General features: G+C 71.8%; 178 protein-coding genes and 7 pseudogenes (2 of these 185 cut by a window edge). 85 read left to right on the forward strand and 100 right to left on the reverse strand.

The window, feature by feature from the left end; translation table 11 throughout:
• From menC to QCD66_RS12055, 6 genes are all read right to left on the reverse strand, one after another.
• Window positions 1–567 carry the 5' portion of an o-succinylbenzoate synthase gene (menC, locus tag QCD66_RS12030; RefSeq protein WP_375735117.1) on the reverse strand. It extends 555 nt beyond the left edge of the window, so 567 of the gene's 1,122 nt are visible here — the first part of the coding sequence; its start codon is at window positions 565–567; the stop codon falls past the left edge of the window.
• Between the two features lie 22 nt (window positions 568–589).
• On the reverse strand, window positions 590–1,261 hold the full coding sequence (locus QCD66_RS12035) for a MurR/RpiR family transcriptional regulator (RefSeq protein WP_375735116.1): 672 nt from the start codon (window positions 1,259–1,261) through the stop codon (window positions 590–592).
• Window positions 1,262–1,328: 67 nt separating this feature from the next.
• Window positions 1,329–2,324, reverse strand: coding sequence for an LLM class flavin-dependent oxidoreductase (locus tag QCD66_RS12040; protein WP_375735115.1), 996 nt, complete (start codon window positions 2,322–2,324; stop codon window positions 1,329–1,331).
• Window positions 2,325–2,337: 13 nt separating this feature from the next.
• Window positions 2,338–2,940: a hypothetical protein gene (locus tag QCD66_RS12045; protein ID WP_375735114.1), complete on the reverse strand. Its 603-nt coding sequence runs from the start codon at window positions 2,938–2,940 to the stop codon at window positions 2,338–2,340.
• Window positions 2,941–2,953: 13 nt separating this feature from the next.
• Window positions 2,954–4,366, reverse strand: coding sequence for an amidase (locus tag QCD66_RS12050; protein ID WP_375735113.1), 1,413 nt, complete (start codon window positions 4,364–4,366; stop codon window positions 2,954–2,956).
• Window positions 4,359–5,267, reverse strand: a complete 909-nt coding sequence (locus QCD66_RS12055; protein ID WP_375735112.1) for a M20/M25/M40 family metallo-hydrolase — start codon at window positions 5,265–5,267, stop codon at window positions 4,359–4,361. Before QCD66_RS12055 ends, QCD66_RS12050 begins: the two co-directional genes overlap by 8 nt.
• An 18-nt stretch (window positions 5,268–5,285) precedes the next feature.
• Here QCD66_RS12055 and QCD66_RS12060 point away from each other — a divergent pair, with 18 nt between their 5' ends.
• Window positions 5,286–5,510, forward strand: coding sequence for a hypothetical protein (locus QCD66_RS12060; protein WP_375735111.1), 225 nt, complete (start codon window positions 5,286–5,288; stop codon window positions 5,508–5,510).
• A 42-nt stretch (window positions 5,511–5,552) separates the two neighbouring features.
• Here the strand turns inward: QCD66_RS12060 and QCD66_RS12065 are convergent, their stop codons facing one another.
• The 9 genes and pseudogenes from QCD66_RS12065 to QCD66_RS12105 form a co-directional block, all read right to left on the reverse strand.
• Window positions 5,553–6,491 carry an ABC transporter ATP-binding protein gene (locus QCD66_RS12065; RefSeq protein WP_375735110.1) on the reverse strand — a complete coding sequence of 313 codons (939 nt, stop codon included), beginning with the start codon at window positions 6,489–6,491 and terminating at the stop codon, window positions 5,553–5,555.
• Window positions 6,488–7,441 carry an ABC transporter ATP-binding protein gene (locus QCD66_RS12070; protein ID WP_357543795.1) on the reverse strand — a complete coding sequence of 318 codons (954 nt, stop codon included), beginning with the start codon at window positions 7,439–7,441 and terminating at the stop codon, window positions 6,488–6,490. The genes QCD66_RS12065 and QCD66_RS12070 overlap by 4 nt, the downstream gene beginning before the upstream one ends.
• Entirely contained in the window at window positions 7,438–8,292 is an 855-nt protein-coding gene (locus tag QCD66_RS12075) for an ABC transporter permease (RefSeq protein WP_357543794.1), read from the reverse strand. The genes QCD66_RS12070 and QCD66_RS12075 overlap by 4 nt, the downstream gene beginning before the upstream one ends.
• Complete coding sequence (locus QCD66_RS12080; RefSeq protein WP_375735109.1) at window positions 8,289–9,323, reverse strand: ABC transporter permease; 1,035 nt, start codon at window positions 9,321–9,323, stop codon at window positions 8,289–8,291. Before QCD66_RS12080 ends, QCD66_RS12075 begins: the two co-directional genes overlap by 4 nt.
• 54 nt (window positions 9,324–9,377) lie before the next feature.
• Window positions 9,378–10,985, reverse strand: coding sequence for an ABC transporter substrate-binding protein (locus tag QCD66_RS12085; RefSeq protein ID WP_375735108.1), 1,608 nt, complete (start codon window positions 10,983–10,985; stop codon window positions 9,378–9,380).
• Window positions 10,982–11,980 carry a DUF1028 domain-containing protein gene (locus QCD66_RS12090; RefSeq protein WP_375735107.1) on the reverse strand — a complete coding sequence of 333 codons (999 nt, stop codon included), beginning with the start codon at window positions 11,978–11,980 and terminating at the stop codon, window positions 10,982–10,984. Before QCD66_RS12090 ends, QCD66_RS12085 begins: the two co-directional genes overlap by 4 nt.
• A 1,407-nt stretch (window positions 11,981–13,387) precedes the next feature.
• A complete protein-coding gene (locus QCD66_RS12095; protein WP_407567243.1) occupies window positions 13,388–14,215 on the reverse strand; it encodes an alpha/beta fold hydrolase in 828 nt (275 codons plus the stop codon).
• A 6-nt stretch (window positions 14,216–14,221) separates the two neighbouring features.
• Window positions 14,222–16,015, reverse strand: a pseudogene (locus QCD66_RS12100) (amino acid adenylation domain-containing protein); the annotation flags it as partial.
• A 57-nt stretch (window positions 16,016–16,072) separates the two neighbouring features.
• A pseudogene (locus tag QCD66_RS12105) lies at window positions 16,073–17,374 on the reverse strand (condensation domain-containing protein); the annotation flags it as partial.
• 215 nt (window positions 17,375–17,589) lie between these two features.
• Between QCD66_RS12105 and fes the strand changes: the two are divergent.
• The 12 genes from fes to QCD66_RS12165 all read left to right on the forward strand — a co-directional run bounded on the left by fes (window position 17,590) and on the right by QCD66_RS12165 (window position 31,785).
• The gene (gene fes / locus QCD66_RS12110) at window positions 17,590–18,837 is read left to right on the forward strand and encodes an enterochelin esterase (protein WP_375735105.1); all 1,248 of its coding nucleotides are present in this window, start codon (window positions 17,590–17,592) and stop codon (window positions 18,835–18,837) included.
• The gene (locus QCD66_RS12115; protein ID WP_375735104.1) at window positions 18,834–20,210 is read left to right on the forward strand and encodes an amidohydrolase; all 1,377 of its coding nucleotides are present in this window, start codon (window positions 18,834–18,836) and stop codon (window positions 20,208–20,210) included. The genes fes and QCD66_RS12115 overlap by 4 nt, the downstream gene beginning before the upstream one ends.
• Before the next feature lie 107 nt (window positions 20,211–20,317).
• Window positions 20,318–21,118: a 2,3-dihydro-2,3-dihydroxybenzoate dehydrogenase gene (locus QCD66_RS12120; protein ID WP_375735103.1), complete on the forward strand. Its 801-nt coding sequence runs from the start codon at window positions 20,318–20,320 to the stop codon at window positions 21,116–21,118.
• Window positions 21,111–22,304: an isochorismate synthase DhbC gene (gene dhbC / locus QCD66_RS12125; RefSeq protein WP_375735102.1), complete on the forward strand. Its 1,194-nt coding sequence runs from the start codon at window positions 21,111–21,113 to the stop codon at window positions 22,302–22,304. The genes QCD66_RS12120 and dhbC overlap by 8 nt, the downstream gene beginning before the upstream one ends.
• The gene (locus tag QCD66_RS12130; RefSeq protein ID WP_375735101.1) at window positions 22,294–24,108 is read left to right on the forward strand and encodes a (2,3-dihydroxybenzoyl)adenylate synthase; all 1,815 of its coding nucleotides are present in this window, start codon (window positions 22,294–22,296) and stop codon (window positions 24,106–24,108) included. The genes dhbC and QCD66_RS12130 overlap by 11 nt, the downstream gene beginning before the upstream one ends.
• Window positions 24,105–24,725: an isochorismatase family protein gene (locus QCD66_RS12135; RefSeq protein WP_375735100.1), complete on the forward strand. Its 621-nt coding sequence runs from the start codon at window positions 24,105–24,107 to the stop codon at window positions 24,723–24,725. The genes QCD66_RS12130 and QCD66_RS12135 overlap by 4 nt, the downstream gene beginning before the upstream one ends.
• A 25-nt stretch (window positions 24,726–24,750) precedes the next feature.
• Window positions 24,751–24,975 carry a phosphopantetheine-binding protein gene (locus tag QCD66_RS12140; RefSeq protein WP_375735099.1) on the forward strand — a complete coding sequence of 75 codons (225 nt, stop codon included), beginning with the start codon at window positions 24,751–24,753 and terminating at the stop codon, window positions 24,973–24,975.
• Between the two features lie 136 nt (window positions 24,976–25,111).
• On the forward strand, window positions 25,112–26,161 hold the full coding sequence (locus QCD66_RS12145) for a glycoside hydrolase family 26 protein (RefSeq protein WP_375735098.1): 1,050 nt from the start codon (window positions 25,112–25,114) through the stop codon (window positions 26,159–26,161).
• Between the two features lie 98 nt (window positions 26,162–26,259).
• Window positions 26,260–28,998 carry an AMP-binding protein gene (locus QCD66_RS12150; protein ID WP_407567126.1) on the forward strand — a complete coding sequence of 913 codons (2,739 nt, stop codon included), beginning with the start codon at window positions 26,260–26,262 and terminating at the stop codon, window positions 28,996–28,998.
• Window positions 28,995–29,648: a chorismate--pyruvate lyase family protein gene (locus QCD66_RS12155; RefSeq protein WP_375735095.1), complete on the forward strand. Its 654-nt coding sequence runs from the start codon at window positions 28,995–28,997 to the stop codon at window positions 29,646–29,648. The genes QCD66_RS12150 and QCD66_RS12155 overlap by 4 nt, the downstream gene beginning before the upstream one ends.
• The gene (locus QCD66_RS12160; protein WP_375735094.1) at window positions 29,645–30,838 is read left to right on the forward strand and encodes a 4-hydroxybenzoate 3-monooxygenase; all 1,194 of its coding nucleotides are present in this window, start codon (window positions 29,645–29,647) and stop codon (window positions 30,836–30,838) included. Before QCD66_RS12155 ends, QCD66_RS12160 begins: the two co-directional genes overlap by 4 nt.
• A complete protein-coding gene (locus QCD66_RS12165) occupies window positions 30,826–31,785 on the forward strand; it encodes a glycosyltransferase family 2 protein (protein WP_375735093.1) in 960 nt (319 codons plus the stop codon). The genes QCD66_RS12160 and QCD66_RS12165 overlap by 13 nt, the downstream gene beginning before the upstream one ends.
• Window positions 31,786–32,316: 531 nt before the next feature.
• Here the strand turns inward: QCD66_RS12165 and QCD66_RS12170 are convergent.
• The 12 genes from QCD66_RS12170 to QCD66_RS12225 form a co-directional block, all read right to left on the reverse strand.
• Window positions 32,317–33,282 carry a glycosyltransferase family 2 protein gene (locus QCD66_RS12170; protein WP_375735092.1) on the reverse strand — a complete coding sequence of 322 codons (966 nt, stop codon included), beginning with the start codon at window positions 33,280–33,282 and terminating at the stop codon, window positions 32,317–32,319.
• Window positions 33,275–34,612: a lipopolysaccharide biosynthesis protein gene (locus tag QCD66_RS12175; RefSeq protein WP_375735091.1), complete on the reverse strand. Its 1,338-nt coding sequence runs from the start codon at window positions 34,610–34,612 to the stop codon at window positions 33,275–33,277. The genes QCD66_RS12170 and QCD66_RS12175 overlap by 8 nt, the downstream gene beginning before the upstream one ends.
• Window positions 34,609–35,496 carry a hypothetical protein gene (locus QCD66_RS12180; RefSeq protein WP_407567127.1) on the reverse strand — a complete coding sequence of 296 codons (888 nt, stop codon included), beginning with the start codon at window positions 35,494–35,496 and terminating at the stop codon, window positions 34,609–34,611. Before QCD66_RS12180 ends, QCD66_RS12175 begins: the two co-directional genes overlap by 4 nt.
• Window positions 35,486–37,450: a hypothetical protein gene (locus tag QCD66_RS12185; protein ID WP_375737301.1), complete on the reverse strand. Its 1,965-nt coding sequence runs from the start codon at window positions 37,448–37,450 to the stop codon at window positions 35,486–35,488. The genes QCD66_RS12180 and QCD66_RS12185 overlap by 11 nt, the downstream gene beginning before the upstream one ends.
• A complete protein-coding gene (locus tag QCD66_RS12190; protein WP_407567128.1) occupies window positions 37,440–38,735 on the reverse strand; it encodes a glycosyltransferase family 2 protein in 1,296 nt (431 codons plus the stop codon). Before QCD66_RS12190 ends, QCD66_RS12185 begins: the two co-directional genes overlap by 11 nt.
• Complete coding sequence (locus QCD66_RS12195; protein WP_375737249.1) at window positions 38,732–39,904, reverse strand: glycosyltransferase; 1,173 nt, start codon at window positions 39,902–39,904, stop codon at window positions 38,732–38,734. Before QCD66_RS12195 ends, QCD66_RS12190 begins: the two co-directional genes overlap by 4 nt.
• A gap of 2 nt (window positions 39,905–39,906) precedes the next feature.
• A complete protein-coding gene (locus QCD66_RS12200; RefSeq protein WP_375737248.1) occupies window positions 39,907–40,845 on the reverse strand; it encodes a glycosyltransferase family 2 protein in 939 nt (312 codons plus the stop codon).
• Window positions 40,846–41,497: 652 nt separating this feature from the next.
• Window positions 41,498–42,562 carry a hypothetical protein gene (locus QCD66_RS12205; RefSeq protein ID WP_375737247.1) on the reverse strand — a complete coding sequence of 355 codons (1,065 nt, stop codon included), beginning with the start codon at window positions 42,560–42,562 and terminating at the stop codon, window positions 41,498–41,500.
• A 104-nt stretch (window positions 42,563–42,666) separates the two neighbouring features.
• Complete coding sequence (locus tag QCD66_RS12210; RefSeq protein ID WP_407567129.1) at window positions 42,667–43,320, reverse strand: class E sortase; 654 nt, start codon at window positions 43,318–43,320, stop codon at window positions 42,667–42,669.
• Window positions 43,321–43,331: 11 nt separating this feature from the next.
• Complete coding sequence (locus QCD66_RS12215) at window positions 43,332–44,321, reverse strand: hypothetical protein (RefSeq protein WP_407567130.1); 990 nt, start codon at window positions 44,319–44,321, stop codon at window positions 43,332–43,334.
• Window positions 44,318–45,415 (reverse strand): WxL protein peptidoglycan domain-containing protein, encoded by a 1,098-nt coding sequence (locus QCD66_RS12220; RefSeq protein ID WP_407567131.1) that lies wholly within the window; start codon window positions 45,413–45,415, stop codon window positions 44,318–44,320. Before QCD66_RS12220 ends, QCD66_RS12215 begins: the two co-directional genes overlap by 4 nt.
• A gap of 87 nt (window positions 45,416–45,502) precedes the next feature.
• Complete coding sequence (locus QCD66_RS12225) at window positions 45,503–46,723, reverse strand: hypothetical protein (RefSeq protein WP_375736908.1); 1,221 nt, start codon at window positions 46,721–46,723, stop codon at window positions 45,503–45,505.
• A 151-nt stretch (window positions 46,724–46,874) separates the two neighbouring features.
• Here QCD66_RS12225 and QCD66_RS12230 point away from each other — a divergent pair, with 151 nt between their 5' ends.
• The 4 genes from QCD66_RS12230 (at window position 46,875) to QCD66_RS12245 (ending at window position 50,717) form a co-directional block, all read left to right on the forward strand.
• Window positions 46,875–47,888 carry an ABC transporter substrate-binding protein gene (locus QCD66_RS12230; RefSeq protein ID WP_375736909.1) on the forward strand — a complete coding sequence of 338 codons (1,014 nt, stop codon included), beginning with the start codon at window positions 46,875–46,877 and terminating at the stop codon, window positions 47,886–47,888.
• A 37-nt stretch (window positions 47,889–47,925) separates the two neighbouring features.
• On the forward strand, window positions 47,926–48,501 hold the full coding sequence (locus QCD66_RS12235; protein ID WP_375736910.1) for a hypothetical protein: 576 nt from the start codon (window positions 47,926–47,928) through the stop codon (window positions 48,499–48,501).
• A 125-nt stretch (window positions 48,502–48,626) separates the two neighbouring features.
• The gene (locus tag QCD66_RS12240; RefSeq protein WP_375736915.1) at window positions 48,627–49,562 is read left to right on the forward strand and encodes a FecCD family ABC transporter permease; all 936 of its coding nucleotides are present in this window, start codon (window positions 48,627–48,629) and stop codon (window positions 49,560–49,562) included.
• Between the two features lie 126 nt (window positions 49,563–49,688).
• The gene (locus QCD66_RS12245; RefSeq protein WP_375736916.1) at window positions 49,689–50,717 is read left to right on the forward strand and encodes a FecCD family ABC transporter permease; all 1,029 of its coding nucleotides are present in this window, start codon (window positions 49,689–49,691) and stop codon (window positions 50,715–50,717) included.
• Window positions 50,718–50,732: 15 nt separating this feature from the next.
• Here the strand turns inward: QCD66_RS12245 and QCD66_RS12250 are convergent.
• Window positions 50,733–50,890: pseudogene (locus tag QCD66_RS12250) on the reverse strand (IS5/IS1182 family transposase); the annotation flags it as partial.
• A 37-nt stretch (window positions 50,891–50,927) separates the two neighbouring features.
• Entirely contained in the window at window positions 50,928–51,083 is a 156-nt protein-coding gene (locus QCD66_RS12255; RefSeq protein ID WP_375736911.1) for a hypothetical protein, read from the reverse strand.
• 99 nt (window positions 51,084–51,182) lie between these two features.
• On the opposite strand from QCD66_RS12255, the gene QCD66_RS12260 reads away from it, so the two are divergent.
• A complete protein-coding gene (locus QCD66_RS12260; RefSeq protein WP_375736917.1) occupies window positions 51,183–51,953 on the forward strand; it encodes an ABC transporter ATP-binding protein in 771 nt (256 codons plus the stop codon).
• A 140-nt stretch (window positions 51,954–52,093) separates the two neighbouring features.
• Here the strand turns inward: QCD66_RS12260 and QCD66_RS12265 are convergent, their stop codons facing one another.
• The 3 genes from QCD66_RS12265 to ltrA all read right to left on the reverse strand — a co-directional run bounded on the left by QCD66_RS12265 (window position 52,094) and on the right by ltrA (window position 55,111).
• Entirely contained in the window at window positions 52,094–52,255 is a 162-nt protein-coding gene (locus tag QCD66_RS12265; protein ID WP_375736912.1) for a transposase, read from the reverse strand.
• A gap of 297 nt (window positions 52,256–52,552) precedes the next feature.
• The gene (locus tag QCD66_RS12270; RefSeq protein WP_375736913.1) at window positions 52,553–53,659 is read right to left on the reverse strand and encodes a reverse transcriptase domain-containing protein; all 1,107 of its coding nucleotides are present in this window, start codon (window positions 53,657–53,659) and stop codon (window positions 52,553–52,555) included.
• A gap of 18 nt (window positions 53,660–53,677) precedes the next feature.
• A complete protein-coding gene (gene ltrA, locus QCD66_RS12275; protein WP_375736914.1) occupies window positions 53,678–55,111 on the reverse strand; it encodes a group II intron reverse transcriptase/maturase in 1,434 nt (477 codons plus the stop codon).
• A 517-nt stretch (window positions 55,112–55,628) separates the two neighbouring features.
• Here ltrA and QCD66_RS12280 point away from each other — a divergent pair.
• The gene (locus QCD66_RS12280; RefSeq protein WP_407567120.1) at window positions 55,629–56,753 is read left to right on the forward strand and encodes an IS630 family transposase; all 1,125 of its coding nucleotides are present in this window, start codon (window positions 55,629–55,631) and stop codon (window positions 56,751–56,753) included.
• Window positions 56,754–56,925: 172 nt separating this feature from the next.
• Here the strand turns inward: QCD66_RS12280 and QCD66_RS12285 are convergent, their stop codons facing one another.
• Window positions 56,926–57,408 carry a hypothetical protein gene (locus tag QCD66_RS12285; protein WP_375736002.1) on the reverse strand — a complete coding sequence of 161 codons (483 nt, stop codon included), beginning with the start codon at window positions 57,406–57,408 and terminating at the stop codon, window positions 56,926–56,928.
• Between the two features lie 917 nt (window positions 57,409–58,325).
• Here QCD66_RS12285 and QCD66_RS12290 point away from each other — a divergent pair.
• Window positions 58,326–58,565 carry a hypothetical protein gene (locus tag QCD66_RS12290; RefSeq protein WP_375736001.1) on the forward strand — a complete coding sequence of 80 codons (240 nt, stop codon included), beginning with the start codon at window positions 58,326–58,328 and terminating at the stop codon, window positions 58,563–58,565.
• Window positions 58,566–58,714: 149 nt separating this feature from the next.
• Here QCD66_RS12290 and QCD66_RS12295 read toward each other — a convergent pair whose 3' ends face one another.
• The 3 genes from QCD66_RS12295 to QCD66_RS12305 form a co-directional block, all read right to left on the reverse strand.
• Window positions 58,715–60,223, reverse strand: coding sequence for a hypothetical protein (locus tag QCD66_RS12295; RefSeq protein WP_375736000.1), 1,509 nt, complete (start codon window positions 60,221–60,223; stop codon window positions 58,715–58,717).
• 157 nt (window positions 60,224–60,380) lie between these two features.
• A complete protein-coding gene (locus tag QCD66_RS12300; RefSeq protein WP_375735999.1) occupies window positions 60,381–61,517 on the reverse strand; it encodes a hypothetical protein in 1,137 nt (378 codons plus the stop codon).
• Between the two features lie 25 nt (window positions 61,518–61,542).
• Window positions 61,543–61,851 carry a hypothetical protein gene (locus QCD66_RS12305; protein ID WP_375735998.1) on the reverse strand — a complete coding sequence of 103 codons (309 nt, stop codon included), beginning with the start codon at window positions 61,849–61,851 and terminating at the stop codon, window positions 61,543–61,545.
• A gap of 255 nt (window positions 61,852–62,106) precedes the next feature.
• Between QCD66_RS12305 and QCD66_RS12310 the strand changes: the two genes are divergently transcribed.
• From QCD66_RS12310 to QCD66_RS12340, 7 genes are all read left to right on the forward strand, one after another.
• A complete protein-coding gene (locus tag QCD66_RS12310; RefSeq protein WP_375735997.1) occupies window positions 62,107–63,585 on the forward strand; it encodes a DUF3375 domain-containing protein in 1,479 nt (492 codons plus the stop codon).
• Window positions 63,586–63,587: 2 nt separating this feature from the next.
• On the forward strand, window positions 63,588–64,199 hold the full coding sequence (locus tag QCD66_RS12315; RefSeq protein WP_375735996.1) for a DUF4194 domain-containing protein: 612 nt from the start codon (window positions 63,588–63,590) through the stop codon (window positions 64,197–64,199).
• Window positions 64,196–67,579, forward strand: coding sequence for an ATP-binding protein (locus tag QCD66_RS12320; RefSeq protein ID WP_375735995.1), 3,384 nt, complete (start codon window positions 64,196–64,198; stop codon window positions 67,577–67,579). Before QCD66_RS12315 ends, QCD66_RS12320 begins: the two co-directional genes overlap by 4 nt.
• A gap of 1 nt (window position 67,580) precedes the next feature.
• Window positions 67,581–68,789, forward strand: a complete 1,209-nt coding sequence (locus QCD66_RS12325; RefSeq protein WP_375735994.1) for a Wadjet anti-phage system protein JetD domain-containing protein — start codon at window positions 67,581–67,583, stop codon at window positions 68,787–68,789.
• A gap of 301 nt (window positions 68,790–69,090) precedes the next feature.
• Window positions 69,091–69,852, forward strand: coding sequence for a TetR family transcriptional regulator (locus tag QCD66_RS12330; RefSeq protein ID WP_407567132.1), 762 nt, complete (start codon window positions 69,091–69,093; stop codon window positions 69,850–69,852).
• Window positions 69,806–70,750, forward strand: coding sequence for an ATP-binding cassette domain-containing protein (locus tag QCD66_RS12335; protein ID WP_375735992.1), 945 nt, complete (start codon window positions 69,806–69,808; stop codon window positions 70,748–70,750). Before QCD66_RS12330 ends, QCD66_RS12335 begins: the two co-directional genes overlap by 47 nt.
• A complete protein-coding gene (locus QCD66_RS12340; protein WP_375735991.1) occupies window positions 70,747–72,390 on the forward strand; it encodes an ABC transporter permease in 1,644 nt (547 codons plus the stop codon). Before QCD66_RS12335 ends, QCD66_RS12340 begins: the two co-directional genes overlap by 4 nt.
• A gap of 12 nt (window positions 72,391–72,402) precedes the next feature.
• Here the strand turns inward: QCD66_RS12340 and QCD66_RS12345 are convergent, their stop codons facing one another.
• From QCD66_RS12345 to QCD66_RS12355, 3 genes are read right to left on the reverse strand one after another with little or no spacing between them, the layout of a single operon-like run.
• Window positions 72,403–73,167, reverse strand: a complete 765-nt coding sequence (locus QCD66_RS12345; protein ID WP_375735990.1) for an ABC transporter permease — start codon at window positions 73,165–73,167, stop codon at window positions 72,403–72,405.
• The gene (locus QCD66_RS12350; RefSeq protein WP_375735989.1) at window positions 73,164–73,889 is read right to left on the reverse strand and encodes an ABC transporter ATP-binding protein; all 726 of its coding nucleotides are present in this window, start codon (window positions 73,887–73,889) and stop codon (window positions 73,164–73,166) included. Before QCD66_RS12350 ends, QCD66_RS12345 begins: the two co-directional genes overlap by 4 nt.
• Window positions 73,886–74,455, reverse strand: a complete 570-nt coding sequence (locus QCD66_RS12355) for a TetR family transcriptional regulator (protein ID WP_375735988.1) — start codon at window positions 74,453–74,455, stop codon at window positions 73,886–73,888. Before QCD66_RS12355 ends, QCD66_RS12350 begins: the two co-directional genes overlap by 4 nt.
• Window positions 74,456–74,595: 140 nt before the next feature.
• Here QCD66_RS12355 and nhaA (QCD66_RS12360) point away from each other — a divergent pair, with 140 nt between their 5' ends.
• From nhaA (QCD66_RS12360) to QCD66_RS12370, 3 genes are all read left to right on the forward strand, one after another.
• Window positions 74,596–75,906, forward strand: coding sequence for a Na+/H+ antiporter NhaA (gene nhaA / locus QCD66_RS12360; protein WP_375735987.1), 1,311 nt, complete (start codon window positions 74,596–74,598; stop codon window positions 75,904–75,906).
• A 228-nt stretch (window positions 75,907–76,134) separates the two neighbouring features.
• Window positions 76,135–77,493: a TrkH family potassium uptake protein gene (locus tag QCD66_RS12365; protein WP_375735986.1), complete on the forward strand. Its 1,359-nt coding sequence runs from the start codon at window positions 76,135–76,137 to the stop codon at window positions 77,491–77,493.
• Window positions 77,486–78,166 (forward strand): potassium channel family protein, encoded by a 681-nt coding sequence (locus QCD66_RS12370; RefSeq protein ID WP_375735985.1) that lies wholly within the window; start codon window positions 77,486–77,488, stop codon window positions 78,164–78,166. The genes QCD66_RS12365 and QCD66_RS12370 overlap by 8 nt, the downstream gene beginning before the upstream one ends.
• Before the next feature lie 430 nt (window positions 78,167–78,596).
• Here QCD66_RS12370 and QCD66_RS12375 read toward each other — a convergent pair whose 3' ends face one another.
• Window positions 78,597–79,364, reverse strand: coding sequence for a sulfite exporter TauE/SafE family protein (locus QCD66_RS12375; RefSeq protein ID WP_375735984.1), 768 nt, complete (start codon window positions 79,362–79,364; stop codon window positions 78,597–78,599).
• 196 nt (window positions 79,365–79,560) lie between these two features.
• Between QCD66_RS12375 and QCD66_RS12380 the strand changes: the two genes are divergently transcribed.
• From QCD66_RS12380 to QCD66_RS12390, 3 genes are read left to right on the forward strand one after another with little or no spacing between them, the layout of a single operon-like run.
• Window positions 79,561–79,926: an SCP2 sterol-binding domain-containing protein gene (locus QCD66_RS12380; protein WP_375735983.1), complete on the forward strand. Its 366-nt coding sequence runs from the start codon at window positions 79,561–79,563 to the stop codon at window positions 79,924–79,926.
• Window positions 79,919–82,006 (forward strand): glycogen debranching N-terminal domain-containing protein, encoded by a 2,088-nt coding sequence (locus QCD66_RS12385; RefSeq protein WP_375735982.1) that lies wholly within the window; start codon window positions 79,919–79,921, stop codon window positions 82,004–82,006. The genes QCD66_RS12380 and QCD66_RS12385 overlap by 8 nt, the downstream gene beginning before the upstream one ends.
• 15 nt (window positions 82,007–82,021) lie before the next feature.
• Window positions 82,022–82,624, forward strand: coding sequence for a cysteine hydrolase (locus QCD66_RS12390; protein WP_375735981.1), 603 nt, complete (start codon window positions 82,022–82,024; stop codon window positions 82,622–82,624).
• Between the two features lie 495 nt (window positions 82,625–83,119).
• On the opposite strand, the pseudogene QCD66_RS12395 reads toward QCD66_RS12390, so the two are convergent.
• Window positions 83,120–84,354 (reverse strand): annotated as a pseudogene (locus tag QCD66_RS12395) (IS3 family transposase).
• Between the two features lie 749 nt (window positions 84,355–85,103).
• Here QCD66_RS12395 and QCD66_RS12400 point away from each other — a divergent pair.
• Window positions 85,104–86,144: a sodium:calcium antiporter gene (locus QCD66_RS12400; RefSeq protein ID WP_375736975.1), complete on the forward strand. Its 1,041-nt coding sequence runs from the start codon at window positions 85,104–85,106 to the stop codon at window positions 86,142–86,144.
• A gap of 51 nt (window positions 86,145–86,195) precedes the next feature.
• Here the strand turns inward: QCD66_RS12400 and nhaA (QCD66_RS12405) are convergent, their stop codons facing one another.
• On the reverse strand, window positions 86,196–87,473 hold the full coding sequence (gene nhaA, locus QCD66_RS12405; protein WP_375736976.1) for a Na+/H+ antiporter NhaA: 1,278 nt from the start codon (window positions 87,471–87,473) through the stop codon (window positions 86,196–86,198).
• Window positions 87,474–88,067: 594 nt separating this feature from the next.
• Between nhaA (QCD66_RS12405) and QCD66_RS12410 the strand changes: the two genes are divergently transcribed.
• The 6 genes and pseudogenes from QCD66_RS12410 to QCD66_RS12435 all read left to right on the forward strand — a co-directional run.
• Window positions 88,068–90,782 carry an HAD-IC family P-type ATPase gene (locus tag QCD66_RS12410; RefSeq protein WP_375736977.1) on the forward strand — a complete coding sequence of 905 codons (2,715 nt, stop codon included), beginning with the start codon at window positions 88,068–88,070 and terminating at the stop codon, window positions 90,780–90,782.
• Window positions 90,779–93,298 (forward strand): glycoside hydrolase family 65 protein, encoded by a 2,520-nt coding sequence (locus QCD66_RS12415; RefSeq protein WP_375736978.1) that lies wholly within the window; start codon window positions 90,779–90,781, stop codon window positions 93,296–93,298. Before QCD66_RS12410 ends, QCD66_RS12415 begins: the two co-directional genes overlap by 4 nt.
• Before the next feature lie 791 nt (window positions 93,299–94,089).
• Window positions 94,090–94,533: a hypothetical protein gene (locus tag QCD66_RS12420; RefSeq protein ID WP_407566786.1), complete on the forward strand. Its 444-nt coding sequence runs from the start codon at window positions 94,090–94,092 to the stop codon at window positions 94,531–94,533.
• Between the two features lie 5 nt (window positions 94,534–94,538).
• On the forward strand, window positions 94,539–95,009 hold the full coding sequence (locus tag QCD66_RS12425; protein WP_407567133.1) for a hypothetical protein: 471 nt from the start codon (window positions 94,539–94,541) through the stop codon (window positions 95,007–95,009).
• A 69-nt stretch (window positions 95,010–95,078) separates the two neighbouring features.
• Window positions 95,079–96,395, forward strand: a complete 1,317-nt coding sequence (locus tag QCD66_RS12430; RefSeq protein WP_407566963.1) for an ISL3 family transposase — start codon at window positions 95,079–95,081, stop codon at window positions 96,393–96,395.
• 27 nt (window positions 96,396–96,422) lie between these two features.
• Window positions 96,423–96,992: pseudogene (locus QCD66_RS12435) on the forward strand (transposase); the annotation flags it as partial.
• 8 nt (window positions 96,993–97,000) lie between these two features.
• Here QCD66_RS12435 and QCD66_RS12440 read toward each other — a convergent pair.
• The 4 genes from QCD66_RS12440 to QCD66_RS12455 all read right to left on the reverse strand — a co-directional run bounded on the left by QCD66_RS12440 (window position 97,001) and on the right by QCD66_RS12455 (window position 100,607).
• Complete coding sequence (locus QCD66_RS12440) at window positions 97,001–98,080, reverse strand: hypothetical protein (RefSeq protein WP_375733486.1); 1,080 nt, start codon at window positions 98,078–98,080, stop codon at window positions 97,001–97,003.
• A gap of 305 nt (window positions 98,081–98,385) precedes the next feature.
• Window positions 98,386–98,607 (reverse strand): DUF2945 domain-containing protein, encoded by a 222-nt coding sequence (locus QCD66_RS12445; RefSeq protein WP_375733485.1) that lies wholly within the window; start codon window positions 98,605–98,607, stop codon window positions 98,386–98,388.
• Window positions 98,608–98,830: 223 nt separating this feature from the next.
• Window positions 98,831–99,628: an ABC transporter permease gene (locus QCD66_RS12450; protein WP_375733484.1), complete on the reverse strand. Its 798-nt coding sequence runs from the start codon at window positions 99,626–99,628 to the stop codon at window positions 98,831–98,833.
• A complete protein-coding gene (locus QCD66_RS12455; RefSeq protein ID WP_375733483.1) occupies window positions 99,621–100,607 on the reverse strand; it encodes an ABC transporter ATP-binding protein in 987 nt (328 codons plus the stop codon). Before QCD66_RS12455 ends, QCD66_RS12450 begins: the two co-directional genes overlap by 8 nt.
• Before the next feature lie 91 nt (window positions 100,608–100,698).
• Between QCD66_RS12455 and QCD66_RS12460 the strand changes: the two genes are divergently transcribed.
• On the forward strand, window positions 100,699–101,412 hold the full coding sequence (locus QCD66_RS12460; protein ID WP_375733482.1) for a TetR/AcrR family transcriptional regulator: 714 nt from the start codon (window positions 100,699–100,701) through the stop codon (window positions 101,410–101,412).
• Between the two features lie 189 nt (window positions 101,413–101,601).
• Here the strand turns inward: QCD66_RS12460 and QCD66_RS12465 are convergent, their stop codons facing one another.
• Both QCD66_RS12465 and QCD66_RS12470 read right to left on the reverse strand, forming a co-directional pair.
• On the reverse strand, window positions 101,602–102,021 hold the full coding sequence (locus QCD66_RS12465) for a hypothetical protein (protein ID WP_375733481.1): 420 nt from the start codon (window positions 102,019–102,021) through the stop codon (window positions 101,602–101,604).
• Window positions 102,022–102,031: 10 nt separating this feature from the next.
• Window positions 102,032–102,238, reverse strand: a complete 207-nt coding sequence (locus tag QCD66_RS12470; RefSeq protein WP_375733480.1) for a hypothetical protein — start codon at window positions 102,236–102,238, stop codon at window positions 102,032–102,034.
• A 10-nt stretch (window positions 102,239–102,248) separates the two neighbouring features.
• On the opposite strand from QCD66_RS12470, the gene QCD66_RS12475 reads away from it, so the two are divergent.
• Window positions 102,249–102,605 (forward strand): LysR substrate-binding domain-containing protein, encoded by a 357-nt coding sequence (locus tag QCD66_RS12475; protein WP_375733479.1) that lies wholly within the window; start codon window positions 102,249–102,251, stop codon window positions 102,603–102,605.
• 31 nt (window positions 102,606–102,636) lie between these two features.
• Here the strand turns inward: QCD66_RS12475 and QCD66_RS12480 are convergent, their stop codons facing one another.
• The 3 genes from QCD66_RS12480 to QCD66_RS12490 form a co-directional block, all read right to left on the reverse strand.
• Entirely contained in the window at window positions 102,637–103,626 is a 990-nt protein-coding gene (locus QCD66_RS12480) for a BtrH N-terminal domain-containing protein (RefSeq protein WP_375733478.1), read from the reverse strand.
• Window positions 103,623–104,480: a MerR family transcriptional regulator gene (locus QCD66_RS12485; protein WP_375733477.1), complete on the reverse strand. Its 858-nt coding sequence runs from the start codon at window positions 104,478–104,480 to the stop codon at window positions 103,623–103,625. The genes QCD66_RS12480 and QCD66_RS12485 overlap by 4 nt, the downstream gene beginning before the upstream one ends.
• A 194-nt stretch (window positions 104,481–104,674) precedes the next feature.
• The gene (locus QCD66_RS12490) at window positions 104,675–105,520 is read right to left on the reverse strand and encodes a hypothetical protein (protein ID WP_375733476.1); all 846 of its coding nucleotides are present in this window, start codon (window positions 105,518–105,520) and stop codon (window positions 104,675–104,677) included.
• Window positions 105,521–105,702: 182 nt separating this feature from the next.
• Between QCD66_RS12490 and QCD66_RS12495 the strand changes: the two genes are divergently transcribed.
• Window positions 105,703–108,573: a BTAD domain-containing putative transcriptional regulator gene (locus QCD66_RS12495; protein ID WP_375733475.1), complete on the forward strand. Its 2,871-nt coding sequence runs from the start codon at window positions 105,703–105,705 to the stop codon at window positions 108,571–108,573.
• Between the two features lie 182 nt (window positions 108,574–108,755).
• Complete coding sequence (dxs, locus tag QCD66_RS12500) at window positions 108,756–110,687, forward strand: 1-deoxy-D-xylulose-5-phosphate synthase (protein WP_375733474.1); 1,932 nt, start codon at window positions 108,756–108,758, stop codon at window positions 110,685–110,687.
• Between the two features lie 1,008 nt (window positions 110,688–111,695).
• On the opposite strand, the gene QCD66_RS12505 is transcribed toward dxs, so the two are convergent.
• The 3 genes from QCD66_RS12505 to QCD66_RS12515 are packed head-to-tail and all read right to left on the reverse strand — an operon-like array spanning window position 111,696 to window position 113,775.
• Entirely contained in the window at window positions 111,696–112,454 is a 759-nt protein-coding gene (locus QCD66_RS12505) for an SDR family NAD(P)-dependent oxidoreductase (protein WP_375733473.1), read from the reverse strand.
• A gap of 2 nt (window positions 112,455–112,456) precedes the next feature.
• Window positions 112,457–113,440, reverse strand: a complete 984-nt coding sequence (locus tag QCD66_RS12510) for an alpha/beta hydrolase (RefSeq protein WP_375733472.1) — start codon at window positions 113,438–113,440, stop codon at window positions 112,457–112,459.
• 29 nt (window positions 113,441–113,469) lie between these two features.
• Window positions 113,470–113,775: a putative quinol monooxygenase gene (locus tag QCD66_RS12515; RefSeq protein WP_375733471.1), complete on the reverse strand. Its 306-nt coding sequence runs from the start codon at window positions 113,773–113,775 to the stop codon at window positions 113,470–113,472.
• 160 nt (window positions 113,776–113,935) lie between these two features.
• On the opposite strand from QCD66_RS12515, the gene QCD66_RS12520 reads away from it, so the two are divergent.
• Complete coding sequence (locus QCD66_RS12520) at window positions 113,936–114,841, forward strand: AraC family transcriptional regulator N-terminal domain-containing protein (RefSeq protein WP_375733470.1); 906 nt, start codon at window positions 113,936–113,938, stop codon at window positions 114,839–114,841.
• A gap of 19 nt (window positions 114,842–114,860) precedes the next feature.
• On the opposite strand, the gene QCD66_RS12525 is transcribed toward QCD66_RS12520, so the two are convergent.
• A complete protein-coding gene (locus tag QCD66_RS12525; protein WP_375733469.1) occupies window positions 114,861–115,811 on the reverse strand; it encodes a phosphotransferase in 951 nt (316 codons plus the stop codon).
• A 28-nt stretch (window positions 115,812–115,839) separates the two neighbouring features.
• Here QCD66_RS12525 and QCD66_RS12530 point away from each other — a divergent pair, with 28 nt between their 5' ends.
• Window positions 115,840–115,998 carry a hypothetical protein gene (locus tag QCD66_RS12530; RefSeq protein ID WP_375733468.1) on the forward strand — a complete coding sequence of 53 codons (159 nt, stop codon included), beginning with the start codon at window positions 115,840–115,842 and terminating at the stop codon, window positions 115,996–115,998.
• 116 nt (window positions 115,999–116,114) lie between these two features.
• Entirely contained in the window at window positions 116,115–117,686 is a 1,572-nt protein-coding gene (locus QCD66_RS12535; protein WP_375733467.1) for a Na+/H+ antiporter, read from the forward strand.
• Window positions 117,687–117,783: 97 nt separating this feature from the next.
• On the opposite strand, the gene QCD66_RS12540 is transcribed toward QCD66_RS12535, so the two are convergent.
• The gene (locus tag QCD66_RS12540) at window positions 117,784–119,961 is read right to left on the reverse strand and encodes an MMPL family transporter (RefSeq protein ID WP_375733466.1); all 2,178 of its coding nucleotides are present in this window, start codon (window positions 119,959–119,961) and stop codon (window positions 117,784–117,786) included.
• A gap of 247 nt (window positions 119,962–120,208) precedes the next feature.
• On the opposite strand from QCD66_RS12540, the gene QCD66_RS12545 reads away from it, so the two are divergent.
• From QCD66_RS12545 to QCD66_RS12555, 3 genes are all read left to right on the forward strand, one after another.
• Window positions 120,209–120,853: a TetR/AcrR family transcriptional regulator gene (locus tag QCD66_RS12545; RefSeq protein ID WP_375733465.1), complete on the forward strand. Its 645-nt coding sequence runs from the start codon at window positions 120,209–120,211 to the stop codon at window positions 120,851–120,853.
• A 99-nt stretch (window positions 120,854–120,952) separates the two neighbouring features.
• Window positions 120,953–121,414: a hypothetical protein gene (locus QCD66_RS12550; RefSeq protein ID WP_375733464.1), complete on the forward strand. Its 462-nt coding sequence runs from the start codon at window positions 120,953–120,955 to the stop codon at window positions 121,412–121,414.
• Between the two features lie 201 nt (window positions 121,415–121,615).
• Window positions 121,616–121,780 carry a hypothetical protein gene (locus QCD66_RS12555; protein WP_375733463.1) on the forward strand — a complete coding sequence of 55 codons (165 nt, stop codon included), beginning with the start codon at window positions 121,616–121,618 and terminating at the stop codon, window positions 121,778–121,780.
• Window positions 121,781–121,821: 41 nt separating this feature from the next.
• Here QCD66_RS12555 and QCD66_RS12560 read toward each other — a convergent pair whose 3' ends face one another.
• Entirely contained in the window at window positions 121,822–122,217 is a 396-nt protein-coding gene (locus QCD66_RS12560) for a winged helix-turn-helix transcriptional regulator (protein WP_375733462.1), read from the reverse strand.
• Window positions 122,218–122,405: 188 nt separating this feature from the next.
• On the opposite strand from QCD66_RS12560, the gene QCD66_RS12565 reads away from it, so the two are divergent.
• Window positions 122,406–123,200: an SDR family NAD(P)-dependent oxidoreductase gene (locus QCD66_RS12565; RefSeq protein ID WP_375733461.1), complete on the forward strand. Its 795-nt coding sequence runs from the start codon at window positions 122,406–122,408 to the stop codon at window positions 123,198–123,200.
• A 49-nt stretch (window positions 123,201–123,249) separates the two neighbouring features.
• Here the strand turns inward: QCD66_RS12565 and QCD66_RS12570 are convergent, their stop codons facing one another.
• Window positions 123,250–123,837 (reverse strand): TetR/AcrR family transcriptional regulator, encoded by a 588-nt coding sequence (locus QCD66_RS12570; protein ID WP_407567134.1) that lies wholly within the window; start codon window positions 123,835–123,837, stop codon window positions 123,250–123,252.
• A gap of 85 nt (window positions 123,838–123,922) precedes the next feature.
• On the opposite strand from QCD66_RS12570, the gene QCD66_RS12575 reads away from it, so the two are divergent.
• The 9 genes from QCD66_RS12575 (at window position 123,923) to QCD66_RS12615 (ending at window position 141,488) form a co-directional block, all read left to right on the forward strand.
• Entirely contained in the window at window positions 123,923–124,378 is a 456-nt protein-coding gene (locus QCD66_RS12575; protein WP_375733460.1) for an acyl-CoA thioesterase, read from the forward strand.
• 196 nt (window positions 124,379–124,574) lie between these two features.
• Window positions 124,575–127,118 (forward strand): tetratricopeptide repeat protein, encoded by a 2,544-nt coding sequence (locus QCD66_RS12580; protein WP_375733459.1) that lies wholly within the window; start codon window positions 124,575–124,577, stop codon window positions 127,116–127,118.
• Window positions 127,119–127,376: 258 nt separating this feature from the next.
• On the forward strand, window positions 127,377–127,730 hold the full coding sequence (locus tag QCD66_RS12585) for a hypothetical protein (protein ID WP_375733458.1): 354 nt from the start codon (window positions 127,377–127,379) through the stop codon (window positions 127,728–127,730).
• A gap of 732 nt (window positions 127,731–128,462) precedes the next feature.
• Window positions 128,463–129,320, forward strand: coding sequence for a DUF4132 domain-containing protein (locus tag QCD66_RS12590; protein WP_375733457.1), 858 nt, complete (start codon window positions 128,463–128,465; stop codon window positions 129,318–129,320).
• Window positions 129,317–134,374, forward strand: coding sequence for a hypothetical protein (locus QCD66_RS12595; RefSeq protein WP_375733456.1), 5,058 nt, complete (start codon window positions 129,317–129,319; stop codon window positions 134,372–134,374). Before QCD66_RS12590 ends, QCD66_RS12595 begins: the two co-directional genes overlap by 4 nt.
• Window positions 134,375–134,427: 53 nt before the next feature.
• Window positions 134,428–135,609, forward strand: a complete 1,182-nt coding sequence (locus tag QCD66_RS12600) for an AAA family ATPase (RefSeq protein ID WP_375733455.1) — start codon at window positions 134,428–134,430, stop codon at window positions 135,607–135,609.
• Window positions 135,606–139,190 (forward strand): DUF5682 family protein, encoded by a 3,585-nt coding sequence (locus tag QCD66_RS12605; RefSeq protein ID WP_375733454.1) that lies wholly within the window; start codon window positions 135,606–135,608, stop codon window positions 139,188–139,190. Before QCD66_RS12600 ends, QCD66_RS12605 begins: the two co-directional genes overlap by 4 nt.
• Window positions 139,187–141,106, forward strand: a complete 1,920-nt coding sequence (locus QCD66_RS12610; RefSeq protein ID WP_375733453.1) for a hypothetical protein — start codon at window positions 139,187–139,189, stop codon at window positions 141,104–141,106. The genes QCD66_RS12605 and QCD66_RS12610 overlap by 4 nt, the downstream gene beginning before the upstream one ends.
• An 88-nt stretch (window positions 141,107–141,194) precedes the next feature.
• Window positions 141,195–141,488, forward strand: coding sequence for a hypothetical protein (locus tag QCD66_RS12615; protein ID WP_375733452.1), 294 nt, complete (start codon window positions 141,195–141,197; stop codon window positions 141,486–141,488).
• Window positions 141,489–141,519: 31 nt separating this feature from the next.
• Here the strand turns inward: QCD66_RS12615 and QCD66_RS12620 are convergent, their stop codons facing one another.
• Window positions 141,520–142,164, reverse strand: coding sequence for an alpha/beta fold hydrolase (locus tag QCD66_RS12620; protein ID WP_375733451.1), 645 nt, complete (start codon window positions 142,162–142,164; stop codon window positions 141,520–141,522).
• A gap of 106 nt (window positions 142,165–142,270) precedes the next feature.
• Here QCD66_RS12620 and QCD66_RS12625 point away from each other — a divergent pair, with 106 nt between their 5' ends.
• Entirely contained in the window at window positions 142,271–142,639 is a 369-nt protein-coding gene (locus tag QCD66_RS12625; RefSeq protein WP_375733450.1) for a hypothetical protein, read from the forward strand.
• A 252-nt stretch (window positions 142,640–142,891) separates the two neighbouring features.
• On the opposite strand, the gene QCD66_RS12630 is transcribed toward QCD66_RS12625, so the two are convergent.
• Together QCD66_RS12630 and QCD66_RS12635 are read right to left on the reverse strand one after the other, a co-directional pair.
• Entirely contained in the window at window positions 142,892–143,353 is a 462-nt protein-coding gene (locus tag QCD66_RS12630; protein ID WP_375733449.1) for an SRPBCC family protein, read from the reverse strand.
• 16 nt (window positions 143,354–143,369) lie between these two features.
• Complete coding sequence (locus QCD66_RS12635; RefSeq protein WP_375733448.1) at window positions 143,370–144,230, reverse strand: enoyl-CoA hydratase-related protein; 861 nt, start codon at window positions 144,228–144,230, stop codon at window positions 143,370–143,372.
• 119 nt (window positions 144,231–144,349) lie between these two features.
• Between QCD66_RS12635 and QCD66_RS12640 the strand changes: the two genes are divergently transcribed.
• From QCD66_RS12640 to QCD66_RS12650, 3 genes are read left to right on the forward strand one after another with little or no spacing between them, the layout of a single operon-like run.
• Window positions 144,350–145,588 (forward strand): aspartate aminotransferase family protein, encoded by a 1,239-nt coding sequence (locus QCD66_RS12640; protein ID WP_375733447.1) that lies wholly within the window; start codon window positions 144,350–144,352, stop codon window positions 145,586–145,588.
• Complete coding sequence (locus tag QCD66_RS12645; RefSeq protein WP_375733446.1) at window positions 145,585–146,610, forward strand: SDR family oxidoreductase; 1,026 nt, start codon at window positions 145,585–145,587, stop codon at window positions 146,608–146,610. Before QCD66_RS12640 ends, QCD66_RS12645 begins: the two co-directional genes overlap by 4 nt.
• Before the next feature lie 25 nt (window positions 146,611–146,635).
• Window positions 146,636–147,109: an SRPBCC family protein gene (locus QCD66_RS12650; RefSeq protein WP_357534638.1), complete on the forward strand. Its 474-nt coding sequence runs from the start codon at window positions 146,636–146,638 to the stop codon at window positions 147,107–147,109.
• Between the two features lie 57 nt (window positions 147,110–147,166).
• On the opposite strand, the pseudogene QCD66_RS12655 reads toward QCD66_RS12650, so the two are convergent.
• Window positions 147,167–152,719: pseudogene (locus QCD66_RS12655) on the reverse strand (SDR family NAD(P)-dependent oxidoreductase); the annotation flags it as partial.
• 86 nt (window positions 152,720–152,805) lie between these two features.
• Between QCD66_RS12655 and QCD66_RS12660 the strand changes: the two are divergent.
• Both QCD66_RS12660 and QCD66_RS12665 read left to right on the forward strand, forming a co-directional pair.
• Window positions 152,806–154,446, forward strand: coding sequence for a fatty acyl-AMP ligase (locus QCD66_RS12660; RefSeq protein WP_375733444.1), 1,641 nt, complete (start codon window positions 152,806–152,808; stop codon window positions 154,444–154,446).
• 23 nt (window positions 154,447–154,469) lie between these two features.
• On the forward strand, window positions 154,470–156,902 hold the full coding sequence (locus QCD66_RS12665; RefSeq protein ID WP_375733443.1) for a hypothetical protein: 2,433 nt from the start codon (window positions 154,470–154,472) through the stop codon (window positions 156,900–156,902).
• A 48-nt stretch (window positions 156,903–156,950) separates the two neighbouring features.
• Here QCD66_RS12665 and QCD66_RS12670 read toward each other — a convergent pair whose 3' ends face one another.
• From QCD66_RS12670 to QCD66_RS12685, 4 genes are all read right to left on the reverse strand, one after another.
• A complete protein-coding gene (locus QCD66_RS12670; RefSeq protein ID WP_375733442.1) occupies window positions 156,951–159,077 on the reverse strand; it encodes an MMPL family transporter in 2,127 nt (708 codons plus the stop codon).
• 98 nt (window positions 159,078–159,175) lie between these two features.
• The gene (locus QCD66_RS12675; RefSeq protein WP_375733441.1) at window positions 159,176–160,900 is read right to left on the reverse strand and encodes a class I adenylate-forming enzyme family protein; all 1,725 of its coding nucleotides are present in this window, start codon (window positions 160,898–160,900) and stop codon (window positions 159,176–159,178) included.
• 575 nt (window positions 160,901–161,475) lie between these two features.
• Window positions 161,476–161,928 (reverse strand): pyridoxamine 5'-phosphate oxidase family protein, encoded by a 453-nt coding sequence (locus QCD66_RS12680; protein ID WP_364217552.1) that lies wholly within the window; start codon window positions 161,926–161,928, stop codon window positions 161,476–161,478.
• Between the two features lie 83 nt (window positions 161,929–162,011).
• Window positions 162,012–162,461 (reverse strand): DUF6069 family protein, encoded by a 450-nt coding sequence (locus QCD66_RS12685; protein WP_375733440.1) that lies wholly within the window; start codon window positions 162,459–162,461, stop codon window positions 162,012–162,014.
• 238 nt (window positions 162,462–162,699) lie between these two features.
• On the opposite strand from QCD66_RS12685, the gene QCD66_RS12690 reads away from it, so the two are divergent.
• Window positions 162,700–163,761, forward strand: coding sequence for a SecDF P1 head subdomain-containing protein (locus tag QCD66_RS12690; RefSeq protein ID WP_364217556.1), 1,062 nt, complete (start codon window positions 162,700–162,702; stop codon window positions 163,759–163,761).
• Here the strand turns inward: QCD66_RS12690 and QCD66_RS12695 are convergent.
• Entirely contained in the window at window positions 163,744–164,157 is a 414-nt protein-coding gene (locus QCD66_RS12695) for a VOC family protein (protein WP_375733439.1), read from the reverse strand. The genes QCD66_RS12690 and QCD66_RS12695 overlap by 18 nt on opposite strands.
• 327 nt (window positions 164,158–164,484) lie before the next feature.
• On the opposite strand from QCD66_RS12695, the gene QCD66_RS12700 reads away from it, so the two are divergent.
• Both QCD66_RS12700 and QCD66_RS12705 read left to right on the forward strand, forming a co-directional pair.
• Window positions 164,485–164,613, forward strand: coding sequence for a hypothetical protein (locus QCD66_RS12700; protein WP_375733438.1), 129 nt, complete (start codon window positions 164,485–164,487; stop codon window positions 164,611–164,613).
• A gap of 304 nt (window positions 164,614–164,917) precedes the next feature.
• The gene (locus QCD66_RS12705) at window positions 164,918–166,480 is read left to right on the forward strand and encodes an MFS transporter (RefSeq protein ID WP_375733437.1); all 1,563 of its coding nucleotides are present in this window, start codon (window positions 164,918–164,920) and stop codon (window positions 166,478–166,480) included.
• A 33-nt stretch (window positions 166,481–166,513) separates the two neighbouring features.
• Here QCD66_RS12705 and QCD66_RS12710 read toward each other — a convergent pair whose 3' ends face one another.
• Both QCD66_RS12710 and QCD66_RS12715 read right to left on the reverse strand, forming a co-directional pair.
• The gene (locus QCD66_RS12710) at window positions 166,514–167,557 is read right to left on the reverse strand and encodes an NAD-dependent epimerase/dehydratase family protein (protein WP_375733436.1); all 1,044 of its coding nucleotides are present in this window, start codon (window positions 167,555–167,557) and stop codon (window positions 166,514–166,516) included.
• 61 nt (window positions 167,558–167,618) lie between these two features.
• A complete protein-coding gene (locus QCD66_RS12715) occupies window positions 167,619–168,224 on the reverse strand; it encodes a TetR/AcrR family transcriptional regulator (RefSeq protein ID WP_364217566.1) in 606 nt (201 codons plus the stop codon).
• 86 nt (window positions 168,225–168,310) lie between these two features.
• Here QCD66_RS12715 and QCD66_RS12720 point away from each other — a divergent pair, with 86 nt between their 5' ends.
• Genes QCD66_RS12720 through QCD66_RS12730 form a run of 3 tightly spaced genes read left to right on the forward strand, consistent with a single transcriptional unit; the run spans window position 168,311 to window position 171,130 of the window.
• Window positions 168,311–169,048: a DUF2306 domain-containing protein gene (locus tag QCD66_RS12720; RefSeq protein WP_357534661.1), complete on the forward strand. Its 738-nt coding sequence runs from the start codon at window positions 168,311–168,313 to the stop codon at window positions 169,046–169,048.
• The gene (locus QCD66_RS12725) at window positions 169,045–170,256 is read left to right on the forward strand and encodes a serine hydrolase domain-containing protein (RefSeq protein ID WP_375733435.1); all 1,212 of its coding nucleotides are present in this window, start codon (window positions 169,045–169,047) and stop codon (window positions 170,254–170,256) included. The genes QCD66_RS12720 and QCD66_RS12725 overlap by 4 nt, the downstream gene beginning before the upstream one ends.
• A 19-nt stretch (window positions 170,257–170,275) precedes the next feature.
• The gene (locus QCD66_RS12730) at window positions 170,276–171,130 is read left to right on the forward strand and encodes an SDR family oxidoreductase (RefSeq protein WP_364217572.1); all 855 of its coding nucleotides are present in this window, start codon (window positions 170,276–170,278) and stop codon (window positions 171,128–171,130) included.
• Here QCD66_RS12730 and QCD66_RS12735 read toward each other — a convergent pair.
• Both QCD66_RS12735 and QCD66_RS12740 read right to left on the reverse strand, forming a co-directional pair.
• Window positions 171,100–171,630 carry a hypothetical protein gene (locus tag QCD66_RS12735; RefSeq protein WP_375733434.1) on the reverse strand — a complete coding sequence of 177 codons (531 nt, stop codon included), beginning with the start codon at window positions 171,628–171,630 and terminating at the stop codon, window positions 171,100–171,102. The two genes, QCD66_RS12730 and QCD66_RS12735, sit on opposite strands and share 31 nt — an antisense overlap.
• A 62-nt stretch (window positions 171,631–171,692) precedes the next feature.
• A complete protein-coding gene (locus QCD66_RS12740; RefSeq protein ID WP_357534672.1) occupies window positions 171,693–172,535 on the reverse strand; it encodes an alpha/beta hydrolase in 843 nt (280 codons plus the stop codon).
• Window positions 172,536–172,694: 159 nt separating this feature from the next.
• Here QCD66_RS12740 and QCD66_RS12745 point away from each other — a divergent pair, with 159 nt between their 5' ends.
• Complete coding sequence (locus QCD66_RS12745) at window positions 172,695–174,152, forward strand: MFS transporter (protein ID WP_375733487.1); 1,458 nt, start codon at window positions 172,695–172,697, stop codon at window positions 174,150–174,152.
• A 5-nt stretch (window positions 174,153–174,157) separates the two neighbouring features.
• The gene (locus QCD66_RS12750; protein ID WP_364217580.1) at window positions 174,158–175,114 is read left to right on the forward strand and encodes a cation diffusion facilitator family transporter; all 957 of its coding nucleotides are present in this window, start codon (window positions 174,158–174,160) and stop codon (window positions 175,112–175,114) included.
• A 149-nt stretch (window positions 175,115–175,263) separates the two neighbouring features.
• Here the strand turns inward: QCD66_RS12750 and ligA are convergent, their stop codons facing one another.
• Window positions 175,264–177,432, reverse strand: a complete 2,169-nt coding sequence (gene ligA / locus QCD66_RS12755; RefSeq protein WP_375733433.1) for an NAD-dependent DNA ligase LigA — start codon at window positions 177,430–177,432, stop codon at window positions 175,264–175,266.
• Between the two features lie 342 nt (window positions 177,433–177,774).
• Between ligA and QCD66_RS12760 the strand changes: the two genes are divergently transcribed.
• Window positions 177,775–178,722: a hypothetical protein gene (locus QCD66_RS12760; protein WP_364217584.1), complete on the forward strand. Its 948-nt coding sequence runs from the start codon at window positions 177,775–177,777 to the stop codon at window positions 178,720–178,722.
• On the opposite strand, the gene QCD66_RS12765 is transcribed toward QCD66_RS12760, so the two are convergent.
• On the reverse strand, window positions 178,692–179,582 hold the full coding sequence (locus QCD66_RS12765) for a DUF817 domain-containing protein (RefSeq protein ID WP_364217585.1): 891 nt from the start codon (window positions 179,580–179,582) through the stop codon (window positions 178,692–178,694). The two genes, QCD66_RS12760 and QCD66_RS12765, sit on opposite strands and share 31 nt — an antisense overlap.
• 103 nt (window positions 179,583–179,685) lie before the next feature.
• Between QCD66_RS12765 and QCD66_RS12770 the strand changes: the two genes are divergently transcribed.
• A complete protein-coding gene (locus QCD66_RS12770) occupies window positions 179,686–183,006 on the forward strand; it encodes a BTAD domain-containing putative transcriptional regulator (RefSeq protein ID WP_375733432.1) in 3,321 nt (1,106 codons plus the stop codon).
• On the opposite strand, the gene QCD66_RS12775 is transcribed toward QCD66_RS12770, so the two are convergent.
• On the reverse strand, window positions 182,993–183,640 hold the full coding sequence (locus QCD66_RS12775; RefSeq protein WP_375733431.1) for a hemerythrin domain-containing protein: 648 nt from the start codon (window positions 183,638–183,640) through the stop codon (window positions 182,993–182,995). The two genes, QCD66_RS12770 and QCD66_RS12775, sit on opposite strands and share 14 nt — an antisense overlap.
• 429 nt (window positions 183,641–184,069) lie before the next feature.
• On the opposite strand from QCD66_RS12775, the gene QCD66_RS12780 reads away from it, so the two are divergent.
• Window positions 184,070–186,082 (forward strand): peptidase M6, encoded by a 2,013-nt coding sequence (locus QCD66_RS12780; RefSeq protein WP_407567135.1) that lies wholly within the window; start codon window positions 184,070–184,072, stop codon window positions 186,080–186,082.
• A 152-nt stretch (window positions 186,083–186,234) separates the two neighbouring features.
• Here the strand turns inward: QCD66_RS12780 and QCD66_RS12785 are convergent, their stop codons facing one another.
• The 14 genes from QCD66_RS12785 to QCD66_RS12850 form a co-directional block, all read right to left on the reverse strand.
• A complete protein-coding gene (locus QCD66_RS12785) occupies window positions 186,235–187,449 on the reverse strand; it encodes an amidohydrolase family protein (protein WP_357534686.1) in 1,215 nt (404 codons plus the stop codon).
• Between the two features lie 131 nt (window positions 187,450–187,580).
• The gene (locus QCD66_RS12790) at window positions 187,581–188,237 is read right to left on the reverse strand and encodes a GntR family transcriptional regulator (RefSeq protein ID WP_407567136.1); all 657 of its coding nucleotides are present in this window, start codon (window positions 188,235–188,237) and stop codon (window positions 187,581–187,583) included.
• A 94-nt stretch (window positions 188,238–188,331) separates the two neighbouring features.
• Complete coding sequence (locus QCD66_RS12795) at window positions 188,332–189,333, reverse strand: 4-hydroxyproline epimerase (protein WP_375733428.1); 1,002 nt, start codon at window positions 189,331–189,333, stop codon at window positions 188,332–188,334.
• Window positions 189,334–189,355: 22 nt separating this feature from the next.
• Window positions 189,356–190,246: a dihydrodipicolinate synthase family protein gene (locus tag QCD66_RS12800; RefSeq protein WP_357534690.1), complete on the reverse strand. Its 891-nt coding sequence runs from the start codon at window positions 190,244–190,246 to the stop codon at window positions 189,356–189,358.
• Window positions 190,247–190,370: 124 nt separating this feature from the next.
• Complete coding sequence (locus QCD66_RS12805) at window positions 190,371–191,837, reverse strand: aldehyde dehydrogenase (NADP(+)) (protein WP_375733427.1); 1,467 nt, start codon at window positions 191,835–191,837, stop codon at window positions 190,371–190,373.
• Between the two features lie 120 nt (window positions 191,838–191,957).
• Window positions 191,958–193,355 (reverse strand): NAD(P)/FAD-dependent oxidoreductase, encoded by a 1,398-nt coding sequence (locus QCD66_RS12810; RefSeq protein ID WP_407567137.1) that lies wholly within the window; start codon window positions 193,353–193,355, stop codon window positions 191,958–191,960.
• Complete coding sequence (locus tag QCD66_RS12815; RefSeq protein WP_364217600.1) at window positions 193,336–193,617, reverse strand: (2Fe-2S)-binding protein; 282 nt, start codon at window positions 193,615–193,617, stop codon at window positions 193,336–193,338. The genes QCD66_RS12810 and QCD66_RS12815 overlap by 20 nt, the downstream gene beginning before the upstream one ends.
• 70 nt (window positions 193,618–193,687) lie before the next feature.
• Entirely contained in the window at window positions 193,688–194,821 is a 1,134-nt protein-coding gene (locus QCD66_RS12820) for an NAD(P)/FAD-dependent oxidoreductase (protein WP_375736049.1), read from the reverse strand.
• A complete protein-coding gene (locus QCD66_RS12825; RefSeq protein WP_375736050.1) occupies window positions 194,818–196,974 on the reverse strand; it encodes an alpha-galactosidase in 2,157 nt (718 codons plus the stop codon). The genes QCD66_RS12820 and QCD66_RS12825 overlap by 4 nt, the downstream gene beginning before the upstream one ends.
• Complete coding sequence (locus QCD66_RS12830; protein WP_364217606.1) at window positions 196,964–198,085, reverse strand: oligopeptide/dipeptide ABC transporter ATP-binding protein; 1,122 nt, start codon at window positions 198,083–198,085, stop codon at window positions 196,964–196,966. Before QCD66_RS12830 ends, QCD66_RS12825 begins: the two co-directional genes overlap by 11 nt.
• A complete protein-coding gene (locus QCD66_RS12835) occupies window positions 198,082–199,104 on the reverse strand; it encodes an ABC transporter ATP-binding protein (protein ID WP_364217608.1) in 1,023 nt (340 codons plus the stop codon). Before QCD66_RS12835 ends, QCD66_RS12830 begins: the two co-directional genes overlap by 4 nt.
• A 4-nt stretch (window positions 199,105–199,108) precedes the next feature.
• Window positions 199,109–200,053 carry an ABC transporter permease gene (locus QCD66_RS12840; RefSeq protein WP_364217610.1) on the reverse strand — a complete coding sequence of 315 codons (945 nt, stop codon included), beginning with the start codon at window positions 200,051–200,053 and terminating at the stop codon, window positions 199,109–199,111.
• On the reverse strand, window positions 200,050–201,054 hold the full coding sequence (locus QCD66_RS12845) for an ABC transporter permease (RefSeq protein WP_364217612.1): 1,005 nt from the start codon (window positions 201,052–201,054) through the stop codon (window positions 200,050–200,052). The genes QCD66_RS12840 and QCD66_RS12845 overlap by 4 nt, the downstream gene beginning before the upstream one ends.
• A gap of 6 nt (window positions 201,055–201,060) precedes the next feature.
• The gene (locus QCD66_RS12850) at window positions 201,061–202,554 is read right to left on the reverse strand and encodes an ABC transporter substrate-binding protein (protein WP_375736051.1); all 1,494 of its coding nucleotides are present in this window, start codon (window positions 202,552–202,554) and stop codon (window positions 201,061–201,063) included.
• 586 nt (window positions 202,555–203,140) lie between these two features.
• Here QCD66_RS12850 and QCD66_RS12855 point away from each other — a divergent pair.
• Both QCD66_RS12855 and QCD66_RS12860 read left to right on the forward strand, forming a co-directional pair.
• Window positions 203,141–205,189 carry a M6 family metalloprotease domain-containing protein gene (locus QCD66_RS12855; protein WP_375736052.1) on the forward strand — a complete coding sequence of 683 codons (2,049 nt, stop codon included), beginning with the start codon at window positions 203,141–203,143 and terminating at the stop codon, window positions 205,187–205,189.
• A gap of 270 nt (window positions 205,190–205,459) precedes the next feature.
• Window positions 205,460–206,269, forward strand: a complete 810-nt coding sequence (locus QCD66_RS12860; protein ID WP_375736053.1) for a hypothetical protein — start codon at window positions 205,460–205,462, stop codon at window positions 206,267–206,269.
• Window positions 206,270–206,350: 81 nt separating this feature from the next.
• Here QCD66_RS12860 and QCD66_RS12865 read toward each other — a convergent pair whose 3' ends face one another.
• Complete coding sequence (locus QCD66_RS12865; RefSeq protein ID WP_375736054.1) at window positions 206,351–208,162, reverse strand: acyltransferase family protein; 1,812 nt, start codon at window positions 208,160–208,162, stop codon at window positions 206,351–206,353.
• A 1,114-nt stretch (window positions 208,163–209,276) separates the two neighbouring features.
• Here QCD66_RS12865 and QCD66_RS12870 point away from each other — a divergent pair.
• Window positions 209,277–209,996, forward strand: coding sequence for a hypothetical protein (locus tag QCD66_RS12870; protein ID WP_375736055.1), 720 nt, complete (start codon window positions 209,277–209,279; stop codon window positions 209,994–209,996).
• 48 nt (window positions 209,997–210,044) lie between these two features.
• On the opposite strand, the gene QCD66_RS12875 is transcribed toward QCD66_RS12870, so the two are convergent.
• Window positions 210,045–211,637 (reverse strand): MFS transporter, encoded by a 1,593-nt coding sequence (locus QCD66_RS12875; RefSeq protein ID WP_375736059.1) that lies wholly within the window; start codon window positions 211,635–211,637, stop codon window positions 210,045–210,047.
• A gap of 177 nt (window positions 211,638–211,814) precedes the next feature.
• Here QCD66_RS12875 and QCD66_RS12880 point away from each other — a divergent pair, with 177 nt between their 5' ends.
• Window positions 211,815–212,468 (forward strand): TetR family transcriptional regulator, encoded by a 654-nt coding sequence (locus QCD66_RS12880; protein WP_364217624.1) that lies wholly within the window; start codon window positions 211,815–211,817, stop codon window positions 212,466–212,468.
• A gap of 40 nt (window positions 212,469–212,508) precedes the next feature.
• Here the strand turns inward: QCD66_RS12880 and QCD66_RS12885 are convergent, their stop codons facing one another.
• Window positions 212,509–213,378 carry a LysR family transcriptional regulator gene (locus QCD66_RS12885; protein WP_375736056.1) on the reverse strand — a complete coding sequence of 290 codons (870 nt, stop codon included), beginning with the start codon at window positions 213,376–213,378 and terminating at the stop codon, window positions 212,509–212,511.
• Window positions 213,379–213,538: 160 nt separating this feature from the next.
• On the opposite strand from QCD66_RS12885, the gene QCD66_RS12890 reads away from it, so the two are divergent.
• The 3 genes and pseudogenes from QCD66_RS12890 to QCD66_RS12900 form a co-directional block, all read left to right on the forward strand.
• Window positions 213,539–214,615: a bile acid:sodium symporter family protein gene (locus QCD66_RS12890; protein WP_375736057.1), complete on the forward strand. Its 1,077-nt coding sequence runs from the start codon at window positions 213,539–213,541 to the stop codon at window positions 214,613–214,615.
• Between the two features lie 36 nt (window positions 214,616–214,651).
• Window positions 214,652–215,422 (forward strand): MBL fold metallo-hydrolase, encoded by a 771-nt coding sequence (locus tag QCD66_RS12895; protein ID WP_357534720.1) that lies wholly within the window; start codon window positions 214,652–214,654, stop codon window positions 215,420–215,422.
• A 65-nt stretch (window positions 215,423–215,487) separates the two neighbouring features.
• Window positions 215,488–215,805 (forward strand): annotated as a pseudogene (locus QCD66_RS12900) (DedA family protein); the annotation flags it as partial.
• A 33-nt stretch (window positions 215,806–215,838) separates the two neighbouring features.
• Here QCD66_RS12900 and QCD66_RS12905 read toward each other — a convergent pair.
• Together QCD66_RS12905 and QCD66_RS12910 are read right to left on the reverse strand one after the other, a co-directional pair.
• Window positions 215,839–218,394, reverse strand: a complete 2,556-nt coding sequence (locus QCD66_RS12905) for an alkaline phosphatase family protein (protein WP_407567138.1) — start codon at window positions 218,392–218,394, stop codon at window positions 215,839–215,841.
• Between the two features lie 111 nt (window positions 218,395–218,505).
• Window positions 218,506–222,309 carry a DUF4132 domain-containing protein gene (locus QCD66_RS12910; protein WP_407567139.1) on the reverse strand — a complete coding sequence of 1,268 codons (3,804 nt, stop codon included), beginning with the start codon at window positions 222,307–222,309 and terminating at the stop codon, window positions 218,506–218,508.
• 145 nt (window positions 222,310–222,454) lie between these two features.
• Here QCD66_RS12910 and QCD66_RS12915 point away from each other — a divergent pair, with 145 nt between their 5' ends.
• Window positions 222,455–223,345 (forward strand): hypothetical protein, encoded by an 891-nt coding sequence (locus tag QCD66_RS12915; protein ID WP_364217635.1) that lies wholly within the window; start codon window positions 222,455–222,457, stop codon window positions 223,343–223,345.
• A 142-nt stretch (window positions 223,346–223,487) separates the two neighbouring features.
• On the opposite strand, the gene QCD66_RS12920 is transcribed toward QCD66_RS12915, so the two are convergent.
• From QCD66_RS12920 to QCD66_RS12950, 7 genes are all read right to left on the reverse strand, one after another.
• Window positions 223,488–223,823, reverse strand: coding sequence for a hypothetical protein (locus tag QCD66_RS12920; protein WP_364217637.1), 336 nt, complete (start codon window positions 223,821–223,823; stop codon window positions 223,488–223,490).
• Between the two features lie 99 nt (window positions 223,824–223,922).
• Window positions 223,923–224,423 (reverse strand): hypothetical protein, encoded by a 501-nt coding sequence (locus QCD66_RS12925; RefSeq protein ID WP_364217639.1) that lies wholly within the window; start codon window positions 224,421–224,423, stop codon window positions 223,923–223,925.
• A gap of 139 nt (window positions 224,424–224,562) precedes the next feature.
• Window positions 224,563–225,009 (reverse strand): FHA domain-containing protein, encoded by a 447-nt coding sequence (locus tag QCD66_RS12930; RefSeq protein ID WP_357534870.1) that lies wholly within the window; start codon window positions 225,007–225,009, stop codon window positions 224,563–224,565.
• Between the two features lie 88 nt (window positions 225,010–225,097).
• Window positions 225,098–225,370, reverse strand: a complete 273-nt coding sequence (locus tag QCD66_RS12935) for an acyl carrier protein (protein ID WP_364217641.1) — start codon at window positions 225,368–225,370, stop codon at window positions 225,098–225,100.
• Window positions 225,367–228,456 carry an amino acid adenylation domain-containing protein gene (locus QCD66_RS12940; protein WP_375734895.1) on the reverse strand — a complete coding sequence of 1,030 codons (3,090 nt, stop codon included), beginning with the start codon at window positions 228,454–228,456 and terminating at the stop codon, window positions 225,367–225,369. Before QCD66_RS12940 ends, QCD66_RS12935 begins: the two co-directional genes overlap by 4 nt.
• Complete coding sequence (locus QCD66_RS12945) at window positions 228,453–229,997, reverse strand: class I adenylate-forming enzyme family protein (protein ID WP_375734894.1); 1,545 nt, start codon at window positions 229,995–229,997, stop codon at window positions 228,453–228,455. The genes QCD66_RS12940 and QCD66_RS12945 overlap by 4 nt, the downstream gene beginning before the upstream one ends.
• A gap of 1 nt (window position 229,998) precedes the next feature.
• Window positions 229,999–230,686: the final stretch of an amino acid adenylation domain-containing protein gene (locus tag QCD66_RS12950; RefSeq protein WP_375734893.1), read on the reverse strand. The gene runs 4,910 nt beyond the window's last position; only the last 688 of its 5,598 coding nucleotides appear in the window; its start codon lies beyond the right edge, outside the window; it ends in the stop codon at window positions 229,999–230,001.

Genomic DNA, 230,686 nt, shown 5'->3' on the forward strand with positions numbered 1-230,686 from the left:
GTCGACGTGCAGCAGGAGGTCGGGGTAGGCGCGCCGCACCGCCCGGACCGGCTCGACGTCCCAGCCGGGCCTGATCTTGAGTTTCACCCGGTGGTATCCCTCGTCGAGATAGCCGCCCACGCGCTCGACCAGGCACCGGCTCGACTCCTCGATGCCGACCGAGACGCCGACCGGGATCGTCCTCGGCGAAGTCCCGAGAGCGACCGTCAGCGGTATGCCGTCGCGTCTGGCCGACAGGTCCCATGCGGCGCCGTCGAACCCCGCCTTCGCCGCCTGGTGCCCGGCGATCCCCGACCATCGCGCGTTCAGTTCGCCGGGATGCCGCCACTGATGGTCGAGCACCGCGGGGGCGAGGAACTCCGTGGCGACGGCCCATGCGGTCGAGACGTACTCCGAGGAGAACCATGGGCCGTTACCGCACGCGATCTCGCCCCAGCCGTCGAGGCCCGACTCGTCGTGGAGACGGACGAGGATGTGCTCAATTGCGTTCTTGCGGTGGGAACTGGTCTCGAAGGTCGACCTCAGCGGCAGCCTGACCCGATAGAGATCTATACCGATGACCCTCACCCGTGTGCCTCCGGCGTCGCCGTCATTCCAGGTACGTGTCGAGCGCCTGGTGCAGGCGCTCCCGTTCGGCGAGCCTACGCCGCGCGCCCTTCGCGCTCGCAGTGGTCAGCGTCGTGAGCAGGTGGATGACCGCGGCAACGGCGGTCGGCGAGTCCGCGTAGGAGGCGCTCACGGTGGGTACGACGACGACCTCATGCGCGATCCGGGCGATCGGCGCGTCCGGGGAGTCAGTGATCCCGATCACGACCCCACCCTGTGCCGCGAACTCCTCCGCGACCGTCACGGTGCGGCGCTGGTACCGGCGGAAGGAGAAAGCGACGAGGACGTCGCTGGGGCGCACGTCGAGGAGCACGTCGAGGGAGCGGACGGTGACCTCGTCGACCAGCAGCACCTGGCCGAGGCCGGCGGAGAGGTCCCAGGCGAGCAGTGTGGCGTGGGCGAGGCTCTTGCCCGCACCGACAATGAAGCGGCGCCGGGCGCTGACGATGCCGCTCGCGGCCCGCACGAGCGAGTCGTCCTCGCCCAGGTGGTCGAAGGTCCGCTGGAGGTTTCGCAGCTCGGCGTCGAGCACCCGGGCCCGCAGGTTCGCGGCGGACATGTTCATCTGCAGCCGCGCCGCGTAGCGGTCCCTCGGGCTGACCAGGCTGCGGTTGTCCGACTCGGTGCTGTGGATCTGCGTCTCGTCGAGGGTCACTGTCGGTCCTTCGGTCAGGGCGGCCGCCGCAGGGAGACGATAGCGTCAGCGTCCCCGTGGTGGGTCTTCACGGTGTCGTACGAACGAACTGTGCCAGGAGGGGCATCACCTCGGTGAGGTTGAGTTTCCCCGCGACCGGAATCGGGGCCAGCGCGATCTCGTCCACGCCGGCGGCCGTGTACGCGAGGAGGCGTTCCCGGCACGACGCGACCGTGCCGTAGGCGACGAAGCTACCGACCACCTCCGGCCCCAGCCGCGGCCGCAGGTCGTCGACCGGGCGGCCGAGCAGCGGCTCGATCTGCTCCCAGAGCCCGCTTCGGGCGAGGGTGGGCGCCACGCGGCCGGACGCGAGCCGGGCGGCGACGAGTTCCCGTGCGTTGCCGAAGGCGACCTCCTCGTCGTCGTTAACGCTGGTGTAGACGAACGCCGCGATCGGCAGGTCCACGCCCCGCTTGGCGAGCGCGGGCGCGATCTCTTGGCGTACCCAGGAGACGTACCCGGGCGAGGAGAGCGCCGAGAGGATGAGCCCGTCCGACTCCCGTGCGGCCATTCGCAGCATTTGGGGGGACTCAGCGGCCGCCCAGAGGCGCGGGGGCTTCGTCGCCGGATAGTCCAGCCGTACTCCGTCGAGGTTGTCGAACTCGTCCCGCCAGCGCGTGTCCGCGCCGGACAGCAGCGAGCGCAGGAGCCGGAGGCGGTCGGTTAACGACCCGATAGCCTTGTCGGGCCGGCGGCCAAGGGTGTCGAGGGCCCGCAGGCTGCCTAGCCCGATGCCGGCCTCGAACCTTTCCGGGAACATCGCGTCGAGGGTGGCGACCTCCATGGCGAAGGTGGCGGGACTTCGCACGTACAGGGACGCGATGCCGAGGCCGACCTTGATGCCGCCGGTCGCCGCGAGCGCGGCTCCGGCGGTGGAGAAGGCGCCCTTACGGAAGTAGTCCTCGGTGATCCAGAGTCTGGAGTAGCGGGACTGTTCGGCGAACCGGGCGACCGCGAGGGTCTGATCGGGCGGGACCGCGCTGCTCAGCATCAGCGACATCCGGGGGGCGCGCTTCTCCGTCATCGTCCGCGCGCTCTCAGGCCGGCCGGTCGAGGGTGAAGGTGTAGGTGATCGGCTCCCCGTACGGGTTGCCGCCGAGGCCCCGGTCGGTCAGCGTGTCGTCGAAAGCCGGGCGCGGCTCCTGGAAGGGTTGAAGCGGTCCGGAGTGGAAGTGCCACATCTTCCACGCCGGCACGCCCGCGCCGTTGTCGCGGTGATAGATCTCGGTTGCCTTGCTGCCGAGGGTCTGGTCGACGTCGGGGACCTCCCAGTGCCGTTCGGTCTGGACGGGGGCGACGCGCCGGTAGGTGAGCTCGCTGATGACCCAGGCGGTGTCGGCGCGCGCCTCGATGCGCAGGACGGCCACGGTCTGCGTCAGGCGGGGCGGGATGCCGGTGTCGATGAAGTGCTGCCAGAGCTTGGCCACCTCCTCGACGCCGAAGTACGTGAAGCTGTTGCGGTTGAACATCGAGAAGGCGTTGCCCGAGGGGAAGCACTCGCGCATGGCCGGGATGTCGAGCCCGACGTTCGCCTTCCACCACTGCTTGTGCAGGGCCAGCACCTGCCGCTTGTCATACTCGGTGGTGTCCATTCCCATGGGGTTGCCCTGACCTTTCTGTTCGCTTTGTGTGTCTGTCACTGCTGCCTCTCCTTCAGGTCCCGGCCGGGCGGCGGTCGGGCCAGCGGTACTGCCGTTCGAGCCGCCGGCCGATTCTCAGAAGCGAAGCCTCGGAGAACGGGCCGCCGACGAGTTGGACGCCGAGCGGGGCGTCGCGCGAGTCGGTGTGGGTCGGCAACGAGATCGCAGGCAGCCCGGCGACGTTGACCCATCCGGTGAATGCCCCGACCGCCTTGAGAGTCGGTTGCCCCTGGTCGGGGTTGTTGTGTTCGTGGGTGACCACGCCGTGCGGCGGGGTGCGGACCGCGCTCGTCGGCGTCACCAGGACGGCGAAGTCCTCGACCCAGGGGCGCACCAGGTCGCGGGTCAGCCGTTTCAGCTCGGCCACGGCGCGCACGTAGTCCCGTACCGACATGTCCTCGACGTGGCGCAGGCGTGCGCGTACGCCCGGCTGCATCGGCTGGCTGAGGTCGTAGTCGAGCAGGTGGCTGCCGGCCGGGCCGACGAAGCGGCGGTAGAGGTCGATCGCCTGGCTCTGCGCGATCGTCGGCGCCACCTCGACGATCTCGTGCCCGTCCCGGGCGAGCCGGTCGGCGACCTCGCGGGTCGCCGCCACGCACTCGTCGTCCACTTCGATGTCGCCGGGCGCCTGCAGGAGTACGGCGATGCGCAGCGGCGGCGGATCGTCGTGGAGGGCCCGCTGGTAGTCCGGCGGCGGGGTCGCGGTCACCGTCCACGCATACGGGTCGGGAGCGGCGACGACGTCCAGGATCGCGGCGGTGTCGGCGACGGCCCGGGTCAGTACGCCGTCGACGGATGAGCCCTCCCAGTTCGGTGTCCGCTGCGGGAGCAGCCCGCGGGTGGGTTTGAGGCCGACGAGGCCGCAGGCGGACGCGGGAAGGCGGATCGAGCCGGCGCCGTCCGTAGCGGTCGCCGCCGGCACCATGCCCGCGGCGATCGCCGCCGCCGACCCGCCGCTCGACCCGGCCGGGCTCACCTCCGGGTGCCACGGGTTGCGGGTGACGCCGTGCTTGATGCTCTCGGTCGTCGGCGTCGCCGCCAACTCGGACGAGGCGGTTCGGCCGATCGGCGTGAAGCCGGCGGCGAGCAGCCGCTCGACGAAGATGTCGCCGCGCACCTGCGGCGCGGCCGAGACGGCCAGGGACGACTTTGTGTTCGGCTGTCCCGCGACGTTCTGGACGTCCTTGACCGCGATCGGCACGCCGAAGAACGCCGGGAGGTCGCGGAGGTCCGCCAGCTCCCTGGTCGCGCGCTCGGCGCGGTCGAGGAACGCCTCGTCCAGCCAGACGATCGCGTTGAGACGGTCGTTGAGCCGGTCCACGCGGTCGCGGTAGAACCGTGCCACCTCCAACGGCGTCACCTCGCGCTCCCGGATGCGGCGGGCGACCTCCGTCGCCGGGGCGAACGGGTCCAGCGGCTCAGCCACGGTCGTCTCCTGTCATGGGGGCGTCGAGCAGTTCGGCGAGGAGCGCGGCGGCAAGGGCGACGCGGTCGACGAAGCGGTCGGCGATGACCCGCTCCTCGCGGGTGTGCGCGCCGCCACCGACCGCGCCGAGCCCGTCCAGCGTGGGGATGCCCAGCGCCGCGGTGAGGTTGCCGTCCGAGCCACCGCCGACCGAGACCTGCTTGAGTTCGGGCAGGTCGAGCGAGCGGTTCACCCGCCGCGCGGTCTCGTAGAGTGCCGCGGACGTCCGCGCCGTCATCGGGGGGCGGTTCGGTCCGCCGACGAGCTCGATGCCGCACCCGATGGGGGACGGCTCTGCCACCAGCCGCCGTAGCGCGTTGTCGACACGCTGCTGTTCGTCGGGGTCGGCCGCCCGCACGTCGAGAGAAATCTCGGCGAGGTCGGGAACGGTGTTCCTGGACGTGCCCGCCGTGAGGAGGGTCGGTGTCACGGTGGTTCCCCGGGCCGGGTCGGACAGCCGTGCCGCGGCGATGGTCAGGCGGGAGGCGTCCAGCGCCGAGTTCACGCCTCGTTCCGGTTCCAGGCCGGCATGGGACGCCTTGCCGTGCACGCGGAGCACGTAGTGTGCGGTGCCCTTGCGGGCGGTCTTCAGCGCGCCGTCCGCGCCGGCACCCTCGAAGACGAGCGCGGCCCGGCAGCCTTCTGCCTCCGTCTCGATCAGCGCCCGCGACCCGCCGGACCCGAGTTCCTCGTCGGCGGTGGAGAGCAGGCAGATCCCGTCGAGCGCGCGATCGCCGGCCACCTCCCGGAGCACCGCCAGCGCATGCACCGCGATGACGATTCCTGCCTTCATGTCGAAGCTCCCGGGTCCGCGGACCAGGCCGTCCTCGTGGGAGAAGGGGAAGTCCACGAGCGTGCCCACGGGCCAGACCGTGTCGAAGTGGGTGAGCATCAGGACGCGGTTGGGCGAGCCACCCCACCGCCACCGCAGGTGCGGCAGTGCTTCGCCTCGCGACTCGGCCCGGCGATCAACGCGTGTCAGGACGAGGCCCTCCAGGTGGTCGGCGCACTCGTGGAGCGCGGCCGGAACCGCAGACGGGGACTCGCACTCGACCAGAAGCTTCAGGTCGTCGAGTATCTGCGGCAGACGGCGCGCCGCGGCTGACAAAAGGCGTGCCGGCCGGGGCCGGGACAGTGTGGGCACGTGTCAGTCCTTCTTCACGCAGGCCAGCAGCCGGCCACCGGCGACCTCGACGAGACGGGGATCGACGGCCGCGCACTGCGGGCCGGCGAGTGGGCACCGCCCTTGGAAGGCGCACCCCGTGGGGATGGCCGAAGGGCTGGGCGTCTCGCCCCGCATCGGGGTGATCTCCCACGGTTCGTTGGGCGTCACCCGCGGTTCGGACTCGAGCAGGCCCTTGGTGTACGGGTGCATCGGATTGCGGAAGATCTCGGCGGTGGGTCCTACCTCGACGATGCGCCCCAGGTACATCACGGCGACCCGGTGGGCGATTCGACGCACGCTGGCCAGGTCGTGGGAGATGAAGACGTAGGTCATCTTCCGTTCGTTTTGCAGACGCTGCAGCAGCGCAAGCACTCTTGACCGCACCGACTGGTCCAGGCTCGCGGTGGGCTCGTCGAGCACGACGAGCTGGGGGCGGGTGATCAGGGCGCGGGCGATGGCCACGCGTTGCGCCTGCCCACCGGAGAGGTCGCGCGGCCGCCGGGTCAGGTACTCGTCACCGAGCCCGACCTCGGCGAGCGCGGGAACGACCCGGTCCCGGGCGGCACCGCGCCTCATGCGGTGCATTCGGGCCAGTGGCTCGGCGACGATGCGCTCGACCGTCCACATCTGGTCGAGCGACTGGTCGGAGTGCTGGAACACCATCTGCACGAGGTGACGCAGCTTGGGGTCGCGTGCGATGGCGCCGACGTCATGCCCGGCCATGCGCACGCGGCCGGTGGTGGGCGCCTCGAGCCCGGCGACTGCTCGGGCGGTCGACGACTTCCCGCATCCGGACTCCCCGACCAGGGCGATCGTCTCCCCGGGCTCGGCGGCGAAGCTCACGCCGCGTACGGCGGGGACGCGGCGCCGGCCGTTCATGTAGGTGATGACGAGGTCATCGACCTGAAGCAGTGGGCTCACGAGACACCCCGGTGGTGGCAGTTGACGGTCCGAGTCCCGCTCCGGCGTGCGAGCGGCGGCTCGCGGTGGCACAGGTCCGTGCTGAACGGGCACCGCTTCGCGAAGCGGCAGCCGGCAAGCGAAAAGTCCACCGAGGACTCCGTCACCCGGTCGCCGATGTCGTCGGCGCTCGGGACGTGGTCTTCGAGGCTCTCGAGCAGGAAGCGGGTATAGGGGTGCACGGGGTCGTGAAAGATATCCTGCGTCGGGCCCACCTCCATCACCTGACCGCCGTAGAGGATGATCACCTGGTCGCACATGCTGCTCACGACGGCGAGGTCGTGGGTGACCATGAGAACCGCCCGGTCGCCGTCGGCCATCAGCTCCTTGAGCAGCAGAAGGATCTGCGCCTGGATGGTGACGTCGAGACCGGTCGTGGGTTCGTCGGCGATCAGCACGGGTGCCTGGACGGAGAGCGCCATCGCGATGACGACCCGCTGACACATCCCTCCGGAGAGCTGGTGCGGGTAGGCGCGCTCGACCCGCAGCGGATCGGATATGCCCACCTTGCGCAGCAGCTCCCGGGCCTCGTCCCGCGCCTGGACTTTCCCCATCCGTCGGCGTTGCCGCAGCACGCGTACCATCTGTTTGCCGATCCGCATGGTCGGGTTCAGGGCGGCCCGCGGGTTCTGGGACACGAGCGCGATCCGGTCCCGTACGGCGGTGTCGTAGGAGCGTGACGCGCCGCGGAAGATGGGTCGACCCGCCACCTCCGCCGTCCCGGCGGAAACCTCGACGCCGTCGGGCAGAAGTCCCATGAGGGCCAGCGAGAACATCGACTTTCCGGAGCCGGACTCGCCGACCAGGCCGACGATGGAACCGCGCTCGATGGAGACGGTGACATCGCGCAGCAGCGTCTGCCCGGACCGGGCGATCCGGAGATCGAGGTCGTCAACCGCGAGAAGGCTCATGAGTTCTTCCATTTCGAAAGCCCGTCACCAATCAGCTGGAAGGCCAGCACGGCGATGAGCATGAACAGGCCGGGGAAGAACGCGGGCCACCACTTGCCGGTGAGGATCTCGCTGTAACCCTCCGAGATCATCGTGCCCCACTCGGCGGTGGGTGGCTGGACGCCGACGCCGAGGAACGACAGGGCCGCGATGTCCAGGATCGCCCATCCGGCGGTGACGGTGGTCTGGATGAGCGGCGCCCCGATCGTGTTGGGCATGATGTGCCCGAAGATGATGCCGCCGCTTCCGCTGCCGGCCAGCTTGCTGGCGGGGATGTAGTCGAGTTCCCGTTCGGACAGTGCTCGGGCCCGGGACAGCCGGATGAAGTGGGGCATCGATCCGATGGTGACGCCGACCGCCATGAACACCAGGCTGTTGCCGGTGAAGGCGACGACCATGAGGGCGAGCACGAAACCGGGGAAGGCCAGCAGCGCGTCGGTGAAGCGCATGACCACTTCGTCGACGATGCCACCGAGGTAGCCGGCAACGGCGCCCAGCAGCGAGCCGAGCAGCATCGCGGCGACGGCGACTCCGATACCGAGCACGAGGTCGAGGCGGATCGCGGCGACCGTACGGGCGAGCAGGTCGCGGCCGTACCGGTCGGTGCCGAAGAGATGGTCCGGGCCCGGTGGCAACAGCGACTGACCGGCCGCCGTCGCGTTCGGGTCGGGCAGCAGCAGCGGACCGACCAAGCCGATCAGCACGAGGACGGCCAGCAGCAGCAGCCCGAGCCGCAGTCCGAGGTCCCCGCGGCCACGCAGCCGGGCCAGCCGGCGTGGGCGAGCCGAGGCGAGCATCCTGGCGGTCGTCATCCTGCCCTCCTCAGGTCGATGCGCGGGTCCGAGACGACGTACAGAAGGTCGACGACGAGGTTGATGAGCACGTAGCTGACACCGACGACGATCACGAAGCCCTGCACGACGTCGAGGTCGCTCTGCGAGATCGCAGTGCTTAGGTACCGCCCGATCCCGGGCCACGAGAAGATCTGCTCGACGATGATGTTGCCGGCGATGAGGTGCCCGGCGACGAAGCCCATCGATGTGATGATCGTCGGCAGCGCGTTGCGGAAGCCCTCCTGCAGCAGGATGTGCCGGCGCCCCAGGTTCAGTCCGCGCGCGGCCCGCGTGTGGCTCGCGCTGAGCGCGTCGATCATCGCCGTACGAGTGATCCGGGCGAGCGCGATCGAGCTGAGCGTCCCCAGCAGGAGCGCCGGCAGCGCGAGCTGGGCGAGCGCCGACGTTGCCAGGGCACTGTCGCCGGCGATGAGCGCGTCGATGGTCAGGAAGCCGGTGTGGCGCGGCGGCGCGCTCGTGCCGAGTGGCAACCGTCCCACCGGGCTCGGGAAGAGGCCCAGGGAGTAGACGAGGACGAAGATGGCCATGAGTGCGAGCCAGAAGCTGGGCATAGAGCCCCCCACCGCAGTGAAGCCACGTGCCACCGCGTCCGGCCACCGCCCTGCCCTGGCGGCGGCGACCGTGCCGACGGTGACGCCGATCAGCACGGCGACGACGAACGCCAGCAGGCTCAGCTCCAAGGTGGCGGGAAGGAATGTCAGCAGGTCCGCGGAGACGGGGTTGCCCGTCCGCACCGACGTGCCCAGATCCCCGTGCAGCAGGCCGCCGACGTAGTGGAAGAACTGCTCGTACAGCGGAAGGTCCAGACCGTGCTCGGCGCGGATCCTCGCGATCAGCTCCGGCGTGGCGTCGTTGCCGGCACGGATGACTGCGGGGTCGCCGGGCAGCACCCGGGATGCGAAGAACACGAGCACCGCCATGACCGCGATGGTGATCGCGCTCGACAGCAGGCGTCGCAGGAGATACCTGGTCAAGAGGTTGCGCTCCACGGCTTGCCCGGTCGCCGGGCCGGCCCTCTTCGGCCGGCCCGGCGAATCAGGACGTCATTTACGGGACAGGTACTTCAAACGGGGCAGCAGGTCGTCGGTGAGCGTGACGCCCTCTACATCGGACCGTGTCACAACGGACATGTTCTTGGTGAACAGGCCGACGAACGATGCCTCGTCGATCACGATCCGCTGTGCCTCGGCCGACAGTTGGTCGCGTGTGGTGCGGTCGCCCTCGGCGATGCCGTCCAAGACGAGCTTGTCGAACTGGGCGTTGGCGAAGCCGGTCCGGTTGGTCGCCCGGTCCGTCAGCAGCAGGGCACGCATCTGGAAGAACGGATCCTGCACCCACGAGGCCCAGTTCGCGACGAAGAACCCGAGCTCCTGAGCCTTGCTCCGGGTCTCGAAGTCGGCGTCGGCCAGCTGCTTGATCTGGACCTTGATGCCGGCCTGGGCGAGCGCCGACTGGATGTGGACGGCCGAGTCCACCGAGATCGGGTCGGCCGAGGAGATCGAGAGGTCGACGGTCAGGTCACGCACCCCCGCCTGCGCGAGAAGCTGCTTGGCGCGCTCGGCGTTCGTCTCGTACTGTGTGGCCTTCTCCGACGGCGCGGTACTGGTCGTCATGTTGTGCGGTACCACGCCGTACGCCGGGTTTGCCTGGCCGAGCACGACCTCCCGCATCAGCAACTCGTACGGGACGGCGGCGGCCACCGCCTGGCGGACGAGCTTGTTGTCGAAGGGTGCCACCTTGGGGTTCATGCCCAGGTAGTAGAGCGTGTTGCTGGGCATGCTGTGCACGGTCAGCCCGGCCTGCGAGGACGCCTCCTTCACCAGCCGAGGCGACAGGTCGAGGGCCACGTCGATGTCGCCGTTCCTCAACGCGAGGTAGCGCTGGTCCTCGTCGGCCATGTTGAGAATGGTGAGCTGTTCCGGGTAGACGTCGTCCGCGTGCACGTACTTGGGGTTCTTGACGAGCTTGACGCTCTCGCCGGCGTTCCACGACTCGAGCGTGAACGGGCCGGACGGTGTTGCGTTCTTGACGAAGAACTCGGTGGCGGCGCCGTTCGCGCCCGCGTTCGCCGAGCCCTTCTCCGAGCTCAGGATGCCGAAGGTGCTCAGAGCGAGGAACGCGTCGACGGCCGGCGCCGGTGAGTCGAGCGTGACCCGGACAGTCGACGGGTCGACCGCCACGATCTGCTTCTCGGCGTCACTGATGTGCATGAAGACCGTGCTGGAGCCGCTGACGTAGGAGGCTTCCGAGAGCGTTCGCCGCATCGTGTAGACGACGTCGTCGCCGGTGAGCGGCGAGCCGTCGGCGAAGGTCAGCCCGTCGGCCAGCGCGAAAGTGAGCACCTTGCCGTCGGCGGAGGTCTCGTAGTTCTCGACGATGCCGTTGACGTACTCGTCGGTGCCATCCAGGTAGCCGTCCGCTACCGGGACCATCTTCTGTTCAATCAGGTTGGCGTACAGGTTCGCCACGACCATCTGGGCAGTCATCGTCTTGGTCTGGACGGGGTCGAGCCCGTCCACCTCGCCGGCACCGATGATGAAACTGTGCGACCGGCCGCCGGAGTCGCCTTGCGACCCGCCCTGGCATCCGGTGAGTGCGACGAGGCCGGTGAGCGCGGCCGCCACGAGCGGCGCGATGTGCTTTCGTCTCATGTGCTGGGGGTCTCCATCTGTCCGTTCCGACCAGGCTGGACGGTCGTTGGGGGTGGGACGTCCGGGTGGGCCGCCAGGAGCGCGCGGAGTCCACCCGGGGGAAGCCGGAGCCGGCCAGCGCGTTCGAGCGCGCCGGCGAGCTGTTCGTACGACGGATGCAGCGCGATGGCCCGAGCGAAACAGGAGGCCGCGAGCGCGTCGCGCCCGACACGCGCCGCCACGACACCGCGCCAGAAGGTGGGTTCCGGGTCGTCGCCGAAGACGTGCTGCGCCTCCGCCAGGTCGTCGAGGATCCCCGGTGCGTTGGTGTCGTCGATCGGAGCCGCCCCGGTGCCGACGATCCGGCCGGGGGAGAGGACACCGGCGGTAAGCCTGGCATGCGCCGCCGAGAGCGTCACCAGGCGGGCGAGCTCCTCGATCGGCGCCGGGTGATGGTCGACGCGCAGGTCCATGCGGGTGCCCGGCTGCGGCCACCTGGTCCGTTCCGGACCCACGACCTTGAGCGCGGCGGACATCATGCCGCGCAGGTCGCCGCCGGCCGTTTGTGCGGCGGAGAGGGCGGCGAGCAGGCGCTGTTCGATCGGGCCGGGGCTGTCCCGGTACGCGTCGACCATGTCCTGCCAGTGAGGGCCGGAGAGTGTGTTGCCCGCCGCGGCCACGCCGGCACCTATCCGGTGACCGGCGTACGGAATGCATCCAGCGCCGGTATGGGCGGCTGCCTCGCCGCTTGGGTCGATAACCATGACCTGCCGCAGCTCGCGGTTCTCGTCACCGGCCATCAGCCGCCGCAGGACGACTGCGGGGACGGCGCCGGGGTTCGAGAGCGCGTCGAGAACGAGCGGTCCGTGTCCGGCGTCCCCGAACGCCTGCGACGCGACCGCGCCGGTCCCGGGCAGGACGGTGAGGCAGCGGCGACCGACGGCGAAGAAGTGAGACTGCACGGCCGCGCCGATCTCACCGGTCGCCGGGTCGACGGCCACGATCGAGAACGTCACCGCACTCTCCTCAACTTGCGTCCCGCAACATCCCCGAAACGACAGCCGTTTGCTGGGACTGTTGGCGCTGCCTTGTGAACTTATGGCACGCAAGTTATCGGAGGAGGTGCGGCATGGGCAAGAGTCCGTATCCGGAACGTGATCCACCACCGGCCGGGATCTGCCGCTCAACGAGACCTGCGAGTTCGACGCGGTTCGGCCTGGAGGGTCGGCGGCACGCTGCTGGGCACGACCCGATCGCGGCGGCGGGTCTGGTCGACGCTGAACGCCGGTTCCGATGCCGCATCTCCACGTGCGACGAGCAACGGGCGACGACGGTCAGCGCCGTCGCCCCAAGACGGTGGCGATCATGCCGCGGGTATGTCGGGTGGCTGCGCCATTGACCCGGACTGGAGCGCCGTCAGTGCCGAGAACGCCGCGTCCGGGTTGACCACCGCGGTCGCGCCCAGCAGTGCGGTGTCCGACGTCGGCTCCAAGGAGCCCGGGACAGCCGGTCCGACCAGGTCGGCATGCCGCTCAGGGCCACCGTGTTGGCGGGTACACCTGCTACGCCCGGACGGATTGCTCCTCGTCGGCGACCGCTATGCCGGACGCCACCGTCCCCGCCCACCGCCACGCCGACGAACCCGCACGCCGCGCTGCGTCCCCACTTCCTACGCCTACGCGTCCGCCCCGCCAACCGCGACATCCCCCGCGCCGACGCCGGCACCCAGCCCGACTGCTGGCTGATCGCCGAATGGCCACCCGGCACCGACGAACCCGTCAAATACCCGAGGACGAGGCCCTCGCTGGGGTGGGGCGCCGGTGGCTTTCGTCGGCGGTTGCCTGGGCGATGGGGCGGCGTTCGGCGTCGTAGCTGTCGACCAGGCGCACGCCGGCCCCAGCACCAGGGTCAACCGGGCGAGCAGGACCGTCCGTACCGAAGTCGGTGTGGCCCGGATCAGCTCGTCCGGCGGCTCGTCACTCCGCACGCGCCGGCCACCGCAACCGCCGCCACCAGCGGAACGGCTGCCGCGAGCGCCGGCTCCGCCGAGGCCGACACCCAGCCGGCCAGCGTCATGCCGGCGTCGAGCACTGCGGCGGCGACACTTCACACCCGCCAGCCCACCAGCCGCCACTGGCGGGCGAGCACACCCACCGCACGCGCGACGGGACGCGCACCGGACAGCGCCGGGTAGATCGGCGGGCCGGTACGACCACCGGCGGGCGAGGCGGCTCCGTACCGCGACGACGATGGAGGCTGGCGCGGGCACCACGCGAGTCCGGACGCTCTCGGCCACGCATTGCCAACCGGTGGGCTCCTGCCGGCACACACCGCACATACTGAGAGGTGGACAGAGACGCGGACGCTGGTTCCGATGTCGCTCCCAGCCGCCCGGCAGGCCCGGTTGGCGGCGCGCGGCCGGCTCAGTCAGGCCGGGCTGCTAGGCGGCGGGCGAGTAGGTCGCCGATCACCGCCAGCGCATCTGGGCGCATCATCTGCGGGTGCAGGCAGTCCAGGTCGTGGTTGGTGACCCTTCGCAGGTACGGCGCCCAGCCGGCCCGGTCCAGCCAGTGCTCCGGCCGGGGCCGGGCGGCGGTGAAGAACAGCGCGTCCCCGTCGTAGCGCCGGTGCCGGTGTTCGCGCATCAGCCGGGCGTTGTCGACCACGACGGTGACGATGGCGGAGAGGGTGTCCGCACCGAGTCCGGCAAGCGCGTTGCCGTCGCGGCGTAGCGCCGCGAGCACCGCCTCCGTCGATAGTTTCCCGGCCACGACGGACTCGTCCTGGCCGGCCATGTGCAGCAGAGCCCGTAGCGCGTCGGACTCGTCCGGGGTGGGTAGGTCCCGCCACTGGTCGCCCGGGTACGCGTCGAGGAGCACGAGCAGGTCGACCGGTTCGCCCGCGTCGCGCAGCCGTACGGCTACCGCGTGCGCGATCACCCCGCCGACCGACCAGCCCAGCAGCCGGTACGCTCCGTGCGGCCGAACCGCCCGGATCTGCCGTACGTAGTCGTCGGCCATCTCGTCGATCGACGCCGGCCGGCTGGCGGGGTCGGTCAGCCCGCGGGCCTGCAACCCGTAGACGGCGACCTCGGCGGGCAGGTGTCGCAGCAGCCCGGTGTAGCACCAGCTGAGGCCGCCGGCCGGGTGTACGCAGAACAGTGCCGGCCCCTCGTCGCGGTGCCGTAGCGCGAGCAGGACGTCGAGCGCGTCCCCCGTGACGGGGGCGCCCGTGGCAGCCGTGCCGTAGATCCGGGTGGCGAGGCGGGCGACGGTCGGGGCGGCGAAGACGGCGCCGAGCGGCAGTGCCACCCCGAGCACGTCGCGGATCCGGGCGGTCAGCGTCGCCGCGAGCAGCGAGTGTCCACCGAGGTCGAAGAAGTTGTCGTCGACGCCGACCCGGGGCATCTCGAGGGTCTCGGCGACCAGTCCGCACAGCAGTTCCTCGCGCGGGCTGCGGGGTGCTGTCCCGGCCGGCCCGCTCTCGGGTGCGGGCAGGGCTCGCCGGTCGAGCTTGCCGCTGGTCGTCAGCGGCAGGTCCGGCAGCGTCACGAATGCGGCCGGCACCATGTGGTCGGGTAGTGCCGCCGCCAGGTGCGACCGCAAGGCGGCCGCCACCTCGTCCGACAGTCCGTCGCCGGCCGGCTCTCCGCCGGACCCGCCCGCCGTTACGACGTACGCACACAGCCGGTCCGGTCGGCCCGGCCACGGCACCACGGCGCTGCCGGCGACCGCCGGATGGCTGGTCAGCACCGCCTCGATCTCGCCGGGTTCGACCCGGAACCCACGGATCTTCACCTGGTGGTCGGTGCGGCCGAGGAACTCCAGCACCCCGTCGTCGCGCCACCGGGCCAGGTCCCCGGTCCGGTACATCCGGTCACCCGGTCCACCCCACGGGTCGGCGACGAACCGGCCCGCGGTCAGCGCCGGCCGGTCGAGGTAGCCGGTCGCCACCTGCGTGCCGGCGATGAATAACTCACCCGCGACCCCGGCTGGCACCGGCCGCAGGGCGGCGTCGAGGACGTACATCCTGGTGTTCCAGACCGGGCGGCCGATCGGGACCGGGCCGGGCGGGTCGTCGGCGCGGACCGGGTGGTGGGTGACGTCGACCGACGCCTCGGTGGGGCCGTACAGGTTGTGCAACGGCACGCCGACGGTGCGGTGGAACTCGCGGGCCAGGTCCGCGGGCAGTTCCTCGCCACTGCAGACCACCCGGCGCAGCGTCGCACCGCACGCCGTCGCGCCGGGTTCAGTGAGGAAGACCCGCAACATCGACGGTACGAAGTGGACGGTGGTGACCCGCTCGCGGCGGATCAGGTCGGCCAGGTACGCCGGGTCGCGGTGCCCGTCAGGACGGGCCACCACCAGCGTCGCCCCGGTCGTCAGAGGCCAGAAGAACTCCCAGACCGACACGTCGAAACCGTACGGCGTCTTCTGCAGCACCCGGTCGTCGCCGGTTAGCCGGTACTCGTGCTGCATCCAGGCGAGCCGGTTGACGATGCCCCGGTGCGGCACCAGTACGCCCTTGGGGCGGCCGGTTGACCCTGAGGTGTAGATCGCGTACGCGGTGTCGCCGGCGCGCAGTTTCCGCCGCCGGTCGGTGTCGCCGGGGGCGGTGTCCGGCAGGCCGGCCAGTAGCGCGGCCGTCTCCGGCCGGTCGAGTTCGATCCGGCCCGGCCCGGCGTCCCCGGATGCCGGGCTGTCTATGGTGGACAGGGTCAGCAGGCAGGTCGGTCGGGCGTCGTCGAGCATGAACGCCAGCCGGTCGGCCGGGTACGACAGGTCGAGCGGCAGGTAGCCTGCCCCGGACTTCAGCACCGCCAGCAGCGCCACGACCAGGTCGGCGCTGCGGGGCAGGGCCACCGCGACCAGGGTGCCCGGCCCGGCGCCGCGCAGGATCAACCAGTGCGCCAGCCGGTTCGCCCGCCGGTGCAGTTCGGTGTATGTCAGCGTCCCGCCCGCGTCGGGAACCCCTGCGTCGGCGGCCACGGCCACGGCGTCGGGATGCCCGGTCGCGGCGTGGTCGAGCAGGTCGGTGAGCGTCCCGGCCGGGACCGGGTGCCCGGTGTCGTTCCAGCCGCGCAACACCCGGTGGCCTTCGGTCGGGGTCAGCACCGGGATCGTGTCGAGCGGTGTGTCCGGGTCGAGGTCGCCGAGGATCTCCAGCAGATGGGCGAGCCGGTCCCGGTGGGCGGCAACCCGGTCGGCGGAGTATGCCTTCGGGTTGGCGTCAACGGTGAGCCGCAGCCGGCCGGTGTCCGGGGCGAGGCTGGCGGTGACCTCGAAGTCGTCGGTCGGGCCGGTCGCGAGGTAGTGGACCCGGCCGGCGCAGGCGCCGAACGCGATGTCCTGGCCGAAGGGTTTGATGTTGACCTGTGGGCCGAACAGGCGGCGGCCGGTGCCGACCATGCCGAGGTCGCGTTGCAGCCGCTCGTACCGGTAGCGCTGATGCCGGCGGCCGGCACGCAGCTCGGCGCGGACCTGGGCGGCCAGGTCGCGCAGCGTCGACCCGGCCGGTACGGCGAGCCGCAGCGGCAGCACGTTGACGACGGTGGCCGGCACCCGGGCGGCGACCGAGCCGAGCCGGCCGGTGACGGGTACGCCGAGTACGAGGTCGCGGGCACCGGTCATCCGGTGCAGGTAGGTGGCGGTGGCGGCGAAGACGAGTTCGGCCCAGGTGACCTGGCACGCCTCGGCGAGTCCGTGCAGCCGTTCGCTGCCCCGCTCGCCGAGTTCGCCGTCGAGACGCAGGTAGTGGTGACCGGTCGGAGCGGCGTGATCGGTGAGCGAGACGGCGTCCGGTAGTCCGGCGAGCCGGTCGAGCCAGTAGCGGCGGTCGGTCGCGGCCCGCTCCGAGCCGTCGTACGCGGTCTCCTCGGCGAGCAGGTCGGCCAGGCTGGCGAATTGCGGGTCGGCGGGTTCGCCGCGACCGAGGGCGGCGTAGCCGGTGGCCACTTGCTCGACGAGCATCGAGAAGCCGAAGCCGTCCAGCAGGATGTGGTGGGCGCGCAGGTACCAGACGGTGTGCTCGGGGCCGAGCCGCAGCAGCATCTGCCGGGCCAGGTCGTCGCTGGTCAGGGCGACTGGTCGGGCGGCGTCGGTTCGCATCAGGTCGGCCGCGTGCTTCTCCGGGTCGGGCCGGTCGCGCAGGTCCACGACCGTGGGTTCCGGCTCGGCGGGCCGGTGGGCCTGCCACACCTCGTGGCCGTCGGTGCCGAACGTCAGGTTGAGTACGTCGGTCCCGGCGGTCACCGCCCGGACGGCGGCGACGAGCCGGTCGAGGTCGAGCGGTCCGCGCAGGTCGACGTAGTGGGCGCAGTTGTAGACGGGGTTGTCGGGATCGAGTTGCTGGGCGAACCACAGGGCCTGCTGGGCGGCGGACAGCGGGCGGCGGGCCGGCGCGCCGGTCAACCCCGCTCACCGCCCCGGCGGAGTCCTGGAGGGGCCACCTCCCGATCAGTGAACATTAGGTTAGGCTAACCACAGTGTTAGGCATGGTCAACTGCGACTGTGCGGCCCTACGGCAGGAGGTGCGTGTGCCTACCCGGACGCCGTCCGAAGTGGACGAACCCGCCGCCCCGCGTACCGTCCCGGCGGGTTCCGTGCCACCGCGGATCCCGCGGCCGATGCCGCCCCGTGTGGTGCCCGGCCCCCGGATCGAGACGCTGCGCCGTGACCTGGCCTCCGGCGCCGGTCCGGCCGTCCTTGCGTACTTCTGGTCCGAGGTGGAGAAGACCGGAACCCCGCTGGTCGCCCCAGCCCCGGACGACCCCGGAGACGCGGTGCTCACCTTCGTGTGGCGGGAACGCCGTCCGACCCGGGCCGTGCTGCTGCTGGTCAACAAGCTGGCCGACCGCGCTGACCTGGGCCGCAGCGCGATGACCCGGCTGCCCGGCACCGACCTGTGGCACCTCACCTATCAGGTGCGCGCCGAGTGGTCCGGCAGCTACCAGATCGCCCCCGACGACACCGGTTCACCGGACGACGCCGGGCGAGTCCCGCCCACCGGCCCGGCGTACTGGCGGGAGCTGGCCGGCCGGGCGGTCGCCGACCCGCTCAACCCGGAGACGCTGCCGCAGCACCGCCCGCCGCACAAGTCGGTCGCGTACGGACCCGCCACACCCCGCTCCGGGTGGTGGCGGCCCCGGCCCAGGGTCCCGGCCGGCGCGGTCGACACGGTGCGGGTGCCGACCCGTCTGGCCGGCGGCCCGCGCCGGGTCTGGCGCTACACTCCGCCCGGCCACCGGCCCGGCGGTGGGCCGTATCCGCTGCTGGTGCTGCTCGACGGCGACGTATGGGGGCCGCTGCTGCCGGTCGCGCCGACCCTGGACAACCTGATCCACGCCGGACTGCTGCCACCGCTGGTGGCCCTCATGCCGGACAGCGTGGACCGGCCGACGCGGTTCACCGAGTACGCCTGCCGGCCGGAGTACGTCGAGTTCCTGCGTACCGACCTGATCGGGCACGCCGGTGCGGACCTCGCCGTGACCGACGACCCGGCGCGCACGGTGGTCGCCGGGCAGAGCCTCGGCGGCCTGACCGCCGCGTTCGCCGGGCTGACCGCTCCAGACCGGTTCGGCAACGTACTGGCGCAGTCCGGTGCGTTCTGGTGGCAGAGCGGCACCCCCGACGACGCCGGCGCCGAGTGGCTCGGCCACGAGTACGCCGTCACCGCCCGCCGGCCGCTGCGGCTACACCTCGAGGTGGGACTGGACGAGTGGGTGAACCTGCGCCCCAACCGGCACCTGCGCGACGTGCTGCTGGCCCGGGGCTACCCGGTCAGCTACCTCGAGTTCGCCGGCGGCCACGACCGGCTGTGCTGGCGGGAACGGTTCGGCGACGCCCTCGCCAGCCTGCTCGGGGCAGCCCGGTGACCGTCGTACCGCCCAGCCCGCCGGCCCCGGGAGCGGCGGCGCCCAGGGGCGGCTCGGCAGCCGGGCTCAAGGCGCGGATCGCCGACCTGGTGGACGCCGACGGCGCCTACCTGACCGCGGTCGGCGACGACGTCTTCGCCCACCCGGAACTCGCGTTCCGGGAGTTCCGGACCGCCGACCTGGTGGCCCGCGAGTTGCGTGCGCTGGGCCTGACCGTCGAGGAGGGCCTGGCACAGACCGGGGTACGGGCCATACTGGCCGGCAGCCGGCCGGGGCCGCGGATCTGCGTGCTGGCCGAACTGGACGCGGTCCGGGTGCCGGACCATCCGGCGGCCGACCCGGTGACCGGGGCCGCCCACGCCTGCGGGCACAACGCGCAGGTCGCCCACCTGGTCGGGGTCGCCCGAGCGCTGGTCGCCGCCGAGGCGGCCGGGCAGTTGCGCGGCGAGGTGCTGTTCTTCGCCGTACCGGCCGAGGAGTACGTCGACATCGACTGGTCGGGCGCCGCCCGGGCGGCCGGCCGGATCGAGTTCGCCGGCGGCAAGCAGGAACTGGTCCGGCTCGGCCACTTCGACGGCGTACGGCTGGCGATGATGGTGCACGCCCACGCCGACTCGGCCCCGCTGGGGCTGACCTGGAGTCACACGGGTTTTCTGGCGAAACGGGCCCGTTTCCTCGGCCGGGCCACGCACGCCGCCGCCGCGCCCGAGCACGGCGTCAACGCGCTGGGCGCGGCGACCGTGGCGCTGCACGCGATCGACGCGCAGCGGGAGACGTTCGCCGACCGGGACCACATCCGGATCCACCCGGTGCTGCGTCCCGCCGGGACCGCCCTGAACGTGGTCGCCGACGAGGTCGTGGTGGACATGCTGATCCGGGGCGGCTCCGGCGACGCGATCGCCGCCGCCGAGGTACGGGTGGACCGGTCGCTGCGGGCCGGTGCGCTGGCGCTCGGCGCGGCCGTCGAACTCACCACGCTGCCCGGCTACCTGCCGCTCGTCGTCGACCGGACGCTGGGGGAGCTGTTCCGGCGCAATGCCGTCGACCTGCTCGGCGCGGCGGGCTGGTCGGAGGGGCCCTGGTCGACCGCGTCGACCGACGCCGGTGACCTGAGCCACCTGATGCCGGTGCTGCACCCGACGCACGGCGGCTGTGCCGGTGCCAACCACTCGGCGGGGTTCCGGATCGTCGACCCGTGGCTGGCGTACGTGCAACCGGCGAAGGCGCTGGCGTGGACGGTCGTCGACCTGCTGTACGGCGACGCCCGGGTGGCCCGGGAGCTGCTCGCGGGGCACCGGCCCCGGCTGACCCGGGACCGCTACCTGGAGCTGATGCGGGCGACCGCGCGGCAGGAGACGTATCGGCAGGCGTGACCGGCCGCTGTCAAGATCCTTTGGTGAAGGTCTCAACCTTTGGCTTGCCGAACAAGCTTAGGCTAACCTAACGGCCTGTCGCTGCTCGTGCCTATCTGGGAGGACCCATGCATCCCGCCCTGACCGGCACCGTCGCGATCGTCACCGGCGCCGGACGGGGGATCGGTGCGGCGGTCGCCCGGCGCCTCGCCGAGAGCGGCGCCACCGTCGCCGCCACCGACCTGGACGGTGCCGCCGTACGCGGGCTCGCGGCCAGCGCCGCGCCGCTCCCGGCCGGGCAGGCGGCATCGGGAAGCATCACCGGCTACCCGCTGGACGTCACCGACGCCGCCGACGTCGAGTCGACGGTGGACCGCGTCGAGGCCGAACTCGGCCCGGTCGGCCTGCTGGTCAACGTCGCCGGCGTACTGCTGCCCGGCCCGGTCGCCGGCTACACCGACGCCGACTGGGCCCGTACCTTCGCCGTCAACACGACCGGTGTCTTTTACCCGTGCCGGGCGGTGACCGGCCGGATGGCCGGCCGGGGTGGCGGCGCAGTCGTCACCGTCGCCTCCAACGCCGCCTCGGTACCCCGAGTCGGGATGGCCGCGTACGCCGCCTCGAAGGCCGCCGCCGCCCAGTTCACCCGCAGCCTCGGCTTGGAGGTCGCCCGGTACGGCATCCGCTGCAACGTCGTCTCGCCCGGCTCCACAGACACGCCGATGCTGCGTACCCTGTGGACCGACGACAGTGGTCCTGCGGCGACCCTGGCCGGCCAGCCGGAGGCCTTCCGGGTCGGCATCCCGCTCGGCCGGATCGCCGAGCCCGACGACATCGCCGACGCGGTGCTCTTCCTCGCCTCGCCGCAGGCCCGGCACATCACACTGCACAACCTGTGCGTCGACGGCGGGGCGGCCCTCGGTGCCTGAGTCGACCCACCTCGCCGGACCGGCACCGGCGGACCGGCCGCCGACCGCCGGCGACCTCGTCGACCGCTACCGGCCTGGGTCGTCGTTCTTCTTCGCCTCTCCCCGGCAGGTGCTGCTCGCCGAGGGCGTCGCGGTCGGCCTGCCGGCCCGCGACACCGACCTGGCCGGCTACGTGTCCACGATGCTCGCCGCCGTCGCCGGTGACGTGCCCGAACCGGTCGCGGTCGGCGCCATCCCGTTCGCTGACCCGGCCGCCGCGCACCTGGTCGTGCCGGCCGCCGTGCACCGGGCCGCCCCGGTCGGCGTCGACTGGCGACCGCCACCGGAGCCCGCCGGACCGCCGGCCGGCATCGAGGTCCGGGCCGTCCCCGAACCCGAGGGCTACCTGCGCGGCGTCGAACGGGCGCTGGCCCGGATGGCCGACGGTGAGCTGGCCAAGGTGGTGCTGGCCCGGTCGCTGCACGTAGGCACACCGTCCGGCCTGGACCTGCGGCGGGTCCTGGCCAACCTGGCCCGGCTCGACCCTCGCGGCTACACCTTTGCCGCCGACCTGCCCGGCGGCCGCACCCTGGTGGGCGCCAGTCCCGAACTGCTCGTCTCCCGGGTCGGTGACCGGGTCGTCGCCAACCCGCTCGCCGGCTCCGCCGCCCGCAGCGCCGACTCCGCCCTGGACACCGGAAGGGCCGCCGCGCTGTTCGGCTCCCGAAAGGACCGGCACGAGCACGCCCTGGTCGTCGAGGCGGTCGCCGAGGCGCTGCGGCCGTACTGCGCCGACCTGCGCGTCCCGGCCAGGCCCGCGGTGGTGCCGACCGGTGCGATGTGGCACCTGTCCACCCAGGTCACCGGCACCCTCGCCGACCCCTCGACCACCGCGCTGACGCTGGCGACCGCGCTGCACCCGACCCCGGCGGTGTGCGGCACCCCGACCGGCCCCGCCCGGGACGTGATCGCCGAGGTCGAACCGTTCCCGCGCGGCTTCTACACCGGAACGGTCGGCTGGGTCGACGCCGACGGCGACGGCGAGTGGGTGATCGCGATCCGCTGCGCCGAGGCCGACGAACGCACCCTGCGGCTGTACGCCGGCGCCGGCATCGTCCCCGGGTCGCGGCCCGCCGACGAACTGGCCGAGACGTCCGCGAAGTTCCGTACCCTGCTGCTCGCGATGGGACTGCCCGATGCCGCCTGAACCCGCCGTCGCCCCACCGTCACCCGGCCCCGACTTCACGCCCTGGCCCGACGAGTTCGCCGCCCGCTACCGGGCGGCCGGCCACTGGACCGGCGAGACGTTCGGCGGCTTCCTGCGCGACCGGGCCCGGACCCACGCCGACCGGACCGCCGTCGTCGACGGACGGCAGCGGTGGACGTACGCCGAACTCGACGCCCGCGCCGACCGGCTCGCCACCGGCCTACACGACCTCGGGATACGTCGCGGCGACCGGGTGATCGTGCAACTGCCGAACGTCGCCGAGTTCTTCGAGGTGATCTTCGCGCTGTTCCGGCTCGGCGCGCTGCCGGTGTTCGCGCTGCCGCCACACCGGCGCACCGAGATCACCTACTTCGCCGAACTGACCGGCGCGGTCGGGTATGTCGTCGCGGACCGGCACGCCGGCTTCGACTACCGGGACCTCGCCCGGCAGGTACGCGAACGGCTGCCCGGCCTGCAGCACGTGCTCGTCGTCGGCGACCCGGCCGAGTTCACCACGCTGTCCGACCTGGCCACTGACGGTCCACTGCCTGGCGACACGGGGCCGGAGCCAACGACCGGACCCCCCACGCCCGGCCCGGCCGCCTCCGACGTCGCGTTCCTCCAACTCTCCGGCGGCAGCACCGGCCTACCGAAACTCATCCCCCGCACCCACGACGACTACCTCTACAGCGTCCGCGCCTCCGCCGACATCTGCCGGCTGGACACCTCGTCGATCTACCTGTGCGTGCTGCCGGTCGCCCACAACTTCGCCCTCAGCTCACCCGGCGTACTCGGCACCCTCGCCGCCGGCGGCACCGTCGTCCTCGCCCCGCGCCCCACCCCGGACGTCACCTTCGACCTCATCGAACAAGAACAGGCCACGATCACCGCCCTGGTCCCGCCGCTCGCCCTGCTCTGGCTCGACGCCGCCGCGCACCGCCGCCCCGACCTGTCCAGCCTGCGGGTACTCCAGGTCGGCGGCGCCCGACTCGCCGACGAGGTCGCCGCCCGAGTGACACCAACCCTCGGCTGCGACCTCCAGCAGGTGTTCGGAATGGCCGAGGGCCTGGTCAACTACACCCGCTTCGACGACGACCCGGCAACCGTGGTCGCCACCCAGGGCACCCCGATCAGCCCCCACGACGAGATCCGGATCGTCGATGACGCCGACCGCGACCTGCCACCGGGACAGACCGGACACCTGCTGACCCGCGGCCCGTACACCATCCGCGGCTACTACCGGGCGGCCGCGCACAACACGGTCGCGTTCACCACCGACGGCTTCTACCGCACCGGCGACCTGGTCCGGCGAACCCCGACCGGACACCTCATCGTCGAGGGCCGGGCCAAAGACCAGATCAACCGGGGCGGCGAAAAGATCGCCCCGGAGGAGGTGGAGAACCACCTGCTGGCCCACCCGCAGATCTTCGACGTCGCCGTGGTCGGCGTACCCGACGCGATGCTCGGCGAACGGACCTGCGCCGTGGTGATCCCACGCGGCGAGGCACCGACCGCCGCCGCCATCCGGGCCTTCATCCGCGACCGCGGCATCGCCGACTTCAAGATCCCCGACCGGGTACGGTTCGTCGACGCCTTCCCACACACCGGGGTCGGCAAGACCAGCCGCTCCGAACTGCGCCGAGCCCTGGCCCTGCTGATGGCGACCGGCGACCCGGCGCCGGGTACGACCCCGACCGGCCGGCCCGCGCCGTCCCCGACTGGCCCACCCGAGCCCACGACATCCCCGACCGTCACGACTTCCGCGACCGGGCAGTCCCCGACCGACGGTGGAGCCGCCTCATGATCCCGACCATCGCGCCGTACCCGGTGCCGACCGCCGCCGAACTGCCCGCCAACCGGGCGTCCTGGCGGGTCGACCCGGACCGCGCCGTCTTGCTGATCCACGACATGCAACGGCACTTCCTGCGCTTCTACGCGCCCGGCGCCGAGCCGCTGTCCACCGTGCTGACCAACGTCAACCGGCTGCGGGCGTATTGCGCCCTGACCGGCGTACCCGTGGTCTACTCCGCGCAACCGGCCGCCCAGACCCTCGACCAGCGTGGCCTGCTCCAGGACTTCTGGGGCGCTGGGATCGCCGACGAGGCCGGGGCGCGGATCGTCGACGACCTCGCCCCAGCTCCCGGCGACACGCTGCTGACCAAGTGGCGCTACAGCGCGTTCCACCGTACCGACCTGGCCGGCCTGCTCGACCGGCACGGCCGGGACCAGCTCGTCGTCTGCGGCGTGTACGGCCACATCGGCGTCGTCGCCACCGCCTGCGACGCGTTCATGCGCGACGTGCAGCCGTTCGTGGTCGCCGACGCGGTCGCCGACTTCTCCCGTGCCGAACACGAGACCGCCATGGCGTACGCGGCCGGCCGCTGCGCCGTCGTCACCACCACCGACGCGATCGTCAACTGACCACCTCAACCGGAAGGGCCGGTCGATGGAACCCCTCACGCCGTCGAGACTGCGCGCCGAACTCGCCGAGGCGCTCGGCGAGCCATTGGACGACCTCACCGACGACGACGACCTGTTCGCCTACGGGCTGGACTCGATGACGTTCATGAGCCTGGTCGAACGCTGGCGCCGCCAGGGTGTCGAGGCCAGCTACGTGACGCTTGCCGAACGGCCCACCATCGCCAGTTGGTCCACGATGCTCGCCGGCTGACCCGCCCAGGCTCGCGACGGGCCGTGCGCGGTCCGCGTAGGTCTCTCCTTGATCAACGGTGCGGGCGGCGAGGTCCCCGACGCGAAGTGAGGATAGGGAGCCTTGGCGAATGGGTAGAGGGGGGCCGGGTGGGACTGTGGTCGGGGCCGGGCTCGCCGTTGTGATGCTCGGCGCGATCGCGGCGCTGGCGTTCACCTGGAGCCGTGACGCCGGGCCGTCGACAACGGTGCCGGAGCGGCACCCCGGCGCCGCCGAGCTGATGGCCCGACCGCGTACGCCCGGCGTCTGGCCCGGCCCGAACGGGCTGTCCGGCGTCAACGGCGATCCGATCAACGACCGTGAGCACGTCGAGCGGTTCTGTGTCGAGCGGGGGAGCGTCTGCCGGGTCGCGCACACCTACACCGACCGGACCACGTACGAGTCGATGACCCGCGACACGGGCTGGACGTTCGAGGAGTTCGACGGCTTCCCCGGAGTGCTGGTCGTCTCGCAGGGGCTGGTCCCCGAAGGACGCCCGCAGGATCTCGCCGGCTGTGCGCGCGGCGAGTTCGACCAGCTGTGGCGCGACTTCGGCGCGCTGATGGTCCGGCACGACCGGGCCGACTCGGTGGTCCGACTGGGCTGGGAGTTCAACGGCACCTTCATGCCCTGGCACGGCGCCGACACCGAGGTCTGGATCGCCTGCTACCGGCGGGCCGCCGACGGGATCCGGGCCACCAACCCCCACGTGCTGCTCGACTGGACCATCAACGCGCACGGCACCCCGGACGGCGTCTGTGGCGGGGTTAGCACCAACTGTTATCCCGGCGACGACTACGTCGACATCGTCGGGATCGACAACTACGACCACTGGCCGGCGGCGCGCACGAAGGCGGACTTCGACCGGATCGCCGCCGCCCCGGACGGGCTGGACTGGCTGTTCGCGTTCGCCCGGGAACGCGGCAAGCCGTTCTCGGTCGGGGAGTGGGGCGTGGTGCCGACCGGGGACGCCGGGCGGGAGAACCCGGACTTCGTCCGGTGGATGCACGCCTGGTTCGCCGCGCACGCCGCCGACCTGGCGTACGAGGCGTACTTCTCCAACTGCGACGCCGGCGGCGTCCAGTCCAGCCTGTTCCGCGCCGGTGAGCCCGGGTGCCGGGCAAATCCGGGTACGGCGGACGTCTACCGCGAACTGTTCGGCGACTGACCACACCGGACCGGACTGTCGTGCTGATCATGCCGGTGGACTGTTCCCCATCGTAATTACTTAGGCTAGCCTGGGCTTACTTTCGGGAGGGTGCGGGCATGCAGGCAGAGCAGGACGCGGTTCCGCCGCTCGTCGTACCGGGCGACACCCGTTCGGTGACCCGGCGCTTCCGCGACGTGGCGCGCCGGATCCCGGAGCTACCCGCGCTGGTGTCACCGGACGGCGCGTACACGTTCGGTGCCGCGGACACGCTCTCCGACCGGATCGCCACCCACCTGCGCCCCGACCGGCCCGGTGACCCGCTCGCCGTACTCCTGCCGCAGACCGCAGACGGCCTGCTCGGCCTGCTCGGCGCGCTGAAGTCCGGCCGGCCGGTCGTACTGCTCGACCCGACCCTGCCCGCCGACCGGCTCCGGCAGATCGTCGACCGGTCCGGCGCCACCGGATGCCTGACCGACGCCGACCACCGGGCGACCGCCGCCACGATCGGGGTGCCCGCCCTCGTCGACCTGGCCCCCGCCCTCGCCGCACCCGCCGCCGACCCGTACACCGCCGACCCGGCGCCGTACACCGTGGACCCGAATCCGCACCGCCCGGACCCGGCCGCGCACGCGGCCCGGGCCACCGGCCCGGCCGGGCTGGCGGGCCCGGCCGGGCCGGCCGGCACCGACCCCGCCCTCGTCGTGTTCACCTCCGGCTCCACCGGCCGCCCCAAGGGCGTCGTGCTCACACACGACATGCTGCTCAACGAGGCGTACGGCGGACTCGACCGGCTGCACATCTCACCCGCCGACCGGGTCGCCCTGGTGCTGCCCGCCGCCTTCATGGCCGGCCTGACCGTCCTCATCTTCGCCCTGCTCAACGGCGCCGGCGTCTACGCCTACGACCCCCGGGTACGCGGCATCCGCAACCTGCCGGCCTGGCTCGCCGCCCAGGGCGTCACCACCGTGCACCTCACCCCGTCGCTGCTGCGCTCGCTGCTCGCCGTCCTCGGACCCGGGCAGCGGCTCGACGGCCTGCGCCTGGTCACCACCTGCGGCGAGGCCGTCCACGGCCGCGACGTCGCCGCCCTGCGCCCGCACCTGCCCGCCGGCTGCACCTACACCAGCTGGTCCGGCTCGTCGGAAATCGGCCACCTCGCCTTCCACCCGATCGTGCCCGGCGACCCCGTACCCGAGGGGATCGTGCCGGTCGGCCGACCCGCCCCCGGCAAGGACGTCACCCTGCTCGGCGACGACGGCCACCCGGTCCCCGACGGCGAGACCGGCGAACTCGTCGTCACCTCCGCCTACCTGTCCGCCGGCTACTGGAACGCACCCGAGGAGACCGCCGCCCGCTTCACCCCGCTGCCCGACGGGCGGGTCGCCTACCGCACCGGCGACCTCGGCCGCTTCGACGCCGACGGCACCCTGCACCTGATGGGCCGCCGCGACTCCGCCGTCAAGATCCGCGGCTACCTGGTCGAACCGGCCGAGGTCGAGGCGGCCCTGCTCGCCTCGCCGCTGGTCGCCGAGGCCGTCGTCGTCGCCACCCGCAACGGCACCGAACCGGTCGCGCTCACCGCCTACGTCGCACCGCACCGCACCGCCGGTACGCCCGCCCCGGCGACCCTGCGCCGCTTCCTGCGCGAGCGGCTGCCGTCCTGGATGGTGCCGGCCGCCATCGTCGTCCTGCCCGGCCTGCCCCGCAACGAACGCGGCAAGGTGGACCGGGTCGCGCTGCCGCCCCCGCCCCCCGAACCCGACGCCGTGCCGCCGCGCAGCCACTGGGAGGTGATCGTCGCCGACCTGTGGGCACACGTGCTCGACCTGGAGAGCGTCGGGATCCACGACGACTTCATGCGGCTCGGCGGCGACTCGCTGGCCGCCGAGGAACTCCTCGCCGCCGTACAGGACCGGCTCGGCATCCGGCTCACCTCCGCCGATCTGGCGCAGGCGCCGACCGTCGCCGAGTTCGCCCGGCTGGTCGCCGACAGCTCCCGCGCCGCACCCCGGCACCCCACCACCGTGACGCTCCGCGCGCCGGCCGCGGGCACCGCCCCCGGCGGCGGGGACGCCGACGAGCCACCGCTGTTCTGCTTCGCCGGGGCCGGCGGGCTCGGGTTCAGCTTCCTGCCGTTGGCCCGCCGGCTGCCCGGCACCCGGCCGGTGCACGCCATCCAGGCGTACGGGCTGGAGAACCGTGGCCGGCCGGACTGGAGCGTACGGGCCGCCGCCCGCCGGCACCTGCGCACCGTACGCGAACTGCGGCCGCACGGGCCGTACCTGCTGGCCGGGCACTCCCTCGGCGGCCTGATCGCCCTCGAGGTCGCCCACGAACTCGCCGCCGCCGGCGAAGACGTGCCACTGGTCGTGGTCCTCGACAGCTACCTGCCGGCCGACGCCCGGAAGATGACCTACGCCGGCCCGACCGCGCGCGACGAACCCGCCCCGGACCGGGCCGGGGGCCGGATCCGCCGGGCCGTACGCGGACTGCGCGCCACCGCCGACGGCCTGCGCGGCGACTCCCGCGAACTGTGGTCGTACCGGCTGCGGCTGCCGCTGGCCGGTGTCGTGCCGTTCGACGGCATCACCCAGTACGGCGTCTTCTTCGAACAGGGCCACCTGCTCACCCGCCGCCACCGGGTCCGGCCCTGGCCCGGCCGGGCCCTGCTGTTCCTCGCCGAGGACCACCCGGACGACGGCTCCGGCTGGACCGACGCGCTCACCGGACCGGTCGACGTGCACCGCGTCGCCTGCGACCACCCGTCGGTCCTGCGCGAACCGCACGTCGGGACGGTCGCCGCCCGGGTCGCCGACGCCGTCGCCGCCCTCCAGCCCGCCGGGGCGGCCCGATGAGGCGCCGCGGCACCGCCCGGACCGGACCGGCCGTCACCCGCTGCCTGCCCGGCCCGCTCGGCCGGGTCGAGCAGCTCGTGCTGCGCGGCGACGGGCTCACCACCACCAGCCTGGAGATCCTCACCGGCCGCGTCATCACCGTACGGGTGCGCGCCCACTGGCGGCTGCCGCTGCACGCCGACCTGCACGCGATGGCCCCCGGCGACGAGGTCTACACCGGACTCGACGCCCCCGACCTGTCCTGGTTCGCCGCCGTCGGCGCCGACCAGCTCGACGCCCGCCCCGGCGACGACCTGCTGGTCCGCGAGGTGCTGCTGACCGGCGACGACGGCGTCGACTACGGCGCCGCCAGCCTGGTCGCCGCCCTCGACCGGCTGCCCGCCCCGGTCGCCCATCGGCTGGCCACCACCGACGAGCCGATCGGCCGGATGCTGGCCCGCAACCAGGTCCCGGTCACCCGCGAGCTGCGGCACTGGGGACTGCGCCGGGTCGGCGCCCGCGGCGCCACCCTCGGCGCCGACCTCGCCGCCGACGCCCCGGTGCCGGCCCGCACCTACCGGATGCGGCTGGTCCGCACCGGCCGACCGCTCGCGCTGATCACCGAGTGGTTCGCGCCCCGGGTCTTCGCCGAACGGGGAGCGGTCCGGTGAGGACCCAGGTCGTCATCGTCGGCGCCGGGCCCGCCGGACTCACCCTCGCCCACCTGCTGCACCGGCAGGGCATCGACTGCCTCGTCCTGGAGGCCCGCGCCCGGGAACACATCGAGACCCGGGTCCGCGCCGGCGTTCTCGAACAGCCCACCGTCGACCTGCTCGACGAGATCGGCCTCGCCGGCCGGCTGCGCGTCGAGGGCATGACCCACCACGGCATCCGGCTGCGTTTCGACCACGCCATGCACCGGATCGACTTCGCCGACCTGACCGGCGCCGCGATCACCGTCTACGCCCAGCAGGAACTGGTGAAGGACCTCGTCGCCGCACGGCTCGCCGGCGGGCAACCGATCCTGTTCGACGTGGACGACGTACGCCTCGACGGCGTCGACACGGACCGGCCCCGGGTCCGGTTCCGGCACGACGGCCGGGAGCGGACCGTCGACTGTGACGTGATCGCCGGCTGCGACGGCTTCCACGGGATCAGCCGGGCCAGCATCCCGGCCGGCGTCCTCACCGTCCATGAACGCGTCTACCCGTTCGCCTGGCTCGGCATCCTGGCCCGGACCCGGCCGTCGTGCGACGAACTGGTCTACGCCCGTCACCCCGACGGGTTCGCCCTGCACAGCATGCGCGGCCCCGAGGTGACCCGGCAGTACCTCCAGGTGCCCGCCGGCACCGACCTCGCCGACTGGCCCGACGAGCGGATCTGGACCGGGCTGCGCCGTCGGCTCGGCCACGGTGACGGGCTCGACCTGGAAGAGGGGCCCATCTTCGACAAGAGCCTCGCCCCGATGCGCTCCTTCGTCGTCGAACCGATGCGGTACGGCCGCCTGTTCCTGCTCGGCGACGCCGCCCACATCGTGCCCGCGACCGGCGCCAAGGGACTCAACCTGGCGGTCGCCGACGCCCGCGTGCTGTCGTACGGCCTCGGCCACCACTACGCGACCGGCCGGTGGGACGAACTCGACCGCTACACCGCCCGCTGCCTGCGCCGGGTCTGGCAGGTGCAGCAGTTCTCCTGGTGGATGACGGCGATGCTGCACCGCATCGACGGCACGCAGCCGTTCGACGAGCGGCTGCGGGCCGCCGAACTCGACCGGGTCGTCTCGTCGCGGGCGGCGGCCACCACCCTCGCCGAGAACTACGTCGGCCTGCCGTTCGCCACCGGCTGGGTATGGCGGGGGTGACCGGCCCGGCGGGCGCCCGCCGCACCCTCGGGGTCGTCATGCCCAGCTACCACCGGCCGGACCTGCTGCGCCGGGTGGTGCCCGCCTACCTGGCCCAGGCCCCGGACGAACTGGTCGTGGTCCTCGACGGCCCGCAGCCGCCGGCCCGCGCCTTCCTGTCCACGCTCGACGATCCCCGGCTGCGGGTGCTGGAACTGGCCGAGAACGTCGGACCGGCCCGGGCCCGCGAGCGGGGCGCGCACGCCGCCCGTACCGAGATCGTGCTGCTCACCGATGACGACATCGTGCCCGGCGACGGCCTTGTCGACCGGCACCGCGCCTTCCACCAGGGCCGCCGGGGCTGCGTGCTGGCCGGGTACGTCCCGATCCGGCCGGACGGCCGGCGGCGCGGCCAGGTCGCCAGCCGCATCTACGCCACCGACTACGAGCGAGCGATGCGCCGCTGGGAACGTGATCCCGACGCGATCCTCGGTGGACTGTGGGGCGGCAACGTCAGCCTCGAACGCGACCTCTATCTGCGCGCCGAGGCGGTACGCCCGCAGGACCGGCTGCGCTACTTCGAGGACATGGACCTCGGCCTGCGCCTGCGGTCGTTGGGTGCGCGCGGCTTCTTCGACCGGGCCGTGACCGGCGTGCACCTGCACGACAAACCCAACCGGTCGATCGTCGACGAGGCGCGGGCCCGCGGCGCGGCGGTCCGGGCCATGGAGCGGCGCTGGACGGCGAGCCCGCCGCTGGTGCACGCCGAGGACGAGTCGGCCGTCGTCACCTGGCTGCGTCGGGTCGTGGCGGCGAGCCTGCGGCTGCCGGGCCTGGTGTCGCTGGTCGTTGTCCTGCTGCGCGGCATGCTCGAGGCGGCCGGGGCGCTGCGGCTGTGGCGGGTCGAGGACCTGTCCGCCCGGTTGCTGCGCGGCGTGATCGAGATCCAGGCGTACGTCCGCGGCTGAGCCGGGAGCGCCGGCGGGTGCGGCCATCCCGGGCGGGCGGCACGGCTACCGCGAGCCCACCCAGGACATGTCCGGCCACGGCCCGAAGTCGAACTCCTCTGCGATGCGGACCAGGTCGGCCACCGGAACCGGAGGCGGCGCGGACGCCCCGCCCGGGTCGGTCGTCCCCGTCGAGCCGGGCGGTCCAGTTGGATCAGTACGGCGACCTCGACCGGCAGGGTGAAGGACAGTTGGTTGCTCTCGGGCGTGTGCCAGCCGGTCAGGCCGAGCACTGGGACCGGCTGGTTGACCAACTCCGGGTGTGCGCCGGGGCCGTAGATCATCAGCAGTTGGCGCCCGTCGGTGCCGGTCACCGGGACGGTCTGTCGCCAGTCGGTGCCCTCGCGGCCCGGCACGCGGTGTCGCGGCGCGATCCGTGGGGTGGCGGGCCGACCGGGTCGTCATGATCGTCTGCGGGTGCGGCGCCGCGGAGCCGGCGTGTCAGCTTCCTGAACAGCAGACGATCGAGGTGACGGCCGGGCCGGCGCCGGATCAGCCGAACAGCTTCTGGGCCAGCGCGCCGAGCCGCCAGCGCAGTCCGGCCGGGGTGGTCATCAGCAGGGTGAACATGCTGATCGCCGGCAGTCCCGGCCGACCCCGCCGAAGTGCCGTACCGGCGATGCGCAGCGCGTCGCGGCGGGCGCCGTGCGCGGCGGCGATCGGGGCGCTGACGGTCAGCAGGAAGTCGCCGTACGCCCGGCGGCTCAGCCCCGCCGAACCGGCGAAGGCGACGCTGTCCCACCAGCCGCGGCCCGGCGACCCGGCCGAGGTGCCCGGCCGGTTGAGCCGGTAGCGCAGCAGCGGTCGTTCGACGACGCTGACCCGGGTGTCGGCGCGCCGGTCGGCGCGCAGCAGCCACTCCCAGTCCTCGTGCAGGTCGAGGCCGGCGTCCAGCGGCTCGGCGCGCAGCAGGTCGCGGGGGGCGAGGATCGACGAGGAGCCGCCGAGCGCGGTCCGCTGGCGCAGCGACGTACGACGGAACAGCCGGTCGGCGAGCCCGGCACCGGTCCGCCCCGCCGGCGCACCCCCGGCCGGCGGCACGAACAGCACCTTGCCGTCGGCGTCGACGTCCACGCAGAGCGAGATCACCACCGGGTACGCCACCTCGGCGCGTTCGGCCCGCCACCGCCGGACCTGGACCTCCAGCTTCTCCGGCAGCCATTCGTCGTCGTCGTCGAGGAAGGCGACCAGGGTGCTGGTGGCCGCGTCGACGCCGGTCGTGCGGGTCGCGGTCGGGCCGCCGTCGTCGGCGACGAGGCAGCGTACCGGCCGGTCCGGCCAGGCGTCGCGCCACGGTGTGGGGTCGGCGGCCGGGGCGGTGCCGTCGAAGACGACCAGGATCTCGTGCGGCGGGCGGGTCTGCGCGAGCGCGCTGTCGACGGCGCGGCGCAGGCTGGCCCGGCCCACGGTCGGGATGACGACGCTGACCGTGGGTCCGTCGGCGTCCCCGTCAGCCATCGCCGGTTATCCTCCGCGGCCACGGGCCGGCGAAGCCGGCGGCGCCGGCCACCCGTGGCCACATCAGCACGCCCTGGACGAGGTTGGCGACCAACAGGCCGACGGCCACCCCGGTCACCCCGTAGCGGGCGCCGGCCACGCCGGCCAGGATCTCGGCCGCCGAGCCGGCGACGGTCGCGGTCGCGGCGAGCCGCAGCCGGCCCTGGACCCGGCACACCGCGATGAACAGCGCCTTGACCGCCGACGGCAGCGACACCGCGAACAGCACCACGAGGGCGGGGGCGGCCAGCGCGTACGCCGGCCCGAGCAGCCCGAGCAGCCAGCCGCCGAGCAGCAGCGCACCGGCCACCCCGGCGACGGTGACCAGCAGCGACACCCGCAGCGCGAGGAGCAGTTCGCGGCGCAGCCGGCCGTGGTCGTGGGCGGAGACGGCGAACAGCGCGGTCGACAGGTGCACCCCGATCGCCCAGGCGAACGAGGCGATCTGCAACGCCATGTAGAACCCGGCGTTGTGCACCGGGTGCAGTACGGCCACCACCACCATCGGCAGCACCAGGGACGGGGCGTGCGCGGAGACGTTGATGGCGTGGTGGCCGGCCGCCTGGGCGCCGAGGCCGCGCAGCACGGTCGGCGGGGCCGGCGGCCGTAGCCACCGCGACGGCCGGGAGCTGCGCGACAGCACGGCGACCACCGACAGCACCGAGCCGAGCAGCCAGGCCAGGTAGATCATGCTGGTGGACAGGCCGGCGAGCGCGGCCGCGACCGGCAGCAGTGCCAGCTTCGCCACCGCGAAGACGGTGTTGCGCAGCAGTTGCCGGGCCGGCAGCCGGGCGCCGACCAGCGCCAGGTCGAGTACGGCGGTCGCGGCGTGCGCGGCACAGCCGAGCGCGAAGACGAGAATCCCGGGCACGCTGCCGAACAGCGGCCCGCCACGGCCGAGCACCGGCCCGACCACGACCGCGACGCCCAGCGACAGCACCAGCCCGACGGTGGCACTCACCGCGAGCGACGCGCTGACCACCCGGGTCGTCGTCTCGGGGCGCTTGGCGAGTTCCGAGATGAGCAGGCTGCCCAGCCCGAGGGTGCAGAACGAGCCGAGCAACTGCATCGCCGAGATGGCGGCGGCGGCCGAGCCGACCTCGGCGGGGGAGGCGAGCCGGGCGGCGACCGCCCAGAACGCGAAGCCGAGACCGGCGGTGACCACGGTGGAGCCGTAGAGCGCGGCCGCCGACCGCAGCACCGAACTGGACCGCAGTACGGCACTCGACCGCAGCAGCGCGCCGATCCGCCCGGTCCGGGCCGGCGGTGCCTGCGGCGGGCTGGCCGTCACAGCACCGCCGCCCGTACCTCGCGGTGCCCGGCGGCGGTCGGCGTGCCGCCGTACACCCGGATCTCCAGCGTGCCGGCGGTGGTCACCGTGATCCGGTCCGACCAGGTCCGGCCGTCGGGCACGGTCACCGTCCGTTCGACCGGCCCGGTGCCGGGCGCGGTGACCACCAGCCGGTACGGCACCTGCGTGCCCTCACGGTTGGTGACGCTGACCGTGAAGCTGCGCGGGTCGGACGGCTCGGGAACCAGGCCGACCTGGGTGAAGGTCTCGGCGGCGGCGACACGTTCACTGTGGACGGAAATGGTGACGGCGGTGGCCGCGGCGGCGGCGCAGAACACGGCGACGGCCGCGACCGGGATGTACCGCCGCCACGGCCTTCCGGCGCCGGCCCGCGGCGGCGTACCCGGCGCCGGCCCGTCCGGGCCCGAACCGGCCGCCGGGGCCGGTTCGTCGCCGGCGGGCCGGCCGGGCACCGGGCGGATGGTGCGGGCCACCAGGTCGGCGCCGGCAAGCGCGACGGTGAGCCCGCCGAGCAGCCAGCCGACGCCGGCGGTGGAGGCGGCCGTGCCGGTCGCCTCCAGCAGCAGTACGGCACCCAGCGCGACCGCGAACGACAGCGCGACCCCGACCGTCGCCGCCTGCCAGCGCGGCATCCTGGCTCGGACCAGCCGCAGGACCAGCAGCCCGGGTACGGCGAACGTCAGCAGCAGCCCGGCCGGCACCCGCAGCACCGGCGCGCCGGCCAGCGTGCCGGCGGCGAACAGCGCGCACAGCGCCAGGACGGCCACGAAGACCCGCAGGTCGGCGACGGCGGGGCGACCTGCGCCGGCCCCCCGGGTGTCGGCGGGGCCGGCGGCGGGCGCGGTGCGGCGGCTACCAGGCATAGCGGGAGTTGGACAGGTCGTACACGCGGATGGTCCCGTCGTCGAAGACGATGCCGGTGCCCTGCGTCGTGTCGAACTTGGTCAGCGACGCGGCGGGGAACGGCCCACTGGTGTCGGTGCCGCCCTCGGGCGGGTCGCCGATGAAGAACGTGCCCCGGGCCGGCGGGGCGAGGGTGATCCGGTGGTCGACGACGACGTACCGGATCTCCAGGTCCTGGACCATGGAGCGGTCGCCCCAGTCGAACTCCGGGCGGTAGAACATCGGCGCCGGGCTGTTGACCGGGTCGAGGCCGCCGATGGTGCCGAGTACGGTCTGGTTGCCGAAGTCGGAGATGAACCGGCCGCCGGCCGGCAGGTGTTCCCGGCTCCACCAGCCGAGTTGGAGCGTGTGCGCGTCGACGGCGGCCTCGTAGCCGGCGGCGTGGTACGTCCCGGGCAGCCGCAGCCAGTTCGGCGGCCAGCCGGCGGTGATCCCGCCGACGAAGAGCACCAGCAGCGCGGCCGCGGCTCCGGCGAGCCAGACCCGGCCGCGTCGGACCGCCGCCGGCAGCCGGTGCAGGCCGAGCCCGAGTACGGCGGCGACCACCAACGTCACATACGCCGGGGAACGGCCGGCCAGTTCCTCGCCACGGGGACTGACCACCCGGATGATCACGATGAGCGCCTCCAGACCGGCGACGCCGATCAGCAGCACCGCGAGCCAGCGTTCCCGGCGCCGCCACGACCACAGCCCGAGCAGTCCGGCGGCCCCGGCCAGCACCAGGATCGCGGCCAGCGAGAAGGCGGTCTCGACCAGCGGCTTGCTCGACGCTGCCCCGGCCACCTGGCCGGACTCCACCGCCCCGAACTGGGTGAACGTCTCACCGAGGGCGAGCAGCGGGCCGCCGAGATAACCGACGGTGTCCGGGGCGACCAGCGCCACCCAGGCGACCGACAGGGCAACCGAGCCGGCGGCGAGCGCGCCGAGCGCGGCGGCGGACCGTCGTACCGGCCGGACCAGGGCGGCCGACACCGCGATCGTGGCCAGCAGGACCAGGCACACCACCATCGTCAGGTGGTGGGTGACCAGTACACCGCCGGCGCACACCAGGCCGAGCGCCACCCGCCCGACCGGTCGCCGCGGGTCGCGCAGCAGACTGACCGCCTGGGCCAGGGCCAGCACCAGCAGCGGCAGGGCCGGAGTGGTGTAGAGGTACATCGACGTGAAGAAGCCGTGGTTGGGGTTGCACAGGTAGACCAGGGTGACCAGGGCGACGACGTCCCAGCGCGGGGTCATCTGGCGGACCAGCAGGAGCACGGCGGCGGTGAGCAGCATCGTGCTGGCCCCGCAGACGACCAGGGCGGCCGGGAAGAACGACAGGCCGGTGGTCTTCATGACGACCACGGTCAGGATCTCCAGGCCGGGGAAGACCGGGCTGATCGGTAGGCTGTGGTTGGTAGGGAAGAGCCGGCCGCTGTCCAGCATGCCGAGCGTGGTCTGCCAGTGCTGCAACTCGTCGGCGAACTTCACGTGCACCGGCGAGTACGCGACCTTGATCAGGAACTGGGCGGCGGTGAAGCCGAACAGCGCGCCGGTCCGCCCGGCCGGGCTGATCCGGGGCAGCAGGCAGGCCGCGCCGGCCGCGCTGACGAGCAGGAGCTGTCCGGCCCAGTACGCGCCCATCGCCCACGACGCCTGCGAGCGGCCGCCGGCGAACGCGGCGGCGACCAGCAGCAGCGCGACGCCACACAGGGCCGGTGCCCAGCGGGCCGGCCGGGCGGTCGCGGGACCGTCCGGCGCGGCGTTGTCCGGCGTGGCGGTCTTGTCCGGGTCGCCGTCCGGCCGGGCCGCATCGGTGCCGGCGGCCGGACCGGACCGGGCCGTGCCGGCGTCGGCCGTCCCGGCGTCGGCCGGCGGGGATCCGGCCGGTTCCTCGTGCGGGCGGTCGAGCAGGCGCTGCCGGTCACTTGGCACGGCGGCGGCCCCGCGCGGTGGACCGTACGTATCGCCAGGGCCCCACCAGCATCCCCTTCAGGTTCGTCGACATGAGTTCGGGCGGCATCCCGTCACGGACGCCGACGTTGCGCAGGCTGTCGCCGTCGCGTACGTCGCGTAGCGCCCGGGGCAGTAGCGCGACGAGCCGGGGGAGCAGCCGGGGCCGGTGCCACACCAGGGCGGTGTAGAAGGCGGTCAGCGCCACGCCGTACCCGCGCATCTGCGCGACGAGTTGCGGGTACTCGCGGCGGTGGTAGTGCCGGACCAGTGCCGCCGGGTGGTAGACCAGGGTCCGGCCGGCCAGCAGCAGCCGGGTCAGGACCATGGTGTCCTCGCCGCCCTCGGCGGGCGTGCCGGCACCGAGCGCCGGGTCGAAGCCGCCGACCGCGACGAGCGCCTCGCGCCGGAACGCCATGTTGGCGCCGACTCCGAACGGTGGCAGCGGATAGAGCGGGCTCTGCGCCATCTCCCCGGGGACGAAGACGTCGGGCACGAAGCCGCGGCCCTTGCTGTGCCCGCCGAACGCCTCGTACCAGTCCTGGGCCGGGGTCTCGATCTCGCCGGGCACCACCAGCCCGGACAGGCCGGCGGCGGCGGGTAGTTCCAGGAACGCCCGGGCCACCTCGGTCAGCCAGTACCGGTCGGCGACCTCGTCGTCGTCGATCCAGGCCACGAGTTCGGTGTCCACCTCGGACAGTGCCCGGTTGCGGGCGCGGGACAGGCCGGGGGCGGGCTCGACGACGTACCGCACGCCCGTGAACTCGGCGACGACGTCGCGGGTGGCGCCGCCGGTCGGGGCGTTGTCGACGACCAGCACCGTGGCTCGCGGGTAGTCCTGCGTGACCAGGCTGGCCAGGCAGCGGCGCAGCGCGTCGGGGCGGTCGCGGGTGCAGACGACGGCGGTGACCGCAGCGCCGTCGCGGCGGGCCCGCTCCCGGGCGGCGAGCACGGCGGCGCCGTCGGCGGTCACCGGCAGCCCGGCCCGCAGCCGGTCGGCGTCGGACGGGTCGAGGGCGCCGGCCAGGTGGTCGGCCAGAGCGGCGCCGAGCGTGGCCGGGGGCAGCCCGCCGGCCGGCAGCGGCAGCACCGGCATGCCCAGCGGTACGCCGTGCCGCCGCACGACCAGCCAGGCCCGGCCGCGACGTACGCCGTCGCCGGTGTCGGCGGGCAGGTGCGGCAGCGGCCGGGTCAGTTCGACGTCGCGTACGAGGTCGGGGGTGCGGGCGGTGGCCAGGACGGACGCCGTGGCGGTGGTGGTGGTCATGAGGGCTTCCCGATCGGGTCGAGGCGCGATCTGGCCGTGCCGAACAGTTCCAGGTAGCCGTCGACGACGTCGTCCCAGGAGCGGACGTCGACGAACCGTTGCCCGCGTCGGCTGGTGGCGTCGAGCAGGGCGGCGGCCAGCGCGGCCGGGTCGCGGGGCGGGACGAGGATCGCGCCCTCGTAGCCGTGGGCGGCCTCGCGCAGCCCGCCGACGTCGGTCACCACGACCGGCAGGCCGGTGCCCATCGCGACGTGCAGCGGCCCGGACGACGACGACCGTCGGTACGGCAGCGCGACGACGTCGGCCTCGGCGAAGACCCGCCCGACCTCGGCGTCGGTGACGTACCGGTTGACGACGGTGATCCGGTCGCGGTGTCGGGACCGGGCGACTGCGGCCAGTGGGGCGTCCCAGCCCTCCCAGGTCTCGCCGACGATGGTCAGCCGCAGCCTCGCTGCCTGCCCGTCGTCGAGCGAGTCGAAGGCGGCGACCAGGTCCTCCAGCCCCTTGTACGGCCGGATCACCCCGAAGAACAGCACGTTGGTGACGTCGGGTTCGGCCCGCCGTGCCGGCGGCGCGGCGTGGTGGTCGTACGGCCCGTGCGGGACCACGACGTGCGGGGCGTCGCCGAGCGGGTAGTTCGCCAGCAGCAGGTTCCGGTCGTATCCGCTGTGGATGACGTGGCCGTCGGTGTTGCGCAGCAGCAGCCGCATCAGGACCCGGGTGTAGGCGCGGACCCCGGGGACGCGTACCTCGCCGGTGTCCTGGACCTCGTGCCACTCGATCAGCACCTTTGCGCCGCGCCGCTTCGCGGTGAAGGCCAGCAGCAGGTAGGAGTGCAGCACCGCGGCGGTCCACCACTGGAGCACCACCAGGTCGGGCCGCTGCCGGCGGACGAAGCGCAGCGAGCGCGGCAGCGACGGGCCCCAGTACCAGTCGAGGCCGTCGTGGACCGGCACCGACGCGTCGTACGCGAGGTCGTGCACGCGTACACCGACCCGGCGCCGTCCGGGATAGAGCAGCCGGGGGATGAGCCGGCGCATGAGCAGCACGCTGGTGGTGGTCCGGGTGGCCAGCGCGTTCGCCGCCCGGCAGGTGTAGTAGCTGATGCCGGAGGTGAAGCGGAAGCCGGAGCCGACGACGAGTACCCGCGGCCGGGAGGTGTCGCCCATGGTCAGGCCGCGGCCTCGTCCGCGCCGGCCGGGGTCATCACCTCGGGGCGGCGGGGGGCCGGGACCCGGGCTGGCTCGGACCGCCGTACGACGGCCGCGCTGGGCCCGGGCCGCTCCGCGACGGCGCCCACGGACGGGCCGCCGGCGGCCGTGCCCCGGGTGTGGACGGCGTCGCCCGCGCCCTTCCGGGTGGCGGCCCGGCGGCTCCGGCGGGCGGCGCGCCATTCGGTGAGGATGGTCCGCAGCACCCGCAGCCCGTCGCGGGGGGCGCTGAGGTTGCTGACGCCGTGGATGCGGGACAGTTCCACGCTCGGCACCTCGTGCACGGCGAGGCCGGCGACCGCGATCCGACAGTTGATCACGGTCTCGATCTCGAAGCCGTCGCCCCACGACATCTGGTCGCCGACCGGTTCCGGGCGGGGCAGGTCGAGCCGGGGCAGCACGTCGCGCCAGAAGGCGTTGTAGCCGTAGCACAGGTCGCTGTAGCGGGTTCGGAAGAGCCGGTTGGTGAACCAGGTCAGGCCGCGGTTGCCCAGGCCGCGCAGCACCGTGATGTCCTCGCTGCCGCCGCCGGCCATGGTGCGGCTGCCCTTGGCGAAGTCGGCGCCGGTGACGAGGGCGGCGACGAACCGCGGGATCTCGTCCGGGTCGGCCGAGCCGTCGGCGTCGAACATGACCACGACGTCACCGGTGGCCTCGGCGAACCCACAGGCCAGCGCGTTTCCCTTGCCACGGCGGGTCTGTTGCACGAGCCGGGCGGCCGGCAGCACGCGGGCTACCGTGCCGGCGGTGTCGTCGACCGAGTGGCCGTCGACGACGATGACCTCGTGCACCGGGGGCAGCTTGGGCAGCACCTCGGCCAGGTTGCGCGATTCGTTGCGCGCGGGTACGACGACGGTGACGGTCGGATGGCTGGTCGGGCGTGGACGCAGCGGCTGCACTCAAACCTCCCGGGGCGGGTTCCGCAGCGGAGTCTCAGGTCAGGTCTTGCCGGCCCGGCGGGTCGGGTGCGATCCCGCCGTACGTGCCCGCGTCGAGTGGAGCCATCGGCGGATTAGGCGAGGCTAGCCTAATTTCGTTTCGATGATGCTACACCGATCGATCGGGTTGGTCGGCGGCGGTGGGGGCGGGCTGCCCGGCGTCGTCTGGACGGCCGGCGGGCGCGGTGGTCGTGCCGGTGTCGGTGGTCGTGCGCGGTGTGGCAGTGCGTGGCGTCGGAGTGGCGCGTCGGAGAACGCGGCGTCGGGGGTGCGGGCCCGGGGGCCGGCTAGCCGCGGTCGCCCGGTGGGGTGCCGGTCCTGGCCCGCCACAGCCGCCGCCACCAGCGGTCGGGGCGGTAGCGCGGGCATTCCCGTGGGCCGCAGATCCCGCAGTCCGAGCCGGGCCGGAAGTGGGTGTGTGCGGCGTGCGGGTGCCCGCAGGCGCAGAGCCTCAAGCGTGGTCCTCCGGCAACGGTCCGATCGGCACCCGAAGCCTATACGGGTACCCCGTCGCCTGCGGCGCCCCGGCCCGTACGCCGTTGGACGGGCCGGGGTCGCTGGCTCCCGCAGATCCCGCCGGGCAGGGACGCCCCCGGTTGGAACCCGCGACGGCTCAGCTCTCGTCGACGAGGAAGACCGAACCCTCGGTCTGGCTGCTGGAGTAGACCCGGCCCGACCGCGGGTTGACGGTGATGCCCAGGGCTGCCGGCCGGACCCGCAGGCGGCGTACCTGCTGGGTGTTGCTGTCCACCACGGTCACCGCGCCTTTGCCCTCGAAGATGGTGACGTAGATCTTGTTGGTCGCCGGGTTCACCTCGACGCCGGTCGGGCTGCCCCCGACGTACGCCTTGCCCACGATGCCGTTGCTGGCGCCGTCGATCACGGTCAGCGTCTCGCTGGTGTAGTTCGAGACGTAGATCTTGTTGGTGACGGGGTTGACCGAGATGCCCAGCGCGTACCGGTCGACCGGGATGGTCGCCGTGATCGCGTTGGTGGCACCGTCGATCACGGTCACCGAGCTGTCCGTGCCGCGCCGGTTGGCGTTGGAGACGTAGACCTTGTTGGTGACCGGGTTGACCGCGACCTTCGCCGGCTCGATCGAGCCGATCTCGACGACCGCCTCGACGGTCAGGCTGGCGCCGTCGAGTACGGCCACCTTGCCCTGGTTGGTCAGGGTCACGTAGAGCTTGTTGGTGTTCGGGTTGACCGCGAGTCCGCGCGGCTCGCCGCCGTCGACCTCGGTGGAGCCGATCACCCGGTTGGTGCGGCCGTCGATGGCGTAGACCTTGCGGGTGAAGACCTGGTCGCCGGCGTACACGATGTTGGTCTCGTGGTTGGCGGCCAGTCCGAAGGCGCTGCCCTCGCCGAGGTCGATTTCGCCCTTGACCCGGCGGGCCTCGGCGTCGACCACGACGACCCGGTGCCGGGGGGTACGGCTGGAGGTGTCGGTCCAGGGGTTGGCGACGTAGACGTTGCCGAGGCTGGGCAGGTTGGCCAGCTCGTAGATCCACGAGCCGTCGGTGACGGCCTGGACCAGGTTGCTGTAGCCCCACCAGCCGGCCGCGGCGGCGGGGTTGGCGCCGGCGGCCACGCCGGTGACCGTGGTGGCGGCGATGGCGCCGGCACCGGCGAGCAGGGTGCGTCGGTTCAGCCCGCGCTGGCCGGAATCGCTCGACATGCGGACTCCTCTCGGGAGGTTAGTTGTCGATCTTACCGAGATGAAATTAGCTAAGCCTTACCTAAATAGCAATGGTGGATCGTGTGGCGCAATTCGCAGGATGCTTACTCGTCCAGCGCCGCCGGCCGGCCACTGTCCGCTTTGGACATCGATTCGGCCAGTGTGGAGAACAGCACGTACCGCAGCTTCGACGAGTAGCGCGGGTGGCAGGCGGTCATCGTCATCATCGCCTTGGTCGCGGCCACCCCCGGCCGCTCCGGCACCTCCGCCACCACGTCCACCCGGTCCGGGGTGACGATCACGTGCCGTTCGACCCGGTAGACGTACCAGGCACCGGCGGTCTCCACCACGATCGCATCGCCGGCCGTCAGCCGGTCGATGTCGTTGAACGGCTCACCGGCCGGTCCCCGGTGCCCGGCGACCGAGAAGTTGCCGACCCGGCCCGGCAGCGCCGACCCGGGATAGTGCCCCGGTCCCTTGCGCAGGTCGGCGGTGCCCACCCCCTGCACGATCGTGTACCTCGCCCGCCAGCGCGGCACGTGCATGACGGCGAGCGGCTCGCCGGCCGGCGGCTCCACGAGCGCCTCGTCCAGGCTGGTCCGTACCGTCTCGCCGGGCAGGGGTGGCGCCTCGCCGGGACGGGGCGGCCCGGGATCGGCCCACCGCTCGTCGACCCGCTCGGCCAGCTCGCGCTGGGCGGCGGCGGTCTCCCGGCCCGGCAACAGGGTCTGTCCGGCCAGGACGACCGCGCACCCCACGCCGAGCGCGATCAGCCCGACCCCGGCCAGTCGCAGCCCACCGGGCCGCCGGTGCCGCCCGCCGCCGGCCGGGGCCGGCCGCGCCGCGTCGTACGCCGGGTCCGGCTCCGCCCCGCCCGGCCGGGCCGCCCCCGACGGCCCGGGCGGGCCCGCAGCCGCCGGGCCAGCACCACGCCGCAGACCACGAGCGGCAGTACGACCGGCAGCAGCCACGGCCAGCTGGACGTGTGCGCGGTGAACGTGACCGGGGCGTCCAACCCGTCGATCCGGCCGGTCACCGGATAGCGGCCGACGGCCGGCGCGCCGATGGTCACCGGCACCTCGACCACCCGGCGTTCGCCGGCGGCCAGGTCGGGGACCGGGACCGGAGGTGGCGCGCCGCCGGTGCCGGCCGCCCGGCCCAGGTCCAGGGTGAGCACCAGGTCGCGCAGCGGCGTCCCGGAGGGGTTGCGCAGGTCCAGCCGCAGGGTCCGCTCGGCCGGCCCGCCGAGCAGGCCGGGCAGCGTCCACCGCTCGTCGAGGCGGGCCGCGACGAGTTCCACGGTCCGGGGTCCGTCCGCCTGGCCGGCGGGACCGGAGACCGTGGCCGAGTCCGGTACGTCGACCACGGCTAGCGCCGCCGCGCCGGCCCGGTCGCCGGTGGCGGTCACCGCCCGCACCACGCAGGGGCAGCCGGCGGGCGGCGGGGTGAGCCGCAGTGGCACCCGGGTCGTACCGGCGTCCGGGACCGTGGCGGCGGCGGCCGTGGCGACCGCGCAGTCGGCCGAGCCCTGCCGGGCCTCGTTGCCGCACAGTGCCACGGTGACCACGCCGGGTGGCCAGCCGGTCAGCTCCACCGTGACGGTCTGGTCCAGCCGGGCGGCGGCCGGCGTCACCGTCACCGCCGGGTCGGCCCGGGCCGGCGTCGGCCAGGCCAGGGCCGCGACGAGTACGGCGAGCCCGGCGAGGCCCCGACCGGCCCGCCGGTGACGCCGGGCGCCGGTGTCCGGTCCGCCGGTCACGGCTTCGCCGCCGTGGTGCCGGCGGTCCGGGTGCGTCGCCGCCGGCCGTCGGGCGTACCGGGCCGCCGGGTCCGCCGGCGCCACAGCAACCAGCCGGTGCCGGCGGCCAGGACCGGGACGAGCAGGTACCACCAGGACAGCGCCCAGGCCGCCGCGCTCGACGAGGCCGCCGCGCCCGGGTCGGGAGCCACCGACACCGCCGCCGACAGCCGCAGCGCGGCGGGCTGGCCGGACAGCGTCACGGTGCGCCGGAGCACGCCGCCGGGCAGCAGTTCGGGCAGTGGATCCAGGGTGGACGAGTCGACCGGTAGCCCGAACAGCCCCTCGACCCGTACGGCCTGGGTCGGTGCCGTGCGGGTGTTGCCGGTGTTGCGCACGGTGTAGGTCAGGGTCAGCTCTCCGGTTCCGGGGTGCCAGCCGGGGGAGTACGCCGCCTTCAGGTCGTCGACCCGCAGCGACGGCCGCAGTGGGCCGTTGACCCGCAGGTAGACCCGGGATCCGACGCGCTGCTCCAACCGGGTGGCGTGGCCGCGCGCGTCGGCGCTGCTGCTGGTGACCGAGGCGACGATGCCGCCGGCGTGGTCGCCCGGGGTGGCGTTGGCCGGCACGGTCAGCGTGAACGGGATGTCGGCGCGGGAACGGGCCGGCACGGTCACCGTGGTCTGGGCCAGCCGGATCCAGCCGCCGACGTCGGTCGGCGGCCGGTCGGCGGGCAGCAGGTCGAAGCCGCCGGACGTCGTGTTGTACGCGTCGCTGCCGTAGACGGTGAGTGTGACCGGCGCGGTGCCGAGGTTGGTGACGCCGACATGGTCGGTGACGGTGCCGCCGGGGGCCAGGTCGTAGCTGAAGAACGGCCGGTTGCCGGGGCCGCCGCGCCCGGACGGCTGCACCGACCAGGCGGCGGCCGGTGCGGCGGTGTCCGGATCGGCGGTGGCGCCGGGCGTCGGGGCGGGGCTCGGGGCGGGGGCGGCCCCGGCCGGGCCGGCCAGCGGACCGGCGACCGCGGCCAGGGCGACCGCGGCCAGGGCGACCGCGGCGGCGAGCACGCGGGCGGCGCGGCCGCGTACGGCGCCGCGGCGGGGGTGGGCGTCCACTGCGTACATCCTGGTCCTGGTGGGCTCGGGGCGGGCGTTCGGGCGCGCGGCCGGGGCGGGACCGTCCGCCCCGGCCGTGGCCGCCCGTCAGATGACGGTCAGCGTGAGTGTCGCGGTGTACGAGCCGGGCACCGTGCTGGTCGGCAGGCGCAGGGTGAGGTCGGCCCCGAGGGTCGCCGTGCCCCGGCCCTGTCCGGCCGTCGCGGTGGCCAGCGGTGCGGCGGTCTTCAGTCCGGTGCCGGGCGCCACGGCCGCGCCGGCCGTGACGGTCTGGCCCTGCGACGTGGTGACCACCTTCGGCGTCCAGCCGAGGAACTTCCCGTCGACGGTGCCCTTGTCGCCGGTGAAGTCACCGATCTGGCCGGAGACGCTCCATCCAGGATCGAGGGCCCGCAGGTCGCTCACCGTGACCGTGGGCAGCACCCCGGTGGCGACGAGCGCGTCGAGTTCGGGCGAGACCTGCGGGGTGGACAGTGCCACCGCGCCGGTGCTCACCCGGATCGCCAGCGCACCGGTGTCGGTCACCGCCGTACTGATGGTGACGGTGGCCGAGGCGGCGCCGGGGTCCGGCCCCGCGGCGACCGTGAACGGCACCGCGACGCTGGTCCCGCCGGGGGCGAGGAAGTTCAGCGTGTGGGCGCCGGCGGTGGTGTCCGCGGGTACGGGCACCGGCTGCGCCGTGAAGGAACCGTCGGCGCCGCTCTCGAAGGTGGTCAGGGTGGCCGCCCGGTCGAGTTTGACCGTGACGGTGACCGAGGCCGGGAAGTGCACCCCGGACGCCGACAGGGCCGCCCCGGCCGCCACGGTCGCGTTCGCCAGCGTCACCGCGGGGGTCCGCGGCTCGGCCACCTCGAAGAACTCGGTGTGCAGGCTGCGTACCTCGTCGCCGGCCTGGCCGGAGCCGGTCAGCATGCGCAGCCAGTGGCGGGCGCCGTTGAGTCCGGCGGGGATGGTGACGGTGCCGGAGATCTCGCCGGTGGTCGCGGTGGCGGTCACCTCGGCGAAGACGTCGCCGCCGTCGGGCAGCCGGACCACACCGTCGTCGATCTTGACGAGGACGACCGAGCCGGAGCCGTCGGCGTTGACGAATCCGGTGCCGGTGAACGAGATCGTGCCGCCGGGGGCGACCGTGGTCGCTCCGATCGCGACCGTCGCGCCCTTGGGGTTGTCCGGCCGCGGGTCGGCGGCGTACGCGGGGTTCGCCGCCGCGAGCACGGTCAGCCCGAGCGCCGCGGCGGACAGCCCGGCGAGTACGCGCGGGCCCGTCCGGGCGCCGGTGACCGCGCGAAGTGTCGATGTCAGTCGCAATGCCCTTCCTTTCGGGGATGGGTGTCATCCAGCGGGCAAGAAAGGTTAGGCTTCCCTTGCTGGCATGATCGGAGGTTAGGCTAACCTAATGCTGCGCGGTGACGACAGGGGTCCCGCCGACCACGACCAGACAGAGCCGGGAGGCCGAACGGTGGAACGCCGCGGGACGCGCCGCACACGCACGGCAGGAGCCGTCACCGGAGCACTGCTGACACTGCTCGCCGCCACGGCCTGCCAGTCGACCGAACCGTCCACCCCGGACGGCTCCCGGACCGTCACCGACGGCAAGGGTGCCCAGGTCACCGTGCCCGCCGAACCCGCCCGGGTCATCGCCCTGAGCGAACCCACCCTCGACGGGGCGCTCGCCCTCGGGTTGACCGTCGTCGGCACCACCAGCGGGCGCGGGCAGGGCGCCGTCTCGGCGTACCTCGCCGACAAGGCCGCCGGTATCCCCGTCGTCGCCTCGGTCGCCGGACCCAACCTCGAACAGATCCTCACCCTGACCCCGGACCTCATCCTCACCGACGGCACGGTCAGCGCGGACGACTCCGTACTCGACAAGCTCGCCGGTATCGCCCCGACCGTCTACATCAGCCCCACCGGCGCCGACTGGCAGACCGCCTTCACCACGCTGGGTGACGTCGTCAACCGCGCCGCCGAGACCGAACAGGTCCTCGCCGGCTACCGCGGCCGGGTCGACGAAATCAAAGCCGGGCTCGGCCCGAACACCGGGGCCACCGTCAGCATCGTCCGCTGGGGACTCGGCCAGCCGTCGGTGCTGCTACGCGAACTCCCGCCCAGCAAAGTCCTCGCCGACCTCGGCCTGCGCCGCCCACCCGCCCAGGACCGCGACGGCCCCGGCCACTCCCAGCCGGTCAGCCGGGAGAACCTCGACCAACTCGACGCCGACTGGATGTTCTTCGGCACCCTTGGCGGCGCCACCAGCCCCGAGGGCGGCAACACCGGATCCGCCGCCGACGTCGGCCGCGCCGCCAGCGCCGCCATGCTCGACAACGCCGTACAGACCCCCGGGTTCACCGCGCTGCGCGCCTACCGCGACCAGCGGATCGTGCCCGTCGACGGATCCGCCTGGACCAGCGCCGGCGGGCCGCTGGCCGCCACCGTCATCCTCACCGACGTCGCCGGGGCGATGACGGCCGGCTGACCCCGCCCGCCCCACCCCTTCCGGAAAGAAAGAGACCATGAGCCGTACCCCGCTCCGCCTCGCCGGCGGCCTGCTCGCCGTGCTGTGCGCCGTACTCGTCGCCCGGCCGGCCGCCGCCGAGCCCCGCCCGTCCAACCCGCAGGGCGCCACCGTCTCGCTGGCCGCCACCACCGTCGCCGCCGGGCAGGCGATCCGCTTCACCGGCACCGGCTTCGTCAACGAGGGCGAACGGGGCCAGATCGTCACCATCAAGCTCGACGACGTCGACATCCTCGGCGACGTCACCGCCAGCGACAGCGGCGCCATCTCCGGGGCGGTGACCATCCCCGCCGGCACCCCGGCCGGCAGCCACTGGCTGCGGTTCCTCGCCGGCTCCGGCGCCGAGAACGACGGCCCGGCCCGCAGCCTCGCCACCGACCAGTTCACCGTCACCGCCGGTGGCGGCACCACCACCAGCCCCACCCCACAGGTGCCCGGCGGCGAACTGCCCAAGACCGGCGTCGACTCCGCCGGCTGGCTCGCCGGCGCCCTGATCCTGCCCGCCGCCGGCCTCGTCCTGCTCGTCGTCGAACGGCGCCGCCGCCAGCGGGCCGCCACCGCGGACCCCCGGTGACCACGGCCCGCCTCGGCGGGCCGACCGCGAAGGCACCCGGCGCCACCGGCCCCGCCCGAACCGCTGGCGCCGGACCGCGCCGGATCACCGGACTGCTGGCCGGTGTCGCCGTCCTCGCGGCCGTCATGCTGGCCAGCGTCGCCATCGGCGCCCGCCCGGTGCCGCCCGCCGCCGTCTGGGACGCGCTCACCGCGTACGACGGCTCGCCCGACGCCGTCGCCGTACGCGACCTGCGGATGCCCCGTACCCTGCTCGGGGTCGCCGTCGGTGTCGCCCTCGGCCTGGCCGGCGCCCTCATGCAGGCGCTGACCCGCAACCCGCTCGCCGACCCCGGCATCCTCGGCGTCAACGCCGGCGCGGCCGCCGCGATCGTCACCGCGCTGAGCCTGCTCGGCCTGTCCCACCCCGGGGTGTACGTCTGGTTCGGACTGCTCGGCGCCGCCGGCGCGTTCGCCCTGGTCTACCTGCTCGGCGCCCGCGGCGGCAGCGCCTCCCCGGCCCGGCTGGCCGTCGCCGGCACCGCCGTGGCCGCCGCCCTGGCCGCCTTCACCTCCGCCGTCGTCCTGTTCGACGCCGGCGCCTTCGACGAGTTCCGCTTCTGGGCCGTCGGCTCGATCGCCGACCGCGACCTGTCGGTGCTGTGGCAGGTCGGCCCCCTGATCGCAGCCGGTGCCCTGCTCGCCGCCACCCTCGGCCGGGGGCTCAACGCCATCGCCCTCGGCGACGACACCGGCCGGGCTCTCGGTGCCCGTCCCGGCACCGTACGCGGCCTCGCCGCGCTGGCCGCGGTGATCCTGGCCGCCGGGGCGACCGCCGCGGCCGGCCCGATCGGCTTCGTCGGTCTGGCCGTACCGCACGCCGCCCGCGCGATCACCGGTCCCGACCAGCGCTGGGTGCTGGCGTACTCGGCGGTCCTCGCCCCAATCCTGCTGCTCGCCGCCGACGTCACCGGCCGGCTGCTCGCCCGACCCGGCGAGTTGGAGGCCGGCGTGGTCACCGCCCTGGTCGGCGCGCCGGTGTTCATCGCCCTGGTCCGTCGGGTGCGGATCGCCCGCCTCTGACGCCGCCCACGACTGGAGCCGATCGTGACCGCCGACCCCACCGCCGTCGCCCCCGCCGGTCCCGCTGGCGGGCCGCCCACCGGTCCGGCCGGCCCCGGTGCCGGCAAGGGGCGCGGTGGCCGCCCGGTGCTGGTACTGCGGCTGGCCGGTATGTCGCTGCGGATCGCGCCGCGCCCGGTCGTCGTCGGCCTGGCCCTGGTCGCGGTCATCCTGGCCGCCGCCGTCGCCAGCCTCACCATCGGCGACTATCCACTGTCGGCGGTCGACGTCGTCCGCACCCTGCTCGGCGCCGGTACGCCAGCGAGCGAGTTCGCGGTGACCACGCTGCGGCTGCCGCGGGTACTGACCGCCCTCGCCGTCGGGGCCGCCTTCGGGATCGCCGGTTCGGTCTTCCAGAGCCTGTCCCGCAACCCGCTGGGCAGCCCAGACATCATCGGCTTCACCACGGGCTCGGCGACTGGCGCGCTGGTCGGCGTGATCCTGCTCGGCGGCGGCACCGCCGTCGTCGCCGGCGGAGCCGTCGTCGGTGGCCTGGTCGTCGCCGTCCTGGTCTACCTGCTCGCCTTCCAGCGCGGCTCGGCCCGCCCGCACCAGCTGGTGCTGGTCGGCATCGGGATGAGCGCGGTCCTTGCCGCCGCCAACGGCTACCTGCTCACCCGGGCCCGGCTGGGCGACGCCATGACCGCCGCGGTCTGGCTCACCGGCAGCCTCAACGGGCGTGGCTGGGAGCACGCCGTACCCGTCGGCTCCGCCCTCGCCGCCCTGCTGCCGCTCACCGTGCTGCTCGCCCGGTCGCTGGACGCCCTCGCCCTCGGCGACGACATCGCCGGCGGGCTCGGCGTGCGGGTCGAACGAGCCCGGCTCGCCCTGCTGTTCGTGGCCGTCGCGCTGACCGCCGTCGGCACCGCCTCGGCCGGGCCGGTGCCGTTCGTGGCCCTGGCGGCCCCGCAGATCGCCCGCCGGCTGACCCGCTCACCGGGGACGAACCTGCTCCCCGCCGCGCTGACCGGAGCGGCCCTGCTCGCCTTGGCCGACCTCGGCGCCCAGCGGCTGTTGGCCCCGCTGCAGTTGCCGGTCGGGGTCCTCACCGGCGCGCTCGGAGGTGTCTACCTGGTGTGGCTGCTCGCCGGCCGGACCCGCTCCGCCCGCGTCTAGGGCGTGTCCTGGCGATCATGGGAGCCAGATGATGGCGGCGATGAGTACGAGGCTGGCCCGGTACAGCTGTGTGCGCTGGCGTAGCGGGTGGCCAGGTCGCGTCACTGTCTGAGTCGGTTGAAGCACCGCTCGACGACGTTGCGCTTCTTGTAGGTCGCCCGGTCGCAGTTCGGCGTACACGGCCCGCGTCAGTGCCGGTCGGGATTCGGGTCACCCTGGTCCGGGTCGCCGCCCCTGCCGCGACCGGCGCCGGTCCCGATCCCGAACGCCAGCCCAGGCCATGCCGATCGCCAGGTTCTCCATGACGATGCCGATCACGACGCCGAACAGCATCCCGCTGGCGCGGGAACCACCCTTGCCGTCCATGAGGGCCTCCGTCCGGCAGGTACTTATGTTAGGCTCACCAAACTTCGATGTGGAGGGTTCGATCCGGTGACAGCATCTCCCCGGCTCTACGGGAAGAACCTGACCCTGGCCTACGACCGGCGCACCGTTGCCGCGCATCTCGACATCGACATCCCCGACGCCTCGTTCACCGTCATCGTCGGCCCTAACGCCTGCGGCAAGTCGACCCTGCTCCGCGCCCTCGCCCGGATGCTGCGCCCCCGCACCGGCGGCGTCCACCTCGACGGCCGGCTCATCACCACGTACCCGTCGAAGGAGGTCGCCCGCCGCCTCGGCCTGCTCCCCCAGAGTTCCGTCGCCCCTGACGGCATCACCGTCGCCGACCTCGTCAACCGCGGTCGGTACCCGCACCAGAACCTGCTGCGCCAGTGGTCCCGCGAAGACGAGCGCGTCGTCGCCGAGTCGATGGCCGCCACCGGCGTCACCGACCTCGCCGACCGCCCCGTTGACGAACTCTCCGGCGGCCAGCGCCAACGGGTCTGGCTCGCCATGGCCCTTGCCCAGGAGACCGAGATTCTGCTCCTCGACGAGCCGACCACGTACCTCGACATCACCCACCAGATCGAGGTACTCGACCTCTGCGCCGAACTCCAGGAGACCGGTCGCACCCTGGTCGCCGTGCTCCACGACCTCAACCACGCCTGCCGGTACGCCACCCACCTCATCGCCATGCGCGACGGACGGGTCGTCGCCCAGGGCGCGCCGACCGACATCGTTGACGCCGGCCTCGTCCGGGCCGTCTTCGACCTGCCCTGCCGGATCATCCCCGACCCGGAGACCGGCAGCCCCCTCGTCGTACCGGCCGCCCGCCAGCGCCTCACCGCCGCCTGACGGCGCCCCGAGCCAGCCCGCGGGCGGCGAACCGACACGGCTTTGAACCAAGATCAAGACCCAAAGTGGCGCTTGAGTGCGAGTGGCATCAATCCGAGGCATCCCTGGAGTGAGTGGGCAGCCCAAGCGCCGAGTCTTCGTCACGTTCTGACATATCCCACCTCGAGGTGGTGTTGTGAACCGCCCGTGGTGTACCCGGCCGCCCGATACCCCTGCCTGCGCAGCTCATGCCACACCTTGCGGGCACCGTAGACACCGAGGTTCCCGGCGTGGACAGCGCGGATGAGCCCGGTCAACTCCACATCCCGGAAACCCGGCGCGTCGAGACAGGTCGTGACCGGGCCGCCCAGTAACCGCTCGGAGCGATCTGCAGCCCGTGCTGACGCAGCACCCGGCAGATCGGCTCGACCCCGAAACGGTCCCGATGCTCGTCGACGAACCTCACGAGCGTGTCGTAGGCCGGTCGGTGAAGTCGGCCCGCAGCGCAGTTCCGGCTCTTGGTCAGTCTGTTTCTGCGGGCCGCTTCCCGAACCCGGCGTGCACCTTTCGATGCACCGGGCTCTCCACAAGCCTCGCTTGGGCGTGGTGGTGTCTCGTCGTCAGGTGGCTGGCCAGGGGGTGGGGATGTTCGCGCCGCGGTAGAGGTACCGGGTGGTACTCAGTTTCTCCGGGTCGAACAGTTCCCGCTGGCCGTGGGGCCACCATCCGCCGTCGCAGTAGCGGCGGCGGAGTTCCTTCCAGGTGGTCCGGCGGTGTTTTCGCCGGAGCCATCGCCAGACCGTCTGCCACAGGTAGTGGCTGAGGTATGCGAAGGTCGCCGACGACACGCCGGGCCGGAAGTAGGCGCACCAGCCGCGTACCGCCTGGTTGAGCCTGCGGATCAGGTCATCCAGCGGCTGGTTCACCTCGACCTGCCGGCACAGGGTCTTCACCTTGGCCATCACCGCCTTCAGCGACTTCTTGGCCGGGTAGGTGTAGATGTAGTGCCGGGTGGTCCCTCTCTTGCGATGACGCTGGATGCGCCAGCCGAGGAAGTCCATCCCCTCGTCGATATGGGTGATCAGGGTCTTGGCCTGCGACAGGCGCAGGCCCATCGTGGCCAGGACCCCGGCGATCTCGTCCCGCAGCGCTTCGGCGTCCGACCGGCCGCCTTTGATCATCAGGCACCAGTCGTCGGCATACCGGACCAGCTTGAAGTTCGGCAGGCCGCGCCGAAGCCGCCGAGCTTTCTCCACCCTGCCGGTGGAAGGGCCACCGGGACGCTGGGCGACATACTCGTCCAGCACTGACAAGGCGATGTTGCTCAGCAACGGGGACAGGATCGACCCTTGCGGAGTGCCGGCGTTGGTCTCCCGCAGTTGGCGGTCCTCGCCGAGGATGCCCGACTTCAGGAACGCCTTCACCAGGCCCAGCAGGCGCTTGTCGGCGATGCGGCCACGCACCCGTCCCATCAGGGCGGTATGGTCGATCTCGTCGAAACAGGCCTTGATGTCGCCTTCCACGACCCACTCGTAGCTACGTGGTCTCGTGGCCAGGTAACGGATCTCGGCCACCGCGTCATGGGCCCGGCGTCCCGGGCGGAACCCGTAGGAACACGGGAGGAATGGAGTCGGACCGGGGCGCGGTGCCACCGTCTCCGGTGGTCCGTTTCCCCGGCCCGCTCCCCGAACCCGGCGTGCCGGTCGTCCCGGCACCGGGCTCTCCACAGACGTGCGGGTGGGCGTCTATACCGTTGCAGTTGCCGCGTCCCACGGCGTGGGAATCTTCGAGCCCCGGTAACGGTAGCGGGTCACCGGTACCGAGTCGGGCCGGAAGAGAATCACGCCCGCTTGGCTGATCTTGTCCTTGCCGAAGTAGCGTCTCCTGAGCCACGTCCAGTTCGCCTTGGGATGCTTCGCGCGGATCCACCGCATGACCCGCCACCAGGAGTACCAGGTGAGGTAGTGCAGGGTCCGCTTCACCGCGGCGTGCCGGAAGTAGTTGGCCACGCCCCGCAGGATCGGGTTGATGGCCTCCAGGATGTCCAGCAGGAGCAGGTTGAGCCGGTTGCGTCGGGTCCACGCCTTGACCTTGCGTTTCGTCGCCTCGAAGTTCGCTGGCGACATGAAGGTGTAGGCGCAGGGAGTCTTGCCCTTCCGAGGCCGCCGCTGGATGCGGAAGCCGAGAAAGTCAAAACCGTTGTCCACATGGGTGATGTGCGTCTTCGCCTCCGACAGCCGCAGCCCCTGGCTGGCCAGGATGGCTGCGGTGTCGGCCTTCAGGGCTTCTGCCTGCGTCTGGGTGCCGTGCACCATGATCACGAAGTCATCCGAGTAGCGGATGAGTCGATAGGTGGCGATACCCTTGGAGCGCAGGTAGGTGCGCTGGTTGCGGTACTTCGACGTGGCCGCCCAAGCCGCTTGGAACGGTTCGTCCAGGGCGGTCAGTGCCAGGTTGGCAAACAGCGGGGAGATGACCCCGCCCTGAGGGGTGCCGGACACCCGTCGTTCGAACTGGCCCAGCTCGGTGAGTACCCCTGCTTTGAGGAACGCCTTGCACAGGTTGATCACTTTGCGATCGGTGACGCGTCGGCGGATGCGTTCGACCACGACCGAATGCCGGATGTTGTCGAAGCAGCCTTCGATGTCGCCCTCGACCACCCACGAGTAGCCGTTGTTGATGTAGTGCACGATCTCGGCTACCGCGTCCTGTGCGCGGCGTCCTGGCCGGTAGGCGTAGCTGGACCGGTACTGGTCGGGCTCGAAGATCGGTTCCAACACAAGCTTGAGCGCCATCTGCACCACCCGGTCGGCAACGGTGGGGATCCCGAGCCGGCGAACCTTGCCGCACTTCTTCGGGATCGCTCGTTCCCGCACGGGTTCGGGCCGATAGGTGCTGTGTTTGAGCCGGTCGCGAAGCTCTCGGAGGAAGGGCTCCTCGCCGACCTGCTGCTCCACATACGAGCAGCTGACACCATCGACCCCGGCGCTGCGGGCTCCACGATTTGTTCGTACTCGCAGCCACGCCACCCGCAGGGTGGCCAGGTCGGCAACGAGGTTGAACAGATCGTGGAACTGCATGTTCGGATCGGTTGTTGCCCACTTGTGCAGCTTGGTCTGGACATGAAGTACCCGTGCGTCCGCTTCGCGGAATGTCGGCCACGGCGCGACGGTATTCACCGTCGACCTCCCCTCGACCAGTCCTTGCTGCAAATCTGCTGCCCTCCTTCGCCATGTGCGCAGCTCTCCTGCGCTCGGACTACTACGAGGGCTCTGCCACGCCTGGGCGCCGTCAGTTGACGGTGCGCCTGCCCGCCACCCGGCTGGATGCCGAGCGGGTAGGGCGACACCCAGACGCTTCCCACGTTCACTGGCCACCGCTTGGCGGGGTCGGGATCGAGCTTTACCCCGGCAGCATCACCACGAGTACGCCGCAGGCCTTCCTCGTGGTCTTCCTGGCCGCACAGACTGGACGACCAGGAAGCGGGCCGGCCACCAACTGAAACCCACCCAGCACTGCATCGACCCATATCCGCCAGGTTCAGGGTCGTTTTCGAATCACGGGGCATCAGACACTCGTTCGCGATCGCTATCCCTTCCCGCCTCGCTAGTGCTGTGACCGGAAACGTTGGCCGGGTTGGGTGACACGCCGGTCATCGTTACCGGTTCGGTGTCGGGCGGGGTTCAGGCTGTCGGGATGGCAGATGCTGTTCGGGCGCGTCGGCTCACCGATGACGAGGGTCGGCGACTACAACAGATCGTGCGGCGTGGGACGGGATCACCGGTCCGGCTGCGACGGGCGATGGTCATCATGGCCTCGGCCAGTGGGAACACCGTCCCGGCGATCGCTCGTTTGGTCCAGGGCGACGAGGATGCGATCCGTGAGGTCATCCACCGGTTCAACAAGATCGGTCTGGCCTGCCTGGACCCTCGGTGGGCGGGTGGCCGTCCCCGCCGGATCAGTGAAGACGACGAAGCGTTCATCGTCGCGACGGCCCGTACCAGACCCCAGGCGCTCGGTCAGCCGTTCACCCGGTGGAGCCTGCGCAAACTCGCCGACTACCTGGCCCACAACCGCGGTCCGCGCCGCGTGGTGGTCGGCCGGGAACGGCTGCGGGAGTTCCTGCACCGGCACGACATCACGCTCCAGCGAACCAAGACCTGGAAGGAGACCAACGACCCGAACGCCGAGGCGAAGCTCGCTCGGATCGAGGCGGTGACCACCGCGTTCCCGGACCGGGTCTTCGCCTTCGACGAATTCGGCCCGTTGAGCATCAGGCCGCACGCCGGCGCGTCGTGGACGCCGGCCGGGCATCCGGACCGGTTGCCCGGCAACTACCACAAGCTGCACGGCGTGCGGCAGTTCCACGCCTGCTACAGCGTCGGCGACGACACCATGTGGGGCGTCGTGCGGCGCCGCAAGTCCGCGGCGAACACCCTGGCCGCGCTCAGGTCGATCCGCAAGGCGCGGCCGGACGGCGCCCCGATCTACGTGATCCTGGACAACCTGTCCGCGCACAAAGGCAAGAAGATCCGGGCCTGGGCCGCACGCAACAAGGTCGAGCTGTGCTTCACCCCGACCTATTCGTCCTGGGCCAACCCGATCGAGGCGCACTTCGGACCGCTACGGATGTTCGTCCTCGCCGGATCGAACCATCCCAACCACCCGGTCGCGACCCAAGCCCTGCACAACTACCTACGCTGGCGTAACGCCAACGCCCGCCACCCGGACATCCTGGCCGCCCAACGCCGCGAACGCGCCCGCATCCGCTCCGAACGCCAACGACGCTGGGGTCAGACCACCGACCGGGCAGCGGCCTGACCAACCCGGCCAACGTTTCCGGTCACAGCACTAGCGCGGCTGACGCGTCTGGCAGTACCACGCCTCCGCTACGTTGTCAGGGCTGCTCCCGCCCTCCTCGGCACCTCCCGGATCAGGCTGCCCCCAACTTCTGGACCCCTGCTGCGACAGGAGCCCGGTGAGGTCTTGCACCTCACACGGTGAAACCAGCGCCTTGTGGCGCACAGTCGGCCTCGAAGATCGGTTCCAGCACGAGCTTCAACGCCGCCTGAACGACCCGGTCCGCCACCGTGGGTATCCCCAGTTTGCGGACCTTACCCGACCCGCCCGGCTTCGGGATCTTGCGTTCCCGCACCGGCAGCGGCCGGAACGTGCCCGTCTTCAATTGGGCACGCAAGTCGTCCAGGAACCCAGGAACGCCGATGTGCTGCTCGACGTCAGCGACGGTCACACCGTCCACGCCGGCAGTCCGGGCTCCGAGGTTGCCCGCGACCCGGCCGTACGCCATCACCAGCGTCGCCGGGTCGTGCACGAGATTGAACAGGTCATCGAACCGGCGGCCGGGATCGGCCGCCGCCCAACGGTGAAGCTTGGCCTGCATCTCCACTACCCGCCGATACGGCCCGACGGCCGGATCGGTCGGAGCAGCACCATTCAGCGGCGCGTCTTGCGGCATTACAGTATCCTCCCTTTCGCGAAACCGCTGCCGCCCTTCGCCATGTGGCCGGCTTTCCCGACCTCGGACTACTACGGAGGCTCCGCCCCACCCGGCCCCCTCAGCGGTCGGCGCGCCTATCCCGACGCGCGTGCTGGCCGCACCCGCGCCGGGAACCGCGACCAGGTGGTTCCCGTGTTCACTGTGGTTCGCTCGTCGAAGGAGGAGCCCGACTGTGTCCCAGCGGCATCGCCATGAGTACGCCGCAGACCTTCCTCATGGCCTCCCAAGCCAGCTCTTGCATACCGACCTGGAAGATCCCCACCGCTTCGATACACGGCGGGGAAGCACCGCGCCCGACCCACATCCGCCAGGTTCGAGTCGGTGTCTCTGATGAAGGACGTAAAGACGCCGGTTCCTCGCGTACTCCTCTTCGTCTCGCTTGCCGGACCCGCCCCATCTGGCAGTACTGGAACGTCCCGGCGTTGTCAGGGCTGCTCCCACCTTCCCCAGCGCCACCCGGATCAGGCTGCCCCCAGCTACATCAACCTGCTGCGACAGGCCAAAGGCGCAGGTCTCCCACCTCCGCTCGAACCACAGCGCCTCACGGAGCAAACCGAATGTGAGACAGGGCCGTTCGCGAGACAGGCCCGGCAGGCCGGCGAACCGCAGGTCCGCAGGTCGGTGGCGGTGGCCTGCTCCTGCCCGGTCCGGTTGAGCGGCACGTCCGGGTGCCGGTGAGTGAGGTCGATCAGTTCGGCGCCGACTGCCGCGCCGGCCGCAACGTTCGCTGTGCTCTCGCCGTATCGCACGATCTGCAACGCCGCCAGTTCCGCCGTGCGTGCCCCCTACCCGCCAGCGGGCGGTAGGTAGCCGGCGTGAAGGCCGTGGCGAGGGGTAAGCGCTGGTTCCACGCATCAGCGACAGGGAGGTGTGTCGTGGCCACGATCGTTCGGGAAGCGGCGAGCCCGGTGAAGGATAAGAACTACGACCTGGTCCACGCGCTGCAGATGTCACTGCAGCACATCTGGCAGTTGGAGACGTACATCGCCGACGCCGACGCCGACGGCGACACGGAACTCGCCGAATGGTTCCGGCGGATCCAGGACAACAACCGCAAGGCGGGCGAGCAGGGCAAGAAAATGCTAATGCAGCGCCTCCAGCAGGAGAAGGGCTGAGGTCGGGTGGCGCAGGCCGGACGGCACCACCGGTCGTCGTCCGGCCCACGCCGCGCCGAATCGTCGGCGCGCGCGGACTACGGAGACCGAGGAGATCAAGGTCGGGGAGCGGGTGGAGCGCTGGTGGTGGTGGTGATGGGCGACGTTGATCAGGTGGGCATCGGACAGATCGTGCCCGCTGACCGGGATCTTCTTCCACGGGTAGTAGGCATCACACCGGCGAGGTAGCGAATCATTTGCCGGGCCTCGGCGTAGCGCTCCATCGCCGCCATCATGTTGATGAATTCGATGGACACCACGCTGGCCGCCACCACGTTGTCGTGCTCAAGCAGTTCATCGATGTAGCCGCAGAGGATCTCGACGGCCTCCGCACGGTCCCCGCGCGGCGGAAGGCTGATCGAGCCGCCACCGGACCATTGGCCGAGAGCGGCCTCGTAGAAGTACTGTTCTACGTCCGCTGTGCGCTGCTGGAGCGACGCCGAGTAGCCGAGCGTCTGCAGGGCCTGGTGCAGTAGGTTCGGCGGGCTCTGCCGGCGGTACTGCTCGGCGAGCGCCGACACCAGGGTGTCTACTTCGGAGAATCGGCCGGCGCTCAGCAGGAGACCGGCCGCCATCAGCTGGACGAACCGGGCCGTCGCGTCATCCCCGCACGCCTCGAGGGCAGAGGCGACGTCGGGGAGGCACCGATGGAGCGCCGCGCCGTCCCCGCTCACGTAGGCCCGCGCGTTACCGGGCCAACGGATGGTCGGGCTCGCCGCAACGGTCGAGGAGCCGACCGTACGCCTGCTGGTTGCCGGCCTGCGTGCAGCGCTTGGCGGCCCAGGAAAGGCAGCGCGCGTGGCCGCGGACGACACGGGCGTGATGTCGAGGATCCGCTCGGCGAAGTCACCGACCCCGTGGCGGGCCCGTAGGGCGAGCTCCGTAGCCACCGGCCGGAGCAGGGCGGTGGCCCGATCTGGGTCGCGCCTCGCACACGCCCACGCCAGCGTGGCACGCAGGTCCGGCCACAGCTCGGCCAGGGGTTCAGTACCTTCAATCTCCGTCCACCCGCGCAGTTGATCACCGATCTGCGCCACGCGCTCGCCGCACCACCGCGCGTGGCGTTTGGCGAGCCCGTCCTCCTCGGGTGCGAGCGTGGCGGCGAACTGGCGAATGGTCTCGAGCAGGCGGAAGCGACGGCCGGACTGGCCCCTTTCGACCGCCACCATCGACCGCTCCACCAGTCCGGCGAGGAGGTTGTCGACCTGCCGGTCGTCGGACGGAGCATCCCCGCCGACCGCCTCCGCTGCCGCTAGGTCGAACGCGCCGACAAAGATCGGCAGGCGTCGTAGCAGATTCTGCTCGCCGGCATCAAGCAGGTCGTACGACCACCGGATTGTCGTCTCCAGCGTGCGGTGCCGGGCGGCTGCGGTGCGCTGGCCGCCCGTCAACAGCGGCAGGCTGTCGTCAAGTCGCGCCCGCAGGTCGGCCGGCGTGAACGCTCTCGTCCGGCCGGCGGCGAGCTCGATCGCGAGCGGGATCCCGTCAAGGCGCTGGCAGATATCCACCACGTCGCTGTGATGAGCGTCCAGGTCGACGGTCGCGTCGACCGCGAGCGCCCGGGTCCGGAACAGCTCGGCACCCGCGCTGGTCGGTTCCAGTGGCTCAACCGCGACCACCTTTCTCGCCGGCGATAGCGAGGCGCTCTCGCAAGGTCGCCAGCACACGCACCTCGGGATGGCCCGCCACCGAACCCAGGAAAATCACCTTCCGAGCAGCCAAAAAACCTCAGTCACGAAGCTCACCACTGAGGAACGAACCCCACCATGCTCACAGTCAGCCGAGCCCGGCCCGGTTGAGGCGGTCCAGCAGGCTCGGCTTGCGGGCATGCCGTTCACGCAGCTGCCGCATCCGACGGCGGAACGTTACGGTGTCGCTGCCCCGTTCGGCCAACGCCTTCAGGTCGGCCATGAGTGCGACGGCGGCGTCGTACTCTTTCGGTTTCTTCGTTTCGATCATCGCGGCCACCTGCTGCCACACCTGCTCCTGCCGTCCAGCGAGCGCGTTCAGGTGTTGCTCGCGTGCGGCGGCGGCTGCCTGCTCCCGGTGTTTCCGCTCGGCCGCGTCGCGCTGGCGGGCGAGCTGCTGCCGGTGTGCCCAGCGCTTCTCGGCGGAGGTCAGCAACTCTCCTGCGGTACGGCCACCGCCGGTGAGGTCCTCTGGGGTCGTACCGTTGAAGCGACGCAGCAACTCCGACCGCAGGTGAGTGTGGTCGCCGCTCAGCAGACGCAGGACGATCTTGTCCTTCTCGGACTCGGGCAGCGTCTTCACCCACCGGGACAGCGCCGATGTCGACGGCGCTTTCTCATGCAGGGGCGGACTCGTTTCGGCTGCCACGGCGAGCAGGTCCGGGTCCAGCCGCAGGAACTCGACCAGGGCGTGCAGTGGCCCGGACAGGTTTCCCAGGCCCGGCGGAACGGGCGGCTCCGGTTCGTCGTCATCCAACTCGCGGCCCTGCACGCACAGCAGCCAGGCCAGGTACAGCAGCCGCCGATCGCCGGCGGCCAGCTCTGTGCGAGCGGGAAGGATCGCGGCGAGGTGGCCACCGCCGTCGTAGACCTCGTCGCTGTCCTCGTCCTCACTGAGCAGGTCGAGGATCACGTGGGTCCGGGTCGACCACGAACGGGCCGATCCCCCGACGCAGTACTTCGCGACGATGTCCGGAGACAACACGTTGACCGGCAACCGCAACGCGATCCGCTGCGTTCCCCAGTTCGTCAGGTACAGGAACGCGTCGAAGTATCGCTCCATCCAGGTCTGTGGGTCGCCCTTCAGGTTTCCCCACTGATAGTCGTTGACGAAGCTCGATGACGTGATCCGCGCCCGGGTCGACAATGCCCGCAGCTCCTGCTGCTGTGTCAGTGTCAACGGTTGATCGATCGATACGAACTCGTAGTATTGGTATTCGCTCACTGCCGACAGCCTCCGTCACACGTGATCATCCAACCGTCCAGTGCCGGTAGGCCTCGATCCACCGAACGCCCCCGGCGGCGGCTCGGGCAAGGGAAGGTCCAAGATCCCGATCGCCTGCCGGACGCGGCCTCGTCGGCAAAGCCACGATTCCGCCGTGGCGTAGGTCGACCCGTCGCACCGTCACCTCCACGCCGAGAACCTGCGTCGTGAACGGCGCCGCCAGGTTGTCCTCGATCATCGTGTACGGGCTGGTCAGCTGCTCATCGTCGTCGTAAGCATCGACAGTCGCATCGCCGACCAAAGCATCCAGTTCGGCCCGGCTCAGTGAACCCATCGCGGAAGCCTACGGTAGCTCCCGCATCTATCTGAAGGCACGGGGCAGCTTGCGGGAACTGGAGGACGACACGCCACAGATCGGGCGTAGGCAGCGCCGGTCGCGTCCCGGGCGGCGCAGGCCGCCTGGAAAACCGTCCGGGGCCAGCCTGCTGGCAGGCTGTGGGCCGTTCGGTGGTGTCGGCCAATTGGCTCTGGAGTCGTCGGTGGATAGCGGTTGGTAACTGAGGTCCGTAGCATCTTTGCGGTTACGGGCATGGACGGGGGCAGCGGCATGGATTTCGACAGCATCGAGTGGTTGCGTCGGAACAGTCCAGCCTGGCGCCTGCTCCGGGCCGACCACGCGGCCTTGGTGCTGTCCTTCCTGGGGCGGGTCTTCGTCGAAGAGAACATCCGCTCGATGTCCGCGATCGAGTTGACCGTGCGGTTGGAGGACGAACTCTTCACGCTCAACGAGCGGTTCGGGGAAGGTACATATCCGCGTACGGCCAAGGCGTACCTGGACGAGTGGGCGCAGCCCGACGTCGGCTGGCTGCGCAAGTACTATCCGCCTGGCGCGGACCAGGTGCACTTCGACGCCACGCCAGCGGTGGAGCGGGCGCTGGCCTGGGTGCAGTCGCTGCGCGCCCGCTCCTTCGTCGGGACCGAGTCGCGGCTGAACATCGTGCTGGAACTGCTGCGGCAGATGGCGTTCGGCGCCGAGACCGATCCGGAGGTCCGGCTGGCGGAGCTGCGTCAGCGACGCGCGGAACTCGACGTTGAGATCGACCGGGTTTCGGCTGGTGAGGTCGACCTGCTCGATCCGGCCGCGCAACGTGACCGGTACCAACAGTTCGTCGCGACCGCCCGTGGGCTGCTGAGCGACTTTCGGGAGGTGGAAGCGAACTTCCGAACTCTCGACCGGGAGCTGCGGGAGCGGATCGCCTCCTGGAACGGGTCGAAGGGGGAGTTGCTGGACGAGGTCGTAGGGAACCGGAACGACATCGCGGAGTCCGACCAGGGCCGCAGTTTCCATGCCTTCTACGACTTCCTCCTGTCGCCCCGGCGCCAACAGGAGTTCAGTGACCTGCTCGCCCGGGTGCAGTCGCTGGAGGCGATCGGCGAGCCGGACCTGCGGATGCGGGGCATCCACTACGACTGGCTGGACGCGGCGGAACGCACCCAGGCAACCGTGCGGTTGCTCTCGGAGCAACTGCGACGGTTCCTCGACGACCAGGTCTGGCTGGAGAACCGACGAGTGGTGGACATTCTGCGCAGCGTGGAGACGCACGCCCTTGCTGTTCGTGACCAGCCGACGGGTGAACTGGGCCACGAGATCGACGGCATTGCTCCCCACATCGTTCTACCGATGGAGCGACCGCTGTATCAGATTCGGGCCAAGCAGGCGCTGGACAGCGATGTCGACCTCGACGCCGACACACCGGAGGTGGACGTCTCAGCCTTGTTCGAGCAGGTACACGTCGATCCGGCTCGGCTGCGCGAGGCGGTACGGGCAGCACTCACCGACGGCACCCAGGTCTCGTTGCCGGAGCTGGTGGCCGCCCGTCCCCTGGAACACGGATTGGCGGAACTCGTCGCCTACCTGTCGCTCGACAAGGACCCCACCTTCGAGCTGATCTTCGATGAGTGGCGTCCGGACCACGTACGCTGGCGTGGTGTCGATGGCCGACTGCGGGAGGCGGTCGTGCCCGCCGTTGCCTTCGTCCGCAGGTCGTCCCTTGCGGGAGGTGCGTGACCGTGTCCCGAGCGATCCGGCCGGCAGAACCCAACCTCTCGGTTGCCGTTACCCACCTGATGAAGGGCGTCGTCTATCGGGACGCGCATGCGGTGCCGTGGCTTCATCTGACCCAGTTGCAGACACAGGTGCGCGACTACGTCGCGGTACTGGGGCTGACCGTGATGATCGATGAGGCCGAGGGGTACGCCTTCCTGCGCTCCCGACCAGATGACGTCGACCAGGACGGGCCTGCCGTGCCGCGGCTGATCCCGCGTCGGTCGCTGTCGTTCCACGTCAGCCTGCTGCTCGCGCTGCTGCGCAAGAAACTCGCCGAGTTTGATGCGAACAACAGTGACACCCGGCTGGTACTCACCCGCCAGCAGATGATCGACCTGCTCACGACCTTCATGCCGGCCACGATCGGCGAGGCCCGGCTAGTCGACCAGATCGACACTCATCTCAACAAGGTCGTCGAGCTGGGGTTCCTCCGGCGGCTTGACGACGGGGAGGCCAGCTACGAGGTGCGGCGAATCATCAAGGCCTTCGTCGACGCGCAATGGTTGGCCGAATTCGATGCCCGGCTCGCCGAGTACGTCGCCGAACTTTCGGGAACCACGGCGGGGCCGCGGTGACCGACCAGGACCGGATCGGAGTTGCCGCGGCAGCGCACGGATTCCGTTTGCTGCGGCTGGAACTGCGCAACTGGGGGACGTTCGACGGCCGGGTCTGGACCTTCCGGTTGGATGGCTCGACCGCGCTGCTTACCGGCGACATCGGCTCCGGTAAGTCGACCGTGGTCGACGCGATCACCACGCTGCTGCTTCCGGCACACAAGATCTCCTACAACCGAGCCGCCGGTGCCGAGACACGGGAGCGGACGTTGCGCTCGTACGTGCTGGGCTATTACAAGTCGGAGAGGAACGAGGCAACCGGCACGTCCCGGCCGGTCGGGTTGCGCGGAGGCAACAGCTACTCGGTGCTGCTCGGGGTCTTCGGCAACGCGGCCACCGGCGCCACGGTCACGCTTGGACAGGTCTTCTGGACCCGGGACGGCAACTCCGGGCAGCCGGAACGGTTCTTCGTCGCCGCCGGGACGGAGCTGGCGGTTGCCACCGACTTCGTTGGCTTCGGCAGCGAGATCGCCCAACTCAAGAAGCGGTTGAGGCAGTCCGGCGCCAAGATATACGACCATTTCCCAGAGTACGGCAAGGATTTCCGGCGGCGTCTCGGCATCGCCTCCGACCAGGCGATGGATCTGTTTCACCAGACGGTGTCGATGAAGGCGGTCGGTGACCTCAATGACTTCGTCCGCAACCACATGCTGGAGCCGTTCGACGCCGCGGACTGGATCCGTCGGCTTGTCACCCACTTCGACGATCTGACCCGCGCGCATGAGGCCGTCGTGAAGGCCCGCGAGCAGCTCGCCGACCTGAGGCCCTTGCTGGAGGCGTGCGACGCGTACGACGGCCACACGGCCCAGATCGTGTCGCTGGACGCGCAGCGCTCGGCGCTGCCGTTCTTCTGCGCGCGGGGCAAGGCGGAGCTGTTTCGGACCGAGGTCACCGCCAACCAGGCGACGCTGGCGGGGGAGCAGGCCGGACTCGTCGCAGTGAAGGGCCGGATCACCGAGCTGGCCGCCCGGCGCGACCGGCTGACGTTGGAGCGTGCCGGGCATGGCGGCGACCGTGTCGCTGAGCTGGAGCGACAGATCAGCGACACGGAGACAGCCCGGGACGAGCGGCGGCGGCGTTTCGAACGGTACGCCAGTTTGCTCGCCGAAGCCGGGCTGGCGCCGGTCGAGGCGCTGCCGCAGTTCGCCGACCGCCGACAGGAGGTCGCCGACGAGCTGGCCCGATGCGACCAGGACCGCGCCGACCGGCAGAACGAGCTGACCGAGGCCGCGGTCACGGTGAAGGAAATCGCGGGCCAGGAACAGGAGGTCAACGCCGAGCTGCACAGCCTGCGGGGACGGCGTAGCAACATTCCGCGTCGCAGCCTCGAACTACGGGCTCGGATCTGTGGCGAGCTGAACCTGCCCGAATCCAGCCTGCCGTTCGCAGGCGAACTGATCCAGATGCGACCGGAGGCGCCCGAGTGGGAGGGAGCCGCCGAACGAGTCCTGCGTGGTTTCGCCCTGTCCCTGCTGGTGCCGGACGCGCACTACCCGGCCGTAGCGGACTGGGTGGACAAGCGGCACCTGGGCGGCAGGCTGGTCTACTACCGGGTGCCCGCGACGCTGTCCCGCCAACCAGATCCCGGGTACGACGAGCGGCGGACGCTCTTCGCCAAGCTGGAGCTGCATCCGGAGTCGCCCCTGCGGCCCTGGCTGGAGCGGGAACTACGCCGGCGTGCCGGTTACGAGTGCGTCGCCTCGACCGCCGAGTTCCGTCGGGCTGAGCGGGCACTGACCCGGGCGGGCCAGATCAAGGACATCGGTGGCCGGCATGAGAAGGACGACCGGTCCCGGATCGACGACCGCAGCGGCTATGTGCTCGGCTGGAGCGTCGAGCAGAAGATCTACGCTCTGCTGGCGAAGGCACAGCTCCTGGCCGGGCGGCGTACCCGGGCCACCGCTGATCGGGACGCACTGGTCGGGCGGCTGGACCGGCTTACCGTGCGGCATGGCACGCTGAGCAAGCTGGTCGAGTTTACTGACTTCACGGAGCTGGACTGGGGCTCGGCCGTACAACGTATCGAGCGGTTGCGCCAGGAGAAGCGGCGGTTGGAGGCGGCCTCGGGGGAACTCGCCCGGCTCAACGCCGAGCTGGACCGGGTCACCGAGGAACTCGCCGAACTCGGTGAGCAGCGGGATGCCTCGCAGGGCCGAATCGGCCAGGTGCGGGAGCAGCTCGCCCGGGCCGAGCAGGGGCTGAGGGACGCTGAGCGGCTACTGAACGAGCCGGGATGCGGTACGGCGCTGGAATGTTTCGAGACGCTGGACAAGCGGGCCGGTGTGACGATGCCCGAAGCGCCGGCCAGCTACGACCGGCTCCGGGACGAAATCGAGGCCGAACTCCGGTCGGAGCGGGACGAGGCTGCCCGCCGACAGGCTGCGGCGAGCAACCGGGCGGTCAGCAGGATGGCGGACTTCCGGCGCCGGTACCCGTTGGAGGCCGCCGAGCTGGACAACACTGTCCAGTCCGCCGGAGAGTACCGGGCGATGCGGGACCGACTGGTCCGCGACGACCTTCCCCGGTTCGAGGCGGAGTTCAAGACATACCTGAACACGAACACGATCCGGGACATCGCGAGCTTCCACTCCCAACTGAACAAGCAGGCGGAGCTGATCCGGGAGCGGATCGCGACGATCAACCAGTCGCTGGTCGGTATTGACTACAACCAGGGCCGTTATATCCGGCTGGACGGCAGCCCGTCACCGAACGTGGAGATTCGCGACTTCGTCGGCGACCTTCGGGCCTGTACCGACAACTCGCTCGGCGACGACTCGGACCAGTACTCGGAGCAGAAGTTCCTCCAGGTCAAGCGGATCATCGAGCGGTTTCAGGGTCGGGAGGGCTTCACCGATGTCGACCGAATCTGGGCGCGGCGGGTCACCGACGTACGCAACTGGTTCGTCTTCTCCGCCTCCGAACGGTGGCGGGAGGACGACGCCGAGTACGAGACATACACCGACTCGGGCGGCAAGTCCGGCGGGCAGAAGGAGAAACTGGCCTACACCATCCTGGCCGCGTCGCTCGCGTACCAGTTCAAGCTCGACTCGGCAGCCAACGGTGGGAATACGTTCCGGTTCGTGGTGATCGATGAGGCGTTCGGGCGCGGCTCCGAGACGTCGACTCGGTTCGCGCTCGCACTGTTCCAGCGGATCGGCCTGCAACTGCTGATCGTGACACCCCTGCAGAAGATCCACGTCATCGAGCCGTACGTGGCGGCGGTGGGTTTTGTGGACAACCCGAACGGTAACTACTCGCGCCTGCAGAGCCTGACCATCGAGGAGTACCACGAGCGGCGACAGACACACGAGTTGGGCGTCTCGCCCGCGTCCGGGGCCTGACGTGGGCGCTGGCGCCTCGCAGGTCCCGTACTGGACCGGACCCGACGATCTGGTTGCGCGGCTGCGTCGTCGGTGGGAGGCGGGGGAGTTCCTCACCGCGCTGGGCCGGGGTGCGCCATGGGAACCGGTCGCCGTACCGCTGCGCGCGCCGACCGCGGCCGAACTGGCCGACCACTTCGGCGCAGCTCAAGACTGGATCGGCCGATGGCGGAACGTCGACGCCGATCTCGTACGGCTTGAGCAGCGTACCGTCGGCGGCCGGCTGATCGGCGCCAACCGGGTGCCCGCCCGAGCGGTGATCGACACTCCCCGGCAACTCTGGGCACTGTTGCGGGTCGGTGCGTACGTGGCGACGTACGAACGGCTGCTGGAGGACACCCAGGCGAGTGCACCGGCGTTACTGGACTGGATGGTGGCCCATCCGATACAGGTGCTCCGGCACGCGGATCGGTGGAGCAGGCTGGTCGACACCGTACTGTGGATCGACCGCAACGGGCGGCCGGAGACGTACCTGCGGCACGTCGATGTGCCGGGCGTCGACACCAAGTTCATTGAGCAGTACCGAGCGGTGCTGGCCGGGCTGCTCGACCACCAGCTCGAGCCGGGCCGGATCGACCAGGCCCACCCGCCGAGCCGGTTCACGCGCCGGTACGGCTTCCGCACGAAGCCGGTGTACGTCCGGCTTCGGTCGCTGGGACGGAAACCCCCGACGCTCGGGCCGTACCAGGAGGTGACGGTACGGGTTGAGGAGCTGGCGGCGACTCCGGTCGAGGTGTCTCGGGTCATCGTGGTGGAGAACGAGATCACCTACCTGGCACTACCGCCGGTGGACGATGCCGTCGCGGTCCTCGGCGGCGGATACGCGCTGTCCGGGCTGGCGCTGCTGAACTGGCTACATTCCCGCGAACTGGTCTATTGGGGCGACGTGGACACGCACGGCTTTGCCATCCTGGATCGTCTACGCCAGATCTTTCCGCACACCCGGTCGATCCTGATGGACAGGGACACACTGCTTACCCACCGCGCCCACTGGGGCCGGGAACCGAGCCCTATCCGAACCGGGTTGCCCCATCTGCACCCGGCGGAGGCCGACCTCTACGCCGACCTGCTCGCCGACCGGTACGCCCCGGCGCTGAGACTGGAACAGGAACGAATCCGGTTCGGCATCGTCGAGCGGGCACTCCGTCAACCAGACACATCCGGCGGGTGACCCTCGCATCACGGGAGATGTCGATAGAGGAATCGGTGGCCGCCGCAGTAGATGATCATGGTGCCTGCGTGGCGACCGCGGGCGCTGGGTGGCGGAGCAAGCGTCGAGGCGCTGAACGTCGCGGAAGTGCCGTTCATCCGGCAGGCCGTGGAGCGGGGAGGCGACACCGCCGGGTCGGCGTTTTCGTCCCACTGGTGGCTCGAGTTCATCGACGTCGAATCGTCAGGTGGCCGTCGTCCTGTTGTGGATGCCCCGGTGGGTGCCATTGACAGCAACTAAACGGCTGTTCAATGCTGTAAGCATGCGTTCAAAGGTGTCGGGCGTCAACTTGGGTGAGCTGTCCACCCGGGCCCGGTTGCGTGATGCGGCGATTTTGCGGTTCGCGCGGGAGGGGTTCGGGGCCAGCCTGCGGTCGATCGCTGGTGATGCCGGCTTCAGTGCCGGTCTGGTGGTTCACCTGTTTGGGTCGAAGGAGGGGCTGCGGGCGGAGTGTGACGAGTACGTCTTCACCGTTGTGCGTGACACGAAGCGGGGTGTGGTCGCCGACTCGGCGGGCCCGGCCAGTTTCCTGGTGCAGATGGCGAAGATCGAAGAGTATGCGCCGCTGGTCGGCTATGTCGTACGTAGCCTCCAGACGGGTGGTGACCGCGCTCGTGCGTTCGTGGAGCACATGGTGGCCGATGCGGGCGGGTATGTCGCCGAGGGCGTCGCGGCGGGCACGATCGTGCCGAGCCGGGACGAGCAGGCGCGGGCCCGTTACCTGCTGGGCGCGTCGTTGGGGCCGTTGCTGCTGGAGTTGTCGTTGAACCCGCCGGAGGATCCGGCGGATCTCGGCGGGTTTCTCACCTCGTACTTCGACCGGGTCGCATTGCCGGCGTTGGAGCTGTTCACCGAGGGGTTCCTGACCGACCGCCGGATGCTCGACACGTACCTGCTCTACATCGGCGATCCGCCGGGGGACACCGAGGGCCGTCCGGCCCGAACCCCGGCCCCTTCGACCGATCGGGAGAGCGATCATGCCGACCTCCACCACACCCGCGATCGAGATCCACGACCTACGTAAAACCTACGGCCATGTCACCGCGCTCGACGGGCTCGACCTGCTGGTCGCGCCGGGCGAGGTGCACGGCCTGCTCGGCCCGAACGGGGCCGGCAAGTCCACCACCATCCGGGTCCTGCTGGGCCTGCTTCGTGCCGACGCCGGCCGGGTCGCCCTGCTCGGCGGAGACCCGTGGCGCGACGCGGTCGCGTTGCACCGCCGTCTCGCCTATGTACCTGGCGATGTGGAACTGTGGCCGAACCTGACCGGTGGTGAGGCGATCGACCTGTTCGTCCGGCTGCGCGGCAGTGTCGACCGGGCCCGCCGCGACGAGTTGTGCCAGCGGTTCGACCTCGATCCGACCAAGAAGGGCCGCACCTACTCCAAGGGCAACCGGCAGAAGGTGGCCCTCATCGCGGCCCTGGCCAGTGACGTCGAACTGCTGCTGCTCGACGAGCCGACCGCTGGTCTTGATCCGCTCATGGAGGCGGTCTTCCAGACGTGTATCCGGGAGGCGAAGGCGGCCGGTCGGACGGTGCTGCTGTCCAGTCACATCCTGGCCCAGGTCGAGGTGCTCGCCGACCGGATCTCGATCGTCCGGCACGGCCGGGTCGTCGAGTCCGGCAGCCTCGCCGATCTGCGACACCTGACTCGTACGTCGATTGTCGTCACCGTCGACCGGCCGGTCGACGGGCTGTCCGCGCTGCCCGGCGTCCATGACGTACGGGTCGAGGGCGGCCAGGTGCGGTTCGACGTCGACGGCGGTCACCTCGCGCAGGTGGTGCCGGCCCTCGGTGGGCTCGGGGTCCGCGCCCTGACCGCCCATCCGCCGACGCTGGAGCAGTTGCTGCTGCGGCACTACGGCGACGAACTTCGCCGCGACGGGGTGACCCTCGACGACAACGGCGCGGTGACGCGATGACCGCCGCGACCCTGGACCGTCCCGGGCTGGGGGGCACCGGTCAGATCACCGGGACGCTGTCCGGAACCGGTACCCTGCTGCGGTTCATGCTGCGCCGCGACCGGATCCGGCTGCCCGGCTGGACGATCGGCCTGGCCCTGCTGATGGGCTACTTCAGCACCGCCCTGCGGACCGTGTTCGCCGCGCCCGAGGATCTTGCCGGCATCGCGACGTTCGCCGCGAGCCCGATGGGGGCGTTGCTCGGCGGCCCCGGTTACGGCTACGACGACCTGACCATGGAGCGTTTCCTCGTCGGCCAGTACGGCCTGTACGTCATCGTCGGTGCCGGGCTGATGAGCCTGCTCACCGTCGTGCGACACACCCGGGCCGAGGAGCGGTCGGGCCGGGCGGAACTGGTACGGGCCAACGTCGTCGGCCGGCATGCCCAGCTCACCGCCGCACTGCTGCTGACGGTGCTGATGAACCTGCTGGTCGCGGTCTTCGTCACCGCGGTGATGGCCGCGTCCGGCGTCGCCGGGGCGCTGCTGTTCGGCGCTTCGGTCGGTGCCACCGGTCTGGTCTTCGCCGGCGTCGCGGCGGTCACGGTGCAGCTTTCGGAGTATCCGCGTGCGGCGTCGGCGCTGGCCGGCACCGTGCTCGGTGCCGCGTTCGTGGTCCGTGGCCTGGGTGACATGGCGCAGGCCCACGGCAGTTGGTTGTCGTGGCTGTCGCCGATCGGCTGGTCGCAGCAGACCGCGCCGTACACGTTGGACCGGTGGTGGCCGCTGCTGCTGTCGGTGCTGGCGGCCGGCGCCACCGCAGCGGCCGGCTATGCCCTGTCGGCCCGGCGGGACCTGACGGCCGGGCTCATCGCGCCCCGGCGCGGTTCGGCGACCGCGCCGGGCTGGCTGGCCGGCCCGACGGCGCTTGCGTTCCGGCTGCAGCGCGCCGGCCTGGTCGGGTGGACCGTCGCGCTGTCCTGCGGTGCGGCGCTGTACGGGGCGTTCACCCAGCCGCTGCTCGACGGGTTCTCCGACGCGCCCGCCGACCTGCTGGCCGTTATGGGCGGCGAGCAGGATCTGCGTGCTGGCTTCCTCGGCCTGATCGGGCTGATGATGGCGCTGGTGGTGGCCGTCTTCGCGGTTCTGGCGGTGCAGGCGCTGCGGAACGAGGAGACCGAGGGGCGTACCGAACCGGTTCTGGCCACCGGGGTCAGCCGGGTCGGGTGGCTGGGTGGATATCTGGCCGTGACCGCGCTCGGGGTGTTGTGGCTGTTGCTGGTGTCCGGTCTGGCGGCCGGGATCGGGGCGGCCGCGAGCACCGGTGACGGCGCGCTCGTCGGGGAGATGATCCTGGGAACGGTCGTGCACACCCCGGCGGTCTGGTTGGTCCTGGCCGTTGCCGTGCTGCTGTACGGGGTCGTGCCACGGGCGCTGCCCGCCGTCTGGGCGGTCGTCGGGTACGGCGTGGTGGTCGGCTTTTTCGCCCCGCTGCTCGACATTCCCGACCTGGCGGTGGCCGTGTCGCCGTTCGAGCACGTCGGCGAGTACCCGCTGGAGCCGATCGTGCCGATCGCGGTGCTGGTGCTGACCGGGTTGGCGGCGGGAATCGGTACGGCGGCGCTGGCCGGTTTCCGCCGCCGGGACGTCGTCGCCACCTGACGCCGAGACCCGTCAGCGGTCGAGTTGCAGCCGTGCCCAGGCGGCGACGGTCAGCGCGGCGAACCCGACCGGTACGACGGCGACCAGGGCGAGTTGCGCCGGGGCGACGGTGCCGGGCTGCAGCGCCCACAGCGCGGGCGCGGCGATCGGTAGCCACGCCCCGGCGCCGGCGACGACGGCGACCTGGGCGACGACGATCAGGCCGATCGTGGTCGCGATGCCGGGCAGTGGCCCCCTGCCGAGGGTCGCTGCCCAGCAGGCCGGGGCCGCGACGAGCGCCGACAGGATGGTCAGCACGAACTGCCGGGCCAGGGCGGTGACGACGTCACCGTTCCAGGCGCCGAGCCCGAGAAGCGTTCCGGCGACCGCGACGACGGCGGTCAGGACGACGGCGACCAGTACGGCCCACAGCAGGTGGGACAGCAGCTTGGCCACGACGAGGACCCGCCGGGACACGGGAAGCGCAAACAGGCCGGTGATCGTGCCGTCGGCGAACTCGCGGCCGACCAGCCAGCTCAGGGCGACCCCGAAGCCGAGCAGGCCGCCGGCGGCGGTGATCTGGGCGACCACCCCGGTCAACAGTTCCCAGCCGCCGGCGGCGGCGTGTGGCCCGAGTTGGGCGATGACCTGTTCGTTGCCGGCGGTCGCCGCCGCGGTGAGGGCCGTCGACAGGACGGCGATGCCGGCGACGATCAGGACGGTGGTCGCGCGCATCACCCGGGACGCCGCCAGCTTGCGTAGTTCGACGTGCAGGGCGGCGGTCAGGGCGGGGGTCATCGGGGGTGTTCCCGTTCGTTGTCGTGGACCAGGGTGAAGAACGCCCGTTCGAGGTCGGTGGCGTCGGGGTCGAGGGTGCCGATGCTCCGGCCGCGGTTGACGACCGAGATCCGGTGCGCGATCCTGGCGACCTCGTCGAGGTGGTGGCTGGAGACCAGGATGCCGGCGCCCGCCTTGGCCCGGCGGGACAAGGCGTCGCGGAGCACGATCACCCCGGCCGGGTCGAGGGCGTTGGTCGGTTCGTCGAGCACGATCAGGTCGGGGTGGTGCTGGATCGCGGTGGCCAGGCCGAGGCGTTGCCGGTTGCCCTGCGACAGCCGGCGGGCCGGGATCCGGGAGTAGCGGCCGAGGTCGAGTTCGGCCAGCGCCCGCTCGGCCAGGCCGGTTGCCTCGGCAGCCGGGACGCGGCGCAGCCGGGTGGCCAGCACCAGGTTGGTCCGTACGTCGAGTTCGGGATAGGCGAACGGGTGCTCGACCAGATGCCCGACCCGGCCCCAGTCGGCGGCGGTGAGGTCGGCCAGGTCCCGGCCGTTGATCCGGCAGGTGCCGGCGGTGGGGTGCAGCATGCCGAGGACCAGCCGCATCAGGGTCGTCTTGCCGGCACCGTTGAGACCGACCAGGGCGTGGATCTCCCCGGCGCCCACGGTCAGGTCGATCCCGAAGACACCGGCGCCCGCCCCGAAGTCCCGGACCAGCCCATGGACCGCGAGTCGTTCGGTCATGCCGACGTCACCTCGACGGTGTCCAGCGCGGTGGTGACGGCGTCGGCGAGAGTGGTGCCGTCCTGGGTCGTCGCCCACTCCAGCAGCGCGCAGGTCAGGGCCGCGAGCACACTGGCCGCGGCGACCCGGGCCGGCAGCGGCGCGACACCGTCGGCGATCAGTGCGTCGGCGATGGCGGCCTCGGTCGCCGCGTTGCTGCGGACCATGCCGGCCCGCAGCGCCGGGCTGCCCGCCACGACCCGCACCCGGCGCCGCGTCGTCAGGTCCTCCGGTTCGTCCACCTGTGCGAACGCCGCCCGCAGCCCGCGGGCCACCCGGACCAGCGGCGGCAGCGTGGCCGGCTGGGCGACGACCGACTCGGCGATCACCGGATCGTGCGGGTCGTCGAGGACCACCATCTCCTTGCTGGCGAAGTAGCGGAAGAACGTCATCTCCGACACCCGCGCCCGCGCGGTGATTTGGGCAACCGTCGTGTCGTCGAACCCCTGCGCCTCGAACAGGTCCAACGCGTTGGTGACCAGGCGGTGCCGTGTGCGGGTCCGCTTGCCGGGTGGTTCCGACATCATGGCAAGAATGTTAGTCACTAACATTCTGCTGGTCCAGGGGGCCTCGACATGCCGGCGCGAGCCCCGCCGGCTAGAGTGATCTCCGGTGTGCCGGGAAGCCTGGTCGGCGATGCATGATCACGTCGACTCCCGGAGCATCCATGACACACCCCTCCCCGCGCGGATTCCGCCTGTTCAGCCGCGGATCGTGGCCCGAGGCCAGCCGTATCGCCGACATCCTGCGCCAGGAGACCGTCGGCGGCGCGCTACTGCTCGCCGGCGCGGTCGTCGCCCTCGTCTGGGCCAACTCACCCTGGTCCGGCGTGTACGAGTCGGTCCGGTCGTACACGATCGGGCCGGCCGCGATCCACCTGGACCTGTCACTGGCCGCCTGGGCCGCCGACGGCCTGCTGGCGATCTTCTTCTTCGTCGCCGGCCTGGAACTCAAACGCGAGTTCGTCGCCGGCGACCTGCGCAACCCGCTGCGCGCCGCAGTCCCCATCATGGCCGCGGTCGGCGGCGTCGTCGTACCCGCCCTGCTCTTCGCGCTGATCAACCTGCGCACCGGCGGCGACGCCCTCAAAGGATGGGCGATCCCCACCGCCACCGACATCGCCTTCGCACTGGCCGTACTCGCCGTCATCGGCCGGCACCTGCCGATCGCGCTACGGACCTTCCTGCTCACCCTCGCCGTCGTCGACGACCTGATCGCGATCGTCATCATCGCGATCTTCTACACCGCCAACCTCGCCATCCTGCCGCTGCTCGGGGCGCTACTACCGCTCGCGCTGTTCACGGTGCTGGTCCAACGCCGGATCCGCTCCTGGTGGCTGCTGCTCCCGCTGGCCGCCATCACCTGGACCCTCGTCCACGATTCCGGCGTACACGCCACCGTCGCCGGAGTGCTGCTCGCCTTCGCCGTACCCGTCGCCCGCCCCGGACCCGACGGCCAACCCGCCGACGAGTGCCTCGCCGAAGCGTTCGAGCACCGCCTCCGGCCGATCTCCGCCGGCTTCGCCGTACCCGTCTTCGCCCTCATGGCAGCCGGCGTCACCATCGGCGGCATCACCGGCCTGACCTCGTCACTGACCAACCCGGTCGCCGTCGGCATCGTGGTCGGCCTCATCGCCGGCAAGACCATCGGCATCACCCTGGCCACCTGGCTGGTGTCCCGCTACACCCGCGCCTCCCTCGACTCCGGCCTGACCTGGACCGACGTCGTCGGACTGGCGATGCTGGCCGGCATCGGCTTCACCGTCTCCCTACTCATCGGCGAACTCGCGTTCGGTACCGGCACCCCCCAGGACGACAACGTCAAGATCGCCGTACTGACCGGCAGCCTCGGCGCCGCCCTACTGGCCACCGTCGTCCTACGCATCCGCAACCGCGCCTACCGCCACATCCACCACGCCGAAACCGTCGACGCCAACCACGACGGCATCCCCGACATCTACCAGCAGCGCCCGGAGTAGCGGTGAGGTACGACCGGACCGGCCGACGTGCCGACCGAGGCGCGTCGGCCGGAAGGAATTCGTCGCCCAGCCCGCCCGCCGGCCCGGCACAACGCGGGCCGGACGAGGCGTACCGTACTAGCCTCGGCACCGTGACATCCCACGCCGCCGCCACAGGTTCTGCGGCGGGCCGCGTGGCGGCACGGTCGTCGTACCCCGCCCCGGTGCCGGCCGGCTGACAGGCGACCGTTGAGCCAGACAGCACCGTGGCGGCACCGCGGCGACCGGTTCCGCCACCCGGCGAAGACGATCACGTTCGCCTTCGCCGGGGCCGTCGCCGTCGGAACGGGACTGCTGTCGCTACCGTTCGCGACCCGGACCGGGCAGCGTACCGACCTGGTCGACGCGCTGTTCACCGCCACCTCGGCGGTCTGCGTGACCGGCCTGGTCACGCTCGATACCGCAAGCCACTGGTCCTGGTTCGGTCAGGCGGTCATCCTGCTGCTGATCCAGGCCGGCGGCCTCGGCATCATGACACTCGCCACGCTGCTCACCGCCCTGCTGTCGCGACGGCTGGGGCTACGGGCGCGGTTCCTCGCCCAGGCCGAGACCAAGAGCCTCGACCTGAACAACCTGCGGGGCGTGATCGCCCGTATCGTGCTGTTCAGCCTGGTCGCCGAGGCCGTCACCACAGTGGTGCTCACCGCCCGGCTCGCCACCGTCTACGACAAGCCGTTCGGCACGGCCCTGTACGAGGCGATGTTCCACGCCATCTCGGCGTTCAACAACGCCGGCTTCTCCACCCACACCGACAGCCTCAGCCGCTACGTCGCCGACCCCTGGATCTGCCTGCCCGTGGTAGGCGCGGTGATCCTCGGCGGGCTCGGCTTCCCGGTCGTCTTCGAACTGACCCGCAACTGGCGCCATCCGGCCAGGTGGTCTGTCATGACCCGGATCACCGTCACCCTCACCGTGACGCTCCTACTGGCCGGCACCGCGGTGTTCTTCGTCGCCGAATATTCCAACCCGGACACGTTCGGCAACCTCGGCGCACCCGCCTCGTTTCTGGCTGCGTTCTTTGCCTCCGCGATGACCCGCACCGCCGGATTCAACAGCGTCGACATCGGCGCGATGCGGCCGGAGAGCCTGTTCGCCAGCGACATCCTGATGTTCATCGGCGGCGGCAGCGCCGGCACGGCCGGCGGGATCAAGGTCACCACCTTCGGTGTCCTCGCCTTCGTCCTGTGGTCGGAGATACGCGGCGAACCCCACGTCAACGTCGGTCGTCGCCGGATCCCCACCACCAACCAACGACAGGCACTGGCCATCACCCTGCTCAGCATCGGCGCGATCGTCGCCGCGACGTTCACCCTCGTCAGCACCACCGTGCACAGCCTCGACGCCGCCCTGTTCGAAGTGATCTCCGGCTTCGCCACCGTCGGACTGTCCACCGGCATCACCGCCAACCTGCCCACACACGCCCACCTGCTGCTTGTCGCGCTCATGTTCGGCGGCCGGATCGGCCCCCTGACCCTCGCCTCCGCCCTCGCGCTACGCGAGCGGACCCGACGCTTCGAACTGCCCGAGGAAAGGACAATCGTTGGCTAGAACAGGCAACGACCCCGTCGCGGTGATCGGCCTGGGCCGCTTCGGCACCGCCCTCGCCCTCGAACTGGTCAGGAACGGCACCGAGGTCCTCGCGATCGACAGCCAATCCAAGATCGTGCAGGGACTCACCAGACAGATCCCGCACGTCATCACCGCCGACTCCACCGACATCGAGGCACTCCGTCAACTTGGGCTCCCCGAGTTCCAGCGGGCGGTCGTCGCCATCGGCACCGACATCCAGGCCAGCATCTTCACCACCTCGCTACTGGCCGACATGGGCATCCCCGACATCTGGGCAAAGGCGATCAACGGCCGGCACGGCGACATCCTCGCCCGCGTCGGCGCCCACCACATCGTCGCTCCGGAGAACGACATGGGCGAACGGGTCGCTCACCTGCTCTCCGGCCGCGTACTCGAATACGTCGAGATCGACACCGACTTCGCCATCATCAAGACCAAACCACCCGGCGACATCGTCGGCGTCCCGCTGCGTGAAGCCCGTGTCCGCAAGAGGTACGGCGTCACGATCGTCGCCGTCAAGCCACAAGCCACCATCCCGACCGGCGAACCCCGCTTCACCGACACCACACCCGACACCGTCCTCAGCTACGGCGACCTCATCCTGGTACAGGGCACCATCGAGAACATCGAACGCTTCGCCGCCGCGGAATGAACCTGCCGCGTACGGGAGCGGCAGCGGTCCGACACATGTGCTGGCCGCCTGGCTGGGAGCAGTTCGTCGCAACTGACCTCGAGGTTGCGGAAGATGCGGGCCAGACGGCTGTCAACCGTGGAACCGCGACGCCGAGGGACTCGGCGACCTCCCGACTCTTTTCTGCCGTACGGCGAGTTCGGCAATGTCGAGTCCGCAGGCGGTGAGTGTGTCGACGCCGGCGGGTGCGCGGCAGCGGGATCCGTTGCCGGTGCAGGCGATGACCATGCCGTGTGCCGGCCGAGCGGCACCTCGCGGACGGCGTGACGTGCCGCGTCACTTTGGATTGGGCGCGGTGGATGGGACGCTATCCGTTCGAGAAGTTTGACCCCGGTAAGCCGGCCTGCCCGGCGCGGACAGCAGCACTAGCATCTTGGCCAAACGAGGTCACTCAGTGCTGCAGGACGTTTTGCCCGAGGAGCACCAACCCGAAGGTTACACCGTATGCGACGATTATCCCCTTGAGTAGTGCGGGTGGGAACTTGCGGAGGAGTCGAGCCCCGCCGTAACCGCCGATGACGGTCGCTGGGGCTAGGATTGCGACGCCTGTCCAGTTGATGGTGCCAAAAAGGACGTATAGGGCTGCGGTGGTCAATGAGACCGCAGCTGCCAGAAGGTTCTTCAGGACGACGGTTCTGTTGAGCGTCTCTTGCCGGAGAAGAGTGAGGCTGGCGAGGAGGACGATACCGAATCCGGCACCGATGTATCCGCCGTAGACGCCGCTCGCGGCGACGAGCGCCTGTAGGGTTGCGGGGTGTTCCCGTCGGCAATTGATGGCGGGGCGTTCGACCAGCTTGGCGAGCCGATGTTGCAGGCCAAGGACGGCGGAGGCGGCGAGCACCAGGAAGGGCACGATCGCGTCGAAGATGCGGGTGGGTGTCTGAAGCAGTAGCAGCGAACCGGCGATGCCGCCGAGGACGGCTGCTGGCAGGATGCGGGTGGCTTCTCTTCTTGCGGGCAGGTCCCGGTAGCCTCCAGCCACGCTGGCCACATTTCCGGGAAGAACTGTGACAGTGCTGGTCAACTTGGCGGTGAGGGGCGGAACGCCGGCAGTGATCAGTGCGGAGAATCCGATCAGGGAGCCGCCGCCGGCAGCGGCGTTGAAGGCGCCTGTGAGGAGGCCTGCGGCAAAAAGCAGCGTGCCCTGCATGGGATCCATCGCGTCTCAGACTATCGGTCCGAGGGCTGAGTAATCGAGGTTGGTGTTTTCTGCCCGTAAGAGGTGCTGGCGGGTTAGGGATGGCATAGATCCAAGCGGGAAGCAACATGCTGGAGGGGCTTCTGGCAATGTTCACCTTGCTGGGGTGAGGCGGAGGTGAACTCTTTTGCGGATAGTGGTCGGCGAGGAGGGCTAGATGGCTGACGTCACCGATGATTTCTTCCGGGGCCTTGCGCAACGGGGACATGATCGCCGACTGGCGGGAATTCCGGAGGGCAGTGTTCGCTTCGACATCAGCCGGGCCGGGCAGGCCGACCACTGGCTTGTTTCCATCGCCAACGGCGATATCAGGGTGTCGGAGCAGGATACGGGCGGAGATGCCGTCGTCCGCGCGGATCGGGCGACTTTTGGCCGTATCGCCAGTGGGGAAGCGTATTTCTTGACCACCGTCCTACGCGGCGAGGTGACCGTGGAGGGGAACCCGCAATTGTTCGCGACGGTTCGGAGGTTGTTTCCGTCGCCGCCCAGGTCGGCGGGGAGTCGAGGTGGTACACATGAGTGAAAACCAGAACGGAATTCTCGACGGTACCACCTTCATGGTCTGCAACCAGTCGGGTGACATCGTCGCGTCACCTGATGTACACCACGGCCTGTTCGCGCACGACACGCGTCTGCTGTCCAAGTGGGTATTGACGATCAACGGAGAACGGCTAAGTAGCCTCTCCGTCGACGACATTCACTATTTTGAGAACAGGTTCTACCTGGTGCCGGGACACCAGAACGTGTACGTCAACAGCACTCTGGCGGTGCGCCGCAGGCACAGCCTGGACACCGGCCTCCGTGAAGAGCTGACTATCATCAACAGCGATCGACGGCCAGTTGACCTGTCCCTGCGGGTCGAGGTGGACGCCGACTTCGCGGATCTCTTCGAGGTCAAGGACGCCGCAATAAGGAAGAAGGGCCGGTACTATCGGCGTGTAGACGAGGAACGCCTCGTACTGGGCTACGAGCGGGAGCGGTTCCGGCGGGAAACCATCGTCTCCGCTTCGACGCCGGCCGCATTGGATGAGAGTGGACTGACATTCGAGGTCCACGTCGAAGCCGACGGTCGGTGGTCTACCACGTTGAGTGCCGTGCCCGACCTTCCGATGCCGAGAGGGCTGCATCGGCTCACGATCCCAGGGCGAGCAGCCCGCACAGGACGGGACAAGCAACGCGACCTCCTGGAATGGTTGGACCAGACACCACGCCTGGAGTCCGACTGGGAGCCATTGCGCAGCACATACCGGCAGAGCCTCATCGATCTAGCCGCGCTACGCTTCAGCCCCTTCCTCGCCGAGGACAAGAGTGTGCTGGCCGCCGGGCTGCCATGGTTCATGAGCCTGTTCGGCCGGGACAGCATCTTCACCAGCCTTCAGGCGTTGCCGTTTGCCCCCTCGCTCGCTGCCACGACCCTCCGCGTACTCGCGCTTCGGCAGGGCAGCCGGGTCGACGACTTTCGCGAGGAAGAACCCGGCCGGATTCTGCACGAGATGCGGTACGGCGAGTTGAGCATTTTCGAGGACACTCCGCATACTCCGTACTTCGGCAGTGCGGACGCAACCGCCCTATTCCTCGTGCTGCTCGACGAGTACGAGCGGTGGAGCGGGGACGCCGACCTTGTCCGCTCGGTTGAGCAGGAGGCACGGGCAGCGATCGACTGGATCGATGACTACGCTGACCTTACCGGCAGCGGCTACATCTCCTACCAGCGGCGCAACACAAAGAACGGACTGGAGAACCAGTGCTGGAAGGACTCCTGGGACGGCATCTCCTACCACGACGGCCGGCTACCAAAGTTCCCGCGCGCCACCTGCGAGTTGCAGGGGTACGCGTACGACGCGAAGATGCGCACTGCCCGGCTTGCTCGCACCTTCTGGAACGACCCAGCGTACGCCGACCAGCTGGAGCGGGAGGCTGCTGACCTCAAGCACCGCTTCAACCGCGACTTTTGGGTCGCCGACGGCGAGTACATGGCCATCGCCCTCGACGGCGACGGGCGTCAGGTCGACTCCCTATCGTCGAACATCGGTCATCTGCTATGGAGTGGTATTGTCGACGAGTCAAAGGCTCCCGCCCTGGTGCGGCACCTGATGTCGCCCGCACTCTTCAGCGGCTGGGGCATCCGAACCCTGGCTGAAGGCGAGGGTCGATACAACCCGATCGGATACCACGTGGGGACCGTCTGGCCGTTCGACAACTCGTTCATCGCCTGGGGCCTGAGGCGTTACGGGTACGCCGATGAAGCGGCACGGGTCGCCGCCGGAATCCTGGACGCGGCGGTCTTCTACCACGGTCGGCTACCCGAAGCGTTCGCCGGCTTCAACCGGTCCGAAACCAGATACCCCGTCAACTACCCCACCGCATGCAGCCCACAGGCGTGGTCCGCCGGGGCCGCACTCCTGCTGCTCAGGACGATGCTCGGACTCCAGCCGCTCGGTGACGACCTAGTGATCAGGCCCGCTCTCCCCGAGAACCTCGACTTCGTGGCGCTGCTCGACATACCAGGCCGTTGGGGACACCTCGACGCCTACGGTAGAGGGCCCTCCGCCACCGGTCGTCGCCAGCAACGACCCGAGCCACAACAACTCTTCGTCTCATGACAGGAGGGACGGACAATGCAAGAAATCGATCCGGCTCGTACCGCTGTCGTCGGCGTCCACTGGCAACACGAGGTCGTCAGTCCCGACGGAATCTTCGGCCCGTTCTTTGCCGAACAGGTCTTCCGACACGACGTCGCGTCATACGCGGCACGCGTCGCCACCGCAGTGCGCGACAGCGGCGGCCTCGTCGTCTACACCCGTGTCGCCCACCGTCCCGGCTACCCCGACCTCATCCCCAACACCCCCAGCTTCGCCATGATCGCCCAGCAGCAGGCCTTCCTGGAAGACGCGCCGAAGACCCGGATCATCGACGAGGTGGAGCCGAGGGGCGGCGACGTCGTCATCACCCATGTTCGGCTCACCGGCTTCTTCGGAACCGAACTAGACACCATCCTCCGTGGCAGAAACGTGGACACCATCCTGTTCACTGGTGTCGCTACCAACCTTTCGGTCGCAGGCACCGCCTACGAGGCCATCAACCACGGCTACCGCATTGTGGTCGTCTCCGACGCCTGCACGGCCGCGACCGACGAGGCCCACCAAGCGAGCCTGGACACGATGGGTCAGCTCGGAGAAGTCGCCACGGCCGCCAACATCGCCCGCAGATTGGCGGGCTGAACAAGCCCGGATTGGTATGCGGCATGTGCGACTGAAGTCAGTGACTTTCCGAAGGTGCCAGGTTCAACCTCTGCAAGGACGTACGACCGATCCATGCGTCTGCCATAGGAGTGGCGTCGGAACGCACGACCGCATCACGCAGCGGATTGGCCCAGACATGTTCGAGAAGAACGCCGATCGCGCCGGTACCTGCTGGCATGGTGCGCCGTAAGTCCGATTTTGAACAGATAACCCCGCCCTTCCGAGGTGGTTTCCACGACCGTCGATGCGGCAGCAGCCTGAATCAGCAGTGAATCGACGAGCTCGCCGGATCTCTCCGGCAGTCCGGGCAGTAGGTCCTCAGCCGGAACTCTGTCCAGCGTACGATCGGTGCGCATAACTAGTAGTGCTTTGTTGGGTTGTGGTGTGTCGTTGCGTGACTGAGATGCTTCTATAGCTGTCAAGTGGTGCTTGGCGCTGGGTGTGTGTCAAGCCCCGGGTTTGATGGAGAGTTGGTTAGCTGGTTTTCAGGGGTGCGGTGAGCGGGTGGGTCATCGCGTGTAGTGCCTCGTGTTCGGCGGGTGGGATGTGTCCGAGTTCGCCGTGCAAGCGGCGGTTGTTGTACCAGTCGATGTATTCGACGGTGGCCATCTCCAGGTCGTCGAGGCCGCGCCAGGGGCCGGTGTTGCGGACGAGTTCGGCCTTGTACAGGGAGTTGAACGCCTCGGCCATGGCATTGTCGAACGAGTCGCCCTTGGAGCCGACCGAGGCGACGGCGCCGGCCTCGGCAAGCCGCTGGGTGTAGCGGATCGCTCGATATTGGACTCCCCTGTCCGAGTGGTGGACCAGTTTACGCAGGTCAGCGTGTTGGTTCCCGCGGCGCCAGATCGCCATCTTCAGCGCGTCGAGGGCCAGATCCGTGTAGAGCGAGGTGGACACCTGCCAGCCGACGATCATGCGGGAGTACACGTCGAGGACGAACGCGGCGTACACCCAGCCCACGCTGGTTCGTACGTAGGTCAGATCCGCGACCCACAGCTGGTTCGGCCCCGCCGCGGTGAAGTCCCGTCTGACCAGGTCAGCAGGGCGGCTGGTCTCGGCTGCCGGCCGGGTGGTGCGGGGCGCCTTGTCGCGCAGCAGCCCACGCAGCCCGGACTCACGCATGAGCCGTTCGACGGTGCACCGGGCCACCGGCACCCCTTGGCGGTGCAGCTCGTGCCAGATCTTGCGGGCGCCGTAGACGCCGTAGTTGGCTGCGTGGACCTGTTCGATCATCGCGGCCAGCTCCTCATCGCGCCGTGAGCGAGCGCTGGCGGGGCGGGTCCTGGCGGCGTAGTAGGTCGACGGTGCGATCTGTGCCGGCGTGTCTTCGAGCGCCCGCAGGACCGGCTGGACACCGTGTTCGGCCTTCTGGGAGTCGACAAAGTCGACCTTCATCGCGACGGACGGTCCAGCTCCGCCGCGAAGAAACTCGCCGCGGACCTCAGGATCTGGTTCGCCCGCCGCAGCTCACGCACCTCCCGTTCGAGGGCGGCGAGGCGTTCGGCGTCGCTGCCGGTGGTGCCCGGCCGCTGCCCGGCGTCGGTCTCGGCCCGCTTCACCCACGTGCGCAACGCCTCGGGATGAACCCCGAGCTGACCGGCGATCCGCCGGATCGCTCCGACCGCGCTGACCGGATCCCGGCGGGCCTCGACGGCCAACCGAGTCGCACGCTCACGCAACTCATCGTTGTACTTCTTCGGTGCGGGCATCGCAGGTATTCCTCCCAGGTTTCGATGTCTCCATCAAACCCGGTGCGGGACAGTGCGGCTCCTGCTCCGCGCCCTGAGCGCCACAACCCCCGCCACAGACCCTAAAACCCGCAAGCACCCATGATCCGTGCAGGTCACCCAAAGTTCCGGATGCATGGGCGGTTGGCCTGCGTCCAGGCGATGGCAGCCGCCGCGCCGGCCCGGGCGGGGTTAAAGGTGTATGCGCCGTCATTCGCTCTGGTCCACCTCACTGGCCACCTGTTCCTTCAACGCAGTCTCCCGGATTCCGGGACCGGTGGTGCTCTCGGTGACGGATCTGTGCCACGGCGACGTGACGCTGCCGGCGGCCCAGGATGCCGAGCGCGATCAATGCTTTTGGGCGCAGCACCATCGTGACGAGTAGGATCCCGGCGACGACCGGCAGGATCAGGCTCGGCCGGGCAGGTATTACTTGAGGCCGGGTGCGAACAGGATGATCCCGACGAACACCACGGCAACGACCACCTGCCACGAGACCGGCGGGCCGTCAACGGGGTCCGCCCGACACCCGGCGAGATAATCGACTCCACACCCGCGTCTTGCAGCCTGGCGGCCTTCAGGAGGCGACAACGGTCAAGACTACGGCTTTCATGGCGAGCCTGCCGCAGCCAACTCCCCGGCCATTTGTCTGTTCACGCTGACGGCCGGTATAACACCATCACGCACGTGGATCGGGTCATTACCCGTGCAGATCGGGGAACAACCCCGCGGTGCCGGACCTCACCACCATGCCATGGCCGCTGCCCTGGACCATCGGCGTTTTCGTCGTCGCCGGCGCAGTCACCGTCGCAGGTAGCGTCAGGCTGGCACTTCTCGGCGACACCCTTGCCGACCGCACCGGCTGGGGCGAGGCCCTGTTCGGCGTGGTGTTCTTCGGCATCGTCACCGGCCTGTCCGGCATCGTGATGTCCGTGGTCGCCGCGACCAGCGGCGAGCCCGACCTCGCGTACAGCAATGCCGTGGGCGGGATCGCCGCCCAGACGACCGCCGTCGCGGTCGCTGACGCCTTCCACCGCCGTGCCAATCTCGAACACGCCGCCGCGTCGCTGGCGAACCTGCTCTCCGGCTGCCTGCTGATGGCCATGCTCGCGCTCGCCCTGCTCGCCAGCTACGTCCCGCAGGCCAGCGTCGCCGGCATTCACCCGATGTCCGCCGTTCTCGTCGCCGCATACGTCGGTGGTCTGATCCTTATCCGCCAAGCCGGGGTCCAGCCGATGTGGCAAGCCACCGTCACCACCGAGACCCGCCCCGACGTCCCCCGCAGCCACGACGCCCTCAACCGACGTCCCGCAGCCCGGCTATGGACCCAGTTCACGGTCGTCGGGCTCCTCGTCGCCGCCGGCGGCTGGCTCGTCACACTCGCCGCCGAAAGCCTCGTCGAGATCACCGGACTCAGCGCCGGATTCGTCGGAGGAGTCCTCATGGGCATCGTCAACGCCCTGCCCGAAACCGTCACCGCCATCACCGCCGTCCGCAACGGCGCTGTCACCCTCGCCATCGCCGCCGTGCTGGGCGGCAACATCCTCGACGTGCTCACCCTCGTCGCCGGCGACCTCGCCTACCAGCAAGGGTCGCTCTACCACACCGCCGGCAGCGAGGAACTGCTCGCCACCACCACCAGCCTGTTTATGACCGCCACCCTGCTCGGCGGGCTACTCATCCGCCAGACCTGCGGCTGGGGGCGCCTCGGATTCGAAGGAATCCTGCTGCTGGCAAGCTACGCCGCCATGACCATCATCCTCGCTCTGTAGAGAGGCTCGCCACCGAACATCGGCGGAGTAGGTTCGTGCGGGTGGCGAGGCTCAGGGTCGTTCGTTGTCACATTCGCGCTCCTCCAGTGCACAGAGCCGTCGGTAGTGGCGGTTGCGGACTCGCAGAACGGCGGTGGCCAGTAGTGCTGACAGCAGTGAACCGAGCAGGATGCCGATCTTGGCGCGGTCGTTGCGTTCGCCGTCGGTGTTGAACGCCAACTCGCCGATCAGCAGCGACACGGTGAAGCCGATGCCGGCAAGCAGCGCCAGTCCGAGCACATCCCACCACTGGAGCCCCTCCGCGAGTCGGGCTCGGGTGAACCGTTGTACCAGCCAGGTGGCGGCGGCGACTCCGGCGGCTTTGCCGGCGACCAGCCCTACCACTACGCCAAGCGTGACCGGGTCGGTCAGGGTCGCACCGATTCCGCCCGGGCCGGCCAGCGACACTCCGGCGGCGAAGAAGGCGAACACCGGGACGGCGATTCCTGCCGACAGGGGCCGGAACCGGTGTTCGAGGTGTTCCGCCAGCCCTGGCGACGCCTCCCGCACTCCGGGTCTGACCGGCACGGTGAACGCGAGTGCCACCCCGGCGACGGTGGCGTGTACCCCGGAGGCGTGTACCCACGCCCAGGTCGCCACCGCCAGCGGCAGCAGCAGCCACCAGCGGCGCACCCGGCGCTGCACCAGGAGGCCGAACAGCGCCAGTGGAGCCAGCGCCAGCAGCAACGGCTCGACATGAAGCGAACTGGTGTAGAACACCGCGATGATCAGGATCGCCAGGAGGTCGTCGACCACCGCGAGAGTCAACAGAAAGGTCCGCATCGCCGCGGGCAGGTGCGTGTTGATCATCCCGAGCACGGCAAGCGCGAACGCGATGTCCGTGGCCGTCGGGATCGCCCAGCCGACCAGCGCTCCTTCCTCGGCCCGCAGGTTGACCGCGGTGTAGATCAAAGCCGGTAGCGTCATGCCGCCAACAGCGGCGGCGACCGGCAGCACCGCCTGCCGGGGCTCGCTCAGGTCGCCGGCGACGAACTCACGCTTGAGTTCCAGTCCGGCCACGAAGAAGAAGATCGCCAAGAGGCCTTGGGTAGCCCACTGGGCCAGCGAGAGCTCCAGGTGCAGGGCGGCCGGGCCGATCTTCAGGTCGCTGAACGACCGGTACGGTTCGGACCAGGGCGAATTCGCCCAGACAAGGGCAACCAGCGCGGCAGATAGCAGCAGCACGCCACCGACGGTTTCGGTACGTAAGATGTCGCCGACTCGGCGCACCTCCCGCCAGCTACCGCGACCGAACAAGGATGGCGTACGGCTACCGGGAGGCTTGGCCATCGATTCCTCCGGAATGCGTCGCGATCGATCCGTCGACCAGCATTCCCAGAACGCCGCTTCGCAACCTGTACGCCCGATATGCGGGTAGTGTGTTGTCAGCTAGTGAACTCGCCGAGGGCGACCCGGCGCGATGACGCGGAGCAGCCCCTGGACGGGTGGGCAGTTGCCAGTTGTGCGGCTGCCGGTTGGTGATGTCCAACCTCGCCAAGAGCGACAGCTTTCCGTGCCGGCCGTTCGATTTCCTCGGTTGACGGCGTTTGGTAGACCACGGTTTCGTCGGGTGCGGTGACCGAGAGGAGAAACGGGTGATCAGGTTTGTTCCTGCCCGATCGTCGCCGGCTACGTACCGATCTTTTGCGGGTCCGGGGGTGCGCTTCGGTGGCGCCAGCAAGCCTCGTTGGTCGGCACACCTTCCGGTGCGGATAAGTACCGCTCCCGGTTCATGATGCGCATTGAGCATCGATTTCTCAATGGCCGGAGGCGGAGCCCGGACACCGGCCGGAGGACTGCTCGCATACCGTGTCCGGGACTGGCGAGGGTGGCGCCGGCTGATGGGTGCCGGGTTGTTCGATCGGTCCCCGGTGTGGTTTGAGGATGGGATCGGTCGAGTCGCGCGAATCGTCGGGCAGTCCGCATCATGAGTTGTCCGCTCATGAGGTTGTGCTCCTGTTGGAGACGGATCCGGATCGTGGGCTGAGCGGCGCGGAGGCCGGCCGTAGACTCAAACGGTTCGGCCTGAATGTCTTGCCGGCCGCTGCCCGGGCCGGTTTCCTGCGGCGGGTCCTGCGCCAGTTTCATCATCCGTTGATCTACGTGTTGATCGCCGCCAGCGTGGTCACCGCGATCTTGGGCGAGTACGTCGATTCCGTGGTGATCTTCGCTGTGGTGCTTGTCAACGCGGCAATTGGTTTTGTGCAGGAATCGAGGGCCGAGGTTGCGCTGGAGAGCCTTCGGTCGATGGTGCGTACCCGGGCGAGGGTGAGGCGCGACGGTCGGGAGCGGTTCGTGCCCTCGGCGGAAGTCGTGCCCGGTGATCTGATCCTGCTCGAAGCTGGTGACAAGGTTTCGGCCGACGTACGGCTGGTCCGGGTGGCCGGGTTGCGGGTGGACGAGTCGGCGCTGACGGGTGAGTCCGTCCCCGTCGCCAAGGATCAGGTGGCGTTGCCGGCGGCGGTACCCGTGGCGGACCGACGCAACATGGCGTATTCGGGAACGCTGACAACGGCTGGCAGCGGAGCCGGCATCACGGTGGCGACAGGCGCCGAAACCGAGCTTGGACAGATTCATCGGCTGGTCGGGGCCGCCGAGACGCTGGCGACGCCGTTGACCCGGAAGCTTGCCCGGTTCAGCAAGGTGCTGACGGTGGTCATCCTCGCCCTCGCGGCGATGACTTTCGCTGTCGGGTTGCTACGCGGTCAGGAGCCGGTCGAGACCTTGACGGCGGCGGTTGCCCTCGCGGTGGGGGCGATCCCGGAAGGGCTACCGGCGGCGGTCTCGATCACCTTGGCCATCGGGGTGCGGCGGATGGCGCGACGGCGGGCGGTGATCCGCCGGTTACCCGCGATCGAGACGTTGGGAAGCACGACGGTCGTCTGCTCGGACAAGACCGGTACGTTGACCGAGAATCAGATGACAGTGCGGGTGGTATGGACGGTCGATGGCGAATACACCGTCACCGGTTCCGGTTACGGCGCGGAGGGGAAACTCAGCGACCGTCACGGCGCCGTCGTGACTGAGGCGACGAGCCATACGTTGCGGTGGTGCCTACTCGCGGGGGTCGGATGCAACGATGCCCGACTCCGCCAGCAACGAAACGAGTGGCTTCTGGTCGGCGATCCCACCGAGGCAGCGATGCTGGCCGTCGCCGGCAAGGGAGGCCTCGGCCGCGAAGAGGTTGAGGCGGCGTATCCCCGTGTTGCCACGATCCCCTTCAGCTCAGAACGCCAGTACATGGCCACACTTCATCAGCAGCGTGACAGCGGCGGCACCGTGGTGTTGGTCAAGGGCGGCGTCGAGCGGGTCGTCTCCATGTGCCGTGCCGAGATGTGCGCTGATGGGGCTGTCCGACCGCTCGACAACAACGTGGTCCTGAGTGCTGCCACGAACCTGGCCGACAGAGGGCTGCGGGTCCTGGCCACCGCTATGCGCCCCGATGGGAAGTCGGAGGAGTTCGGCGAGCAGGCACTGGACGGCGGCCTGGTGCTGACCGGCTTGCAGGCGATGCTCGATCCGCCACGTTCTGCCGCCGCTCCCGCGGTACGCGCGTGCCGCACCGCGGGCATCGCCGTCAAGATGATCACCGGCGACCATGCCGCGACGGCCCGGGCCATCGCCAGGCAACTCGCCGTCATCGGCGACGACCGCGACGGGCAGGTGCTGTCCGGCGCGGACCTGGACGCGTTGCCCGCCGACCGGTTCGCGGAGGCCGTCGAGCGGGCACCGGTGTTCGCCCGGGTCTCACCCGAGCAGAAGCTTCGGCTGGTCCAGACGCTACAGGATCGCGGCCACGTGGTGGCCGTGACCGGAGACGGCGTCAACGACGCGCCGGCCCTGCGACAGGCCGACATCGGTGTCGCGATGGCCCGCGGCGGAACCGAGGTCGCCAAGGAGGCGGCCGACATGGTGCTCACCGACGACAACTTCGCCACCATCGAAGCGGCCGTCGAGGAGGGCCGCGGCGTCTTCGACAACCTCACCAAGTTCATCGTCTGGACCCTGCCGACCAACCTCGCCGAAGGACTGGTCGTACTGGTGGCCATCCTGCTCGGTACCACATTGCCTCTCCTGCCCACCCAGATCCTGTGGATCAACATGACCACCGCGGTCCTGCTCGGCCTCATGCTCGCCTTCGAACCCAAAGAGGCCGACATCATGCGGCGGCCACCCCGCCCTCCGGCCCGGCCACTGCTCACAGCCGCCCTCGCGGTGCGGATCCTGCTGGTGGCCGCCCTGCTCGTCGGCGGCACCTGGTGGCTGTTCCAGTGGGAACTGGCGGCCGGCGCCAGCACCGCCGAGGCACGGACAGCCGCCCTGAACCTGTTCGTCGTCGTCGAGGCGTTCTACCTGTTCAGCTGTCGATCGATCACCCGATCCGCCTGGCGCATCGGCTTCTTCTCCAACCGGTGGATCCTGGTCGGCGTGTCCGTGCAGGCCCTCGGCCAGCTCGCCATCACCTACGTACCCGCCATGAACATCGTCTTCGGCACCGCCCCCGTCGGCGTCGACGTGTGGCTACGCATCCTGGCCATGGGCGTCGCGGCCTCGGCCGTGGTCGCCGTCGACAAGCGACTCCGTAAGCGGCTCCTGTGAAATCGCGCGGCCCCGACCAGACGGAATGGGTACAAGAGTGCCGGCTGTGCGCCGTACCCTCCGACGACGAGTGGCTGCTCGGCTACGTGGGCTTCGACCCCACCGAGGAGGGAACCCGCGAGGCGCTGTTGACCCTGGGCAACGGCTACCTGATGACCCGGGGCGCCGCCGCCGAGGCCACCGCCGACGGCATACACTATCCCGCCACATACGTGGCCGGGGTTTACAACCGCCTCGTTTCACTCGTCGACGGACACCGCCGTGCCGACGAGAGCATCGTCAACCTGCCGAACTGGTTGCCCATGACATTTCGGCCGGAGGACGGGCCCTGGTTCGCCCCTGGGGCATACGACATGGTCCATCACCACGTCATGATCAATCTTCGACAGGGGCTGTATCAGCGGGAACTCGTGGTGCTGGACCCGCGGCAACGTCGTACCCACATCACCCAGGAACGACTGATCTCGATGGACCGTCCGCACCTGGCCTGCCAGCGTACGACCATCACCCCGCAGGACTGGTCGGGAGCCATCCACGTCCGCAGTCTGATCGACGGACGCGTCACGAACGGCAACGTCGCCGCGCACGGCCCACTGAACAGGCAGCACCTCGTCCCGCCCGTCACCGGTCACCACAGCGACACCCACTGGCTCACCACCCAGACGAACCAGTCCGGCATCCGCATCGCCGTCGCCGCGCGTACAACACTTCACCACGACAGCGGCCCGGTTGTCGCCGACCGACTCCCGGTGGGCGGGGGCGGGCGTGTGGGCCACATCTTCCGACTGGCGGCGCAGGCCGGCACCCCGGTCACAATCGACAAGACCGTCGCCATCTACACCTCCGATGACCGCGCCATATCCGAACCGCTCGACGCCGCTCGCGCCGAGATCGCAGACGCCCCCGCGCTCGCGGCTCTGCGCGATGCCCACACCCTCGCCTGGGAACACATCTGGCGACGCTTCCACCTGTCCATAGACGGCCGCGAAATGACCGACGAACGCCGAGCCGTCAACGCGCACCTCTTCCACGTCGCACAGACCCTGTCACGACACACCGCAGACCTCGACACAGGTGTCCCCGCCCGCGGCCTACACGGCGAGGGCTACCGCGGCCACATCTTCTGGGACGAACTGTTCGTCTTCCCACTACTCAACCTCCGCACTCCCGAACTGACCCGGGCCCTGCTGCTGTACCGGTACCGACGCCTACCACAGGCGCGCCGACTCGCGCGAAGCATAGGAGCCTCCGGCGCCCTCTTCCCCTGGCAAAGCGGCAGCGACGGCCGCGAAGAAACGCCCGAAAGGTTCCACAACCCACTCTCACGGCGATGGATGGCCGACAACTCACAACGCCAATACCACGTCAACCTCGCCATCGGCTACAACATCTGGCAGTACTACCAGGTCACCGCAGACGTCGACTTCCTCACCGCCTACGGCGCCGAACTCCTGATCGACATCACCCGCTTCTGGGCCTCCCTCGTCGAACACGACCCGGTGCGCGACCGCTACCACATCCGCGGGGTAATGGGACCTGACGAGTTCCACGACGGCTATCCCGACCACCCCGGCACCGGACTGAACGACAACGCCTACGTCAACATCATGACCGCCTGGACACTCACCAGGACACGTGACGTGTGCGAGACCCTCGGCGGGCACCACACCGACGAACTCTGGGAACGGCTGGGGGTCACCGACAACGAACTCGACCGGTGGGACCACATCAGCCGACGACTACACGTCCCGTTCCTACCCAACGGGCTACTCAGCCAGTTCGACGGCTACGCTGCCCTCGAGGAACTCGATCACGACGCCTACCGCGCCCGCTACGGCGACATAGGCCGCATCGACCTCATTCTCGAAGCCGAGGACGACACCGCCAACCGGTACCAGGTGTCCAAACAGGCCGACGTGCTCATGCTGTTCTACCTGCTCAGCGCCGAAGAGATCACCGCCGTCCTACACCGGCTCGGCTACCCCTTCGACCCGGCAACCATTCCCCAGACCGTGCACCACTACCTCGCCCGAACCACCCACGGATCGACGCTGAGCCGCGTCGTACACTCCTGGCTCCTCGCCCGCACCAACCGACACGCCTCATGGCACCTACTACGCGAAGCGCTCGACGCCGACCTGTCCGACACCCAGTCCGGCACCACCCGCCAAGGCATCCATCTCGGCGCCATGGCCGGTACGGTAGACATCCTCCAGCGGTGCTACACCGGCCTCGAAACCCGCGGCGACGCCCTCCGCCTCCACCCACGACTCCCGCAAACCCTCACCCACCTCGACTTCGACCTGCGCTACCGCGGTCACTGGCTCCGCTTCCACTGCAGCCAAGACCACATATCCGTACACGCGCTCCCCAGCGCAGCACCCCCAGTGACGGTAGTCATCGACCAACAGTCGCACACACTGTCCGGCGGTACTCACTTGACCGTGCCGCTCACCACGGACACCCGACGCCAACCTCCGACCGCAGACGCCGACCTCAATCGACGGGGGCACTGACTGGGCCCGACTGCGATGAGCCGAGGTACTGAAGCGACCCCCTGGCACCGGACACCTTGACGTTCCCCGGGTCGGTGGTGTCAGCGCACCGTGGCCGCCGGTTGTGCCGCGGCTCCTTGGCGCAGGTGACCGGCTGCGCTTGGGGACCGTCTTCGTCGGAGAATGATCCCCGACAGGTCACCGCTCCGTGGCGACCACTGAGCCCTGCGTAAGCTGTGGCGTCCCTGTTCGAAGTTCAGGGCTGGCAGGTTGCAGGGGCGGTATCGCTCCCATTTTCGCGGAAGTGGTCTAAGTGTAATCTTCAGGCTTCAATACTCGGGCGCCACGATCCATCGATTGAGTTTGTATTGAGAGAAATTAAACCCGATTGGAATGATTCGACATATGTGAATGCAGTCAATAGCTCGTACGCTCCCCAAGTTGGCGAAGTGGAAGGTGTCAGGGAGGAGCTCCTTGGTTTGCTTGGTCGACACGCGGTTCCAGAGTTCGTTGGTGATGTCTCAGAGGTTGAGGAATTGATAACAGGCTCCGACTGGATGATCAACGATGCTTTGCTCTCCATTGGGGTAGCTCACCTCGATGCGGAGGACCTACCCATTCTGCTGCTAGTTTATCTGACGCGGCGTGCTGCGTCGCATTAGAATCGGCCGGCTTGTGCAGTGATGAGAGTTTGACCGCCTGTGAATGATTGCGAGCTATAGGGGGCGACCCCCACTTGGTCAAGATGGTGTGAGACACCCCGTGTGAGTGGGGTGCTGACCTGAGGGCGGGGATCGGAGATCCTTGTGTACGTGTCCACTTCATCTGGCAAGGAGTCGGCGTCCGGTGGCGGGGCTGATCCGGCGCCGAAGCCGTCGCGGCGGGTTTTCAGCCCGGAGTACAAGCTCGCGATGGTCGCCGAGTACGAGAGCGCCGCGAACGGGGAGAAAGGCGCGATCCTGCGCCGGGAGGGCTTGTACTCATCGCACATCATTGAATGGACGCGAGCCCGCGACGCCGGGCAACTCGGCAACGGAGGCGCCGAGAAAACGGACGCCGCCACGACTGTGGCCGGGGCGCGAGTGAAGAAGTCCGCGGAACAGATCGAATTGGAGAAGCTGCGCCGGCAGAACGAGAAACTGCAGGCGGATCTGAAGAAGACCCGTATGGCGTTGGATATTATGGGAAAAGCGCACGCGCTCTTGGAAGAACTCTCCGAGAGCGCGGACGACGACAGCCCGCCGAAGAGATCCTGACCGCCGTGTTCGGCGAGTTGCGCGACGCGGATATCTCGGTGCAGCGGGCGTGCGCGCTGACTGGGACCTCGCGGGCGACCTACTATCGGCGGGCGAAGCCGGTCGGACCGCGGCACGGGCCGTGGCTGCCGCGGACCCCGCCGCCGCAAGCGCTCAGCACGGCCGAACGTGACCGGGTGCTGGCGGTGTTGAACTCGCCGGTATACGCCGACCTGGCGATCCCGCAGGTCTGGGCCCGGGAACTCGATGCGGGCAGGTACCACTGCTCGATGTCCACGATGTATCGCATCGCCCGGGCGGCCGGGCAGAGCCGGGAACGACGCCGGCTGGCGACTCATCCACCCCGGGTGCGTCCAGAGCTGGTCGCGACCGGGCCCGGTCAGGTGTGGTCCTGGGACATCACCGCGTTGAAAGGACCCGTCAAAGGGGCTCTTCGAACTTGGGCGGGGTTCGTGGCTGAGCCGACCCGAGCGTGAGGGGCTCGCAGCTCATCGGTGATCATCTGAGTGTCTAGTTCGGATGGTCACAAGTGAAGAGCTGCGAGCATGGTCAACGATACGACCCGGCTGCTGGGCCTGGACGGCCTGGTCGTCGAGCGGGTCGAGCTGGATGTCACCGGTGTTCCGGTGGTGGACCTGTCCACCGGTTGTGAGCAGGCACGATGCTGCCCGCAGTGCGGGCAGCGGGCAGTGCGGGTGAAGCAGTGGACCACGACCCGGCCGCGGGACCTGCCGGTAGGTGGCCGGGCGGTACGGCTGCGCTGGCGCAAACGTCGCTGGTACTGCTCGACGTCAGGCTGTCCGCGTAAGTCGTTCACCGAGCAGGTGGCACAGGTCCCGGCCCGTGTCCGGCTGACCAGCCGGCTGCGGCAGGCGGCCGGGGCGGCGGTCGCCGATGCGGGTCGCACGATCGTGCAGGCCGCCCGGGACCACGGGATCTCCTGGCCGGTCGTGGCTGCCGCGTTCACTGCCCACGCGAAGCGGGTGTTGCCGGCCGAGCCGGAGCCGGTCGCGGTGCTGGGTATCGATGAAGTTCGCCGCGGCAAGCCGCGCTGGATCTGGGACACTCCCGCTGGTTCGTGGACCGTGACTGCGGACCGCTGGCACGTCGGCTTCTGCGATCTGTCTGGCGGTCAGGGACTACTCGCGCAGGTCGAAGGCCGCACTACGGCGGCGGTGACCGGCTGGCTGACCGCTCGCCCGCCGGCTTGGCGTGAGCGGGTCCAGGCGGTGGCGATCGACATGTGCACCGTGTTCAAGTCCGCGATCCGGCAGGTGTTGCCGCACGCGGTGCTGGTCGTCGATCACTTTCACGTCGTGCAGCTGGCCAACCGGGCGGTCACCGAGGTCCGCCGCCGCATGACCCTGATCCAGCGGGGGCGCCGCGGTCGCGGCAGCGACCCGGAATGGCGGATGCGGAACCGGCTGACCCGCTCGGCCGCCCGTATGCCCGGCAAGCACGTCGACCGCCTCGTCGACACCCTCGATGCCCTCCCGGCGGCGATCGGTGCTCCGATCCTGGCCGCGTGGAACGCGAAAGAGGACCTGCTCGACCTGCTCGCGACCGCCCGCACCCAGCCGAACAGGGAACACGTCCACCGGCTGCTGTACCGCTTCTACGCCCGCTGCGCCGCCTCTGACCTGCCCGAACTCCACCGGCTCGCCACCACGATCGAGACCTGGTGGCCACAAATACTGGCGTTCCTGACCACCGGCATCACCAATGCCGGCTCGGAAGGAACCAATCGGGTTATCAAGACCGTCGCCCGCGATGCCTACGGCTTCCGCAACCCCGAGAACCAGCGCCTACGGACCCGCACCGCCACCACCCGCCGACACCGCGGACACCTCAACCCCGCTTAATTTCGAAGAGCCGTCAAAGGCGTCTGGTACAGATGTTACGTCGTTATTGACATCTACTCACGTTACGTCACCGGCTGGCTCGTCGCCGCCGGTGAGGACGCGATCGTGGCCCGTGACTTCCTGGCCGACGCGATCAGCCGTAACGGGATCGAGCCGCACACCATCCACGCCGACCGTGGCGGCGCCATGGTGTCGAAGCCGGTATCGGAAATGCTCGTCGACCTCGGAGTCCTACGTTCGCATTCCCGGCCTCGGACCTCGAACGACAACCCGTACTCCGAAGCTCAGTTCAAGACGATGAAATACGTGCCGGACTTCCCGGATAGGTTCGGATCCCTCGCTGACGCGAGAGCCTTCTGTGACGCCTTCTTCACCGCCTACAATCACGAGCATCGGCATTCCGGGATCGGCTGGCACACTCCGGCGTCGGTGCACTACGGCACCGCCGAGCAAATCCGTGAGCAACGCCAACGCGCCCTCGACGCGGCCCACGCCGCCCACCCGGACCGGTTCAACCGCCGGCCGCGCGCACCGAAACTGCCCGACCAGGCCTGGATCAACCAGCCGACCCAGAAGGAACAGACCGTCTCAGTTTGACTTGACAACTACCGTAGCGGCTCGAGGTGTGCGCGATGTCGAGCGCTGGTGAACGTGTACCAGGTGCCGTTTTCGCGTGGGGTGAGCTGCACGACGAGGCCGTTGCCCACATGGAACTCGGTGTCAGTTGATGGGAACCATCGGTTTCGGAGCGGCACGCGCCGCAGTCCGTGCGTGAGTAGCTGCGCCTCCTCGGTGGTGAGGTTGGCGAAGGCATGGTACGGGGCGGCGAATGACGCCTCATACAATGTGAAGAGCAACAGGAATGTGCTCAGGGGGTGGGGGTCGAACGGGTCGGTATCCGGCTCGACCGTCCAGTATCGATATAGCACCGCGGGATCTGTCGCAGTTGGATCGACGGCGAGAACGAAGCCGCCTTGGTTCTCGGCGCCGAACTCAAGCCAGCCGTCCTTGTCCAGACGCAGCTCGTGGGGCGGGAACAGCGGATCTTGCCGACCGAGTATCTCCTTGCGCCCGGCCGCCGTGGCGTAGAACGCGGCGAGTGGTGGGGGAATTGGAACCTGCGGCATCTCAGTGTGGCTCTCGGCCGGCGGCACGTCGGCGTACCAGTCGGTGACGAACTCGCGGGTCGCGGCGACCGGTTCGTCCGGCAGCAACTCCAACCAGGTCGTCCGGGGCGGGGGCGGCGCGGGCAACAGCGGCCGTACCCGGTCGAGCACGTCGAACGGCAACGCGTGTTCGAGGCCAAGCCGGTACTCGACGAGCCTCTCCTCGCGAGGTTCGTAGCCACCGCCGCTGAATGTGAGCGGACCCAACGGCAGGCAGCCCTCCCGGAGGCGGACGAACCCGAGTAGCGCACTGCGTGCGGCTGCCGTCCGGCGCCCAGTAGCTTGGAGGTCGTTGTAGAGGTACGCGTTGACCTCATCCGGGAACGGACCCGCAAGGTTGAGAAACTGACGGTCCTGCACGGCGGTGCCGTCGGGTCGGTCGCCGGGTTCGACAATGACGATGAACGCATCCGGGCCCAGCACGTGGCTTGCTGACGGCGTCCGGTAGATCCGGGCTGCAGCGCCCGCCAGGGGAAGGACGTCCGACTCAGGGACGATGTCCCACCGTTCATCAGACACTGGTCGATCCCCGACTCGCTCGTCAACGTCGCCCGAAGCTAGCAGATGCCGGCGCGGCACGAGAGGCCCGGATTCGCCGGTGAGCTAGGCGAGAGCTGGGGACCGAGCGGGGACCAGGGCATGACGACACATCGCAGCCGCAGTGCGACACACAGGTCTGGGCCTGGTCCCGATGGCGCGGACGCCGCCGACACCAAGCCCGAACCTGCCACTACCGACGATGCGGCTACCCCTGACCAGCTGCCGTTGCCGTACCCGGCCGAAGGGTGCTCGCCTCGCTGTTCCTCAAGGTGTCCCGGCCCTCGTCACTCCTGCTCACGACGTAGCGCCTCCGGCCGGTGCGCGACATCCCTGCCGGAGTCGTCGTTGCGGATCCGGTACTGCGGGTGCTCCAGCGACGCGTTGACCGGGTGCCCCCGGACCTTCACACGTTCGGTGATTTCGTCCTTGACGGTCCCGTACGCCCGACCGGAGTGGCTGGCCCACGAGACGTGGTCGCCCTTGTGGAATCTGTCGCCCTTAGCCATGCTGCTCGGTTACCCACGGTGCGCACCACAAAACGACAGGTCGATGGGCTGATGGCGATGTCCGGCCAGGCCCATCTCCGGGTGATGACGCCTGGAACGTCACCCGTGCCCAGCCTCGCGCTCGCCCCCGTGGCTGTACCGATGGCGCCCGCGCGGCGGGGGCATCCCGCACGATCGGGAGGCGTATACGGATGCCAAGGCGGGTCGGGACGGGGCGGGGTCGTCAGCCGCGGCGAACCATCGCGCGGATGCTCACCGCGAGTCCGAGCGCACACCACGCGATCAGCACGACGAGGTCCTGCCGGCTCGCGGTGTAGGTGTCCGACAGCAGCCCGGCGCGGAGCAGGTCCGCGGCCGGTCGGAACGGCAGTACGTCATGGATCGTCTGGAACCAGGTGGGGAGCTGGCCGGCCGGGAAGGTGACCGGCGAGAACAGCATCACGAAGAACACCAGCACCTGGGTCGTGAGCTGGGTGAGCAGCGGGGGCAGCGTCACCGCGATCGCGTAGCCGACCGCGGTGGCGGTCACCGCGGTCAGGACGGCCGCGGCCACCAGGAGGGGCCAGTCGAAGGCGTAGCTGAAGCCGTACCGCAACTGGGCCACGATCACCGCGACGGCGACGCTCGGCAGGGCGACCACCAGCCACACCGTCAGGTCGGCCAGCAGCAGCAACGGGCGCGGCACCGGTAGCGCGCGCAGGTAGGCGAACGTGCCGTTGGTGCGTGCCTGGGCCACGCCCTGGGGGACCATGACGAGCCCGACGACCATCAGCAGGACCGTGGGTGCGCCGGTGGACAGGAAGCGGGCCGACGAGGTGTCGATGTCGGGGATGAGGAACCCGAACCCGATGATGATTCCGGCGGCGAGCAAGGCCTGTACGACGATGACGAGAGGCAGCATCGCGCCGGTCTGGGCGATCGTCCAGCGCAGCAGGGTCCCGTACGTCGTCCATGGGGCGGTGCGTGGCGGGGTGCGGGTGCGCATCGGCGCGAGTGCGGGGGCGGTCGTCGTCTCAGACATCGGTTACCTTCTGCGCGGTGGTCGCCTGTTCGGCGGCGTCGGTTGTGGTGGCGAGGTAGGCGTCCTCGAGGGTGGCGGGGGCCAGCGCGTAGCCGTCGATGCGCTTGTCCGAGCGGAGGGTCGTGGCCCAGGCGACGGCGGCCTCGGCGTCGGCCGCGTCAAGGGTCATCAGCACGCGCCGGCCGACGCGGACGCGGCGGACGATCGGGATCGGTACGTCGCGGGGGGACTCGGAGGGGTCACCGCCGTCCGGCTGCAGGGAGAGTTCGAGTCGCAGGTCGTTGTCGTTGGTCCCGCGGAGCTGGTTCGGTGATCCGGAGGCGACGACCTTGCCGCGGTCGAGGACCACGAGGTCGTCCACCACGCGTTCTGCTTCGACGACGTTGTGGGTGACGAGCAGGACGCCGGCGCCCTCGTCGCCGAGGCGGCGTACGGTCTTCCACAGATGTCGACGCCGGGCCGCGTCCACGTCGTTGGTCGGCTCGTCGAGGATGACCAGTGGCGTTTTCGCGACGGCGGCCATGGCGAACGCGGTGAGTCGGCGTATGCCGCCGGACAGGCCGCCGCCGTCCGGTGTGGCGCGGCGGTCGGACCACTCGCCGATGTCGAGTTCGTCGACCAGGGCGCGTGCGGAGCTTCTCGCGTCGGTGCGGGACATGCCGCGGAGCCGTCCGGCGATCTCGATGGCTGTCCTGGGTGTCAGGCCGTCGAGCGGTGCCTGCGCCTGGGCTTGGAGTGCCACGCAGCGTCGCGCGGTCGCCGGGTCGGCGATCGCGTCCACGCCGGCCACCCGGACCGATCCGGCATCGGGGCGGAGCAGTCCGACGATCTGCGAGACCAATGTGGTCTTGCCGGCTCCGTTGTGTCCCAGCAGGCCGACCACTTCTCCTTGGCGTACGCGTAGCCCGACGCGGTCGTTGGCGACGACTGGTCCGAACCGCCTGGTGAGGCCCTCCACCTCCAGTACTGCGCTGCTCATGGCTTCTTGAACCTCCATCGGGATACCGTCGGTATTCGAATACCGACGGTATCTGGATTCGGATGGTAGGTCAACTGACTAGAATCGCGGCATGGATCCCCGCCCCCCGACGTCCGGGCGCCGCGCCCCGCGCAGTCGTGCGCAGCGCCAGCAGGAGACCCGCGAAGCGCTCATCCTGGCGGCACTGGACGCGTTCACCCGCGACGGCTACCACGCGGCGAGCCTGGAGGGGATAGCCAACGAGGCCGGGTTCTCCAAAGGCGCGGTCTACTCGAACTTCGAGGGCAAGGCGGAACTGTTCCTGGCGGTGATGGACCACAACCTGGAGATGCTGCGCGGCGAAGGCTGGGACCCGCTCGCGGCGGCGGAAGGTGACGCCGAAACGCCCGTACCCGACGCCGCGACCGACGACGCGGCGCGGATGGTGCGCGGGTTCAGCCTGGCGACACTGGAGTTCATCGCCACCGCCGCCCGCGACGACACGCTCATCGATGCGCTGCGGCAGCGCGTTCAGGTGATGATCGACGCCTACGGGCGGGTCGCGGCCGATGGTCGACCGACCGGCGAAGTCCTTCCGGTCGACGACGTCGCCCAACTCATGGCCGCCTTCGACCAGGGAGTATCGGTGCTCACGCTCAGCGGCATCGCCTCCATGGACGGTGCGCTGATGCGAACCGGCCTGCGCCGGCTCATGGACCCGGCGGGCGCCGTGGGCGAACCGGCACCCCGACGCGACGGCCACACGTCGTCGCGACCGGATGTCCAGGCGGTACGGAGACTGATGCGCGACCTGCCGGGTTCCTGATCCGCTGCGGCAACCCGCAGGGAGGCGCGGTGCCACCGAGTTGATCCCCGCGTGGAACCGGATCCGGAGCCGCGCGTCGCCGCTTGGCCGCGGTCAGCCCACCGACCTGGCTCGAACCTGTCACCGACGAGCGGTACCCGGGATCCGCTCGCGTCCGGTGAGGGCGTCGAGAGAGTCGGGGCGCACCGGTCAGCTTGTTCGCCGGCGCCTTCGGCGTTCGACGAAGAGCCAGCCGGCCACGCCCAGACAAGCGGTGGCCAGGAGGGCCAGCGACACCAGAGCCGGTTTGACCCACGCCGGGACCAGGTCGTATTCGGCGTTGCACCAGTTGTGCAGCGGAAACCATCGCGGGTGTTCCCGCCACTGGAGCGAGCGGTAGGCCTCGTCGTAGGTGACGCCTGTTGCGCGGCAGGATTCCTTCGGGTCCAGGGAGGAACCGGAGAAAACGCCGACGAACCACGTGACGGCGGCGGCGACCGTGCAGAGTCCGGCCGTCGCGATGAACCAGCCGGGGGTTCTCCATCGGTCGGTGAGCAGTGCTCCGCCCCACCACCGCAGCAGGAGCGCGAAAGCGATGGCGGCCAGAAGTGAACAGGCGACGATGCTCATGTTCCTGGTGCTAACCGAGCCTGTACGGGGTCAGGTACTCCGGCAGTAGAATCGTGGTGCGTGGTGCCGTCTCGCGTACGGCGGCGAGGAAGGCGTCGAGCCGCCGACGGTCGTTCGGCGTGGTGGACGGAGGATTGCTCAGCGGCGTCTCGAAGTCGTCCCAGTGCACCGGCACGACCAGGGCCGGCCGATCCAACGCTGTCAGCAGGCGCGGCACGTGGGCGTGGGTGGCGTCGGTCGTCGGCCAGCACGGCTTCACGCCGGCACGGGTACGGCACGCACGCAATCCCGAATTCGTGCTGGGACTCGTACTCGCCGGAAGGGGCATCGCGTTCGAACCGGAAGAAGCGACCCGGCGCGAGCCGCGCGTGGTCTGGCGCCCGATCGTCGATCACCCACTGCACCGGGTCGTCTCCGCGGCGTGGCCCGCACCGGCGCCGCACACCGCGGCGGAGCATTTCGCGCAGATCGCCGCCGAGACGCTGGACGAGCCCTCACCCGCCCCGACAGGCGTCCCAGCGCCGGACTCGGCGTGCCCTTGGAACATCGTCTTCGCCCCACAGGCGGCCGGCGCCGGCCGGTAACCGGACGTACGCGACCGTCGGGGACCCGCGGTCAGTCGGCGCCGACGGCGGACAGGACCCGCATGGCGTCGTGTTCCCGGTCGGCGAGTTCGGCGAGGATTTCCGAGGCGCGGGCGAGGTGGTCCGGGTCGCCGGTTTCACCGGCGGTCGTGACGTGGTGGGCGACCCCGGTCCACAGCGGGGCGATCTTCGCGTACATCTGGTGGCCGTGGCGGAGGTTGTCGTCGTCGACGATGGCGGCGCATTCGGCGAGGAAGTCGCGGTAGATGTTGCGGAAGAGTGCGCCGCCGGTCCCGCCGCGTTCCATCAGCCTCGCGGCGAGCGGGAGGTCGCGCGACGGGTCGGTCGAGCGGTCGAGCCAGCGCGTCACCTGTCGGGCCGCCTTGGCGATGCCACGGTGGCCGAGGTTGGCGATGGGCGGGTCGAGGAAGGTGTGCGCGTTGCCGCGGACGGCGGTCCGGACGGCGCGAGCCAGGTCGGGCCGGCCGGTGGGGCCGGTCACGGTGTAGGACAGGTTGCGGGCGGTCATCGGTCCGCGTTCGTTGCGGGCCCGTTCCAGGCTTGCCAGTGTGGTCGTCACGGCGCCGCCCTGCTGCGCGGTGTCGATCAGGTAGGCGTGGGTGTCGTCGTAGCCGTACATCGCGGCGAAGTGTCCACCGAAGTGGACCTTCGTGGTGAAGTAGTCCAGGTGGTAGGAGTCCAGTTGCAGGCCGACCGGGCGTCCGGCGTCGAGGGCGGCGGTGACGTTCTGCCAGGCCCTGCGGGGCGAGGCGGTCTCCTGGACGTGCAGCGTCAGGCCCAGCCGGTCGGCGACGGTCCGGGTGATCGAGGCCGGCTTGCCACGGCCGCCGAGGAACGGGAAGTCCATGTTCCTGGCGTCCCAGTAGACGAAGCCCAGCCCCTCGCCGAGGCCGAACAGCATCGGCTCGGACAGGTCGAGGCCCGCGTGGCGCAGCACGGCGCCGAGCGTGGTGGTCTCGCAGTGCTGACCGGCGGGGAACGCCACGTTCTCGATGATCACTTGGTTTCCTGTTCTGCTGGTCGGGTTGGGCCGGACGACGGGCGGACCGGCCAGGCGACCTCCGTGCGGAGCGCCGCGGTGGGTACGCCGGGCGCCGGCGGGACGAGGTAGCTCTCCTCGGCCGGGCCCGCCAGCACCCGGTCGTGCTCGGCGATCCAGCGGCCCAGCGAACGGTAGGCGCTGTCGACGTCGTCGTAGCCGCCCTCGTGGACGGTCGCGGCGAGCAGGCAGCCCGCCAGTTCGCCGGCCGCGATCGTCGCTGTCGGCCGGGGCGGGCGTGCCACCGGCACGAACAACTCCACCTGCCACTGCGTCGCCTCGGGGTCGTCGCCGAGGTAGCGGGTCCCGGGCGGCCCCGCCGGGTCGATTCCCTGCTCGGCGAGGCCGGCGAACAGGCGCGCGAACCCGGGGGCCAGCGCCTCGGCCAGCCCGCTCGGCGGCGTACGCAGCACCGTACGGGCGGTCGGCTGGGCGACGCGCCACCGTTCGTACACGTGCAGCCACCCCGGCACGCGCCCCGGCTCGGCCAGCACGGCCCCCAACCGCCCGGCGATCTCGTCCAGCCGGGCCGCCTGCGCGGCCACCCGGTCCCGGTGCCGCTCGATGACGGCGCGTGCCTGCTCCGGAACATCGGCCGCCAGGATCTCGGCGATCTCGGGCAACGGCACCTCCATCTCTCGCAGCCGCCGGATCAGCCCGGCACGGGGAAACTGGTCGACGCCGTACCGGCGGTAGCCGGTGTCCGGATCGACGCACGCCGGAACGAGCAGTCCCAGCCGGTCGTAGTTCCGCAGCACCCGTACCGACAACCGGGTCGCTCGCGCGAACACCCCGATCGGCATCAACCCCGTCACCGACGCCTCCAACAAGCCTCGACCCTCTCCCGGGGAGAGGGTCAACCCCGGCCCGACCCCTGCCGCACCGACCAACGAAACAAATCATCACGCAACGGGTCCGACCGGCGGACCGGACCAACCACGACCGATGGTCCGGTCGGCCGCTGACGCGACCGACCGGACCAGAGCCGAGCGACCAGCCCGCGTACCGGTCAGCTACCGCAGATGCCGTACGCGGCGACCGTCCAGTTCCCGGCCAGGCCGTCGGCGTCCTCGTCGGCCCAGACCCGGACGGTGTCCTCCGGCCCGATGTTGACCCCGGACAGCAGCACCTGACCGTTGCCGGCGTTGATGTCCGCGCCCACGCTGTACAGCGCCTTTCCGGCCGGGCAGGTGACGGACGCGACGCTGTCGGTCGGCGCCGGGTCCCACAGCCGCTCCAGGCCCGCCACGGCGGTGGCGCACACGGCGAAGGCCGTGACGGACCAGCCGGTCGTGGTCGCGCCCTGGACCGCGACGCCGCGCGCGGTGACGGACTTCAGGTCGAAGGACGGCACCACCTGGTCCAGCACGACGTCCCCGGCGCCGCCGTTGACCCGGCCACCCATCCCGATGACGCTCTTCGTTCCGCAGCTCGCGGTCACGTACTGCGTTCCCACCGCCCCGGTCACCGCGACGACCTGATACCCGGCCGGCGGCGAGACGCAGACGGCCCTGGTGGTGAAGCGCCAGTCGCCGGTGTAGTCGACCGGCCCGGCCTCGCGCATCGTGGCGACGAACCCGCTGCCGTCGGCCAGCGGCTCCAACCGGTCCACCGCGACGCGCCCCCCGGCGTCGGGCGACGTCGTGAGGTAGGCGCCCCCGCCGCTGACGACCGTGTTCGCCGGGCAGCGGACGGGGAGCGACTTGTCGCTGCTGTTCTCCTGCGTCGTTTCGCCCCTGAGCACCAGCCCGGCCGGGTCCGCGGAAGCGGGAGCCGTCCAGCCCACGCCCACCGTACCGAGGGCGACCAGGGCCACGGCGAGCCGGGCGAAACCGCGATGTACGAATGTGCGCACTGCTACCTCCTAAATCCTGAGCAGGCAGCGGGACGCACCTGGATCGACCCCTGCCTGTCGGTCACTGGCGACAAGCCTGGTTCGCCGGGCTTGGCGTCTGCTACCCGGCGGCTTGGCGCGGACGGACCGACCAGACGATCCACATCGGACTGCTCCATCGCTGGTGCAGGGTGAGGAGGAGCATGAGGTGGCGCATACTCGGCCCCGTCGAGGCCGACATCGACGGGAAGGTCCTGGACTTCCGGCGCCCCCAGCAACGCGCGGTGCTGGCCCTGCTGCTCCTCGACGCGGGCCGGGTGGTGTCACCCGAGCAACTGATCAACGCGCTCTGGACGGGCGAGCCGCCCCGCAGCTCCCGTACCCAGGTCCAGGTATGCGTGTCGCGGATCCGGGCGGCGCTGCGGGGCGCCGGCCTCACGGACGTGCTGCTCACCCAGGCCGGCGGCTACCGCCTCGTCGTCGGGCCGGACGAACTGGACCTGGCCGTGTTCACCGGCGCCGTGGCCCAAGCCCGGACGGCCGTCGCGGCCGGTCAGCCGGCGACCGCCGCGGAGTTGCTCGGGACCGGGCTGGCGTTGTGGCGTGGACCGGCACTGGCCGGCGCGGCGGGCGCGTTCGTCGAGTCCGCCGCCGCGCGCCTGGACGAACAGCGGCTGTCCGCGTACGAGCAGCTCGCGACCGCCGAGTTGACGCTGGGCCGGCACGCGGACGTGATCGAGGTGCTGCGTCCGGTGGTAGACGCTCACCCGCTGCGCGAGTCGCTGATCAGCCGGTACCTGCTCGCGCTGGCCGGTGCGGGCCAGCGGGCGCGCGCGTTGGAGGTGTACGCCGAAACCCGTCGCCGGTTGGTCGAGGAACTGGGGGTGGAGCCCGCCGCCGAACTGGCTGCGGCGCACCTACGGGTGTTGCGCCACGACATGCCCGATCCCGAACCCGAGCCGCAGCCCGGTCCCCGTCCGGCTTCCGTGCCGCCGCCCGATGCGGTGCCGATCCCCGCCGCACCGGTACCGGCCCAACTGCCCACCGACGTACCCGGTTTCACCGGCCGTCAGGCCGAACTGCGCGCACTGGACGCGTTGCTGGATGGCGCTGACGGCGCCGGTGGCCGGGCGGTCGTGATCTCCGCGATCGGCGGCACCGCCGGCGTCGGCAAGACCGCACTGGCGGTGCACTGGGCACACCGTACGGCGCACCGGTTTCCGGACGGACAGCTCTACGTCAATCTGCGCGGCTTCGATCCGGGTGGGCGGGCGGTCGGACCGGCCGAGGCGCTGCTCGGATTCCTGGAGGCGCTGCAGGTACCACGACAGCAGGTACCGACCGAGCTGTCCCGGCAGGCGGCCCTCTACCGCACCCTGATGGCCGGCCGGCGGGTGCTCGTCCTGCTCGACAACGCCCGCGACGCCGAGCAGGTCCGGGACCTGTTGCCCGGAGCACCGGGGTGCCTGGTGGTCGTCACCAGCCGCAACCGGCTCACCGGCCTGGTCATCGCGGAAGGCGCGCGACCGCTCACCCTGGACCTGCTCACCGCCACGGAGTCCCGGGAGCTTCTGCGGCAGCGCATCGGGCGGGACCGAACCACGGCGGACCTCGCGGCGGTGGAGGAGATCATTCGACGGTGCGCCGGGCTGCCGCTGGCACTGGCCGTCGTGGCGGCACGGGCATCGACCCACCCCCACCTGCCGCTGGCCGCCCTCGCCGCCGAACTGCGCGACGTACGCGGCGGTGACCTGGCCGCGTTCGACACCGGAGACCCGGCGACCGACGTACGCGCGGTCCTCTCCTGGTCGTACCGGGCGCTGGAGCCCGATGCCGCCCGGCTGTTCCGCCTCCTGGGGCTCCACCCCGGACCGGACGCGGGACAACCGGCGTTGGCCAGCCTCGCCGGGATTCCGCCGGCCCGGGTACGTCCGCTCCTGGCCCGGCTCACCGGGGCGCACCTGCTGACCGAACACGCACCGGGCCGGTACGCGCAGCACGACCTGCTCGCCAGTTACGCCGCCGAGTTGTGCCACACGATCGACAGCGAGGTCGAGCGTGCCGTCGCCAGTCACCGCCTGTTCGACCACTACCTGCACACCACGCACGCGGCGGACCGGTTGCTCGACCCGTACCGGCTGGCGGTTTCCGTCGTGCCGGCGGCCCCGCGGCCGGACGTGACCAGCGAAGAGCCGGTCGACCACCCGGCCGCGATGGCCTGGTTCGCGGCGGAGCAGGACGTTCTGCTGGCCGTCGTCGACCGGGCCGGGCGGGCCGGATTCGACGACCACGCGTGGCAACTGGCCGCCGTGCTCACCACCTACCTCGACCGGCGCGGCCACTGGCACGACCTGATCGCCGTGCAGCGCACGGCACTCGACGCCGCCCGGCGCGGCGCCAACCGCCTCGGTCGGGCGCACGCCCACCGGGGGCTCGCCATCGCCTGCACGTGGCTCGGCCGCAACACCGACGCGCACGTCCACTACCAGCGGGTCCTCGACCTCTACCGCGAGCTGGCGGACCCGGTCGGCCAGGCGCACACCCACGTCGGCGTGAGCTGGATACTCGCCCGGGAGGGCCGGCACGACGAGGCGCTCGACCAGACCGGGCAGGCGCTCAGCCTCTACCGGGCGGCCGGCTACCTGGTCGGTCAGGCCAAGGCCCTCAACAACCTGAGCTGGCTGCACGCCCGGCTCGACCATCACGAACTGGCCCTCAACTGTTCCCGCCGGGCCCTCACCCTGCACGAGGAGAACGAGGATCGGCACGGCGCCGCGCTGGCCTGGGACAACCTGGGGTACGCCCAGCACCGGCTCGGCCGGCACGACGAGGCCCTACGCTGCTACCGGCGGGCCCTCGACCTGCACCGCGCCCTCGGCGACCGCTACGACGAGGCGGAGGTGCTGGCGAACCTCGGCGAAACGTATTGGTTCATCGGTGCCCCCGAGGCCGCCCGGTCGGCGTGGCAGGCCGCCCTGGCCATCTTCGACGAACTGGACCACCCGGACGCCGACGGGCTGCGGACCAGGCTCGCCGCCAGCCCGCCGTACGTCGCCGGCCCGGTCGGCACCTGATCATCCACGGCCGAGGGCAGCGTGTGCCCGGAACTCCGCCCCACCCGTCCGGAAACGGGTACGGATCATTTATGAAATCCGGTCGGCCACCGCAAGAACCGTCACCGTGCCACATGATCGACAAGCGACTTTGCCAGTGAGTCGGTTGGCCGGCCTTGAGCTGCCCGATAGTCTTTCCGGCTATGAACGACCACGCGCAGACCCTGCTGAGCACGATCCGCGGGCCCCAGGACCTGAAGACCCTGGCGCCCGAGCAGATGACCGTGCTCGGAGCCGAGATCCGGGATTTCCTGGTCGCCAAAGTGGCGCGCACCGGTGGTCACATCGGCCCCAACCTGGGTGTCGTCGAACTCACGCTCGCGATGCACCGCATCTTTGACAGCCCTCGTGACCGGTTCATCTTCGACACCGGGCACCAGGCCTACGTGCACAAGATTCTGACCGGGCGGCAGGACGGGTTCGACCTCTTGAAGCGACGCGGCGGGCTCACGGGATACCCGAGCCAGGCCGAGAGCGAGCACGACCTCGTCGAGAACTGCCATGCCTCCACCGCCCTGTCCTATGCCGACGGCATGGGCAAGGCCTATGCCCTGCGGGGCGAGCTACGGCACGTCGTCGCGGTAGTGGGGGACGGTGCCCTCACCGGTGGTATGTGCTGGGAAGCACTCAACAATATCGCCGCCACCCGCAACCGTCTGGTCATCATCGTCAATGACAACGGCCGCTCCTACGCGCCGACCATTGGCGGGCTCGCGGATCACCTTGCGTCCCTGCGGCTCGATCCGGGGTACGAGAAGATACTCGATTTCACCAAGGACGCTCTGGAAAAGACCCCGCTGGTCGGCAAGCCGTTGTTTGACGCGCTGCATGCGGTGAAAAAGGGCATCAAGGATGCCGTGGCGCCGCAGGCGATGTTCGAGGATCTCGGGATCAAATACGTCGGACCGGTCGACGGCCACGATCTGGCGGCGATGGAGTCGGCGCTCACCCGGGCCAAGCGTTACGGCGGCCCGGTCATCGTGCACGCGATGACGCACAAGGGTCACGGCTACGCGCCGGCCGAGCAGGACGAGGCCGACCGGCTGCACGCGCCCGGTGCCTTCGACCCGGAAACGGGGAAGCAGCTGGCCGCCCCCAGTCTCAAGTGGACGAAGGTGTTCGCCGACGAACTGGTGGCCATCGCGGGAGAGCGGCCCGACGTCGTCGGCATCACGGCTGCGATGCCGGAGTCGACCGGCATCGACAAACTCGCCGCCGCCTACCCGGACCGGGTGTTCGACGTCGGCATCGCCGAGCAGCACGCGACCACGTCTGCCGCTGGGCTCGCGCTGGCCGGGCTGCACCCGGTGGTGGCGATCTACGCGACCTTCCTCAACCGTGCCTTCGACCAGGTGCTGCTGGATGTGGCACTGCACAAGCTGCCCGTGACGTTCGTGCTCGACCGGGCAGGTGTCACCGGGCCGGACGGGCCGAGCCACTACGGCATCTGGGACATGTCCATCCTCGGCGTGGTGCCGGGCCTCCGGGTGGCCGCTCCTCGGGACGCCGAGACCCTGCGTATGTCCCTGCGCGAGGCGGTGGCGATCAACGACGGGCCGACGGTGGTGCGCTTCCCGACCGGGTCGGTGCCGGCCGCCCTGCCCGCGCTGCGCCAGGTCGGCGGCATCGACGTACTCGCCGAGACGCGTGAGCGCAGGGACGTCCTGCTGGTCGCGGTAGGACCCTTCGCTCACCTCGGGGTACAGGTCGCGGCCGAACTGGCGAAGCGGGGCTTCGGCGTGACCGTGGTGGATCCGCGCTGGGTTCGCCCCGTGCCGGTCGAGATGGTCGGGCTCGCGGGCGCGCACCAGCTGGTCGTGACCATCGAGGACGGGGTACGCAACGGCGGCGTCGGCGATGCGGTCGCCAAGCTGCTGCGTGACCATGAGCTGGACGTGCCGTTGCGTGACCTGGGTGTGCCGGCGCAGTGGATCGACCACGGCACGCGGGCCGAGATTCTTGCCGAGATCGGCCTGACGGCCGCCGACGTGACCGAGCGGGTCCAGGGCTGGATCGGGGCGCTGTCGGTGCCTGAGAAGCCCGGCCTGCCCGGCGTCGGCCGCGGTGCCCGATGACGTGACGAGCCCTTCACGTGAGGGGTTGGCCGAGTTGGTCGGTAACCGCCGGTTGGCCGCCACACCGGATCAGGGGCCGTGCGCCCTCGGGCCACACCTGGACCTCGATGGCCGGCACCACACCGGGAGCGGCCCACGGCGTTCGACGCTGTGGGCCGCTCCTGTCGAGGCCTCGACCGCTGAGGCCGTTCCTCAGGCTGGGACACCGCAGTACCAACTGCCGGCGGACGTGCACACCGTGACTCATACGTTGCGCACGTCATACGGAGTCAGGAAGCTGCCGGAGATGGGCTTCGTCGTACCGTTGGCCGCCCAGCCGATCTGCTCGTTTCGATTGGTCCAGGCGCCGTGGTGGTACTCCTGCCAGCCTCAGGTAGGCGTAGGACGTCGACGGGTTTGCCGCGTAGTCGGTGATCGTGCCGGACGCGGTGACCCTCTGCGAGTACACGCCCCGATCTCCTGACGCCCTGCCGAAGGAGTTCGACGCGGTGAAGCTCGCAAGGATCTGCACAGACTCATCGGACGGCGCGGCCTGTGCCGGAACGGCCAACGCTCCGGCCATGAACAAGTGCCGAGGATGACACTCAGTGTCCGACTGATTCGCATTACTTCCTCCTCTGCCGTGGGCGGGCCTGGATGGCCGGTGGAACCTCCTTCAACTTGTTCGGTCAGGTCAGGGCGCAGGAGGACAGGGTGTCCTCGGGCAACGCCGGGTCCTGCAAGACGAAGAGGTCCTGTGTGGTCGCTTCGACCTGTGACCGCAAGCCTGACCGGCGATCGGTAATGCGGGGAAGGGGCTGTGCGGAACAGTTCCGTACACGCCGCCTCGACGCTGCCTGCGGCCCAACGGTCGCAGTGGTGGCGATCACGGTCCGCAACGAAGTCGTGGATCCGAGAATGCGAGTGGATAGTCGTGCCGGGAACCGAGGCACAGGCGGCCGCCGGCGACGCAAGGCATGTCAGGAACCCATCCCGCTGATGCACCCCTTGAAGTCGGACGGTGGGCTGCTAGAGGTTGTAGCCGCCGGAAACCTCGATGTTCTGTGCGGTGATCCAGCTTCCGTCTTCGCCGAGTAGTGCCGCTATGGCTACGCCGATGTCGTCCGGTTCGCCGAGTCGGCCCAGGGCGGTTCTGGCGGCGAGACCGGGGACCACCTCGGGGTGGCGTTCGAACGCGTTGTCGGCGATGCGGGTGCGGGTGGAACCGGGCGAGACCGAGTTGACCCGGATGCCGCGTCGGCTGAACTCCTTGGCCAGGTAGCGGGTCAGTACGACCAGGCCGCCTTTCATCGTGCCGTAGGCGGAGTATCCGGGCTCGAGGCCGGAGACCGACGCGGCGTTGCTGGTGACGTTGACGATGGCGCCGCCGTCGGCCAGCAGCGGTCGCAGCGTCTGGGTGAGGAAGTACGGGCCTTTGAGCAGCACCCGCATGAGTGCGTCGAACATCTCCTCCGTGGTGTGCTCGAACAGGGCCATCCGGCTGGATCCGGCGTTGTTGACGAGGTGGTCGAACGTGTCACGCTGCCAGGTGTCGCGGAGGACGGCGACAACGGAGTCGCGGAATGCCGGGAAGGTCTCCGATCGGCCGATGTCCAGCCGTAGCGCGACAGCGGTGCCGCCGTTCTTCTCGATCGTCGCGACCGTGTCCGACGCGCCGGCGTGGTTGTCGCGGTAGGTGAGGATGACGCCCGTTCCGCGCTTGGCGATCTGGATGGCCGCGCTCTGTCCGATGCCGGAACTGGCGCCGGTCACGATGGCGATCCGCATGGTCAGCCCTCTTCCTTCGTCTGGATGTCGGGAGCCGTGCCGAGTACGCGCGTGAGCCAGTCGTTGCGTGTCTGTCGGGCCGCGGCCGAGACCGGTACGTGCGGATACAGCGCGTCGAATCCGTGGAAGCCTCCGGCCCAGACGTGGAGTTCGGCCTGGCCACCGGCGGCCCAGATCCGGGCGGCGTAGTTGACGCCCTCGTCCCGGAAGACCTCGGCCGAGCCGGCGTCGACGTAGGTGGTGGGTAGGCCGGCGAGATCGTCGGCCAGGGCCGGTGAGACGTACGCGGGTACCGTGGCGCCGGCGAGGTGGCCGAGCACGGATCGCCAGGCGAACTCGTTCATCTCGCGGGTCCAGACACCCGGCTCGCCGGAGTACTGCCGGCTGGAGGTGGTGGTGTTGCGGTGGTCGAGCATGGGGCCGATCAGCACCTGGGCGGCGATCGCCGGAGCGCCACGGTCGCGGGCCATCAGGGTGACCCCGGCGGCGAGGCCACCGCCGGCGCTCGCGCCCGCCACGATGATCCGGGCCGGATCGATGCCCAGGTCGGCGGCGTGCTCGGCGGTCCAGAGCAGCCCGTGGTAGCAGTCGTCGACCAGGGTCGTGCCGTTGACCTCCGGTGCCAGCCGGTAGTCGACCGAGATCACCACCGCGCCGAGCAGTTCCAGCCACTCCAGCGGGATGTCGATCTGGGAATAGCGGTCGCCCATGACCATCCCGCCGCCGTGGATCCAGTAGACGCACGGCGCGGCGGCGGTACGGGCCATCCGGGTGGGAGTGAGGATCGAGAGCGGGATCCGCGTGCCGTCCTGAGCGGAGATGGTCACTTCGCGCCGCTCGACAGCACGGCCGTCGAGCAGCGGTTCGACCGGTGACGACGCGTACGGCCGGATCTGCGCCAGGGCCTCGGGGGTGAGTTGGGGGACGAGCGGCATGTCGGCGAGCAGCATGCGCAGTGCGGGGTCGAAGTCAGGTCGTGCCAACACCACGATGGTCCTTTCTCTTGACGGCGTTTTCAGAAGGTGGCCTTGCCGCCGACCGGTACCTCGTCGACGTAGTGCGATTCGTCGGCGAGAAGCGGGCGCAGCTTGGCAACCAGGGCCTGCGCCTGCTCGGTGGCGAAGAAGGCGCCGTGCGCCGGCTGGCTGGTCCAGCCCTCGGTCACGGAGACGACGTCCGGGTTGCTGGCCGAGCGGGAGACCAGGAAGACGACGCAGTCCTGGTTCGGCAGCGACGGGGCGTCGAGGAGAAGCTCGACCAGTTCGTCGCCCTTGCCCGGCCGCGCGGTCATGGTGGCGTGGAATCCGTGGGTGACTGTCATGGGTGCCTGTTCCTCCCAGCCTTGGAGCTGGCATCCGCTCCGGGAATATCGACCACCTCATCGAATCACCGTGAGCAGTGGAAACGTTAGAACGATGCTCGCAACGTCTTGCCTGATCCTCTCGTTGTGGCGAGGATCAGGCAGTGCTTGAATTGGGCGGGTGAGACTTGGGGAGCTTCGCGGTCTACTCAGCCGCCACGCCCGGCCCGACGCGGGCACCGCCATCGAGGACCTTCTGATTTCCAAGGTCGAGAAGTCGGCTCCACCCTCACCGTCGATGTCGGGCACGGTGCTGGCGCTCATCGCACAGGGCACGAAACGGATCGCGCTGGGCGATCGCGTGTACGACTACGGTGCCGGCCAGTACCTCGTCGCGTCCGTGGACCTGCCGGTCACCGGCCACTTCGTCGATGCCAGCCCCGAACGGCCGGCGCTGGGCGTCGGCCTGATCCTGCGACCCGCCGCCGTCGCCGAGCTGCTGTTGGCGGCGGCCCCCGGAGATCTCCCACCCGTCGACGGCGGCGCGCCGTCCGGCATCGCCGTCAGCGACGCGCCCGACGAACTGCTCGACGCGGTGATCCGGCTGCTACGCCTGATCGACAAGCCGCGCGACAGGACGGTGCTGGCGCCGCTGATCAAACGGGAAATCCTCTGGCGGCTCGTCACCGGGGATCAGGGCGTCATCGTCCGCCAGCTCGGCCTCGCCGACAGCAGTCTCACCCACATCGCACGGGCGGTCCGATGGATCCGCGAGCACTACAGACAGTCCTTCCGCGTCCAGGACCTGGCACAGCTGTCCGGAATGAGCCTGTCCGCCTTCTACCGCAACTTCCAGGCGGTCACCGCGATGAGCCCGATCCAGTTCCAGAAACAGATCCGGCTCCAGGAAGCCCGACTGCTACTCGCCACGGATTCCAACGACGTGACCGGCGTCAGCCGCCACGTCGGCTACGACAGCCCGTCACAGTTCAGCCGCGAATACCGACGCCAGTTCGGCGTACCTCCCAGCCAGGACGCCCGCCAGCGCGAATCGACGCACCACACCGCCCCGGCCGCCCTGCCGTAACGCGGGGCCGCCCCGCCCGTCAGCCCACCAGGCCTCCGGCGAACGGCATCGACCGCCACTGCGCGGAAAGCTCCCCGGCAGCATCCGCCAGCAGGGGCAGTTGCGGCGCGAGCGCGAGGCTGGCGACGCCTCGCAGCATTCCCACGGCGTTGACGAAGCGCAGCACGTCCTCGTTCAACTGCCGCATGCCCTTGCGCCGTGCTTCACGGTTGTAGGCGGCTTCGCACTCGGGGCCGAGGCCGGCCAGGTCCCACTCGACCGGCCCCAGCGTCACCATCTCGAAGTCGGCGTACAAGTCTCCGTCCACCTCGTGGAAGATGTTCACCGCCGGGCAGTCGCCATGGATGGGCTGCAGGTCGATCCCCGGGAACGTCTTCTCGAACGCCGTGCGCGAGCGCACCACAGGTTCCAGGACCTGCCATTCGCGGCGCGCGCGGTCCAGGTCGGCCGGGTCGATGAGGTCGGGGCGTCCGTCGAGCAGAGCGATGCTGTCTTCGATGAACCGCGGTTCGGCCGCGGACAGGAACGACAACTCACCCGGGTAGGCGCGCATGGCGGCGTGCAGATCGGTGACCAGGCCGGCATTCGCCACGTAGTCGGGTTCCGTGGCCGGGGCCTTCTCGACGAACTGCCAGAACGTCATCGAGAATCCGTCGACCTGAACAGGTTCGCGCGGAACGAGGGAACTGGGAGGAATGACGGGGACTCCCTGGTCTGCGAGCCACCGGACCACGTCCAGTTCCGCCCGCTGTCGGCTCGCCTGGCTGTCGAGATCCGCGTGGTGCGGCAACACGGTGAGAACCCGGGCCACGACCGGCGAGGGTGCGAGGTGGACAACGACGGAGAACACGTCGTAGAGCACCCGGGCATCGGTCACGGTGAGCCCGAGACCGCGCCCCGCGCGGACAGCCGCGTCGACGGCACGTGACGTTCGGTCGGCGATCTGCTCCGCTGTCATGAAGGTACCCATGACGCGATTGTCCTATCGCGGAGCCGTCATGCCGGATCCGGGGGCGTGGCGTGGGACGGCCGCCGACGAGATCCATGCCCCGCTCGGCTACCCGCCCCACGCGCACATCCCCTACGCGGCGGCCCGCCACGCGGCCACGGTCATGTGCAAGACGTACGACCTGCCTGGGCTCGAGTGCGCCAGGTGACGGGGGTGTCAAGCGGACCGGGGCGGCGTTCCGCCCCTCAGCACCCCGGTCCGCCGATTCCGGGGCGGGCGGCCGGCGTAGGTACCACCATGTGAGCGAGGACGGACGGGGGCGATGTGCCGGAACTGCTGCTGATCATCACGCTGGGCGTCACCGTGCTGGTTGGCACCACCATCGGTGGCCGCTACCGGGTCGCGCCACCGGTCCTGCTCATCAGCCTGGGCGCGCTGCTCGCGCTCCTGCCACCGCTGTCCCATGTGATCCTCGCCCCCGAGGTGGTGCTGCTGCTGTTCCTGCCGGCGATCCTCTACCGGGAGAGTCTGACCACCAGCCTGCGGGAGGTACGGGCGAACATCGTGGTCATCGCTCTGCTGGCGATCGGGCTGGTCGGCGTCACGATGGTGGCGGTGTCGCTGGTGGTACAGCGGTTCGGCGTCGACCCGGCGGTGGCCTGGGTGATCGGTGCGGTGCTCGCCCCGACCGACGCGGCGGCGGTGGCCGGCCTGGCCAAGCGGATGCCCCGACGCCTGCTCGCCACCCTGCACACCGAAAGCCTGATCAACGACGGCACCGCCCTGGTGCTGTTCGCCATCGCGCTCGGACTGCTCGGCGGGCACGCGGCTCCGAACGCCATCGAACTCGTCGAGAAGGTCGGCCTGTCCTTCCTCGGCGGCATCGCGGCCGGCCTGCTGGTCGGCACGGTGGTGATCCTGATCCGCAAGCGCCTGGACGACCCGCTGCGGGAGGGGGCGCTGAGCGTGCTGACCCCGTTCGCCGCCTTCTTCCTCGCCGAATCCATCCACGAGAGCGGCGTGCTCGCCGTGGTGGCCGCCGGGCTGCTGGTCGCCTTCGCCAGCCCTCGGGTGATCCGGGCCCGGTCGCGGGTGCTGGCGCTGTCGTTCTGGGACCTGACCACCTTCCTTATCAACGGCGGACTCTTCGTGCTGCTGGGGATGCAGATCCCGAGGGCGGTACGGGACGTCACCAGCACCTCGCTGATGCGCGCGATCGCCATCGCGGTCGTCGTGGCCGGGGTGCTGGTCGCGGTCCGGATGCTCTGGCTGCACCTGACCGCCGCCGTCGCCCGGGTGGTGGACAGACGGGAGTCCAGTCGCGGGCGGCGGGTGAACTGGCGGGTGCGTACCGTCGCCGGCTGGGCCGGGTTCCGGGGGGCCGTCTCCCTGGCGGCGGCGCTCGCCGTCCCGCTGACCGTCAACGGGGAGCCGGTCCGGGAGCGCGATCTGATCATTTTCTGTGTCGCGACGGTGATCCTGCTGACGATGCTCGTGCAGGGGACCACGCTGCCGTTGCTGATGAACTGGGCAGGGCTCTCCGGCGACCCGGAACGTGCCGACGAGGCGCGGCAGGCGCAGGTCCTGGCCACCAAGGCCACGCTCACGGCGTTGCCGGACATCGCCGACCGGGTCGGCGCCGATCCGGAGAGCGTGCAGCGGCTGCGGGGCGACTACGAGGGACACCTCGGCGCACTGCAGGCCGGGCAGGACGACGAGTCGGGCGGCGCCCAAGAGGTCGAGCGCCGACTGCGGCTGGCGGCGCTGGACCACAAGCGGCGCGAGATCACCCGGATGCGCGACGCCCGGGAGATCGACGAGGCCGTGCTGCGCGAACTGCAGGCTCGACTGGACGTCGAGGAGATCCGCCTAATCGGGCCGATGACCCTCGATTGACGTGGGCGCGACGTCGAGTTCGCGCCCTGGCCGAGGCGGCGATCGACTCGGCCAGGGCGATGATGCGCCTGCGTCGAGGCACGCACCGGTGGGTTGGTCAGCGTGGTGCGAGGTGCTTCGCGAGTTCCTCGCCCTCGACGTCCAAGGTCGGCACGAGCCTGCCCATCCAGCGGGGCATCCACCAGATTCGCCGGCCGAGGATGAGCATGGTGGCGGGAACGATGAGCATGCGGACCAGGAACGCATCGACGAGGACGCCGATGGCGAGGGCGAAGCCGATGGTCTTGAGGATGATGTCGTCGGTGAGGGTGAAGCCCGCGAACACGCCGACCATGATGAGGGCGGCGGCCGCCACGACGCGGGCGCTGTGGGTGAACCCGTCGATGACCGCCTGACGCGCTGGTGCGCCGTGGACGTAGGCCTCTCGCATGCGCGTGACGAGGAAGACCTCGTAGTCCATCGCCAGGCCGAACAGGATGCCGGTGAGCAGGATCGGCAGCAGGAACAGCACCGGGCCGGTGGTGTCGAGACCGACGAGTTCGTTGAGCCAGCCCCATTGGAAGACCGCGACTGTCGCCCCCAGGGAGACGCCGACGGAGAACAGGAAGCCGAGCGCTGCCTTGACAGGCACCCAGATCGAGCGGAACACCGCGATGAGCAGGATGAAGGCCAGACCCACGACGACGGCGAGGTAGAGCGGGAACACCTCGGTCAGCTCGTTGGAGATGTCGACGCCGACCGCGGTGACGCCGGTGACCAGTGCCCGGGCCCCGCTCTGGTCCGGCAGGTCCGACAGCGTGTCTCGGATGTCCGCGACGAGGTCCTTGGTGGATTCGTCCGACGGTCCGGAGTGCGGGATCACCGTGAGCGTCGCGAACTGTGCCGTGTCGAGCTGCCGCAGGTAGGCCTGCCGCGCCTGGGGGCTGTCGCTGGTAACGGCAGGGACCAGGGCGGCGATGTTGGAGTCGTCTCGGGTCGCCAGCGTCTGCAGCCGCTCGGTGGCGGCCGCGACGGCGGCGGCCGGGTCCGGGGCTTCCTTGGTGTCGATGACGACGAGCAGCGGGCCGTTGGCTCCGGCGCCGAAGTGCTCGTCGATGAGGTCGTAGGCAAGGCGTACGTCGCTGCCCGCGGGCTTGGTGCTGTCGTCGGGCAGCGCGAGCTGCAGGGAGGCTACGGGGACGGCGGCCACGGCGGCGGCCACGATCCCGGCCAGGAGCGCGGGCCAGCGGAACCGGGCCAGGCCCTCGATCCAGCGGCGACCGAGGGTGCGTGGCTCGCCGGGGTTCGGTTCGGCGTCGGTGTGCTCTTGCCCGGCGCGAGGACTTCGCTTCGTGACGCGGGTGCCGGCGAAACCGAGCAGTGCGGGCAGCAGGGTGAGCGCGATGAGTACGGCGAGAGTGACGCTGAACGCTCCGGCCAGCCCCATCTCGGTGAGGAATCCGATGCCGCACACGGCGAGGCCGACGAGTGCGATGACGACCGTGAGGCCGGCGAACACCACCGCGGAGCCCGCGGTGCCCACGGCGCGGCCGGCTGCCTCCTCCAGCGGGCGGCCCCGGCGTGCCTCGGCCTGATAGCGGGACAGGATGAACAGCGCGTAGTCGATGCCGACCGCCAGCCCGAGCATCGTGCCGAGCGCGGGGGTCGTGGTGCCGAGTTCGACGAACCCCGTCAGGGTGGCGATGGCGGTGATACCGATGCCGACGCCGACCAGCGCGGTCAGCAGCGGCATCCCGGCCGCGACGAGCGACCCGAGGGTGAGGGCCAGCACCACGAAGGCGATGGCGACGCCGATGAGTTCGGCGAGCGCCCCGCCGATCTCCACGCCGATCACGTCTCCACCGATGGTGGCCGTCAGCCCTGCCTCCTCGGCGACATCACGGGCGGCTTCGAGGGCCTCCCGGTCCGCCTGGGACAGATCGACCGCGCTCCGGGCGTAGCTGACCGAGGCGTAGCCGGTACGCCCGTCCTCGGTGATCGTCCCCGCGGCGAACGGGTCGAGGATCGACACGACGCCGCTCGTCCTCAGCGCCGCGAGCGCGTCGGACACAGCCTGTTGGTTGGCCGGGTCTGCCAGTGACTCGCCGTCCGGCGCCTGGAACACCACCCTCGCCGTAGCGCCTTCCGGCGCGGCCGTGGGATCGCGGTCCCTGATCAGGTCGAAGGCCTGCGTCGACTCGATACCGGACAGCTCGAAGCTGTCGTTCGTCTTGCCCGACAGGGTCGCCGCCCCGAGAGCGACGACGAGAAGCAGCAGGACCCAGATTCCCGTCACGGTCCGCCGGTGTCGGAACGACCAGCGTCCGAGCCTGAACAACTGCCATGCCATGCCGTTTCCTCCTGCGTGTCGGTGACCGGGTGCCGGTGCGGGTGCTCACTCGCGGCTGTCCGGGGGTGGTGACGCGATCCGGCGTCCAGCAGACGGTAGCATGAAAATATCCGACCGGATATTTTGGTGGCGGTGGTCATAGGATCGAGTGAGCCGCGCTCCACCGCGCGTCGACCGCTTTGGAGGTAGTGCCATGACCGACCGGGAACCCCGACCCGCCCGGCGGGAGGGCTCGTCGAAGCGGGGGCCGTACTCGAAGGGACTTGCGCGGCGGCAGCAGATCATCGACGAGGTGCTGGCGGTCTACGACCGGCTGGGGTTCGAGGGCACCTCGCTGCGCGCCATCGGTGAGGCGATCGGCGTGACGCATCCGGTGCTCAAGCACCACTTCGGCACCCGCGAACAGCTCTTCATCGAGGTGCTGCGGGAGCACGACCGCCGATTCCTGGACGCCCCGTCCGAGGACGACGACACCTTCGTCGACCTGATCCAACGATCAGCCGAACACAGCATGCGGGTGCCGGGGCTGATGGCCCTGCTGAACAGCATGGTGGCCCATGCGCTGGAGGCCGGCAACGACCACTCGCGGGCGCACTTCTCCGAGCGGTACGCCAACCTCAGGGCGACGATCGTGACCCTTCTCGAGGAAGGCCGGGCGGCGGGAAGCGTCCGGTCCGACATCCCTCTGGACGAAGCGGCCTCGCTCGTCCTCGCGGCGGCCGACGGCCTCAGCACCCAGTGGCTGCTCGACGGGAGCGCCGACCTCCAGAGCGGCCTGTTGCTGCTGCAACGCCTCCTCGAACCGCCGAGCCGACAGGTGGGTCGGACCGGTGCCTAGCCACGAACAGCATCCGCCGCTGCCAGGTGCGCGTCGAGGTCAGCGACACCAAGGCTTCGCCGGCGGCGGTGTCGGACGGCGGCAGTACGCTGCCTCACCATGTCGATGTGGCTGATGCCGGCCAAGGTGAGTCCGGAGCTGTTGGCCACTCTGCGCGCCCAGCCCGCGCTGGCGGAAGGGATGTTCCACGACCCCGACGAGTCGCTGGCCGGGTTCGACGAGGACCGCGACCTGTTCGGCACCGACTACCGGATCCTGAGCGAGGTCGCCGGGGTGGTGTGGGAGGAGGATCCCGGCTCCGCGGAGCAGCGGTCCTGGCTGTTCTACGCGGTCCACGGCAGCGACGACGTTCTCGACGTCGAGATCGGGTACAGGCAGCCGTCGGTCCTCGGCACGGCGGAGGTCGCCCGGATCGCCGCCGAACTGACCGGGGCCGGTCCCGACGCCGACGGTGCTGTCGGAGAGCCCGCCGAGGCGGTCGCGGACGACGAGCGGAACATCGGCGGCTTCCTCTTCGCGGCGGCCCGCGAGGGCAAGGCGCTTGTCCTGGCCATCACCTGATCCGACGAGGCTTCAGGGCGCCCGTGCCGATGGAGGGCTGCTCCCGGTTGCGTGGTCGAACTGGTGGGCTGCCGTACCCCGTGGCCAGATTCCGGTAGGGCGGACGTCGGCGGTGTTCGGACCGCCGACGTCCGCCCCACGGGGACGTCACTTCTGGCAGAACGTCGTGATGCCCATCGTGCTGCGGACCCCGCCCATGACGTGCTGGCGGAAGTGGGTGTCGCCGGCGAGTTCGGCGTCGGTCCAGGCCGCGACGTCCGGCTCGCTCCCGGCGAGTCCTTCCGCTACACCTTCGCCCGCCCCGGCGAGTACTTCTTCAACGACCCGGGCAGCCCGCGCTCCACGGGCAAGGTTGAGGTCTACTGACGACCGCTCGGCCGGCGCAGGGCCTTCGGACTCGGCGGGTGTCAGTTCGACGGCTCATCCGTACGACGCTCGAACGGTCCGTGCCCGGGACGATCTGGAGGTGACGGCGGGAATCCCGCCCGGGGCCGGCCTGCCCGCCTCGGATACCCGGTACCGGTTCTGGACGCCGCGATCTCGGCGTGGTGGTCGACCGCCCAGCTGGCCAGCGCCGAGAGTGGCTCCAGCAGGCTGGCGCCCAGTGCCGTCAGCCGGTACTCGACGCTCGGCGGCGACGTCGGAAACACTTCCCGTTCGACCAGGCCGTCGCTCTCCAGCACGCGCAGCGTCCGGGTGAGCATCCGCTGACTGATCCCCTCCACCGCCCGGTGCAACTCGTTGAACCGGTACGGCTGCTGGCCGAGCAGGGTGATCAGCAACAGCGTCCACTTGTCACTCACCCGCCGCAACACGTCTGTGACCGGGCAACACTCGTATTCGTCGATCGGAACGGGAATCGGCAACCGGTGGCTGTCCAGCGTGGTACGAACACCGGTGTTCCTTGTGGCCATGAAAGTGCCTTCTTTCGCCTCCGTCGATCATCTGCCCAGGATGAGCAAGGTCAGTGGAGAACGGTAACGGAGGCGACATGGGAGTCGTGGTGGTCAGTGGTGGCACCAACGGAATGGGGCGCGCATTCGCCCTCGGCCGGGCCGAACGCGGTGACCGGGTCGTGGTGCTCGGCCGCAACCGCGAACGCGGCGAGGCGCTGGCGGGCGGATCTGTCACCTTCCTTCCCGTCGACCTCTCCAGCGTGACCGAGACGCGACAGGTCGTCGAGCACATCCTCACCGAGTACCACGTCGTGGACGCGCTGACGCTGTTCGCCAACGCGGTGGCGCCGCGTCGAATCGAGACCGCCGAGGGGCTGGAGCGTACGTTCGCGCTCTACTACCTCAGTCGCTATCTGCTCAGCTTCGGCCTGCGTGCGGCGATGGACCGGGCTACCGCGCCGGTAATCGTGAACATCGCAGGCGTCGGCGTCACCAAAGGCGGGGTCCGCTGGGCCGACCCGCAACTGACGTCGGGCTACTCGGTCGTCGCCGCGCAACTGCAGGCCGGTCGAGCCAACGACCTGCTCGGCGTGGGCTTCGCCCAACGGTCCGGCAGCCGCGCCCGATACGTGCTCTACCATCCCGGCTTCACCAAGAGCGGCGACCGCAGCCCGCTCCCGCTGGTCGTCCGCGGCCTGCTGGCGGCGGTGTCGGTGGCGGCCCGCCCGGTCGCGGACGCGGTGGCCCCCATTCACCAGTTCCTGGACGCGCCGCCAGCCGCGCCGCTGACCGCCGTCGACCGGAACAAGCGACTTCCGCTCAGCTTCCCCACGCTCGATCCGCAGAACGCCGGACGCTTGATGGACCTCACGGAAGAGCTGCTGGGCTGAGCTGCCGTCTCGGCCCAGAGATCTCGGGCGGGTGAGGGGCGCGAGTCGTTCAGGAGTGTCGGTCGATGACCTCGAGCGCGAGGTGTCGCCCGCGCTCAAGCGCGGTCTCGTCGTCGAACAGTTGGAAGCGCGTGTTGGCGGCGCTGAGGAACGCGTCGATGCGAAACGCGTCGCCGGGCGGATCGAGGGAGCCCGCGACCGCAAGCTCGGACTCGATGAGATCCAGCCATTCCCGCTTGAGTTTGCGGATCGCGTCGGCGACGGGTCCCTCCCGGTGGCCGTACTCGCTGGATGTCGCCGTGATGAAGCACCCTCCCGGGAAGACTCTGCGACGTAGGCACGAGAACCACGAGTCCACGAGGGCGCGTAGTCGGTCCCGTCCCGGCTGTGCTCCCCACCCGGGTGCGATCACGGTGTCGATGTAGATCTGGCGGGCTTCGGCGACGGCGGCGAGCAGGATGGCCTCGCGGCTGCCGAACACCGTGAGGATCCCGCTCTTGCTCAACCCGGTCGACGCGGCGAGTCCGCCCACCGTCACCGATTCCAGCCCACCGACCGTCGCCGTCATCGCGGCGCTTCGGGCAGCGGTGCGCCGGGTGGCATCGCCGCGCCGTCGCCGACCGTCCACCGAAGTCATCCCCGTAGCTTATGCGACCGACTGGACGTAAAGCTTGGCGACCCCCTACTATGCGACCGATCGGTTGTATTGTTGAGGAGGGCAGATGACCATCGACATCGCCGAGGGTGTCGTCACACGTCAGCGCGTATATCTTGACGATCTCGACGGCTTCGGCGTCCTGCATCATGCCGGCTACGCCGTGCTGTTCGACCGGGCTGTGATCGACTACTGGCTTGAAGCCGGCTGGGCTCCGAACCCGCGTGAATCGGTCCAGGTGGTACGAGAGCTGACAATCACGTACCACGCGCCGATTGTCGGGATGTGCGATGTCGACGTGCACTTCTGGGTGGAGCGGGCGGGGCGCACCAGTGTCACCTATCGCTTCGAGGTGCTGTCGACCACGCGCTCGGTCCGCCACGCCGAGGGGAGCCGGGTGCTGGTGAACCTCGACCCGGTCTCGCTGCGCCCGGTCCCGTTGACCGACAGGATGTGGGAAATCGCCGGCCCGCTGCTGGGTCGGGGAGTCTATCGTCCAGACATCGGAGAACCCGTCTCGTGACCGGATCTCGCGGCCATGATCGATCGGCCGGGTTCGCGAGGCGGGCGGGTGCGTTCCGAAGTGATTGTTAGGCGACAGTGCGGGTGCGACCGGCCGGGCACGCATTGATAAAGTGCCATGCGTGACGGTGTCGCTACGGCCCGGAACGGTGCGGACCGGGGCGGAGTTCCTTGCCCGGTTGCGTGCCATGCGATCCATGTCTGGACTCTCATACCGGGCGCTCGAGCGGCGGGCCAGGATGGCCGGCGACCAGTTGCCGGCCAGCACCCTCGCGAGCGCGCTCAACAGGGTCTCGCTCCCGTCCGACGATGTGGTCGCGGCCCTCGTGCGCGCCTGCGGCGGCGACCCGGGCCTGGTACGGGAGTGGGTCGAGGCACGCCGTGCGCTGGCCCTGCCCGACGAGGTCGCCCCGGTGGCCGACCGATCCGGCCGGCCACCGGCCCCGCCGATCGGCTCAGAGGCCGCGGCACCGCCAGCCTTCGACGGGGCCGGCACCGAGGAGCCCGGCCACCCGCTCGCCCCACCCACCGGCCGGCCGATGGTCCCGCGGCTGCTGCCGCCGGACCTTCCGTTGTTCGTCGGGCGGGACGACGAGGTGGTGCGGGCTCGACGGCTGCTCGACCGGGATGCCGCCGGCCCGGTGACGCTGCTGGTCACCGGCCCGGCCGGGGTCGGCAAAACCGCCCTGGCGGTACGCATCGGGCACCTGTCGGTGGCCCGGTTTCCGGATGGTCAGCTCTACGCGGATCTGCAGGGCTTCGGTGACGAGCCGGCCGAGCCGTACACCGTCCTGGGCACCTTCCTGCGGGCCCTCGGCGTACGCGGCGGTGCGGTGCCCCCGGACCTGACCAGCCGCACCCACCTCTACCGCACCCTGCTGGCCCAGCGGGAGATGCTGATCGTCCTCGACAACGCGGCATCCGCCCGGCAGATCGGCAACCTGCTGCCCAGCGGCGAAGGGTGCGCCACCATCGTCACCAGCCGGACCACGGTGGCGGACCTGGCCAGCCGCCGGCTACCCCTGGGTGTCCTGGACTCCGCCGCCGGACTCGCGTTGCTGCGCGAGATGCTGGGCCGGGACCGGACCGTCGCGGAGGCCGACGCGGCCCGGTTCATCGTCCGGACCTGTGGTGGCCTTCCCCTCGCGGTGTGGGTGGCCGGAGCACGGCTCGCGGCCCGACCGCACTGGCCGCTGGTCAGGGTCGCCCGGGCGCTCGCGGACGAGCAGCGCAGGCTCGACGAACTCGCCGTCGGTGACGTCGCCGTCCGGGCCAGCCTCGAACTGACCTATCGCGGAATGGGCAAGCCCGCCCATCGGGCCCTCCAGATGCTGAGTCTGCTGCCGGGCACGGATTTCGCCGCCTGGGCCCTCGCCGCGATGCTGGACACCAGCGTGTCGCAGGCGGAGGCGATACTCGACGACCTGGTCGAGGTGCACCTGCTGGAGATCGGACCGGTCGGCGACACCGGGATCCGCTACCGCGTGCATGACCTCGTACGGCTGCTCGGCCGGGAGCGGGCGGATCAGGAGATCACTCCACGGTGGCGGGCCGCCGCGCTCGACCGGCTGCGCGGCGCCTGCCTGTCCCTGGCCGACCGTGCCGCGACCATCCTCGCCGCCGACTTCCAGGTCATGTCGCACGAGGAACTGGTGTCGTGGCGACTCCCCACGCCGGAAGCCGACCGGCTCACCGCCGACCCGGTGGTGTGGTTCAACGACGAACGCCGGTTTCTGATCGCGGTGGTCGACCAGGGGCTGGACGACGACGTGATCGCGCCCGCCGCCGGGCTGGCGACCGCATTGACACCGTTCTTCCAGGTCGGCAGCCACTTCGACGACTGGGAACGGTTGCAGGGCCGGGCGCTCGCGGTCGCGCTGTCCGCCGGCGACCGGCACAGCGCGGGCACGCTGCACCGCTGCCTCGGCGAACTCACCACCATTCTGGACCGGTACGCCGAGGCACTCGACCACTTCGAGCAGGCCCTGCGACTCACCGACGGCGACCCGGCCTACCAGGCCAGTGCCAGCGCCGGACTGGCGTACGTGCATCGGCTGCTCGGCCGGTACGACACCGCCGTCCACCACTTCGAGCAGGCCGCCGAACTGGCCCGTACCGCGGGCAACGTGAACTGTCTGGTCTACGTCACCAACGGCATCGGCGTCATCGACCTGGAACAGGGGCGGGTCGAGGCCGCCGCGGAACGATTCGAGCAGTGTCTGCGGCTGAGTCGATCCGCCGGCTACCGGCCCGGCGAGGCCCAGGCGTTGCGATGTCTGGGGCAGAGCCATCGGGCCGTCGGCGCGTACCCGCTCGCCGCCGATTGTTTCCGGCGGGCCGCCGCGATCAGCGAGGCCCTCGGTGACCGCCTCTCCGCCACCCACGCCCGCTGCTGGCTGGGCGACGTCCTGGTACGACAGGGGGCGTACGGGGAGGGGCGCCGGCTGCTCGCCCGGAGTCTGTGGACCTACCGGGAGTTCGGCAACGTGTGGGGCGAGGCGGCGACCCTCTACGCCCTCGCCGAGGCGCAACTCGCGGCCGGCCGGCCGGCGCTGGCGGTCCGGCGTGCCGAGGCGGCGGTCGACCTGTGGCGGCGGGTCGGCTCCCGAACCTGGTTGGCGACCGGTCTCGACACCCTCGCCGAGGCTCACCACCGGGCCGGGGACATCGGGACCGCGGCCCGGATCCGGGCGGAGGCCGCGGCCACCCGGACGGGGCCGGCCGGTGCCGGCCACGGATAGGAACGTCCGACATGGTCACTCCCTTCCGGTTCCCTGGGCGAAGGGCGAGCCTCCGGCGGCAGGGGTCGAGTATCGATGTTCTCGATTCCAGCAGTTCGCTACTTCCGCCTGCTATGCCCGCGCTGTTCGGAACAGTCCCGAACAGCGGCGATCGGCCGGACCACGGGCGGGGTGGGCTCACCCGTCGGTCCTGCCGTGGCGGCGCACAATCGGTGCGTGCGGGTCTGGGATGAAATGACGTTGGAACAGCAAGCCGTGATGATCAGTGCATTCGAGGAGGCGTACCTCAACAACATCATCGACGGGTACGGTGCCCGGCTGGAGTGGGCGAGGACGGGTGACACCACCTGTCCGTCCAAGCTGGACGACGTCGCGAAGCGCGAGCTGGTCCCGCGCTTCGCGTCGGTGGTCGCGGACCTGGTCGAACGGGAGTTGATCGAGCTGACCGAGCCGACGTTCGACCGCTGGGACGGCACGGAGCCGCTGCCGGGCGAGAGGTTGCACGACGCGTTGCGTGATCCGGCGAGTTGGGTGGACGCGCCGGACGGAAGGCGCCGGATGGTCGTGGTCACGTACACCGAAACCTGGGATCGTCTGGCCCGAAGTGAGTGAGCAAGCGGCCCGACTCTCGGGTGATTGCCAGACGTGCGGCACTCCGTGCAGTGGATGGGCGGTGCAGCTCACGCGCGACAGCAAGCTCCGCTGGGGCTTGGAGTGGGACTGCAGTGCCTGTGGAACGGTGTCGTGTGACGGTGGCTGGGGGCCCGCGCCGGACGAGGTTCGGGACGAGTTGTTGGCTCAGCACGGGGGCTGCCGTCTGCGGCTCGAAAACAGTGAGTCGCGTGGTGGTGGCCGGATACTCAGAGTCTTTCGTCAGGTCTTCGGTGGGAGCCTTCAGGAGGCTCGGGCGTCCGCAGACAGGCTCAGAGGGGTCGGATTCGCGGGCACTCGCGTAGAGATCGAGTTGTTGAGCGTTCTGCTGCGCCAGTTGGATGTTCCTGGCGTGGTCGATTTGGATGGACCGCCCCGGGCGTGAACGCGGCCCTCCATCTTGTCGGAGGAGAGAGTCGGGTCGGTCGGACAGCCGTCCCGGCTTGACCGGTGTGACTCGGGTCACCGCCTCGGCCTCCCGTCGGGCCGCCCCTGACCGCGCACAGTGCACCCGACCGGGGCGGACCTGCGACTCTCACGGGTCCCGTCCACCTGGCCCCGCCGGCCCGGTCGTGCTTCTCCCGCCAACGGGTCCCTGTTGTGTCGGTCACTACTGTTAGCGTGCGCTGCGTCGTTGATCACGGCCGATTGCTTCCGAAATATAGCTATTTGCCACTGCGGAGGGTGTTCCTGATGGGCTGGTTACCGGTGGGAGACTCGTACGAGATCTCTCTGGTGGACGGAAAGGTGGCGGCCCGGGCCACCGGCCCGCGGGCCACCGGCCGTCCACTGAAGACCCTGCCGAAGGTGCTGCGGGACGACCCCGAGGTGGACCGGCTGCGCCAACTCGCCCAGTGGCTGGACCGGCACAGCGCGGAATGCCTGGCCCGGGTCGACGGTTGGGTGGTGTCCTCGCTGCCGGTGCCGACCGGGCTGCTGGCCCGGATCTGGCCGGACCCGGCCTGGCGGGACGCGCTGCGCGACCTCGTGGTGCTCGGGGACGACCCGGCCGAGCCGGGTTTCCTGCGGGACGTCACCGACACCGGCGACCTGCGCGTGGTCAACCTCGACGGGGAGACCGTCCGGCTCTCGCCGGCCAGCGCCGTACTGCCCCACCCGGTGCGCCTGCCCGACCTGGCCGACCTGCGCGAGTTCGCCGGCGAACTGGACGTGACCCAGCGGGTCGAGCAACTGCACCGGGGCACCTGGGACAGGCCCGCCAACCTGAAGGACCGGGACACCACGATCACCGACTTCCGCGGCACCACGGTCCCCAACCGGCTGGCCGCCCGGGCCGCCACCCTCGGCTTCCGGGTCTCCGGCTCACAGGTCAGGTGCCGGGTCTGGGAGGCCGGCCACACGGTCGAGGCCGCCATCTGGTTCGACGAGGACTACTGGGACTCCGAGGCGACCCTGGGCACCCTCTCCTGGTCGGTGGTGGAGGGACCGATGCTGCGGTTGACCGAGGTCGGGCCGGTGGCCTGGTCGGAAGGAATGCGGATGGCGACGGCGTTGTCCGGCGCCCTGACGGGAACGGGGGAGCAGTCGTGACCGGGATGACGACCGGGTCGGGTGAGGAGTCGACCGACAGCCTGCTGGCCGCCGGCGCGGTGCTGCCGGCCGACACCGCCGTGGCCGGCGACCGGGCGGTGCCGCTCACCGCCCGCACCTACCGGCACCCGGCCCTCGACGACCGGCCGGTGGTCCGCCTGGTCGACGCCGCCCTGGGCGAGGGCGAGGACATCGCCGTCGGGTTTCTCGGCCTGGCACCGGGTGCCGAGCCGGCCGTCGTCGGGCTGGGCCTGCGCCGCCCGTTGGCCTTCCCGGAGTGGGTGCTCGTACACCACCCGGCCGACGGCCGGCACGCGCTGGCGGTGGTGCCGGAGTTGCAGAAGCTGGCCAAGCAGGTCCGGTCGCGGCCGAAGGCCGCCCTGGACGGGCACCAGGCCGTCGCCGACCGGTTCGCCCGTACGCTGCCGCACCTCCTGCCGACGTTCTTCGAGCAGGCGGCACGGGTGTTCCTGGCCGCCGGGCAGGACACCTACGCGACGCAGCTGTTCAACAAGGCGCGCAAGGCGGAGGCGCAGCACGGCCTGCCGGTCGACCTGACCCGGCTCGACGAGGTCTACGTGGAGTTCGCGGCGGCCAGGGTGGTGTCCGCGACCGCGTTGGCCGGCCACGCGAAGGAGTTGTCCGCCCAATTGCCGCCCGACGAGGCGCTGGAGCGGTTCTGCCGGCTGGCGCTGCGGGCCGCGGCCGCCGGCGTGGTGCCGTCCACGCAGTCGGCCAGCACGGTGAACCGGCTGGTCCGGACCGCGACGAAGGCCGCCGGTACGGGCGCCGCCGCCGTCGCCGACCGTGCGGCGGCCTATCTGACCGAGCTGATCCGGCTGCCGGTGGCGGCCGAGGCGCCCCCCGGCTGGTGGAAGGCGCACCTGCCGGCGTTGACGGAGCTGGCCGGCCGCGACCCGGCGATCCGCGGCAGCCTGCTCGACCTGATGCCCGCCGACCGGGACAATCTGGTCCCCTGGCTGGCCCTGTTGACCGACACCGGGGCGCTTGACGGACTGTTCGCCCCGGACGTGCCGGACCCGGCCCGCCCACAGGACGGCTCCGTCGGCTGGCTGCGCCGTTTCGTGAGCCGGGCCAACTCCGGCCACCACCGCCACCGGGTGGCGGAACTGTACCCGCTCGTCGAGCGGATGGCCGACCGGCTGCGCGCCGAACTGGCCGGCAGCGGCGAGACCCTCGATGCTGACGGCGACCTGGACCTGCTCGACCTGCTGCTCGCCCGCGAGCTCCCGGTTGCCGCGCCGAAGGAGCGCGACATCCTGGACCTGGCGAGCTGGACCAAGGGCGGGGGAGAGCGGGATCTGCTCGCCGTGGCCGGCGACGACCGGTTCACCGGGGCCCTGCGCCGGGGCCTCGACCAGTTCGACAACCAGCCGCACGCCCTGCACCGGCTGGTCGACACGCCGGGCGTCCGGCCGATGCTGACCGACTGGCTGCGGGCCCGGGTCCGCGACCGCCTCGCCGTCGGGCTGCCGTACCTTCCGCAGTCGGTGGACTGGCTGGGCCGGCTCCCGGTCGAGGCGCTGCGCCTGGTGTCCGACGACCCCGTCCGGCCCGGTGACGGCGGGCCGGAGGGCGACCTCGGGCAGGCCCTCGACATCGACCTCGCCGAGCACGTCGCCCGCAGCCTGCGCGGCGGGATCATCGACGAGCTGGGCTGGCCGGACTGGGAGCTGGCCTGGCAGGAGGTGACCGGCGGGGACCGCCGGGTCGAGGTGACCCGGCAGGAAGCCTGGCCGTACGTGATCCTGGGCGGGCCGACCACGGTGCGCGTGATCGGCGCCGAGGGCATCGTGCTGCGCCACGACCTGCGTATTCCGGCCGGCGACATGTGGGGGCAGCCCGGCTACCACTACGTCGACGGCCACCTGTTGGTCTACTGGAGTTCCCAGTCCCTCGGCTACGACCCGCGCGGCTACTGGCACTCGTCGCCCGGCGAGCCGCAGCCCATCCAGAGCGGGCGCCGCGGCAACCGGCCGCGCGGGAACGGGGTCACCCTGCCACTGGCCGGCGGCGGGCGGACCACCGGCGACGGCGTACTGCACGTCGGTGACACCGCGGTCCCGTCCGAGGTACCGGTCATCACCGACGGCACCTCCCACTGGGTGTACCGCCGGGGCGAGGACGACGACAGCTTCGGCTGGCGCGAGTACGACCCGGCCGGCAACACCCACGGCCGGCGCAGCCTGCCCCGGTTCCTGGCCGACCTGCCGGCAGAGGGCGGCCACCTCCAGGAGTCGGCCAGCTGGCTGCGGCCGGCCCTGTCCGACCGGGCCACCCCGGCCGCCGTACCGGTGGACGGTCTGCTCGGCTGGCGGGTGGTCACGCTGCCGGACGGCTCGGTACGCGGCGAGGACCTGGCCGGTCGTACCGTCACCGTGGCCGCCGGACGGGAGCCGATCGCGGCGCTGGTGCTGCCCGGCGACGACCGGCCGCGGGCCGTCCTCAAGGGACTCGTCCTGGTCGACCCGGACGGGATGGTGTGCACCGTCGTCGGACCGTCGACCACCCGGGACGACCACCCCGACGCGCTTCCGCTGCCGGGAGAGCGGTTCCTCGGCGCCATGCTGGCCCGGGACCCGGCCGGCTCCGCCGCCCTGCGCCGGATGGACCGGGACGTCGCCGACGTGCTGCTGAAGGTGGCCCTCGACGAACACCGCGCCGTCCTGGCCGAACAGGCCGCGCGGGCCGCGACCCAGGCGGCGACCCGATCCCGGTCGACCACCGCCACCCGGGCCAGCACCGGCCTCGTCGCCGCCGTCCCGGCGGTCGTCGCACCGACCGGCACCTCCGGCTCCGGAGCATCCGCCGGCGAACCCGACAAGGACGCGCTGGTCGAGCTGGTCCGCTCGACGTTGCCGGCGGTCAGCCACGACGCGCTGATCGCCGGGGTGACCGGGGTGCTGCGGCTGGCCGCCCGGGTGCATACCGACCTGGACGCGCTGACCGAGCGGCTCACCAGGTCGTTGTCCGCCCCGAAGACGGTGAAGCCGACGGCCGGCGTGACCGGACCCACCGACGAGCAGCTCAACATGGCACTGGACGGCCTGCGTGGCTCGGCCTACGGGGCGGGCAGGGTGGTCCACGTCTTCACCCAGTTCCAGGCGATCACCGCCCAGCGGTCCGCCGCCACCGGCGGCGAACCCGCCGTACGGCTGCACCTCGACGGGCCGTCGCTGCCGAACGGCCTGAACTGGTGGCCCCTGCTCGGCGGTGTCGCGGCCGTGGCCTACCGGGCCGTCGCGGCGGTCACGCCGGACGAACACCGCGAGACGCTGGGCGCCCTGCTCACCGAGCTGGACCGGCTCGACCTGAGCACGGCGGCCGAACCGGCCATGTGGCGCCGGTTCACGCTGCACCTGCTCGACGACGACCTGAACAACCCCGACGGCTCGCGCCGGTATCCCGGACCGGGCATCCTGCCGTTGTCCGACGGGGTGTTCATCGCCATCCTCGACTCCAGCGGCACGTCCACCGGCTACTCCTTCGACGCGTTGTACCACGACCCGGCCGGCGTGTTCGCCGTGCCCGAGCCGTACACGGTGCAGTCCTCGGCGCCGGTCGGTGACGAACGGCCGGCCGGCTGGCTGGCCGGCTTCCGCACCGAGTGGGCCGCGCGTGGCCCGCTGTCCTGGCGACCGGAAGCGGCCGAGCTGTTCTCCGAGCTGACCGGCGTCACCCCCACCGCCGCGAAGCTGGTGCTGTCCGGCCTGCCGTACGCCGACTCGGAGAGCACCGTGCCGACCGGGTTGCGCAAGGCGCTCGGGGTCCGGCAGGTCGGCGAGCTCAACCTGGCCTTCGGAGTGCTCAGGGAGGCCAACTCGCAGGTCCGGCGGGCCGTGGTGTCGGCACTGGTGCCGGACGACCCGGCCCGGCTGTGGACCGAGGGTCCGGACGTGGCCGCCGCCGCGGCGGTCTGGAACGCCGCCGTGGGGCGACGGGTGATGGTGCCCGAACAGTTGCTCGCCGAGGCGGTGCGCGCGGTCCGCACCGACTGGGGACCCGCGAAGGCGCTGCCGGCCCTGCTCGACCCGGCCCGTTCGGTCGAGCTGAGCACCGATCTGGCCTTCCGGATCAAGGGCGACCGGGCGCTGCCGGTCGACGGCGCGGGAGCGGGCTTCACCGGCCGGGTGCTGCGCGGCACGGTTGCCCTGGCGGCCTGGGTCGCCCACCACACGCCGGCCGGTGAGCCGTGCCGGGCCGCGCTGCCGGCCGCACTGGGTGCGCTGCGCGACCGGCTGGCCAACCCCGACCTGCTGCTCGACCTCGACCAGTACGTCTCCCTGCCCGTGTTCCGCCAGGTGGCGGGCAGCCCGTCGGAGACCGGACCGGGCTGGGAACGGTACGGCGCCATCGTCCTGGCCACCCACGACAGCCAACCGTCGCCCGCACTGCGGCCCGACCTGCTCGACGCCGCCGGGACGGACCCGTACCTGCCGGCGCTGCGGGACGACGCGGCCAAGCCGTACCCGACGGAGGTGGCACTGCGCCTGGTCCGCGACCCGCGGTTCGCGGCGCTGCTCGGCGATCCGGGGCAGCCGGACGGCGGCGCGCCGGCGGCGGACGGGACCTGGTGGCCGCAGGACCCGACCCGGTCGGTGGCCGACCTGGTCGCCGAGGTCGCCGGGAGACACGGCCTGGACGCCGACGCGGCGGCGACGTACCTGATGCTGCTGGCCATGCCGGACCCGACCGATCGCAACACGGCGAAGTGGACCGGCTGGAAGCCGGCCCGGCTGAAGGCGGCCCGCGCCGAACTGGCCGGCACCGACCTGGTCATCGAGGCCAGCCGGCCCCGGGCCGGCCGGTCGCTGTTCCTGCCCGGCCCGTGGCTGGAGCGCGGCAGCGGGCAGGCGCCGATCGAGGCATGGAAGGTCGCCCTGTTCGATCTCGCCCCCGACGGTACGGCCGCGCTCGGCGTGACCGTGCCGTTCGAACCCGTCGCCGACCTCTACCGGCGGGCCTGGCAACGCCTCCGCGACGGCGACCGGCCCCGCTTCGAAAACCTGCCCACCCGCGGCAACCGCCGCTGACCCGACCCTGTCCCGAACACCCCACCCGGAACCAGAGAGATCGAGGAACACAAGTGACCGTGACGGAACACGTCCGCCCGCCGGAGACCGCCGCCCAGGTCCTTTCGGCCGAACAACGTTACGCCGACGAGCTGGTCTTCCTGGCCGCGTACGACGACGGGGCCCGGCCACCGGGCTGGGCGCTGACCCCGCGTGCCGTGGTCACCTTCATCCGGGGCAGCGACGGCGAGGCGTTGAAGCTGCCCGCCGGCCGGCGCACCGGCCCGGACGGCACCGAACTGCCGGCCGGCATGACCATCTCGCCGAAGTTCGTCGGTGAGCGGAGCCTGGTCGAGCGGTGCGTGGTCACCCTCGCCGGCGAGCGGGGCCTGTTGCTGGTCGGCGAGCCCGGAACCGCCAAGTCCATGCTGTCCGAGCTGCTGGCCGCCGCGGTCTGCGGCACCAGCGCGCTGACGGTGCAGGGCACCGCCGGCACCACCGAGGACGCCTTCCGGTACGGCTGGAACTACGCACTGCTGCTCGCCCAGGGGCCGACCCCGCAGGCGCTGGTCGACTCGCCGGTGCTGACCGCGATGCGCACCGGCCGGGTGGCCCGGATCGAGGAGGTCACCCGCTGCCTGCCCGAGGTGCAGGACGCGCTGGTGTCGATCCTGTCCGACCGGCGGATGAACGTGCCGGAGCTGGCCGGCACCGGCGACGGCCTGATCCGGGCGGTGCCCGGGTTCACCGTGATCGCGACCGCCAACCTGCGGGACCGGGGCGTGTCGGAGATGTCCTCGGCGCTGAAGCGCCGGTTCAACTTCGAGACGATCCACCCGATCGCGGACGCGGACACCGAGACCGACCTGGTCCGCCGGCAGGCCACCGCCGCCGTGCAGCGCGCCGGCGCGACGTACGCGGTGGACGACTCGGTCCTGGACGCCCTGGTCACCGTGTTCCGCGACCTGCGTTCCGGCCGATCGGGCGAGGGCTGGGACGTGGAACGGCCCGGCACGGCGATGTCGACCGCCGAGGCGGTGCAGGTGACGGTGTCGCTCGGTCTGGCCGCCGCGTACCTGCCCGGCGGGGACGCGCTCGACCTGGTGCCCGGGCACCTGCTCGGCGTGGTACGCAAGGACGACGAGAACGACCACGCCCGGCTGCTCGGCTACTGGGACGGCCCGGTCCGCCGCCGCGCCGAGGACGGCTCGGCGATGTGGCGCCGGCTCTGGGACCTGCGGGAGAGCCTGCGGTGACGACCCTGTCCAGCACGGCGACCGACACGGCCCCGCCGACCGCCGACCCGGTGGCGGCCAGCCCGTCGACGGCCCCGCCGACGACGGCCGACCCGCGAGCCGTCGTCGACGCCCTCGCCGGTTCGGTCCGGCCCTACCTGATCGGGGTGCGGCATCACAGCCCGGCTCTGGCCGCGGTGGTTCCGGCACTGCTGGACGCCGCCGGGGCCGAGGTCGTCTGCATCGAGCTGCCGGCCGACTTCCAGCGCTGGCTGCCGTACCTGTCCGACCCGGCCGCGAAGGCTCCGCTGGCCCTGGTCGGCAGCCACGGCGCCGACGGGCCGATGGGCTTCTACCCGTTCGCCGACTTCTCCCCGGAACTGGCCGCGATCCGCTGGGCCCGGCAGCGCGGCGTCGAGGTGGTCTGCTGCGACCTGCCGCTGGCCGACCCCGGCTGGACCGCCGACACCACCGACCCGGACGCCGGTGAGCCGCTGCCCGGCCCGCGCCGGTCCTACGCCGCCGCGCTCAGCGCCAGCGGCACCGGCCGCGACGGCGACGACCTGTGGGACCGGGTGGTCGAGGTCCGCGCCCCCGGCTGCCCGCCCGAGGCGGTCCGCCGGGCCGCCCTCGGCATCGGCTGGGCGATGCGTACCGACAACGCCGGCGGCGACGGCGTACCGGCCCGGGACCTGGCCCGCGAGCGGCACATGCGCCAGGTGCTGGCACAGGCCGGCGCGGACGGCCGGCGGGTCGCCGCGGTGATCGGCGCCTTCCACGCCCCGGCCCTGCTGGCCGCCCCGGACCGTCCGGACCGGTCCGGGCCGGACACCACCGATGGCGGTACCCCGGCGACCACCTCGCTGGTGCCGTACGCGTTCGACCTGCTCGACTCCCGCTCCGGCTACCCGGCCGGAATCCGCGACCCGCGCTGGCAGCAGCTCGTCCTCACCGCCGCCGGCGACCCGGAACTGATCCGGGCCGCCGCCGCCCGGGCGGTCACCGACCTGTGCCGGGAACTCCGCCGGGCCGGGCACATCGCCGGCACCGGTGAGGCCGCCGAGGCGGTACGGCTGGCCGACGACCTGGCCCGGTTGCGGGACCTGCCCGCCCCCGGCCGGGGCGAGGTGCTGGAGGCGGTGACCACCGTGCTCGGCCAGGGTGAACTGCTCGGCCGGGGCCGGGCACTGGCCAAGGCGCTGGAAACCGTGCTGGTCGGTGCCGAACGGGGGCGGATCGCCCCCGGTACGCCCCGGTCCGGGCTCGGCCCCGCCGTCGAGGCGGAACTCGGCGGGCTCCGGCTGCCCAACCCGGACAGCCCCAAGTCCCGCGAGGTCCGGCTGGACCCGCTGCGTACCGAGTTGGACGGGCGCAGAGAGATCCTGCTGCAACGCCTCCAGGTCTGCGGCGTCGGCTACGGGGAGCCGATCGCGGTCTCCGGCACCGGCGACGGTGCCGCCCTGACCACCCGCTGGCAACTGGCCTGGACGCCGTCGGTGGCGGCGCGGCTGGACCTGGTCGGCGTACGCGGGGTGACCGCGGCGCTGGCCGCGGCCGGCACCCTGCGGGAGCGGTTCCGCCGGGAGGCCGCCGAGGGCGGCCCCACCGGCGCGCAGCTCCTCACCGGGCTACGCGACGCCGCCCGGTGCGACCTGCCCGAGCTGGTCACCGACCGGCTCGAGCTGGCCACCGTGGTGCTGCCGGGCACCGGTACGCTGCCCGAACTGCTGGCCGCACTGGACCTGCTGGAGGCGTTGCGCCGGGAACACCTGCCCGGCACCACCGTCGACGGCCGGGCCCGGGCGGCCGAGCTGGCCGTCGTGCTGCTGGACGCGGCGGTCCGCGGGCTGCCCGGCCTGGCCGGCAGCGACACCGCGGCCGACGCGGCCGCGCTGGTCGACCTCGCGGTCCGGGCCGGCGAGGAACGGATCGGCCTGCGCCTGGACGAGGCGCTCGACCACCTGGCCCGGGCCGGTTCGCCGCTGATCCAGGGCGCCGCCCTGGCCGCCCGGGTGCTGCTCGAACTGACCGGCCCGGAAACCCTGGGCAGCCGGGTGGCCGGCTGGATCGACGCGGCGACCGGGCCGGACACCCGGCGACACCTGCGCCGGCTGCTCGGTGGTCTGCTCACCGCGGCACACCCGCTGCTGCAGTCCGCCCCGGCCGCGCTGAACCCGCTGCTGGAGCGGATCGAGAGGCTCACCGACGCCGACTTCCTGGACCGGCTGCCGGCGCTGCGTGGCGGCTTCGACGTGCTCACCCCGGCGGCCCGGGACCGGATGCTGCACACCGTCGGCGAACGGCTCGGCGACCGGCTCGATCTGACCCTGTCCGCCCCGCCCGAGCTGCTGGCCTCCTGGGCCGCCGCCGACGCGGCCGGCCGGGCCGCCCTGGCCGCCCGCCACATCCCGATCCCGGACCCGTCGACGACCGACCCGCGAGCCGTGGTCGACGCCGGCTCCGCGGCCGGGCCGGACACGCCGACCGCCCGGATCGCCCCCAGGGACCGGTGGCGGCTGCTGCTCGGCCGCCAACCCGACCGGTTGCCGGCCGACGCCCGCCGCTACGCCCGCGCCCTGGACGAGCTCTACGGGGCGGGGCAGGGCGAGGGCGCCACCGACCTCGGCCAGGCGGCCGGTGGCGGCCAGGAAGCCTCCTTCCCGACCGCCCGCGAGTGGGCCGACGAACTCGAGGCGCTGTTCGGCACCGCGGTACGCGAGGAGGTCATCGCCCGGGCGGCCGAGAACGGCCGTACCGACGTGCTCACCGAACTGGACCCGGCCGCCGTACGCCCCTCGATGGAACTGCTGACCTCGGTGCTGTCGCTGGCCGGTGGCCTGCCCGAGGCGCAGCTGGCCAAGCTACGGCCACTGGTCCGGCGGCTGGTCGAGGAGCTGACCAGGGAGCTGGCCACCCAGGTGCGTCCGGCGCTGACCGGGCTGACCAACCCGCGTCCGTCCCGCCGTCCCGGCGGCCGGATCAACCTCGCCCGTACGCTGCGGGCGAACCTGGCGCACACCCAGCGGCTCGGCGACGGGCGGACGGTGGTGGTGCCGGAACGCCCGGTCTTCAACACCCGCACCCGCACCGAAGCCGACTGGCGGCTGGTGCTGGTCGTCGACGTGTCCGGCTCGATGGAGGCGTCGGTGGTGTGGTCGGCGTTGACCGCCGCCGTACTGGCCGGGGTGCCCACCCTGTCCACCCACTTCCTCGCCTTCTCCACCGAGGTGGTCGACCTGACCGACCGGGTCGACGACCCGCTGTCGCTGCTGCTGGAGGTGCGGGTCGGTGGCGGCACGCACATCGCCGCCGCGCTGGCCCACGCACGCTCGCTGGTGACCGTGCCGAGCCGCACCATCGTCGCGGTCGTCAGCGACTTCGAGGAGGGCTACCCGCTGGCCGGGCTGCTCGGCGAGGTCCGCACGCTGGCCGGTTCCGGCCTGCATCTGCTCGGCTGCGCCGCGCTGGACGACAGGGGAGTGCCCTGCTACTCGGTACCGGTCGCCGAGCAGCTTGCCGCGGCCGGGATGCCGGTCGCCGCTCTCAGCCCGCTCGAACTCGCCCGCTGGGTGGGCGACCGCATCCGCGGAGGATCACGTTGACGGACCGTACAGCCATCGCCGTGGACACCGACCGGTTGCCGCCGGTGCTGCCCGGGGTGGCGGCCGCCGCGGTGGCGGCCCTGCCACCCCGGCTGCACAAGCGCCTGGACGCCACCGTCGAACGACTGGCCGGCGTACCGGTCGGCCGGGTCGACGGCGGCGTGTCGGTCGACTGCGGCCCCGAGGCACTGGTCACGCTGACGCCCGGACCGACCGGCGCGGTCACCGATCCGGACCAGGCGCGGTGCAGTTGCCTGTTGACGCCCCGCTGCCTGCACCGGACCGCAGTCCTGGTCGCCTGCCCGGTCGCCGACCGGGCCACCCACCCCGATCCGGCGGCCACCTCCGCTGGACCGTCGACTTCGGACAGCGCCGGTGCGGCCACCGGCCGGACCGGGCGGACCGGAAAGACGGCGGGCGCGGCCGCCGGGCGGAACACGGCACCGACGAAGGCGCAACGGGCCGCCGCCGAGGCGCTGTGGCGGGCCGCCGCCGCGGTGCTCGCGGCCGGCGTACCCGCCGCCGGCGCGGTCCCCCAGGCGGAACTGCTGCGGGCCGCCCACGGCGCCCGGCTGGCCGGCCTGCCGCGGGCCGAGAGCGCCGCGCTGCGCACGGTACGTGGCCTGCGCGCGCACCGGGAACGACAGACCGGCCACCGGCTGGCCGAGCTGGTCGAGGTGCTGCACGACCTGCTGTACGTGTCCGGCCGGCTGGCCGCCGGCGATCCCGACCCGGCGCTGGTCGGCATCCTGCGCCGGGCCTACCAGCCGGACGGCACGCTCGACGTGTACGGCGTCTGCCGGGAACCGGTGATCAGCGCGACCGGGTATGCCGGGGTTGTCACCCACCTGGTCGCCGCCGACGGGCGCCGGCTCTCCTTCGGCGACGTGAAACCGGGCGGCCCGGACCGGGCACGCGACTGCGCCCGGGCGGTCACCGAGATGGGCGCGGTCGCGGTCAACCACGCGGTGCTGGCCCGTGGCGGCCTGCGGATCACCGGCACCACCGTCGCCCCGGACGGCCGGCTCGGTGCCGGCAAGGGGGTCCGGGCCACCCCGATCCCCGGAACCGACTGGTCCACCGGACCGCTGGCGGACCTGTTCGCCCGCCCGCTCGCCGAGGTGGTGACCGCCCAACTCGCCACCGACGACCCGGAGGATCCGGCCCGGGCCGGGACCGCGCTGATCGGCTGCGACCTGATGGTGGTCGGTGCCGTCGGCGACCAGGTGCTGGCCCGCGAGCTGGCCCCCGACACCGACGGCGGACCGGACCGGGCACCGGTGCCGGACGGGCCGGTGATCCGGCTGGTGCCGGCCAACTCCCACCCGGTGCTGGCCCACGTGGCCAACCTGCGGCGACTCGCGTCCCGGCCGGGCCTGCGGATACGGGTGGTCGGCCGGCTCGACCCGGACCGGGCCAGCACGCTGCACCCGCTCGTGGTCGGCCCGGTGCCCGGTGCCGCCGGGACGCTGCGGCTGCCACCGGACTGGCACGGCCGGGCGGATCTCGGTTACGACGAGCTCCAGGGCGGGCACCTGCCGCCGCGCGACCCGGCCGCGATGGCCGAACCGGTACTCGCCGTCGGCGCCGACACGGTCGCGGAGTCCCCGCTGTGGCGGGTCCGCCGACTGGTGGAGTTGGCCGTCTCCGGCGGTCGCCGCGCCGTCGCCGAGGCGGCCCGCGGCGACGCCGCCGGGCTGGCCGGTCCGCTGCGCCGTGCCGGCTTCACCACCGCCGCCGCGGTGGCCACCGCGCTCGCCGACGAGGCCGACCGGTGCGGCCGGGACGCGTTCGGCCGGCGTACCGATCCGGATTCGGACCGGTACGCCTGGGCCTGGCTCGCCGTGACCGTCCACCTCGCCGCCGCCGAGCGGGAGCTGATCCGGTCCTCATGGACCGTTCCACCCGCCGGCTGACCAGTTGGAGCCTGCTCGGGCGGGGCGGCTGACCGCACGACGACCGGGACACCGGTCACAGGCCGGGTGCGGCCCCCGGCGCAGCGGGTTGCTGCGCCAGGGGCCGCCGGCCTTCCTGTTTGCGCTGGCCGTCGCGCGGACACTCGGCGCCACGCCCGCACAGGCCAGCGTCGGCCTGGCGGTAGCGCAACTACTTCTCGCCATACCCGGCGTCGCCGCGGGAATCCCGACCGGCATAGGGCTTCTTGCGTTCGTCAGCACCGGTGAGGTCCAGTACCTACCCGGTTCCTGGCTGCTCGCCGTCGCGGCGCTCACCGCCATCTCTGCGATGGTTGCCACCCGGCGCCCGGTCGCGGACACACTCCAGAGCGCACCGACCTGACAGCCGTCAACGGCCGTGGTACCCCTCGCCGTCAGTGCGGCAGGTAAGCGGTCAGCCGGTCGGCGAGTTGCTTCGGGTGACTGAGTGCCACCGCGTGGCATCCGTCCATTACATCCGGGGTGACGCCGAGCCGGTCGGCGGCCACCCGGTGCTGGAAGTCCGCCGGGAAGAACCGATCCTCGTGGGCAATGAGCACCTTCGTCGGCACGTCCGGCCAGGCGTCCAGAGGCCACGGCTCGTTCCATTCCGCGCTGACCTGCTCCCGGCCATGCTTCGCGGCCTCCGCGACGACCTCGGCCGGCACGCCGTTGTGGAACTGCTGCTCCTCGCTGAGCCCCTCCGCGGTGCGGTGACCGGTGTTGTCCCACCAGTCCCCGGGCTTCTCACCGGGTGCCGGGATCATCGGAGTGAGCAGGACGATCAGTCGCACAGGCAGCTTGTCGGCGATCAGCGGCGCGGTGAACGCACCGTACGAGTGTCCGACGACCACAAGGTCGTCCCGGTCACCGATCGCGTCGACGACCGTTTTGCGGAACTCGGCGAATCCCGCCGACCTGTCCTCGATCGGCAACTCCGGCACCACCACATCGTGGCCGCGGCCGACCAGCTCAGGCACCAGAAGATGCCAGTCCCAGGCGCTACCCCCGCCGCCATGGATCAGAACGAACGTCGCCATGCCCCGAAGCCTCACACACGGGTACGACAGCCAGGCACGCGGCCCGGTGTGTTCACACCAGGTCAGTCGCCGAAGACCCCACCGCCGGCACTGGCACACTTCCCGCATGAGCTACGACCTGGCGGTGTGGGAGGGTGACACGCCCGCCGACGACGAAGCGGCCGGTGAGGCGTATGAGGCCCGGTATCAGCGGTATTTCGAGAGCGAGGAGCAGCCGCCCACGCCCCGCATCCGCGCCTACGTCGATGCCGTGGCAGCCCGATGGCCCGATCTGTACGGCCACGATCCCCAGCTCCACCCTCTGTCGAACGGCCTCATCGACGAGGCCTCCGGCCCGATGGTCTACTTTACGATCCCGTTCAGCCGGTCCGATGAGGTTTCCTCCGCGGCTGCACGGATGGCCGCCGACCACGGACTTGTTTGCTACGACCCGCAGTGGGGACACCTTCGTCCCGCTGCCGGTCACGACGACTGAAGCCGAACCATCACGGGCCATCCGCGGGCCGGTAGCCGTGACACGCAGCGGTCACGGGCGGGCCGAAACTGACGGCGCGCCGGACGTTCTATCGAACCCCCTGGAGGTTGAGCGATCGGCTGCCCCGGGCAAGGACCGATTCGCCCGGCTGGCGGAGATCCTGTCGGATATGGAGCGGCCCGCCGTCTCGACGGCTCGGGCTTGGTCGACGCGGCAGTGGAGGTTCGCCTCCGGGTGCGAACGGGACGTCGGTCAGTGGCGCTCGACGTCGTCCTTGAGTCGGGTGAGCGTCTGCCGCATCCCTTCACGGTTGGCCGCCGGCCGGACCTTGGCCACCTTGCCGGTGAAGATCCGGCCGAGCACCATGGCCGCCCGGTTGCGCCGGTCGTGCCAGTACTCGGTCACCTCGGTGCCTCCGTCGGCCGGGGTGAACCGGTAGCCCCAGCGCGCCACCGGCTGGCCGAAGGCGGTGACGTCGAAGGCGAACTCGCGGCCGGGCTCCGCGACGACGACCCGTCCGGTGGTGAACCAGAGGAACGGGCCGCGCCGGTTCCAGCCGACGAAGCGGCGGGGGCGGCCGCCGTTGCGGGCGGTCACCCAGATCGCGAAGCACTCCGGGCTCCACCGGGTCATCCGCCGCAGGTCGGCGACGGCGGCATAGACGGTCTCGGTCGGCGCCGCGACGGTGATCCGCTCCGCGAGTTCCTCGATCATCCCGCCACCGTAGGCGTCATTCGCTGTCACGGCGAGCCCTCGACCCGTTTTCCCAGGGTAGGTAGCCGGGCAGGTCGGTGCTGACCCGGCCCGGGAACGCGGGCTCCCGGCGCTGCCGGAAGGAGTCGAAGCCCTCGCGGGCGTCGGGACTGTCCAGACTGTCGGCGGCGAGCCGGGAATCCAGGCGCTGGACCGGGTACGGCGAGTCCAGGGCGCTCATCCGGTAGAGCAGCTGCCGGATGACGGCGACGGAGACGGGCGCGGTCGTGCCGATGATGGTGCGGGCGAGCTGGTATGCCTTGTCCAGCAACTGTTCCGGCTCGTGGACACTGTGGACGAGGCCGGCGTCGAGCGCCTCGGCGGCGTCGAAGGCCCGCCCGCTGATCATCCAGTCCAGGGCGCGACCCATCCCGACCAGCCGGGGCAGGAACCAGGCGGAGGCGCCCTCGGCGTAGATGCCGCGCCGGCTGAAGACGTACCCGAACCGGGCGTCGGTGGCGGCGAGCCGGTAGTCGGCGGGCAGGATGATGGTCGCGCCGGCGCCGACGGCCGCACCCCGGATGGCGGCGATGACCGGCTTGTTCATCGTGTAGATGCGCATCGAGCAGCGGCCGGCGGGCTCGTCCCACTCCCCGGCATCACCGTCGGCGGGCGTGTCGAACTCCGATATGGACAGGTCGAGGCCGGCGCAGAAGTGTTCGCCGGCGCCGGTGAAGACGACCACGCGTACGTCGTCGTCGTGGTCCGCCCGGTCGAAGGCGTGCGCCAGTTCGTCGGCCATCCGTACGGTGTAGCCGTTGCGGGTATCGGGCCGATTCAGCGAAATCGTCGCAATCCGGTCCGCGACCCCGTACGTGATCTCGCTGTACGCATCCACGCCGGAAACCATAGATCGCCGGTGGCCGGGCGGCAATCGTCGGTCCGGGGCGGCCGTGCGCCAAGCTTCTTTCGGGCCGTGACCTTGCCGGCTGAAGATCGTTCGGGCAGACTTCCGCCGTGTCCACCGATGTCCTCGATCTCTACCGCCGGCACCTCAGCGACGGGCAGGGCCGCGTGGCCGCGATGCTCAACACACCGCTGGAGATCGGTGCCACCGGCTCCGTCGTGCACACTGAGGACGGCCGTGACCTGCTGAACTGCGGCGGCTACGGCGTCTTCTTCGTCGGCGCCGGCCACCCGCGGGTGCTCGCCGCCGTCCGCGACCAACTGGAGCGGCAGGCACTGTCCACCCGGGTGCTGCTCAACGAGCCGGCGGCCCGGGCGGCCGAAGCGCTGACCTCGGTGGCGCCGACCGGGCTGTCCAAGGTGCACTTCTCCAACTCGGGTGCCGAGGCGGTGGAGACCGCCATCAAGATCGCCCGGGCGAACGGGCGGCACCGGCTGGTCTCCATGCACAGCGGCTACCACGGCAAGACGACCGGGGCGCTGTCACTGACCGCCCGCGCGCTCTACCAGGATCCGTTCCGGCCGCTGCTGCCGCAGGTCGGACACGTCCGGTTCGGCGACCTCGCCGCCCTGGCCGACGTCGTCGACGGCGAGACCTGCGTGGTCGTGGAGCCGATCCAGAGCGAGGGCGGGGTGATCATCCCCGAGCCGGGCTACCTCGGCGCGGTCGCCGCGCTCTGCCGCGAACGCGGCGCCCTGCTGGTCCTCGACGAGGTGATGACCGGACTGGGCCGGCTCGGCACCTGGTGGGGCGCGGACCGCGACGGCGTACGGCCGGATCTGCTCCTGGTCGGCAAGGCGCTCAGCGGCGGGCTGGTGCCGGTCGCGGCGACGCTGGCCACCCCCGAGGTGTTCGCCCCGTTCGACAAGGACCCCTACCTGCACACGTCGACGTTCTCCGCCAACCCGCTGGCGATGGCGGCGGTCCGGACGACCGTCGAGGTCCTCCGCGACGAGGGGCTGGTCGACCGGGCCGCGGGGCTGGGCGGCCGGCTGCTCGCGGCGCTGACCGATTCGGTACGCAGGATCGGGCACCTGGTCGCCGAGGTGCGCGGCGCCGGGCTGCTGATCGGCGTGGAGTTCCGCGGTGGGGAGCACGCCGCCGAGTTCCTGATGGACCTGCTCGACAACGACGTGGTGGTCAACCACTCGATGAACGCCCATCCGGTGCTGCGGCTGACCCCGCCGGCCACGATGACCGCGGCCGACGAGGAACGCCTGACCGCCTCCTTCGACCGTGCCTGCGCCGCGCTCGCCAAGCGCTTTCCGGCCCCGGGCGTCGCCGGATGAGCGGCCGTACGGTGCTGGTCACCGGCGCCAGCGGCGTCGTCGGCACCGCGGTGCTGCCCGAGCTGGCCGACTACGACGTGATCGCCGGGGTGTTCCGGCGGCTGCCGACCGGCTCGGACCGGGCGGTCCGGCTCGACCTGCACGCCCCGTCGCTCGGGCTGGACCGGCGCGCCTACCGGGAACTCTGCGCCGAGGTCGACGTCGTGATCAACTCGGCGGCGATCGTGAACTTCTCCGCCGACCAGGCGGAGGTCGACCGGCTCAACATCGAGGGCCTCGGCCGGGTGATCGAGTTCGCCGCCGAGGCGGACGCCCTGCTGATGCAGGTGAGTACGGCCTACGTGGCGCGGCACGGCAAGGCCGGCGGCGGCGAGCGCCGGGGCACCGAGAAGGGGTCGGCGCGGACCGACGAGTACGTGGCCTCGAAGTACCTCGGTGAGGTGATGGTCCGCGACAGCGGCCTCGACCACGTCATCGTCCGGCCGGCGATCGTCATCGGCGACTCGACGACCGGGGTGATCCGGCAGAACCAGGCCGTGCACACACTGGCCGAATACCTGCTGACCGGTCGGCTGCCCTTCATTCCGGCACACCCGGGTACCTTCTTCGACCTGGTCCCGCAGGACCTGGTCGCCAGGGGCATCCGCGCGGTGCTCGACGCCGACCTGCGCGCCGGCGAGTTCTGGTTGACCGCCGGTCCGGCCGGGGTGCCGGTCGAGCGCTACCTCGAACTGGTCACCGAGACCGGCCGGGAGTGCGGGCTGGACGTCCCGGCGTCCCGGGTCGCCGATCCGTCTATCGTGGACCGGCTGGTCCGGCCCGCGTTCGCGGACGTGCTGCCGGCGGAGGACCTGGCCCGGTTGGACTCGGTGGTGGCGGTCTGCGGCCTGGTCATCATCCCGGAACTGTTGCCGACGTCCTTCGGCGCGCTGCCCGGCGGTCCGGCCGCCCTGACGCCCGCCGAGGTCGAGGACGCCTGGCGACGCTCGATCCGCGAACTGATCCGCGGCCTGAAGAACTGATCATCTACCCGACTGAGGAGCCACGATGGAGTGCTCGGTCGTCGTGCACGCGCTGCTACCCGGCGCCGACGCCCAACGGACGTTCGACCGGCTCGCCGACTTCGGCGCGTACCCGGAATTCACCGATGCCGTGCGGACGGTCGCGGTCACCAGGATCAGCCCGACCCAGGTGGAGTCGGCGTGGGAGGTCAACTTCCGTAAGGGCATCCTGGTCTGGACCGAGCGCGACGACATCGACGCAGTGGCCCGGCGGATCGACTTCGCGCAGACCAAGGGCGACTTCTCGGTCTTCACCGGCTCCTGGCTGGTGGTCGAGGAGGGCGACGTGGTCCGGGTGGAGTTCGCCAGTCGGTTCGATCTCGGCATCGCCTCGCTGGCCAGCCTGATCGACCCGGTGGCCTGCGCGGCGCTGCGGGACGCGGTCGGTGACATCCTGCGCGGGCTGTTCGGCGCGGACATCGAGATCGACGCGGTCGAGGCGGCCCCGGTCGCCGTCTAGGTTCCCGAGCCGGCCCGTGCCGGTGCGGCCCGCTGGCCGCACCGGCGTGGGTCGCGGTCAGTCGATCAGGTCGTAGAAGTCGTCCTTCGACGCATCGATCTTGTCGCCGCTGGCGTCCACGAGGGACATGAGCCGGCCGAGGGCGTCGGCCACCCGCTTGCGGGACACCCCGTCCATCGCCAGGTGGGACAGGTCGGACTCCAGCCGGCCCAGATCCTCGAGCACCCCGAGCGCGGACGCGGCCCGCTCCGGCACCAGCTCGCCGCGCAGGTAGGCGACCAGTTCGTGCACGCCGGGGTGGTCGAAGACCAGGGTCGCCGGCAGGGTGAGTCTGGTGACGGCGGCCAGCCGGTTGCGCAGCTCGACCGCCGTCAGCGAGTCGAAGCCCAGCTCGGGCAGGCTCCGCGCCGGATCGAGATCGGCGCTCGACCGGTGGCCCAGCACCAGCGCGACCTCGGTGAGCACCAGCTCGCGCAGCACCCGGTCCTGCTCGGCCGGATCGAGCCCGGGCAGGGTACGGGCCAGGTCCGGACCGTCCGACCGAGCCGCGCCACCGCCGGCACCGCCCGCCAGACCCGGCTCCGCGGCGACCGGGACCCCGCCGGCGGGCTGCGCCGGCAGCAGGTCGTGCAGCAGGCTCGGCAGCAGCCGGCGATCCAGCCCCCGCAGCAGGGTCAGGTCCAGGTCGGCGAGGACCGGCAGCGGCGCGTTCGCCGCCAGCGCCCGGTCCAGCAGGGCCAGGCCGGCCTCCGCGGACAGTGGCGCGAGCCCGGCGCGCCGCATCCGGCCCAGCCCGGCGGCGCCGACCTGGTCGGCCATCCCACCCGGCAGTTCCCACAGCCCGAAGGCCAGCGACTGCGCCGGCAGGCCCTGCGCGCGCCGGCGGGCGGCCAGCGCGTCGAGGTAGGCGTTGGCGGCGGCGTACCCGGCCTGGCCCGGCGAGCCGAGCAGGCCGGCGGCGGAGGAGAAGAGGACGAACGCGGCGAGCCCGAGGTCGCGGGTCTGCTCGTGCAGGTGCCACGCGCCGGTCGCCTTCGGGCGCAGCACGGCCGCGATCCGCTCCGGCGTCTGCGTGGCCACGACACCGTCGTCGAGTACGCCGGCCAGGTGCAGCACCGCCGTGAGCGGGTGCTCCGCCGGAACGCCGGCGAGCAGCCCGGCGACCGCCGCCGGATCGGCGATGTCGCAGGCGACGACGCGTACCGAGGCGGCGCCCAGCGCGTCCAGTTCGGCGGCGAGGTCGGCGGCGCCCGGGGCGTCGGGGCCGCGCCGGGAGGTCAGGAGCAGATGTCGGGACCGCCCGTGCTCCAGCAGGTGCCGGGCGACGAGCCGGCCGAGGGCACCGGTGCCGCCGGTGATCAGCACGGTGCCGGCCGGGTCCCAGGACGCGCCCGGGGTGGCAGCGGCGCCGCCTTCCCGCAGGCGGGGCACCAGCACGTCGCCGCCGGCGAGCGCGACCTGCGGCTCGTCGCCGGCGCCGGCCGCGGCGAGCGCCGCCGACGGGACGGGGGCGTCGCCGATCACGTCGATCAGCGTCACCCGGCCCGGATACTCCGACTGCACCGTGCGGAGCAGCCCGCACGCCGCCGCGTGGCCGAGGTCGGCCGGCGCTTCGCCGGTGGCGCCCCGGGTCACCACCGCCAGCCTGGCGGCGGCGAACCGTTGATCGGTCAGCCAGCGCCGCGCCAGCTCGAGGGCGGCGGCGACCGCCCCGGCCGGCTCGTCGCCGCCCGGGGGCAGGGCGGCGAAGACCACGTCGGGCACCGCGGCGTCGGCCGGCAGCTCGTCGAGCCACGTGATCGCGGCGTCGCCCCCGGCCGATGTCCCGGCTCCCGCGTCGTACGGCACCCAGCACAGTTCGTACGTGCCGTCCGGCGGCCGGGCGGCGGCCAACTGGTCGGGGTCGACGGGACGCAGGGCGAGCCGGCGGATCGAGGCGACCGGCGCGCCGGTCGGGTCGGCGAGCGTCACCTCGATCCCGTCGCCGGTGCGGGTCAGCCGGGCGCGGACGGCGGCGGCGCCCCGGGCGTGCACCTGCAGCCCGGTCCAGGAGAACGGCAGCGCCAGCTGGTCGTCGGCGTCGGCACGCAACCCGAGGGCGTGCAGTGCCGCGTCGAGCAGGGCCGGGTGCAGCAGGAACCGGTCCGCCGTCCCGGCCGCCTCGGGCGGCAGCGCGACGTCGGCGAACGTCTCGACACCGCGCTGCCAGGCACGGCCCAGGCCCTGGAAGACGGGCCCGTACTCGTAGCCGGCCGCGCGCAGGTCGGCGTAGCAGTCGGCGGTGGACAACTCGGCGGCGCCGGGCGGCGGCCAGATCCGCAGCCGGGTGGCGTCGCTGTCCCGGACCGGGGCGACGGTGCCGGTGGCGTACCGGGTCCAGGTGCCGCCGGTCGGGCGGGCATGGACGGCCAGCGGCCGGGCGCCGTCGGCGCCGGGCTCGGCGACGACGATCCGGGTCTGCACCGCGCCGGTGTCGGGCAGCGTCAGCGGCGCGTGCAGCAGCAGTTCGGCGACCTCGGGGCAGCCGGCCCGGTCACCGGCGGCGGCCGCCAACTCGGCGAGCAGCGCGCCGGGTACGACGACGGTGCCGCGGATCCGGTGGTCGGCGAGCCACGGCTGGGCGGCCAGCGACAGCTCCCCGGCGAACATCAGCCCGGGGCGCCCGGCGGCGGCCGGCAGCTCGACGGGCTCGCCGAGCACCGGCCGGGTCGGCGGGGTGAGCCAGTACCGCCGGCGCTGGAACGGATAGGTGGGCAGCTCGGCGCGCGGTGCCGGGCCGACGACGGCGGACCAGTCGACGGCGACGCCGAGCGTGAACAGCCGGGCCAGCGCGTGCGTGAACGACTCCGGCTCGGCGCGACCGGTCCGCAGCAGCGGCACGGCGACCGGTCCGGTCGCGGCGTCGGGGGCGTCGCCGGCCGAGTCCAGCACCATGGCCGACAGCGCGCCACCGGGGCCGACCTCCAGGAACCGGGTCACGCCCTGGGCGGCGAGCCACCGTACGCTCTGCGCGAAGCGCACCGGCTGCCGGACGTGCCGGGTCCAGTGCCCGGCGGTGAACTCCTCGACCGGTTCACCGGTCTCGTTGCCGACGACAGGTAGCCGCGGCGCGGCGTGTTCGACGCCTTCGGCCAGGGCGCCGTACTCGGCGAGCATCGGCTCCATCAGTGGCGAGTGGAACGCGTGGCTGACCCGTAGCCGGGTGGTCTTGCGACCCTGCCCGGCGAAGGCGTCGACGAGCTGGTCCACCTCGGCCGCCGGCCCGGCGACGACGACGGCGGTCGGCCCGTTGACCGCGGCGATGCCGGTCTGCCCGGCCGGGTCGAGCAGCGCCTCGACCTCGTGCGGGGCGGCCTGCAGGGCGGCCATCGCCCCGCCGGCCGGCAGGGCCTGCATCAGCCGGGCCCGGCCGGCGACGAGGCGGGCGGCGTCGGCGAGGGAGAGCACGCCGGCCACGTGGGCGGCGGTCAGCTCGCCGATCGAGTGGCCGAGCAGGTAGTCGGGGCGTACCCCGGCGCGTCGCAACCGGCGGTAGAGGGCGACCTCGACAGCGAAGAGCGCGGGCTGGGTGTAGCCGGTCTGGTCGAGCAGGTCCGGCTCGTCGTCGATGACGGTCCGCAGCGGACGGTCGAGGTACGGGTCGAAGGCGGCGCAGACCTCGGCCAGGTCGGCGGCGAACTCCGGGTCGGCGGCGGCGAGTTCGCGGCCCATGCCCTGCCGCTGCGCGCCCTGGCCGGGGAAGACGACGGCGAGTTTGCCCTCGGCGACGGTGCCGGTCACCACCGCCGGGTGCGGCCGGCCGGCCGCCAGGTCGGCGAGGCCGGCGGGTTCGAGCACGACGGCCCGGTGCGCGAACGCGGTGCGGCCGGCGGTCGCCACCGCCACCTCGGGCAGCGGCTGCTCCGGCCGGCGACGCAGGTGGCTTTCGAGTTGGCGGGCCTGCTCGCGCAGCGCGGGCGCGGTGCGCGCGGAGAGCACCAGCGGCGCCGGGCCGGGGCGCGCCGGGGCGGGGGAGGGGGCCGGCGGCGCCTCCTCGATGATGACGTGCGCGTTGGTGCCGCTGATGCCGAACGACGACACGGCGGCGCGGCGCGGTACGGCCCCGGCCGGCCAGGGCTGGGCGTCGGTGAGCAGCCGCAGCGGGCCGGCGGACCAGTCCACGAACGGGGTCGGCTCGTCCACGTGCAGGGTGCGGGGCAGCCGCTCGTGCCGCAGCGCGAGCGTCATCTTGATGACCCCGGCGACACCGGCCGCCGCCTGGGTGTGCCCGATGTTCGACTTGACCGAGCCGAGCCAGAGCGGCCGTCGCCGGTCCGGGCCGTACGCGTCGAGCAGGGCCCGGGCCTCGATCGGGTCGCCGAGCCGGGTCCCGGTGCCGTGTGCCTCGACGACGTCCACATCGGCCGGTCGCAGCCCGGCGTCGGCGAGCGCGTCGGCGATCAGCCGCTGCTGGGAGGGCCCGTTCGGCGCGGTGAGTCCGTTCGACGCCCCGTCGGAGTTGACCGCGCTGCCGCGCAGGATGGCCAGTACCGGCCGGCCGTGCCGGCGGGCGTCGGAGAGCCGTTCCAGGACGAGTACGCCGGCTCCCTCGGCCCACCCGGTTCCGTCGGCCGCCGCCGCGAACGGCTTGCACCGGCCGTCGGGAGCCAGGCCGCGCTGGCGGCTGAACTCGGTGAAGACCAGCGGCGTTCCGATCACGGTCACCCCGCCGGCCAGGGCGAGCGAGCACTCGCCCGCGCGCAGCGAGCGGGCGGCCAGGTGGAGCGCGACCAGCGACGACGAGCAGGCGGTGTCGACCGACAGCGAGGGCCCCTCCAGGCCCAGCGTGTACGACACCCGGCCGGAGACGACGCTCGACGCGTTGCCGGCCAGCAGGAAACCGGCGACGTCGGGCGGGATGGCGCCCAGCCGGGGCGCGTAGTCGGCGCCGATGACACCGGTGAAGACGCCGGTGCGGCTGCCGCGCAGCCGGTGCGGGTCGATGCCGGCCCGCTCCAGCGCCTCCCAGGTGGTCTCCAGCATCAGCCGCTGCTGCGGGTCGGTGGCGAGCGCCTCGCGTGGGGAGAGTCCGAAGAATCCGGCGTCGAAGTCACCGGCGCCGTAGAGGAAGCCGCCGTGCCGGGCGTAGGTGGTGCCGGGATGCTCCGGGTCCGGGTGGAAAACGTCCGGGTCCCAGCCACGGTCGATCGGGAACGCGCCGATCCCGTCGTGCCCCTCGATGAGGTTCGCCCAGAATTCGTCCGGAGTGGACGCATTGCCAGGAAAGCGGCACGCCATCGCCACGATCGCGATCGGGTCGGCCGACGGATCGGGACCGGCGGAAGCGCCGGCTACCGGGGCCGGCGCTGCCGCGGCGGCGGGCGGATTCGTCCGTGCGGCCAGGTATCCGGCCAAAGTGGCCGGATTGGGATAGTCGAAGGCCAGCGTGCCCGCCAACTCCAGGCCGCTCGCGTCAGCCAGCCGTTCGGCGAGTTCCAACGCGCTCAGCGAGTCGAAACCGAGTTCGGCGAACGCGCCGTCCGGGGGCACGTCCTCGGGTGCGCGGCCGAGCACCGCGGCCACCTCGGCGCGGACGACATCCAACCATTGCTGCGTCTCGCGGTCACCCACGACTGCCACCTTCCGGCGTGATCATCCACCCTTGGTTTCCGGCATGTTACTGCCTAGGCTGTCGTCATGATCGTGACTGGACCGACGTGAGCCGTTTCGTAGAGGCAATGGTCGACGCCGCCGCCCGATCGCGACGCGGCATGGTCACCGGGGCACCCGCGGCACCCTCGCGGCGCACCTGGGGACAGCTACACGCCGCCGCCATGCGCACCGCGGCGGCGCTGGTCGAGAGTGGACTCTCGGCCCGCCAGGCGGTCGCGATCCTCGCCGGCGAGCCGGTGGACGTCGCCCGCGTCGTGCGGGCCACCTGGCTGGCCGGCGGCAGCGTCACCATGCTGCACCAGCCGACGCCGCGGACGGATCTCGCCGCCTGGGCCGAGGACACGGTGCGCGTACTGCGCATGATCGACGCGCGGCTGGTGCTGCTCGGCGCGCCGTTCGAGGCGATGGCCGCCGTCCTGGACGCGCAGGGCATCGCCTACCGGATGATCTCCGACCTGGACAGTGACCGGGAGTTCGAGATCGTGCCGGCCGCCGAGACCGACACCGCGCTGCTGCAGCTGACCAGTGGCTCGACCGCCGAGCCGAAGGCGGTCCAGATCAGCCACGGCAACCTGTACGCCAACGTCTCCGACACGATCGCGCACATCGAGTGCGGCGACGACGACGTGATGGTCACCTGGCTGCCGCTTTTCCACGACATGGGCATGGTCGGCTGCCTGGTCGTGCCGATGGTCTCCGGCTTCGAGCTGGTCAGCGTCACCCCGCCGGAGTTCCTGCGCCGGCCACTGCTGTGGGCCGAACTGATGACCGAGTACGGCGGCACGATCACCGCCGCGCCCAACTTCGCGTACGCGATCCTGGCCCGCCAGCTCGCCCGCGCCGAGGCCGGATCCCTGGACCTGTCCCGGATGCGGATCGCGTTCAACGGCGCCGAACCGATCGACCCCGCCTCGGTGGAAGCCCTGACCACGGCCGGCGCCCGCTTCGGGCTGCGCCCGACGGTGATCAACTGCTGCTACGGCGCCGCCGAGAGCGCCCTGGTCATCTCGCTCTCACCGCTCGGCGACCCGATGGTCCTCGACACCGTCGACGCACTCGAACTGGAGAAGAACCGGCGCGCGGTGCCGGTCACCGGCGAACCCACGGGCGCCGTACGCCGGCTGCCGCTGCTCGGCCCCGCCTTCCCGAGCGTCGACGTCCGGGTCGTCGACGAGTCCGGCGCCGAACTCGGCGACCGCGAGGTCGGCCGGCTGCAACTGCGCGGCGAGTCGGTCACCGCCGGCTATCTCACCGAGCAGGGGCCGGTCGCGGCCCTCGACGAGGACGGCTGGCTCGAGATCGGCGACGAGGGCTACCGCGTCGACGGCCAACTCGTCGTCTGCGGCCGGGCCAAGGAGGTCATCATCATGGCCGGCCGCAACATCTACCCGACCGACATCGAGCGGGCGGCCGCCACCGTCGACGGTGTGCGGACCGGCAACGTGGCGGCGGTCCGGATGCTGGCCGGCGACGGCGTGGACCGGGAATCGTTCGCGGTACTGGTCGAGTCGCGCCTGGCCGGTGACGCCGACGCCGAGCGGAACCTGCGCGACGCCGTGGTCAACCGGGTCGTCGCCGAGATCGACGCCCGGCCGGCCACCGTCGTGGTGCTGCCCCCCGGCTCACTGCCGAAGACCCCGTCCGGCAAGCTGCGGCGGTCGGCGGCCCGCACCCTCGTCCCCTGACCCGATCCGAAGAGGAATTTTCGATGCGTTCACTCGATCAGGCCCGGACCCTGTGCGAGTCGTACCTGCCGGGCCTGATCGACGGGCTCACCGAGCTGCCGTTCGACCGGCGCGAGGCGCCGGGCGGCGCCACCCTGCCGGTCTTCCGTAACGCGGGCGGCCCCGGTCTGGTGGTCCCCAAGGACTACGGCGGGCTGGGCGCCACCCCGCTGGACGCCGTCCGGGTCACCCGGGCGATCGGCTCGCTCGCGCCGTCGCTCGCGGTCGCCACCACCATGCACCACTTCTCGGTGGCGACGCTGTTCACCTTTGCCGAGAGCATCAAGAACTCCGGCATGGAGTGGGCGCTGCTCGAGGCGATCACCAGCCGCAACCTGCTGGTCTCCTCCGGGTTCGCCGAGGGCCGCCCGGCACAGGGCATCCTCGCCCCCACCATGACCGCCACCCCGGTCGAGGGCGGCTACCGGATAAACGGGTCCAAGAAGCCGTGCAGCCTGACCCACTCGATGGACCTGCTCACCGCCAGCGTCTCGGTGCCGGCCAGCGACGGCGGGACGCAGACGGCGTTCCTGCTGATGCCGGCGACGCTGCGCGGGATCAGCCGGCATCCGTTCTGGGGGAGCAGCGTGCTCGCCGGGGCGGAGAGCGACGAGATCCGGCTGACCGACGTCTTCATCGAGGACGAGCTGGTCATCCCGACCGAGAACGGTCCGGACGGGATGCTCGACGACCTGCAGACCGTCGGGTTCATCTGGTTCGAGCTGCTGATCACCGCCTCCTATCTCGGCATGGCCAGCGCGCTCGTCGAACGCGCGCTGACCGCCGGAAGGGGCGGGACCACCGAGCGGGCCGCGCTCGCGACCAGGCTGGAGACCGCCACCCAACTGATCGAGGGAGCGGCCCGCGCGCTGATGGCGGGCGAGACGGACAGCGGTGCCCTGGCCCGGGTGCTGATGGCCCGGTACGGCGCCCAGGACGCGCTCACCGACGCCGCCCAGCGGGCCGTCGAACTGCTCGGCGGGATGTCCTTCATCGGCTCCCCGGACGTGGCGTACCTGATCGCGGCCTGCCAGTGTGTCGCGTTCCATCCGCCGTCGCGCGGCAGCGTCGCGGCGTCGCTGCTCGACTACGTGGACGGGACGGGTCCGTTCATCTTCTCCGACACGCGGCCGGCCGACCCGACCTCGACCGCGCCGCGCCCCGCCGACCCGGCACGGTCGACCGCCCCGGTGCCGACCCAAGCGGTGCCGGCCGAAGCGGTGCCGGCCGAGCCGGTACGGGCCGAGCCGGTACGGGCCGAATCGGCACCGGACGACTCGGTGCCGGCCGGACCGGCCGTCACCGGGACCGGTCCGGCGGCGGGGGTCGCACGGCCCAGCCCCGAGACCAGGAGTCCGGCCACGGTCACCGTGCCCGCCCCGCGGCAGATGGCGGAGCCGGTGGCCGTCGCGTACGACCCGCAGCCCGTCACGCCGCGCACGGCCGGGCAGACCTCGACGGCGACCGCGAGCGACGCGGCCGACTGGGACCAGGCGATGTCGCTCTTCGACGGGGCCGAGGGGATCCGGCTGACCCCGGCCGACTGCGACCTGCGCTACTGGTTCGCCAACGTGCCGCAACGTACCCTGCGCGGCAACATCGTCGGATATTCCCCCGACCTGGTCACGCCGGACTTCCTGCGCGAGCCGGGGCCGCTGCGGGATGCGCTGGTCCAGGAGGTGGCGTTCCGCGCGCTGGCCGAGGAGCGGGCCGCCCGCGCGATCGGCTACCTGGTGGCGTGCGCACCGGACTCCGCCACGGTCGAGTTCTACGCGACCCAGCTGATGGACGAGACCCGGCACTCCATGATCTTCCGCAACCACCTGCGCAACCTCGGCGTGGACGCGAGCGACGTGGACGCCGTCATCGCCGCGCAGACCGCGACGGACCGGGCGGCGATCCTCGACCCGTTGGAGGAGCTGGGCATCCCGATCGTCCGGGAGCGGCGGGACTTCCTCGGCGGCGTGGTCCTGCTGACGATCCTGATCGAGGGGTTCCTCGCCCCGTCGTTCGAGCTGAGCGAGCGCAAGTGGCGGCCGATCGATCCGCGGATGGCGGACATGGAGAAGGGTGCCGGGATCGACGAGGTACGACACCTCGCCGTCGGCACCTCGATCATCCGCGACGCCGTGCACCAGAACCCGGACGAGCGCGACCGGCTCGTGGAGATCATCCGCGAGGGGATGCGGCTGTGGGAGCAGTTGCCGGTCGGTGACCAGCTGACCCGGTGGGAGAACTGGTTCCAGGAGGGCATCGTCCCGCACCACGAGCTGATCGGCGACTACGAGGCCTGGGACGGCCGCCGGCTGGTCGACACGACGGCGCAGGAGCGGATCCAGAAGGCGCTCGAGGTGACCAGCACCGTGCACTCGACCCGGCTCACCGACATGGGGCTGGGCCGGGCACTCATCTTCTGAGCAGCGACCAGGCGGCCGGGGCGGTCCGGGGACCGCCCCGGCCGCGTGTCAGCCGTTCTCGCGGATGCCCCAGCGGCGGTAGAGCGGGCGCAGCGGTCCCGGTAGCCACCAGTTGAGGTCGCCGAGCAGCCGCATGGTCGCCGGCATCAGCAGCGCCCGGACGATGGTGGCGTCGACGATGACCGCGATCGCCAGCCCCACCCCGATGATCTTCACGACCAGCACGCTGGACGTCGCGAACGACACGATGACCACCACCAGCAGCAGGGCCGCGCTGGTGATGATCCGGCCCGAGCGTTGCAGCCCGATCGCCACCGCCTCGGTGTTGTCGCCGGTCAGGTCGTACTGCTCGCGGATCCGGGAGAGCAGGAACACCTCGTAGTCCATGGAGAGCCCGAACGCCACCGCGAAGATCAGGATCGGTTGTACGACGTCGATGTTGCCGGTGGAGGTGAACCGGAACAGGTCGGCGAGGTGACCGTCCTGGAAGATCCAGACCACCGCGCCGAACGCCGCGGTCAGGCTGAGGATGTTCATCAGGATCGCCTTGACCGGCAGGACCAGCGAGCCGAAGGCGAAGAAGAGCAGTACGAAGGTGGTGGCGATGACCAGTAGCGCCATCCAGGGCAGCCGCTCGGCGAGCATGTCCATCAGGTCGGCGAAGCCGGCGGCGTCGCCGCCGACCAGCACCGTTCCGCCCGGTGGCGGCTCGACCGCGCGGACCGCGTCGACCAGTTCCCGCCCCTCGGCGGAGATCGGCTCGACGTCGGACCGGATGGTGATCCGGGCGGTGTCCCCCTCGGCGCCGGTGACGTCGGCCCGCCCGACGCCGGGTACGGCGGTCACCCGCTCCAGGTAGCCGGCGAGCTGCTGCTGTCCGGCCGGCTCGCCGACAGGTCCGGCCAGCGTGACGATCGCGTCGGTCGCGCGGGTGACACTGTCCGGAAAGGACTCCTCGAGGGCGACCTGGACCTGCCGGCTCTCGGCGCTGGCCGGCAGCACCCGGGTGTCCAGCCAGCCGTACGAGATCCGCAGGAACGGCAGCCCGAGCAGCACCAGGAGGACGACGACGCTCGTCGCGACCAGGACCGGCCGGCGCATCACGGTCCGGGCGATCCGGGCCCAGGCGCCCGCGTCGGGGTCGGGCGCGGCGGCCGTACAGCGACGGCGTTCCTTCAGCCGCGGGCCGAGCAGGGCGAGCATGGCGGCCATCGCGGTCAGCGAGAAGAAGCCGGCGAGCAGCACCGCCGCCACCCCGCCGATGGCGACGGAGCGCAGGAAGACCTGGGGAAAGACGGCGAGGCTGGCCAGGGCGAGGGCGACGGTGACCGCGGAGACCACGATGGTCCGACCGGCGGTGACCATGGTGCGGCGCAGGGCCTGCGGGACCGTCTGGCCGGTGCCGAGTTCCTCCCGGAACCGGCTGACCATGAACAGGCTGTAGTCGACGGCGAGGCCGAGGCCGAGCAGGGTGACCACGTTGACGGCGAAGATCGAGATGTCGGTGAACTGGGCCAGCAGGCGCAGACCGGCCAGCGATCCGACGATCGCGAGCACTCCGACGAGCACCGGCAGCAGCGCGGCCAGCAGGTTGCGGAAGATCAGGATGAGGAGCAGGAAGAGCACGGGTACGGCGAGCGCCTCGGCGCGGATCAGGTCGGTGCGGCTCTGCGTGTTGACGTCGTCGAAGACGGCGAGCGGCCCGCCGACCGAGACGTCGAGGTCGGGGCTGGTCAACTGCTCCTTGATGGCCAGGAAGTTGGTCAGCCGGTCGTTCTCGGTCGCGCCGGCGACCTGCACCGCCGCGAACGTCGCCCGCTGGTCGGTGCCGACCAGGGTGCTCTCGCCGGTCCGCCAGTAGTCGACCACCCCTTCGATCCGGGCCGGCGGAAGCCGGTCGAGGACGGCCCGGGCCGCGTCCCGGTACGCCGGGTCGGCGACGGTCCAGCGGTCACTGTGGAACAGCACCACCACGTCGGCGTCGTTGCGGCCGAGCCGTTCCCGTTCGGTGTCGGCGGCCCGCGAGCTCTCGCTGGCGGCGTAGGTGAAGCCGCCACCGGCCAGGTCGTCGAAGGCGTTCGCTCCCCAGGCGCCGGCGGCGACCAGGAAGACGGCCGAGGCACCGATCAGCCACCACCGCGCCTGGTGCGCGAGCCGACCGAGCAGGTCCAACATGGGTGTTCCCTTCGCTCGACCGCGTACGGTCGCCGGACCGGCTGTGGCGCCGGCCGCACGGGCCGGCGCCACAGTGGTGTCTCAGTGTTCGGCGGTGCTCAGGTCCAGCGGCCGATGCCGATCGCCTGCGAGCCGGAGAACAGCTGCTCGCGCAGCGCCACCCGGCGGATCTTCCACGTTCCGGTACGCGGGAACTCGTCCCACCGGATCTGGATCGGATCGGCCATCGGGCCGAGGTCGGCGACCGCGCGCGTCCAGTCCTCCTTGGACAGTGGTACGTCGTCCAGGGTGCTGACCACCGGCACCGGCAGTTCCCCGGCGCGGGGCAGGACGACGACCTCGGTCGTGTATTCGATCCGGTCCAGGATCAGGTCCTCGAACTCGATCGCACTGCCGCCGGGAATCCGGTCGATCTCCCGGTCCACGATCCGTACGGCGCCCCACTTGTTCATGATCCCGAGGTCACCGGTGTTCCACCAGTTGCCGTTGACCTTCAGGTCGTGCCGGTCCTGCTCGCCGACGTAGGCGAGGCACCGGCCCGGCTGGTCGATCTCGATCAGGCCGACCTCGCCACGCGGCACCTCCTTGCCGGTCACCGGGTCGATCGCCCGCATCTTGGCGTGGAACGGCATCGGCCAGCCGATCAACTGGGTCGGCGGCGGCCGGTGCCCCTTGCGCTTGACCACGAAGCGGAAGAACGGCCGGATCGCCAGCGCGCCGTTCTCGGTCTGGCTCCACGACTGGACCCAGATCGGGAACTTGTGCTTCGTCGCGGCCATGAACGTGCGGATGGTCCGGGTGTGGATGGCGTCGAACGAGTTGACGTACTCCCGGACGTTGCTGAACAGGCCGGCGGGGTCGCGGGCCAGCGGCTCCCAGGCGAGGTAGATGTTCGGCAGCGCCTCGACCAGGGTCGGCTTGTGTTCCAGGATCAGTTCCCGGACCCGCGGCGAGAGCGGGTCGGACAGGAAGATCACCTTGGGTCCGATCGCCGCCATCGCGAGCTGCATCGTCGCCAGCCGCTCATGCGTGTACGGGTCGCAGAACGCCACCGTGTCGCTGCGCTTGAGCGCGAACCCGGGCCACCGCTCGACCTCGAGGATCGCCAGCGAATAGATGGACTCGGCGGAGTGCATGACCAGCTTCGGGATGCCGGTGGTGCCCGAGGTGTGGGTGATGACCATCGGCTCGGAGAACTCGCGCATGCTCGGCTGGACCGCGGGCGCGTCCTTGAAGTCGTCGAGCTGCAACACGTCCGGCCGGTCGGCGACCGGGTCGACGCTGATCGTGCGGACCGTGTCCTGCTCGGTCACCTCGGCGGTGATGCCGCACTTCTCGATGTGGTGCCGGTCGGTGAGCAGGAACGGCCGCTCCAGCCGCTTCAGCATCGGGATCATCGCCTCCGGACCGTACGATCCGGAGAACATGCACGGGATGGCGCCGATCCGGGCGATGGCGCACTCGAGGATGACGATGTCCATGTGGTTGGCCTTGAGGACCGCCACCCGGTCCCACGGCCGTACGCCGGCCTGGTGCAACCAGGCCGCGGCCCGGTCGACGAGCGCGGCCCACTCGGTGTAGGTGCGGCTCACCGGCCCGGCCGGGTCGATGTCGAGGGGACGGTCGGCGATGACGAGCTCGTCCGGGGCGGTCTTGGCCGCCACGTGCCAGGTCTCGCCGATCTTGGAGTGCTTGGGTAGCCGGGAGAAAGGACTGAGCCGGCGACGGTAGCGGGTCGGCGTGAAGTGCGTAAGGAAGCGGGGTATGGGCCGCTGCGGCTCGACGCCGTCGCCGGTCGCTGCCTTCTCGGCAGATGAAGTCACGGGATCCTCCGTTCTGCGGGGGCAGAGGAATGTCGGCGGCCCGTCGGTTTTACCGGCAGCCAACTTGCCGGTAACAATAACTAGATCACCCTGTGCAGACCACGGGTGATCGCGATCTTCAAGCTTTGATCGTCGACAACCCACGCCAATGTGGACATTTGTCGCACCGTCCGAAGTCGCCGGACGCATCCGCCCTGGCTCGAACTGCCTCGCGGGCAACGCCATCGATGGATACCGGCGGCTTGCCGAGTGACCCGCAAGGAGTTGGAATGCCCGGTCGCCCGAGCACGCGTTGACGTCCTGGGCCGTGATCGGCCCGTCATCGCGGGCTGCCTTCGACAGTGCGGTACGGCGAGCACTCGCCGGGTTTCTGTGCCGTCCGCGTCTTCTGCTGTTCCCGATTCCACGCAGGTCAGCTCGGTGCTCTTCGGGCGGTCGGGCAGGCGCCGCCGCTGTTCGTGGATTGGGCGGGGTGCGGCGACGGCCACACCCCGCCCGCGGTGTTGTCAGTTGCCGGCCGTCGTACCCGCCCTGACATCGATCACCGAGGCGGCGACGGAGGCGTTCGGCGCCGGTTACCCGCGCTCGACCCTGCGCAGCCCGTGCGTGGGCGTCCACCACTCGACGACGAGCGTCGTGGCCTTGTCGTCGAGGTGGGTGTGCACGACGTCGGTGATGTCGGCGTGGAAGCGGTCGCCGTCCGCCCCGGTGCTCGACCCCGCGACGATCACACGGCCGGAGATCTTCGCCTCGCCCGGCCACTGCGCCTCGGCGCCCTCGACCGGATCGACGGTGGCGCTGTGCAGGGCGAACCGTGGATCCCGCCGCAGGTCAGCGCCCTTGCGGGCGTTCGGCATCGAGCCGAGGACCACTTCGCCGTCCTCGAAGGCCGCCTCGATGCCGGAGATCCGTGGCGAGCCGTCGGCCCGCAGGGTGGCGATCGTCTTGTGCTTGTGTGCGTCGAAGAGCGCCCGTACGCGCCGCGCGAACTCCGGCGCCGCCTGTTCCACGTCCCGCCATGCTGTCATCCGCCCAGGGTCGCATCGAACGACCCCGCGTGGCGGTGCCACGCGGATGACGCGCCGATGTCTCCGCCGCCCGGGGCGGGTGGTCATGGCGCTGCGGTCAGCGGCGGGGCGGCCGGCTGCGTGAGCGAGCGGATGGCGAGCAGGCCGGCGACCGAGATCGGCGCGAGGGTCACGTGGCACAGCGCGAGCGCGATCTTGCCGGTGGTGTCGAGGTCGGACGGGAGCGTCATGGCCGGGATCGAGAGCAGCGCCAGGACCGGGGCGACGACGAGCGCGACGGGGATGACCCAGTGCCACCACCGGCTCAGGAGCACTGCGGCCGTCAGGCCCACGGCCAGCGGCACGGCGGTGAAGCCGACGAGAGTGAGTGGTTCGACGTGTGTCGACTGGCCGCCGGCGGTGAAGACATAGGTGGCGCCGGCGCCCCGGCCGACGGCGTAGATGATCAGGTTGACCACCACGGCGAACAGGACGGTGGCGGCCACGACGCCGGGGCGGCCCAGCCGGCGGGCGAGTGAGGCGATGGTGTTCATGACTTGGCCTCCTGGATCTGGCTCTGGTGCACGGACCGGAGCCGTCTCGGTGGGGTCGAACACGGCGGGCACCGCGGAGCCCGCCAACGAGGCGCTGCCGGCGTCGGTGGTCGGCCCTTCGGCGCAAGGTCAAAGATATCCGTCTTTGCCTGTGTGGGAACCGGTCGAAGTAAAGGAAGATCGCCGTCGGTGGATGTTCATGCGGGCTTATATCGACAAACCGTTCTAGGCTCGACGTGTGTATCCCGCGCCCCCACCCGCCGGCCCGCCCCCACCCGCCACGGGAGTTCCGCGCCCCGACCGGACGCTCGTCGTGGTCGTCGCCGTGCTGGCCGGGGCCGCGCTGCTCGGCATCCTCGCCTGTGGCGGCGCGGCCTTCCTGCTGCGCGACCGCCTCCTCGGCGACTCCCGCGCCACGACGCTCACCGTGGAGGCGGTGACGGCCGACGGCTCCGCACCCGGGCGGGCCGATCTCGAACGGACCCGCGACGTGCTCGCCGACCGGCTCGCCGCCGCCGAACTGGACCGGCCGTCGGTCGACATCGAAGGCGACCGCCTCGTGCTGCGGGTGGGCGGAACCGGGCACGAGGACGACCTGCGGTCGCTCGCGGGCACCGGGGAACTGGGCTTCCGTCGCGTCCTCGGCGCGGTCGCCGACCAGGGCACGGGCGGTGCGACGCCGTCCACTCCGGACCAGGGGCCGGTGCCGGCGCGGGACGAGGTCGCCGCGAAGCTCGGCCCGGCCTACCGGTTGGCCGAGACGATCACGACACCCGGTCCGCTGGACCCGGCCACCGTGCGCGGGCTGGCGCCGTTCGCCGCGCTCACCCCCGCGGAGGTCGCCGCCCTGCCGCCCGACATGCGGTTCCGCGTGCCGACCGTCACCTGCGCCCAGCTGACGGCTTGGCCGGTGGGAGGCCCGGCGACCGAGCCGACCGTCGCCTGCGACGCGGCCGATCCGCCGGTCAAATACCTGCTCGACGTCGTGCGGGTCGGCAGCGCCGATGTCGGGAACGCCGAGGCGAAGCCGAACCAGACCGGGCAGTGGATCGTCGCCGTCAGCTTCACCGACGCCGGCCAGCGGCGGTGGACGGACCTGACCAGGGAGACGGCCGGTGCGGGCAGCGACAACCAGGTGGCCGTCGTGCTCGACAACCTCGTGGTGTCGGCGCCGGCGGTCCAGGGTGTGATCACCGGCGACACCGAGATCAGCGGCCGGTTCACCAGGGACCGGGCCATGCTGCTCGCCGCGCAGATCGGTTCCGACCCGCTGCCGCTGGTGCTACGCGTCGTCGGATAGGGCCGGTCCCGACGCCGGACCTGATCGGCCCTGCTCCTGCACCGGACGTGACAGCAGGCAGAACTCGTTGCCTTCCGGATCGGCGAGCACGACCCAGCTCACGTCGGCCGGCTGTCCCACGTCGACGGGTCGCGCACCGAGGTTGAGCAGCCGGTCAAGCTCCTCCGCGGTGGACACGCCGTCGGCACGCAGGTCGAAATGCAACCGGTTCTTGACCACCTTGCCCTCGGGTACGGCCACCACGTCGATCATCGGCCAGGAACGGTCGGCGGCCGCGATGGTGATCACCTCGGCATCCTCGTCGACGATCCGCCAGCCGAGCACCGAGCACCAGAAGTCGGCGATCAGCCGCGGGCGGGTGGCGTCGATGGCGATGACGGCAAGACGGCTCGGCATCCCGTCATCTTTCACCCACGCGGCGATGCGCCCGCTCCTGGGCGGCGCTCGTCGGGCCGGCCGGCCACGTGGAGCGCGATCCGGCCGGCACCCGGCCCGGGCGGCCGTCGCCCGGGCCGACGAATGCCTCGCCGTGCTCGACCAGCTCCCCGCCGTCGCCCCGGGACGGGCCGGTGAGCGCCGACGTGGCGGCGATCGGCGCCGCCGCCGTGCTGATCGGCCTCGCCCTGTTCCAATCGGCCCTGGCGGCCGGCGCGCCGCTGGTCGGGCCGCGTTCGGCGGCGCCACGCCGGCGTACTGCCGGGCCGGGTCCGGGTCGCGAGCGGGGTGGCGGTCGTCGTCCGGGCCTCGGCCGCGCTGATCGTGCTTGGCCGGGCCGGACTCAGCCCACCGGCGGTGCCGGCGGTGGTGGCCGCGTACGGCGTCCGGGTCCTATTCGGATTCCTGCTGCTCTGAGCGTTGCTGAACGCGGCCTCGTCCAGCCGTTGGGAGCGCTGGTTCCGGGCGTCGTACGCGCTGGTCCTCGCCGGCCTCTGCTTCGTGGCCGCCCGCGCGGGCGGGGGCTGACGCCGGCCGTCGACCGGGCGGGGGAGTCGTGCCGGGGGTGGACGGGTGTCCGACGACCCGTTAACGTTACGAGTCGTCACGTAATAAAGATGAGAGGAGTGGCGACCATGTCGGCGTCCACCGACCAACTCGCCCCCCGCCCGGCAGCGACCGACCTCCACGACCACCCGACCGCCCGGCCCGGGGCCGCACGGTGAGCGGGCCGGACGGGACGGCCCGCCTCGACCGCGACGACACCGCGCCCGAACGCGCCACCGGGCGGGAGTGGGCGGGACTCGCCCTGCTGGTGCTGCCCATGCTGATGCTGTCGACCGACCTGACCGTGCTCTTCTTCGCCCTGCCGACCCTCAGCGTGGACCTCGAGCCCAGCGCCACCCAGGTGTTGTGGATCGTGCACGTCTACGGGTTCCTCATCGCCGGATTCCTGGTCACCATGGGGCGGCTCAGCGACCGGCTCGGCCCCCGGCGGCTGCTGCTGCTCGGGTCGACCGCGTTCGCCGCCCTGTCCGCCGTCGCGGCCTTCTCCGTCAGCGCCGAGATGCTGATCGCGGCCCGGGCCCTGCTCGGCATCGCCGGGGCCACCCTGATGCCTTCGCTGTTCTCGCTGCTGCGCCTCATGTTCCACGACGAGGGGCAACGCCGTCTCGCCATCGCGATCATGTTCAGCGCCTTCTCCACCGGCGGGGCGGTCGGCCCGCTCCTCGGCGGGGCGCTGCTGGAGTTCTTCTGGTGGGGGTCGGTCTTCCTCATCAACCTGCCGCCGATGCTCCTGCTGCTGGCCGCCGGCACCAGGCTGCTCCCCGAACACCGGGAGCGGACCGCCGTACGGCTCGACGCGGTGAGTGTGGCGCTGTCCGTGGCCGGGATGCTCGCCGTCGTCTACGGGTTGCAGGAACTCGCCGCCGGGCAGGAGAGCGGCGCTGGACCGGTCTGGCCGGACCTGGCCGTCGTCGCGGCCGGCGTCGCCGTCCTGGCCGCCTTCGTCCGCCGTCAGCGCCGGCTGCGCGACCCGCTGTTCGACCTCGCCCTGCTCACCAACCGCCGCACGGGCACCGCACTGGCGACCCTGCTGCTCGTCGGTGTCGGCGTCGTCGGCACGTTCTACCTCTTCACCCAGTACCTGCAATGGGTCGCCGGGCTCTCGCCGTTGCAGGCCGGCCTCTGGACCCTGCCGTACATCGTGGTGAACATCGCCGGGGCGATGCTCGCGCCCGCCCTCGCCGCCCGGTTCGGCTCCCCGACCGTCGTCGCGGCCGGGCTCGCCGTCACCGCCGCCGGGGCGGCCCTGCTCGTCCTCGCCGCCGGTACGGGCCCCTCGCTCGTGCCGCTCGTCGCCGCCATCTCGGTCGTCGCCCTCGGGCAGGGGACGGCGACGGCACTGGTCAGCGACCTGATCATCAGCGGCGCTCCGGCCCGGCAGGCGGGCTCGGCGGCCGCCGCCCAGGAGGTGGGCGGCGAGCTGGGCACCGCGCTCGGGGTGGCCGCCGGCGGTGCCGTCGGCCTGCTCGTCTACCGTGCCACGCTGACCGGCACCGGCTCGGCGCAGGTGCCGGAACCGGCCGTCCAGGCGGCCGCGTCCAGCGTCCACGAGGGGTTCGCCGCCGCCGCCGAGCTTCCCGATCTGCTCGGACCGGTACGTGACGCCGTCGCCCACGGGTTGCAGGCGTACGCCGGAGTGGCCGCCGTCCTGGTCACCGTGGCGGCCGGGCTCGTCATCGCCGTCCTCGTCGGGCGCGCCGGCCGGCCCGGGGCCTGACTAGCGCCCGGTCCGGGGCGAGGCCGGCGCGGGTCAGGGGCGCAGGGGAGCGGTGGCGAACCCGGTCAGCCCGGTGCCGGGTTCGACGGCCGCCCGGAAGCCGAGTTCGGCGGCGGCCCGCGCCGGCGAGGCGACCACGTGGCGTACGTCGCCGGCCCGGAACTCACCGGTCACCTCGGGCGGGGGGCCGCCGGTCGCCCGGGCGAGCGTGGCCGCGACCGCCCCGATCGTGGTCGGCGAGCCGGAGGCGACGTTGTACGCCCGGAACCCGGGCCGGCCGGCCGCGAGCGCGGCCACGTTGGCGTTCGCCACGTCGCCGACGTGCACGAAGTCGCGGCGTTGCCCGCCGTCCTCGAAGACGCGTGGTGCCCGTCCGGCGGCGAGCGCCGACCGGAAGATCGCCGCGACCCCGCTGTACGGCGTGTCCCGCGGCATCCCCGGACCGTACACGTTGTGGTAACGCAGTGCGGCGACCGTGCCGGCGCAGGCTTCGGCCCAGGCGGCGCACAGGTTTTCCTGGGCGAGTTTGGTGGCGGCGTAGACGCTGCGGGGTTCGAGCCGGTCGTCCTCGTCGACGAGGGTCGGGGTGAGCGGGGCGGCGCAGCCCGGGCAGGCGGGCTCGAAGCGGCCGGCGGCGAGGTCGGCGGTGCGGCGGGGCGGGGGACGTACGGGACCATGGTCGGCGCAGGCGTACCCGCCCTCGCCGTAGACGACCATGGAACTGGCGAGCACCATTCGCCGTACCCCGGCCCGGGCCATCTGGGCGAGCAGCACGGCGGTGCCGAGGTCGTTGCAGCCGACGTACTCGGGCAGGTCGTCGAGGTCGACGCCCAGACCGACCATCGCGGCCTGGTGCACGACGGCGCCGACGCCGGTGAGCGCGTCGCGTACCGCCGCGGCGTCGCGCAGGTCGGCGGTCCGGACCGGGACACCGGCGACGGTGGCCGGCGGGGTGCCACGGTGGGCGGCCGGGTGGCCGGCGTCGAGGGCGGTGACCTCGTGGCCGGCGGCGAGCAGCGCGTCGACGACGTGGCCGCCGATGAACCCGGCGGCACCGGTCACGAGGACTCGGGTCACCTCATGACGGTAGGCCGGGCGGTCCGTCCCGGCGGGCGGATCGCCGGACCCGGCGGTGTCGTCAGGAGGCCCGCTCCTCGCGCAGGAAGGTGCGCAGCGTGTCCATCGCGAGCCGCCGTGGGGTGTCGTCCAGTTCGAGGTGCGCCAGGCCGCCGGCCAGGACGATGCAGGACAGGCCGTGCACGGTGGCCCAGATCGTCCGGGCCAGGATCCGCGGCGGTACGTCGTCCCGCAGGGCGCCGGCGAACTGGGCGGACTCGACGACGTCGACGAGCACCTGGAACGGCTTGGTGTTGGACTCCTTCACGCCGTCCGGCCCGGGACGGAACATGATGCCGAAGATGGCGGGATTCTCGGTGGCGAAGCTCAGGTAGGCGAGGCCCATCAGCAGGAGCTGGTCGGCCGGGCCGTCCGACTCGCCGGCGGCGGTCCGCAGGGCGGTGTCGAGTTGGGCGTACCCCCCGTCGGCGACGGCCGCGAGGAGCGCGTCGCGGTCGGCGAAGTGCCGGTACGGCGCCGCGGTGCTCACGCCGAGGCGGCGGGCCAGGTTGTTGAGACTGAAGCCGGCCTCGCCGGTCTCGACCAGCAGCTGGCGGGCGCCGTCGACCAGGGCTTCGCGCAGCGACCCGTGGTGGTACGAGGCGCGGTTCCCGGAGCTGGACGACATGTTGACGACATTAACATCAGGGCTTATGTTGATAACTCTTACATTGTAAGAGTCTCATACATTCGTTCCGCTGCCGAGGAGGCAGGATGCCCGACGCCACCCTCACCGTCCCGCCACCGACCGGCACCCCCCGCCGCCGGCCCCGGTCCCGCACCGGCTGGGCCCTGGTCACCCTCACCTCGCTCGCCGTCGCCGGCTACTCGCTGGCGCTGTACGCCCAGGGCACCCTCGAAGCGATGGCCGAAGCCGAGATCGGGCTCGCCGACAACTACGCGGCGACGCCGGGACCGGTCCAGGCCGCCTTCTTCGCACACGTCGTCACCGGCGCGCTCGCCCTGCTGCTCGGCCCGTGGCAGTTCTCCCACCGGCTACGCGGGCGGCACCGGCCGGTCCACCGTGGGATCGGCCGCGCCTACCTGCTGTCGGTCGCCCTGGCCAGCCTGACCGCGCTGGTCATGGCCCCGTTCAACTCCGCCGGCATGGTCGGCTTCTTCGGGTTCGGCACGCTCGCCGTGCTCTGGGCGTTCACCGCCTGGCGCGGCTACCGGGCGGTCCGGCGCCGGGATTTCGCCGAGCACGAGGCGTGGATGATCCGCAACTACGCGCTGACGTACGCCGCGCCGGCACTGCGGCTGTGGCTGGCCGTCCTGATTTTCGTGCAGGTCCCCTTCGCCACGCCCGGGACCGACTTCCAGGCCCTGTTCGATAACGCCTACTACGCCGTCCCGTTCCTCTGCTGGCTGCCGAACCTCGTCGTCGCCGAGTGGCTGGTGCGGCGACGTGGGCTGCCGCCGGCCGGGAATCTGGCAAGATCGGGTGGGTGAGGACCTCGAGTGCCGCCGGCCTGTCGGCGGACCGGCTCGGCCGCCTGCGCCGGGTCCTGACCGGGCACGTCGAACGCGGCACCGTTCCCGGTCTGGTTGCCCTGGCGAGCCGCCGCGACGAGGTCCACGTCGAGACGATCGGCACCACCGCCGTCGACGGCGACACCCCGATGCGCCGCGACACCATCTTCCGGATCACCTCGATGACCAAACCGGTCACCGCCGTCGCCGCGATGATCCTGGTCGAGGAGTGCGTCCTGCGGCTGGACGACCCGGTCGACCGGTGGCTGCCCGAACTCGCCGACCGGCGGGTCCTCAACCGGGTCGACGGCCCGCTCGACGACACCGGGCCGGCGAACCGGCCGATCACCCCGCGCGACCTGCTCACCATGCGGATGGGCTTCGGGCACCCGATGGTGGCCCCGCTGTCGACGCCGATCATGCGCGCGGAGGACGACGCCGGCCTGCGGACCTTCGGCCCGCCGAAACCGTCCACATCGCACCCGCCCGACGCGTGGATGCGCGAACTGGGCGCGCTGCCGTTGCTGCGCCAGCCGGGCGAGGCGTGGCTCTACGACACCTCCTACCACGTGCTCGGCGTACTGATCGCGCGGGCCTGCGGGCAGCCGCTGGAGTCCTTCCTGCGCGAGCGGATCTTCGACCCGCTCGGCATGCCCGACACCGGCTTCAGCGTGCCCGCCGACCGGCTCGACCGCTTCGCCGAGTGCTACGAGGCCGGCGCCGACGGGCTCACCCCGCACGACACGGTGGCCGACAGCCAGTGGAGCCGCCCGCCGGCGTTCCCGGACGCCGCCGGCGGCCTGGTGTCCACCGTGGACGACTATCTGGCCTTCGTGCGGATGCTGCTCGGCAACGGCCGCTACCGCCGTGGCCCGCGCATCCTCTCCCGCCCGTCGGTCGAGACCATGACCGCCAACCACCTCACCCCGGAGCAACTGGCCGGAGCCCACGCCTTCCTCGGCGACAACCGCGGCTGGGGCTTCGGCGTGTCCATGGTCACCGCCCGCGACGACATCTCCGCCGGACCCGGCCGGTACGGATGGGACGGCGGCTACGGCACCTCGTGGGCCTCGGACCCGCGTGAGGAACTCATCGGCATCGTCCTCACCCAGCGCCTCGCCACCGCCGAGCCGTCGCCCGTACACGCCGACTTCTGGACCACCGCCTACGCGGCCATCGACGACTGACCACCATGGAGTCCCACCCGTGATCGACCCAGGTGTCGCCGGACGTGTCGCGCTGGTCACCGGCTCCAACAGCCCGCTCGGCATCGGCGCGGCGATCAGCCGGGCCCTCGCCGACCAGGGCGCGACGATCGCGCTGGCCTTCCAGCCGACACCGGCCCCCGGACCGGCCGGCGCCGACACCGACGTACCCGGCCCGGAGCGCTACGCGGCCGCCACCGCGAGCGACGGCCGGACCGTCCTCGACGAGGTACGCCGAACCGGCGTACCCGCCGAGATCTTCGTCGTCGACCTGGCCGACCCGGCGGCCTGTGTCACGCTGTTCGACCGGGTCGAGGCGGCGCTCGGCCCGGTCGAGATCCTGGTCAACAACGCCGCCCACAGCGCGCCCGACACGTTCGTCCCCGACCGGGACCAGCTGTTCCACCGCGACAGCCCGGTGCTCGACGCGGCCAGCCTCGACGCCCACCTCGCGGTCAACACCCGGGCCCCGGCCCTGCTGATGGCCGAGTTCCACCGCCGCCACCTGGAACGGGCGGCGGACTGGGGGCGGATCGTCAACATCAGCACCGACGCGGCGCCGCAGTTCGCCGGCGAGGTCTCGTACGGCGCCTCCAAGTACGCCCTGGAGAGCCTGAGCCGGTCGGCCGCGCAGGAACTCGGCCCGGCGGGCATCACCGTCAACACCGTCGCCCCCGGCCCGATCCAGAGCGGCTGGATCAGCGACGACATGCGCGAACTGTGCGCCGCCAACCCGCTGCGCCGCATCGGCGAGCCGGCCGACGTCGCCGACATCGTCGTGTTCCTCGCCTCGCACCAGGCCCGCTGGGTCTCCGGCCAGATCATCTATGCCGGCGGCGGCAAGCGGATGTACTGACGGCCGGGTCTGTTCCGGGTCCGCAGGTCCCGGGCCAGATGCGACCGGTGCAGGCCACCGCGCCGCAACCGCCGCCAGTCGGCGACCGTGTCGTGCATCAACTGCAGGTGGAAGTAGTTGACATGCTCCAGCACGGCGAACACCGCGAACCCGAGCCCCGGCCACGACGCCCGCCCGGGGTCGGTCGCCACCGCGTACCCGGCGAGCGCCAGCCCGGCGGCGAGCAGCGGCACGTTGACCACCCGGACGACCCGGAAGAACGCCAGACCGGGCAGCCGGCGGCCGGCCCGGCGCAGCTGCCGCAGCTTGGCCGCCCAGTACGCGGTGCCCTCGGCCAGCAGCAACACGAACAGCGCGAACCCGGCCAGGTTCGCGGCCGAGCCGGGCAACCCGAGTACGCCGAACCAGATCACCGCCTGCAGCGGGATGTTCGCCGCCTCGAACACGGCCAGCGACCGCAACCGACGCTCGATCGCCGCCCGCTGGCCATGGGGATCCACTTCTCGGACGCTACCGCCCCTCCGCCGCGCTGGTCGCGGGGTTCGGCCGCCGGCCAGCGCGGTCAGGTGAAGCGCTTGACGAAGGCGAGGGCGGTGTCGGCGACCTCCCGCCAGCCACGGTCGATGGTCAGCGAGTGCCCCCGGTTGGCCAGTTCGACGATCTCGGTGAGGCTGCTGTTGCGTTTCTGCTTCTTGTACGACGCGTTTGCGATCGCCCATGGCACCGTGTTGTCCCGCTCCCCGGAGATGATCAACAGCGGCCCGCGTTCGGGATTGCGGCTGTTGACCTTCGCCTCGGTCCACGGGTTGAGGTTGGCGGTCGCGGCCTGGAAGAGCGGCACCCCGGACGCCGGCACCGCGTACGTCTCGTACAGTTCCTTCGCCTCGTCCTCGTCGACGGCGTTCGCGAACGCGTACCGGAACTGCTCGTACGTCAACGGCACCGCCCGGTTGTAGTTCGCCGGGTTGCCGAGCACCGGTGACGACGACTTCAACGCCGAGATGGGCAGCGGCAGCACCCCGCGGAACGGGGCCGGGTCGATGGCGACCGAGACCGCGGCGACACCCCGGCCGGCGAGCAGTTGGGTCAGCAGCCCGCCGAACGAGTGCCCGACCACCGCCGGCCGGCGGGTCAGCCGCCGGACCACGTCCTCGAAGTGGTCGGCGACCTGCTTCACGGACTTGTGCGCGAACACCTCCGGGTGGGCGTTGGCCTCCTCGACGGTGTTGGGGTCGTCGGGCCAGCCGGGGGTCAGCGCCGTGTAGCCGGCCTCCTCGAACACCACCCGCCAGCGGTCCCAACTGCTCGGCAGCAGCCACAACCCGTGGACGAACACCACCGGCGTACGCCCCGACGTGTTCGCCTCTTCGATCTGCCGTTCTTCGCGATCGGTGATGGCCGCCATGGACGTCCTCCCGTGAAGCCTGGCCCCGCACGCGGCTACCGGCCCGTACCCGTAACCTACGCCGACCCGCGCGCCGGGTGGGCCGGTTTCGGCGCGGGCCGCGAGGGAAAGCGCAGCGCCGCGCACCGATCCGCGGTGCGTGGCATGCGGAAGGGCACCATGGCCGCCCCGATCCCGACCGACGCCCACCCGGACCGGTCACCGGACCGGGCCGCCGACCGGCGGCGCTGGCGGGCCCTCTCGGTCGGCCTGGTCGCGGCGTTCATGACCCTGCTCGACGTCAGCATCGTCAACGTCGCCATCCCGTCGATGCAGGCCGCGCTCCACGCCAGCCCCAGCGACCTGCAGTGGGTGCTGTCCGGGTATGCGCTCACGTTCGGCCTGGTCCTGGTGCCCGCCGGCCGCTTCGGTGACGCCCGCGGCCGGCGCGGCGCCTTCGTCGTCGGGCTGATCGGGTTCACCGCCGCCAGCGCCGCCGCCGGCCTCGCCCAGTCGGCGACGTGGCTGGTCGTCGCCCGGCTGATCCAGGGCGTCGCCGCGGGCGTGGTGAATCCACAGGTCACCGGCCTCATCCAGGAGCTGTTCCGGGGGCCGGAGCGGGGCCGTCCGTTCGGGGTGCTCGGCGCGACCATCGGCGTCTCCACCGCGATCGGGCCGCTGCTCGGCGGCGGCCTGATCCATCTGGCCGGCCCGCACGAGGGCTGGCGGTGGGTGTTCTACGTCAACGTGCCGGTCGGCATAGTCGCCGCGATCCTCGGCTGGCGGCTGATCCCGACCCGGCACGGCGCCGTACCGGGATGGCGGACCCTCGACCCGGTCGGCGTGGCGCTGCTCGGGGTCGGCGTGGTCGCGCTGCTGCTGCCGCTGGTGCAGGAACAGCAGTGGCGGGGACCGGTGAAGTGGCTGCTGCTGCCGGTCGCCGCCGTCGTGCTCTTCGCGTTCGTCCGCTGGGAGATTCACCACCGTCGCGCCGGCGGGACCCCGGTCTTCGAACTGTCGCTCTTCCGGCTGCGGTCGTACACGCTGGGTACGGTGATCGCCCTGCTCTACTTCGCCGGGTTCACCGCGATCTTCTTCGTGTTCACCCTCTACCTGCAGACCGGGCTGGGCTACAGCGCGCTGCTGGCCGGCCTCGCCGTCACCCCGTTCGCCCTCGGCTCGGCGGTCGGCGCCATCGTCGGCGGCCGGCTCGTGAACCGTTACGGGCGGCCGCTGGTCGCTGTCGGGCTGCTGCTGGTGGCGCTCGGCCTGGCCGGCACCATCGTCGCGCTCCACTTCGTACCCGGCCACGACGCCGCGCTGGCGACCACCGCGCCGCTGCTCGTCGCCGGCTGCGGCAGCGGGCTGGTGATCACCCCGAACCAGACGCTGACCCTGTCGCAGGTGCCGGTCGGCAACGCCGGCAGCGCCGCCGGCATGCTCCAGACCGGGCAGCGTATCGGCTCGGCCGTCGGCATCGCCGGCGTCGGCTCGGTCTTCTTCGCCCGGCTGGCCGCCACCGGGTTCGAGTGGTCGATCGCGTTCCGCGACGCGCTGGCCGCCGCCCTGTTCTTCATGCTGGTCGCGCTTGCCGCCGCGCTGGCCGACACCCTTGTCGCCCGCCGGTCCAGGAGTTAGCCGGGATGGCCCGGCCGGGGGAGGGGACGGAGAGCGCCGGTACGGTGATCCTCGCCGGCCTGGCGAATCTCGGGGTGGCGGTGGCGAAGCTGGTCGCGGGGCTGGTCTCCGGGTCGGCGGCGATGCTGTCGGAGGCGGCGCACTCGTTCGCCGACACCGTCACCGAGGTCCTGCTCTACACCGCCGTACGGCGCGGCACCCGGGGCGCGGACAGCCGGCACCCGTTCGGGCACGGCAAGGAGAGCTACGTCTGGGCGTTCCTCGCCGCGGTCTTCACCTTCGTCGGCGGCGCCGGCTTCGCCATCACCCACGGGGTGAACAGCATCCGCAGCGGCACCCCGACCAGCGACTTCACCCTCAGCTACCTGGTGCTGGTCATCGCCTTCGTCCTGGAGGCGATCTCGCTGGGCCGGGCCGCGCTCCAGGTCCGCCGGGCCGCGAAGCCGTGGGGCGTCACGATGCGCCGCTACCTGAGCCGTACGGCCGACACCGCCGTGAAGGCCGTCTTCCTCGAGGACAGCGCGGCGCTGCTCGGCCTGGTCCTCGCGGCCGCGGGGCTCGGCCTGACCCAGGCGACCGGCAACGAACTCTGGGACGGCGTGGCGTCGGTCGCGATCGGGCTGCTGCTGCTGGTCGTGGCGACCATCCTGGCCCGTAGCAACATCACTCTGCTGGTCGGGCACAGCGCCCCGGGCCGGCTGCGGTCGGCGATCAGCACCGAGCTTTCCGCGATCCCGGTCGTCGACCGGGTCTCCACCCTGCTGACGATGCAGCTCGGGCCGCACGAGATCCTGGTCGCGGCGAAGATCGACTTCGCCGACGTGGCGACCGGCGCCGAGATCGAGGCCGCCGCCGACGAGGCCGAGCGGCGGCTGCTCGACGTCCACCCCAGCATCCGGTATGTCTTCCTCGACCCGACCGGTTCCCGGGTCTCCCGCCGCGACAGCGAAGAGGGCGGCTGACCGGCCCCTGACGCGACGGCCGCCGTCCGACGCGGCTGGAAGATCGTCTGCTGTTCCGGCAGTCGACACGCCGGACCGGGAACGCCTGGAACGCAGACGATCAACGGGCGGTGCCGGTCGACCGGTCAACGAGCGGGTGGTACGGCCCGTCAGGGCACGGCCAGGATCTCGGCCACGCTCGCCGCGTCGCCGGCCCGGTGGGCGGCCAGCAACTCCGCGAACCGGTCGGCCGGCATGATCCGGACGCCGAGGCTCTCGGCCTTGTCGGCCTTGGAGCCGGCACCGTCGCCGACGACCACGAGGTCGGTGCGGGCCGACACCGAGCCCGACGACTTCCCGCCGAGCAGTTCGACGGCCTCGTTGCCCTCGTTGCGGGTCAGGCCGGGCACCGACCCGGTGACCACCACCGTCATCGGCTTGCCGTCCGGCTTGCGCAGCGGCAGCACCGGCGCACCGGCGTCGGTCGCGTCGCCCTCCTCGGCGGCCTCGGCCGCGCCCGGAATCCACTCCTTCACCCCGGGCTCGGCCATGTTGACGCCGCGCTCGCGCAGCTTCGCGATCACCGGCGCCAGGTCGACGAGTTCGGCGTGGATCGTGACCGCCCGCTCCGGACCCACCCCCTCGACCTGCTGGAGGTCCTCGACGCTCGCCCCGGTCAGCGCGTCCATCGTGCCGAAGTGCCGGGCCAGCCGGCGCGACATCGACCGGCCGGTCATCCGGACCCCGAGGCCGGTGAGCACCCGCGACAGCGGCTGCGACTTCGAGGCGGCGATGTTGGCGACCAGCTTGCCGGCCGACGTCTCGCCCATCCGGTCGAGCTTGACCAGCGCCTCGACGTCGAGGTCGTAGAGGTCGGCGGGGTCGGTGACCAGGCCGGCGGCCACCACCAGGTCGATGATCTTGTCGCCGAGTCCCTCGATGTCCATCGAGTCGCGGGCGGCGTAGTACGACAGCGACTCCCGCGCCCCGCACGCCCGGCCCTGGGTGCACCGCCACCGCTTCTGCGAACGGTCGATCTCGCCGCCGCAGCGCGGGCAGTGCGTCGGCGGCTCGAACGCCACCGCGTCCGCCGGCCGCTCGTCGAGCTTGGCGCCGGTGATCTCCGGGATCACGTCGCCGGCCCGCCGGACGAACACGGTGTCGCCCGGCCACACGTTGCGGCGTACGAGATCGCCGAAGTTGTGCAGCGTCGCCGAGGTGACCGTGACCCCGCCGACCTGCACCGCCTCGAGCACGGCCACCGGAGTGATCACCCCGGTCCGGCCCACCTGCACGTCGATGCGCAGCAGCCTGGTGGTGCGGGTGTCGGCCGGGAACTTGTAGGCCACCCCCCAGCGCGGCGCCCGGCTCGACGAGCCCGCCGCGTCCCGGTCGGCCGGCTGGTCGGCCTTGATCACCGCGCCGTCGACCCCGTAACCGAGGCCGCCCCGCTTGGTGTTGATCACCTCGACGGCGACGACGATCTCGTCCACCGTGGCGCAGACCGCACCGACCGGCGACGCCGCCGTGGTCGCCACCCCGAGACTCTCCATGTGCGCCATCGCGGCCGAGTGCGCGACCGGCTCCCCGAGGTCGAGCCCGTGCACCGAGTAGGCGAGGAAGGACAGCGGAGCGTCGTACGTCCGGTCCTGGGCCCGCAGCGTGCCCGCCGCGGCGCTGCGCGGATGGGCGAACGCCGGCTCCCCGGTGCCGGTCCGCATCACCTGCGCCTTGGCGAAGTCGTCGTCGGTCATGAAGACCTCGCCCCGGACCTCCAGCGTCAGCGGCTCGCCGAGCCGTTCCGGCAGGCCGGCGGCCCGCCGGGCCTGTCCGGTCACGTCCTCGCCGGCCCGCCCGTCACCGCGGGTGGCGACCTGGGTCAGCACCCCGTCGACGTAGCGGGCGGCGATCGCCAGCCCGTCGATCTTCGGCTCGACCGTGTAGCCGCCGGCCGGCCGGCCGAGCAGCTTGTCGAGGCGGGCCGCCCACTTGCGCAGGCCCTCTTCGTCGAAGACGTTGTCGAGGCTGAGCATCGGCGAGCTGTGCACGACGTCGCCGACGACCGCCGCCCCGGCCGCCACCACCTCGGTCGGCGAGTCGGTCGCCTTCCACCGCGGGAACGCCGCCTCGGTCGCCGCCACCCGCGCCATCAGCGCGTCGTACGTCGCGTCGTCCATCGCCAGGTCCGAACCGCCGTAGTAGGCGGCGGCCGCCGACCGGATCTCCTCGATCACCTCGGCGTAGCGCTCCGGGCTCTCGAACGGCTCGGCCCGGGCCGCGTCGACCACCGGGTCGACGTGGTCGACCAGCGTGCTCACGGCCTCGCCGGAACTCTCCATCGGGTGCCCCTCCTCGCCTCGCGGCCCGACCAGCGGCCGCCGTTCCGACCGGTGAGCTGTCGCACCGGCGCAAATGTCCGCATCGGCGACCGACTGGACCCGGCGAGGTGCCGCCCGGCCCGGATCACCGGACGCCTTGGAGGCTAGCCGAGCGGTCCGACAACTAGGCGGTCGACAAGCTGGGGGTTCGCCCCGGAACCGGGCGGCCCCGACGGCCGGCGGCGCGCGCCGGTGGCGGGCGGCCCGGGGGACAATGACGCCCGCGACGGGGCCGGTGGGACGCCGGCCGGCGCGACGACCGCCGGGCGGCCGGCGGCAGGGACGTGAGGCGGCGTGGTAGGCGTGACAGGACAGCGGCAGGAGTTGACGGCTGCCGGCCGCAGGGTGCACCGGCTGCTGGCCGCGCCGACCGTTGCGGGCCATGTGGCGCTGGCGTTCAGCCGGCCGTCGCGTCAGGTCGCGGTCAAGGCCTGGATCGTGGCGATGCGCCGCACGTTCGGGCGCGACACGACCCACGGCCGGGCCGAGAAGTACGTACGGGAGGTGCTGCACAGCCCGGGGAGATCCTTCCCTCCCTTCCGGGCACGACGACGGCCCGGACCGGACACGCCGTCCCGGCTCGTCGTGGCCGCCCTGGAGAACGGGGCGCCGGCCCTGTCGGCCTGGTCGGCGCTCGGCGGCGACCAGGGCTGGGCCGTCACGCTGCTGACCGGTCTCGCGCAGACCCGCTTCGCGGCCGGGGCCGGGTTGACGGAGCTGGTCCGCGCCGCCGAACTGAGGGTCGACCGCGAACGCCGCATAGCGGGGCACGGGTCGCGGCTGACGCCGGTCCCGGGCGCCCGGCCGGGTGCGCCGAGGACGGTGCTCGGCCAGGACCTCAGGGCCGGGGCGATGTTCGACCCGGCACGCCCGGGAGACCTCCCGAAGGAGCCGAGCGCCGAGGCCGCGGTGGCCTTCTGGAGAACGGCTGCCCTGGCCGCCCTGGACCGGCGGTTCGCGCCGGACCCGCCGGCGGAAGCCGTCGCGGTCTTTGCCCGCCGGGTCGCCGTACTGGCGACGGACCCCCGGCTCGACGAGGCCACCACGCTCGCCGTCGTACGGGCCGCGTTGGAAGCGCGGCCGGAGACACCCGCCGGGCTGAGCCCGGATCTGGTGCACCAGGCGATGGCGGTGGTGTTCGTCCAGGCGGCGGAGGATCTCGCCTGGTACGAGCGGGAGATCGACGACCTGCTGTGCGGCGTCGAGCGGGAGGTGGCGGGTCAGGGCTTCCGGTTGCTGCCGATGCCCTGAGACACGTCGGCCGGCCGGCGGTCACGACGCGCCGTGCCCGCCCCGGCCCGGCGCTGCTGGAAGATCCGTCCCCGGGCCGGGGCCGGGCGGTCGAAGTCGGAGCCGGCCTCACCACGACTTCGCGCGTCCAGCCGCTTCAGCGACGCCACCAGCACGAAGCTGACGCTGACCAGCAGCGCCCACGAGCCGAACTTCGACAGGTGCACCATCCGCCAGATGTCGCCCTGGTCCGGGTACTGCCAGGCGCCGAGGAACGTGGCGGCGTTCTCGGCCAGCCACAGGAACAGGCCGATGAGGACGAACGAGACCGAGAGCGGCATCCGGTAGCGCACCGTGCCGACCCGGTACGACACCGTGGTCCGCCACGTCGTCGCGACCAGTGCGAGCGCGCCGAGCAGGCGCAGGTCGGGCAGCCAGTGGTGGGTGAAGAAGTTGGCGTAGACGCCGGCCGCCGCGATCGAGGTCGGCACCGGCCGGTAGCCGGTGAGCGCCAGGTCGAGCCGACGCCAGGCCTGGCACATGTAGCTGCCGACGGCCGCGTACATGAAGCCGCTGTAGAGCGGCACACCTCCGATCTTGGTGTAGGCGTCCTCCGGGTACGCCCACGAGCCGGCCCGGACCTTGAACAGCTCCAGGGCCAGCCCGACGAGGTGGAACACCCCGATGACCAGCACCTCGCGGGTCGTCTCGACGCGGGCCAGCCACAGTACGGCGGTCAGCAGCAGGCAGCCGATCAGCAGCAGGTCGTACCGGGGGATCGGGGTGGTCCAGACCTCGGTGACGGCGAGCATCCCGAACAGCACGACGGCGAAGACGCAGCTCAACGCCTGCTGTATCCCGAACCGCACCAACTGTCGCATCCGTCGTCCTCCGATCCGACGCTCCCGGACACCGGTCCGCGGCTTCCTGTCGCCTCCTCGACAATCGAGATCATGGCATCTGCCGGCGACTATGCTGCGCCTCATGGTGCGGGTAGGAGTGCTCGGCCCGCTACACGCGACGGTCGGTGGGACGGCGGTGGATCCGGGAGGTCCCCGGCAACGGGCGGTGCTGGCCCGGCTGGTCCGGGCCGGCGGCCACGTCGTCTCCACCGACCGGCTCATCGACGACCTGTGGCGCGGTGAGCCGCCGCCGAAGGCGCTCGCCGCGCTCCAGGTCTACGTGTCGCACCTGCGGCGGCTGCTGGAACCGGACCGGCCGCCACGTACCCCGGCCGGCGTCCTGGTCAGCGTCGCCCCCGGCTACGCGCTGCGTCTCGAACCGGACGACGTCGACGCCTGGCGGTTCGAATCCCTGCTCGCCGACGCCGGCCAGGCCCGGGCCGAGCACCGGCCGGACCGGGTCGAGGAACTGGTCGACGCCGCGCTCGGGCTGTGGACCGGACCGGCGTACGCCGAGTTCGTCGACGACCCGTGGGCGGCCGGCGAGGCGAACCGGCTCGACGAGTTGCGGGCCGGCGCGGTCGAGTTGCGCGCGCAGGCGGCGCTGGACCGGGGACGGCACCTGCAGGTCGTGCCGGCCCTCGACGCGCACGTCCAGGAGCACCCGCTGCGCGAGGAGGGGGTCCGGCTGCTGGCCCTGGCCCTGTACCGGGCGGGCCGGCAGGGCGACGCGCTCGCGGTGCTGCGCCGCACCCGGCAGCGGCTCGTCGACGAGTTGGGGGTGGAACCCGGCCCGGCGCTACGCGCCCTGGAGACCGACGTCTTGGCGCAGGCACCGCATCTGGCCGGGCCGGCACCGGCCCTGCCACCGGCCGAGCCGCCGACCCGGGGCGGTGTGCCGGTCGGCCGTACGGTCGGGGAACTTGACGGGCGGGACGTCGAGTTGGCCGCGTTGCTGGCGGCCGGCGACCAGGCCGCCACCGGCGGGTTACGGGTCCGGTGGGTGGGCGGCGAGGCGGGGGCGGGCAAGACCGCGCTGGTCGAGGCGGTCGGTGACCGGCTCCGCGACCGCGGCTGGCAGGTGGCCGTCGGGCGGTGCCCCGAGGTGGAGGGCGGCGCCCCGCCGGCGTGGGCGTGGAGCGAGGTGGTGCGGGGGCTGAGCCGGCGCCATCCGATCGGCGACCGGCTGGCCGACCGGCTGGCGCCGCTGCTGGGCGACGGTCCGCCGGGCGGTGGCCAGTTCTGGCTGGCCCGTGCCGTCGGTGCCTACCTGGCCGAGGTCGCGGCGAAGGGACCGCTGCTGGTGCTGCTCGACGACGTGCACCGGGCCGACTGCGAGACGCTGCAGGTGCTACGGATGGTCGCCGCCGAGCGGACGGCTGTTCCGATGCTGGTGGTCGGCACCTACCGGCCGGCGGAGTTCCACGCCGACCTTGATGCCACGCTGGCGGCGCTGGCCGGGCCACGGTCCGACGTGCTGGACCTCGGGGGCCTGGACGAGGCGTCCGTCGGCCGGCTGCTGCGCCGCTACGTCGGTGCCGCCGTCGACCCGGAAACGGTACGGGCGGTGACCGAGCGCACCGGCGGCAATCCGTTGTTCGTCTGCGAGACCGCCCGGCTGATCGTCGCCGAGGGGCCGGCCGCCGCCGTGCAGGTGATCCCGTCGGGCATCCGTAACGTGCTGCGGCGGCGGATCTCGCGGCTGCCGGCGAGTGCGGTGACGGTGCTGCGTGGCGCGGCCGTGATCGGTCGGGACGTCGACGTGGACGTGTTGCTGGCGGCCGACCCGGCCGGCGAGGACACGGTGTTCGACGGCCTGGAGGCGGGCGTGCTGACCGGGCTGCTGGTCGAGCCGGCGCCGGGCCGGGTGCGGTTCACGCACGCGTTGATCCGGGACGCGCTCTACGAGGACACGCCCCGGTTGAGGCGGACCCGGATGCACGGCCGGGTGCTGTCTACATTGGAGCAACAGCGGCCGGACGACCTGGCCGCGCTCGCGTACCACGCGCTCGCCGCCGGGCCCACGGCCGTGGACCGGGCCGTCGGGTATGCCGCCGGGGCCGCGCGGCGGGCCGCCGGCATCAACGCCCACCTCGAGGCGGCGGAGCTGTGGACCGGGGCACTGGCCGCGCTGGACCAGGTCGCCGACGCGGACCCGGCGACCCGGGTCGACCTGTTGTGCGGGTTGGCGTCCGCGCAGTCCCGGTGCGCCGACTCGCGGGGGGCCCGCGCCACCCGGCAGCGGGCGGTGGCGGCGGCGCGCCCACTGGCCGACCCCGTCGTCACCGCCCGGGCCCTGGTGGCCATGGACGCCCCGGTGACCTGGACGATCCGCGAAGCCCGCGCGGTCGACGTCGAACTCGTGGCCACCATCGAGCGGACCCTGGCGGCCCTGCCCGCCCGATCCGACGTGCTACGTAGCCGACTGTTGAGCGCCCTGGTCTTCGAGATCGAGGGCGACGACCCGGACCGGGCCGACCAGGCGTCGACGGAGGCCCTGCGGCTGGCGCGGGCGGTCGGCGATCTGGCGGCGCTGTGCGTCGCGCTGAACGCGCGGTACTTCGTCGACCTGGCGCCCCGCCGGTTCCACCGGCTGCCGGCGCTCGGTGCCGAACTGCTCGAGGTCGCCCGTGCCGCCGGCCTGCCCGGCTACGAGTCCCAGGCGCACCACATCCTGTTCCAGGTCGCGCTGGACAACTGCGAACTGGCCGCCGCCGGCCGGCACGTCGACCAGGCGATCCGCTCCTCCACCCTCGGCCAGCTCGGCCCGACGCTCGCCGTGATGTCGCTGTTCGACGCGCTGCGGGCGCTGGTCGCCGGCGAGTTCGACGAGGCCGAACGCGGCTTCACCGAGACCGCCGAACGGCTCGACCGGGCCGGCGTACCGAACGCCCTCGCGGTCGGCGTGGCGGCGCGGTACTTCACCCGGCTCGCCGCCGGCCGGGTCGAGCAGTCGCTGCCGGAGCTGGCGCCCCTGTACGCCCAGGTCCCCCAGTACACCCACGACCTGATGGCCGGCGCGCTGCTCGCCGCCGGTCGGCCCGCCGAGGCCCGCGCGGTGTGGCGTCCGGACCTGCCGGTACGCGAGGACTACTACTGGCTGCTCTGGACGGGGCTCCGGGCACAGGTGGCGGTCGCCTTCGCGGACCGGGCCGTCGCCGACGACTGCTACACCGCGCTGCTGCCGTGGGCCGGCCGGCTGGCCGGGCTGTCCAGCGGCTCGGTCACCGGTGGGCCCGTCGACCACGCCCTCGGCGAGCTGGCGGTGCTGCTCGGCCGGCCGGAGCGGGCGGCCGAGCACTTCGCGGCGGCCGGTGAGCTGGCGACCCGGCTCGGCGCCGACCACTGGGCCGAGCAGGCCGCCACCGCCGCGGCCGCGATCGCCCCGGTCAGCCGAAGATGAGCCGTTCCCGGCGGCGGTAGCCGGGGCGCACCAGCGCGACCATGATCCGCAGACCCGGGCCGGCCATCCGGTACAGCTCGGCGAGTTCGTCCGGGGCCGCGAAGCGTTCCATCCGGGGCAGGTCGAACCGGATCTGGGAGCCCTTGCGGATCTGGTCCTCGACGGCGCGCCAGTCGGCGCCGGACACGTACCGGTCGATGATCGGGAAGATCGTCCGTTCCTCGTCCTCGATGTGCTCGTCGAGCAGGTCGCGCAGCGTGCCGAGCAGGGTGGCGAGCCGGCCGGCCGCCGCCCGGTCGCCCGGTGCCGCGGCCAGCGCCCGCGCCCCGGCCCGCACCTGGTCGAGCAGCGGGTCGAGGTGGGAGTGGTCGTCGGAGAGGGCGGTCAGGTCGACCTCGGCGCCGGCGCTGCGTTCCAGCACCGGCCACAGCAGCCGGTCCTCGTTGGCGTGGTGGTGGTGGATGCCGTCGCACAGCGTGTCGACGTATCCGGCGATGGCCCGCGCGCGGGCGGCGTCGCACGGGCTCGCGCCGCGGGCGACGCGTTCGACGGTGTCGGCGAGGCGGCGGGCGTCCCCGCGCATGGCGCGGTGGACGATCCGGAAGGCGACCAGGTTCGGGCGGTCGGCGGTCATGGGCTTGCTCCGGGTGTCGTACGGTCTCGGGTCACCCCTACGGTCCGGTGGCCGACTTAACCGGTGCTTGGTGCGGACTTGTGGACGGTGGCCCGGCCGGGTTCGTTCATCTGTCGGACGGTACGGCCGTCGCGGTACGGCATTCGGTCGGTCGCCGGACGGTATCGAAGCGGATCTCGACAGAAGTTCTCCACGCGCGGGCGGGCTTTCGGCACTTGTCCGAAGACCTGCCGCTCGCCCGTTCCCTACCGTTCGTGATCGAAGCGGGCCTTCGGTGGCCCGCCGGTCGTGCCCCCGTACGGCCGACCCGTCGCCCGTACGACGGTCCGCCGGCCGAACCAGCCGTCCCGGCGTCGACCCCCGCCGCCCGCGTTCGGTGTGTCCAGTATCAGGAAGGTGCTGTTGATGGCGAATAGATCCAGAGGGCCGATGTTCCGGCACAGAAAGGCGTTCACCGCGGTCGCCGCCGCGGCCGCGGCGGTCATGCTCGCGGGTCTCACCGCCGGGCCGGCGCAGGCCGACACGTCGGGCGGCGGGCCGTTCTCGGCGATCGACCCGCAGAACTGGCAGGACCAGGACGACATGACCTGGGACGACTACCAGCCCGTCCCGGGTATCGACTGGGGCGACCCGAGCCGGGAGCCGACCCAGCGCAAGCTGAAGATCGCCCTGGTCGCCGTCGACTACGCCGACCAGCCGTTCGTCATCACCCAGCGGCGCGGCAGCGACGCGTTCCGCAACCCGCAGATCAACCCGGTCGCGCGCGAGGACGTTCCGCAGTTCTACACGGACTTCTGGGGCACCCCGAACGAGATCAACCGTGGGCACACCGTCAACAAGTACTGGATGGAGCAGACCGGTGGCCGGGTCGGCGTGGAGTTCACGCCGTTCGGGCCGTACCGGATGCCGCGCAACCAGTTCGAGTACGGCCTCAACGACATCGGCCAGAACCAGTCCGGCTGCCCGTCGGGCTTCACCTGCAACGGCCGGTTCGAGACCGACGCCGACGCGCTGTGGCGCGCCGACGCCGGTGCGGACATCCGCTCGCAGTTCGACCTGGTCCTGCGCATCTACGCCGGCTACGACGAGACGTCGGTGTGGCAGGAGTTCGGCGAGATGATGTTCCAGAACAAGGAGGACGTCCCGGACGCGTGGGGCCCGCCGGACCCCAACCTGCCGAACTGGGTCGTCAGCCGCTACGTGCCGTGGACCTCGTGGAAGGCCGGCTCCCAGCAGTGGGGCTCGTCGAGCATGCGCCAGGGTGAGAGCTCCGGCACGATCACGCACGAGATCGCGCACACGTTCGGCATCGCCGACAACAACAACAACCCGTACGTCACGCCGTACCGGCGGGTCGGCTCGGGTCCGTGGGACCAGATGGACCGCGGTTCGTTCAACGGTCCGGGCGGCCCGCACGCCCGGTGGGTGGTGCCGGCGGCCCAGGGCGCGGCGATGCCGGCCGGGCAGACCCTGCGCAGCAAGCTGAAGCTGGGCCACATCGACGAGGACCAGGTCGTCCGGCTCTCCCGGGAGGCGCTGGCCACGACCGGTGTCGCGGTCATCGACGTCAAGGCCCGCACCGCGGTGCCCGGCGCGAAGGACGTCCAGGGCGTACGGATCAGCATGAACCGGGACAACACCCCGGCCTGTGACATGAACGCCGACCCGCTGTGCGCCGGCCAGTCGGTGTACGACCACTACACGCTGGAGACCATCCAGCGGATCGGTTCCGACTCGTTCACGCCGGACAACGGCGTCATGATCGCGAAGAACAAGACGGCCGAGAGCAACACCTGCGGCTACACCTGCTTCACCTGGGTGGTCGACGCGAACCCGCAGGACATCAACATGGTCGACTACTACAAGCCGGACGGCACCCCGGTCAAGCGGACGATCGCCGACTACCGGCAGCTCAACGACGCGCTGTTCAAGGCCGGCACCAACTCCGGCAGCGAGTACGAGTACGTCGACCAGGCCAACCGGCTGCACTTCTACGTCATCAACAAGAAGACCGACGCGGACGGCGTGCTGACGTACACCCTGGCGGTCCGCTCGCTCGACGGCGCCGGCAACAGCGTGCGCGGCGTGAAGGTCGGCAAGAACGCCACCGTCGCGGGCAACCCGACCAAGCGGGGCGCGACCTGCACCTTCGAGGTGACCAACACCGGCACGTACGTCGCCGGCGGCCAGGCGCACCCGGAGAACGTCAGCGCCTACCTGCAGTCGGACGTCTACCGGCTCTCGGCCCAGGTCATCGGCAAGGGCTGGCGGGTCGACATGCCGACCGAGGTCGTCACGGCGAAGTTCGGCAAGACGGTCAAGACCAAGGTCTGGGTGGGCGCCACCGACGCCGCGGTGTCGGCCGGCGTCGTGAAGCTCACCGCCACCTCGGAGAGCGACCCGACCAAGAAGGCGACGGCGAACTGCCGCGTCGAGAAGTAGGCACCACCAGCACCACGAAGGGCGCCCCCGGTTCCACCGGGGCGCCCTTTCGTTGATCGTCTTGCGGTTCGGGCGGCCGACACGCCGTCGGCGCGGCGCCTGAACCGCAGACGATCACCACGCGACCGGCGCGCGGCCGGCCGCCGTCCGGTCTACAGCCCGCCGGCCATGACCTCGCCCGCGCGCATCACCAGGCGCACCGTCTCCGGGTGCGACAGCACGGCCGCGTCGGCGAGCGGGTCGCCGTCGACGACGATCAGGTCGGCGTCGAAGCCGGGCTCGACCAGCCCCACCCGGTCGGCGATGCCGAACAGGTCGGCGTTGACGACGGTGGCCGACCGGATGACGTCGATCGGCTCCTGCGCCTTGGCCCGGATGCCGAACTCCCGGCTCTGGTGCACCTGGGCCGGGCCGAGCAGGTCGGTGCCGAACCCGATCCGTACGCCGGCGTCGGCGGCCAGGTTGACCGCGTCGAGGCCGGCGTCGATGACGTCGACGACCTTGCGCCGCTGGTTCTCCGGCATGCCCAGCTCTTCACCGAGTTCGAAGATCTTCTCGTACGCGACCAGCGTCGGCACCAGGAACGTCCGGTGCTGCGCCATCAGGGCGGCGGTGTCGGCGTCGATGAGGTTGCCGTGCTCGATCGAGCGGACCCCGGCGCGTACGGCGCGGGCCACCGAGTCGGCCGTGTAGGCGTGGGCGAGCACGTACGCCCGCCGGGCCCGGGCCTCCTCGACGGCGGCGGCCATCTCCGCCTCGGTGTACTGCAGGGTCCAGATCTCGTCGGTCGGGGACGAGATGCCGCCGGACGCCATGATCTTGATGTGGTCGGCGCCGCGCTTGAGTTCGTCGCGGGCCGCCTTGCGGACCTCGTCGACGCCGTCGGCGATGCGGGAGAACGGGCTGTGGTGGTGACCGGGGCAGCCGATGTCCGACGGCCACTCGTCGCCGTGCCCGCCGGTCTGCGACAGCGCGCGGCCGGAGACGAACATGCGGGGGCCGCGGATCAGGCCGAGTTCGACCGCCCGGGCCAGGCCGCGGTCGCTGCCGCAGGGGTCCCGTACGGTGGTGAAGCCCCGGGCCAGCGCGTCCTCCAGGGCCCGCCGGGCGTACTGGGAGAGCAGCGTCATCGGCCAGTCGAGCAGCGAGCCGATGTGCATCGAGGCGATCATCGGGTGGAAGTGGGCGTCGAGGAGGCCGGGCATGACGACCCGGTCGCCGACGTCGATCGTCTCGGCGCCCTCGGCGGTGGCGTTCGGGCCGATCTCGGTGATCCGGCCGTCGGTGAGGACGACGCGGCTGCCGCTGCGGTAGTCGCCCGTGGTCACGTCGAGGACCCGGGCGTTGATCAGAACGGTGGACGCCATGCGGCATCCTTTCCCCGCGATCTTGCACTTGTCGCCCGACAAAGTGCGCAAAAGGGGGAGATAACTGCAAGATCGCGGAACGGAGAGGGGTGGGGGAGAGGAGAAGGGGGGAGGGGGAAAAGCGGGGGGACTTAGGAGGGGCGGCCGGCCCACTCGCGGCGGACGCGGCCGATGTGCGTGCGCATCAGGTCTTCCAGATCGCTGGCCTTGCCGGCCTGGATCAGGTCGCACATCTGGACGTGTTCGAGAGCGTTACGGACCAGTTGTCCGGCTTCGGCCAGGCTGGCCAGCCCGTAGAGGCGGCTCTGCGACCGCAGGTCCTCCACGATCCGGACCAGCCGGTGGTTGCCACCGGCGCCCAGCAGGCGCCGGTGGAACTCGTGGTCGGCCCCGATGTACCGGATCAGGTCGCCCTCGGCCGCCGCCGCGACGATGTCGCCGGCCAGCGACTGCAACGTCGTCAGCAGCTCCGGGGTGATGTGCCCGCACGCCTCGCCGGCCGCCGGCGGTTCGAGCAGCTCCCGGATCCGGGTGATGTGGTCGAGGTCGGCCTCGGACACCGCCGTCACCTGGAAGCCCTTGTTCCGTACCGGATTGACCAGCCCCTGCTTGACGAGATCGAGCATGGCCTCGCGGACCGGGGTCGCCGAGACCCCGAACCGCTCGGCCAGGTCGGGCGCCGAATACAGCTCGCCCGGCTTCATCTCGCCCGACACGATCGCACCCCGAAGCGCGTCGGCCACTTTCTCGCGCAGGCTCATCCGCCGGGCGAAGGTCGGAAGAGTCAACTTTGAGGAGTCGGCCATCTGTGTCGTCTCTCGCTAGTCGTCGTGCGGCATGCGTGCCGGGCCGGAGAGCCCGCGGGACCGCTGGTTGCCAATCCTAGAGAAGGAAACCCTCCGGGAAGGGGTCCCTCGGGTCGAGGAAGTACTGCGCGGTTCCGGTGAGCCAGGCCCGGCCGGTGACGGTGGGCAGGATCGCGGGACGGTCGGCCACCGTCGTCTCGCCGATGATCCGGCCGATGAACCGGCTTCCGATCAGCGACTGGTTGACGAATTCGTCGCCGGGACCCAGTTCACCACGCGAGTGCAACTGTGCCATCCGGGCCGACGTGCCGGTGCCACAAGGCGACCGGTCGAACCAGCCCGGGTGGATCGCCATGGCGTGCCGGGAGTGCCGGGCGGTCGAACCGGCGGCGACCAGCTGCACGTGGTGGCAGACGTTGATCTCGGCGTTCTCCGGGTGGACCGGCCGGTCCTGCTCGTTGATGGCATCCATGATGGCCAGTCCGGCGGTGAGCAGTTCCTGCTGCTGCGCCGGATCGACCTTCAGCCCCAACTGCTCGGCTTCCAGGATCGCGTAGAAGTTCCCGCCGTACGCCAGGTCGTAGGTCACCGTGCCGAAGCCCGGCACGGTGACCTGAGCGTCCAGGCGGTCGGTGTACGACGGCACGTTGCGGATCGTCACCGACTCGGCGACGCCGTCGGTGGTGGCGACCTCGGCCACGACGAGCCCGGCCGGGGTGTCGAGCCGGATCGTGGTGACCGGCTCGGTCACCTCCACCATGCCGGTCTCCACCAGTACGGTCGCCACCCCGATCGTGCCGTGCCCGCACATCGGCAGGCACCCGGAGACCTCGATGTAGAGCACGCCCCAGTCGGCGTCCGGCCGCGTCGGCGGCTGGAGGATCGCGCCGCTCATCGCCGAGTGCCCACGCGGCTCGAACATCAGCAGCTTCCTGATGTTGTCGGCGTTGGCCAGGAACCACTGGCGGCGCTCGAACATCGTGGCGCCGGGCAGGGTGCCCACGCCGCCGGTGACGACCCTGGTCGGCATCCCCTCGGTGTGGGAGTCCACCGCGTGGAACACCCGCTTCGACCGCATCGGAACCTCTTTCCCCGCCGTGTCAGGCGTACTTGGCGGCGGCCCGCTCGGTGAGCTCGCGGATCTCCGCCTCGTCACGGGGCAGCAGCGGCTGGCGCGGCGGGCGGCACGGGCCACCGTACCGGCCGACGACGTCCATGGACAGCTTGATCGCCTGGACGAACTCGGTGTGGAAGTCCCACCGCAGCAACGCGTGCAGGTCGCGGTAGAGCGGCAGGGCCACCGACAGGTCGTGCCGCAGCGTCGCCTCGTACAGCTCGACGCAGGCGCGCGGGAAGGCGCTCGGGTAGCCGGAGACCCAGCCCTTGGCCCCGGCCAGCCCCACCTCGAGCACCGAGTCGTCGGAGCCGATCAGCACGTCGAGGCCGGGCGCCAGTTCGGTGATCTGGTAGGCCCGCCGGGCCTCGCCGGTGAACTCCTTGACGCCGACGATGAGGCCCTCGTTGTACAGCTCGGCGAGCAGTTCCGGCCGCAGGTCGATCTTCGTGTCGAGCGGGTTGTTGTACGCCGACACCGGCAGCCCGGCCTTGGCCACCTCGCGGTAGTGCTCGATCACCGCCCGGTCGTCGCCCCGGTAGGAGTTCGGCGGCAGCGCCATCACCACCTGCGCACCGGCCTCGGCGGCCTGCTCGGCCCAGGCGCGGGCCTCGCGGGCGCCGTACGCGCCGACGCCGGGCATGACGGTGAAGCCCTCCGGCGCGGCCTCGACCGCCACCTGGACCATCCGCGCCCGCTCCTCGTCGGTGAGGACCTGGTATTCACCCAGGGACCCGTTCGGGCACACCCCGTGGCAGCCGTTGTCGGCCAGCCATTTCACGTGCTCGGCGTAGCTGTCGTAGTCGACCGTCAGGTCGGCACGCAGCGGGGTCGGCGTCGCCACGAGGACGCCGTGCCAGGGCTTCCGGTCTTCCACGCTCGTCTCCTTCGGTGCAATGGTGTCATGTGCCGTCGGCCTCGTCGCCGACGTTCGTCGTACGGCGGGCCGGGCCCGCCCCGGCGGCCGGTCGGCCCGGGTGGGCCGGCCGTGCCGCCGTGTCTCAAATGGTCAGTGTCCCGTCGATCCGGCGCGGGATGCCGGTCGGGTTTCCGTCGCGCAGCTCGGCCGGCAGGAGGTCCGCCGGCGCGTCCTGGTAGCTGACCGGCCGCAGCCAGCGCCGGATCGCGGTGGCACCGACCGAGGTGTGTCCACTCAGGGTGGTCGAGGGGTACGGTCCACCGTGGTGGGTCGCCCAGGCGACCGCGAGGCCGGTGGGGAAGCCGCCGAAGAGCAGCCGGCCGGCGCGGCGGCGCACCACGTCGTGCAGCCGGTCGCGCAGCGCCGTCTCGTCGGCGGTGACGTGGAGGGTGGCGGTCAGTTGCCCGTCGAGCCGGCGCAGCGCGTCGACCAGCTCGTCGACGTTGTCGTAGCCGATCACCAGGGCGGTGGGGCCGAAGCACTCCTCCAGCAGGTCCCCGGTGAGGTCGGCGGCGGCGACGGTGAACAGTGCCGGGCTGGCCTCGTCGGGTCCGGCGGTCGCGCCCTCGCCCAGCAGGGTCAGCCGGGCGTCGTCACGGCGCCGGCCGGTCTCGCGGACGTACGCGTCCTTGATCGCGCTGTTCAGCGGGCGGCCGGGGCCGGTGGTGGCGATGGCGTCGGCGACCGCCGCGCGCAGCTTGTCGCCGTCCGGGCCGGCGGGCACGAAGAGCAGGCCCGGCTTGGTGCAGAGCTGGCCGAGGCTGCCGGTGACCGAGGTGACGTAGCCGGTGGCGATGCCGGTCGGGTCGGCGGCCGCGGCGCCGGGCGAGACGACGAGCGGGTTGAGGCTGCCGAGTTCGCCGTAGAAGGGGATCGGCCGGGGGCGGGCGGCGGCGAGGTCGGCCAGGGCCCGGCCGCCGGCGATCGAGCCGGTGAAGCCGACCGCGGTGACGTCCGGGTGGTTGACCAGGTCGACGCCGGCCTGGTGGCCCTCGACGAGGCCGATCACCCCGGCGGGCAGCCCGGCCGACTCGACCGCGGCGCGGATGACCTCGTACGACCGGCGGCTGGTCTCCGGGTGCGACGGGTGGGCCTTGACCACGACCGGGCAGCCGGCGGCCAGGGCGGAGGCGGTGTCGCCGCCGGCGACGCTGAACGCGAACGGGAAGTTGCTGGCGCCGAAGACACCGACCGGTCCGAGCGGGATCAGCATCCGGCGCAGGTCGGGGCGGCGGCCCAGGGGAGTGTCACCGGCCGGGTCGATGGTCGCCTCGACGTACGAGCCCTCGCGCAGCACGGTGCCGAACAGCCGGAACTGGTAGGCGGCCCGTCCCACCTCGCCTTCGAGCCGGGCGGTGGCCAGGCCGGTCTCCCGCTCGGCGACGGGGACGAGGTCGGCCCGGGCGGCCTCGAGGCGGTCGGCGATCGCGTCGAGCACCTCGGCCCGGCCGGTGCGGCCGTGCCGTTCCCACGCCTCGAAGGCGTCGTCGGCGGCGCGGACGGTGCGGTCGACGTCAGGCATGGCGGTCCTCTCGGTGGTGACGGCCAAGTGGGAGATTTCGGGCCGGGTCAGGATCAGTGCCTGACATTCGGCCCCAGTACGACATTACCATAATCGGTGACATGTAAAATGTCACTGACGTCACTGACAGAAATTGCCTGGCCACGGTCAGGTTCCCGGCTCCTGGGACAGCAGACCCAACGTGATCGGTACGGCGACCGGCCGCTCCGCGGCCGAACCCGGATTGGCCGGTCGGCCGCACTGCGCCGCCACCAGGCACGCCGTGGCGTAACCGCAGACCCGGCCCTGGCACCAGCCCATCCCGGCCCGGCTCAGCAGCTTCGCCGACCGCGCGTCGGTGGCACCCAGCTCGTCGGTCGCCTCGCGCAACCGCCCCGCGGACACCTCCTCGCAGCGGCACACCAGCGTCTCGTCGGTCAGCCACTCCCGCCAGCCGTCGCGTACCGGATGGGTGTGGTGCATCGCGGCCGCGAACGCCCGCAACCGGCTCCGCTGCCCGGCCAGCCGGCGCGGCACCCCACCGTCGCCCGCCGCCCGGCCGGTCGCCTCCCCGGCCGCGGCCCGGCCGGCGACGGCACCCTCGACGGTGGCCAGCGCGGCCCCGCCGACCCCGCACGCCTCCCCGGCGACGTACACGCCGGGCACCGACGACCGCTGCGCCGCGTCGACCTCCACCACCACCGACCCGTCGACGTCGACCCGGGTGGCACACCCGACCGCCAACGGCAGCTCCAGTTGCGGCGTGAAGCCCCAGCCGACCGCGACCGCGTCACAGTCGACCCGCCGCCGCGAACCGGCGACCACCCGCCAGTCCCGGTCGAGGCGGGCCACGGTCACCGCCGTCACCCGGTCCGTGCCGTGCGCCGCGACGATCGCGTGCCGCGACCGGTACGGCACCCGGTACCGGGCCAGGGCCGCCGTGTAACCCGCCCCCTCGGTCAGCTTGCCGGCCACCGGCAGCACCGCCGGAAGCCGGCGCACCCAGCCCAGCGGCGAGTTCGCCTCGAACACCCCGGCGACCTTCGCACCGCGTGCCGCCAGCCCCGACGCCACCGGAAGCAGGAACGGCCCCGTCCCGCCCACCACGACCCGCCGGCCGGCGAGGACCTGGTTGCCCTTGAGCAGCGCCTGCGCCCCGCCCGCCGTGTAGACGCCGGGCAGGTCCCAGCCGGGAAACGGCAACTGCCGGTCGTACGCGCCCGGGGCCAGGACCAGCGTCGCCGCCGCGATCTCGACCTCGGTGCCGCCCGCCACCGCCCGTACGACGAAACCGGCGGTCACCTTCTCGATCGTCCACACCTGATGGCCGAAGAACGTGGTCGCCGCGTCGGTCGCCCGCACCTGGGCCCGGAACGTCCGCAGCCCGTGGTGCAGGTCGGCGACCGCGTCGAGGTCGCCGGCCGGATGCCGCCAGTACTGCCCACCCGGCTGCCCGGCCCCGTCGACCACGGCGACCCGGGCCCCGGCGGCGACCGCCGCCGTCACCGCGGCCAGCCCGCCCGGGCCGGCCCCGACGACCGCGACGTCAAACCGCGAGCTGGTCACGGCCACCACCCTCCTGGGTACGGACCGCCATCCCCGGCTGCGCCGGGACCAGACAGGCCCGCTGGTTCGGTACGCCGTCGATGGTGATCAGGCAGTCGAAACAGACCCCGATGCCGCAGAAGACGCCCCGGGGACGGCCCTCGACCCGGGTGGTGCGCCAGGACCGGATTCCGGCCCCGACCAGGGCGGCACCGACGGTCTGCCCGGCGGTGAAACCGACCCGCCGGTCGTCAAAGGTGAAGTCCTCGCGTTGCTCGGTCATGCGGCACCTCGCTTCGCTCGGCGGCCGCATGACCGCGGGCTGAGCCGGTCGATTCCCTCGCGTTGCTCGGTCATGCGAACCGCTCCGGTCGGAAGGGGGTCAGGTCGAGTTCGGTGTCCCGGCCGGTCAGCACCTGCGACAGCAGCAGCCCGGTCGCCGCGGACAGGCCGATACCGGCCCCCTCGTGGCCACAGGCGTGCAGCAGCCCCGGCGCCCGCGGGTCCGGGCCGATGACCGGCAGGTGGTCGGGGCAGTACGGCCGGAAACCGCGGTAGGCCCGCATCACCGACACCCCGGCCAGCACCGGGAACAGCCCGATCGCCTTCGCGGCCACCGCCCGCAGGGCCGGCACCGACAGGGTGCGGTCGTAGCCGACCCGTTCCCGGCTCGACCCGATCAGCACCGGCCCGGCCGGCGTCCCCTCGACCACCGGCGACGTCTGGAGATCGGCGTCACCGCTGGCGACGTCGGAGACGTACTCGGCGGCGTAGACCTTGTGTCGCACGATGCGCGGCAGCGGCTCGGTCACCAGGATGAAGCCGCGCCGGGGCAGCACCGGCAGGTCGATCCCGGCCAGCCGGGCGATCTCGCCGCCCCAGGTGCCGGCCGCGTTGATCACGGCGCCGGCGGCGAGGTCGCCGTCGCAGGTGCGTACGCCGGTCACCCGGTCGCCGTCGCGCAGCAGGCCGCGCACCTCGACCCCGGACCGCAGTCGCGCGCCCTCGGCCCGCGCGGCGCGCAGCAGCCGGGCGGCGGCCAGCGCCGGCTGGACCTGGGCGTCCTGCGGGTAGTACGCGCCACCGGCCAGCGCCGGGTTCAGGTGCGGCTCGTAGTCGGACAGCCCGTCCGGCCCGATCATCGTGACCTCGACGCCGGCGCCGCGCTGGTCGTCGGCGAGCGTCCCCAACTGGTCCAGGGTCTCCGCCGCCGACGCGACGACCACGCCGCCCTTCGGCTCGTACTCGAAGCCGCCGACCTGTTCGCCCAGGTCGCGCCAGAGGCCGGAGGAGAGCTGGGCGAGCCGCAGCTCCGCGCCGGGCGGCTTGTCCGAGACCAGGATGTTGCCCTCGCCGGCCCCGGTCGTGCCGCCGGCGACCGGGCCCCGGTCGACGACGGTGACCCGCAGCCCGGCCCTGGTGGCGTACCAGGCGCAGGCGGCGCCGACCACGCCGGCACCGATCACCAGCACGTCAGGGGCGGTCATCGCACACCTCCGTCGGAGGCCGGCCCGACCGCGTCCAGCCGGACCAGCAGGGCCTGCTCGGGGGCGAGCACCGGCGGGTGCAGCCCGACCGTGCCGAGCACCCGCCCGCCCACCTCGACCGGGCCGGAGCCGTACCACACCGGGTCGATCCGGCCGGTCGTCGCCGGCCGGCCGAACTCGGGCAGGACGGTGACCCGGTAGACCCGGTCGGGGTCCAGGCCGGGCATCCGCCACGGTGCCGGTACGGCGTCGACCGACGTGGCGAGCTGCACGTAGGCGAAGACGGCGGTGGCCCGGTCCGGGGCGACGACGCCGTGCACCCAGGCGGCCGGGTCGGGGTGGTCGCCGCGGACGACGGTGCCGCCGTGCAGCACCGGCCGCAGGTCCTTGTAGCCGGCGATCGCGGTCCGCAGCGCGGCCCGTTCGTCGGCCGTCGCGGTCGTGACGTCCCACTCCAGGCCGAAGTGCCCGAAGACGGCGGTCGCCACCCGGAACGACAGGTCGTGGGTGCGGGCGGTGGTGTGCGAGCGCGGCGGGCCGACGTGCGCGCCGACCAGTTCGGGCGGCACGAACAGGCCGGTCCAGCGCTGGATCGCCTGCCGCTCCAGGGCGTCGTTGCAGTCGCTGGCCCACACCCGGGCGGTGTGCTCCAGCACCTCCAGGTCGATCCGGGCGCCGCCGGACGAGCAGCTCTCGATCTCCACGTGCGGGTGCCGGCGGCGCAGTTCGGCCAGCAGCCGGTAGACCGCGCGGGTCTGCTCGCGTACGGCGGCGCGGCCGTGGTGGCCGGCGTCGACCAGGTCCCGGTTGTGGTCCCACTTCAGGTACGCGATCCGGTACGTGCGCAGCAGGTCGTCGAGCCGTTCCAGCAGGTACGCGTACGCGTCCGGGTGGGACACGTCGAGCACCTGCTGGCGGCGGCCGGGTGGCGGCAGCACCCCGTCGGCGGGGCGCAGCACCCACTCCGGGTGGGCCCGGAAGAGCGCCGAGTCCGGGTTGACCATCTCCGGTTCGACCCACAGGCCGAACTCCATGCCGAGGCCGGTGACGTGGTCGACCAGCGGGTGCAGGGTGTCCGGCCACACGTCCGGGTCGACGTACCAGTCACCGAGGCCGGCACTGGAGGTGCGGCGGCCGGTGAACCAGCCGTCGTCGAGCACGAACCGTTCCACGCCCAGGTCGGCCGCCACGTCGGCGAGTCCGCGCAGCCGGTCGGCGTCGTGGTCGAAGTAGACCGCCTCCCAGGTGTTGAGCACCACCGGGCGCGGGGTGTCCGGGTGCCCCGGCCGGGACCGCAGCCAGCCGTGGAAGGCGGCCCCGATCCCGTCCAGGCCGGCGCCGCTGTACGCCGCGTACAGCCACGGCGACTCGTACGGCTCCCCGGGTGCGAGGATCACCTCGCCGCTGAGCAGCAGTTCACCGCCGCCCAGCGTGGACCGCCGCTCGGGCAGCCGCTGGGCGTACGTCACGTGGTTGCCGCTCCAGGCCACGTGCACCGCCCACACCTCGCCGTGCCGGTGGCCGAAGCCGCGGGTGCCGGCGACCAGCCCGATCGTGGCGTCGTGTCCGGTCCGGCCGCGCCGGTTCTCCCGTACCCAGGCACCGTGGTCGAACGCCCGGCGCTGCGGGTGGCGTTCGCGGGCCCAGCGTCCGGTGAAGTCGAGCAGTTCGTCGGCGTGTGCCGGCACCGGCACCGCCACCTCGAGCGCGTCCACCGTGTACGGCGTGCCGCCGGTGTTGGTGACGGTGTGCCGGAGCCGGGCCAGGCCGGACGGGGCCAGCTCGACGTGCGTGACGAGTTCGAGCCCGGTGCGTTCGTCCAGCGCGGTGAAGGTGGCGGCGTCCGCCGTCACGCTCGTCGCGGTCAGCGTGAACGCCGACGACCAGGCGGTGCCGGCCCGGTGGCCGCGCAGCCCGGGCCGGCCCATGTGGCCGGTGCCGGCCTCGGGCAGGACCGCCACCGGCACCGCCGGGTCCGGGGTGTTGATCGCCGACGGCTCGTCGGGTCGCCGGGCGACGTACGCCGCGTCGGCGTCGCCGAGTTCCGGCCCCCAGTGCCTGATCTCCGGCAGTCCGGGGCCGGCCGCGTCGATGACGAGACTGACCCCGGGGCGGTGCAGATGGACGGTGCCGGATGTGTGCTCAGAGGGCATTCGGCCGTCTTCCGGTAGCCAGGTTCGCGGCCTCCACCGGCTCCTCGATCTCGTCCGGCTGCTCGGCGACCTTGACCGGCGCCGGGTCGGCGGCGGCGCCGTCGGTCCGCGGCTGGATCCGGCCGGCCTCGATGTCCTCGGCGAAGTGGCAGGCGACCTTGTGCCCGGAGGCGAGTTCGCGCAGCACCGGCCGCTCGTCGTCGCAGCGGCTGGCCTGCCGCCACGGGCACCGGGTGTGGAAGCGGCAGCCGCTGGGCGGGTTGGCCGGCGACGGCAGGTCGCCGTGCAGCAGGATGCGCTTGCGGGCCACCTCGACCGACGGGTCCGGCACCGGGACGGCGCTCATCAGCGACCGGGTGTACGGGTGCATGGGCGTACGGTAGAGGGTCTCCGACGACGCCTGCTCGATGATCGTGCCCAGGTACATGACGGCGACGGTGTCGCTGATGTGCCGGACCACCGCCAGGTCGTGCGCGATGACCAGGTAGGTCAGCGAGAACCGCTCCTGCAGTTCCTTGAGCAGGTTGATCACCTGGGCCTGGATCGACACGTCGAGCGCGGAGACCGGCTCGTCGGCGATGACCAGCTGCGGGTTCAGCACCAGGGCGCGGGCGATGCCGAGCCGCTGCCGCTGGCCGCCGGAGAACTCGTGCGGGTAGCGGTTGACCACCGACGACGGCAGGCCGACCACGTCGAGCAGTTCGCGGATCCGCTTGGCGTGCCCGGCCGCGCCACCGGGCATCTTGTGCGCCCGCAGCGGTTCGGTGAGCAGCGACTCGACGTTCTGCCGCGGGTTGAGGCTGGCCATCGGGTCCTGGAAGACCATCTGGAAGGTGCGCCGCAGCGATCGCAGCGGGCGCTCCTTCAGCGCCAGCAGGTCCTGGCCGTCGAGGGTGACCGAGCCGCTGGTCGGCTCGGTCAGCCGCATGATGGCCCGGCCGAGCGTGGACTTGCCGCAGCCGGACTCGCCGACCAGGCCGAACGTCTTTCCGGCGTCGACGTCGAGGTCCACGCCGTCGACGGCCTTGACCGCACCGGTGGTCCGCTGGAAGAGCGTGCCCGCCTTGATCGGGAAGTGCACCTTGAGGTCGCGTACCTCGAGCAGGCTCACCGGACACCGCCTTTCGCCTTGCTGACGCTGGTGGAGGAGGCCGCGACGTTGACCGGCCGGATGCAGCGGGCCCGGTGCGGCGAGGTCACCGACACGTCGGTCACCGCGGGCGGGCCGGCCAGGCAGGCGTCGACCGCCCGGTCGCAGCGGGGTTGGAACGCGCAGCCGCGGTCCCAGGGAACCAGGTCGCGTACCGAGCCGCGGATGGTGTGCAGGGCGGCGCCGCGGTCGTCGTCCATGCGGGGGATGGAGCGCAGCAGGCCGTCGGTGTACGGGTGCGACGGCCGCCCGAAGAGGTTGGTGGCGGTCGCCGACTCGACGACCCGGCCGGCGTACATGACGTGCACCTCGTCGCACAGGCCGGCGACGACGCCCAGGTCGTGCGTGATCATGATCAGGCCGCAGCCGCTCTCGCTGACGAGGTCGCGCAGCAGGTCGAGGATCTGCGCCTGGATGGTCACGTCGAGGGCGGTGGTCGGCTCGTCGGCGATCAGCAGCCTGGGCCGGCAGGCGATCGCGATGGCGATCATGACGCGCTGGCGCATGCCGCCGGACAACTGGTGCGGGTACTCGCCGAGACGGCGGGCCGGATCGGGGATGCCGACCCGGCGCAACAGCGACTCGGCCTCCCGGCGGGCGTCCACCTTGGACGCCTGCGAGTGCCGGGTGATCACCTCGGTGAGCTGGCGGCCCACGGTGATCACCGGGTTCAGGGACGTCATCGGGTCCTGGAAGATCATCGCGACCTCGCTGCCCCGTACGTCGCGCATCTGGCGCGGAGTGAGGGCGGTCAGGTCCCGGTCGCCGAGGCGTACCTGGCCGGTGACCTTGACGCCGCGGCGGGGGAGGAGGCCCATGATCGCCAGCGAGGTCACCGACTTGCCGGAGCCGGACTCGCCGACGATGCCGACCGACTGGCCGGCGGCCACGTCGAGGGTGAGCCCGTCGACGGCCCGCACCGGTGGGTGACCGGACCGCTGGAACGTCACGGTCAGGTCGCGTACCTGGAGGAAACTCATCGGGTCACCGCCGCATCTTCGGGTCGAGGGCTTCCCGCAGCGACTCGCCGACCAGGGTGAAGCCGAGCGCGGCCAGGACGATCGCCAGGCCGGGGTAGAACGCCAGCATCGGGGCGGCGGCGAGGGTGCTCTGCGCGTCGTTGAGCATCCGGCCCCACTCGGGGGTGGACGGGTCGCTGCCGGACAGGCCGAGGAACGCCAGGCCGGCCGCCTCCACGATCGCCAGGGCCAGGGTCAGGGTGCCCTGGACCAGGATCGGGGTGAACGAGTTCGGCAGCACGTGCCGGAAGACGATGCCCGCCCGGGAGATGCCCAGCGACTTCGCCGCGAGCACGTAGTCGGCGGTGCGTTGGCCGAGCATCTCGCCGCGCAACAGACGGGCGAAGATCGGGACGTTGACCACCGCGATGGCGATCATCACCGAGGTCAGGCTCTGGCCGAGCATCGCGGCGACCGCGATGGCGAACAGCAGGCCGGGTACGGAGAGCATGATGTCGACGAACCGCATGACGACCGTGTCGACCCAGCCGCCGAACGCGCCGGCCAGCAGGCCCAGGAAGACCCCGGCGGTGGCGCCGAGGGTCAGCGACACCACACCGATCAGCAGCGACTGCCGGGCGCCGTGGACGAGCCGGGAGAACACGTCGCGGCCCAGCGGGTCGATGCCCAGCCAGTGTTCGGCCGACGGTCCGGGGTAGACGCCGGGGCGGACCTCGGACAGCCAGGAGTTGTCCTTCGGCGAGTACGGGGCGATCCACGGCGCCAGGATCGCGACCGTCACGAAGATCGCGATCAGGACCAGGCCGACGATCGCCATCGGGTTGCGGAAGAACCGGCGGGCGGCCTCGCCGCGCAGGCCCCGGGCCGGCGGGCGGGAGTCGGTGTCCGGCTTCCCGGCTTCGAGTGGTGCCTTTCCGACCGGGACGGAACCGGCTTCGGTAACGCTCATGAAACCCTCACCCGCGGATCGAGCAGGCCGTACACCAGGTCGACGATCATGTTGACCACGACGTAGATGACGGCGATGACCAGGATGAATCCCTGGATGGTCGGGAAGTCGCGTTCGACGATGCCGTCGGCCATGAACTTGCCGACGCCGGCGAACGCGAACACCGTCTCGGTCAGCACCGCGCCGGCGAGCAGCACACCCAGTTGCAGACCGATGACCGTGGTCACCGGCAGCATCGAGTTGCGCAGTACGTGGCGGCGGGTGATCGTGCCGGCGAGCAGGCCCTTGGCCTCGGCGGTGCGTACGTAGTCCTCGTTGAGGACGTTGAGCACCGAGGCGCGGGTCATCCGGACGATCACCGCGAGCGGGATCGACGCCAGTGCCAGGGCCGGCAGGATCAGGTGTGTGATCGCGTCCCAGCTGGCGCCGAGGTCACCGGTGATTATCCCGTCCAGGACGTAGAAGCCGGTGGGATGCTCGGTCCGAGCCCGGGCGTCGGCCCGGCCGGCGGTCGGCAGCCAGCCGAGCTGCACCGCGAAGACGAACTTGAGCAGGTAGGCGAGAAAGAAGATCGGTACGGTCACGCCCAGCAGCGACCCGGAGACGACCACGTGGTCGACCCAGGTGCCGTGCCGGCGGGCGGCCAGGTAGCCGAGCGGGATGCCGATCGCGACCGCGATCAGCAGCGCGCAGAGGGCGAGTTCGATCGTCGCCGGGAACCGGCGCATCATCTCGTCGACGACCGGCTGGCCGGTCTGGAGTGACGCGCCGAAGTCGAGCCGGACCGCCCGCCACAGGAACTGCAGGTACTGCTCCCACAGCGGGCGGTCCAGGCCGAGCTGCACCTCGATGTCCCTGACTGCCTCCGGCGTCGCCCGTTGCCCGAGCAGAGCCTGAGCGGGACCACCCGGCAGGGCGCGTACCCACGCGAACAGCAGGATCGAGAGCCCGAGCAGGATCGGGACGAGTTGGATCAGTCGTCGGAAGACGAAGCGCAGCACGTCGGTTCAGCTCCCGAGGTCGATGAGCTTGAAGTACTCCAGGCTCACGGGAGACGGGGTGTAGCCGGTGACGTCCTTGGCCAGGGCGAGCAGCGGCTGGTTGTGCACGAACGGCACACCGGGGATGTACTCGAACAGGAGCTGGTTGACTTCCTCGTACAGCGCCTGGCGGGCGGCCTGGTCGGTCTCGGCCAGCGCCTGGTTGAGCTTGCCCTGGATGTTCGGCTCGTTCAGGGCGAACTGCGGGTTGTTCTCGCGGAAGAAGGTACCCACGAAGTTGTCCGGGTCGGCGTAGTCACCGCTCCAGCCCAGCAGGAACAGCTGGCCCAGGTTGTCGCTCTGGATGTTCTGCAGGTAGTCCGGGGTCCACGGCACCGTCTTGGGGACGATGGTGAAGCCCACCTTCTCCAGGTCGGCCGCGAAGGACTCGTAGACCGCCTGCGGGTTCGGCATGTACGGCCGGGAGACGTTGGCCGGGTACCAGAACTCCAGCGTCAGGTTGGTCTCGCCGGACTCGGCGATGAGCTGCTTCGCCTTCTCCTCGCTGTACTCGTAGCCGGTGATGGTGCTGTTGTAGCCCCACTGCGACGGCGGCAGGAACTGGTTGGCCACCTCGGCGCCCTGCGGGTACTGGGCGTCCAGCAGACCCTGGCGGTTGAGCGCGTGCGCGATCGCCTGCCGGATCTTCTGGTTCTTCAGCAGCGGGATGTTGTTGTTGAAGCCGACGTAACCGACGTTGAACGCCGGCCGGGAGACGACCTGGGCGGCCGATTCCACGGCGGCGACGTCGGCGGCCGCGACACCCTCGTACGCGTCGATCTCACCGGCCTGGAGGGCCTGGAGACGGGCGGTGGCGTCGGCGATCGGCCGGAAGATAATCTCGTCCAGCTTCGGCCGGCCCTCGTGGTACTCCTCGTTCGCCTCGAGGACGAGGCGGTCGCCGCGCTCCCAGCTCACGAACTTGAACGGGCCGGTGCCGGCGACGGTCGTGGAGCCGAAGCCGCCGCTGTAGGAGATCGAGTCACCCTGGACGGTGACGTCGGTGCCACCGTCGGTGATCGCCTTCGGGCTGGCGATCGAGAAGGCGGGCAGGACCAGGCCGGCGAGCAGCGCCGACGACGGCTGGGCCAGGTTCAGCGTGACCGTCGTGTCGTTGGTGGCCTCGCACGACTTGTACCGGCTGGTCTCCGGGACCGAGTCGTTGTCCTTGGTGGCGAAGCCACCGAAGATCGTCTGCCAGTAGTACGAGATGTCGCCGTTCTGCTGGGCGCCCTTGAAGTTGTACCAGCGGTCGAAGTTGAAGCAGACCGCCGCCGCGTTGAACGCCTCGCCGTCGTGGAACTTGACGTTCGGCTTCAGGTTGAAGGTGTAGGCGAGGCCGTCGTCGCTGATCGTCCAGTCGGTGGCCAGCGAGGGGACGACCTCGGTGCCGCCCGGCTCGAGGGCGACCAGGGTCTCGTAGATCTGGAAGATCGCCCGGAAGGACTCACCGTCGGACACGTAGGCCGCGTCGAGGGTCTTGGGGTCGTCCGATGCGCCGAAGATGAAGGTCTTACGGTCACCGTCGCGATCGGAGCTGTCGCCCGAGCCGCTGCAACCCGCGATGAGGGCAGCAGTAGCCGTCAGAGCGACAACCGGGCGTAGTTTGCCGGTTATACGCATTCCGTTCTCTCCTTGGTTGTCCCAGCGTTGGGGGCGCGCCGCGGTCCGGTCGGGCGCCACCCCGCCCCGTGTCGACGCTCGCCGGTCGGTCGCCCTGGTTAAGGCGCCGGTAGCCGGTTTACCGCCGGCCATGTGGAAGGACCTAACCATGTCAGAGCTCGTGTGCGATGTGCAATTGCACTATCGTATCTGAATCGTGATCGAGTCCTGGTTTGGCTCATCGATAGGGATTCTGAGCTGTCATGGAGGGGGATCACTGCCTAGCTGAAAGGGTGTTGTGAGAGGTGGTGGGTGACACTACAATATTACTGCCTCGCTCAACTCTGCCCGAGGCTCATGCGTGTCAACGGGGGCCACGCATCCACCACCCCCGAGAGGAGACCGCATGGCTCTGAACGGCAGATCCAGGCGTCGGCTGGGTGCGGTGACACTCGTCGCCGCCCTCGCTGTCGGCGCCATCGTCCACCCGCAACCCGCCGGTGCGACCGTGCCCGAGTACAGCCCGAAGATCACCCCGCTCGACCCCCAGGACTGGGACAACCAGTACGACCTCACCTGGGAGGACTTCAAGCCGGTCCCCGGCATCGACTGGACCGACCCCAACCGGCAGCCGACCGTCGACAAGTGGAACGCCGCACTCGTCGTCCTCGACTACCCGAACATGCCGTTCCAGATCACCCAGCCCGAGGGTTCGACGATCTTCGGTAACCCGATCGGCGTCGGCGACATCCCGCGCGACGACGTACCGGAGTTCTATCGCGACCTGCTCAACAAGCCCGGCAAGCTCAACCACGGCCAGACGCTGAACTCGTACTGGATGGAGGTCTCGTACGGCAAGTACGGCGTCGACCTCACCTCGTACGGCTCGTACCGGATGCCGCGTAACCACTTCGAGTACGGCAACGCGCCGTACGGCGACGCGGAGAGCTGCCCGCCCAACTTCACCTGCAACGGCAACTTCGCCCGCGACGCCCGCGCCGCCTGGGTCGCCGACGTCGGTGAGGAGGTCGCCAACTCGTACGACCAGGTGTTCTACATGGGCGCCGGCCTCGACGAGTCGACCGCCTGGCAGGTCTTCGGCGAGATGATGTTCAACGGGCCGGAGGACGTGCCGGACGCGTGGGGACCGCCCGCGGAGTTCGACCCCGAGAACAAGATGCCCAACGCGATGAAGACCCGCTACATCCCGTGGACGTCCTGGGCGGCCGGCTCGTTCACCTGGGCCAGCGCCGGCAACCGCTCGGGCAACATGGCCGAGTCGTCCGGCACCGCCGGGTACGCCCACGAGTTCAGCCACATCCTCGGCATCGGCGACAACTACAACGGCGCCTTCGCCGTCCCCGCCCAGCGCACCTTCACCGGGCAGTGGGACATGATGAGCCAGGGCTCCTGGAACGGCCCGACCGGCATGCACACCCGCTGGAAGGTCCCCGCGGACGGCGGCTCCACCGTCGGCCCGCACCACAACATCCGTAACAAGCTCCAGCTCGGACTGATCTCCGAGGCCGACATCGTCGACCTGAGCCGGGAGGGCCTGAAGCAGTCCGGGCTCGTCGTGGCAAAGGTCCGTGCCCGCGCCGCCGGGCCGCTGGCCGACGAGCTGCTCGGCGTACGGGTCACCCTCGACGGCGCCGCGCCGGTCGACCGGACCCCGTCGTGCCACCCGTCGACCGGCGGCGTCAACTGCGCCGGCAACAGCGACTACACGCACTACACCATCGAGACGGTGCAGCAGATCGGCGTCGACTCGTACATCCCCGGCAACGGCGTCATCATCAACAAGACCAAGCCGCGCGCCACCAACTGCGGCACCGCGACCTGCTTCGCCTGGACGATCGACCCCAAGCCCGAGGACATCGGGATGGTCGACTTCTACCAGCCGGACGGTACGCCGCGGATGGTCGTACCCGGTGACCCGCGCCAGCTCAACGACGCCACCTTCAACGTCGGCACCAACTCCGGCACCGAGTTCGAGTGGGTCGACCCACACAACCGGCTGCACTTCTACATCATCGACCTGAACCACGACGCCGACGGCGTACGGACGTACACCGTGGGTGTGCGCTCGCTCGACGGTGCCGGCCCGCACACCCGGGGCGTACAGGTCAACGACGGCAAGGCCGGCCGCCACAAGCCCGGCAAGGCCGCCCGGTGCACCTTCCCGGTCATCAACTCCGGCAAGCCGGTCTCGTTCGACCGCGCGACGCACCCCACCGACGTCAAGGACATGGCGCGGGCCGACATCTACCGGCTCAGCGTCACCACCGAAGGCGCCGGCTGGGACGCGGAACTCTACAACGAGGTCACCGCGATCCCGTTCCACAAGCGTGACAGCGTGACCGTCTACGTCGCGCGGGAACCCGGCTCGACGCCGACCGCGACCGTGTCGCTGACCGCCGTCTCGGAGAGCGACCCGACGGTGCGGGCGACCGCCACCTGCACGGTCAAGGTCTCCGACACCGGACAGCGCTGACCGCACCCGGCGGGTGCCCGGTGACCCCGGGCACCCGCCGGCCACGATCCCCGTGATCAGGGAGTATGCCGGGCGGGTCGCCGGCGCGTCGGGCCGCGAACTCCCTGATCACGCGGATCTATCCGGGACAGGGACGACGGTCGATGATCGAGCACAATGGACTCTCCCGGGATCGTGCCGCAACCCCTCCGGGACCGGGCGGCACCGGCCGCCTTCCTCTTAGCGTTTCCCCTGCCACCACAACGGTGGGCAGAGCTGAGAGGAAGAACGATGAAGCGACTGCTGGCGCGTACCGCCGTCGTCACCATGGCCGTGGCCTTCGGCGCCGCACTGGCCGCCCCGGCCCAGGCCGACCCCTACTGTGACCGGCCGATACCGCCGCCGGCCTGCGACCCCGGCTACGAGCCCGAGCCCACCGTGCGGGACAGCGCCGCCCGTGGCTCGCTCGACGGCGTGACCTACGTCGGCAACGCCGTCCGGGTCGGCGGCTGGGCCGCCGACGCCGACAGCGGCAGCAGCCCGCTGCTGGTCGACATCTACATCGACGGCGTGTTCAAGCAGACCCTGACCGCCAACACCTACCGGCCCGACGTGGCGCAGGTCTACCCGGCGTACGGCGCCTACCGCGGCTACGAGGCCACCATCCCGGCCGGGCTCGGCACCCACCAGGTGTGCGCGTACGCGATCAGCGTGGTCCCGTCCGGCGCCAGCCACCCGGGCAACCCGCAACTCGGCTGCAAGACGTACACCGCGACGCTGGCCGCCCCGACCAACCTGCGCACCGTCTCCCGCAACGCCGACGGCACCGCCCAGTTCGCCTTCGCCGACAACTCCGTCGAGGAGACCTCGTGGGAGCTGACCGTCAAGACGCAGCACTGGGGCAACCGCTGGGACCCGCGGCTCGGCGTGAACATCCCGTACGCCTACTACAGCACCCGGACCGTCACCCTGCAGCCGCACGCGGGCACCGGCGAGCGGACCGTCACGGTGCCGGGCATCGGTGGCAGCGACTGCGGCTTCACCCTGCGGGCAGTCGCCGGCACGTTCCGCAGCGCCCTGGCCACCAGCGGCTGGTGCTGACCCGCTGAACCCGTACGTCCCGGCGCCCCGACCCGAGGCGCCGGGACGTCGGCGTACCCGGTCGACGCGGGCCGGCGACGGTCAGGACGGGCAGACGAAGCGGGCGTCGGCCCAGATCGCCGAGGCGCTGCCGGTCGCGCTGGTCGCCACCAGGTCGACGACGGTGGCGGCGGGGATGCCGATGTCGATCTGTTCGGCGGTGTCGACCCGGGTGCGTGGCCCGGACCCGTAGACGGCCTGCCCGTCGGCGTGCACCGTGAACGTGACCTCGACGTCGTCGGCGTCCGCCTCGGCGACCGCGATCACCGCCCGCAGCTGCTCGCACCCGGCCGGCGGGGTGACCCGCAGCCGGCTCGGCGCGGCCACCACGACCGCGTTGGGATAGGTGGCACCGTCGACGTCGACCGCACCGGGGCGGGTACGCGGCTCCGGCTCGGGCTGGTCGACGGCCGGTGTGCCGTCGACGACCAGCAGCATGTCCGACAGGTAGCGGGCGTTCTCGGCCTGGACCTGCTCGTTGCCCACCGGCCCGGGTACGACCCTGGCCGCCGCGACCGCCAGCCCGACCGACACGGCCGCCACCGAGGCGACCATGATCCGGTTCCAGCGCACGGCGGGGCGCGCCCCCGGCACCGCCGCGACCGGTGGTTCGGCCGGGACCGCCGGAACCGGCCCGGCCACGGCGGTACGCCCGACCGGCGCCGCGACGACCGGCACCTCCGTGGCGGCTGCCCCGACGGCGGGCGTCCCGGCGCCGGGCGCCCCGACGGCCGGGCCGCGCGGGGCCGACGGGCGGGGCAGCAGTACGGGCCGCCGCCGGGCGGCCAGGTCCTCCATCCAGCCGAACAGGACGACCGCGATGCCGATCAGCAGCCAGACGAGCGCCAGCCGCAGCACGATCTCGGTCACGCCCGGCTCGAAACCGCTCGGGGTGAACAGGAGCGCGGCCAGCAGGGCGGCCGGCATGTGCCACAGGTAGATCGTGACGGCCCGGCCGTTGAGCAGGTCCACCACCCGGTCCAGCGGCTTGATCCGTTCGAGCCATTCCAGCCGGGGCCGGAACCGCAGCACGGTGGCGACGAACGCGATCGACCACAGCGTCTTGCCGGCCGGGATGCGGTTGAGGTCGAACGTGCCGGTCGTGGTCAGCGCGGCGACACAGACCCAGCCGGCGCCGGCTACGGCGAGCACCCCGACCCCCATCGCGTACCGGCGGGCCGGGATCCGGCGCAGCAGGCCGTCGTGGTGGGCGAAACCGAGCATCCACAGCGCGAGGTAGGCGCTGACGTGGTCGGCCTGCTCGGCGAAGTAGCCGCCGATGGTCACCACGTCGAACAGCATCGCGACCGGCAGCAGGACGGCGCCCGCCAGGCTCGGCCACGGCCAGCGGCGGAAGATCGCCAGCAGGGCCGGCGACAGCAGCACCAGCCACAGGTAAGTCGTGATGTACCAGAGCACGGCGACGAAGGTCCAGGCCCACGCGTCGCCGCCGACCGGCGGCACCCGGGCCGGGAACAGCCACCAGAGCAGGTCGGCCCAGCCGAGCGTGGTCGGCGGCGGGGTACGCCAGCCGGCGTACACCAGCAGGCCGACGGCGACCACCCCGAACGCCCAGATCGGCGGCAGCAACCGGCGCAGCCGGGCACCGACCGCCCGCCGGCCGCCCCGGTCCAGGGACCGGGCCATGAGGGAGCCGCCGAGGGTGAACATCAGGCCCATCGCCGGGAACAGCAGGGTCAGCCAGGCGCCGCCGAAGATGTGGTAGTAGACCACCCGTACCAGCGCGGCCGCCCGCCACAGGTCGAGGTAGCGGTCGCGGGCCACCGGCGACCGGTGAGCCTCGGCCTTCTCGCCGGGGGATGCCACGGCTGTCGCGTCTGGTGACGAGGTCATCGGTGCCTCCTCCACTGCCTCTTTTCGCGGAGCAGCCTGCCAGGGCGCGGGAGTGGCCGCCCGGCGCGCGACGGCGGCCGGTTTGACAGGCGGCCCCGTTCGGCTCGCTGTCGACCGGGGCGGCGGACGGCGGGACGGGGCACGACGATCCAGCGTACGGGGGCCGTCGGCATCCCGGCCACAAGCCGCTGACCTGCGGCTATGTCGTTACCGATGAGGTGGTCGGGCAGGGGGCGGGACCGGTCGTGGCGGGTCGGGGAGGCGGCCCGTCCCGCGCTCACGGCAGCGTCGGTGGTCGATGGGTGGGACGACGGGACGGTCAGAGCGGCTAAAAGGTGCGATCCTTATCACATCAGCGTGGAACGCCCACGGCGTGGCGCGTCCGGGCAGTGGCGGCCGGCGAGGTCGCCGGGGTGGCGGGCCGCACGTCCCGGTACGCCCGGCACCTGCCCTGCTCCGAGCCGGCGAACTGACCGGATCCGCCCCTGGGCATCTGCGGGTCGGGGGCGGCGGAGCATCCGACCGCAACCCGGGACATGGCGCCGGCGGGAGGTGATTGCTGTCTCCGGTCGACCGCCGGCGGTGTGGCGATCGTGAAGGCCGCAACGCCGAACCATGAGCGGCGCGTTTCGACGCTTCGGTGGCGTGCGGCAGCGTGGTCGCCCCCGTCACGTTCCACAGTGGTCGCACCCGGGGTTCGGTGCTCTGAGGCGGGCAGCCGTTCGGCCGGGCCACCTCGCCGAGATCCATGGCGAGCGCGTCGGGTTGGGTCAGGACCACGACCATGAACGGCCCCGGTCGACGACCGGGCCGCCGGGACGGTCGCGGTCGGCGCGGTGTCACCCGGGTTCGATCCGGCGAGTTGGTGGGTCCGGCTGCGGGCGTTGGGGGTCCAACGTAGAGTAACTGTCACCATTCGGGGGTGCGACAGGGTCCGCGGCCGGGGCGCCACTCGCCCCGGTGGCACAGGTTACCGACGTCGGTGCTGTTCAGGGCTGACCGGGCGACGGTAATTTGTCCGCCGGCACTTATGTCAAAGGCTTTTTCCGGTGACCGTCGGCTCGGCCGGAGCCCGTGGTCACCTCATGCAGACTCAACGGAGGATCTGATTGCGGTGAGTTCCTACACCATCACCATCGCCCCGGACGACACGTCCCAGGCGACCACGACACTTCGCATCGACGTCACAGGCGGCGCCGCGCGCATCACCGAGCTGCTGGTCCGGCCGTCGGAGGGGGCTGGGCTGACCGCCAACCAGCTTCCCGCCGTCGACCTCGACCTGCTGCTGCGCGCGGTGAACCCGTCGGCGGCGACCACCGCGATCACGCCCGCCGCCGCGACGATCGCCGCCGAGCCGGCCGTGGAGCCGGTGCCCGAGGCGCCGGCCCCGGTCGAGGTGGACGCCGAGGTCGAAGCCGTGGTCGAAGCGGTCGAGGAGCCGGCCGGGCCGGTGGCCGACGTCGCCGGTGCTCCGGTGCCGCGACCGCGCAAGGCACCCGCCGCCCGCCGGGCGACGAAGAAGGCGGCCCCGGCCACGCGTACCCGGAAGGCCGGCAAGAAGGCGGCGGACACCGCCGAGGACACGGACAAGGCCGGCCGGGCGGCGACGCCGAAGGCCGGTCGGGCCAAGGCGAAGAAGGCCGCGCCGGCCGCCAGCGGGCGCAACTACCGCCGCTCGCCGGAGGATCTGGCGCTCGTGTTGCAACAGGCCGGCAGCGCCGGCGCGATCGCCGACCACTACAACGTGCCCCGGCACACGGCGCAGGCGTGGATCCGCACCCTGCGGCGCCGCGAGGAGCAGGCCGCGGCGGCGGCCACTGCCACCGCCGAGTAGTGACCGACCCGCCGGGTCCGGGGTCGTCGACCCCGGACCCGGCGGCGGTCAGCAGCGGGTGTGCCGCGCGCTTTCGCGTTGGGTGCCGGCCGTGACCGGTGCCGCGGACTTGCCGGGTACGGCGGGCGCCGGCGGCGCGACCGCGCCGGTGGCGGCCGGAGCGGTCAGGTCGAGGCTGGTACGCAACCGGACCGGCTTGAGCAGCAGCGCGGCTCCCACTCCGACGACGGCGATGCCGGCGCTGATGGCGAAGATCAGCCCGGTGGCGTCGCCGTAGGCGGCCTGGACCACCTCGCGGGCGGATTCCGGCAGCGCGGTCGTGTTGAGGCTGCTGGTGTCGGCGCCGGCGCCGGTCAGGCCACCACCGATGTTGGCGGCGACCCGGTTGGCCAGCACCGCGCCGAGCACCGAGACGCCGACCGTGCCGCCCAGCGAGCGGAAGAACGCCACCGCGGAGCTGGCCGCGCCGAGTTCGCGCAGCGGCACGGTGTTCTGCACCGCCAGCACCAGGTTCTGCATGGTCATGCCGACCCCGACGCCGACCAGTGCCAGCCCGACGCCGACGAACCACAGCGGTGTCTCGTGGTCGATGACCGCCAGCGTGGCGAACCCGCCGACCAGCACGACGGTGCCGGTCACGATGTACGGCTTGATCCGGCCGCTCCGGCTGATCAGTGATCCGCTGACCGTCGACGAGACGAGCACGCCGGCCATCATCGGGATGGTCAGCAGGCCGGCCTCGGTGGGCCCGTAGCCCCGGCCGGTCTGGAAGTACTGGCCGATGAAGACGGCGCCGCCGAACATCGCCATGCCGACCGCGGTGCTGGCGACGATCGCCAGCAGGGTGTCGCGGCGGCGGATGATGGAAAGCGGCACGACCGGCTCGGCGGCCCGCCGTTCGACCTGTACGGCCCCGGCGAGGATGGCCAGCCCGCCACCGACCATCGCCGCGCTCTGCCAGGACAGCCACGCGAACGGCCCGCCGACGAACGACACCCAGATGAGCAGCAGGCTGACCCCGGCGGCGATGAGCCCGGCGCCCAGGTAGTCGATGCGGACGCCGGCCCGGGGTACGTGCGGCAGCCGCAGCGTCTTGTGCAGGACCGCGAACGCCAGGACCGCCACCGGGATGCCGGCGAAGAAGCACCACCGCCAGCCGAGCCAGGAGACGTCGACGATCAGGCCGCCGAGCAGCGGGCCGCCGACGGTGGCGACGGCCACGACCGCGCCGACGTAGCCGTTGTAGCGGCCGCGCTCGCGGGGCGGGATCATCGCGGCGATGACGATCTGTACCAGGGCCTGGAGGCCGCCGACGCCGATGCCCTGGAACGCGCGTGCGGCGATGAGCTGACCGGCCGTCTGGGCGAGTCCGCTGACCAGCGATCCGACGACGAACAGCACGATGGCGACCTGGACGACCTTCTTCTTGTCGAACAGGTCGGCGAGCTTGCCCCAGATCGGCGTGGTGGCGGTGGCGGTGAGCAGGGTCGCGGTGACCACCCAGGTGAACTGGGTCTGGGTGCCGTTGAGCGTGCCGATGATCAGGGGCAGCGCGGTGGAGACGACGGTGCCGCTGAGCATCGCCACGAACAGCACCAGCAGCAGCCCGCTGAGCGATTCGAGGATCTGCCGGTGGGTCATCGCGGGAGCCGGTGGTGGCGGTGCGGCGGGCGGTGCGATGACGGGTGTGGCGGCGGTGGAACTGGCGCTCATCCGCGCTGCCTCCATAACGGGTCGTGGCGGTCGGAACAAGGTTGCCACGATCTTGCTCAATGCGCAAAGTTGCTCAGTGGGCAGCTTTCAGGGAAGGTGGGTATCGTGCACGCCGTGGAGACCGGGCAGATCGCGAACGACGCCGGACGGCCGCGGCAGGCGTGCGACGCCCCCGCCGGCCCCGACGGCCAGGGGCTGCGCGACCGGAAGAAGGCCGCGACCAGCCTGGCGCTGCACCAGGCGGCGATGCGGCTGGCGATCGCGCACGGGCTGTCCGAGGTCACCGTCGAGGCGATCGCCGACGAGGCCAACGTGTCGAGGCGCACGTTTTCCAACTACTTCGCGAACAAGGAGGACGCGCTCCTCTACGAGGACCGCGTCCGGGTGCGCCGGCTGCTCGACGAGGCCCGGTCCCGCCCCGAGCACGAGACGGCGTGGCAGGCGCTGCGCCAGGTCGCGGCCTCGCGCTACGCCGACTGGGACGAACTCGATCCGTGGTGGGTCGCCCAGACCCGGCTGATCCGCCTGCACCCGTCGCTGCGGGCCCAGCAGATGGCCGTACACGCCAACACCGAACGCGAACTCGCCCAGGAGATCAGCCGGCGCACCGGTGACCCGCTCGCCGCCCGGCTGATGGTGGCCGCGTTCCTGTCGGCACAGCGGATCGCCGTCGAGACGTGGCTGGAGGGCCAGGGGGCCCGTCCCCTGGCCGAGGTGATGGAGCAGGCCCTCGACCTGGTCGGCCGGAACTTCGAGTAGCGGCGTTCGTCGGCCCGGTCCGCTCGTGGGCGGTGCCGGCTCAGCCCGGCCCGGCGCCGGCCGGGTCCGGTCCGGCCACGCCGAGAACCGCCGCCGACAGCGCCGCCACCGACGGGGTCGGCGGGCCGGCTTGGTGCAGCAGGATCACCTCGACCTCGCCCAGCGGCGGCAGGCGGTGGCCGGCGGGCATCGGCACCAGGCCGGGCGGGACGAGGCCCCGGGAGTGGGCCAGCACCCCGAGCCCGGCGCCGGCCGCCGCGACCAGCCCGCCCAGGCTGCCGCTCACGCAGGCGAACCGCCAGCTCCGGCCGGCGCCGCTCAGCGCGGCCAGGGCCTGCGCCCGGGAGATGCTCGGCGGGGGATAGGCCACCAGCGGGACCGGTTCGTCGGGGTCCAGCCGCAGCCCCGGCGCGCCGACCCAGACCAGCCGGTCCCGCCACACCAGCCGGCCGCGGGACTGCCCGGCGAGCCGCTTGGCGAACAGCAGATCGAGTTCACCGGCGTCGAGTCGCTGGTGCAGCGAGCCGCTCAGGTCGACGGTCAGGGCCAGGTCGACCAGCGGATGGCTGCGCCGGAAGTCGCGCAGCACCTGCGGCAGGTGGGTCGCGACCAGGTCGTCGGAGACCCCGAGCCGCAGCCGCCCGCGTACCGGCTGGGTCGCGAAGTGCCGGCGGGCCCGGTCCTGGGCTTCCAGGATGTCGCGGGCGAAGCCGACCAGTGCCTCGCCGTCGACGGTCAGGTCGACCGCGTGGGTGTCCCGGGCGAACAGCGGCCGACCCACCTCCCGCTCCAGCTTGCGGACGTGCTGGCTGACCGTCGACTGGCGTACGCCGAGTCGCTCGGCGGCCCGGGTGAAGCTCAGGGCCTGGGCCACGGCGAGGAAACTGCGCAACTGCACGGCGTCGTACATCAGCCGAAGGTTATCGCACCACGTGATGACAGTCAGTTGGCTGATCGCCTTTTCCGATCACCATCGCCGGCCGCAGAATAGGTGCCGATCCGCGAAGGAGCAGGTCGGGGCCGTGACGACCAGGGGTGGTACGCCACCGGCGCCGACCCGAGGAGAGGGGATGCGCGCAGTGCGGTGGCCACGGTGGCTCGTCATCGACCCGTTCATCGTCGCGATGCTCGCCCTCGTCGTGGTGGCGACCCTGCTGCCCGTACGCGGCACCGCCGCCGACGTCGCCGGCACGATCGCCAAGATCGGGGTCGCCGTGCTCTTCTTCCTGCACGGTGCCCGCATCGCGCCCCGGGCCGCCCTCGCCGGTGCCCGCCACTGGCGGCTGCACATCGTCGTACTGCTGCTGACCTTCGCCGTCTTCCCGCTGCTCGGCATCGCCGCCGGCCTGCTCGTACCCACCCTGCTCACCAACGACCTGCACCTCGGGCTGCTGTTCCTGTGCGCCGTACCGTCCACCGTCCAGTCCTCGATCGCGTTCACCTCGATGGCCCGCGGCAACGTACCCGCCGCCGTGTTCAGCGCGTCGTTCTCCAACCTCGCCGGGATCGGGATCACCCCGCTGCTGGCCGCCGCCCTGCTCACCGGGACCGGCGGCGTCTCGCTGACCGGCGGCGCCATCGGCGCGGTCGTACTGCAACTGCTCGTGCCCTTCGCCGCCGGGCAGCTCTCCCGGCGCTGGACCGCCGACTGGCTCGGCCGGCACAAGCGGTTGACCGGCATCGTCGACCGCTCCTCGATCCTGCTGGTGGTCTACACCGCGTTCAGCGCCGGGGTCGTCGCCGGTGTCTGGCAACAGGTCTCGCCCGGCCGGCTGGCCGGCCTGCTGCTCGTCGTGACCGCACTGCTCGCCACCGTGCTGGGCCTGGCGTACGGCGTTGCCCGGCTGCTCCGCTTCTCCCGCGAGGACCGGGTCACCATCGTCTTCTGCGGCTCGAAGAAGAGTCTGGCCACCGGCCTGCCGATGGCCACCGTGCTGTTCAGCGGGGCGAGCCTCGGGCTGCTCCTGCTGCCGATGATGCTCTTCCACCAGATCCAGCTGATCGTCTGCGCCGCCCTGGCCCGAGCCTGGAGCACCCACCCCACCCCCGATCCCGCCCACCCCGCCCCCGACCCCGCCGGTCCCGACTCGTCGATCGAGGACTCGTCGCGGGTGGATTGCGACAAAACCCCCACGATTAGCCCTTGATCAACGCGAGCGGGCGGAGACCCGTACGGTGTCGGAGTGACAACCAGCGTCCACGTCACCTGGTGGGGCCACAGCACGGTCTGGATCGAGGACTCCGGCGTACGCGTGCTGACCGACCCGGTGCTCGGCAACCGGGTCGCACACCTGCGCCGGATGCGCGGCCCGACCCCCCGGCTGCCCGGCGCGCCCGACGCCGTACTCGTCTCGCACCTGCACGCCGACCACCTCGACCTGCCGTCGCTGCGCCGCATGCCGCCGCACGTCACGATCGTCGTGCCGGCCGGCGCCGGCACCTTCCTGCGCCGGGCGCTCGGCGCCGACGTCCGCCACGTCGAACTCGCCCCCGGCGAGGAGACCACCGTCGACGCCCTGCGCGTCCGGGCCGTACCCGCCGCCCACCACGGCGGCCGTGGCCCGTGGTCCCGGCACCGGGCGCTGGCCGTCGGCTACACCGTGCACGGCGCCGCCGACACCTGGTTCGCCGGTGACACCGGCCTGTTCGACGAGATGACCGAACTCGGCCCGCTCGACCTCGCCCTGATCCCGGTCGGCGGCTGGGGGCCGACCCTCGGCCACGGCCACCTCGACCCGGTCACCGCCGCCGAGGCCGTCCGGCGGGCCGCGCCCCGGCATGCCGTACCCATCCACTTCGGCACGTTCTGGCCGGTCGGCATGACCCGGGTACGGCCGTACATGTTCCACGAGCCCGGTGCCCGGTTCACCCGCCACGCCGCCGCGACCGCCCCCGGCACCAGCGTCACCGAACTCGTACCCGGCGCCAGCCTGACCCTGGACCCGCCCACGTGACCGATGTTCTCTACGGGCTGCCCTGGCTGCTCGCGGTGGTGGCGTTCGGCGCGGTCATACCGGTCGTGCCGACCGGCGCGGCGGTCAGCGCCGCCGCCGCGCTCGCCTTCCACGAGCACCCGCTGACCACCGTCGTCGTCGTGCTGACAGGCGCCGTCGGCGCGTACGCCGGCGACGCGGTCACCTACGTCGTCTGCCGCTGGGGCGGGGAACAGTTCGCCCGCCGGGTACGGTGGCTGCGCGCCGGCCACCGGCTCGACGAACTCGCCGAGCGGCTGCACGAGCGGGAGATCCCGGTGCTGCTGGTCTCCCGGCTGCTGCCCGGCGGGCGCATCCCGGTGCTGCTCACCATCGCCGTGACCGGCCTCGACTGGCGGCGGTTCGCGCTGGCCAACGCCCCCGCCTGCCTGCTGTGGTCAGCGGTGTACGCCAGTATCGGCATCTTCGGCGGCGCGATCTTCCCGAAACCGTGGCAGAGCGTCCTCGTCGCGGTGATCGTGGTGCTGCTCGTCACCCAGTTGATCAGCCTCGCGCAGACCCGCCGCGGGCACTGACCGCTCGCGCAGCCCGAGCTGTTCCAGCCAGCCGACGAGCTGCCGGTGGACGCTGTCCGGCCCGACCAGCTCCGGCTCGTCGATCCGCCACCCGATCGGGTGCAGCAGCACCGCGTCGGTCTGCCAGCCGCCGAGCCCGCCATGACTGCCGACCAGCTCCTCGAACGCCGCCACCTCGTCGGTGCCGGGGTCGATCGCGCTGATCAGCACCAGGTCGCCGACATGGTCGACCTCCTGGTGCCGCAGCAGATCGCCGCGGGCCCGCGGCCCGTAGCCCTTCAGCGGGTCCTCACCGGTGACCACGCCGTCCCGCAACCGGTGCTCGCCCCGGTGCCCGACCGCCACCGGCCCCCGCTCGCCGTCGGCGACGACCACCAGCCCGATGCCCGGATGAGCGGCCAGCCCGGCCACCAGCCCGGGGTGGGCCGCCTCGATCCCGGCCCGGTCCACCTGCCCCGGACGATGGGGGAGGTAGATCATCGCCAGGTTGCCGGACGCCACCACCACCGAGTCGGTCTCCGGGCGGGCCGCCGTACGGGTCTCCGCCCCCGCCGGGCCCAGCGTCACCTGCCGGTCCGTGGTCCGTGACCGCATCGCCGCCCGGGTCGCCGCCGCACCCGCACCCGGCTGGCCGGCGATCTCGGTGAGCAGCGTGTTCACCGGTCCCCAGGTCTCGACCGCACCGGTCGCCGCGGCGGCCCGCGGCGGCTGCTCCCGGTCGGCGCGGCCTGTCCACAGGCCGTCCCCGAGCCGGTGCCCGACCGGCCGGTGCCGCGGGCGGCGCGGCCGGGCGGCCCGCAGCGGCGGCGCCGACCCGACGGCCGCCCGGTCGGCGTCCGCGTCGACCGGCCGGTCCGTGGTCGTGCCCGGCGCCGGCTGGTCGACCTGGGCCGGCCGGGTCACCGGCGCCGGCTCGGCCTGGTCGGTGTGCGCGACCGGGACCGCCCGGTCCGGTGCGGGCAGCCCCTCGGCGGGCTCCGGGGCCGGCTCGGGCGTGGCCAGCGTGCCGGTCAGCCGGCCGACGAGCTGGGTGAGCGTCTCGCCGTACCGCTGCTGGAACGTCGCGCCCTGGCTCTGCCCGTGGTCGGACAGCACCACCAGGTGGTAGTCACGGTCGGCCTCGACCGCCAGCCGCTGCAGCATGCCGAGCATCTGGTCCAGCTCGGTCAGCGCCTCGAGGGCCTCCGGCCGGGCCGGGCCGGCGTGGTGCGCCACCTCGTCGTAGTCGACGAAGTCGCAGAAGATCACCGGGGCGCCGCGGGCCATCTGCTCGGCGATCAGCGTGACGTTGAGGTCGCGCAGCAGGGCGGTCAGCGGTCGCAGCGCGAGGAACGCGCCGGCCCGCCCCACCCGTGGCCGGATGTCGCGGCGCCGCTGGATCCGGGCCTGGTGCACCTCCTTGAGCATCCGGCCGAAGCCGAGGACGATCGCGCGGGTGAAGCCGTACGGGCTGGTCATGAACGCCGCGTAGCCACGCGTCCGGCGCCCCGGCAACGCCGCCCGGCTGATCGTGAACAGCGTGATCGGCGCGTCGCCGGAGAAGACGTTGCTGATGCTCACCCCGCCGTCGCGCAGCAGGCCGTTGCCGTCCGACAGCCGGCGCTCCACCACCGCCGCGTCCCGCGGCCGGTTGGTGACGATGAGCCGTTCGGCGTCCTTCTCGTACCAGCGGAACGCCGGCACCGACCGGGCGTCGCCGTGCAGGATGCCGGCCTGGCCCGCCGGCGTGGTCGCCGGCAGCCCGGTGTGCCAACTCGTCAGGGTGTGGCTGCGCGACCGCAGCCAGCGGCCGATGTTGGGCAGGTTGCCGGCCTGCACCGCCCACCGCAGCAGCGGCGTCGGCACCCCGTCGAGTTGCACCACCACCAGGCCCGGCTCGCCCCGCCCGGCCGGTGCCAGCCCGGACCGGGCCCGGACCCGCCGTACCCGGCCCATCAGCCGCAACGCCTCGGCGGTGAACGCGTCGTCGGTGCCGGCGTCGGCGAACCAGTTGACGACCGCGGCGAGCGCGACCGCGATCCAGGCCGCGGCGAACGCGGCCGGCAGCCCGGACAGGTGCGAGGCCGGGTCCAGCCGCAGCGCCACGTACATGACGATCGTCTGCACACTCGCCCCGACCAGCAGCGCGCCGAGCCCGCCGAGGACCGTCGCCAGCGCCAGCAGCAGCGGCCGCAGCAGCGCGCCGACCACCGCCACCAGCACGACCAGCCACAGCATCGCGACGACGCCGTTGACGTTGACCCCCGGCATCAGCCACAGCGTGCCGCTCAGCACGAGAAACGACGTGACCATGCTGCGGACGAGTTGCCGCAGCCGGGCCAGCGTCGGCCGCCAGCCGCGCAACTCCCGCAGGAGCTGCCGGATCAGCCCCGAACGGTCGGCGTCCGGGGTGGGCGTGGGGGTCTTACGTGACGTCACGCCCCACCATGACACAGCGCGACCCGGTCATGATTGACGACACCGCGAGCGCGGCGGGCGGTGTCGTCACCAGCAGCGACCTGGCGGATCCGGTTGCTCACGACACCCCCGTCACGGTTGGGCGGCGGTCAGTTCGGCCAGTTCGCGCAGCACCTCCGAGGCGGTGACCGGGTCGAGTACGCCGAACGGCAGCCCCTTCGCGCGCCAGCGGCCGAAGTCGCCGCGCGGTGCGTTGTTGATCCACACCTCGGAGAGCTTCTGCTCCTTCCACTCGGTGACCAGCCCGACGATGATGCCCGGGTCGAGGTCGACCACCAGCGTGCGGTTGCCGGGCAGGGGCCGTTCCATCCAGCACTGGACGCCGCCGTCCATCGGCTCGCCCCGGCTCCAGCCGCGCCGCTCGAGGGCGAGCACGGCCGTGGTGGGGACCGTGATCCCGGCCACGGTGGCCAGTTCGGTGGCCTTGCCCTGCTCGTCGGTGAGCCGGTGCACCTCGCGGCCGAGCTGTGGGAACGGCTGCACGATCTCGTAGTCGGCGAACAGCTCCGACCAGGCCGGCAGCGCCTCGCCGAGGTGCATCGGGTGGGCGATGCCGACCGAGGCGTCGTCGGCGAGGGTCAGCGTCTCGTCGTCGGCGTCGGCCAGGGTACGGTCCTCGGCCACCCGGAAGCCGGTGACCGTGCCGGCGTCGTCGTAGATCGCCCAGACCAGCCGGCGCACGATGTGCCACAGCAGCGGATGCCCGACGAACAGCTCCCGGAACTGGGCCCCGGTCCACCGCCGCTGGGTGACCATCGCCCGTTCCAGGCGGCGGATCTGGTCGGCGGCGATGGTCCGGACGTCCTTCTTCAGGCCGGCGAACCGCTTGTACGCCTCCGGGGCGAGCGACTCGTCGTCGCGTACGCCCGGCTTCGGCAGCTCCTTGCGCCGGTGCCCGGCGGTGTCGGCGACGTACGGCCGGAGCTGCTCGTCGAAGCCGACGACGAACCGCCGTGGCCCGTAGTCGAGGGTGAGGCTGCCGTCGGCGTCGAGCCCGAGGTCCGGCACCAGCCGGTCGGCCAGCTCCTCCGGGCTCAGCCCCAGGTCTTCGGCCACCTCGGCGATCTTCTCGGCGGCCCGTTCCTTCAGCCCCTTGAACTTCACCTTCTCGGCGATGCTGTGCAGGTGCATCAGGGCGACGTCGGTGCCGATCGACGCCAGCACCGACAGCCCGGACACCGCCCGGCCGTGCGCCGCCTCGCCCGGCCAGGCCCGGATCAGCGGGGTGAGCCGGCGTACGGTGTCGTCGTCGCCGATCAGCCCCAGCGCGTCCAGCGCCCAGATCTCCTTCGCCGGGGCGCCGACCGACAGCCAGCGCTGGAACAGCCCCCAGCCGAACTCGGCCAGCGACACCGAATCGCAGAGGTCGCGTACGACGTCGACCCCGGCGTACGTCTCACCGGGCCGGGACAGCGCCAGCGTCATCATCAGGTGGGTGACCGCCGTACGGGGCAGCGCGTGCCGACGGTCGCGCAGCAGCACCGGCGGCAGCATCATCGGGTCCGCCCAGGCCGGCACCACCGGCAGCTTCGGCGGCAGGACCGCCAGCGGGTCGGTGGCGACCAGCGTGGCGATCGCGGCCCGGGCCGGCTCGCCGTACGTCCCCGCGGCCGCCAGCACCCGTTCCCCGTGGCCGGCCGTGTTGATCGCCCACAGTGCGGCCTCGGCGTTGCGCCGGGCCGGTCCGGCCTTGCCGAGCGCGTCGGGCACCAGGGCCCGCGCCGCCACCTCCGGGTGCCGGGTCAGCCAGGCCAGTGCCGGCCGGCGGGCCGACTTCAGTCGTTGCAGCCACTGCGCGATCAGCGGGGCGGCGGCACTGCTGGCGTACGGGGCGAGCAGTTCCGCGACGGCGGTCGGGGCGGTGGGGGCCATCCGCAGGATCGCCGGCAGCGCGTCCAGTTCGTACCGGCCGGCGAGGACCCGGCCCCACTCGGCGGCGTCCCAGTTGTGGGTGGGATGCCAGTTGGCCAGCAGGGGGCGGACGATCTCCTCCGGGGCGCCGATCATCAGACCGACCCGCAGGTGGTGGCGGAGGTTGCCGGCCAGGTAGGCGTCCCGGGTCTGTTCCCAGGTGCGACCCTTGTCGGGCGTCGTCGCGATCCAGTTGCAGTGGGTGGCCAGCCACTCGTCGCGCTCGCCCGGCCGCCAGGCGACGGCTGCCTCCTCGACCGGCGTCAGCCCGGTCACCACCACCGGCCGGGCGGTCGACCGTGCCGTCCACGGCGGGTTGCGCAGCAGTTCCGGCAGCAGTTCGGCGGGGGCCTCGGCGACCCGCGCGGTGTCGTCGGCGAGCGCGGCCAGATGGGCCCGGTCGGCCTCCGGCAGGTCGGGCAGTGTCGCGGCGACCAGTTCGGGGTTGCCGGAGACGTGCATCCGCAGCAGGTCCGCGAGCAGCCTCGCCTTCGCCGTCTGGCCGGTGGCTGCGGCGGGCATCAGGCGCAGCGCGCGGACCGGGAACCGGACCATCGCCTCGGTGAGCGCCGGCTGCGCGTAGCGGCTGTCGATGCGGTCCAGCAGGGTGGCGAACGCCTCGTCGGTGGGCAGCGTCGACAGCAGCGTGTAGAGCCGCTTCTCGCCGTCGGCGGCCATGTGGTCGCCGAACCAGGCGATGTAGGTGGCGACCGGCGCCGGCCCGACCGCTTCCAGCACGGTGGCGAGGTCGCCGAAGGTGGGATCCCCGTGTCCCTGCAGGCGGCCCGCGATGAACGTCTCGAACTGCTCCCGGGTGTACAGCGACCAGAGCAGCCGCGACCGGTTGACCGTGCCGGTGAGGTCCTCGTCGACCCAGTCGGTGCGGGTCGGTACCAGGTAGGAGGTGGTCACCCGCTGCACGACCAGCTTGTCCCGGTATTCGGCGATCACCGCGGTCGCCTCGAGGTAGTCGTCGTCGGTGGCCGCCGCGAGCAGGCTCCGCATCCGTACCGTGATGGACTCCGCCGGCCACTTCCACACCGACCTGGCCTCGTCATCGGTGATGGGGCGGACCAGGACGTCCCTCATGTGGAGCAGCCGCGACGACGGGCTGATCGCCAGCCCGTAGACCTCCAGGGTGGCGCGGGCGGCGAAGGTGGTCCCGCGGACGGCCGTCCACGCGTCGGCGAAGGCCCGCAGCTTGTCCTCGTCGGACCAGGTCACCGCCTTCGCGACGGCGGCGGCGACGGCGGCCGCGCCGCGCGCCGTCAGGGCCGGGTCGGCGAGCCCGGCCCGCAGGCCGTCGCGCAGCACCGGCTCGACCTCGGCGACCAGTGCCGGGTCGGCGTCGGCACGGGCGAACATCCGCTCGATCTGCTTCCGGTGGTTCTCGAACAGGGTTGCCGCCACCCCGACCGCCCTGCGGTCGACGGTCGTCGAGCTGGCCAGCCCGCCGCGGCGCGGGTGCATCCGGCGCCGCCAGGCGACCGGGATGACGAGGGTGTCCTCGTCGGGCCGGGACTGCGGGCCGGCGTCGTCCGCCCCGGCGTCGTCCGCCCCGGCGTCGTCCGCCCCGGCGTCGGCTGCCCCGGCGTCGTCCGCCCCGGCGTCGGCTGCCCCGGCGTCGGCTGCTCCGGCGTCGGCTGCCCCGACGTCGTCCGCTCCGGTTTCGGCTGCTCCGGTGTCGCCCGGCCCGGCCGGGGCCGCTTCGGCGGCGTCGGCCGCCGCCGCTACCGGCGCGGTGGGGGAGGACGGCGTCCCGCCGGCCTCGACGTATCCCTTGCGGACCTTCTCGGCGACCAGCCGGTCGGCGTGCGCGATCGCGGCCTGCTCCGACCCCAGGTGCTTGACCTGGGTGCGGCCCTCCGTGCCGAGCCGGCCGTAACTGACCGTCACCGACGAGCCGTTGCGGTCGATCCGCCAGAACTTCGCCGAACCGCCGTCGACGAACTCGAAGTCACGCACCCGCTGCCCCCTCTTGCCGCCACCTGATCGTCGGCCGCACTGTAACGACGCCCTGCGACATCCGGTCCGACGCGTGCTCCGGGCCGGGTCCTACCATGGGCGCGGGCCGCCGCCCGCCGACGCACCACACGAAGACAGGGGACAGATGGTGAAGTCCGCCGACGCCACGCAGACGCGGCCGGTGCCCGTGACCCGCCGCCCCGACGGGTCGCCGGCCGGCCCGGACACCTTCGAGCGCGGCGGCCACCTGGTGCACGTCGACCGCCGGCTGAGCACGGTGCTGCACCGCCGGCCGGCCGGTATCACCGGCAACCAGTGGTCGTCGGCGCTGCGGACCCGGCTCGACTACGTCGTACACGAGGCCGGCGGTGGCCCGGCGCTGGCCGGTATCCGGTTCGAGGACCCCGGCCGGCGGGAGGCGGACGCGTCGCGGACCGACCGGATGACCGGCACCGTGTGCGCGGCGGCCGGGTTCGGCCTGGTGCGGTTCGAGTCGGCGGCGCTGCCGCCGGTCGCCCGGCGGATCGTGGAGTACGTCCTCGACGCCCGCGCCTTCCAGCGGGCCACCGCCGATCCCGCCGGTGACCCGCCCGACGGGCTGCCCGGTTTCCGGGACATCCTCGGCCGGCTGCCGGACGGCCGGACCGGGCACGTCAACGACCTGGGTGCGCTCGCCCGGGCGGCGGCCGTCGAGGCGTACGCCGGCCGGCAGCTCACCGATCCGATCATCCGCGACCTGCACGTACGGTGGACCGACGGGCCCGCCGAGGGCTGGGCCTGGGTGGAGGTGCGCGCCGGGCTGTCGGTCTTCGAACGGGTCCGGGTCTGGCAGCACGGCTTCTCCTGCGGCGTCGACCCGGGGCGGTTCGCCGCCGACCTGGCGGTGATGGCGGTCGGCGAACGCCTCAAGAACCTGTCCACAGTGGAACCCGAACTCGTCGCCCGGTCGGCGCTGGCCCGCGAACTCGACGGGTTGCGCAGCCGCCACGCCGACCTGGCCGAGCCGTTCGCCTTCGCCCACGTCACCTTCGACTGACGGGCGCCCCGGCGGGGCAAGACTCGGGCCCGCCGCTCATGATCGTTAGTCGAGGAGCCGTACGACACGCCGTCCTCGTGCAGCTCAGCAGCAGACGATCATGTCCCGGTCGGTGCTTCGGGGAGCGCCGCCGGGCAACCCGTCACGGGCGGGCCGGCCATGCCCGGTCGAAAACCGGGTACCGCTCCGACGGTCCCCGGCCGTCCCCGCCGGGCAGGACCGAACCGTGGAAGGTCGCGCCGTCCAGGCCCAGCGAGTCGTCGTCGCCCGGGCCGGCGTCGGGTCCGGGGCGTTCTTCGATCCGGAACCTCCCGCCGAGCCGGACCGCCACCGAGTGGGCGACCCCACAGACGTCGGCCTGATCGATCGTCTCTCCGCGCAGCGCGAGTTGCGCGTACAGCTCACACGCCACCTCGTCGCGAACGCGCGCCAGGTCGGGTGGGATCTGATCATCTTCGGACGCTGGGCGATAGCTCATGACGTCCACGGTCGGCCCGCCCGGCGCCCCGGTCAATGCGCCCGTTACATCTCTCACAGACGGTGGACAACGCCTGACAGCTCCAAAGTGGAGCGGTGTCTACCGGCAGGTGTCGGAGTCGGCGGGCACGTGTGAGAAGACCACCGGGGCGACCGCCCGCGGCGGAGGCTGTGCCGCTGCCGGCTCGCCGGTCAGCGGCGTACGCGGGTGTTCGCCGGTCAGCACCAGCAGTTCGTACGCCCGCTGCACCGGGATCTGGTGGGTGGCGATCGCGGTGGCCAGCGGCACCGGACCGATCCCACCGGGCGACACCGACAGGGTGAGCACGGCGGGGTCGACGCCCCGGCTCGCCAGGTATCCGGCGGCCTCGGGGGACAGTTCGCGCCAGGGTCGTACGGTCTCCTCGGTGAACCCGTGGGCGGCCCACTCGTCGGCCTGCCCGGTGACCCGGCTGGCGAGTCGGGCGGGTACGACGTCCCGGCCGCCGAGATCGTCGCTCAGCAGCGCACGGGCCAGGGCGGACAGCCGGTCGACCGGGACGAAGCGGTCCCCGGATCCACGGCCGCCGTCACCCGTGCCACGCTCACCTCGAGTAGGCATGCCCCCATCCAAGCATGATCGTTTTCCGGGCCGGCGGGCGACCACCCGGTGGGACGGTCGCCCGGCCGGACGGTCCCGCACCCGCCGCCCGACGGGTGGGCAGGCGGGTGCGAGACCGTCGAAGTGTCGCGTCCGGGGGTCAGGCGTCGTGGTGCGGGCGGCGCTGCGCGGCGATGAAGGTCATCCGGAACTTTCCGATCTGGACCTCGTCGCCGTCGTTGAGGGTGGCCGATTCGACCCGTTCCCGGTTGACGTAGGTGCCGTTGAGGCTGCCCGCGTCACGCACGGTGAAGGTGTCACCGTTGCGGTGGAACTCGCCGTGCCGCCGGGACACGGTCACGTCGTCCAGGAAGATGTCGCTGTCGGGGTGCCGGCCGCTCGTCGTCAGGTCCGTGTCGAGCAGGAACCGGGCGCCGGCGTTGGGACCCTGGTGGATGGCCAGGAGCGCCGCACCGGGCGGTAGCGATGCCGCGATGCCACTCGTCGCGGAATCGCGGCTCCGCGTCTCGCGAAACTCGGCGAACGATCGCAGATCGAACGTCGACGTGACGTCGAGCAGCGGATGCTCCCTGTCAGGACTCATCAACACCACCTCACAGTTGCCCGGTAACCCGGGAAAGTCGGCAGTTTACGGTAGCCGAGCCGGTATCGGGCCGACATCCGGCAGCCGCCCTCTACGTTAGCCGGCCTGTCGGAGGAGTCGCGGAAACCCGTTCGGCCAGATGTGCGGCGATGTCGTCGAGGCTGCCGGTGTTGCCCTGGAGGTCGATCTCGACGTCGTACTCGCTCTCGATCGCATCGATCAACCGGAGCAGCCCGAGCGAGTCCAGGCCCAGCGCGACCAGGGGAACGTCACCGGCCAGCGCGTCGGCGACCGGCACCGCGCCGCCGGTCGCCTCGTGGACGAGTTCGGCGAGCCGCTGGTGCAGCGGGCCGGCGGCGGTCATCGACGGGCCTCCCGGACGACCTCGGCGATCTCCGCGATCGTGGGCATTTCGAAGAAGACCTCCAGTGACAATTCAACTCCCAGTCGTTGGTGGATGCGGCTGCTGATCCGGGTGATGGTCAGCGAGTGGCCGCCGAGGTCGAACAGGTCCTCGTCGAGGCCGATGTCGTCGATCTGGAGGACGTCCTGCCAGATGGTCCGGATCTCCTCGACCACCTCGTCGGCGACCGCCGTGCCGTCGTCCGGGCCGGCGTCGCCGGGCGCGCCGGCCGCCGGCCCGGTCCGCTCCCGGGCCGGCGCGGGCAGCGCGGCCCGGTCGAGCTTGCCGCTCGGGCTCAACGGCAGCGCGTCGAGGAAGACCCAGGTCGCCGGGACCATCACCGCCGGCAGCGTCTCGGCCAGATGGGCGCGCAGCGCGGCCGGGTCGGGCGCGGCACCGGCCGGCACGACGTAGCCGACGAGCCGGCTGTCGCCCTCGTCGCCGTCGCGCAGCGTGACCGCGCAGCCGGTGACCGCCGGGTGCTCCAGCAGCCGCGTCTCGATCTCGCCGAGTTCGACCCGGTGCCCGCGGATCTTGACCTGGTGGTCGGCGCGGCCGAGAAATTCCAGCCGCCCGTCGGTGGTCCACCGGGCCAGGTCGCCGGTGCGGTAGAGCCGCCCGTGCGGGGCGTCGTACGGGTCGGCGCGGAACCGGTCGGCGGTCAGCTCCGGCCGGCCCAGGTAGCCGTCGGCCACCCCGGCGCCGCCGAGGACCAGTTCGCCGGGTACGCCGATCGGCAGCGGACGCAGCCGCGGGTCGAGGACGTAGGCGCGGGCGTTGGCGACCGGCCGGCCGATCGTCACCTCCCGGCCCCGGGTCACCTCGTCGGTGGTGGCGTAGATCGTCGCCTCGGTGGGGCCGTACCCGTTGACCACCCGGGCGACCCGGTCGTGCAGCTCACGGGCCAGCGCGGTCGGCAGCACCTCGCCGCCGGCCAGGGCGACCAGCTCACGGTCGGCGCCGCCGATGCCGGCCGCCAGCAGCACCCGCCAGCCGGACGGGGTCGCCTGCACGTTCGTCACCCCGTGCGTCTCGACCAGCCGGACGACGGCGGCCCCGTCGGCGGCGCTGACCCCGGACGCGACGACGACCCGGCCGCCGGTGGCCAGCGGCAGGAACATCTCGACCAGCGAGATGTCGAACGACATCGAGGTCAGCGCCAGCCACCGGTCGGTCGGGCGGCTGTCGAGCACGTCGCCCATGGCGTACAGCAGGTTGGCCAGCGCGGCGTGCGGCACCCGTACGCCCTTGGGCCGGCCGGTCGAGCCCGAGGTGTAGAGCACGTACGCGAGGTCGGTGCCGGCCGGGTCGGCGGTCGCCGGGACGCCGGCCGGCTCCGGCAGGGTGCCGAGGTCGTCGACCGGCAGCACGTCCGGCCCGCCGGCCAGTTCCGTGGCGACGTCGGCGGTGGTGGCCGACGTGGTGGTTACGACCAGGGCGGGCGCCGCGTCGGCGAGGATCGCCGCCTGCCGGGCCGCCGGCAGGTCCGGGTCGACCGGCAGGTACGCCGCTCCGGCGCGCAGTACGGCGAGCAGGGTCGCCACCGCGGTCCAGGAGCGGTGCAGCCCGACCGCGACCAGCGAACCGGGGCCGACACCACGGTCGCGCAGCACCGCCGCGAGCCGGCCGCTGACCGCCTCCAGCCCGGCGTACGTCAGCTCCCGGTCCCCGTCGACCAGGGCGATGTCGGTGGGGCGCTGCCGGACCTGCTCGGCGAACCGGGCCGGCAGGCTGTCGGCGGCGTAGTCGCGGGCGGTGCCGTTGAAGATCTCCAGCACCAGGTCGAGTTCGCGGTCGGGCAGGATGGGCAGTTCGTCGACGGCCCGGTCCGGGTCGGCGACCGCCCCGGCGATCAGGGTGCGCAGGTGGGCGCCGATCCGGGCGACCGCGTCGGTGGGGATCGCGTCCGGGCTGTGCTGCAGGCCGACGGTCAGGCCGGTGCCGCTGTCGACGACCTGCACGTGCAGCGCGTTGCGGGCGGTGCCGCCGAAGATCGTCCAGTCGACGCGGCTGGCGACGCCGGTGAACGCCGGCTCGGGGGCGCGGCGCCGGTAGCCGACCGACACCGGGGTCAGCGCGGTGGCCGGGCGCAGCCCGCTGACCGCCTGCGCCAGCGGCACGTCCCGGTGCCGGTAGAGCTGGCGCAGTTCGGCGCGCAGCGCGCACGCGTACGCCCGGAAGGTGGCGTCCGGGGCGGGGGCGGGCACCGGCAGTTCGTTGACGAACAGGCCGATCTGTCCGGCGGTGTCCGGCGTACGCGTCGACAGGCCGACGCCGACCGGCAGCGCCTCGTTGCCGTACCGGTGCAGCAGGGCGTGGACGGCGGCCAGCAGCAGTTCGAAGCGGCTGACGCCGAGGTCGGCGGCGAGCCGGGCGGTGCCGGCGACCAGGTCGGCGTCGAGGTCGAACTCGACGGTGGCGCCCGGTGCGGCGGCGACCGGCTGCCGGGTCAGGCCGGGCAGCACGACGTCGCCGGGCGGGTTCCACCGGCCCGCCCAGTAGTCGCGGGCGGCCGGCAGCGCGGCGGCGACCCGCTCCCGTTCGGTCGCCGCGTGTCCACTGTGGTCGGCGGCTGGGCCGAGGTCGGCGGGGCGGCCGGCGACGGCGGCGTCGTACGCGTGCGCGAGGTCGCGGGCCAGCACGTCCTTGGACATGCCGTCGAAGACCAGGTGGTGGGCGGTCACCAGCAGCAGGTGCCGGTCGGGGGCGCCGGTCAGCAGGGTGAACCGGGCCAGCGGCCCCCGGCGCGGGTCGAACGGGCGGTCGATCTCGGCGCGTACCCGGTCGTCGGTGAGCGACCCGCTGCCCAGGGTGATCTTCTCGGTGGCGGGCGCCAGGTGCGGCACCCCGTCGGCATCGGTCTCGACCGCGCTGCTCAGTCCCTCGTGCCGGGCGATGACGGCGGTGCACGCCTCGGTCAGCGCCCGCTCGTCGAGCGTGCCGTCGAAGTGGATCCCGAGCGCCATGTGGTAAGCGGTGCCGGCGACGCCGGCCTGCTCGGTGAACCAGACGGCGTGTTGGGCGTACGTCGCCTCGGCGGTGGTCACGGACCCTCCTGAGTTTCGGCCTGGGTTTCGAAGCGGGTGATCAGCTCCCGTTTGACGACCTTGCCGCCCTCGTTGCGCGGCAGGTCCTCGACGACGAGCACCCGGGTGGGCAGTTGGTGGTCGGTGAGCCGGCCGGCGAGGAAGCCGCGCAGCGCGGGCAGTTCCAGGTCGGCGGGCGGGGTGTCCGGACGGGCCACCACGACGGCGGCGACGGCCGACCCGAGGACCGGGTGGGGGACCGGGACCACGGCCGCCTCGGCGACCGCCGGGTGTTCGTGCAGCGCCGCCTCGACCTCCAGGCTGGAGATCTTGAACGCCCCGGATTTGATCACGTCCTGGTGCCGGTCGGTCAGGTAGAGGTAGCCGTCGGCGTCCATCCGGCCGATGTCGCCCATCCGGACCCACTCACCGCGGAACGTGGCCGCGCTGGCCTCGGCGTCGCGGTAGTAGGCGCGCGGATGGTCGCAGCGCAGCCAGACGTGGCCGGTCTCGCCGGCCGGCAGCGGCTCGCCGTCGTCGTCGGCGATCATGAGGGTGCCGCCGACCGCCTTGCCCACCGCGTCGCGCCGCGCCGGGTCGAAGATCATCGTGGTCTGCGCCGGGGCGGCCTCGGTCGACGAGTAGTAGTTGACCACGGCCGCGGACGGGAACGCCGCCGACAGCCGGGCGGCGACCGCCGGTGCCAGCGCCGCCGCCGTCGACCCGATCAGGTGTACGTGCGACAGGTCGCGGCCGGCCAGCGCCCCGGAGTCGAGCAGTTCGATCGCCATCGACGGCACCAGGAAAACGGTGCCGGTGCCGGGGGTGGCGATCAGCCGGGCGAACCGGCCCGGCGTGAACTGCGCCAGCGTCAACGCCGTCGGCTTGGCGGACAGCGCGTTGAACAGCATCGTCTGCGCGGCGTTGGTGCCGATCGCGAACGCGTGCAGGAAGCGCTCGGAGTGGCCGAGCGCCAGCCGGCGCGGATGGTTGGGCGCGTGCACGGTCAGGTTGGCGTGCGTCGCGCCGACCCCCTTCGGCCGCCCGGTCGTGCCCGACGTGTAGAGGATCTGCGCCAGGTCGCCCGGCCGGACCCGGTGGTCGACCACCGGCGCGTCACCGGCCGGCTCGCCGGCCAGCTCCGCCACCGGGTACGCCGGCAGCCCGTCGGCGCCGTCCGGACCCGTACCGGCGGCACCGGCGTGCAGCACGGCGGCGGCCGCGCAGTGCTCCAGGGCGTGCCGGAGCTGTCCCGGCGCCAGCCGGTCGGACAGCGGCACCGACACCGCGCCGGCCCGCTGCACCCCGCAGTACGCGATCGCGAAGTCGACCCAGTCGCGGGCGCCGAAGACCAGCCCGACCCGGTCGCCGGGACGTACGCCCCGGCGGTGCAGGGCCGCGGCGACCGCGCCGGCCGCCGACTCCCACGCCGCGAAGGTCAGCGTCGCGGCGCCGTGCACCTCGATCGCCACCCGGTCGGGGTGTGCCTCGGCCCGCCAGGCGAGCAGGTCCGGCACCGTACGCGCGGCCCTGCGGGCCGGGGTGACCGTCGTGGACGCCATCTCAGCTCCCGCTCGCCACCGACACCGGCCGCCGGGCCGGGTCGTCACTGTCGTCGTCCGGCCCGACGAGGCCGTCGTCGGCCGGCTTGCGAGGTCCGGGGACCGTCCGGGCCCGCCGGGCCTCGATCCCGATCACGTCCTCCGGCGGCGCGTCCGGGACCTCGTCGTCGAAGCGGGACAGGATCCGGGTCCGCATCGAGATCACCGCGGTCGCCGCGATGCCGAGCCCGAAGACCAGGTAGAGCAGGCCGATGCCGCGACCGGGTCCGACCCCGATCACCGCGCCGACGCTGCCGGCCAGCGCACCGCCGGGCAGCAGCAGCGGCTCGGCCGCCTTCGACGCCAGCGGGGCGACGATCCCCCAGCCGATCGGCATCGTAGACGAGGCCACCATCTGGTTGAGCGCGAACACCCGGCCGTGGAACCGCTGCGGCACCTTGGTCTGCACGACGGTGTTGTAGATGCCGTTGACCAGGGCGAGGGCGAAGTACATCCCGAAGGCGCCGGCCCCGATCACGACCAGCGACGGCCGCATGCCGGTCAGCACGCAGGCGGCGGCGATGGCCAGGGTGCCGATCAGCACCGCCCGCATCCGGTAGTGCCGGGGACCGCCCCAGACCAGCATCACCAGGCCGCCACAGGCACCGCCGATCCCGCCGACGATCGCGATCCGGGCCACCTCCGCCAGA

Source organism: Polymorphospora sp. A560, from assembly GCF_045781765.1.
GTDB lineage: Bacteria > Actinomycetota > Actinomycetes > Mycobacteriales > Micromonosporaceae > Polymorphospora > Polymorphospora lycopeni.

Excerpts from the sequence above, each read along its gene's own strand:
- QCD66_RS12040 (WP_375735115.1), bottom strand. The coding sequence starts at position 2,324 with ATGACGGAGAAGCGCGCCCCCCGGATGTCGCTGATGCTGAGCAGCGCG.
- QCD66_RS12070 (WP_357543795.1), bottom strand. The coding sequence starts at position 7,441 with ATGAGCCTTCTCGCGGTTGACGACCTCGATCTCCGGATCGCCCGGTCC.
- QCD66_RS12075 (WP_357543794.1), bottom strand. The coding sequence starts at position 8,292 with ATGACGACCGCCAGGATGCTCGCCTCGGCTCGCCCACGCCGGCTGGCC.
- QCD66_RS12085 (WP_375735108.1), bottom strand. The coding sequence starts at position 10,985 with ATGAGACGAAAGCACATCGCGCCGCTCGTGGCGGCCGCGCTCACCGGC.
- fes (WP_375735105.1), top strand. The coding sequence starts at position 17,590 with ATGCCGCCCCGTGTGGTGCCCGGCCCCCGGATCGAGACGCTGCGCCGT.
- QCD66_RS12120 (WP_375735103.1), top strand. The coding sequence starts at position 20,318 with ATGCATCCCGCCCTGACCGGCACCGTCGCGATCGTCACCGGCGCCGGA.
- QCD66_RS12130 (WP_375735101.1), top strand. The coding sequence starts at position 22,294 with ATGCCGCCTGAACCCGCCGTCGCCCCACCGTCACCCGGCCCCGACTTC.
- QCD66_RS12135 (WP_375735100.1), top strand. The coding sequence starts at position 24,105 with ATGATCCCGACCATCGCGCCGTACCCGGTGCCGACCGCCGCCGAACTG.
- QCD66_RS12140 (WP_375735099.1), top strand. The coding sequence starts at position 24,751 with ATGGAACCCCTCACGCCGTCGAGACTGCGCGCCGAACTCGCCGAGGCG.
- QCD66_RS12150 (WP_407567126.1), top strand. The coding sequence starts at position 26,260 with ATGCAGGCAGAGCAGGACGCGGTTCCGCCGCTCGTCGTACCGGGCGAC.
- QCD66_RS12155 (WP_375735095.1), top strand. The coding sequence starts at position 28,995 with ATGAGGCGCCGCGGCACCGCCCGGACCGGACCGGCCGTCACCCGCTGC.
- QCD66_RS12165 (WP_375735093.1), top strand. The coding sequence starts at position 30,826 with ATGGCGGGGGTGACCGGCCCGGCGGGCGCCCGCCGCACCCTCGGGGTC.
- QCD66_RS12170 (WP_375735092.1), bottom strand. The coding sequence starts at position 33,282 with ATGGCTGACGGGGACGCCGACGGACCCACGGTCAGCGTCGTCATCCCG.
- QCD66_RS12180 (WP_407567127.1), bottom strand. The coding sequence starts at position 35,496 with ATGCCTGGTAGCCGCCGCACCGCGCCCGCCGCCGGCCCCGCCGACACC.
- QCD66_RS12190 (WP_407567128.1), bottom strand. The coding sequence starts at position 38,735 with ATGACCACCACCACCGCCACGGCGTCCGTCCTGGCCACCGCCCGCACC.
- QCD66_RS12195 (WP_375737249.1), bottom strand. The coding sequence starts at position 39,904 with ATGGGCGACACCTCCCGGCCGCGGGTACTCGTCGTCGGCTCCGGCTTC.
- QCD66_RS12205 (WP_375737247.1), bottom strand. The coding sequence starts at position 42,562 with ATGTCGAGCGATTCCGGCCAGCGCGGGCTGAACCGACGCACCCTGCTC.
- QCD66_RS12235 (WP_375736910.1), top strand. The coding sequence starts at position 47,926 with ATGAGCCGTACCCCGCTCCGCCTCGCCGGCGGCCTGCTCGCCGTGCTG.
- QCD66_RS12240 (WP_375736915.1), top strand. The coding sequence starts at position 48,627 with ATGCTGGCCAGCGTCGCCATCGGCGCCCGCCCGGTGCCGCCCGCCGCC.
- QCD66_RS12255 (WP_375736911.1), bottom strand. The coding sequence starts at position 51,083 with ATGGACGGCAAGGGTGGTTCCCGCGCCAGCGGGATGCTGTTCGGCGTC.
- QCD66_RS12280 (WP_407567120.1), top strand. The coding sequence starts at position 55,629 with ATGGCAGATGCTGTTCGGGCGCGTCGGCTCACCGATGACGAGGGTCGG.
- QCD66_RS12285 (WP_375736002.1), bottom strand. The coding sequence starts at position 57,408 with ATGCCGCAAGACGCGCCGCTGAATGGTGCTGCTCCGACCGATCCGGCC.
- QCD66_RS12305 (WP_375735998.1), bottom strand. The coding sequence starts at position 61,851 with ATGGGTTCACTGAGCCGGGCCGAACTGGATGCTTTGGTCGGCGATGCG.
- QCD66_RS12310 (WP_375735997.1), top strand. The coding sequence starts at position 62,107 with ATGGACGGGGGCAGCGGCATGGATTTCGACAGCATCGAGTGGTTGCGT.
- QCD66_RS12330 (WP_407567132.1), top strand. The coding sequence starts at position 69,091 with ATGCGTTCAAAGGTGTCGGGCGTCAACTTGGGTGAGCTGTCCACCCGG.
- QCD66_RS12335 (WP_375735992.1), top strand. The coding sequence starts at position 69,806 with ATGCCGACCTCCACCACACCCGCGATCGAGATCCACGACCTACGTAAA.
- QCD66_RS12340 (WP_375735991.1), top strand. The coding sequence starts at position 70,747 with ATGACCGCCGCGACCCTGGACCGTCCCGGGCTGGGGGGCACCGGTCAG.
- QCD66_RS12345 (WP_375735990.1), bottom strand. The coding sequence starts at position 73,167 with ATGACCCCCGCCCTGACCGCCGCCCTGCACGTCGAACTACGCAAGCTG.
- QCD66_RS12350 (WP_375735989.1), bottom strand. The coding sequence starts at position 73,889 with ATGACCGAACGACTCGCGGTCCATGGGCTGGTCCGGGACTTCGGGGCG.
- QCD66_RS12355 (WP_375735988.1), bottom strand. The coding sequence starts at position 74,455 with ATGATGTCGGAACCACCCGGCAAGCGGACCCGCACACGGCACCGCCTG.
- nhaA (WP_375735987.1), top strand. The coding sequence starts at position 74,596 with ATGACACACCCCTCCCCGCGCGGATTCCGCCTGTTCAGCCGCGGATCG.
- QCD66_RS12375 (WP_375735984.1), bottom strand. The coding sequence starts at position 79,364 with ATGGATCCCATGCAGGGCACGCTGCTTTTTGCCGCAGGCCTCCTCACA.
- QCD66_RS12380 (WP_375735983.1), top strand. The coding sequence starts at position 79,561 with ATGGCTGACGTCACCGATGATTTCTTCCGGGGCCTTGCGCAACGGGGA.
- QCD66_RS12385 (WP_375735982.1), top strand. The coding sequence starts at position 79,919 with ATGAGTGAAAACCAGAACGGAATTCTCGACGGTACCACCTTCATGGTC.
- QCD66_RS12390 (WP_375735981.1), top strand. The coding sequence starts at position 82,022 with ATGCAAGAAATCGATCCGGCTCGTACCGCTGTCGTCGGCGTCCACTGG.
- nhaA (WP_375736976.1), bottom strand. The coding sequence starts at position 87,473 with ATGGCCAAGCCTCCCGGTAGCCGTACGCCATCCTTGTTCGGTCGCGGT.
- QCD66_RS12410 (WP_375736977.1), top strand. The coding sequence starts at position 88,068 with ATGGGATCGGTCGAGTCGCGCGAATCGTCGGGCAGTCCGCATCATGAG.
- QCD66_RS12430 (WP_407566963.1), top strand. The coding sequence starts at position 95,079 with ATGGTCAACGATACGACCCGGCTGCTGGGCCTGGACGGCCTGGTCGTC.
- QCD66_RS12445 (WP_375733485.1), bottom strand. The coding sequence starts at position 98,607 with ATGGCTAAGGGCGACAGATTCCACAAGGGCGACCACGTCTCGTGGGCC.
- QCD66_RS12450 (WP_375733484.1), bottom strand. The coding sequence starts at position 99,628 with ATGTCTGAGACGACGACCGCCCCCGCACTCGCGCCGATGCGCACCCGC.
- QCD66_RS12455 (WP_375733483.1), bottom strand. The coding sequence starts at position 100,607 with ATGAGCAGCGCAGTACTGGAGGTGGAGGGCCTCACCAGGCGGTTCGGA.
- QCD66_RS12460 (WP_375733482.1), top strand. The coding sequence starts at position 100,699 with ATGGATCCCCGCCCCCCGACGTCCGGGCGCCGCGCCCCGCGCAGTCGT.
- QCD66_RS12465 (WP_375733481.1), bottom strand. The coding sequence starts at position 102,021 with ATGAGCATCGTCGCCTGTTCACTTCTGGCCGCCATCGCTTTCGCGCTC.
- QCD66_RS12495 (WP_375733475.1), top strand. The coding sequence starts at position 105,703 with ATGAGGTGGCGCATACTCGGCCCCGTCGAGGCCGACATCGACGGGAAG.
- dxs (WP_375733474.1), top strand. The coding sequence starts at position 108,756 with ATGAACGACCACGCGCAGACCCTGCTGAGCACGATCCGCGGGCCCCAG.
- QCD66_RS12505 (WP_375733473.1), bottom strand. The coding sequence starts at position 112,454 with ATGCGGATCGCCATCGTGACCGGCGCCAGTTCCGGCATCGGACAGAGC.
- QCD66_RS12515 (WP_375733471.1), bottom strand. The coding sequence starts at position 113,775 with ATGACAGTCACCCACGGATTCCACGCCACCATGACCGCGCGGCCGGGC.
- QCD66_RS12525 (WP_375733469.1), bottom strand. The coding sequence starts at position 115,811 with ATGGGTACCTTCATGACAGCGGAGCAGATCGCCGACCGAACGTCACGT.
- QCD66_RS12530 (WP_375733468.1), top strand. The coding sequence starts at position 115,840 with ATGCCGGATCCGGGGGCGTGGCGTGGGACGGCCGCCGACGAGATCCAT.
- QCD66_RS12545 (WP_375733465.1), top strand. The coding sequence starts at position 120,209 with ATGACCGACCGGGAACCCCGACCCGCCCGGCGGGAGGGCTCGTCGAAG.
- QCD66_RS12550 (WP_375733464.1), top strand. The coding sequence starts at position 120,953 with ATGTCGATGTGGCTGATGCCGGCCAAGGTGAGTCCGGAGCTGTTGGCC.
- QCD66_RS12565 (WP_375733461.1), top strand. The coding sequence starts at position 122,406 with ATGGGAGTCGTGGTGGTCAGTGGTGGCACCAACGGAATGGGGCGCGCA.
- QCD66_RS12570 (WP_407567134.1), bottom strand. The coding sequence starts at position 123,837 with ATGACTTCGGTGGACGGTCGGCGACGGCGCGGCGATGCCACCCGGCGC.
- QCD66_RS12575 (WP_375733460.1), top strand. The coding sequence starts at position 123,923 with ATGACCATCGACATCGCCGAGGGTGTCGTCACACGTCAGCGCGTATAT.
- QCD66_RS12580 (WP_375733459.1), top strand. The coding sequence starts at position 124,575 with ATGTCTGGACTCTCATACCGGGCGCTCGAGCGGCGGGCCAGGATGGCC.
- QCD66_RS12585 (WP_375733458.1), top strand. The coding sequence starts at position 127,377 with ATGATCAGTGCATTCGAGGAGGCGTACCTCAACAACATCATCGACGGG.
- QCD66_RS12590 (WP_375733457.1), top strand. The coding sequence starts at position 128,463 with ATGGGCTGGTTACCGGTGGGAGACTCGTACGAGATCTCTCTGGTGGAC.
- QCD66_RS12620 (WP_375733451.1), bottom strand. The coding sequence starts at position 142,164 with ATGGCGACGTTCGTTCTGATCCATGGCGGCGGGGGTAGCGCCTGGGAC.
- QCD66_RS12625 (WP_375733450.1), top strand. The coding sequence starts at position 142,271 with ATGAGCTACGACCTGGCGGTGTGGGAGGGTGACACGCCCGCCGACGAC.
- QCD66_RS12630 (WP_375733449.1), bottom strand. The coding sequence starts at position 143,353 with ATGATCGAGGAACTCGCGGAGCGGATCACCGTCGCGGCGCCGACCGAG.
- QCD66_RS12645 (WP_375733446.1), top strand. The coding sequence starts at position 145,585 with ATGAGCGGCCGTACGGTGCTGGTCACCGGCGCCAGCGGCGTCGTCGGC.
- QCD66_RS12650 (WP_357534638.1), top strand. The coding sequence starts at position 146,636 with ATGGAGTGCTCGGTCGTCGTGCACGCGCTGCTACCCGGCGCCGACGCC.
- QCD66_RS12665 (WP_375733443.1), top strand. The coding sequence starts at position 154,470 with ATGCGTTCACTCGATCAGGCCCGGACCCTGTGCGAGTCGTACCTGCCG.
- QCD66_RS12670 (WP_375733442.1), bottom strand. The coding sequence starts at position 159,077 with ATGTTGGACCTGCTCGGTCGGCTCGCGCACCAGGCGCGGTGGTGGCTG.
- QCD66_RS12680 (WP_364217552.1), bottom strand. The coding sequence starts at position 161,928 with ATGACAGCATGGCGGGACGTGGAACAGGCGGCGCCGGAGTTCGCGCGG.
- QCD66_RS12685 (WP_375733440.1), bottom strand. The coding sequence starts at position 162,461 with ATGAACACCATCGCCTCACTCGCCCGCCGGCTGGGCCGCCCCGGCGTC.
- QCD66_RS12695 (WP_375733439.1), bottom strand. The coding sequence starts at position 164,157 with ATGCCGAGCCGTCTTGCCGTCATCGCCATCGACGCCACCCGCCCGCGG.
- QCD66_RS12715 (WP_364217566.1), bottom strand. The coding sequence starts at position 168,224 with ATGTCGTCCAGCTCCGGGAACCGCGCCTCGTACCACCACGGGTCGCTG.
- QCD66_RS12720 (WP_357534661.1), top strand. The coding sequence starts at position 168,311 with ATGCCCGACGCCACCCTCACCGTCCCGCCACCGACCGGCACCCCCCGC.
- QCD66_RS12740 (WP_357534672.1), bottom strand. The coding sequence starts at position 172,535 with ATGGCGGCCATCACCGATCGCGAAGAACGGCAGATCGAAGAGGCGAAC.
- QCD66_RS12745 (WP_375733487.1), top strand. The coding sequence starts at position 172,695 with ATGGCCGCCCCGATCCCGACCGACGCCCACCCGGACCGGTCACCGGAC.
- QCD66_RS12750 (WP_364217580.1), top strand. The coding sequence starts at position 174,158 with ATGGCCCGGCCGGGGGAGGGGACGGAGAGCGCCGGTACGGTGATCCTC.
- ligA (WP_375733433.1), bottom strand. The coding sequence starts at position 177,432 with ATGGAGAGTTCCGGCGAGGCCGTGAGCACGCTGGTCGACCACGTCGAC.
- QCD66_RS12765 (WP_364217585.1), bottom strand. The coding sequence starts at position 179,582 with ATGCGACAGTTGGTGCGGTTCGGGATACAGCAGGCGTTGAGCTGCGTC.
- QCD66_RS12770 (WP_375733432.1), top strand. The coding sequence starts at position 179,686 with ATGGTGCGGGTAGGAGTGCTCGGCCCGCTACACGCGACGGTCGGTGGG.
- QCD66_RS12775 (WP_375733431.1), bottom strand. The coding sequence starts at position 183,640 with ATGACCGCCGACCGCCCGAACCTGGTCGCCTTCCGGATCGTCCACCGC.
- QCD66_RS12780 (WP_407567135.1), top strand. The coding sequence starts at position 184,070 with ATGTTCCGGCACAGAAAGGCGTTCACCGCGGTCGCCGCCGCGGCCGCG.
- QCD66_RS12785 (WP_357534686.1), bottom strand. The coding sequence starts at position 187,449 with ATGGCGTCCACCGTTCTGATCAACGCCCGGGTCCTCGACGTGACCACG.
- QCD66_RS12795 (WP_375733428.1), bottom strand. The coding sequence starts at position 189,333 with ATGCGGTCGAAGCGGGTGTTCCACGCGGTGGACTCCCACACCGAGGGG.
- QCD66_RS12815 (WP_364217600.1), bottom strand. The coding sequence starts at position 193,617 with ATGACCGAGCAACGCGAGGACTTCACCTTTGACGACCGGCGGGTCGGT.
- QCD66_RS12820 (WP_375736049.1), bottom strand. The coding sequence starts at position 194,821 with ATGACCGCCCCTGACGTGCTGGTGATCGGTGCCGGCGTGGTCGGCGCC.
- QCD66_RS12825 (WP_375736050.1), bottom strand. The coding sequence starts at position 196,974 with ATGCCCTCTGAGCACACATCCGGCACCGTCCATCTGCACCGCCCCGGG.
- QCD66_RS12835 (WP_364217608.1), bottom strand. The coding sequence starts at position 199,104 with ATGAGTTTCCTCCAGGTACGCGACCTGACCGTGACGTTCCAGCGGTCC.
- QCD66_RS12840 (WP_364217610.1), bottom strand. The coding sequence starts at position 200,053 with ATGAGCGTTACCGAAGCCGGTTCCGTCCCGGTCGGAAAGGCACCACTC.
- QCD66_RS12860 (WP_375736053.1), top strand. The coding sequence starts at position 205,460 with ATGAAGCGACTGCTGGCGCGTACCGCCGTCGTCACCATGGCCGTGGCC.
- QCD66_RS12865 (WP_375736054.1), bottom strand. The coding sequence starts at position 208,162 with ATGACCTCGTCACCAGACGCGACAGCCGTGGCATCCCCCGGCGAGAAG.
- QCD66_RS12875 (WP_375736059.1), bottom strand. The coding sequence starts at position 211,637 with ATGACCCACCGGCAGATCCTCGAATCGCTCAGCGGGCTGCTGCTGGTG.
- QCD66_RS12885 (WP_375736056.1), bottom strand. The coding sequence starts at position 213,378 with ATGTACGACGCCGTGCAGTTGCGCAGTTTCCTCGCCGTGGCCCAGGCC.
- QCD66_RS12890 (WP_375736057.1), top strand. The coding sequence starts at position 213,539 with ATGCGCGCAGTGCGGTGGCCACGGTGGCTCGTCATCGACCCGTTCATC.
- QCD66_RS12915 (WP_364217635.1), top strand. The coding sequence starts at position 222,455 with ATGGTGAAGTCCGCCGACGCCACGCAGACGCGGCCGGTGCCCGTGACC.
- QCD66_RS12920 (WP_364217637.1), bottom strand. The coding sequence starts at position 223,823 with ATGAGCTATCGCCCAGCGTCCGAAGATGATCAGATCCCACCCGACCTG.
- QCD66_RS12925 (WP_364217639.1), bottom strand. The coding sequence starts at position 224,423 with ATGCCTACTCGAGGTGAGCGTGGCACGGGTGACGGCGGCCGTGGATCC.
- QCD66_RS12935 (WP_364217641.1), bottom strand. The coding sequence starts at position 225,370 with ATGACCGCCGCCGGCCCGCTGCACCAGCGGCTCGCCGAACTCGTCCAC.
- QCD66_RS12945 (WP_375734894.1), bottom strand. The coding sequence starts at position 229,997 with ATGGCGTCCACGACGGTCACCCCGGCCCGCAGGGCCGCGCGTACGGTG.